The organism is Neisseria sp. P0022.S009, from assembly GCF_051956675.1.
Classification (GTDB): domain Bacteria; phylum Pseudomonadota; class Gammaproteobacteria; order Burkholderiales; family Neisseriaceae; genus Neisseria.
Genome location: NZ_JBQCXE010000004.1, coordinates 1 through 218,339 on the forward strand (window position 1 = coordinate 1; position 218,339 = coordinate 218,339).

The 218,339-nt window shown below is 50.9% G+C and carries 204 protein-coding genes, 9 tRNA genes, 1 other RNA gene and 1 riboswitch; of the genes, 88 read left to right on the top strand and 126 right to left on the bottom strand.

Annotated elements, in window-relative coordinates:
* The 3 genes from ACTHUG_RS06655 to ACTHUG_RS06665 all read left to right on the top strand — a co-directional run.
* Positions 1–728, top strand: a 728-nt coding sequence (locus ACTHUG_RS06655; protein ID WP_440386426.1) for a DUF2345 domain-containing protein, incomplete at its 5' end; no start/stop codon positions are given.
* Positions 729–798: 70 nt separating this feature from the next.
* On the top strand, positions 799–3,183 hold the full coding sequence (locus ACTHUG_RS06660; RefSeq protein ID WP_440386427.1) for a peptidoglycan-binding protein LysM: 2,385 nt from the start codon (positions 799–801) through the stop codon (positions 3,181–3,183).
* Between the two features lie 8 nt (positions 3,184–3,191).
* Positions 3,192–4,022: a hypothetical protein gene (locus ACTHUG_RS06665; RefSeq protein ID WP_440386428.1), complete on the top strand. Its 831-nt coding sequence runs from the start codon at positions 3,192–3,194 to the stop codon at positions 4,020–4,022.
* A 236-nt stretch (positions 4,023–4,258) separates the two neighbouring features.
* Here ACTHUG_RS06665 and ACTHUG_RS06670 read toward each other — a convergent pair whose 3' ends face one another.
* From ACTHUG_RS06670 to folD, 10 genes are all read right to left on the bottom strand, one after another.
* Positions 4,259–5,755 carry a subtype B tannase gene (locus ACTHUG_RS06670; RefSeq protein ID WP_440386544.1) on the bottom strand — a complete coding sequence of 499 codons (1,497 nt, stop codon included), beginning with the start codon at positions 5,753–5,755 and terminating at the stop codon, positions 4,259–4,261.
* 289 nt (positions 5,756–6,044) lie between these two features.
* On the bottom strand, positions 6,045–7,520 hold the full coding sequence (locus ACTHUG_RS06675) for a surface lipoprotein assembly modifier (RefSeq protein WP_440386545.1): 1,476 nt from the start codon (positions 7,518–7,520) through the stop codon (positions 6,045–6,047).
* Positions 7,521–7,676: 156 nt separating this feature from the next.
* Positions 7,677–8,048 (bottom strand): hypothetical protein, encoded by a 372-nt coding sequence (locus ACTHUG_RS06680; protein WP_440386429.1) that lies wholly within the window; start codon positions 8,046–8,048, stop codon positions 7,677–7,679.
* Positions 8,049–8,219: 171 nt separating this feature from the next.
* Positions 8,220–8,915: a M48 family metallopeptidase gene (locus ACTHUG_RS06685; RefSeq protein WP_440386430.1), complete on the bottom strand. Its 696-nt coding sequence runs from the start codon at positions 8,913–8,915 to the stop codon at positions 8,220–8,222.
* 49 nt (positions 8,916–8,964) lie between these two features.
* Positions 8,965–9,696 carry a lysophospholipid acyltransferase family protein gene (locus ACTHUG_RS06690; RefSeq protein ID WP_049347813.1) on the bottom strand — a complete coding sequence of 244 codons (732 nt, stop codon included), beginning with the start codon at positions 9,694–9,696 and terminating at the stop codon, positions 8,965–8,967.
* Positions 9,697–9,771: 75 nt separating this feature from the next.
* A complete protein-coding gene (gene gmhB, locus ACTHUG_RS06695) occupies positions 9,772–10,350 on the bottom strand; it encodes a D-glycero-beta-D-manno-heptose 1,7-bisphosphate 7-phosphatase (protein WP_003749152.1) in 579 nt (192 codons plus the stop codon).
* 11 nt (positions 10,351–10,361) lie between these two features.
* Positions 10,362–10,814, bottom strand: a complete 453-nt coding sequence (locus tag ACTHUG_RS06700; RefSeq protein WP_440386431.1) for a DUF7832 domain-containing protein — start codon at positions 10,812–10,814, stop codon at positions 10,362–10,364.
* A 93-nt stretch (positions 10,815–10,907) separates the two neighbouring features.
* Complete coding sequence (locus tag ACTHUG_RS06705) at positions 10,908–12,149, bottom strand: aromatic amino acid transporter (RefSeq protein ID WP_440386432.1); 1,242 nt, start codon at positions 12,147–12,149, stop codon at positions 10,908–10,910.
* Positions 12,150–12,278: 129 nt separating this feature from the next.
* Entirely contained in the window at positions 12,279–13,352 is a 1,074-nt protein-coding gene (locus ACTHUG_RS06710; protein WP_440386433.1) for an AI-2E family transporter, read from the bottom strand.
* A gap of 86 nt (positions 13,353–13,438) precedes the next feature.
* Complete coding sequence (gene folD / locus ACTHUG_RS06715; RefSeq protein ID WP_440386435.1) at positions 13,439–14,290, bottom strand: bifunctional methylenetetrahydrofolate dehydrogenase/methenyltetrahydrofolate cyclohydrolase FolD; 852 nt, start codon at positions 14,288–14,290, stop codon at positions 13,439–13,441.
* A 200-nt stretch (positions 14,291–14,490) separates the two neighbouring features.
* Here folD and ACTHUG_RS06720 point away from each other — a divergent pair.
* From ACTHUG_RS06720 to ACTHUG_RS06745, 6 genes are all read left to right on the top strand, one after another.
* Positions 14,491–14,568, top strand: a tRNA-Pro gene (locus tag ACTHUG_RS06720).
* 27 nt (positions 14,569–14,595) lie between these two features.
* Positions 14,596–14,672, top strand: a tRNA-Arg gene (locus ACTHUG_RS06725).
* Between the two features lie 9 nt (positions 14,673–14,681).
* Positions 14,682–14,757: transfer RNA gene (locus ACTHUG_RS06730), tRNA-His, on the top strand.
* A gap of 260 nt (positions 14,758–15,017) precedes the next feature.
* Positions 15,018–15,524 (top strand): adenylyltransferase/cytidyltransferase family protein, encoded by a 507-nt coding sequence (locus ACTHUG_RS06735; protein WP_440386546.1) that lies wholly within the window; start codon positions 15,018–15,020, stop codon positions 15,522–15,524.
* Positions 15,521–17,281 carry a bifunctional biotin--[acetyl-CoA-carboxylase] ligase/type III pantothenate kinase gene (locus ACTHUG_RS06740; RefSeq protein ID WP_440386436.1) on the top strand — a complete coding sequence of 587 codons (1,761 nt, stop codon included), beginning with the start codon at positions 15,521–15,523 and terminating at the stop codon, positions 17,279–17,281. Before ACTHUG_RS06735 ends, ACTHUG_RS06740 begins: the two co-directional genes overlap by 4 nt.
* A 15-nt stretch (positions 17,282–17,296) precedes the next feature.
* The gene (locus ACTHUG_RS06745) at positions 17,297–18,139 is read left to right on the top strand and encodes a hypothetical protein (protein ID WP_049359154.1); all 843 of its coding nucleotides are present in this window, start codon (positions 17,297–17,299) and stop codon (positions 18,137–18,139) included.
* Between the two features lie 395 nt (positions 18,140–18,534).
* Here ACTHUG_RS06745 and ACTHUG_RS06750 read toward each other — a convergent pair whose 3' ends face one another.
* Positions 18,535–19,044, bottom strand: coding sequence for a DUF4189 domain-containing protein (locus tag ACTHUG_RS06750; protein WP_440386437.1), 510 nt, complete (start codon positions 19,042–19,044; stop codon positions 18,535–18,537).
* Positions 19,045–19,301: 257 nt separating this feature from the next.
* Here ACTHUG_RS06750 and tldD point away from each other — a divergent pair, with 257 nt between their 5' ends.
* From tldD to prmC, 3 genes are read left to right on the top strand one after another with little or no spacing between them, the layout of a single operon-like run.
* Positions 19,302–20,744: a metalloprotease TldD gene (gene tldD / locus ACTHUG_RS06755; RefSeq protein ID WP_440386438.1), complete on the top strand. Its 1,443-nt coding sequence runs from the start codon at positions 19,302–19,304 to the stop codon at positions 20,742–20,744.
* Between the two features lie 53 nt (positions 20,745–20,797).
* Entirely contained in the window at positions 20,798–21,259 is a 462-nt protein-coding gene (locus tag ACTHUG_RS06760; RefSeq protein WP_440386439.1) for a hypothetical protein, read from the top strand.
* On the top strand, positions 21,249–22,061 hold the full coding sequence (prmC, locus tag ACTHUG_RS06765) for a peptide chain release factor N(5)-glutamine methyltransferase (RefSeq protein ID WP_440386440.1): 813 nt from the start codon (positions 21,249–21,251) through the stop codon (positions 22,059–22,061). Before ACTHUG_RS06760 ends, prmC begins: the two co-directional genes overlap by 11 nt.
* Positions 22,062–22,145: 84 nt before the next feature.
* Here the strand turns inward: prmC and ACTHUG_RS06770 are convergent, their stop codons facing one another.
* The 4 genes from ACTHUG_RS06770 to ACTHUG_RS06785 form a co-directional block, all read right to left on the bottom strand.
* A complete protein-coding gene (locus tag ACTHUG_RS06770) occupies positions 22,146–22,940 on the bottom strand; it encodes a 3'-5' exonuclease (protein WP_440386547.1) in 795 nt (264 codons plus the stop codon).
* A 768-nt stretch (positions 22,941–23,708) separates the two neighbouring features.
* On the bottom strand, positions 23,709–24,593 hold the full coding sequence (locus tag ACTHUG_RS06775; RefSeq protein ID WP_283122203.1) for a lipid A biosynthesis lauroyl acyltransferase: 885 nt from the start codon (positions 24,591–24,593) through the stop codon (positions 23,709–23,711).
* Between the two features lie 78 nt (positions 24,594–24,671).
* A complete protein-coding gene (ruvC, locus tag ACTHUG_RS06780) occupies positions 24,672–25,217 on the bottom strand; it encodes a crossover junction endodeoxyribonuclease RuvC (RefSeq protein WP_003684216.1) in 546 nt (181 codons plus the stop codon).
* Positions 25,218–25,226: 9 nt separating this feature from the next.
* Positions 25,227–26,057 (bottom strand): carbon-nitrogen hydrolase family protein, encoded by an 831-nt coding sequence (locus ACTHUG_RS06785; protein ID WP_440386441.1) that lies wholly within the window; start codon positions 26,055–26,057, stop codon positions 25,227–25,229.
* Positions 26,058–26,152: 95 nt separating this feature from the next.
* Between ACTHUG_RS06785 and ACTHUG_RS06790 the strand changes: the two genes are divergently transcribed.
* Complete coding sequence (locus tag ACTHUG_RS06790) at positions 26,153–26,452, top strand: porin (protein WP_440386442.1); 300 nt, start codon at positions 26,153–26,155, stop codon at positions 26,450–26,452.
* 113 nt (positions 26,453–26,565) lie between these two features.
* Positions 26,566–27,858, top strand: a complete 1,293-nt coding sequence (locus ACTHUG_RS06795) for a valine--pyruvate transaminase (RefSeq protein WP_440386443.1) — start codon at positions 26,566–26,568, stop codon at positions 27,856–27,858.
* A 69-nt stretch (positions 27,859–27,927) separates the two neighbouring features.
* On the opposite strand, the gene ACTHUG_RS06800 is transcribed toward ACTHUG_RS06795, so the two are convergent.
* The 7 genes from ACTHUG_RS06800 to ACTHUG_RS06830 all read right to left on the bottom strand — a co-directional run bounded on the left by ACTHUG_RS06800 (position 27,928) and on the right by ACTHUG_RS06830 (position 36,662).
* Positions 27,928–28,686 (bottom strand): iron ABC transporter ATP-binding protein, encoded by a 759-nt coding sequence (locus ACTHUG_RS06800; RefSeq protein WP_003749115.1) that lies wholly within the window; start codon positions 28,684–28,686, stop codon positions 27,928–27,930.
* 84 nt (positions 28,687–28,770) lie between these two features.
* Positions 28,771–29,397 (bottom strand): FmdE family protein, encoded by a 627-nt coding sequence (locus tag ACTHUG_RS06805; RefSeq protein WP_440386444.1) that lies wholly within the window; start codon positions 29,395–29,397, stop codon positions 28,771–28,773.
* 65 nt (positions 29,398–29,462) lie between these two features.
* Positions 29,463–31,328, bottom strand: coding sequence for an acyltransferase family protein (locus ACTHUG_RS06810; RefSeq protein WP_440386445.1), 1,866 nt, complete (start codon positions 31,326–31,328; stop codon positions 29,463–29,465).
* Positions 31,329–31,457: 129 nt separating this feature from the next.
* The gene (locus tag ACTHUG_RS06815) at positions 31,458–32,429 is read right to left on the bottom strand and encodes an iron chelate uptake ABC transporter family permease subunit (RefSeq protein ID WP_440386446.1); all 972 of its coding nucleotides are present in this window, start codon (positions 32,427–32,429) and stop codon (positions 31,458–31,460) included.
* Complete coding sequence (locus ACTHUG_RS06820) at positions 32,419–33,387, bottom strand: ABC transporter permease (RefSeq protein WP_036492655.1); 969 nt, start codon at positions 33,385–33,387, stop codon at positions 32,419–32,421. The genes ACTHUG_RS06815 and ACTHUG_RS06820 overlap by 11 nt, the downstream gene beginning before the upstream one ends.
* A 181-nt stretch (positions 33,388–33,568) precedes the next feature.
* Positions 33,569–34,531, bottom strand: a complete 963-nt coding sequence (locus ACTHUG_RS06825; RefSeq protein WP_440386447.1) for a siderophore ABC transporter substrate-binding protein — start codon at positions 34,529–34,531, stop codon at positions 33,569–33,571.
* Positions 34,532–34,646: 115 nt separating this feature from the next.
* Entirely contained in the window at positions 34,647–36,662 is a 2,016-nt protein-coding gene (locus tag ACTHUG_RS06830) for a TonB-dependent receptor plug domain-containing protein (protein WP_440386448.1), read from the bottom strand.
* 422 nt (positions 36,663–37,084) lie between these two features.
* Here ACTHUG_RS06830 and groES point away from each other — a divergent pair, with 422 nt between their 5' ends.
* Genes groES through groL form a run of 3 tightly spaced genes read left to right on the top strand, consistent with a single transcriptional unit; the run spans position 37,085 to position 39,472 of the window.
* Complete coding sequence (gene groES, locus ACTHUG_RS06835) at positions 37,085–37,372, top strand: co-chaperone GroES (RefSeq protein ID WP_003744509.1); 288 nt, start codon at positions 37,085–37,087, stop codon at positions 37,370–37,372.
* 39 nt (positions 37,373–37,411) lie between these two features.
* Positions 37,412–37,777: an Imm51 family immunity protein gene (locus ACTHUG_RS06840; RefSeq protein ID WP_440386449.1), complete on the top strand. Its 366-nt coding sequence runs from the start codon at positions 37,412–37,414 to the stop codon at positions 37,775–37,777.
* Positions 37,778–37,837: 60 nt separating this feature from the next.
* Positions 37,838–39,472, top strand: a complete 1,635-nt coding sequence (gene groL, locus ACTHUG_RS06845) for a chaperonin GroEL (RefSeq protein ID WP_049322649.1) — start codon at positions 37,838–37,840, stop codon at positions 39,470–39,472.
* Between the two features lie 299 nt (positions 39,473–39,771).
* On the opposite strand, the gene katA is transcribed toward groL, so the two are convergent.
* The 4 genes from katA to accB form a co-directional block, all read right to left on the bottom strand.
* Positions 39,772–41,286 carry a catalase KatA gene (gene katA, locus ACTHUG_RS06850; RefSeq protein WP_440386451.1) on the bottom strand — a complete coding sequence of 505 codons (1,515 nt, stop codon included), beginning with the start codon at positions 41,284–41,286 and terminating at the stop codon, positions 39,772–39,774.
* Between the two features lie 248 nt (positions 41,287–41,534).
* A complete protein-coding gene (accC, locus tag ACTHUG_RS06855) occupies positions 41,535–42,896 on the bottom strand; it encodes an acetyl-CoA carboxylase biotin carboxylase subunit (protein WP_150537155.1) in 1,362 nt (453 codons plus the stop codon).
* A 29-nt stretch (positions 42,897–42,925) separates the two neighbouring features.
* Positions 42,926–43,117 (bottom strand): YqaE/Pmp3 family membrane protein, encoded by a 192-nt coding sequence (locus ACTHUG_RS06860; RefSeq protein WP_003680299.1) that lies wholly within the window; start codon positions 43,115–43,117, stop codon positions 42,926–42,928.
* Positions 43,118–43,188: 71 nt separating this feature from the next.
* Positions 43,189–43,644 (bottom strand): acetyl-CoA carboxylase biotin carboxyl carrier protein, encoded by a 456-nt coding sequence (gene accB / locus ACTHUG_RS06865; protein WP_049347847.1) that lies wholly within the window; start codon positions 43,642–43,644, stop codon positions 43,189–43,191.
* Between the two features lie 357 nt (positions 43,645–44,001).
* On the opposite strand from accB, the gene queA reads away from it, so the two are divergent.
* A complete protein-coding gene (gene queA, locus ACTHUG_RS06870; RefSeq protein WP_440386452.1) occupies positions 44,002–45,030 on the top strand; it encodes a tRNA preQ1(34) S-adenosylmethionine ribosyltransferase-isomerase QueA in 1,029 nt (342 codons plus the stop codon).
* Positions 45,031–45,145: 115 nt separating this feature from the next.
* Positions 45,146–45,775: a hypothetical protein gene (locus tag ACTHUG_RS06875; protein ID WP_049347850.1), complete on the top strand. Its 630-nt coding sequence runs from the start codon at positions 45,146–45,148 to the stop codon at positions 45,773–45,775.
* 82 nt (positions 45,776–45,857) lie between these two features.
* On the opposite strand, the gene gyrB is transcribed toward ACTHUG_RS06875, so the two are convergent.
* The 4 genes from gyrB to ACTHUG_RS06895 all read right to left on the bottom strand — a co-directional run bounded on the left by gyrB (position 45,858) and on the right by ACTHUG_RS06895 (position 50,635).
* Positions 45,858–48,248 (bottom strand): DNA topoisomerase (ATP-hydrolyzing) subunit B, encoded by a 2,391-nt coding sequence (gene gyrB, locus ACTHUG_RS06880; protein WP_440386453.1) that lies wholly within the window; start codon positions 48,246–48,248, stop codon positions 45,858–45,860.
* Between the two features lie 195 nt (positions 48,249–48,443).
* Complete coding sequence (gene prmA, locus ACTHUG_RS06885) at positions 48,444–49,331, bottom strand: 50S ribosomal protein L11 methyltransferase (RefSeq protein WP_254343529.1); 888 nt, start codon at positions 49,329–49,331, stop codon at positions 48,444–48,446.
* An 89-nt stretch (positions 49,332–49,420) separates the two neighbouring features.
* A complete protein-coding gene (dapB, locus tag ACTHUG_RS06890) occupies positions 49,421–50,230 on the bottom strand; it encodes a 4-hydroxy-tetrahydrodipicolinate reductase (protein ID WP_440386454.1) in 810 nt (269 codons plus the stop codon).
* A gap of 9 nt (positions 50,231–50,239) precedes the next feature.
* A complete protein-coding gene (locus tag ACTHUG_RS06895) occupies positions 50,240–50,635 on the bottom strand; it encodes an outer membrane protein assembly factor BamE (protein WP_049333683.1) in 396 nt (131 codons plus the stop codon).
* A 151-nt stretch (positions 50,636–50,786) separates the two neighbouring features.
* Between ACTHUG_RS06895 and fur the strand changes: the two genes are divergently transcribed.
* The 3 genes from fur (at position 50,787) to dapD (ending at position 53,191) form a co-directional block, all read left to right on the top strand.
* Positions 50,787–51,284, top strand: a complete 498-nt coding sequence (fur, locus tag ACTHUG_RS06900) for a ferric iron uptake transcriptional regulator (RefSeq protein WP_079453813.1) — start codon at positions 50,787–50,789, stop codon at positions 51,282–51,284.
* A 77-nt stretch (positions 51,285–51,361) separates the two neighbouring features.
* Positions 51,362–52,105 (top strand): leucyl/phenylalanyl-tRNA--protein transferase, encoded by a 744-nt coding sequence (gene aat, locus ACTHUG_RS06905; protein WP_440386455.1) that lies wholly within the window; start codon positions 51,362–51,364, stop codon positions 52,103–52,105.
* Between the two features lie 264 nt (positions 52,106–52,369).
* Positions 52,370–53,191, top strand: a complete 822-nt coding sequence (dapD, locus tag ACTHUG_RS06910; RefSeq protein ID WP_004520923.1) for a 2,3,4,5-tetrahydropyridine-2,6-dicarboxylate N-succinyltransferase — start codon at positions 52,370–52,372, stop codon at positions 53,189–53,191.
* Between the two features lie 196 nt (positions 53,192–53,387).
* On the opposite strand, the gene ACTHUG_RS06915 is transcribed toward dapD, so the two are convergent.
* The 4 genes from ACTHUG_RS06915 to ACTHUG_RS06930 all read right to left on the bottom strand — a co-directional run bounded on the left by ACTHUG_RS06915 (position 53,388) and on the right by ACTHUG_RS06930 (position 58,774).
* Entirely contained in the window at positions 53,388–54,182 is a 795-nt protein-coding gene (locus ACTHUG_RS06915; RefSeq protein ID WP_440386456.1) for a glycosyltransferase family 8 protein, read from the bottom strand.
* A 38-nt stretch (positions 54,183–54,220) separates the two neighbouring features.
* Positions 54,221–56,023 carry a DNA recombination protein RmuC gene (gene rmuC / locus ACTHUG_RS06920; RefSeq protein ID WP_440386457.1) on the bottom strand — a complete coding sequence of 601 codons (1,803 nt, stop codon included), beginning with the start codon at positions 56,021–56,023 and terminating at the stop codon, positions 54,221–54,223.
* Positions 56,024–57,053: 1,030 nt separating this feature from the next.
* Positions 57,054–58,418, bottom strand: a complete 1,365-nt coding sequence (gene mnmE, locus ACTHUG_RS06925; RefSeq protein WP_254343536.1) for a tRNA uridine-5-carboxymethylaminomethyl(34) synthesis GTPase MnmE — start codon at positions 58,416–58,418, stop codon at positions 57,054–57,056.
* 125 nt (positions 58,419–58,543) lie between these two features.
* A complete protein-coding gene (locus ACTHUG_RS06930) occupies positions 58,544–58,774 on the bottom strand; it encodes a helix-turn-helix domain-containing protein (protein WP_049344313.1) in 231 nt (76 codons plus the stop codon).
* A gap of 102 nt (positions 58,775–58,876) precedes the next feature.
* On the opposite strand from ACTHUG_RS06930, the gene ACTHUG_RS06935 reads away from it, so the two are divergent.
* Positions 58,877–59,332: a PH domain-containing protein gene (locus ACTHUG_RS06935; protein ID WP_254343537.1), complete on the top strand. Its 456-nt coding sequence runs from the start codon at positions 58,877–58,879 to the stop codon at positions 59,330–59,332.
* Positions 59,333–59,593: 261 nt separating this feature from the next.
* On the opposite strand, the gene ACTHUG_RS06940 is transcribed toward ACTHUG_RS06935, so the two are convergent.
* A complete protein-coding gene (locus ACTHUG_RS06940; protein ID WP_440386458.1) occupies positions 59,594–60,250 on the bottom strand; it encodes an NAD(P)-dependent oxidoreductase in 657 nt (218 codons plus the stop codon).
* A 120-nt stretch (positions 60,251–60,370) separates the two neighbouring features.
* Here ACTHUG_RS06940 and ACTHUG_RS06945 point away from each other — a divergent pair, with 120 nt between their 5' ends.
* The 4 genes from ACTHUG_RS06945 to ubiG all read left to right on the top strand — a co-directional run bounded on the left by ACTHUG_RS06945 (position 60,371) and on the right by ubiG (position 63,396).
* The gene (locus tag ACTHUG_RS06945; RefSeq protein ID WP_440386459.1) at positions 60,371–61,261 is read left to right on the top strand and encodes a LysR family transcriptional regulator; all 891 of its coding nucleotides are present in this window, start codon (positions 60,371–60,373) and stop codon (positions 61,259–61,261) included.
* A complete protein-coding gene (locus tag ACTHUG_RS06950; RefSeq protein WP_049344305.1) occupies positions 61,258–61,530 on the top strand; it encodes a GIY-YIG nuclease family protein in 273 nt (90 codons plus the stop codon). Before ACTHUG_RS06945 ends, ACTHUG_RS06950 begins: the two co-directional genes overlap by 4 nt.
* Before the next feature lie 455 nt (positions 61,531–61,985).
* Positions 61,986–62,519 carry a c-type cytochrome gene (locus ACTHUG_RS06955; protein WP_440386461.1) on the top strand — a complete coding sequence of 178 codons (534 nt, stop codon included), beginning with the start codon at positions 61,986–61,988 and terminating at the stop codon, positions 62,517–62,519.
* Between the two features lie 163 nt (positions 62,520–62,682).
* Positions 62,683–63,396 carry a bifunctional 2-polyprenyl-6-hydroxyphenol methylase/3-demethylubiquinol 3-O-methyltransferase UbiG gene (gene ubiG / locus ACTHUG_RS06960; RefSeq protein WP_049333599.1) on the top strand — a complete coding sequence of 238 codons (714 nt, stop codon included), beginning with the start codon at positions 62,683–62,685 and terminating at the stop codon, positions 63,394–63,396.
* A 151-nt stretch (positions 63,397–63,547) separates the two neighbouring features.
* Here ubiG and ACTHUG_RS06965 read toward each other — a convergent pair whose 3' ends face one another.
* Together ACTHUG_RS06965 and ACTHUG_RS06970 are read right to left on the bottom strand one after the other, a co-directional pair.
* The gene (locus tag ACTHUG_RS06965) at positions 63,548–64,018 is read right to left on the bottom strand and encodes a CYTH domain-containing protein (protein ID WP_440386462.1); all 471 of its coding nucleotides are present in this window, start codon (positions 64,016–64,018) and stop codon (positions 63,548–63,550) included.
* Between the two features lie 38 nt (positions 64,019–64,056).
* Positions 64,057–64,476: a CopD family protein gene (locus ACTHUG_RS06970; RefSeq protein ID WP_440386463.1), complete on the bottom strand. Its 420-nt coding sequence runs from the start codon at positions 64,474–64,476 to the stop codon at positions 64,057–64,059.
* Between the two features lie 234 nt (positions 64,477–64,710).
* Here ACTHUG_RS06970 and ACTHUG_RS06975 point away from each other — a divergent pair, with 234 nt between their 5' ends.
* Positions 64,711–64,974 carry a hypothetical protein gene (locus ACTHUG_RS06975; RefSeq protein ID WP_070825840.1) on the top strand — a complete coding sequence of 88 codons (264 nt, stop codon included), beginning with the start codon at positions 64,711–64,713 and terminating at the stop codon, positions 64,972–64,974.
* Between the two features lie 190 nt (positions 64,975–65,164).
* Here ACTHUG_RS06975 and ACTHUG_RS06980 read toward each other — a convergent pair whose 3' ends face one another.
* From ACTHUG_RS06980 to ACTHUG_RS06995, 4 genes are all read right to left on the bottom strand, one after another.
* Positions 65,165–67,201, bottom strand: coding sequence for a M3 family metallopeptidase (locus tag ACTHUG_RS06980; protein ID WP_440386464.1), 2,037 nt, complete (start codon positions 67,199–67,201; stop codon positions 65,165–65,167).
* Positions 67,202–67,322: 121 nt separating this feature from the next.
* Positions 67,323–68,189, bottom strand: a complete 867-nt coding sequence (locus tag ACTHUG_RS06985) for a hypothetical protein (protein ID WP_440386465.1) — start codon at positions 68,187–68,189, stop codon at positions 67,323–67,325.
* Positions 68,190–68,260: 71 nt separating this feature from the next.
* Positions 68,261–69,124 (bottom strand): mechanosensitive ion channel family protein, encoded by an 864-nt coding sequence (locus ACTHUG_RS06990; RefSeq protein WP_004520900.1) that lies wholly within the window; start codon positions 69,122–69,124, stop codon positions 68,261–68,263.
* Positions 69,125–69,145: 21 nt separating this feature from the next.
* A complete protein-coding gene (locus tag ACTHUG_RS06995) occupies positions 69,146–69,640 on the bottom strand; it encodes a restriction endonuclease (protein ID WP_440386467.1) in 495 nt (164 codons plus the stop codon).
* A 289-nt stretch (positions 69,641–69,929) separates the two neighbouring features.
* Here ACTHUG_RS06995 and ACTHUG_RS07000 point away from each other — a divergent pair, with 289 nt between their 5' ends.
* The 3 genes from ACTHUG_RS07000 (at position 69,930) to ACTHUG_RS07010 (ending at position 72,687) form a co-directional block, all read left to right on the top strand.
* Positions 69,930–70,265: a hypothetical protein gene (locus ACTHUG_RS07000; RefSeq protein ID WP_063076601.1), complete on the top strand. Its 336-nt coding sequence runs from the start codon at positions 69,930–69,932 to the stop codon at positions 70,263–70,265.
* Between the two features lie 109 nt (positions 70,266–70,374).
* Complete coding sequence (locus ACTHUG_RS07005) at positions 70,375–70,731, top strand: hypothetical protein (protein WP_440386468.1); 357 nt, start codon at positions 70,375–70,377, stop codon at positions 70,729–70,731.
* A 225-nt stretch (positions 70,732–70,956) separates the two neighbouring features.
* Complete coding sequence (locus tag ACTHUG_RS07010; protein WP_440386469.1) at positions 70,957–72,687, top strand: potassium/proton antiporter; 1,731 nt, start codon at positions 70,957–70,959, stop codon at positions 72,685–72,687.
* A 270-nt stretch (positions 72,688–72,957) separates the two neighbouring features.
* Here the strand turns inward: ACTHUG_RS07010 and dnaE are convergent, their stop codons facing one another.
* Positions 72,958–76,392 carry a DNA polymerase III subunit alpha gene (gene dnaE, locus ACTHUG_RS07015; RefSeq protein ID WP_440386470.1) on the bottom strand — a complete coding sequence of 1,145 codons (3,435 nt, stop codon included), beginning with the start codon at positions 76,390–76,392 and terminating at the stop codon, positions 72,958–72,960.
* Positions 76,393–76,557: 165 nt separating this feature from the next.
* Here dnaE and ACTHUG_RS07020 point away from each other — a divergent pair, with 165 nt between their 5' ends.
* Both ACTHUG_RS07020 and ACTHUG_RS07025 read left to right on the top strand, forming a co-directional pair.
* Entirely contained in the window at positions 76,558–76,791 is a 234-nt protein-coding gene (locus tag ACTHUG_RS07020; RefSeq protein WP_002221492.1) for an RNA-binding S4 domain-containing protein, read from the top strand.
* The gene (locus ACTHUG_RS07025) at positions 76,769–76,987 is read left to right on the top strand and encodes a hypothetical protein (protein WP_440386471.1); all 219 of its coding nucleotides are present in this window, start codon (positions 76,769–76,771) and stop codon (positions 76,985–76,987) included. Before ACTHUG_RS07020 ends, ACTHUG_RS07025 begins: the two co-directional genes overlap by 23 nt.
* A gap of 213 nt (positions 76,988–77,200) precedes the next feature.
* Here the strand turns inward: ACTHUG_RS07025 and yihA are convergent, their stop codons facing one another.
* On the bottom strand, positions 77,201–77,842 hold the full coding sequence (gene yihA / locus ACTHUG_RS07030) for a ribosome biogenesis GTP-binding protein YihA/YsxC (RefSeq protein WP_036492739.1): 642 nt from the start codon (positions 77,840–77,842) through the stop codon (positions 77,201–77,203).
* Positions 77,843–78,057: 215 nt separating this feature from the next.
* Here yihA and ACTHUG_RS07035 point away from each other — a divergent pair, with 215 nt between their 5' ends.
* The 5 genes from ACTHUG_RS07035 (at position 78,058) to rarD (ending at position 84,194) form a co-directional block, all read left to right on the top strand.
* On the top strand, positions 78,058–78,681 hold the full coding sequence (locus tag ACTHUG_RS07035; RefSeq protein ID WP_036492747.1) for a c-type cytochrome: 624 nt from the start codon (positions 78,058–78,060) through the stop codon (positions 78,679–78,681).
* Between the two features lie 265 nt (positions 78,682–78,946).
* On the top strand, positions 78,947–80,899 hold the full coding sequence (locus ACTHUG_RS07040) for a cytochrome c biogenesis protein ResB (protein ID WP_440386548.1): 1,953 nt from the start codon (positions 78,947–78,949) through the stop codon (positions 80,897–80,899).
* The gene (gene ccsB / locus ACTHUG_RS07045; RefSeq protein WP_440386472.1) at positions 80,892–82,079 is read left to right on the top strand and encodes a c-type cytochrome biogenesis protein CcsB; all 1,188 of its coding nucleotides are present in this window, start codon (positions 80,892–80,894) and stop codon (positions 82,077–82,079) included. Before ACTHUG_RS07040 ends, ccsB begins: the two co-directional genes overlap by 8 nt.
* A gap of 99 nt (positions 82,080–82,178) precedes the next feature.
* Positions 82,179–83,249 carry a tRNA (adenosine(37)-N6)-threonylcarbamoyltransferase complex transferase subunit TsaD gene (tsaD, locus tag ACTHUG_RS07050; protein WP_440386473.1) on the top strand — a complete coding sequence of 357 codons (1,071 nt, stop codon included), beginning with the start codon at positions 82,179–82,181 and terminating at the stop codon, positions 83,247–83,249.
* 39 nt (positions 83,250–83,288) lie between these two features.
* Positions 83,289–84,194 carry an EamA family transporter RarD gene (rarD, locus tag ACTHUG_RS07055; protein WP_440386474.1) on the top strand — a complete coding sequence of 302 codons (906 nt, stop codon included), beginning with the start codon at positions 83,289–83,291 and terminating at the stop codon, positions 84,192–84,194.
* A gap of 88 nt (positions 84,195–84,282) precedes the next feature.
* On the opposite strand, the gene murU is transcribed toward rarD, so the two are convergent.
* The 29 genes from murU to ACTHUG_RS07200 form a co-directional block, all read right to left on the bottom strand.
* A complete protein-coding gene (gene murU, locus ACTHUG_RS07060; RefSeq protein ID WP_440386475.1) occupies positions 84,283–84,978 on the bottom strand; it encodes an N-acetylmuramate alpha-1-phosphate uridylyltransferase MurU in 696 nt (231 codons plus the stop codon).
* 87 nt (positions 84,979–85,065) lie between these two features.
* Positions 85,066–85,566 carry a 4-hydroxyphenylacetate 3-monooxygenase, reductase component gene (hpaC, locus tag ACTHUG_RS07065; RefSeq protein WP_440386476.1) on the bottom strand — a complete coding sequence of 167 codons (501 nt, stop codon included), beginning with the start codon at positions 85,564–85,566 and terminating at the stop codon, positions 85,066–85,068.
* Between the two features lie 10 nt (positions 85,567–85,576).
* Entirely contained in the window at positions 85,577–86,014 is a 438-nt protein-coding gene (gene hpaR, locus ACTHUG_RS07070) for a homoprotocatechuate degradation operon regulator HpaR (RefSeq protein WP_003681518.1), read from the bottom strand.
* Between the two features lie 340 nt (positions 86,015–86,354).
* Positions 86,355–86,864, bottom strand: a complete 510-nt coding sequence (locus ACTHUG_RS07075) for a protein disulfide oxidoreductase (RefSeq protein ID WP_440418731.1) — start codon at positions 86,862–86,864, stop codon at positions 86,355–86,357.
* Positions 86,865–86,948: 84 nt separating this feature from the next.
* Positions 86,949–87,341, bottom strand: coding sequence for a 30S ribosomal protein S9 (rpsI, locus tag ACTHUG_RS07080; protein ID WP_003681515.1), 393 nt, complete (start codon positions 87,339–87,341; stop codon positions 86,949–86,951).
* Between the two features lie 12 nt (positions 87,342–87,353).
* Entirely contained in the window at positions 87,354–87,785 is a 432-nt protein-coding gene (gene rplM, locus ACTHUG_RS07085) for a 50S ribosomal protein L13 (RefSeq protein WP_003684605.1), read from the bottom strand.
* Positions 87,786–87,963: 178 nt separating this feature from the next.
* Positions 87,964–88,144: non-coding RNA, 6S RNA (gene ssrS, locus ACTHUG_RS07090), on the bottom strand.
* A gap of 7 nt (positions 88,145–88,151) precedes the next feature.
* On the bottom strand, positions 88,152–88,454 hold the full coding sequence (locus tag ACTHUG_RS07095; protein ID WP_315611552.1) for a cell division protein ZapA: 303 nt from the start codon (positions 88,452–88,454) through the stop codon (positions 88,152–88,154).
* 11 nt (positions 88,455–88,465) lie between these two features.
* Positions 88,466–88,789 carry a hypothetical protein gene (locus tag ACTHUG_RS07100; protein ID WP_036492772.1) on the bottom strand — a complete coding sequence of 108 codons (324 nt, stop codon included), beginning with the start codon at positions 88,787–88,789 and terminating at the stop codon, positions 88,466–88,468.
* Positions 88,790–88,863: 74 nt separating this feature from the next.
* Complete coding sequence (locus tag ACTHUG_RS07105; RefSeq protein ID WP_440377337.1) at positions 88,864–89,853, bottom strand: NAD(P)H-dependent glycerol-3-phosphate dehydrogenase; 990 nt, start codon at positions 89,851–89,853, stop codon at positions 88,864–88,866.
* Between the two features lie 135 nt (positions 89,854–89,988).
* Entirely contained in the window at positions 89,989–92,148 is a 2,160-nt protein-coding gene (locus ACTHUG_RS07110; protein ID WP_440386478.1) for a polysaccharide biosynthesis tyrosine autokinase, read from the bottom strand.
* A gap of 26 nt (positions 92,149–92,174) precedes the next feature.
* On the bottom strand, positions 92,175–92,624 hold the full coding sequence (locus ACTHUG_RS07115) for a low molecular weight protein-tyrosine-phosphatase (RefSeq protein WP_004520878.1): 450 nt from the start codon (positions 92,622–92,624) through the stop codon (positions 92,175–92,177).
* A gap of 169 nt (positions 92,625–92,793) precedes the next feature.
* On the bottom strand, positions 92,794–93,921 hold the full coding sequence (locus tag ACTHUG_RS07120; RefSeq protein ID WP_440386479.1) for a polysaccharide export protein: 1,128 nt from the start codon (positions 93,919–93,921) through the stop codon (positions 92,794–92,796).
* A 43-nt stretch (positions 93,922–93,964) separates the two neighbouring features.
* Positions 93,965–95,866, bottom strand: a complete 1,902-nt coding sequence (locus ACTHUG_RS07125) for a nucleoside-diphosphate sugar epimerase/dehydratase (RefSeq protein ID WP_311476665.1) — start codon at positions 95,864–95,866, stop codon at positions 93,965–93,967.
* Positions 95,867–95,977: 111 nt separating this feature from the next.
* Complete coding sequence (locus tag ACTHUG_RS07130) at positions 95,978–97,153, bottom strand: DegT/DnrJ/EryC1/StrS family aminotransferase (protein ID WP_440360686.1); 1,176 nt, start codon at positions 97,151–97,153, stop codon at positions 95,978–95,980.
* Positions 97,146–97,925, bottom strand: coding sequence for a methionyl-tRNA formyltransferase (locus ACTHUG_RS07135; protein ID WP_440386480.1), 780 nt, complete (start codon positions 97,923–97,925; stop codon positions 97,146–97,148). The genes ACTHUG_RS07130 and ACTHUG_RS07135 overlap by 8 nt, the downstream gene beginning before the upstream one ends.
* 13 nt (positions 97,926–97,938) lie before the next feature.
* Positions 97,939–98,631 (bottom strand): HAD family hydrolase, encoded by a 693-nt coding sequence (locus ACTHUG_RS07140; RefSeq protein ID WP_036492784.1) that lies wholly within the window; start codon positions 98,629–98,631, stop codon positions 97,939–97,941.
* Positions 98,624–99,598 (bottom strand): ATP-grasp domain-containing protein, encoded by a 975-nt coding sequence (locus ACTHUG_RS07145; protein WP_440386481.1) that lies wholly within the window; start codon positions 99,596–99,598, stop codon positions 98,624–98,626. The genes ACTHUG_RS07140 and ACTHUG_RS07145 overlap by 8 nt, the downstream gene beginning before the upstream one ends.
* On the bottom strand, positions 99,585–100,202 hold the full coding sequence (locus ACTHUG_RS07150) for a sugar transferase (protein ID WP_036492790.1): 618 nt from the start codon (positions 100,200–100,202) through the stop codon (positions 99,585–99,587). Before ACTHUG_RS07150 ends, ACTHUG_RS07145 begins: the two co-directional genes overlap by 14 nt.
* On the bottom strand, positions 100,195–101,367 hold the full coding sequence (locus ACTHUG_RS07155) for a glycosyltransferase (protein WP_440386482.1): 1,173 nt from the start codon (positions 101,365–101,367) through the stop codon (positions 100,195–100,197). Before ACTHUG_RS07155 ends, ACTHUG_RS07150 begins: the two co-directional genes overlap by 8 nt.
* A gap of 13 nt (positions 101,368–101,380) precedes the next feature.
* Positions 101,381–102,451, bottom strand: a complete 1,071-nt coding sequence (locus ACTHUG_RS07160) for a glycosyltransferase family 4 protein (protein WP_004520868.1) — start codon at positions 102,449–102,451, stop codon at positions 101,381–101,383.
* Entirely contained in the window at positions 102,448–103,758 is a 1,311-nt protein-coding gene (locus ACTHUG_RS07165) for an O-antigen ligase family protein (protein ID WP_440386483.1), read from the bottom strand. Before ACTHUG_RS07165 ends, ACTHUG_RS07160 begins: the two co-directional genes overlap by 4 nt.
* A 42-nt stretch (positions 103,759–103,800) precedes the next feature.
* Complete coding sequence (locus tag ACTHUG_RS07170; RefSeq protein WP_440386484.1) at positions 103,801–105,228, bottom strand: oligosaccharide flippase family protein; 1,428 nt, start codon at positions 105,226–105,228, stop codon at positions 103,801–103,803.
* Between the two features lie 167 nt (positions 105,229–105,395).
* Complete coding sequence (locus ACTHUG_RS07175) at positions 105,396–106,703, bottom strand: nucleotide sugar dehydrogenase (protein WP_036492804.1); 1,308 nt, start codon at positions 106,701–106,703, stop codon at positions 105,396–105,398.
* 564 nt (positions 106,704–107,267) lie between these two features.
* The gene (gene ribD / locus ACTHUG_RS07180; RefSeq protein WP_440386485.1) at positions 107,268–108,371 is read right to left on the bottom strand and encodes a bifunctional diaminohydroxyphosphoribosylaminopyrimidine deaminase/5-amino-6-(5-phosphoribosylamino)uracil reductase RibD; all 1,104 of its coding nucleotides are present in this window, start codon (positions 108,369–108,371) and stop codon (positions 107,268–107,270) included.
* Positions 108,372–108,385: 14 nt separating this feature from the next.
* Positions 108,386–108,838 (bottom strand): transcriptional regulator NrdR, encoded by a 453-nt coding sequence (gene nrdR, locus ACTHUG_RS07185; protein ID WP_003748978.1) that lies wholly within the window; start codon positions 108,836–108,838, stop codon positions 108,386–108,388.
* Between the two features lie 200 nt (positions 108,839–109,038).
* Positions 109,039–109,881 carry a class II glutamine amidotransferase gene (locus ACTHUG_RS07190; protein WP_036492810.1) on the bottom strand — a complete coding sequence of 281 codons (843 nt, stop codon included), beginning with the start codon at positions 109,879–109,881 and terminating at the stop codon, positions 109,039–109,041.
* Between the two features lie 136 nt (positions 109,882–110,017).
* Positions 110,018–110,854 (bottom strand): PHP domain-containing protein, encoded by an 837-nt coding sequence (locus tag ACTHUG_RS07195; RefSeq protein WP_440386486.1) that lies wholly within the window; start codon positions 110,852–110,854, stop codon positions 110,018–110,020.
* Between the two features lie 60 nt (positions 110,855–110,914).
* On the bottom strand, positions 110,915–113,311 hold the full coding sequence (locus ACTHUG_RS07200; RefSeq protein ID WP_440386487.1) for a penicillin-binding protein 1A: 2,397 nt from the start codon (positions 113,309–113,311) through the stop codon (positions 110,915–110,917).
* Between the two features lie 152 nt (positions 113,312–113,463).
* Between ACTHUG_RS07200 and pilM the strand changes: the two genes are divergently transcribed.
* The 7 genes from pilM (at position 113,464) to aroB (ending at position 120,297) form a co-directional block, all read left to right on the top strand.
* Positions 113,464–114,555 (top strand): type IV pilus assembly protein PilM, encoded by a 1,092-nt coding sequence (gene pilM, locus ACTHUG_RS07205; protein ID WP_188213446.1) that lies wholly within the window; start codon positions 113,464–113,466, stop codon positions 114,553–114,555.
* Positions 114,556–114,559: 4 nt separating this feature from the next.
* Positions 114,560–115,171, top strand: coding sequence for a PilN domain-containing protein (locus tag ACTHUG_RS07210; protein WP_296115303.1), 612 nt, complete (start codon positions 114,560–114,562; stop codon positions 115,169–115,171).
* Positions 115,171–115,842, top strand: coding sequence for a type 4a pilus biogenesis protein PilO (locus tag ACTHUG_RS07215; RefSeq protein ID WP_440386488.1), 672 nt, complete (start codon positions 115,171–115,173; stop codon positions 115,840–115,842). The genes ACTHUG_RS07210 and ACTHUG_RS07215 overlap by 1 nt, the downstream gene beginning before the upstream one ends.
* A 15-nt stretch (positions 115,843–115,857) precedes the next feature.
* Entirely contained in the window at positions 115,858–116,400 is a 543-nt protein-coding gene (locus ACTHUG_RS07220; RefSeq protein ID WP_049347906.1) for a pilus assembly protein PilP, read from the top strand.
* A gap of 20 nt (positions 116,401–116,420) precedes the next feature.
* Positions 116,421–118,553 (top strand): type IV pilus secretin PilQ, encoded by a 2,133-nt coding sequence (pilQ, locus tag ACTHUG_RS07225; protein ID WP_440386489.1) that lies wholly within the window; start codon positions 116,421–116,423, stop codon positions 118,551–118,553.
* Between the two features lie 130 nt (positions 118,554–118,683).
* A complete protein-coding gene (locus tag ACTHUG_RS07230) occupies positions 118,684–119,196 on the top strand; it encodes a shikimate kinase (protein WP_440386549.1) in 513 nt (170 codons plus the stop codon).
* Positions 119,197–119,217: 21 nt separating this feature from the next.
* A complete protein-coding gene (gene aroB, locus ACTHUG_RS07235; RefSeq protein ID WP_440386490.1) occupies positions 119,218–120,297 on the top strand; it encodes a 3-dehydroquinate synthase in 1,080 nt (359 codons plus the stop codon).
* A gap of 129 nt (positions 120,298–120,426) precedes the next feature.
* On the opposite strand, the gene ACTHUG_RS07240 is transcribed toward aroB, so the two are convergent.
* The 3 genes from ACTHUG_RS07240 to ACTHUG_RS07250 form a co-directional block, all read right to left on the bottom strand.
* Positions 120,427–121,740 (bottom strand): sensor histidine kinase, encoded by a 1,314-nt coding sequence (locus tag ACTHUG_RS07240; protein ID WP_440386491.1) that lies wholly within the window; start codon positions 121,738–121,740, stop codon positions 120,427–120,429.
* 29 nt (positions 121,741–121,769) lie between these two features.
* Positions 121,770–122,447 (bottom strand): response regulator, encoded by a 678-nt coding sequence (locus tag ACTHUG_RS07245; protein WP_440386492.1) that lies wholly within the window; start codon positions 122,445–122,447, stop codon positions 121,770–121,772.
* A 145-nt stretch (positions 122,448–122,592) separates the two neighbouring features.
* On the bottom strand, positions 122,593–123,159 hold the full coding sequence (locus ACTHUG_RS07250) for an NADPH-dependent FMN reductase (RefSeq protein WP_440386493.1): 567 nt from the start codon (positions 123,157–123,159) through the stop codon (positions 122,593–122,595).
* A gap of 135 nt (positions 123,160–123,294) precedes the next feature.
* On the opposite strand from ACTHUG_RS07250, the gene ACTHUG_RS07255 reads away from it, so the two are divergent.
* Positions 123,295–124,722 (top strand): MFS transporter, encoded by a 1,428-nt coding sequence (locus tag ACTHUG_RS07255; protein ID WP_440386494.1) that lies wholly within the window; start codon positions 123,295–123,297, stop codon positions 124,720–124,722.
* A 70-nt stretch (positions 124,723–124,792) separates the two neighbouring features.
* Complete coding sequence (gene dacB, locus ACTHUG_RS07260; protein ID WP_440386495.1) at positions 124,793–126,205, top strand: D-alanyl-D-alanine carboxypeptidase/D-alanyl-D-alanine endopeptidase; 1,413 nt, start codon at positions 124,793–124,795, stop codon at positions 126,203–126,205.
* Between the two features lie 288 nt (positions 126,206–126,493).
* Here dacB and ACTHUG_RS07265 read toward each other — a convergent pair.
* The 17 genes from ACTHUG_RS07265 to ACTHUG_RS07345 form a co-directional block, all read right to left on the bottom strand.
* Positions 126,494–126,570 (bottom strand) — tRNA-Asp (locus ACTHUG_RS07265).
* A 32-nt stretch (positions 126,571–126,602) separates the two neighbouring features.
* A tRNA-Val gene (locus ACTHUG_RS07270) sits at positions 126,603–126,678 on the bottom strand.
* A gap of 39 nt (positions 126,679–126,717) precedes the next feature.
* Positions 126,718–126,794: transfer RNA gene (locus ACTHUG_RS07275), tRNA-Asp, on the bottom strand.
* 33 nt (positions 126,795–126,827) lie between these two features.
* Positions 126,828–126,903 (bottom strand) — tRNA-Val (locus tag ACTHUG_RS07280).
* Between the two features lie 69 nt (positions 126,904–126,972).
* Entirely contained in the window at positions 126,973–128,955 is a 1,983-nt protein-coding gene (locus tag ACTHUG_RS07285; protein ID WP_440386496.1) for a monovalent cation:proton antiporter-2 (CPA2) family protein, read from the bottom strand.
* A 270-nt stretch (positions 128,956–129,225) separates the two neighbouring features.
* Complete coding sequence (gene fabG / locus ACTHUG_RS07290; protein ID WP_440386497.1) at positions 129,226–129,972, bottom strand: 3-oxoacyl-ACP reductase FabG; 747 nt, start codon at positions 129,970–129,972, stop codon at positions 129,226–129,228.
* A 109-nt stretch (positions 129,973–130,081) separates the two neighbouring features.
* On the bottom strand, positions 130,082–131,155 hold the full coding sequence (locus ACTHUG_RS07295; RefSeq protein ID WP_440386498.1) for a hypothetical protein: 1,074 nt from the start codon (positions 131,153–131,155) through the stop codon (positions 130,082–130,084).
* Positions 131,156–131,449: 294 nt separating this feature from the next.
* Positions 131,450–132,184 carry a glycosyltransferase family 8 protein gene (locus ACTHUG_RS07300; protein ID WP_440386499.1) on the bottom strand — a complete coding sequence of 245 codons (735 nt, stop codon included), beginning with the start codon at positions 132,182–132,184 and terminating at the stop codon, positions 131,450–131,452.
* Positions 132,177–133,247, bottom strand: coding sequence for a hypothetical protein (locus tag ACTHUG_RS07305; RefSeq protein WP_440386500.1), 1,071 nt, complete (start codon positions 133,245–133,247; stop codon positions 132,177–132,179). The genes ACTHUG_RS07300 and ACTHUG_RS07305 overlap by 8 nt, the downstream gene beginning before the upstream one ends.
* Before the next feature lie 55 nt (positions 133,248–133,302).
* A complete protein-coding gene (locus ACTHUG_RS07310; protein ID WP_440386501.1) occupies positions 133,303–134,304 on the bottom strand; it encodes a hypothetical protein in 1,002 nt (333 codons plus the stop codon).
* Between the two features lie 74 nt (positions 134,305–134,378).
* The gene (gene fabD, locus ACTHUG_RS07315; protein WP_440386502.1) at positions 134,379–135,305 is read right to left on the bottom strand and encodes an ACP S-malonyltransferase; all 927 of its coding nucleotides are present in this window, start codon (positions 135,303–135,305) and stop codon (positions 134,379–134,381) included.
* Positions 135,306–135,314: 9 nt separating this feature from the next.
* Complete coding sequence (locus ACTHUG_RS07320) at positions 135,315–135,662, bottom strand: DUF1294 domain-containing protein (RefSeq protein ID WP_440386503.1); 348 nt, start codon at positions 135,660–135,662, stop codon at positions 135,315–135,317.
* Between the two features lie 51 nt (positions 135,663–135,713).
* Positions 135,714–136,676 (bottom strand): beta-ketoacyl-ACP synthase III, encoded by a 963-nt coding sequence (locus tag ACTHUG_RS07325; protein ID WP_440386504.1) that lies wholly within the window; start codon positions 136,674–136,676, stop codon positions 135,714–135,716.
* A 153-nt stretch (positions 136,677–136,829) separates the two neighbouring features.
* Positions 136,830–137,900, bottom strand: a complete 1,071-nt coding sequence (gene plsX, locus ACTHUG_RS07330) for a phosphate acyltransferase PlsX (protein WP_440386506.1) — start codon at positions 137,898–137,900, stop codon at positions 136,830–136,832.
* Between the two features lie 121 nt (positions 137,901–138,021).
* Positions 138,022–138,546 carry a phosphoribosyltransferase gene (locus tag ACTHUG_RS07335; RefSeq protein WP_003748924.1) on the bottom strand — a complete coding sequence of 175 codons (525 nt, stop codon included), beginning with the start codon at positions 138,544–138,546 and terminating at the stop codon, positions 138,022–138,024.
* 92 nt (positions 138,547–138,638) lie between these two features.
* Positions 138,639–138,818: a 50S ribosomal protein L32 gene (gene rpmF, locus ACTHUG_RS07340; protein ID WP_002240035.1), complete on the bottom strand. Its 180-nt coding sequence runs from the start codon at positions 138,816–138,818 to the stop codon at positions 138,639–138,641.
* Between the two features lie 33 nt (positions 138,819–138,851).
* Positions 138,852–139,355, bottom strand: a complete 504-nt coding sequence (locus ACTHUG_RS07345) for a YceD family protein (protein ID WP_070836800.1) — start codon at positions 139,353–139,355, stop codon at positions 138,852–138,854.
* A 55-nt stretch (positions 139,356–139,410) separates the two neighbouring features.
* Between ACTHUG_RS07345 and ACTHUG_RS07350 the strand changes: the two genes are divergently transcribed.
* Both ACTHUG_RS07350 and ACTHUG_RS07355 read left to right on the top strand, forming a co-directional pair.
* A complete protein-coding gene (locus tag ACTHUG_RS07350; RefSeq protein WP_440386507.1) occupies positions 139,411–140,001 on the top strand; it encodes a Maf family protein in 591 nt (196 codons plus the stop codon).
* 54 nt (positions 140,002–140,055) lie between these two features.
* Positions 140,056–140,766 carry an SAM-dependent methyltransferase gene (locus ACTHUG_RS07355; RefSeq protein WP_049336370.1) on the top strand — a complete coding sequence of 237 codons (711 nt, stop codon included), beginning with the start codon at positions 140,056–140,058 and terminating at the stop codon, positions 140,764–140,766.
* 95 nt (positions 140,767–140,861) lie between these two features.
* Here the strand turns inward: ACTHUG_RS07355 and yidC are convergent, their stop codons facing one another.
* The 4 genes from yidC to rpmH all read right to left on the bottom strand — a co-directional run bounded on the left by yidC (position 140,862) and on the right by rpmH (position 143,323).
* On the bottom strand, positions 140,862–142,508 hold the full coding sequence (yidC, locus tag ACTHUG_RS07360) for a membrane protein insertase YidC (RefSeq protein WP_440386508.1): 1,647 nt from the start codon (positions 142,506–142,508) through the stop codon (positions 140,862–140,864).
* A 118-nt stretch (positions 142,509–142,626) separates the two neighbouring features.
* Positions 142,627–142,848: a membrane protein insertion efficiency factor YidD gene (gene yidD / locus ACTHUG_RS07365; RefSeq protein WP_003682178.1), complete on the bottom strand. Its 222-nt coding sequence runs from the start codon at positions 142,846–142,848 to the stop codon at positions 142,627–142,629.
* Complete coding sequence (rnpA, locus tag ACTHUG_RS07370; protein ID WP_440386509.1) at positions 142,845–143,186, bottom strand: ribonuclease P protein component; 342 nt, start codon at positions 143,184–143,186, stop codon at positions 142,845–142,847. The genes yidD and rnpA overlap by 4 nt, the downstream gene beginning before the upstream one ends.
* A gap of 2 nt (positions 143,187–143,188) precedes the next feature.
* A complete protein-coding gene (gene rpmH, locus ACTHUG_RS07375; RefSeq protein WP_002214728.1) occupies positions 143,189–143,323 on the bottom strand; it encodes a 50S ribosomal protein L34 in 135 nt (44 codons plus the stop codon).
* Positions 143,324–143,642: 319 nt separating this feature from the next.
* Here rpmH and dnaA point away from each other — a divergent pair, with 319 nt between their 5' ends.
* Positions 143,643–145,211: a chromosomal replication initiator protein DnaA gene (gene dnaA, locus ACTHUG_RS07380; protein WP_440386510.1), complete on the top strand. Its 1,569-nt coding sequence runs from the start codon at positions 143,643–143,645 to the stop codon at positions 145,209–145,211.
* A gap of 106 nt (positions 145,212–145,317) precedes the next feature.
* Complete coding sequence (dnaN, locus tag ACTHUG_RS07385; RefSeq protein WP_003748908.1) at positions 145,318–146,421, top strand: DNA polymerase III subunit beta; 1,104 nt, start codon at positions 145,318–145,320, stop codon at positions 146,419–146,421.
* A 137-nt stretch (positions 146,422–146,558) separates the two neighbouring features.
* Here the strand turns inward: dnaN and ACTHUG_RS07390 are convergent, their stop codons facing one another.
* The 6 genes from ACTHUG_RS07390 to orn all read right to left on the bottom strand — a co-directional run bounded on the left by ACTHUG_RS07390 (position 146,559) and on the right by orn (position 151,370).
* The gene (locus ACTHUG_RS07390) at positions 146,559–146,921 is read right to left on the bottom strand and encodes an ACP-like domain-containing protein (protein ID WP_440386511.1); all 363 of its coding nucleotides are present in this window, start codon (positions 146,919–146,921) and stop codon (positions 146,559–146,561) included.
* Between the two features lie 297 nt (positions 146,922–147,218).
* Positions 147,219–148,805 (bottom strand): L-lactate permease, encoded by a 1,587-nt coding sequence (locus tag ACTHUG_RS07395; RefSeq protein WP_440386512.1) that lies wholly within the window; start codon positions 148,803–148,805, stop codon positions 147,219–147,221.
* Between the two features lie 332 nt (positions 148,806–149,137).
* Positions 149,138–149,773, bottom strand: a complete 636-nt coding sequence (locus ACTHUG_RS07400) for a 7-carboxy-7-deazaguanine synthase QueE (RefSeq protein WP_440386513.1) — start codon at positions 149,771–149,773, stop codon at positions 149,138–149,140.
* Positions 149,774–149,881: 108 nt separating this feature from the next.
* Positions 149,882–150,253: a DUF1304 domain-containing protein gene (locus tag ACTHUG_RS07405; RefSeq protein ID WP_440386514.1), complete on the bottom strand. Its 372-nt coding sequence runs from the start codon at positions 150,251–150,253 to the stop codon at positions 149,882–149,884.
* A gap of 73 nt (positions 150,254–150,326) precedes the next feature.
* Complete coding sequence (queD, locus tag ACTHUG_RS07410) at positions 150,327–150,749, bottom strand: 6-carboxytetrahydropterin synthase QueD (RefSeq protein WP_003748900.1); 423 nt, start codon at positions 150,747–150,749, stop codon at positions 150,327–150,329.
* 63 nt (positions 150,750–150,812) lie between these two features.
* On the bottom strand, positions 150,813–151,370 hold the full coding sequence (orn, locus tag ACTHUG_RS07415; RefSeq protein ID WP_070873651.1) for an oligoribonuclease: 558 nt from the start codon (positions 151,368–151,370) through the stop codon (positions 150,813–150,815).
* Positions 151,371–151,503: 133 nt separating this feature from the next.
* Here orn and dxs point away from each other — a divergent pair, with 133 nt between their 5' ends.
* The 4 genes from dxs to ACTHUG_RS07435 all read left to right on the top strand — a co-directional run bounded on the left by dxs (position 151,504) and on the right by ACTHUG_RS07435 (position 156,891).
* Positions 151,504–153,393, top strand: coding sequence for a 1-deoxy-D-xylulose-5-phosphate synthase (dxs, locus tag ACTHUG_RS07420; RefSeq protein ID WP_440386515.1), 1,890 nt, complete (start codon positions 151,504–151,506; stop codon positions 153,391–153,393).
* Between the two features lie 35 nt (positions 153,394–153,428).
* Entirely contained in the window at positions 153,429–154,439 is a 1,011-nt protein-coding gene (locus ACTHUG_RS07425; protein WP_049322505.1) for a glycosyltransferase family 2 protein, read from the top strand.
* A gap of 37 nt (positions 154,440–154,476) precedes the next feature.
* Positions 154,477–155,877 (top strand): L-serine ammonia-lyase, encoded by a 1,401-nt coding sequence (locus ACTHUG_RS07430; protein WP_049322506.1) that lies wholly within the window; start codon positions 154,477–154,479, stop codon positions 155,875–155,877.
* Between the two features lie 159 nt (positions 155,878–156,036).
* Entirely contained in the window at positions 156,037–156,891 is an 855-nt protein-coding gene (locus tag ACTHUG_RS07435) for an ankyrin repeat domain-containing protein (RefSeq protein WP_003748891.1), read from the top strand.
* A 59-nt stretch (positions 156,892–156,950) separates the two neighbouring features.
* Here the strand turns inward: ACTHUG_RS07435 and ACTHUG_RS07440 are convergent, their stop codons facing one another.
* Positions 156,951–157,172: a hypothetical protein gene (locus ACTHUG_RS07440; RefSeq protein ID WP_070460385.1), complete on the bottom strand. Its 222-nt coding sequence runs from the start codon at positions 157,170–157,172 to the stop codon at positions 156,951–156,953.
* 8 nt (positions 157,173–157,180) lie between these two features.
* A complete protein-coding gene (locus tag ACTHUG_RS07445) occupies positions 157,181–157,810 on the bottom strand; it encodes a C40 family peptidase (protein ID WP_440386516.1) in 630 nt (209 codons plus the stop codon).
* Positions 157,811–158,070: 260 nt separating this feature from the next.
* Here ACTHUG_RS07445 and hslO point away from each other — a divergent pair, with 260 nt between their 5' ends.
* Entirely contained in the window at positions 158,071–158,967 is an 897-nt protein-coding gene (hslO, locus tag ACTHUG_RS07450) for an Hsp33 family molecular chaperone HslO (protein ID WP_440386517.1), read from the top strand.
* Between the two features lie 174 nt (positions 158,968–159,141).
* Here the strand turns inward: hslO and tyrS are convergent, their stop codons facing one another.
* The 4 genes from tyrS to ppc all read right to left on the bottom strand — a co-directional run bounded on the left by tyrS (position 159,142) and on the right by ppc (position 166,793).
* Complete coding sequence (gene tyrS / locus ACTHUG_RS07455) at positions 159,142–160,437, bottom strand: tyrosine--tRNA ligase (protein ID WP_295700157.1); 1,296 nt, start codon at positions 160,435–160,437, stop codon at positions 159,142–159,144.
* Positions 160,438–160,512: 75 nt separating this feature from the next.
* Positions 160,513–162,372 (bottom strand): acyltransferase family protein, encoded by a 1,860-nt coding sequence (locus ACTHUG_RS07460; RefSeq protein ID WP_440386518.1) that lies wholly within the window; start codon positions 162,370–162,372, stop codon positions 160,513–160,515.
* Between the two features lie 485 nt (positions 162,373–162,857).
* Positions 162,858–163,949 (bottom strand): redox-regulated ATPase YchF, encoded by a 1,092-nt coding sequence (gene ychF, locus ACTHUG_RS07465; protein WP_301817067.1) that lies wholly within the window; start codon positions 163,947–163,949, stop codon positions 162,858–162,860.
* 141 nt (positions 163,950–164,090) lie between these two features.
* The gene (ppc, locus tag ACTHUG_RS07470) at positions 164,091–166,793 is read right to left on the bottom strand and encodes a phosphoenolpyruvate carboxylase (protein WP_440386519.1); all 2,703 of its coding nucleotides are present in this window, start codon (positions 166,791–166,793) and stop codon (positions 164,091–164,093) included.
* A gap of 187 nt (positions 166,794–166,980) precedes the next feature.
* On the opposite strand from ppc, the gene ACTHUG_RS07475 reads away from it, so the two are divergent.
* The 6 genes from ACTHUG_RS07475 to ACTHUG_RS07500 all read left to right on the top strand — a co-directional run bounded on the left by ACTHUG_RS07475 (position 166,981) and on the right by ACTHUG_RS07500 (position 172,182).
* Positions 166,981–167,445, top strand: a complete 465-nt coding sequence (locus tag ACTHUG_RS07475; RefSeq protein WP_070646624.1) for a cyclic pyranopterin monophosphate synthase MoaC — start codon at positions 166,981–166,983, stop codon at positions 167,443–167,445.
* 49 nt (positions 167,446–167,494) lie between these two features.
* Entirely contained in the window at positions 167,495–168,241 is a 747-nt protein-coding gene (locus tag ACTHUG_RS07480; protein WP_440386550.1) for a HesA/MoeB/ThiF family protein, read from the top strand.
* 183 nt (positions 168,242–168,424) lie between these two features.
* A complete protein-coding gene (locus tag ACTHUG_RS07485; protein WP_440386520.1) occupies positions 168,425–168,769 on the top strand; it encodes a CidA/LrgA family protein in 345 nt (114 codons plus the stop codon).
* The gene (locus tag ACTHUG_RS07490) at positions 168,769–169,470 is read left to right on the top strand and encodes an LrgB family protein (protein WP_440386521.1); all 702 of its coding nucleotides are present in this window, start codon (positions 168,769–168,771) and stop codon (positions 169,468–169,470) included. Before ACTHUG_RS07485 ends, ACTHUG_RS07490 begins: the two co-directional genes overlap by 1 nt.
* A 43-nt stretch (positions 169,471–169,513) precedes the next feature.
* Positions 169,514–170,734, top strand: a complete 1,221-nt coding sequence (gene argJ, locus ACTHUG_RS07495; RefSeq protein WP_049348113.1) for a bifunctional glutamate N-acetyltransferase/amino-acid acetyltransferase ArgJ — start codon at positions 169,514–169,516, stop codon at positions 170,732–170,734.
* 77 nt (positions 170,735–170,811) lie between these two features.
* Positions 170,812–172,182 (top strand): chloride channel protein, encoded by a 1,371-nt coding sequence (locus ACTHUG_RS07500; RefSeq protein WP_440386522.1) that lies wholly within the window; start codon positions 170,812–170,814, stop codon positions 172,180–172,182.
* Positions 172,183–172,257: 75 nt separating this feature from the next.
* Here ACTHUG_RS07500 and ubiB read toward each other — a convergent pair whose 3' ends face one another.
* Positions 172,258–173,769 carry a ubiquinone biosynthesis regulatory protein kinase UbiB gene (ubiB, locus tag ACTHUG_RS07505; protein WP_440386523.1) on the bottom strand — a complete coding sequence of 504 codons (1,512 nt, stop codon included), beginning with the start codon at positions 173,767–173,769 and terminating at the stop codon, positions 172,258–172,260.
* 206 nt (positions 173,770–173,975) lie between these two features.
* A riboswitch (glycine riboswitch) is annotated at positions 173,976–174,072 on the top strand.
* A 209-nt stretch (positions 174,073–174,281) separates the two neighbouring features.
* Here ubiB and gcvT point away from each other — a divergent pair.
* From gcvT to ACTHUG_RS07590, 17 genes are all read left to right on the top strand, one after another.
* A complete protein-coding gene (gene gcvT, locus ACTHUG_RS07510) occupies positions 174,282–175,382 on the top strand; it encodes a glycine cleavage system aminomethyltransferase GcvT (protein WP_304669585.1) in 1,101 nt (366 codons plus the stop codon).
* 147 nt (positions 175,383–175,529) lie between these two features.
* The gene (locus ACTHUG_RS07515) at positions 175,530–176,069 is read left to right on the top strand and encodes a hypothetical protein (protein WP_440386551.1); all 540 of its coding nucleotides are present in this window, start codon (positions 175,530–175,532) and stop codon (positions 176,067–176,069) included.
* A 35-nt stretch (positions 176,070–176,104) separates the two neighbouring features.
* Positions 176,105–176,503, top strand: coding sequence for a glycine cleavage system protein GcvH (gene gcvH / locus ACTHUG_RS07520; RefSeq protein ID WP_036494010.1), 399 nt, complete (start codon positions 176,105–176,107; stop codon positions 176,501–176,503).
* A 107-nt stretch (positions 176,504–176,610) separates the two neighbouring features.
* The gene (locus ACTHUG_RS07525) at positions 176,611–177,162 is read left to right on the top strand and encodes a DNA-3-methyladenine glycosylase I (RefSeq protein ID WP_188211895.1); all 552 of its coding nucleotides are present in this window, start codon (positions 176,611–176,613) and stop codon (positions 177,160–177,162) included.
* A gap of 55 nt (positions 177,163–177,217) precedes the next feature.
* Positions 177,218–180,070, top strand: a complete 2,853-nt coding sequence (gene gcvP / locus ACTHUG_RS07530; protein ID WP_440386524.1) for an aminomethyl-transferring glycine dehydrogenase — start codon at positions 177,218–177,220, stop codon at positions 180,068–180,070.
* 226 nt (positions 180,071–180,296) lie between these two features.
* On the top strand, positions 180,297–181,106 hold the full coding sequence (thiD, locus tag ACTHUG_RS07535; protein ID WP_440386525.1) for a bifunctional hydroxymethylpyrimidine kinase/phosphomethylpyrimidine kinase: 810 nt from the start codon (positions 180,297–180,299) through the stop codon (positions 181,104–181,106).
* Between the two features lie 111 nt (positions 181,107–181,217).
* Positions 181,218–181,637, top strand: coding sequence for an OsmC family protein (locus ACTHUG_RS07540; RefSeq protein WP_440386526.1), 420 nt, complete (start codon positions 181,218–181,220; stop codon positions 181,635–181,637).
* Between the two features lie 259 nt (positions 181,638–181,896).
* The gene (locus tag ACTHUG_RS07545; RefSeq protein WP_440386527.1) at positions 181,897–182,610 is read left to right on the top strand and encodes a GntR family transcriptional regulator; all 714 of its coding nucleotides are present in this window, start codon (positions 181,897–181,899) and stop codon (positions 182,608–182,610) included.
* Between the two features lie 72 nt (positions 182,611–182,682).
* Positions 182,683–183,462, top strand: coding sequence for a DeoR/GlpR family DNA-binding transcription regulator (locus ACTHUG_RS07550; RefSeq protein ID WP_440386528.1), 780 nt, complete (start codon positions 182,683–182,685; stop codon positions 183,460–183,462).
* Between the two features lie 150 nt (positions 183,463–183,612).
* Entirely contained in the window at positions 183,613–184,212 is a 600-nt protein-coding gene (locus tag ACTHUG_RS07555) for a hypothetical protein (protein ID WP_070615842.1), read from the top strand.
* A 123-nt stretch (positions 184,213–184,335) separates the two neighbouring features.
* Positions 184,336–186,024, top strand: coding sequence for a glutamine--tRNA ligase/YqeY domain fusion protein (locus ACTHUG_RS07560; protein ID WP_440386529.1), 1,689 nt, complete (start codon positions 184,336–184,338; stop codon positions 186,022–186,024).
* Positions 186,025–186,106: 82 nt separating this feature from the next.
* Entirely contained in the window at positions 186,107–187,009 is a 903-nt protein-coding gene (locus ACTHUG_RS07565; protein ID WP_440386530.1) for a DMT family transporter, read from the top strand.
* 244 nt (positions 187,010–187,253) lie between these two features.
* Entirely contained in the window at positions 187,254–188,513 is a 1,260-nt protein-coding gene (gene rho / locus ACTHUG_RS07570; RefSeq protein WP_003748836.1) for a transcription termination factor Rho, read from the top strand.
* Positions 188,514–188,570: 57 nt separating this feature from the next.
* Positions 188,571–189,929: a deoxyguanosinetriphosphate triphosphohydrolase gene (locus ACTHUG_RS07575; protein WP_440386531.1), complete on the top strand. Its 1,359-nt coding sequence runs from the start codon at positions 188,571–188,573 to the stop codon at positions 189,927–189,929.
* A 132-nt stretch (positions 189,930–190,061) separates the two neighbouring features.
* A tRNA-Arg gene (locus tag ACTHUG_RS07580) sits at positions 190,062–190,138 on the top strand.
* A gap of 12 nt (positions 190,139–190,150) precedes the next feature.
* Positions 190,151–190,225 (top strand) — tRNA-Glu (locus tag ACTHUG_RS07585).
* A 393-nt stretch (positions 190,226–190,618) separates the two neighbouring features.
* Entirely contained in the window at positions 190,619–191,176 is a 558-nt protein-coding gene (locus ACTHUG_RS07590) for a hypothetical protein (RefSeq protein WP_440386532.1), read from the top strand.
* An 83-nt stretch (positions 191,177–191,259) separates the two neighbouring features.
* Here the strand turns inward: ACTHUG_RS07590 and ACTHUG_RS07595 are convergent, their stop codons facing one another.
* From ACTHUG_RS07595 to ACTHUG_RS07605, 3 genes are all read right to left on the bottom strand, one after another.
* On the bottom strand, positions 191,260–192,570 hold the full coding sequence (locus ACTHUG_RS07595; RefSeq protein WP_049333916.1) for an NCS2 family permease: 1,311 nt from the start codon (positions 192,568–192,570) through the stop codon (positions 191,260–191,262).
* A 229-nt stretch (positions 192,571–192,799) separates the two neighbouring features.
* A complete protein-coding gene (miaB, locus tag ACTHUG_RS07600) occupies positions 192,800–194,122 on the bottom strand; it encodes a tRNA (N6-isopentenyl adenosine(37)-C2)-methylthiotransferase MiaB (protein WP_440386533.1) in 1,323 nt (440 codons plus the stop codon).
* Positions 194,123–194,193: 71 nt separating this feature from the next.
* Entirely contained in the window at positions 194,194–194,589 is a 396-nt protein-coding gene (locus ACTHUG_RS07605) for a hypothetical protein (RefSeq protein ID WP_004519559.1), read from the bottom strand.
* Positions 194,590–194,787: 198 nt separating this feature from the next.
* Between ACTHUG_RS07605 and hemL the strand changes: the two genes are divergently transcribed.
* On the top strand, positions 194,788–196,071 hold the full coding sequence (gene hemL / locus ACTHUG_RS07610) for a glutamate-1-semialdehyde 2,1-aminomutase (protein ID WP_440386534.1): 1,284 nt from the start codon (positions 194,788–194,790) through the stop codon (positions 196,069–196,071).
* A 78-nt stretch (positions 196,072–196,149) separates the two neighbouring features.
* Here the strand turns inward: hemL and ACTHUG_RS07615 are convergent, their stop codons facing one another.
* Positions 196,150–196,614 (bottom strand): universal stress protein, encoded by a 465-nt coding sequence (locus ACTHUG_RS07615; RefSeq protein WP_315115703.1) that lies wholly within the window; start codon positions 196,612–196,614, stop codon positions 196,150–196,152.
* Between the two features lie 186 nt (positions 196,615–196,800).
* Between ACTHUG_RS07615 and ACTHUG_RS07620 the strand changes: the two genes are divergently transcribed.
* The 6 genes from ACTHUG_RS07620 to rpmG all read left to right on the top strand — a co-directional run bounded on the left by ACTHUG_RS07620 (position 196,801) and on the right by rpmG (position 201,054).
* Positions 196,801–197,577, top strand: a complete 777-nt coding sequence (locus ACTHUG_RS07620) for a tRNA threonylcarbamoyladenosine dehydratase (RefSeq protein ID WP_440386535.1) — start codon at positions 196,801–196,803, stop codon at positions 197,575–197,577.
* Positions 197,578–197,587: 10 nt separating this feature from the next.
* Positions 197,588–198,055, top strand: a complete 468-nt coding sequence (locus ACTHUG_RS07625; protein ID WP_440386536.1) for a hypothetical protein — start codon at positions 197,588–197,590, stop codon at positions 198,053–198,055.
* 92 nt (positions 198,056–198,147) lie between these two features.
* Positions 198,148–199,059, top strand: a complete 912-nt coding sequence (locus ACTHUG_RS07630) for a segregation and condensation protein A (protein ID WP_440386537.1) — start codon at positions 198,148–198,150, stop codon at positions 199,057–199,059.
* On the top strand, positions 199,056–200,384 hold the full coding sequence (brnQ, locus tag ACTHUG_RS07635; RefSeq protein ID WP_440386538.1) for a branched-chain amino acid transport system II carrier protein: 1,329 nt from the start codon (positions 199,056–199,058) through the stop codon (positions 200,382–200,384). The genes ACTHUG_RS07630 and brnQ overlap by 4 nt, the downstream gene beginning before the upstream one ends.
* Before the next feature lie 250 nt (positions 200,385–200,634).
* Positions 200,635–200,868, top strand: a complete 234-nt coding sequence (rpmB, locus tag ACTHUG_RS07640) for a 50S ribosomal protein L28 (RefSeq protein WP_002216391.1) — start codon at positions 200,635–200,637, stop codon at positions 200,866–200,868.
* A gap of 30 nt (positions 200,869–200,898) precedes the next feature.
* Positions 200,899–201,054: a 50S ribosomal protein L33 gene (rpmG, locus tag ACTHUG_RS07645; RefSeq protein WP_003684373.1), complete on the top strand. Its 156-nt coding sequence runs from the start codon at positions 200,899–200,901 to the stop codon at positions 201,052–201,054.
* A gap of 228 nt (positions 201,055–201,282) precedes the next feature.
* On the opposite strand, the gene nqrM is transcribed toward rpmG, so the two are convergent.
* The 13 genes from nqrM to dusA all read right to left on the bottom strand — a co-directional run bounded on the left by nqrM (position 201,283) and on the right by dusA (position 213,511).
* Positions 201,283–201,504, bottom strand: coding sequence for a (Na+)-NQR maturation NqrM (gene nqrM / locus ACTHUG_RS07650; protein WP_003680888.1), 222 nt, complete (start codon positions 201,502–201,504; stop codon positions 201,283–201,285).
* Positions 201,505–201,521: 17 nt separating this feature from the next.
* The gene (locus ACTHUG_RS07655) at positions 201,522–202,592 is read right to left on the bottom strand and encodes an FAD:protein FMN transferase (protein WP_003748810.1); all 1,071 of its coding nucleotides are present in this window, start codon (positions 202,590–202,592) and stop codon (positions 201,522–201,524) included.
* 132 nt (positions 202,593–202,724) lie between these two features.
* Positions 202,725–203,942, bottom strand: a complete 1,218-nt coding sequence (gene nqrF, locus ACTHUG_RS07660) for an NADH:ubiquinone reductase (Na(+)-transporting) subunit F (protein WP_049336055.1) — start codon at positions 203,940–203,942, stop codon at positions 202,725–202,727.
* 13 nt (positions 203,943–203,955) lie between these two features.
* The gene (gene nqrE, locus ACTHUG_RS07665) at positions 203,956–204,549 is read right to left on the bottom strand and encodes an NADH:ubiquinone reductase (Na(+)-transporting) subunit E (protein WP_003684365.1); all 594 of its coding nucleotides are present in this window, start codon (positions 204,547–204,549) and stop codon (positions 203,956–203,958) included.
* Between the two features lie 3 nt (positions 204,550–204,552).
* A complete protein-coding gene (locus ACTHUG_RS07670) occupies positions 204,553–205,179 on the bottom strand; it encodes an NADH:ubiquinone reductase (Na(+)-transporting) subunit D (protein WP_036493003.1) in 627 nt (208 codons plus the stop codon).
* Positions 205,179–205,955 (bottom strand): Na(+)-translocating NADH-quinone reductase subunit C, encoded by a 777-nt coding sequence (locus ACTHUG_RS07675; RefSeq protein WP_440386539.1) that lies wholly within the window; start codon positions 205,953–205,955, stop codon positions 205,179–205,181. Before ACTHUG_RS07675 ends, ACTHUG_RS07670 begins: the two co-directional genes overlap by 1 nt.
* Complete coding sequence (locus tag ACTHUG_RS07680; protein WP_440386540.1) at positions 205,948–207,180, bottom strand: NADH:ubiquinone reductase (Na(+)-transporting) subunit B; 1,233 nt, start codon at positions 207,178–207,180, stop codon at positions 205,948–205,950. The genes ACTHUG_RS07675 and ACTHUG_RS07680 overlap by 8 nt, the downstream gene beginning before the upstream one ends.
* 2 nt (positions 207,181–207,182) lie before the next feature.
* Positions 207,183–208,526, bottom strand: a complete 1,344-nt coding sequence (locus tag ACTHUG_RS07685; RefSeq protein WP_440386541.1) for a Na(+)-translocating NADH-quinone reductase subunit A — start codon at positions 208,524–208,526, stop codon at positions 207,183–207,185.
* A 336-nt stretch (positions 208,527–208,862) separates the two neighbouring features.
* The gene (locus ACTHUG_RS07690) at positions 208,863–210,281 is read right to left on the bottom strand and encodes a sodium:proton antiporter (protein WP_440386542.1); all 1,419 of its coding nucleotides are present in this window, start codon (positions 210,279–210,281) and stop codon (positions 208,863–208,865) included.
* Positions 210,282–210,723: 442 nt separating this feature from the next.
* Entirely contained in the window at positions 210,724–211,083 is a 360-nt protein-coding gene (locus ACTHUG_RS07695; RefSeq protein ID WP_049323898.1) for a YbaN family protein, read from the bottom strand.
* A 13-nt stretch (positions 211,084–211,096) separates the two neighbouring features.
* Complete coding sequence (locus tag ACTHUG_RS07700; RefSeq protein ID WP_188213498.1) at positions 211,097–211,693, bottom strand: DUF1415 domain-containing protein; 597 nt, start codon at positions 211,691–211,693, stop codon at positions 211,097–211,099.
* Positions 211,694–211,810: 117 nt separating this feature from the next.
* Complete coding sequence (locus ACTHUG_RS07705) at positions 211,811–212,293, bottom strand: Lrp/AsnC family transcriptional regulator (RefSeq protein WP_003684427.1); 483 nt, start codon at positions 212,291–212,293, stop codon at positions 211,811–211,813.
* Positions 212,294–212,506: 213 nt separating this feature from the next.
* Positions 212,507–213,511 carry a tRNA dihydrouridine(20/20a) synthase DusA gene (dusA, locus tag ACTHUG_RS07710; protein WP_070843165.1) on the bottom strand — a complete coding sequence of 335 codons (1,005 nt, stop codon included), beginning with the start codon at positions 213,509–213,511 and terminating at the stop codon, positions 212,507–212,509.
* A gap of 218 nt (positions 213,512–213,729) precedes the next feature.
* Here dusA and ACTHUG_RS07715 point away from each other — a divergent pair, with 218 nt between their 5' ends.
* Positions 213,730–214,350, top strand: coding sequence for an L-threonylcarbamoyladenylate synthase (locus ACTHUG_RS07715; RefSeq protein WP_070583532.1), 621 nt, complete (start codon positions 213,730–213,732; stop codon positions 214,348–214,350).
* Between the two features lie 559 nt (positions 214,351–214,909).
* The coding region (locus ACTHUG_RS07720; protein ID WP_440386543.1) for an ESPR-type extended signal peptide-containing protein at positions 214,910–218,339 on the top strand (3,430 nt) is incomplete at its 3' end.

Here is a 218,339-nt window from a genome sequence, read left to right on the forward strand (position 1 = left end):
TCCACCTTATCAGCGGCAACCATACCGACATTACCGCCGGCCAAAGCCTGACCGCCCATGCGGCAGAGAGCGTTAACCTGTTTGCCCAAAGCAGCGGCATCAAGATGCAGGCCAATCAGGGTGCAGTCACTGTACAGGCACAGAATGACGAGTTGCAGCTGAACGCCTTAAAAGACGCCACCCTGACCAGCAGTGCAGGAAAAATCACCATTGCGGCGAAGGAAGAGATTCTGATTACCTGCAAAGGGGCGTATATCAAGCTGAGTAACGGGGAAGTTGAGATCGGGAGTCCGAAGGTGGTAAGGGTGAGGGCGCCGCTGGTGGTGAATGGGGCGAATGGGATCAATGCACGGCTACCATTACTTCCACAAACAGGTTTGTTTAGTAGGCGTTTCGATTTTAGTAGTGTATTCACTTCTGATTTTTTATCAGGAGGTATTAGTTATAAAGTAATTAATAGGGGGCAAAATTCAGAGCGTATAGAAACTTTTGATAAAAATGGGAGAACATCAAGATTTTATGGAGATTCGAAAGATGAAATCGAAATTTCTGTGATAGGTAAGCTGACCAAAGAGCAAAAATGGGCTCTCATCCCAGATAATGAGACAGAACATGAAGATCACTGTTGTGCCTGTGATGAAGAAGATCATGATTGTGAAGAAATATCTGAGACAGAAGAAGTCGTCGAGGATAATTTATTAGAAGATTACAACCAATTCGGAAATTAATATACTTAGAAATACTGTTTTAGGAAAATATTAAATTTATTATTAATAATAATTATTTAGGAAATTAATTATGAGAAAAAATAAGGCTGTATTTGACATATCCTATCCTTCTAATAGAAAAGGGTTCATTTATGCATTAGCACGAAGAGAAAGTGGTGCTGATTTAAATCAGAACGATTTAGTAAACAAAAAAGCTATTCATGAAATTAACGAAAGAGGGTATATTGGTTTGTTCCAGTATGGAGAAGGCGCTCTAATTGATATAGGATATAAAACAAAACAAGGCGAATGGACAGGAAAAAATGGAGCAGTATCAGAAGAAGCATTTAGATCATCTCGTGAAATTCAAGTAGCAGCAATTAATTTATCTATTGATTTATGGTGTAAAAGATTACGGGTATGGGGGTTTAATGAGTATTATGGAAAAATTGTTAAGGGGATAGAAATTACCGAATCCGGTTGTATTGCCGGCTGCCACCTAGTTGGTTCTGGTGGTTTAGCATCTTTTTTAGATATGCCTGGAAATTACAAAATTGATAAAAAAACAGGAAAACGACACAGCGAGTTTGATGGCAATAAAACTCATATCAGCGAATATTTGAAATTATTTGCCAACTACGATTTGGAAACCTGTTGCAAACGTAAAATTCGAGTAAAACTGCAAGATGTTGACGGCCTTCCTTTAAAAGATAAGACTGTTAAAATACTATCTTCATATGATGGTAAACATTTAAATAGCAAATTTGAAGTTACCCATAAAACTGATACAGATGGGGAGTTGCCCGTTATAGTCAGACATCCTGGCGCTGAAATCATTTTAGAAATTGATGGTCGCGAAAGTGAGACAATTTCTCAAAAAGCGGATCAGGTACAGCCATATACAATCACAGCTTCGGATATGAAAGTTTCTGCACCATTGGCTGCAAAAGGCACTCCTGAGCCTAAAAAACAAGATGAAATGGAACAGCAGCCACAACAGCCTTCTTCAGATGCGGAAAATAATGCGTCTAAAGATGTTAACTTCCATCTCAGCCTTTTAGAAGGAGATACAAAAAAACCAATAAGTAATGTGAAATTCACTTTGGTGTACAAAGGGAAGCCCAAACAACACATTACAAATACACAAGGAATTAAAGAAAATATTATTGCGGAAATAGGACAAACTATTCAGATTTGTATGGCAGGTGAAGGCAACCTCCAGCCGATTAAATCATTTACGGTTACAGAAAGTCTACGTGATACAGTAGTGAAGGTTTCGCTTCCTGTACACACGTTTACAATTACGGTTGTAGATACTAAAGGGAAAGCTGTTTCCAATACAGAATTCAGTATATTTTATAGGCAAAGAGAAAAAAGCAAAAAAACTGATCATGAAGGCCGTTTAAAAGTAAAGGCCTTAGTCGGTTTCGTATATGGGTTTGGAAATAAAGGTAAACCGCTTTTACACTTACGATGTCTGCAATCTGTCTCGATTAGGCAGATTACTGTTAATCAGACAGCAATACAGAACGCACAGGGTGCTTTAGGAACAAATTCAATAACAGCTGTAACACAGGTGGTGCAACAAGCTGCTTTTAATACTATTGGGCAGGTATTGAAAAATAATCCTTCACAAAAACAACCAACTACGACACAAAAAACTCCCCCGCCAAAGCAAGAAGAGAAAGCTAAATCTCAACCTCAACCTCAACCTCAACAAAAAGAACCCCCCCGTCAAAAAAATATCCACACAGAACAGGGAGGAAAACCGTTAACAGTCGTTGGAGATCAAAAAGCTGCTAAAGATACAGTTCGCTATCATATTTACTATGATGGAACAATCAAAAGAGAAAATAAAAATGCAACTGGTTTTGTAGAATTTATTTATTATGATGAGCAAGGAAACCAACATCTTTTACAAAATGAACGGTCAGCATTATTTCTTGCATATAAATGGAGAAAAAAGAATCAAGAAGCAACACCAAGAGAAACTATATATTTGGTTAACCAACGGAGACATCAAAGTTATGTCAGTAAAAACGGGAAAATTAGCTACAAATGGGAAATCAGAAGTAAAGATGGGCGTTTTTATCTAAGTGGACTTTCTCTAGCCGCTGTTCTAGGGGCCTTGTGCTCCCTAGGACATGTAGCTTGCGTAGGAAGCGGATTCAGTACTAAAAATGGTGGACCTGGAGTAAGTGTATCTCATTTAAATGGGATTAATGGTGATTTCCGTTACTTTGCTAAGAATGATGCGCATCTTGGTGGAGGTGGGATTCACACAACTGCTAATAATTTTGACTGGGATGCTAATGTAAGATTCGTGGAAGCTCTTTATAAGTTTGGATATAAGCATTTTTTATCGTCCCCAGTTAAGGTTAATGGTAATAAACTCCTACCTCATTCTTCTTCTCATAAGGATCATTACCATCATTTGCATATCCAAGGGTTTAAACCAAAAGTAATTGATATTTAAGGAAATGTATGATTCATTCTAAACCTAATCATGTAATATTATTATTATTTTTACTAACGGCTTTAGCTGGGTGTGGACAAGGAGCAGTAGTTACTAAAGAGCCCCTTGCTGATAGAAACATCAAAGAAGAGCCTGTTGTATCTCTTCAAAAAAGCAGTAGGGATAATTGTTATATTAATTATCCTAAGGAGCAGGGACATTTGGCGGAGGCGGAATGTTTAACGTTACCGATTTCATCTAAAATCTGGTTTCAGTCCTATCCTAGATTATCAAATGGTTTTCTTGATTTAAATAAGATTAAGGCGCCTAAGGATTCTAAAGAATATATATATGCTGTTCCAACAAGTATCCCCGAGTATGCAAAAGTTCTGGGTGTGATTCCCTATAATGATTCATTTGCATGGCTTGTTGTTGCAACTAATAGAGAGTCAGAAGAGTCTGAAGAAAATAGTATTATTGAGCAAAATTATAATATTTATTTGATTAATAGAAAGGATGGAAGCATTGGCCAAGACCATACCGGCCTTCCAAGTTTAGGCTCAATAGATTTGGTATACGAATCATTCTATGATAATAAAAAGTTGTTGCGTCCGCCCTTCAATTTTAAAAAAATAGATGGAATACTGAGTTACCATGTAGAAGATACCTTGTCCTTGAAGCTGCAAGGAAAGTGTGTGATGGAATTTGAACTCAGCAAAGAGTTTGTATTAAAAACAGATAGGGTCTGCTATGAATTTCATCAGGGTAAAAAATCCATATCTTCTACAAATAAGACTACTTGGAAGTTAAATCAGAAAAGTATGAAATTTGAAGATCAAGAAATTTCATCAGAAAATTAAAAGCCTGTATTGCATCAATACTCTGTATTTATTGAATTCTGAAAGTCGGATAAGTTTTTAAACTATATAAAACTTGAAATATATGGATGCGTGTGTACAGTAAGCATAGATTAGGTTAAAAATTTAGCTTTCAGAAGGTTTTATTTAAAAAGGGCTCAGGCCGTCTGAAATATTCAGACGGCCTTTTTCCAATCAAAACGGGATACCAAATCTCATCTCAATCCATGTTGGAACGCTTATTTTGTAGAGCTGCTGACTTGCTTCATCCAGGCGAACAGTTCGTCTAAGTCATAATCGCCGCCGTGGCCGACATCCCAAGGCAGGGCGTAGTCGACGGTTTGGCCGTTGTTTTGCAGTTTGGCGGCTAAGACGGCGGAGACTGCCAGTGAGGTGTCGCGGTCGTTGGTGCCGACGCGGATGCGCCAGTTTTGCGGCAGGTTTACGCCCGGTTTGCCGATGTAGTTGAGCGGGTTCATGATTTTGATGGTTTCTTCATCTGCGATTTCGGCGTTGGCGGCGGTGTTGTGTTGCATGGAGAACGCGGTGAAGTGGCGTTTGTCGACGGTATTGGTGCCGAAGAGTTGGTTTTCGCCTGTGCTTAAATCTACGCCGTCAAAGGCCGGCGGTGTTTTTTGGCGGCCGGCGGCTTTGGCGTAGGCATCGAAATCGACGGAGACGACTTTGCCTTTGCGGACGGTCAGCCAAGTGCGGTCGCTCAGGTCTTTGCCTGCATCAAGCTGGGCTTGTGCGGATTTGGCAAGTAAACCGGCAATATGGTTTTTAAAGCTGCCGTTGCCTTGGGCGTCCAGTGTCAGGGGTTTGCCTTCGGGGGATTTCAGGTTCAGGCTGTTGAGGTATACGGGGTATAGGGGTTTGAGGAGGTCGGACAGTTTTTTCTCGTCATCGGTCAGCGTGCCTGCGACCAGCTCGCGTTTGACGCGGTAGTCGAGCATGGAAATGTTCATTTTTTTGTAGTCGTTGATACCGTTGAACTGCCATTCGTAAGCCATATCGGCATGGTCCAAGTCGGTAATCGGACAGTAGGCGGATACGGCGAAAACTTTGTCGCTGCCGTCTGCCGCGCCTAAGGCTTTGAGGTGGCTTTCGTAATCTTTTTGGTCGGCTGTCGCGCCTAAGAGGGCGGACATCGCACCGCCTGCGCTTGTGCCGTTGGAAATGATTTTTTCGGTATTGCCGGGCATGACTTTGTCGTTGGCTTTCAGGTAACGGACGGCGGCTTTCAAATCAACGATGGCGGCAGGTGCTTTACCGGTGGGTTCTGTCCGGCCGCGTGCGCCAGGGGATGCGACGACGTAGCCTTTGGAGAGGGCAACCAGGGCGGCGTTGGGCGATTTTTGGCCGTCGTCAGGCTCGCCGCGTTTGCCTTCTAAAGCGGGTTTGCCTGGTTCGGCAGGCATATAGCCGCCGATTTGATTGGGCAGGAAAATCGGTGCGGTTTCGGCGTTGAAACCGTCTATCTCGCCGCCGTTGTAATAGGCTTCGGGTACATAAATATTGATGATTTCGTGACGGGTATCGACAGGATTGCGGACGTAAACTACGCCTTCGTAAGCGCGGAATTTGATAGCTTGACCGTTCACTTCGATGCTTTGTTCGGTGTATTTTTGTTTGGAGAAGTCTAGGTCGTAGGTGTCTGCGGTTTTGACGGAAGCGCAGGCGCTCAATCCCAGCGCGACAGAAATGGATAAGAGGGTTTTGTTTAGGGCGTTCATCATCATACTTTCTGAAGAGGTGAAAGGAGATGATAACTAATACTCAGGCCGTCTGAAACGCCAAGTCGGGTTTCAGACGGCCTGATTTTTTTGTAGCGTTATGTAGAGTTGTACGTTACGTTGTAAAGTAATATGGGCTTAAATTTCATCTATTTGATAAATATGAATTTAATAAGAAATTACGCCTTAAAAGATCTATTTATCCGGTATCTGTAAAAGTTTGAATCTGTCTTGTAAATCAGTATGCAGGACAGGTATTTTTGCTTTATCCACAGATTGGTTCTACTTGTCAGAACGTTTTGCTCAATTCGATAAACATTTTGGTTTTGCCGTATTCGTAGAATTTGTCGTTGCTCCATGTTTTGTTGTGGGCAATGGTCAGGCGCGGGGTGATGCCTTTGAAATGGAGGGCGCGGTGCCATACGCTCAGGGAGGCGGAGGCTTCTTTGTCGCGGCGGTTTTGTTCGTTACTGAAGAAGCCGGGGGCTTGGTAACGGCGTTGGGCGGCGCTGAGGCGTAGGACGGTGGAGAGGCCTTTGGGCCATTCTTGTCCCCATGTGCCGCGCAGGGCGTAGCGGTTGAAGCTGTCGCTTTTGTCGTCGCGGTTGCGTTCGCGGTAGAGGTCGATGCCGGCTATCCAGTATTGGCGCGCGTTGCGGTAGTAAATGATGGAATTGCTGAGCAGTTGGCTGGTGTTATCGGAATGTTCGCGGCGGCTGTTTTTCAGACGGCCTGCTTCAAATGCGCTGAGGGTTTGCAGCTTGGGTTGCCACCAATGGTTGTAGTGAAGGCGTGCGCCGTTGGTGTAGGTGTAGGGGTCGTTGCCGTAGAAGCGGCGTTCGTGGAACGGGGTAATGCCGATATCGCTGCGCTGGTCGGCATAGCCGAGGCCTGCCGAGAAGCGTGTGGTGAGGTCGTTGTAGTTGGTGTGTTTGGGATAGATTTTGCCGTAATGGTCTGCGCCTGCCGTGGCATAGAAGCCGCGCGGCAACGACCATTTTTTTTCTGCCCCGATTTGGTAGTGGACGGCGGTGGCATCGATGGGTTCTGGGAATGTCCAGCCTCGGAAGCAGTCGTCGTCGGGATAGGCAAGGCGCACGGCGCGGCATTGTTTGTCGCTCAGGTGGTTGCCCAGACGGCGTTGGCCGGGAGCTTGGTTGATGTTTTGCTCGCGCGTGATGTTCAAGCCGGCATTGAATTGCCATGAGTCGCGCTCGCGCAGGGCTTTGCGGTAGTTTTCGATGCGTTCTTGCAAGGCGGGCGGGAGAGATTCGGTTTGCAGTTTGTCGAACTGGTCGGCTGCGGCTTCGTTTTGTTTGTCTTCAAATAAGGCGGTTGCAAGCTGCCAGCGGACGGCGGAGGCATCGGGCTGCTCGGCGATAAAGCGGCGGTAATGGCCGATGGCTTCGGCGGCGCGCCCTTCGGATTGGGCAAGCAAACCTTTGGCATAGCGTGCCATGGCGCGGTCGTGTTCGGGCCATTGTTCGTAAATGGGTAAAACGGCTTTGATGCCGGGGATATTGTGGGCGACGACGGCGGAATACATGGCGCGTGCCAGTAATTCGGTGTTGGCAAGCAGGGTGTCGGCATCGACGTTGATGATTTTTTCAGACGGCCTGTTTGTCTGTTCGGCAGGGATATTGTGCGCTTCGGGCTGTTGGGGTTCGGCAGTGTTGACTTGAAGCTCGGGTTTTACGTTGGGCGGCACATCGGCGGCGTGAAGGAAAAGGGGAAGGATGGCGAGGAGGAGTAGACGTTTTTTCATGGCAATGTTGGGGATGTTATCGGTATAAGTGGGCAGATTGTACAATGTTTTGAGTCGGAAATTTTGTAAACTGACGGTCATTTTATCTGATCAATGCGACAAAAGGCCGTCTGAAACCCGATGGGATTTCAGACGGCCTTTGTTTACGGATCGGATTTAGTTTTCGTCCAGGTCCAAATCGGCTTTGTATTCGATGCGGCCTTGGCCTTTGTCTTCGATGGAAACGTCCAGCTCTTGTTTGCCGCGTTTGAATTTCAGATCGGCATCGTCGCGTTTGATTTCGGACTCGACCACATGGAAACCTTTGCTGCGCGCGTGGGCGATCACTTTTTTGGCCAGGGAAGGAATGGAATTGTGTCGGCCGGAAAGTTCGGCTTCGTATTCAAACTCGCCGTCGCCTTGATGGTCGGCTTTGATGGTGTGTGCGCCTGCCGGACGGTAGATTTCGGAAGGCAGCGGGGAGGCGAATGCCGTGGTGGAGAAAAGAGCCAAAATGCCGGTGGCCAGTAACGATTTTGCTTTGGTCATCGGTTTTCCTTTCTGAAAAGGGTTTTGAGAACGACATCATCTTATCGGCAGGTATGAGGGGCGGCAAGCGGATAAACTTGATTTTACGCGCGGCTACATGATTTGTTTGGAGGGCGTTGATTCTTTGCTTTGGGCTGGTGTTTGCTTGCAGAAAAATGCTGCTGGGAAGACTTAGCCGAGGTGGAACAATTCGCCGCCGTGCGCCTTCAGCCATTGTTCGGCTTGGTCGACATGCGGCGTGAGCGAGTGGGTCAGAGCCCAAAACGCAGGGCTGTGGTCGGGATGGCGCAGGTGGGCGAGTTCGTGCAGGCAGACGTAGTCGGCGACATATTCGGGTGCGCCGATGAGCCGCCAGTTGAGGCGGATGCCGGTGGTGTGGCGGCAAACGCCCCAGAAGGTTTTGGCGTTGGACAGGGAAATGGCGCTCGGGGTCAGGCGGGTGCTTCGGATATGGCTTTCGAGGCGCGGCAGCAGATATTCGTGCGCACGTTCGTGCAGGAAGCGGCGCAGATGGGTCAGTTGGGCGGCGGTTTCTTTTTCGGGCAACAGGATTTCAGACGGCCTGATTTGGATGTGGTTTGCCGTGTGGACGGACAAGGCCGTCTGAACGCCTTGATACCAAATCCATTCGGGAAGCGTATCGGTGGGTGTTTGCTGGGTCGGTGTTTTGTTTAGGGTGCGGCGCAGGATGGCCTCGTTGTCGTTCAGCCATTGGGTAAAGTTGCGCTGGGTCACAAACGGCGGGATATTGATGCTGACGGTATCGGCGGAAACGGGGCGCAAGATGAGGTTTTTCTTGGCACTGCGTCTGAGCTGGATATGAATGGTCAGGCCGTCTGAAAGGGTGTGGGTATGGAGGCGGGGCATGGTGTTTGAGGGAGAGGGGCGGGCATGGCGGCCCACCCGATGGAATAATTTATTTGGTTTGGGGCGCGAACGGACCTTGTCCGGTAATCAGGGGCTGTTGGCTTTCTATCCATTGCTCGCATTGGGCCATGAGTTCGGCTTCGTTGCCGCTGCCGTAGGCAATGGGTTTGCCGATAATGACGCTGACGGTGCCGGGGTATTTGAGGAAGGAGTTGCGTGGCCAAAACTCGCCGCTGTTGAGCGCGACGGGGACGATGTCCATCTCAAACATTTTTGCCATGCGCGCGCCGCCGAGCTTGTAGCGGCCTTTTTCGCCGGGAGGCAGGCGTGTGCCTTCGGGGAAAATGGTAATCCAATAGCCTTCGTTTTTACGTGCAAGGCCTTGTTCTATCAGCTGCCTGTTGGCTTCGCGGCTGTTGCTGCGGTCGATGCCGATGGTTTTAACCAGTTTCAAGCCCCAGCCGAAGAAAGGGATTTTGAAAAGTTCGCGTTTGGCAACATAGACTTGCGGCGGAAAAATTTCTTGCAGGGCGAGGGTTTCCCAGCCGCTTTGGTGTTTGGCGCAAATGATGGCCGGGCGGTCGGGAATGTTTTCTGCACCGCTTAAGGTGTAGTTCAAACCGATGACGTGTTTGAGCGACCAGTTGAGGATGCGTACCCAAACTTGTGCCATTTTGTGCGCGCCGCCTTGGAAGGGCAGGGCAAGCAGCATAAAGGGGAACAGCAAAATAATGCTGGAGGAAAGGATGAACCAGTAAATCAGGTTGCGGATAATCAGCATATCGGGGAAAAGTCTGTCGTTGGAAGGCCGTCTGAACGCCGGTGTGATCAGGTTTCAGACGGCCTTGTTGTCTGTTTATAAGATGGCTTGCGCGGTTTCTTCGATTTGTGTGTTTTCGCGCATGATGTATTGCGAGAAAGCGAGCAGGTTGTCGAAGATTTGAGTGTGTTCGGGCAGGTCTTGCTCATGTTGGGCCAGCGTTTTTTTGCCTTTGCCGGTCAGGACGAGCGCAGATTTTCCGCCTGCGGCATCAATGGCCTGCAGGTCGCGCAGGCTGTCGCCGACCAGCCAGGTTTCGGCGGCATCGGCCTTGAAGCGTTCGATGATGTCGAGAATCATGCCGGGTTTGGGTTTGCGGCATTCGCAGTTGTCGACGGCGGTATGCGGGCAAAACCATATGCCGTCGATGGTGCCACCTGCTTGAACGGCAAGGCGGTGCATTTTCGCATGCATTTCGGTCAGGTCTTGCACGGTAAAGTATTTGCGGCCGATACCGGATTGGTTGGTGGCCACGGCGATGGTGTAGCCTGCCTGCGTTAAAAAGGCGATGGCATCCATGCTGCCTTCGATGGGAATCCATTCGTCAACGGATTTGACGAAATCGTCGCGGTCTTGATTGATGACGCCGTCGCGGTCGAGGATGATGAGTTTCATGGTTCGGGCTCTTATTTTTTTGCTTTCAAACTGCTTTTCCATTTTTCAAAGGCCGTCTGAAAAACGGGTGTCAGTTTGGCGAAGGTTTCCGGGGTGTTTTTGACGTGGTAGAAGCCGCCGAGCGAGGGCGTGTCGAGGGCGAGGACGTAGTCTTCCATAAATGCGCCGTAGCCGTCTTCTTCGTCGGTGTAGTAGAACTCGGTAAACCGTTGGCCGAGTTCGGTAAAGTCGTCCGCCGTCAATGCGCCGTCCATGTGTTTGAGCAGGAAGTGCCGTCCGCTGATTTTGCCCGAGGTCATGGCAGCGAAGTCGGCTGCGGTTTCGGGGGCGGTTTGCCAGACGGGGTTGACGAGGCCTGATTTTGCCGCCCACTGCCAGTACATACCGATGTGGGTGGCGGCGTTTTCGGGCGGTAGTTGGTCGGGATAGTCTTCGTCGAGATGGAAACGGATATTGTCGTACATGGACGGGGTTCGTTGGGGGAAAGGGGGTATTGTAGCGGAAAATAATGAATTAGGCCGTCTGAAAGAGGGTGTTTCAGACGGCCTTAAGGGAATTTAACCTTTAAATACGGGAACAAGCTCCAGTTGGCTCAATATTTGGGCGGCAATGTTGATGACGCCGAAGAGGAAGACCCAAACCATCAGCCAGAATCCGCCGTAAACTTTGTAGTTTTTGCCGGCACCGAATTTATGGCGCGAGCGGTAGAGCAGCATGGCTGGGATGATGCCTGTCCAGATGGTGGCGGCCAGGCCGACGTAGCCGATGGCGGTGACGAAACCGGTAGGGAAAAGCAGGCAGGAAATCAAAGGCGGCAGGAAGGTCAGCGCGGCGGTTTTGGTGCGGCCGGAAATGCTGTCGTTCCATTTGAAGATGTCGGCGATGTAGTCGAACAGGCCGAGTGTTACGCCGAGGAAGGAGGTTGCGATCGCCATGTAGGAGAACAGGGTCAACACTTTGTCCATATTGCCGGTTTGGGCGAACTTGGACAGCGTTTCGATCAGGACGGAAACTTGGCCTTCTGCGGCGATAACCGGTGCGAACTCGCTGCGCGGCAGGTTGCCTTGGATGGCAATTTGCCAGAGGACGTAAATTACCAAGGCAATCAGTGTACCTGCCCACAGGGATTTGGCTACTTTGGGCGCGTCGCCTTTAAAGTATTTGAGCAGGCTGGAGACGTTGCCGTGGAAACCGAATGACGCAAGGCAGACGGGCAGGGCGGTGGCGGCATACATCCAGTAGTGGGTGCTGGCCGGGGCTTGGGTGTCAAACAAAACAGGCATTTTGGCATCGGCAATCAGGCCGCCGGTTGCCCAAATAAAGGTCAATACCATGCCGCCGATGAGGATGCTGGTGAAGCGGTCAACCAAGCGGGCGGATGCCCAAACGCAAAAGGCGAGGATGCCGAAGAAGACGAGTTGGCCGACGGAGAGCGAAATTTCGCCGCCTACCGCGCTGCCGATGCCTTTGGCAGTCAGGTCGCCGCCGACGAAGATGTAGGCGTAGGTGAGCAGGTATAAAACGAAAGCGACGGCAACGCCGTTGATGATGTTCCAAGCCGGGCCGAGCAGGTCTTTGACCATGGTGTCGAAGCTGGCACCGTGCGGATAATGGGTGTTGACTTCCAAGATCATCAGGCCGCTGGAGAGCATGGAAAACCAGGTGTACAGCAACACGGCCAGCGAGCCGGCAAACCAGACGCCAGAGGTGGCGGTCGGATTGGCAAGCATGCCTGCGCCGATAACCGTACCGGCGATAATCATCGCACCGCCGAATAGGGAAGGGGTTTTGGTTGACATTGTTTGTCTTTCTTCTAGGAATGCGTGGCTGCCATTATGCCGTAAAGTGTAAGAAAAGGTAAAGCAAAGGCCGTCTGAAAACCCGATTGTCGTTTTCAGACGGCCTTTTGTGTGTATAAACGCAACTGATTAAATCAATTTTCGCAGTTTCAATTCGTTTTTCAAATAGGCGTAATAAACCGGCGCGACGATGATGCCGCCGATGCCGAAAATGCGTTCAAAGACGACCATTGCCACCAGCAATTCCCACGCGCTGGATTCGATTTCCGAGCCGATGATTTTGGCGTTGAGGAAATATTCGAGCTTGTGGATGACAACGAGGAAAACCAGCGAGGCGAGTGCGACGTAAAGCGATGCGCCGAGGCTCAAAATAATGATGATGGTGTTGGAAATCAGGTTGCCCGCCACCGGAATCAGGCCGACGATAAAGGCGATGATCAGGACGGTCATTTTAAACGGCAGCTCAACTCCGAACAGCGGTAAAACCAAGTAAAGGTACAGGCCGGTCAGGAAGGTGTCAATCAGAGAGATTTTAACTTGGGCGAGGAACACGCGTTCAAAGCTGGTTTCAAAAGTGACGATGCGTTGCACCAATTCGGCTTTAAACAGCGGCATTTTACGGCGGTTTTTGCGCATTTTCAGGCGGTGGAAACTGAGCATGGCGCCGATGATGATGCCGATGAGGATGTACACGAAGGACGTGATGCTGTTTTTACTGATGCGGGTCAGCGCGGCGCGGTATTCGTCAATCAGCTTGATTGCCGAGGCTTTGATTTCGGCCATATTGTTGGGCAGCATATTGAGAATGGCCGCAGGCAGGTCTTGGCTGTTTTTGGTGTCTTCCAAAATCGCCGCCAGTTTGGCCAGCATAAAGCCGACATGGCCGCCGTGTATCAGGTGGTAAATGCCCAAAGACATCATCGCAATGATGCTGAACACGATGGCCAGCGTCAGCGTGGTGGAAATCAGGTTGATATTGTGCGCATTGAGCGATTTATGCAGCCGCGTGTTGCGCGGCAAAACACGGCGGCGGAGTTTGAGGATGACGCCGTTGGTGCGCGTAATAAAGATATAGGTCAGGATAGCCGACAGCAGCAGCGGCAGCAGATGGTAGTGCAAGACAATCAGCAAAGCCAAACCCATCAGGATATAGGAAGCATTGCGGAAAGTCGGGTTGTCGGTGTGGGAAGCGAGTAAGGACATGTGAAGCCGATAAGGTAAAAAAACAAAAAAAACAGGTCAGGCCGTCTGAAAAAACATGTTCAGACGGCCTAATTTAATGACGGCGGTTAATCGTGCAATGAGGCCGCGTGTAGCGTGTTTTCCAACAAAGTGGCAATCGTCATCGGGCCGACGCCGCCGGGAACGGGCGTAATCATGGACGCACGTTCTTTGGCAACGTCAAACTCCACGTCGCCGCACAGGCCGCCATCGTCCAAGCGGTTGATGCCCACATCGATAACAACGGCGCCGGGTTTGACCCATTCGCCTTTAACAAAATTCGGAATGCCCACGCCGACCACCAAAATATCTGCGGCGGCAACTTCATCGGCAAGGTTTTGCGTGGCGCTGTGGCAGATGGTTACCGTCGCGCGGGACAGCAGCAATTCCAACGCCTGCGGGCGGCCGACAATATTGGATGCGCCGACAATCACGGCTTTTTTGCCTTTCGGGTCGATGCCGTAGGCTTCCAACAAAGTCATCACGCCTTTGGGTGTGCAAGGGCGCATCAGCGGCATTTTAACGACCAGGCGGCCGACGTTGTAAGGGTGGAAGCCGTCCACATCTTTATGCGGCTCGATACGTTCCAAAACCGCTTGGCTGTCGATGTGTGCCGGCAGTGGCAGTTGCACCAAAATACCGTCGACGGCAGGGTCGCCGTTCAATTCGTCCACCAGTTTCAACAAATCGTCTTGCGTGGTTTCAGACGGCAGCTCGTAAGAGCGCGATTCGACGCCGCTTTTTTGGCAGGCCAGTTTTTTATTGCGTACATAAACCGCGCTGGCAGGGTCGTCGCCGACCAATACCACCGCCAAACAAGGCGTGTGCAAACCTTTTTCCTGGCGCGCCTTTACCGCCTGCGCGACCGCCTCGATGCGTTGCTGGGAGATTTTTTTTCCGTCTATAAGTTGAGCAGTCATGATTTTCCTTCTAAATAGGGACAAATATTGCGTTCAAATTATCGCATTTTTCAGACGGCCTGACACAAAAGAGTAACCCCGATGACGAAACATAAAAATAAATAATGATTAAAAATAATAAGATAAATAAAAAATAGCAAAATAAAGCAAAGTAAGTGTTGACCGGGATGAAAAGGGTCTGTATAGTTCGGGTCTTCAGTCGGGGCGTAGCGCAGCCCGGTTAGCGCATCTGCTTTGGGAGCAGAGGGTCGTGAGTTCGAATCCCACCGCCCCGACCACAAAATTCTAAGCACGAATCGGCATGAGCGCCCGTAGCTCAACCGGATAGAGCACCGACCTTCTAAGTCGGGGGTTACAGGTTCGATTCCTGTCGGGCGTGCCAATTTTTACGGTGGCTGTAGCTCAGTTGGTAGAGCCCTGGATTGTGATTCCAGTTGTCGTGGGTTCGAGCCCCATCAGCCACCCCAGATGAAAGCCTGCATATTGTATGCAGGCTTTTTTCCGTTTATGCCCTGAATTTTATTCAAGTTTATTGGTTTTCAAAAACAGTATTCATCAAACCGTTCCATCATGGCAGCGGCAAAAACGGTGTCTGCGGTGTCTGTCAAATGCCGATGAATACGCAGTCAAGCCCGAATATCGTACCGTTCGGTATCTTTTTATGGAGTTTCGCCGTTATCCTTTATAATACCCCGATTATTTTCTGTTTTATTTCCAAAGGAACCGCATCATGTCCGAATGGTCAGCTCCAGAATTCGAATCCAAAATCTGTCCGCCCGAAAAGCTGGCGGAGCGTTTGGCGGCATTGCCCCGTCCGCTGGTGTTTACCAACGGCTGTTTCGATATTCTCCACCGAGGCCATGTTACTTATCTGGCGCAGGCGAGATCGGCAGGTGCGGCTTTGGTGTTGGCGTTGAATACCGATGCTTCGGTGCGCCATCAGGGCAAAGGGGATGACCGTCCGATTAATCCTTTGGAAAACCGCGCGGCAGTGGCAGCGGCATTGGCCAGCGTGGATTTGGTCACATGGTTTGATGACGATACGCCGGCCGCGCTGATTGAAATGGTCAAACCCGATGTATTGATTAAAGGCGGTGATTGGCCTGTGGATAAGATTGTCGGTGCGGCCGAGACGTTTGCGCGCGGCGGCAAAGTATTTTCGATTCCGTTTTTACATCAGACTTCGACCACCAAAACGTTGGCGAAAATCCGTGAAGCCGGAGGAGGCGCATGACGGATTTGAACAGCCGCCATTGGGCCTTGCTCGCCACGCTTTCAGACGGCCTGCCACAACACGTTTCTCAGCTGGCGCGTGCGTCCGGAATGAAGCCGCAACAATTAAACGGATTTTGGCAGCAGATGCCGGGCCATATCCGCGGTTTGCTGCGCCAGCATGACGGGCAATGGCGCTTGGTGCGCCCATTGGCTGTGTTTGCCGAAGAATCTCTGCAACAAATGGCCGGGAAACATGGTTTTCGCGCGCAGTTGAAACACGAATGTTCGTCCAGCAACGATGAAATCATGGCGTTGGCGCGCCGGTCGGCAGGTTTGGCGCACAAGGCTTTGTGTGTGGCGCATTTTCAAACCAAAGGGCGCGGACGGCAAGGGCGAAGCTGGGTCAACCGACAGGGCGAATGTCTGATGTTCAGCCTGGGCTGGGCGTTTGACAAGCCGCAGTATGAGCTGGGTTCGCTGGCGTTGGTGGTGGCATTGGCTTGCCGCCGTGCGCTTGCCGATATTGGTTTGGACGTGAACATCAAGTGGCCGAACGATTTGGTCGTGGCCAACGATAAATTGGCCGGCGTGTTGATTGAAACGACGCGGGTGGAAAATAAAACCGTCGCCGTCATCGGCATCGGCATTAATTTTGTATTGCCGAAAGAAGTGGAAAACGCTACTTCCGTGCAGGCTTTGTTTCAGACGGTCTCTAAGCAGGGCGTAAGCGTCGAAGCCTTATTGAATGCGGTGTTGGCGCAACTCGATGCGCTGTTGAATGAATACGCGCAAAACGGATTTGCATCATGTGTCGTCGAATACGATGCCGCCAACCGCGACACAGGCCGTCCGGTCTTGCTGCTTCAAGACGGGCGCGTTGTCCACGAAGGCGTGGTCAAAGGCGTGGATGCGCAAGGCGCGTTGCGTTTGCTGACGGACGAGGGCGAGAAAACCATCGTCAGCGGCGAAATCAGTTTGCGCCCGGATAACCGTCCGGCACAACCCGCCGCCGCCAAGCCGGAACGCTCTTTGCTGCTGGACGGTGGCAACAGTCAGTTGAAATGGGCGTGGGTGGAGAACGGCACATTTACCGAAGTCAGCCGTGCGCCGTATCGTGATTTGGCCAAGCTGGGCGAAGAATGGCTGCGATTTGCCGATGAAAATGTGAAGATTGTCGGTTGCGCCGTGTGCGGTTCGATCAAAAAAGCGATGGTGGAAGAACAATTGACCCGTCCGGTTGAATGGCTGTCTTCCATGCCGCAGGCTTTGGGCATCCGCAACCATTACCGCCGCCCTGAAGAACATGGCTCCGACCGCTGGTTTAATGCGCTGGGCTGCCGCCGCTTTACGCAAAACGCCTGCGTCGTCGTCAGCTGCGGCACCGCCGTAACCACCGACGCGCTGACGGAAGACAATCATTATCTCGGCGGCACCATCATGCCCGGTTTCCACTTGATGAAAGAGGCGATGGCGCTCAAAACCGCCAACCTCAACCGCCCCATCGGCAAGGTATATCCGTTCCCGACCACAACGCCGAACGCCATTGCCAGCGGCATGATGGATGCCGTTTGTGGCGCGCTGATGATGATGCATGGCCGTCTGAAAGACAAAACGGGCGGGGGCAAACCGGTCGATATTATTATCACGGGCGGCGGCGCGGCCAGAGTCGTGCAGGCGCTGCCGGAGTCATTCGTTCATGACAATCAAGTGAAAATCGTCGATAATCTCGTGATTCACGGGCTCTTGCATTGGATTGCCCATCGCAACGGACAATAAAAAGGAAAACGCATCATGAAATGGCTGTTTGCGGTCTTGGTCGCACTCAACATCATTGTTTTTGGCAGCATGGTTGCCTATCGGACACAGCATAAAACTGCCAAACCCGAATCCGCCTTGGAAGGCGGCACGCACGAATTATTGCGCCCGTCTTCTTTGGACGCACCCAAAACCGAGCCGCAGCAGGCATCGCAGCCCGATTGGGTGGCGGATGAATCAGACGGCCTGATCATGGCCGAACCCGAATCCGAAGAAGCAGAAGCCTTGCGTAAAAAACAAGAAGCGCAGCAGTTGAAAGAGAAAAAAGAAAAAATGCGCCGCGAGAAAGAAGCGCAAGAACGCCGCGCCGCCGAAGAAGAGATGGACGCGGCCGGCGTGGAACGCTTGTGTACCAGCAGCGCCACCGTAGTGATGGATGAAGACGATTACCACCGCATCAAAGGCCTGTTGGGCAAATGGCCCCATGCGGCCAGCCGCAGTATCGAAAAACGCAACGGCGCATCCGGTGGTGAAACTTCTTCCAAAACCTTCCGCGTGGTCTTGCCTGCCGACGGCGACACTTCTGCCCAGCTTGACGCCTTGGGCAGCCGCGGCTTTAGCGGCAGCATTCACAACGGCGAAATCAGCATTGACGTAACACGCAGCCGCTCTTCCGCCCAAGTTTTGATTTCACGCTTGTCCAGCGCAGGTTTCGGCGGCGCACGCATTGTCGAACAGGAAGACAGAAGCGCACCCGATACCGGTTTGAGCGTAGCGCGCATGACTGTGGTCTTTATGGCGGTTGATGAGCGCGATGCCCAAGACATCAGAAACATTGTCGGCCGTTATGGCAAGTTGAACATGAAAACCTGCCGATAATCAGGCCTGTTCGGTTTCAGACGGCCTGATCAGCAGTCGGCCAAGCCTGATAAACCGAACGCTGCAAAACATGAAACCCACTGTATCGGCAGTGGGTTTCATGTTTTTCGGTTTTGAGTATCTGATATAAAGGGGAACAGGTATGTTTCGTATATGCGCACTCCGAGTATCAAGAGATAATGGGGAAGAGGGGGATAAAATCTGTCGTTTAATGGCTCGGATTAGGACGTCTTCCGAGTGGATTTAATTATACGCTAATAATAACTATTATCAATAGCAAAACTAAAAAAATAAGGGATTTTTCTATAATAGATTGTTTTGTATGGGAATTAAGTTTCGGCATTGGCTTTGCCGTGATTGAAAAGGCCGTCTGAATAAAGCCGGCCTTTTGTCTATTAGAATTTAGGCATTGAGCAGCCTTCGGTAGCAATAATTCTACATTGTGCTTTTCTATTTTTTTGGCATTTTTCTAAGGCTTCATCTTCAGCTAGGCCAGGGGTAGTTGATCCGAAAAAAATTGTACCATTTTGATCTTGGGCAACGGCAAGACAGCCATTCCTGACCCAAGCATAAATTTTACACGGTTTATTTTTCCCACCTAGTTCACAAGTTTTAATGGCTTCTCTTTTAGCAGCATCAAGTGAATCCATTTCGAGTGCCCCACCTGATATACCAGTTTTAGGGTTAGCTGCCCATGCACCGTATTTTGAAGGAACATCGATGTTGATAATTTCCTTAGGCTGGTTCCGTTGGTGCTGACGAGATGACGCGCAGTTAGGATTGTATCCGTATTGACATAAACCAGGGTCATTTTGTAATGCGCCCCTAGTCGCATCATAGGTAGGATTGGCAACGCAAACATTAAGACTTGCCAGTCCTAATAATACAAAAAGCATTTTTTTCATTTTAAGTCCAATTTATTTATGATTTAAATCTTTATCAGTCTGCCGTTGCATCAATCATACGATGATTTGTTATCTTCTTTACGCGGCTGACGTTGAAATAGGATAAGGCAAACATTTCGCCCCTATATTTCAGACGGCCTTTTGATTTGTTTTAATCACTCATAAACCCAAGCAATCAACATATCCAAAGCCATATAAAATACCGTATAATCAAGGCCAAATTAACTTTGCCTGCTCGTCGGGCCGTCTGAAAAATTATGCAACAAACCTACGCCGCCGTACAGCGAGATTTGCTCGAAGCCAACCATCTTTCCCCCGATTTGCTTGCCCAAAGCCTGAGCATTATCGGCACCAACCATGTCGATTATGCCGACATCTATTGTCAGCGTACTGCCTATGAAAGCTGGCATTTGGAAGAAGGCATCGTCAAATCGGGCAGCTTCCAAATCGATCAGGGTGTGGGCGTGCGTGCCGTTTCGGGCGATAAAACTGCTTTTGCCTACGCCGACAGCCTGTGTATCGATTCGATCAACCGCTCTGCCAAAGCCGTGCGCGTGATTGGTGCGGCCGGCGGCGAGGCCAGCGTCAAAGTGCCAACACCTGCCTACGGCAAGCCTGTCCACATGGCGATTGACCCTATTGCCAGCCTCGATTCTGCTGCCAAAGTCGCGCTGTTGAACAAAGTCGAAACGCTGGCCAAAGCCACTGATCCGCGTATCGTGCAAGTGATGGCCGGTTTGACCTGCGAATATGACATGGTGTACATCGCCCGTCTGGATGGTAAACACGCTGCCGATATCCGCCCGATGGTGCGCATGAACGTTACCGTCATTGCCAAGCAGGGCGAGCGTCGCGAGCAGGGCAGCGCGGGCGGCGGCGGACGTTATGATTTGGCGTATTTCGATGAAAACTTGGTGCATCGGTTTGTCGATTCCGCCGTCAAACAAGCGCTGACCAATCTCGAATCCCGTCCTGCGCCTGCCGGCGAGATGACCGTCGTTTTGGGCAACGGCTGGCCGGGCGTGTTGTTGCACGAAGCGGTCGGACATGGTTTGGAAGGCGATTTCAACCGTAAAGAAACCAGCGTTTTCTCCGGCCGAATCGGTGAGCGTGTCGCCGCCAAAGGCGTTACCGTTGTGGATCAAGGCGATATTGCCGACAGACGCGGTTCGCTCAATATCGACGACGAAGGCAATGAAACCCGCCGCACTGTATTGATTGAAGACGGTATTTTGGTCGGCTATATGCAGGACGAAACCAACGCCCGTCTGATGGGTACGCAATCGACCGGCAACGGCCGCCGCGAAAGTTACGCCTCCGCACCTATGCCGCGCATGACCAATACTTTTATGGAAAACGGCGGCTATGAGCCGGAAGAAATCATCGCTTCCATCGATAAGGGCATTTACGCCGTCAACTTCGGCGGCGGACAAGTGGACATTACCAGCGGCAAGTTTGTGTTCAGCGCATCCGAAGCGTGGTGGGTGGAAGGCGGCAAGTTGCAATACCCTGTCAAAGGCGCGACCATCATCGGCAACGGCCCCGAAGTGTTGAAACATGTTTCCATGATAGGCAACGACTCCGCGCTCGACAGCGGCATCGGCGTCTGCGGCAAAGAAGGGCAGAGCGTTCCTGTCGGCGTCGGACAACCGACCCTGAGGATTGATGCCGGACTGACCGTCGGCGGTAGCGAAATTTAAACGGCAGGCCGTCTGAAAGGTTTTCAGACGGCCTTTTACATTAGGATAAAACCATGCAGGAACAGAATCGGAAATCAAGTTTTCCCATAGTGATGTTGCTGGTGTCGGTTGTCCTGTGGATAGCGTCTTTGTCCAATGTTGCATTTTATTTGGGCAATCATGAAAGCATGAAGGGTGTGACCGTTTTGATTTTGGGGTCGATATTTGCTCCTTTGGATATCAGATATTGTGCGGCCTATGCGAATTATGTTTGGTTGGCGGCCATTGTGTTGCTGGCGTTGCGGAAGAAGGTCGTGCCTGTCCATGCGGCACTTTGGGGCTTGGCGCTGGTGGCTTTCAGTGTGAAAGCCGTACATGTCGATGAAGCAGGAAATACGGCGGATATCGTGTGCTACGGTGCCGGATTTTATTTGTGGTATGCCGCATTTGCGGTTGCCACCATCGGTACGTTTGCCGGAAAGAATAAGGAAAGAAAAGCCACAACGCTGGCAGATGGGACGAAAAATGATGCTTGATGAATGGTTGCGCCAATCGGTACTGCCTAAAAATGAAGCGCGGATGTTGTTGCAATATGCGCTGGGTTACACGCGCGCGCAGCTGGTGACGCGTGGTACGGACGATTTGGCAGAATCCGCCCTGCAAACCTTGGAGATTTTGACGCAACGCCGTCTGAAAGGCGAGCCGATGGCCTATCTGTTGGGTGAACGCGAGTTTTACGGACGACGCTTTGCCGTCAATCCCCATGTGCTGATTCCACGCCCTGAAACCGAGCATTTGGTGGAAGCTGTGCTCAAACGCTTGCCGCCGCAAGGCCGCGTGTGGGACTTGGGAACGGGCAGCGGCGCCATTGCCGTGACCGTCGCGCTTGAACGCGTTGATGCCGATGTTCGCGCATCCGACATCAGCGTCGGTGCTTTGGATACTGCCCGTCAAAATGCGGCCGAATTGGGCGCAAAAGTCGAATTTGCGCGGGGTTCGTGGTTTGATACCGACAGGCCGTCTGAAGGCCGATACGATGTGATTGTTTCCAATCCGCCGTATATCGAGGATGGCGATGAACATTTGTTGCAAGGCGATTTGAGGTTTGAACCGCAAAACGCGTTGACCGACTTTTCAGACGGCCTCAGCCATATCCGCCACATTACCCAAGAAGCCCCCAAATACCTGAAAGCCAACGGTTGGCTGCTGTTTGAACACGGCTATGACCAAGGCGAAGCAGTGCGGAACATTATGCTGGAGAACGGTTTTGTCGAAGTGGCAACAGAGCAGGATTTGGCAGGATTGGACAGGGTAACGCTGGGGCGTTTGCCTGCTTAGTGGGCATGGTTTGTCGGAATATAAAAAAGGGCGTGTCGATCACGCCCTTTTGGTTTTCCGGTTTGGCTGTTCAGACGGCCTGGTTTAACGCCAAGCGGCGACGAACTCCGCCCAGTGTTGTTTTTCTTCGGCTTGTGCGGCCAGATAATGTTTGATGCGTTTGATTTCGACTTCGTATTCGTCGGCATCGAGCGCGCCGCTCATCATGCGAAAGCGCATGTACATCAGGTAGGTATTGGCGGCATCGGTTTCGCAATAGTCGCGGATGTCTTTCAGACGGCCTGCGTGATAAGCGTCCCAAACCTTGCTGCCGTCCATACCCAGTTTGCCGGGGAAACCGCAGAGTTTGGCCATATCGTCTAAAGGCACGCTGGCACGCGGTTGGTAGAGGGCGAGCAAATCCATCAGGTCGCAATGGCGGGTGTGGTAGCGGCTGATGTAGTTGTTCCACTTAAAGTCGCGACTGTCGCCAAAGTCGCCGTCGCCCATGTCCCAGTAGCGGGCGGCACTGATGCCGTGTATCAGGGCGCGGTAGTGGAGGACGGGCAGGTCGAAACCGCCGCCGTTCCAGCTGATGAGTTGCGGCGTATAGTTTTCGATGACCTCGAAGAATTTGGCAATCATGACTTCTTCGCTGTCTTCGGGATCGCCGATGGTGCTGACGCGGATTTTGTCCTGACCCCAGCGCATACAGCAGGAGATGGCGACGACTTGGTGCAGATGGTGTTGCATAAAGTCGCTGCCGGTTTTGGCGCGGCGTTGCTGTTGGGCAAACAGGACGACTTCGTTGTCGGGCAAATCGGCAGGCAAATCGTAAAGCAGGCGGATGCCGTTTACGTCGGGAATGGTTTCGATGTCGAAGGCGAGTATCGGAGTCATGGCGTGATCGGGTTGGATAAGGAATGATGCCATTGTGGCATGACGGCGCAGATAAAAAAAGAGGCAATCCCCCACAGGATTGCCCCAATACCTCAAATCAGAGATTTACGCTTCACAAACAATACAGGCTTTCACCTGCGGCTTTACAGATGCAGCTCAACTCTGCACCGGTAAACTTTCATTTCGGGTATTCGCCGAAATCCTCTAAAAATACTGCAATTGCTTGCAATATCAGAAAACTGCTTACAAAAACATTTAAAACCGGCTGAGGCCGTCTGAATGTCTTGTAATTTGATGTAGTAAAATTTACGCGAAATTTTACAGTTTGCCAAGTGTTTTTTCTGAAGGTTTGGGTTAGGGTAAATTGCAGTTATTGTCATATTTTTGCAATTAAATTTCATAATTAATTTAAAATTAGATGTTTATTTTGTATTTCTTGCTTTAAATTTAATTTAATTTCATATTTCGAATGATTAAAATTTGTTTTATTTTAAAGGTTATTTTATAACATTTTGTTTTTAAATGAAATTAAATTTAACATATAAATGAAAAGGGTATTGAATAGAGCATTTTTTATTTGAGAAAAAATATAAGGTTGTTTGAAAGTTTCAATTGCCTTGAAAAAAGTTGTTTTTAAAGCATTTAAAGTGGAATTTGATTTGATTGTTTGAAATTGAAGCTGAGCTTGGATTTGATACAATTAAAATGAAAAAGCGGCAAAAGAAAGGTTTTGCCGCTTTTTCATGCTTAAATTGTAATTTTATGTAGTCAGTAAAAGCTGCTTTCGCCTTCGGGACGGGTTTTGAAGCGTTTGTGCAGCCAGAAATATTGTTCGGGATGCTCGCGTACCCGCTCTTCGATGAAGTCGTTCATGCGCTGGGTGTCGGCTTCGACATTTTCGGTTGGGAAATTGTCCCAAGCCGGATAGAAGCGCAGGGTTACGGTATTGTCGGCTTCACGCGTGGGGATGGCGGGAATGATTTTGGCTTTGGTCATGCCGGCGATACGGCTGAGGCCGGTAATCGTGGCCGTCTGAATGCCGAAGAAATTAACGAAAATGGAATCGTTGCGGCCGAAGTCTTGGTCGGGCAGATAAAGAAAGGGCGCATCGCTTTTGCGCAGGTGTTTGATGATGGCGCGCAGGCCTTCTGTGCGGCCGATCAGGAAAACATTGTTGTAGCGGTGGCGGCCTTTCAGGATTTGCTCGTCCAGGGCTTTGTTTTTTTGGTGCGAATACATGCTGGTCAGCGGCACATCCTGATTGAGCGTGTAAACCGCCATTTCAAATGCGGTAAAGTGCGGATAGAGGATGATGACTTTTTCGCCGGCGGCGAGGGCTTCGTCAAGATGGTGTTTGTCTTGATAGCGCACCAACGAGCGCAGCTTGTCCGCAGGCGCGTACCAGTAGAGGCCGTATTCGAGCATCAGCTTTGCCATGTGTTGGAAATGGCGTTTGAGCAGGGCGGTGCGCTGGCTGTCGTTCAGTTCGGGAAAGCATTTTTTGAGGTTGACCTCACCGACTTTGCGGCGCGGTTTGACTGCGTAATAAGCAAGAATGCCGATTGCGTCGGCAATCTTGTGCAACACGCAAAAAGGCAGCAGGCGGATGAGGTAGAGAAAAAGGAAGGCGGCTTTCATGAAGGCTCGCTGTATGTGGGCAAAGGGCTATTATAACCGAAAGGCCGTCTGAAAACGGGCTGGAACACGATTTCAGACGGCCTGAATGTCGGCTTACCATTGGAAACGGCCGCGTTTGACCTGCAGGCCGTCGGGATTGAGTTGAGAAGCCAATCCGTGATTGCGCAGGGCGTGGGTGAGGGCGACGGCGAGTCCGTCGGCGGCATCGGCTTGCGGCGTGCCGGAAAGTGCGAGCATTTGGACCACCATATGCTGCACCTGCTCTTTGGCGGCCTTGCCCTTGCCGACCACCGCCTGCTTGACCTGAAGCGCGGTGTACTCAAACACGGGCAAGTCGTGCATGACCAAAGCGGCAATCGCCGCACCGCGCGCCTGACCGAGCATCAAAGTCGCGGCCGGGTTGACGTTGACGAAGACTTGCTCGATGGCCGCCTGATGCGGCTGATAGTGGCGGATAATTTCGTCGATATGGCGGACAATCACAGCGATGCGTTCGGAAAGCGACGCGCCGGTCGGCGTTTTGATACAGCCGGAAGCAACATAATGATGCTCGCGGCCGTGGACATCGATAACGCCGAAGCCGGTCACGCGGCTGCCGGGGTCGATGCCGAGAATGCGTGTGGGTTGGAACTGGGACATAGTGCGTGTTTAAAGTAATCGGTGTTTCAGGGCAGGCAGGCGCGTGCGCACGCTTTGCAGGCGCGCGGTATCCAAATCGGCCAAAATCACGCCTTCGCCTTCGGGCAACGTCGCCAACACATCGCCCCAAGGGTCGATAATCATACTGTGGCCGAATGTGCGGCGGCCGCTTTCATGCAGTCCGCCCTGTGCCGACGCGATGACGTAGCATTGGTTTTCCACTGCACGGGCGCGCAGCAGTAATTCCCAATGCGCCTTGCCGGTCGTGTGGGTAAACGCGGCTGGCAACAGCAAAACATCAAATGGCTGCTGGGCGCGGAAAAACTCAGGAAAGCGCAAATCGTAGCAGACCCCGGCCGCCAGCGGAACATCGTCCACGCTCAGCTTCGGCACATCGCTGCCCGCCAGTATCGTATCGGCTTCGGCGTAGCGTTCGCCCAAACCGGAAAAGCCGAAAAGGTGCATTTTGTGGTAAAGCCCGATTCGTTTCCCGTCGCGGTCATACACCAGCATCGTATTCATCACCTTGCCTGCGTCTGGGCTTTGCAACGGAACCGTGCCGCCAAATAACACCACGCCGCATTCCCTTGCCGTTTCGCTTAAGGCCGTCTGAAAACGGGTGTCGCAGGTTTCGCCGACGCCTCCATCGTCCAAAGGCTCGGCAAATGCCAGCTTGTCCGTATCGTTTTTGCCCATCAGCGGCCAATATTCGGGCAGCAACACCCAATCCGCCCCTTGTTCGGCAGCCTCGTGGACAAGGCGTTTCATCGTGGCAATATTGGTTTCGGGGGCGGTGGACGACACCATTTGTACAGCGGCGGCGCGTAAAGAGCGCATCATCAAAACTCCTGTCAGATTTTGCAAGAATTGTAACTTGTTTACGCACAAGGCCGATACAATCGCCTCACAATTCCTCTCCAAAAAAAGGATAAACCATGAACTTGAAACTTCTCCTCACTGCCGCACTTCCCACCGCCGCATTCGCCGCACATGCCGATGTACAGCTTTACGGCAGCATCAAAAGCGGCATCGAAACCTCGCAAACCCGTTTCGGCGGCCAAACACGCAGCAGCACCGCCGTTGCCGACCAAGGCAGCCACATCGGTTTGCGCGGCTCGCATCCAATTGGCGGCGGAACGAATTTTATTTGGGAAGTCGAACAAGACACGCCGGTCGGCAAAAGCGGCTCCATCCGCCAAGACTGGCGCGAACGTCGAGACAATTTTGGCCGTTAAAGGAAGGATTGAATAGTAAAGGCTGTCTGAAAATCAGGATAACTGGTTTTCAGACGGCCTTTGTTCTTATAATAGCGGTTTATTGTTTTCACACACCCAGTAACGGAGTTTCCATGCAGTTTTCAGCATTCGGCGAAAAATTCACGCAACACAGCGGCATTTTGCAATTGATGGACGATTTGGGCGACGCGCTCAAAAGCGACAAGCCCGTCAATATGCTTGGCGGCGGCAATCCGGCGAAGATTGCTGAAGTCAATGCGGTGTTCGCCGATGTGTTCTCCAAACTGGCGGCGGAACACGCTGTTGAGAATATCGGCAATTATTCCAATCCGCAGGGCGATGCGGCGCTGATTGCGGCTTTGACTAAGTTTCTTAACCGCGAATACGGCTGGAATCTGACGGCGGACAATATTGCGCTGACCAATGGTTCGCAAAACGCGTTTTTCTATTTGTTCAACCTGTTTGGCGGCAAATTCAATCTTTCAGACGGCCAAACGGCTGAAAAAGCCATTTTGTTGCCGCTTGCGCCTGAATATATCGGTTATGCCGATGTGCATATCGAGGGGCAGCATTTTATTTCGGTGAGGCCGAAAATCGAAAATGTCGAACACGAAGGCGAAGCAGGCTTTTTTAAATACCGTGTGGACTTTGACGCGCTGGAGAGCCTGCCTGAATTGAAAGCGGGCAAAATCGGTGCGATTTGCTGTTCGCGCCCGACCAATCCGACCGGCAATGTGCTGACCGACGACGAAATGGCGCGTTTGGACGCGTTGGCGCAGGAACATGGGATTCCGCTGATTATCGACAACGCTTATGGAATGCCGTTCCCGAATATTATTTACAGCGATGTAACGCTCAATTGGCACGAAAACATCATCCTCTGCTTCAGCCTTTCTAAAATCGGCCTGCCCGGCGTGCGTACCGGCATTATTATCGCCGCGCCGGAAGTGGTCAAAGCCGTCAGCAGTTTGAATGCGATTGTGAACCTGTCGCCCACCCGTTTCGGCGCGGCGATTGCGGCGCCGCTGTTAAACGACGGCCGTCTGAAACAGTTGGCCGACCAAGTGATTCAGCCGTTTTACCGTCGGCAGGCGCAAACGGCGGTTTCCCTGCTCAAACGCGAATTGGGTGCGTATCCGTTGAAAATCCACAAGCCCGAAGGCGCGATTTTCTTGTGGCTTTGGTTTGAAAACCTGCCGGTTTCGTCGCAAACCTTGTACGAAATGCTCAAGGCTGAAGGCACGCTGATTATTCCGGGCGAGCATTTCTTTGTCGGCATCGATACGCAAGATTATCCGCACGCGGGCGAGTGCATCCGCATGAGTATTGCGCAGGATGCGGAAACGCTGGAAAAAGGCATTACTGCGATTGGTCGCGTGGTGCGCGGTTTGTACGATAAAAAATAAATGCTTTGAATAGGCAAAGGCCGTCTGAAACGTGGGGAATCGGGTTTCAGACGGTCTTTTTTATTGGGTTCAAACGTGGTGGATAACCAGTTTTTTGCCTTCGTAATCGAGGACGTTGACGTCCATATCGAATAGGGATTTGATGTTTTCGGCGGTGAAAATGTCGTTGGGTGCGCCCTGCATGGCGACTTGGCCGTTTTTCATGGCGACAACGTGGTCGGCGTAGGCGGCGGCCTGGTTGATGTCGTGCAGGACGACGACGGTAGTGCGTTTGTACTCGTCGGTCAGCCGGCGCAGGATTTGCATGAGGGAGCGGGCATGATACATGTCGAGGTTGTTCAGCGGCTCGTCCAGTAAAACGTAGTCGGTGCGCTGGCAGAACACCATGGCAATCATGGCGCGTTGGCGTTGGCCGCCGGAAAGCTCGGTCAGGTAGCGGTCGGCAAAGCCTTGCAGGTGGAACTCGGCGAGTGCTTCTTCGACGATGGTTTTATCCGTTTCAGACGGCCTGCCTTGGTGGTAGGGATAGCGGCCGAACATGAGCAGGTCGCGCACGGTAATGCGGCTCATGATGCTGTTTTCTTGGGTGAGGATGGAGAGCGTGCGGGCGAGTTCGGCGGTGGGCGTGGTTTTGATGTCTTTGCCTGCGTAGCTGATGTCGCCGTGTACCAAGGGTTGCAGGCGCGCCATAAAGGAGAGGAGGGTGGACTTGCCTGCGCCGTTCGGGCCGATTAGCGCGGTAATGCCGCCTTCGGGAATGTCGAGGCTGACGTCGTTGAGGATGGGGTTGCTGCCGATGGTGTGGCTGACGTTGCGGATGGTAATCATAGGCGGATTCGAGTATGGAAAACTTGGGGTTTCAGACGGCCTTTCAGCGTGAGGCCGTCTGAATTTTATTTCTGTATGGAGTGGTTAGATTTCGCTGACGGTCACAAATTCGGGATTGTCGGCTTGATCGATCAGGAAGGCGCGGACACGTTCTTGCCAAAGCTCGCCGAATTGTTTGAGTTCGTCGGCACTTGCGCTGCCGCTGACGGCTTTGGGCATGATGTCGCGCATTTGCGGTGCGAAGGGTTGGAGTGCGGCGTTGAGGCTGACGGCAACGGTTTTGCCGGTATCGCGGCGGCGGAGCGCGAGTGTACCGTTGATTTCGCCTGCACCAAAGGACAATAAATGGCGGCGGGCAAAGCGTCCGGCAGGGCCTACGCCGCCAAAGCCGGTTTCGGGTGCTGCGCCGGTAAGGAGTTGGACGACGGAAGCGGTCACGCCGGTCGTGCCTTCGTCACGCTCGCCCTGCATAAAGGCCTCGATGTCGCCGCGTTGCGGCAGCTCTTCGCCGTAAAGGGCTTTCAGGCCTTTGATGACCATCAGGTAAGCACCGGCGACGGTCGGGCAGGAGTGGCCGCACAGGCGTACGGCATCGGCGTAGTGGTAAGTGAGGATGCCGTTTTCGGCCGCGCCGAGGAAGTCGGCCAATGTGTCTTGGACGGTGATGGTCGGGGCTTGGTTGAAGAATGATGGGAAATGTTCTTGTGTCATGAAGGTTGTCCTTTGCGGGTTTGCCCGGGCCGTCTGAAATATTCAGACGGCCTTGGGCATAGATGTTATTTTAAGAGTATTTGTTTGTCCTGTATAAATTTTTCGGCCAGTTTTGTCGCACCGTGGGTGTTGAGGTGGTTGGTGTCGAAATATATCGGCAGGCCGTCTATGGTTTTATCTGCCGGAATCGGCTCCATGATGTTGACCCAATGCACGGCAGGCCGCTGTTTGACAATGTTTTCTATGGTCTTGTCGGCTTCGGCGGAGCGGGCGATTTCGGCTTTTTTATGCTCGGAAACGTATTGCATGTCGAGGCCGAGGCGTTGTTTCAAGTAGTAATGGCGCAGGGGCAGTTGCGCGTTCATCGGCGTGTCGGCAAAGACGTAAACCTGCTTGCCCTGTTGAATCAGGGTGTCGAGCATTTTGCTGAAATGCTCCGTAAAACCGGGCTTGTTGGTATGCAGGAACCAACGTTGCGAGATAAAGACCACCGGATAGTTTTCGACCTTTTGTGCGATAAAGCGGTTGTAAGGGTTGCAACGGTCGGCACGGCGGTCGCTTTGCGGCAACATAAAGCCGAAGGCAACGCCGCAGCTGTTGGACGAGATAACGTCGGCGGCAAAGCCTTCCTGTTTGCCCACCATATCGATAAAGGGCGTCAGGTGGGCGGCGTGGGAATCGCCCATCAGCAGGACTTTGCTGCTTTGGTTTTCCGCGCCGACGGCGCAGTCGGTTTTGGTCAAGGTATCCGCGCAGATTTTACTTTCGTCAACCGTATATAGGTTTGCCTCGTATGCGGCCGGTTTGGCAGTCAGCAGGTAGCCGGCGGCAGGAATCAGCAGGGCGAAATAGGCGGCGATTACCCCGATGAATTTTTGGGTGGTGAAATTCTTTATCCGTCGCGCCGGTGTTTCGACAAAGTAATAGGACAAAACGGACAAGCCCGACATCAGCACCACGGCCAATACAATCGCGGACATCGGTAAAGCGTTGTCCATGTAAACATAGCGCATGACGGCCAAGACCACCCAATGCCACAAATACAGCGAATAGGAAATCAAACCGATAAACACAACGGGCTTGAGGCTCAACAGTTTGGCGGTATTGAAGCCGTTTTGCGTCTGCAGGGTTTTGCCCGAGTAAATCAAGCCGCCGACCGCCGTACAGCACAGCAGCCGTTCGATATTGCCTTCACCGGGCAACACGCCGTAAGGAAGCAGCAACATGGCGGCAATCACCGCCATCATCGCCCAGCCGACCACAGGCGTGCTGAAGCGGTCGTTGTTTTGCGAGGGCGAAATAAAGGCGAAAAGCGCGCCGATCAGCAGCTCGTATGCGCGCACATAAGGCAGGAAATAAGGGTCCATGCCGAAGGTGGGTAAAAAGACGGACAGCAGGCTCAATACAATCAGTAAAAGAATGAATTGGCGGATGCTGCGCCCTTTGCTGAAGCGGAAAAAGGCAATCAGCAAAACTGGGAAAACAAAGTAAAACTGCTCTTCCAGCGATAAAGACCAAATGTGTTGCAAAGGTTTTTCTGCCGCGTCGGTATCAAAATAACCGCCGCGCCGTGCAAAAAACAGGTTGGCCGAAAACAGCAACGCAAACACTGCCGATTTGACGTATTGGCGCAGGTCAAACGACAAGAAAAAGATTGCGGCGGCCAAACTCGTACACAGCAATACGCAGGCGAAAACGGGCAAAATACGCTTGGCGCGGCGTTTGTAGAATTCTAAAAACGAAAAACTACCGTTTTGCATTTCGCGGCTGATGATGGTGGTGATCAGATAGCCGGACAAAACGAAAAACATATCCACGCCGAGAAAGCCGCCGGGCAGCCAAGCGGCGTCGATGTGGAAAATAATAACGGCCAAGACGGCCAAAGCTCGGATGCCGTCTAAGTCGGGACGGTATTTTAATGTCGTACTCATTTTTTGTAATTTTAGTAAATTTAGTGATGTTTACTATGAGTACATGTCAGAAATTTAGTTTCATTTCAATGGTTAAATATTTTTTAACACGGGCTTCAGACGGCCTGAAGCTGTTTGGGCACATTTAATTTATTTCTTTTTCAACACCAAATATAAAAATACCAATCCGCCTGCAAATTCGACGATCACGCTCAATACGGCCTGCATGCCGAGGAAGTGTTCGAAAATGGTTTGCCCACCGACCAGCAGGATGCCGCCGACACAAAAAGTCATCGGCAGGCGGACGGAATGTTTGACCGACGGGGAAAAATGGTTGGCCAGCGCGGCAACCAGCAGGCCGAAAAAGCTCACCGGGCCGACAACGGCGGTCGCGGTCGCAACCAGCGCGGCGATCCAGAGCAGCAGCCATAAGGTATTGCGCGTGTAGTTGATGCCCAAATTAATGGCCTGATTGCGGCCGAGCAGGTAAACGTCGAGGCGGTGGCGTTCGCGCCAGATTACGGCGGCGCTGATGAGCAACACGATTGCGCCGATGCCCAACAATTCCGAGTGGACGGTATTGAAGGTGGCAAACATATTCGCCTGCGCGGCGGTAAATTCTTCGGGGTCAATCATACGCGAAAGCAGCGACGACAGGCTGCGGAACAAAATCCCGAAAATCACGCCGATTAAAATCATGCGCGACAAATCGCGTCCGCCTTGTTTGATGAGCGTGTAAAACAGCAGCAGCGAGCCGCCCATCATGATGACCAGCTCAAAGCCGAATTTGCCCGTCAACGGCAGGGAAGAATAGCCCACGCCGCCGAGCGTAAACACCAGCAAGGTCTGCAAAAACACATACAGCGAATCGAAACCCAAAATCGAAGGGGTCAGAATCGGGTTGTTGGTCAGCGTTTGGAAAAGTTGCGTGGACACGCCGACCGCATAGGCAACCATCAGCAGCGCGGCAAGTTTGGTCAGGCGCAGGTGCAAGACAAAGTCCCAATCGCCTTTGACGTTGAGCGTCATAAACAGGGCGCAGGAAACCAGCAACAGCGCAAAAGCCACCCACAACGGACGGCTGCTTCCTGCCATAAAATCGATATTTTTTTCAGACGGCATGAGCAGGTTTCCTTAATAAAAGCCACAAAAACAACACTGTACCCATGACTCCGAAAACAGTCGATACAGGGATTTCAAACGGAAACACAATCACGCGTCCGACAATGTCGCACAGCAACACCAAAGACGCGCCCAGCAAGGCCACCGCCGGCAGGCTTTGGCGCAGCTTGTCGCCCATCAGGCGGCTGATGATGTTCGGCACGACCAGGCCGATAAACGGAATATTGCCGACCGTTACGACCACCAAAGACGTAATCAGCGCCACAATAATCAGCCCCGACCACAGAATCGCCGTCCGGTTCAGCCCCAAGTTCACGCTCACCGTTTCGCCCAAACCCAAAATCGTCAGCTGGTCGGCAATCAAATAGGCAAACAAAGCCAAAACCCCCGTTGCCCACAACAGCTCATACCGCCCGAGCAACACGCCGGAAAAATCGCCCTGCTGCCACACGCCCAGCATTTGCAGCATTTCGTTTTGATACGCGATAAAGGTGGCCACCGCCTCAATCACGCCGCCGAAAATAATCCCGACCAAAGGCACCATCAGCTGCGCGGTCGGCGGCAGGCGGCGGATCAGCAACATAAAGACCAACATCCCGATCAGCGCGGCAACGGCGGCAACCGACATTTTTGCCAGCAACGGCGCAGCCGGCAACAGCAAGGACATCAACAGCAAACCCAAAGCCGCACTTTGGCTTGCGCCCACCATCGACGGTTCGACAAAACGGTTGCGCATCAAAATCTGCATAATCATGCCGGCCACGGCCATCGATGCGCCTGTCAGCACAATGGCAAACGTGCGCGGCAGGCGGCTGATGAACATAACCTGTTGGCTGTCGGAGAGCGAAAACAGGGCGGACCAGTCGAATTGGGCGACCCCGACCGACAGGCTGACGGCAAACAATATCAGAAGCGCGATGCCGTTGATAAGGTTCAAATAAAAGGGCTTGTGAAACATAAACGATAAGGTCGTAAAAGAAACAAAGGCATTATTTTATAGTTGTATCGTTTTCAAAGATAACGAAGCAAACGGGCAAGAATGCCCGTTTCAGACGGCCTGATGACCAAAATACAGCTTGGGCAAAGGCCGTCCGGATGCCATGAAACGGAAGGGTGGGCATTGCCGCCCGCCGAAACAACTATTTCGCCGCGTTGAATGCGTCGGTAACCTGTTTGGAAGCGTTCAGCAATTCTTGCGCGCCGCCGGCCGCCAAATAGGTTTCAGGAACAAGGTAAACCACCTGTCCTTTTTTCCAGGCATTCGTTTCAGCGACCAGCGGATTGTTCAACACATCTTTTGCCGCCTGGCCTTCTTCGCCGATGGCCGCGCCGCGGTCAAGGACGAACAACCAATCAGGGTTTTTCTCTTTCAAGTATTCAAAGCTGATGGGCTGACCGTGGCTGCCTTCTTTAATCGATTCATCAACAGCGGGAACGCCGATGTCTTTATGCAACCAACCGCCCAAACGTGAGGAAGGGCCGAAAGCCGACATCTTACCGCCGTTGACCAATACCACCAAACCCTTGCCTTTGCCTTGCGCAGCAGTTTTCGCCGCTTCAAACGAAGCATCGATTTCCGCTTTCAGCTTGTCTGCTTCGGCCTGTTTGCCGAAGATTTGCCCCAGTGCGTCGATGCGCTCTTTTGAGCTTTCTTTCAGATTGGCGGTTTCGGCGGTCATCTCGATGGTCGGCGCGATCTCGTTCAACTTGTCAAATGCTTTGGCTGCACGGCTGCCGATGATGATGAGCTGCGGTTTGTAAGCGTTTAAGGCTTCGTAGTCAGGCTCAAACAGCGTACCAGCGGGTTTGGTCGTTTTGAAATATTCGTCCAAATAAGGCAGCAGGTTTTTGTCGATGGACAAACCGGTTTTCACACCCAATTTGTTTAAAGTATCGAGCATGCCCAAATCGTAAACAGCGATGCGTTCAGGATTTTGCGGCACTTTCGCATCGCCGCGCGCCGTTTTGACGGTCAGGCCTGCGCCTTCGGTTTGGGCGGCAGAAGCGGAAGCAGTTTGGGCTTGGTTGGAAGCAGAATCTTTCGGTGAGCACGCACCCAAAGCAAGGGTGCAGCATACGGCTAAAGCGGTCAAACGTAACATAGGGTTTCTCCGTGGTCGGGAATAAAGTAAATCGAAATGATAACTTGTATCGGATTATAAAGCTAGATGCCGTCTGAAAACTTTTGTTTTCAGACGGCTTTTTCAAGCTGATTGCTTAGAAGCGGTAGTTCACGCTTAGGCGGACATCGCGGCCTGGTTCAGGCAGAGAATTGGCACCTGCGCGCTGGCTGTGCGGCTTGTAGTTTTTATCAAAGACATTGTTGACGGAGAAGTTGACGTTCAAGTCATCTTTGCCTGTTGGTTTCCAGTTGGCGAAGATATCGTTGACGCCGTAGCCTGCACGGACGACATTCAGAGCCACGTCAGAGCCGCGCGAGGTCGGCGCATAGCCTGCATTCTGGACATAACGTCCGCGCCAGCCGATTTCCAGATTCGGATTGTCGAATTGGTAAGACAGACCTGTCGTCCATGTACGTCCCATCGGGATGGCAGTTGTCACGATGTCGGCTGTATCGCCGTTCAGTTTCGGTCTGCTGTATGCTACGCCTGCACGTGCAGTCAGACCTTTCCAGCGGTAGGCGGCGTTCAGTTCGTAACCTCTGTTTTTCAGTTTGCCGCCGTTAAACCAAACATAGTTTTGCCCTGCTTGGCGGATAGCTTGTACATCTTTGATTTGTTGATGGAAATAGCTGCCGGACAATGTCAGGGCGGAATTCCAGTGATAGTTAAAGCCGATTTCTGCATTTCGCGAGCGTTCCGCTTTCAAATCAGGCGATGAGATAATTGATCTGGAACTCATTAAAGCTGCCTCGTACAGGCGAGGGCTGCGGGTTGCATAGTTCAGGCTGGTGTTGATGGAAAAATCAGGGGTAATGTCATAAACCAACCCGATGCTCGGATTGAGGTTGCCGTCTGAATTTTCTGTATTACTGCTGGTTTTCATTTTCCAACGGTCATAGCGCAAACCTGTGGTCAGCGTAACCGGAGAGAAATCCCAAATGCCTTCTACATATACGCCGGCATCGCTTTTCTTCTCGTTGTTTTCTCCGTTTGAGCTGCTTTTTTGAGTGCGCCAGTTTACTCCGTATTTCAGGGTATGGCGGTCAAATAGACGGCTGTCGAGATTCAGATTGGCTCCGTATGTCCGTACTTCGCCGTCCAATTCATAATTTGGATTGGGGACTTCATCACGTTTGGTGTTCAAACGGTAAACATTGGCTTTGATTTTGTCGATAAAGCCCAAGTTTCCGCCTTTGAATTCCAAGTTGGTGGTGTCTTGGGTCAGTGTGCGGTAACGCGGCGCGTTGTTGGCGGTATTCGGAATGCGGTTGCCGTTGGCATCCAAAACGTATTGACCCGTGCGGCGGTCGGTTTGGAAGACTTGCGAGAAATCGAACTCTTCGCGCAGGGCGCGTTCTCCATATTGTTTTTCTTGGCGGTGGCTTAATTCAATACGGTTGTCTTCATTGAAGCGATAGCCGATTTTGCCCAGTAAGCCGCGTGAACCCAATCCACTGTTTAAAACCTTATCGCTTCCGAGCAGATTACGGTAGCCTTTGCCTGCCGTGTATTCTTTGTCGCGTACGAAATTGCCTGAAACCAAAGCATCAAAACCGCCTGCCTGACCATAAACGCTTGCGCCGCGTGAATAGCCTTTATTGCTGCTGATGCCGGCATTGACTTTGAAACCGACGTTTTGACCTTCTCTCAGTAAATCTTTGGCTTCAACCGTTTCGGCAACAATTGCGCCGCTGGTTGCACCGATACCTGCGGAGGCAGAACCTGTACCTTTTTGCACGGCAACGACTTTTACCAATGCGGGGTCAAGCATAAAGCGGCCGTTGTGGTGGAAAATCTGGCTGTCGGTGTAGGTATCGTCAACTTTATAGTCTATTTGGTCTTGTCCCATGCCGCGGATGGTTACCCACTGCGACTGACCGTTGCCGCCACCGAAACTGATAGAGGGTTCGTTGAACAATACGTCTTTTAAATCAGTGGAAGTCGTCTCTTCCATACGTTTCGTCGTTACACGGTGTGTGGCGCTTGTGGCCTGACCTTTGACGGTAACAGTATCAAGGGTAACGCTTTCTTTCGCTTCGTCTTCCGCGTGGGCAAAGCCGGCGGCGAGTGCCAGTGAAAGCAGGCTGAATCGGAACAGGGGTGAAGTCATAGAAATTTCCTTTTCGGGATAAGTTTAATTCTTCAGTGAAAAATATTTATTAATAATAATTTCTATTTATTATTTTAAAGTTAGGATATTATTTTGTAAAGGTGTGCATAGGTTTGTACTTAACAGTGTCTTTCTCTGATTGGGACGTTTGGCGTTTGCTTTTGGTAAAAGGCCGTCTGAAAAAATTTGCCAGTTTGGCCGGCGTGGAAAATAGGGAAAGAGGGCGTGAAATTATCGTGTCTGTTTCAGACGGCTTTAAATAGAAAATTTTTACATTATTCTCTTGAATTTATCGGGTCGAACCCTAATTTGTCGCTGTGTTCAGGTAAGTTTGTCGACAAACTTGCCGCCTACTTTTTCAAACCGTATCTGCCGGATGAAGGCAGATGATTGTTTTCAAACTATTTATCGGAGCATAAAACATGACTATCCGTCCTTTACACGACCGCGTCGTCGTCAAACGCTTGGAAGCTGAAGAAAAAACCGCCTCTGGCATCGTTTTGCCGGGTGCGGCCGCTGAAAAACCCGACATGGGCGAAGTGATCGCCGTGGGTGCGGGCAAAATCGGTAAAGACGGCGCGCGCCGTCCGCTGGATGTCAAAGTCGGCGACAAAGTGATCTTCGGCAAATACAGCGGCCAAACTGTAAAAGCCGACGGCGAAGAGCTGTTGGTAATGCGTGAAGAAGACATCTTCGGTATCGTTGAATAAGATTTTTAAATATTAAGGCCGTCTGAAAAAGGGTAAGCAATGGCAGACTACATCCGTATTTCAAAGTCTGAAGATCTCAAACAGATCAGTATCCAATTCGATTGTGGACAAGATTCTGTGTTCACTTTGGGCGAAAGGATGAATGAGGCTTGTGAAGAAGCCTATATGAACGGCTACAACTGGGATGCCTTCTTCAATGCCTATTTGGGCGTTTACGCGCCTGAACTGCTTGAGAACTTGGATTCTGACCCTGAAGGCGGTTCATATTTCGCCTATTATTCGCTGACACCGGAAAATTGGGAAAAAGCTGAGAAATTCAAACAGATTGCTGTTGATTTGGTTGAAAACGAAAGCAAGATTTTCGAATTTCTGGAAAGCTACGGCGACAGTGTGGAATGGGATTGACCTTTCCAGACGGCATCATCTTTATTTTTACAGTAAAACAGATTTTTAAGGATTAAAAACATGGCAGCAAAAGACGTACAATTTGGCAATGAAGTTCGCCAAAAAATGGTAAACGGCGTTAATGTATTGGCAAACGCCGTACGCGTAACTCTGGGCCCTAAAGGCCGCAACGTGGTACTCGACCGCGCTTTCGGTGGCCCGCACATCACTAAAGACGGTGTGTCTGTTGCAAAAGAAATCGAATTGAAAGACAAATTCGAAAACATGGGTGCGCAAATGGTGAAAGAAGTTGCGTCTAAAACCAACGACGTGGCCGGTGACGGTACCACTACTGCAACCGTATTGGCGCAATCCATCGTTGCCGAAGGCATGAAATACGTTACCGCCGGCATGAACCCGACCGACCTGAAACGCGGTATCGATAAAGCCGTTGCCGCTTTGGTTGACGAGCTGAAAAACATTGCCAAACCTTGCGACACTTCTAAAGAAATCGCCCAAGTCGGCTCTATTTCCGCCAACTCTGACGAACAAGTCGGTGCGATTATCGCCGAAGCGATGGAAAAAGTCGGCAAAGAAGGCGTGATTACCGTTGAAGACGGCAAATCTTTAGAAAACGAGCTGGACGTGGTTGAAGGTATGCAATTCGACCGCGGCTACCTGTCTCCTTACTTCATCAACGACGCTGAAAAACAAATTGCTGCTTTGGACAATCCGTTTGTATTGTTGTTCGACAAAAAAATCAGCAACATCCGCGACTTGCTGCCTGTTTTGGAACAAGTGGCTAAAGCCAGCCGTCCGCTCTTGATTATCGCTGAAGACGTAGAAGGCGAAGCCTTGGCGACCTTGGTCGTGAACAACATCCGCGGCATCCTGAAAACCGTTGCCGTTAAAGCCCCTGGCTTCGGCGACCGCCGCAAAGCCATGTTGCAAGACATCGCCATCCTGACCGGCGGCGTGGTGATTTCCGAAGAAGTCGGCCTGTCTCTGGAAAAAGCGACTTTGGACGACTTGGGTCAAGCCAAACGCATCGAAATCGGTAAAGAAAACACTACCATCATCGACGGCTTCGGCGACGCAGCCCAAATCGAAGCGCGTGTTGCCGAAATCCGCCAACAAATCGAAACCGCAACCAGCGAATACGACAAAGAAAAACTGCAAGAGCGCGTGGCTAAATTGGCTGGCGGTGTGGCAGTGATCAAAGTCGGTGCCGCTACCGAAGTGGAAATGAAAGAGAAAAAAGACCGCGTGGAAGACGCGTTGCACGCTACCCGCGCAGCCGTTGAAGAAGGTGTGGTTGCAGGTGGCGGCGTAGCCCTGTTGCGCGCACGTGCCGCTCTAGAAAACCTGCACACCGGCAATGCCGACCAAGACGCAGGCGTACAAATCGTATTGCGCGCCGTTGAGTCTCCTCTGCGCCAAATCGTTGCCAACGCAGGCGGCGAACCTAGCGTGGTTGTGAACAAAGTGTTGGAAGGTAAAGGCAACTACGGTTACAACGCAGGCTCCGGCGAATACGGCGACATGATCGAAATGGGCGTACTCGACCCAGCCAAAGTAACCCGTTCTGCGCTGCAACACGCCGCATCTATCGCCGGCCTGATGCTGACTACTGATTGCATGATTGCCGAAATTCCTGAAGAAAAACCTGCTATGCCTGATATGGGCGGCATGGGTGGTATGGGCGGCATGATGTAAGGCCGTCTGAAACCTTCAGACAAAAAGCAAAACCGCACGGTAATCAGCCGTGCGGTTTTTATTTGCAGTAGAGGCATGAGATGGTGAGGGGCATGCCATGATTTACGGAGAAATAAGGGTGGCCAGTTCCATTGAATCAGAAGCAATCAAATAAACTTCATCATAAAAAGGCCGTCTGAAACTTTATTTTATGTTTCAGACGGCCTGATTAATGATCTAAACCGTTACTTTTTGTTTGAACGGCTGTATCGGACAGCTTGAGACAAGATTTCTTCAATTTCTATCCACATAATGCCTCCTTACAGCAAACCAGGTTGACCTAAAGCCGGGTCGGTCGAACGGGCGGCTTGGGCATCTTCGACAGTCAGTCCAAGGGCTTTGGCTACGCCTTCGCCGTATGCCGGATCGCAACGGTAGCAGTTGCGGATATGGCGGTATTTGATGAAGTCTGGTGCATCGCCCATGGCTGCGGCGGTGTTGTTAAACAAAGCTTGTTGTTGCTCATTGTTCATCAGCTTGAACAAGGCGCGCGGTTGGCTGAAGTAGTCGTCATCGTCTTGGCGGTAGTCCCAGTGCGCCGCGTCGCCGTTGATTTTCAAAGGCGGTTCGGCGAAGTCGGGTTGTTGCTGCCATTGGCCGAAGCTGTTGGGTTCGTAGTGTGGCAGGCTGCCGTAGTTGCCGTCGGCGCGGCCTTGTCCGTCGCGCTGGTTGCTGTGGACGGGGCAACGCGGGCGGTTGACGGGAATTTGGCGGAAGTTCACGCCCAAACGGTAGCGCTGCGCATCGGCGTAATTGAACAAACGGGCTTGCAGCATTTTGTCGGGGCTGGCGCCGATACCGGGCACAAGGTTGCTTGGTGCAAAAGCTGATTGTTCCACATCGGCGAAGAAGTTTTCGGGATTGCGGTTCAACTCGAATTCGCCCACTTCAATCAGCGGATAGTCTTTTTTCGGCCAAACTTTGGTTAAGTCAAACGGATGATAAGGCACTTTTTCCGCATCGGCTTCAGGCATGACTTGGATGTACATCGTCCATTTTGGAAACTCGCCGCGCTCGATGGCTTCGTACAGATCGCGCTGGTGGCTTTCGCGGTCGTCGGCGATGATTTTTGCGGCTTCTTCGTTGGTCAGGTTTTTAATCCCTTGCTGGCTGCGGAAATGGAATTTCACCCAAAAACGCTCGCCCGCTTCGTTCCAGAAGCTGTAAGTATGCGAACCAAAGCCGTGCATATGGCGGTAGCTGGCGGGGATGCCGCGGTCGCTCATGACGATGGTGACTTGGTGCAGGGCTTCGGGCAGCAGCGTCCAGAAGTCCCAGTTGTTTGTGGCGGAACGCATATTGGTGCGCGGGTCGCGTTTGACGGCTTTGTTCAGGTCGGGGAATTTACGCGGGTCGCGCAGGAAGAACACGGGCGTGTTGTTGCCGACCATATCCCAGTTGCCTTCTTCGGTATAAAACTTCAACGCAAAGCCGCGGATGTCGCGTTCCGCATCGGCTGCGCCGCGTTCGCCTGCCACGGTGGTGAAACGGGCGAACATTTCGGTTTTCTTGCCGACTTCGCTGAAGATTTTGGCGCGGGTGTATTTCGTGATGTCGTGCGTCACGGTGAACGTACCGAACGCGCCCGAACCTTTGGCGTGCATACGGCGTTCGGGGATGACTTCGCGCACGAAGTCGGCGAGTTTTTCATTCAGCCATAAGTCTTGCGCCAGCAGAGGGCCGCGTGGGCCTGCGGTCAGGCTGTTTTGATTGTCGGCAACGGGCGCACCATTGTTCATGGTCAGATGGGTAACAGGGCATTTAGAGGTAGTCATGATGGTTTCCTTTGCAAAATGGTCAGTGGTTTATAAAACGATTTGCCGGAAGGCATATTCGTAGCCGGTTTCTTGATTCTCATAAATTTCTTGTATCGACATTTGTTTTTCCTTTTACTTAAACTATGAAAAGAACTATACAGAAAGGTTTTGACTATTGGAACTATGAAACCGATTTAAAATAGATATAATAAATCAATTATTAAATATTATTAGTTTTAATAAATAATTTGATTGTGAAAAAAGGATTATTTATCCAGTTTGGCTTTGCGTTCTTCCAACCAATGTTCCAAGTAGTGGATGCTGACGCCGCCTTTTTGGAAACCCGGATCGCTGAACAAGTCACGGTGCAGCGGCGTATTGGTTTTGATGCCGGTAATTGCCAGCTCATCGAGGGCAACACGCATTTTGGCCATGGCTTGGTCGCGGTCTTTACCGACGACGCAGATTTTGCCGATCAGGCTGTCGTAGTAAGGAGGGATGCGGTAGCCTTGGTAGATGTGGCTGTCGACGCGGATGCCGAAGCCGCCGGGCAGGTGGCAGCTTTCAATCAGGCCCGGGCTTGGAATGAAGTTGTACGGGTCTTCGGCATTGATACGGCACTCAAACGCGTGGCCTTCGACTTGAATGTCTTCCTGTTTGTATTGCAAAGGCAGGCCGGATGCGATGCGCAATTGCTCTTGGACGATGTCCACGCCGGTGATGAGTTCGGTAACCGGATGCTCAACCTGAACGCGTGTGTTCATCTCGATAAAGAAGAATTCGCCATCTTCGTACAGGAATTCAAACGTACCTGCGCCGCGATAGCCGATGCGTTTGCAAGCGTCGGCACAGGCTTTGCCGATTTTGGCGCGTTCTTCTTCAGTGATGAACGGGGCCGGTGCTTCTTCGATGACTTTTTGGTGGCGGCGCTGCATGGAGCAGTCGCGCTCGGCGAGGTAGATGGCGTTGCCGTGTTCGTCGGCAATCACTTGGATTTCGACGTGGCGCGGACGTTGCAGATAGCGTTCCATGTAAACCATCGGGTTGCCGAATGCCGCGCCTGCTTCGGCTTTGGTCATTTCGACAGACTGGAGGAGGTCTTCTTTTTTCTCGACGACGCGCATACCGCGACCGCCGCCGCCGCCGGAGGCTTTGATAATGACGGGATAACCGACTTTATCGGCGATTTTGAGGATTTCTTCGCCGTCGTCCGGCAATGCGCCGTCAGAGCCGGGAACGCAAGGCACGCCGGCTTCGATCATGGCGTGTTTGGCGGATACTTTGTCGCCCATTAGACGGATGGTATCGGCTTTAGGGCCGATGAAGACAAAGCCGGATTGTTCGACTTGTTCGGCAAAATTGGCGTTTTCGGCGAGGAAGCCGTAGCCGGGGTGGATGCCGTCGGCTTCGGTGACTTCGGCAGCTGCGATGAGGGCCGGGATGTTGAGGTAGCTTTGTGCGGATGCGGCAGGGCCGATGCACACGGATTCGTCGGCGAGTTTGACGTGCAGGCTGTCTTTGTCGGCTTCGGAATGGACGGCGACGGTGGCGATGCCCATTTCACGGCAGGCACGCAGGACGCGCAGGGCGATTTCGCCCCGGTTGGCGATCAATACTTTTTTCAGCATGATAATCTTTCCGGATGGTTCAGACGGCCTCAGCGGCCGCCTAATGCGTTGCGGATTTTTTGGTCGGTTTTGTATTGGCTCAAAGCGTAAACCGACCACATGGCTGCCGGTATCCAGCCAACCAGCGTACATTGCAGAATCAGACAGATGATGCCTGCAAACGGACGGCCGATGGTGAAAAACTGAAGCCATGGCAAGAAAATAGCCAAAATCAGACGCATGGTTTGTCCTTGATGAACAGAAAAAGGAATTTCAGACGGCCTTAAAGATAAAGGCCGTCTGAAAAAACGGATTATTCAATGATGAAGAGCGGCTCGCCGTATTCGACCGGAGTACCGTTTTCAACCAGAATTTCTTTAACGACACCGGATTTCTCGGCTTCGATTTCGTTCATCAGCTTCATGGCTTCGATGATGCACAAAGTATCGCCGGCTTTGACTTGTTGGCCGACTTCGACGAAAGCGGCGGCGTTCGGGCCGGGGGCACGGTAGAACGTACCGACCATAGGCGATTTTTGCGCGTTGGACAAATCGCGAGCGGCAGGGGCGGCGGCCGGAGCGGCTGCAGCCGGAGCAGCGGCAGGTGCGGCAACCGGAGCTGCGGCAGGTGCCGGAGCAGCATAAACAGGAGCTGCGGCGGCAGTGGTACGCGTAATGCGGACTTTTTCTTCGCCTTCGGTAACTTCAATTTCTGCAATGCCTGATTCTTCGACCAAATCAATCAGTTTTTTTAATTTACGCAAATCCATTGCTTTTCCTTTTTTGCGCGGCATATAAAGTGCATATTAGGTATGCGCCGCAGTGGTTTTAGATGATTTCCTGATACGTCGGAAGGCAGGTTTGCCATCCGGCGTTTAAATAATGTCGGAACAGGGCGGAGCCTGAAAAATGAATCCGGTTATTTTCCCGAACTTGTCGGTAAATGTCCAGTAAAAGATAGAAAAAAGGCGTTTTTCGGCGAAAAAAGAAAGGAACGCTGATTTTCGTTAAAAAGTGATTTCCCCAAGAGCGTTTATTCTAATTTATTGGTTTTTCGACAAAACATGCCGTCTGAAAACCCACTTTGCGCGTATAATGGCGCCTGTTTTTTTAAATTATGCACGACAATGGATATTTCCGATTTTGATTTTGAATTGCCCGAAAAACTGATTGCCCAGCATCCGCCGGAAGTGCGCGGCAGCAGCAGGCTTCTGGTTGCCTTGCCTACATTGCCGATTGAAGACAAACATTTCGGCGATTTACCCGATTATGTCGCACCGGGCGATGTGCTGGTGTTTAACAATACTAAAGTGATGAAGGCGCGCCTGTTCGGCCAAAAAGCCAGCGGCGGCAAAATCGAAGCCCTGATTGAACGGGTATTGGACGCGCATACCGCATTGGCGCATATCCGCTCGTCCAAATCGCCGAAACCGGGTACAGAATTGATTTTTGAAGGCGATATCCGCGCCGTCATGCTGGAGCGCGCAGAAGAATTGTTTTGCCTGAAATTTGAAGGTGAGCAAACCGTTTACGAACTTTTAGAGCAAAATGGCCATCTGCCCTTGCCGCCTTATATCGAACGCGCGGCCGATGATGAAGACGACAGCCGCTATCAGACCGTGTACGCCAAATATCAAGGCGCAGTGGCTGCGCCGACGGCAGGTCTGCACTTTACTGATGAATTGTTGGGCCGTCTGAAAGCCAAAGGCGTAGAAACTGCGGAAGTAACCCTGCATGTCGGTGCCGGTACATTCCAACCCGTGCGCGTCGATAAAATTGAAGAACACAAAATGCACAGCGAGTGGTTTGACGTACCGGCCGAGACCGTTGCCGCCGTTGAAGCCGCCAAAGCGCGCGGCAATAAAGTGTGGGCAGTGGGCACAACCTCCATGCGCGCCTTGGAATCCGCCGCACGCGAAACAGGCCGTCTGAAAGCAGGTCGCGGCGATACCGATATTTTCATTACGCCGGGCTACCGCTTCAATGTTGCCGACCGATTGATTACCAACTTCCACCTGCCCAAATCAACCTTGCTGATGCTCGTCAGCGCGTTTTCGGGCATGGAGCATATCCGCAGCGTTTACCGTCATGCGGTGGAACAGGAATACCGCTTTTTCAGCTATGGCGATGCGATGATTTTGGGGAAAACGGAATAAATCGGAAACGGATTGGAGCGTTTCAAACGGGGTATTTGGATTGTCTCGAATCCGAATCAGTTGGAACGCTCTACTAGAATAGGCGGCTTAAGTAAGTTGCCTAAGGGTCAAATTAATGGATGAGAAAAAAATAGATTTTTTGCTGTATAGCGTACCGGAAAATGTGGACTATACGACGATTCCTGAAGAGCTTGACTTGGAGGATGTGCCGCAAGAGAGGATAGATGGATTAATCGAATTGCTATCCAATGAAAATGAGGTATTGCAATTTGATTCAGCGCGCCTGCTTGCTCACTGGGGTATTGATGAAGGCTTTGATACTTTGGTTTTGATGTTTGAGAAAGGGGAGGCAGAGGGAATGATTGATCATCGTTTACATGGTTATGATGATACAGATCGGCATATCTTGTCTGCTTTTATCAGTTACTGGGCATCTAAAGCAGATCAGAGTCAGCAAAAAGGTGATGATGCACGTCAGAAAATCTTTCCTCCTGTGGCTAGAATTATTCGTAAAGCATCATCGGCAGATTTTTCTATCAGTGAGTTGTTTTGGCTGGTCACGAAAATGCAGTTTATAGAGTATGTGCCACTCATTAAGGAGTATCTACAGCATATTATTGACTATCCAAGTAAACGGTATTGGGAAATCCATGATACTGTAAAATCATTATTAGAAATAGAACCGCAATTTATTCATGATTTACTTGAAAGTAAAAACAAAAAGTTATCGGACTTTGGATTATAAAAAGAATATTGTGAATAAAATACAAAAAAACAAAAAGGCCGTCTGAAAATCGTTTTTCAGACGGCCTTTTATCTTTCCATGCTTAGGCGTCAATGTTTTGTGCCAGCAGGGCGTTGTTTTCGATGAAGGCGCGGCGCGGTTCGACTTCGTCGCCCATCAGGGTGACGAACACTTCGTCGGCGGCAATGGCGTCTTCGATGCGGACTTTCAGGAGGCGGCGGACGGTGGGATCCATCGTGGTTTCCCAAAGTTGTTCCGGGTTCATCTCGCCCAAGCCTTTGTATCGTTGGATGGACATGCCTTTTTGGGCAACGCTCATCAAGATGTCCAAAGCGGCTTCAAAGCTGTCGATGTCGTATTCGTTGTCGCCTTTGTAGAGCTTCGCTCCTTTACCGACCATGCCTTTGAGTGCGGCGGCGGTTTGGGTAAGGGTTTGATAAGCTTTGCTGTTGAGGAATTTAGGCTCGAGGTAGCTCACCATCACATTGCCGTGCAGCTTGCGTGTGATTTTGATGAACTGGTGTCCTTCGTGGCCTTCGATGCGTTCGAGTGCGACTTCTTTTTCGTCCAAGAGGCCGCTCAATTCGGCAACGGCGCGGTCTGCGCTTTCTGCTGTACTGAGGTCGACCGGCGAAGCGTGCAGCATGGCGTGCAGGACGAGTTCGTCAATGATGCGGCTTTCTTGCTCGATGACGGTTTTGGCCAACAGGAATTGTTTGGCGGTATCGGCAAGCTCTTCGCCTTCGATGGTGCGGCCGTCTGAAACGATTTTGGCTTTTTCCAAGGCTAGACCGAGCAGCCATTGGTCTTTTTCCAATTCGTCTTTGAGATAGCGCTCTTGTTTGCCGTATTTGGCTTTGTACAAAGGCGGCTGGGCGATGTAGATGTAGCCGCGTTCGACCAGCTCGGGCATTTGGCGGTAGAAGAAGGTCAGGAGCAGGGTGCGGATGTGCGCGCCGTCCACGTCGGCATCGGTCATGATGATGATGCGGTGGTAGCGCAGTTTTTCGGCATTGAATTCTTCTTTGCCGATGCCTGCGCCTAGAGCGGTAATCAGCGTGGCGACTTCTTGGCTGGCCAGCATTTTTTCAAAACGTGCTTTTTCGACGTTCAAAATTTTACCTTTGAGCGGCAAAATCGCTTGGAATTTGCGGTCGCGGCCCTGCATGGCGGAGCCGCCTGCGGAGTCGCCCTCGACGAGGTAGAGTTCAGACAGAGCAGGGTCTTTTTCTTGGCAGTCGGCCAGTTTGCCCGGCAGGCCCAAACCGTCCATCACGCCTTTGCGGCGGGTGATTTCGCGGGCTTTTCGTGCGGCTTCGCGCGCGCGCGCGGCATCGACGATTTTGCTGGTGATGATTTTGGCTTCGGTCGGGTTTTCTTCAAGGAAGTCGGTCAGGGCTTGGTTGATGACTTCGTTGACGACGGGGCCGATTTCGCTGGAAACCAGTTTGTCTTTGGTTTGCGATGAGAACTTCGGATCGGGCAGTTTGACGGACAACACGCAGGTCAGGCCTTCGCGCATATCGTCGCCGGCGGTTTCCACTTTGGCCTTTTTGGCCACTTCGTTGGCTTCGATATAGTTGTTGATGGTACGGGTCATCACTTGGCGCAGCGCGGTCAAATGCGTACCGCCGTCGCGTTGCGGAATGTTGTTGGTGAAACATTGCACGCTTTCTTGGTAGCTGTCGTTCCACTGCATCGCGCATTCGACGCTCATGCCGTCTTTTTCGCCGAACGCGTAGAAGATTTTTTCGTGCAACGGTGTTTTTTTGCGGTTCATGTATTGCACGAAACCTGCCACGCCGCCGGAAAGGGCGAAGCTTTCGTGTTTGCCGTCGCGCTCGTCAATCAATTCGATGTCCACGCCGTTGTTCAGGAAGGAAAGCTCGCGGATGCGTTTGGCAAGGATGTCGAAGCTGTATTCGACATTGCCGAAGGTTTCCGCACTGGCGAGGAAGCGCACGGTCGTGCCTTTTTTGTCGGAATCGCCGACAACCTTCAACGGCTCTTCGGTTTCGCCGCGTACGAAGCGGACGAAGTGTTCTTTACCGTCGCGGTAGATGGTCAGCGTTACCCAGTCGGACAGTGCGTTGACGACGGACACGCCCACGCCGTGCAGGCCGCCGGAGATTTTGTAGCTGTTGTTGTCGAATTTGCCGCCTGCGTGCAAGACGGTCATGATGACTTCGGCGGCGGAGCGGCCTTCTTTCGGATGGATGCCGGTCGGCATACCGCGGCCGTTGTCGGCCACGCTGACGGAATTGTCGGCATGGATGGTTACGGTGATTTTGTCGCAATGTCCGGCGAGCGCTTCGTCAATGGCATTGTCAAGCACCTCGAACACCATGTGGTGCAGGCCGCTGCCGTCCTGCGTGTCGCCGATATACATACCGGGGCGTTTGCGTACCGCTTCCAAGCCTTCCAGCACTTGTATGCTGTCGGCGCCGTATTCTTCGTGTTTTTGGTCAGTCATGGTCTTTTCTTGCTGAATTTCAAGGAAATTTTCCGTGCGCGCAATGAAATGTCAAACGAGCGCGGCGGATGTGTTCCGAAAGGTCAAAATAATAGGCAATTATACCTGATTTTGCTGGAATATTCAGCGTTTTAAGTGCAAAAAGGCCGTCTGAAAGCTTAAATTTCAGACGGCCTTTGTATCGGAAAAACAGCTTTAGCGTTTGACGCCGCTCAATCGCGCCCAGCCTTCTTCGATTTCTGCAGGCTCGATGTCGAACCATTGGCTGTAAATGCCGCTGAGTTCTTCGACTTGTTCGTCCAAAAGGCCGGACAAAACAATGCGGCCACCTTGTTTGGTACGCGCGGCAAGCATTTCGCCGAGCATACGCAGCGGGTTGGCCAGAATGTTGGCGACAACGACATCAAATTGGCCTTGCGGCAGGCCGTCCGGCAGGTAGAACTGCGCGTCGACGTTGTTTTGTGCGGCATTGTCTTTGCTGGCGCGGATGGCTTGTTCGTCAATGTCTACGCCGATGGCGGAGCCTGCACTGAGTTTGAGGGCGGCAATGGCCAAAATGCCTGAGCCGCAGCCGTAGTCCAACACGCTTTCGCCGCCTTTGAGCTGCGTGTCCAGCCATTTGAGGCAGAGGCGGGTGGTCGGATGGCTGCCCGTGCCGAAGGCAAGGCCCGGGTCGAGTTGCAGGTTGACGGCGTTGCCGTTGGGCGCTTCGTGCCAAGACGGGGTAATCCACAGGCGGTCGGAAATTTGAATCGGGTCGAATTGCGCTTGGGTCAGGCGCACCCAGTCTTGATCTTCAAGGATTTCGCCGGTGTATTTCAAATCGTTCAAACCGCATTCCTGCGCGGCGGCTTCGATAATGGAAGTGGCGTCGTCGCTTTCGCCGAAAAGGGCAATGACTTTGCTTTGTTGCCAGATTTGCTCGGACGGCATGCCCGGCTCGCCGAAAATGGCCTGCTCGTTTTCTGTACCGGCGTAGGCATCTTCAATGGCGGCGGACAATGCGCCGTGTTCCATCAGCGCGTCGGCAAGGCGTTCGGCGACGGCATCGTTGACGTTGATGGTGATTTGTTGATAGGACATGGTGGGGCTTTCTTTTTAATAAGGCCGTCTGAAAATCGACGTTGTGCTTTCAGACGGCCTTGTCAGGTATGAAACCTGATGATGCGGGTTTATCGGTTTTTCAAACCCAGTACGTCTTGCATATCGTACAGGCCTTTTTTGCCGTTTGCCCAAACTGCGGCGCGTACGGCACCGGCGGCAAAGGTCATGCGGCTGCTGGCTTTGTGGGTGATTTCCACGCGCTCGCCGTCGGTGGCGAAGAGGGCGGTGTGGTCGCCGACGATGTCGCCTGCGCGGACGGTGGCAAAACCGATGGTGGACGGATCGCGCGGGCCGGTATGGCCTTCGCGGCCGTAAACGGCGCATTCTTTGAGGTCGCGGCCGAGTGCGTCGGCAATGACTTCACCCATGCGCAACGCGGTGCCGCTGGGGGCATCGACTTTGTGGCGGTGGTGGCCTTCGATGATTTCGATGTCGTAGCCTTCGTTCAACACGCGGGCGACGGTGTCGAGGATGTGGAAAGTGAGGTTGACGCCGACGCTGAAGTTGGCGGCAAAGACAACGCCTATTTTTTCGCCTGCGGCTTGGATGGCGGCTTTGCCTGCTTCGTCAAAACCGGTCGTGCCGATGATGATGTTGACGCCTTTTTCCACGCATTTTTGCAGGTGTTTCAGGGTTGGCTCGGGGCGGGTAAAGTCGATCAGGACATCGCTTTGAGCCAGTACGGCATCCACGTCGTCTGAAATGGCAACGCCGGTTTTGAGGCCGGAGGCGAAGCCTGCATCCAAACCCAATACTTCCGAACCGGAATGCTCGAGTGCGCCGGAGAGGACGGTGTCGGGATGGTTGTTGACCGCTTCAACCAAAACGCGGCCCATGCGGCCGTTGACGCCGGCGATGGCGATTTTCAATGCGCTCATGGGGCTTCCTTATTGCGGCTTGGTTTCGGTGGTCGGAACGATGTTTTGTCCGGCTTGAACCGCTTCGATGGATTTCTGAATGGCATCGCCTTCGGCGCGTGCGAGGACGTCGTTTTCAAAGTACAGGGTCAGGTTGCTTTGTTCTTTGATGATGCCGTTGCGGCTGGTGTTGAAAGTGTAATCCCAGCGGTCGGCATGGAAGGCGTCGCGCAGGAGCGGCGTACCGAGCAGCAGTTGGACTTGGTCGCGGGTCATACCTTGGCGCAGGGAAACCACGGCGCGAGGATTGAGCTCGTTACCTTGAATGATTTTGAGTTTGTAGGATGGAAAGTTGGATACGCGCTCGGCACTGCATGAGGCCAGACCTAAAATAGCGGCGATGGCAAGGCATAAGGCTTTATTCACGGGCTTACCTTTCTGTGTCATTTCGGGAAAGATGTTTATCATCGCTTGAATATTTTTAAAAAGCAAACGATAATCATCTTCTTAATTTTTCTTTTCGCCGATTTTCAATTGCAAGACCGGCGGCAGATTGCCGCCCTTTAACGGCCCAATAGTGGGCAAACGGGCGGAAAGTGCGTATTATAACGGTTATTACCTTACAGGGATATTGAATATTATGGAAAAATTCAGCAACATTGCGCAATTGAAAGACAGTGGTTTGAAAGTTACAGGTCCGCGTTTGAAAATTTTGGACTTGTTTGAAACTCATGCCGAGGAGCATTTGAGTGCGGAAGATGTATACCGCATCCTGTTGGAAGAGGGCGTGGAAATCGGCGTGGCGACGATTTACCGTGTGCTGACCCAGTTTGAACAGGCCGGCATTTTGCAACGTCACCATTTTGAAACCGGCAAAGCGGTTTACGAATTGGACAAAGGCGACCACCACGACCACATCGTCTGCGTGAAATGCGGTGAAGTAACCGAATTCCACAATCCGGAAATCGAAGCGCTGCAAGACAAAATCGCCGAAGAAAACGGTTACCGCATCGTCGACCACGCGCTGTATATGTACGGCGTATGCGGCGATTGTCAAACCAAAACCAAACGTTAATCAGTTGGTATGTTGATTTTTCAGACGGCCTTGGGCATTTTCAGCTTGAGGCCGTCTGAAACTTTATGGGCTTTGCGATGAAGATTCCTTTACTTGCGCCACAGGATTATCGTTTCCCCGACCCGTCTTACGCTTTGGCAGAATGCGACGGCTTGGTCGGCGTCAGCGGCGATTTGGATACGGGGCGGCTGTTGTCGGCGTATGGGCAGGGGATTTTTCCGTGGTTTAGCCGCGACGGTTGGTTTTTCTGGTATGCGGTTGCTCCGCGAGCCGTGATTGTGCCGGAAAGCCTGCATATCGGCCGTTCGCTCGCCAAAACTTTGCGCCACAAGCCGTATCGGGTAACGGTCAACCGCTGTTTTGAAAAAGTGATTGCCCATTGTGCCGATGTGCCGCGTCCGGAACAGGACGGAACGTGGATAGAGCCTGCGTTTCAGACGGCCTATTTGAAGCTGCATCATCAGGGGCATGCGCATTCGTTTGAATGTTGGCTGCCGGATGAGCAAGGCAAAATGCAGTTGGCTGGCGGATTTTACGGCGTGCAAATCGGCTGCGTGTTTTATGGCGAGTCGATGTTTGCTTTGCGTCCCGATGCGTCCAAGATTGCATTTGCCTGCGCCGTCCCGTTTTTGGCGGATTTGGGCGTTGCGCTGATAGACTGTCAGCAGGATACCGAACATATGCGCCGTTTCGGTTCGCAGTTAATGGATTTTGCCGACTTTCAGACGGCCTTGAAGGATTGGAACGCGAAACCGTTAAAGCGGAATATCGAATGCGGTGTGGTGGCTGAAAATCTGTTGCAAAAGATTGGCGATAATTGATTTATCGGCACGGCGTGTGTCGGCAGAATCGACAGCTTGCATATCGTAGCTGGAAAATTAGTTAGAAAATAAATGCTATTCCATTCACTTGAACAGGCCGTCTGAAAATCTTGGCTTAGCCGAAATCCGGCCGTGTAACGCTCGGCGCTAATCATGTTAATAGCTGACGAAATCGCTTTTACATGGCAAAATAACGAGTTAAATATTTGTAATAGGGTGGCCTGAAAAGATTTCAGACGGCCCTGATCTCTTGAAGGAATCAACATGTCTTTGCAAAACATCATTGAAACGGCTTTTGAAAACCGTGCCGAAATCAATCCGAATACCGTTACCCCAGAAGTGCGTGAAGCGGTTTTGGAAACCATTCATCAACTCGACTCTGGCAAACTGCGCGTTGCCGAGCGTTTGGGCGTGGGCGAATGGAAAGTTAACGAATGGGCGAAAAAAGCCGTATTGCTGTCTTTCCGCATTCAGGACAATGAAATCCTCAACGACGGCGTGAACAAATACTTCGACAAAGTGCCGACCAAGTTTGCCGACTGGTCGGAAGACGAATTCCGCAGCGCAGGCTTCCGCGCAGTTCCGGGTGCGGTTGCCCGCCGCGGCAGCTTTGTGGCGAAAAATGTCGTGTTGATGCCTTCTTATGTCAACATCGGCGCATACGTTGACGAAGGTGCGATGGTCGATACTTGGGCGACTGTCGGATCTTGCGCGCAAATCGGTAAAAACGTGCACTTGAGCGGCGGCGTCGGCATCGGCGGCGTACTCGAGCCTCTGCAAGCCAGCCCGACCATTATTGAAGACAACTGCTTCATCGGTGCGCGTTCTGAAATCGTCGAAGGCGTGATTGTCGAAGAAGGCAGCGTGATTTCTATGGGCGTGTTCATCGGTCAATCCACTAAAATCTTTGACCGTACTACCGGCGAAATCTATCAAGGCCGCGTACCGGCTGGCTCTGTTGTCGTATCCGGCAGCATGCCTTCCAAAGACGGCAGCCACAGCCTCTACTGCGCAGTTATCGTCAAACGCGTGGACGCGCAAACCCGTGCGAAAACCAGCGTGAATGAATTGTTGCGCGGTATCTAATCGGATAACGATAACGCTGATTGAAGGTGGTATGCTCACTCTATGGTTAGTTTTGAACAAAAAAACAGGCAGAATGTTCTGCCTGTTTTTTTATGGCTTAAAGGCCGTCTGAAACGATTTCAGACGGCCTTTTGTTTTTGATGATGGGTTGTTTTAAGGTCAATTGAGGCAAGGGAAGGGTATTCCCTGTCTGGGACTACGCTTCCGGCCAGTCGGCGCAATAGTATTGCCAATAGATTTCTTCAAAAGGAATCTTGCCGTAATCGCACAACCATGGTTTGGCGCGTGTGGTGTAGTGGATAACGGGCGGGACGGTGTCAGGTTTGGGGAATATTTCGCCGAGATTTCGTTTTTGGAAATATTGGACTGCGCCTGTTTGAAAATTCCAAGATTCTTCCAATTGCAGCCAATTTTTTTGAAATACGGTGTTTAGAAAGCATTGGTCGCCGTAGGGAACGGATTTATCAATGGTGGTAGCAGTTTGCAGCAGTTGCGCTGCGATATTGTGTTCCCGCCATTGCGCCAGGTCGACCAACAACATACCGGAATTGAAATAGGGCGTAGTGTGCAGGCCGGTCGGGTGATTCCATTCGGTACGGGCAAGAAAGGAGTCTTGTACCGCCGCAACGGGATAACCGTGCATATCGAGGTTGAACAAATCGTGTAGGGATTGGGTAACCACCATATCGCTGTCGAGATACAGGGCGCGGTCGACAGGCAGATGTTGCATCATCAGACGGAAAAATGCGGCATCCGAAATATGGGGTAGGCGGCGATATTGGCTGAAGTCCATCTCGATTTTGACATCATTCAGACGGCTGCCGCTGGCTGCGAGCTTTTGGTTGGTATAGTCGATCCATTCCCGCCTGAAGGTATTGTGCATGAGGTAGAAATTGACATTTTTGTTGTGGGTACAGACGGACTTCATCAGTGTATGAACCTGCTCGGCATAGCCGGTATCGGCGGCAAGGACGATGGTGATGTTGCTCATTGGTTAAATTCCCTTTATTTGCAATGCCTTAAATTTTATTAGTCATTTTCTTGGTCTTGTGCGGTCGGTAAGGCGGCGTGGTCTTCGTTTTCCAACATGGCTTTTTTTAATAAATCGCGTTGCAGCTGTTTGCCGGCTTTGATGCCCAATTTGCGCAGTTTTTCAGTGCTGCTGATGAGGTTGCCCCTGCCGGAAACCAAGCGGCTGTAGGCCGTCTGAAACTGGGATTGTGCCTGACCAAGCGCTTTATTGATGCCGTCCATGCTTTCGACAAAGCCGACAAATTTGTCATAAAGTTTGCTGCCTGCCTCGGCAATCGCCAACGCGTTTTGGTTTTGCTGCTCGTTGCGCCAGATGTTGGCAACGGTGCGCAGGGTGGCGAGCAGGGTGCTGGGGCCGGTCAGCATGATGCGTTTGTCAAAACATTCTTGGAAGAGGTTCGGATCGTGTTGCAGGGCGAGGAGGTAGGCCGGTTCGACAGGGACGAACATAAAGACGAAGTCCAGCGTTTTGACGCCTTCAAGGTCGGTGTAATCTTTTGCTGCCAAGCTTTTGATGTGGGCGCGGATGCTGGCGACGTGGTTGGCAAGCTCGCGCTCTGCTTCTGCGCCGGTACTTTGCGTATAGCGGACATAGGCGGTCAGCGATACTTTGGAGTCGATGACGATTTGTTTGTTGTCAGGCAGATTGATGAGGACGTCGGGCTGAAGACGGCGTTGGGTGCCGTCTGCTTCGTGGCGGATGCTGGAAGCTTGAACGATGTATTCGCGGCCTTTTTGCAGGCCGGAATTTTCCAATACGCTTTCCAAAATCATCTCGCCCCAGTTGCCTTGAGTTTTGTTTTGCGTGCCGGTCAGCGCGGTGGTCAGCGCTTTGGCATCGTGGTGGAGCTGGGTATTGAGGGTTTGCAGGCGTTTGAGCTCGTTTTCGATGGTCAGGCGTTCTTTGGCTTCTTTTTCATAAGTCTGCTGAACCAGCTCGCTGAAGCCGTGTATGCGTTCGTTGAGCGGATTGAGCAGTTGTTGGAGATGGTCGTGGTTTTGCTCGGTAAAGCGGCGGCTTTTCTCTTCCAAAATAGTGTTGGCGAGGTTTTGGAACTGGTCGCTCAGGTTTTTACGCGCATCTGCCAGCAGGGCCAATTTTTCTTCGGCGGCCTGACGGTCTTTTTCCGATTGGGTATTGAGGCGCTCGTTTTGGACTTGAAGCGCGTGGTTTTGCTCCAAAAGGGCGGCGTATTCTTGTTTCAGACGGCCTTTTTCGGCTTCCTGTTGCTGTAAAAGGCTGTTTTTGTCGTCGATATTGGCTTTTTCTTGCGTCAGTTGTGTGGAGAGGCGCTCGTTTTGGACTTGCAGCGCATGGTTTTGCTCCAAAAGCGTGTCGTAGTCTTGTTTCAGACGGCCTTTTTCCGTTTCTTGTTGTTGCAAAAGCGTATTTTTATCCGCACTCAAGGCATGCTCTTGAACCAGTTGCGTGTTTAGGCGCTCATTGTTGATTTGCAGGTTTTGCGCACTTTGCTGCCATTTTGCACATTCGTGTTTTAAAGCTTCGGCTTCGGCCTCGCAATCTTGCAGATAGGCAATTTGTTTTTCGGCCGCGGCAAAGCGGTTGCCCGTCTCCTGCAATTCGTCTTGCAATTCCTGCACGGTATGACGGCTTTGCGCCAAGTCCGCCGCAGTCTGAGCCTGCACCTGTTCGGCAAACTCATGCAGGCGGCGGGCTTCGGCCAATTCTTGCAAAACGGTAAAGTGTCGGCTTTGGGCTTGGTAGCGTGTTATCAGCCAAGCAAACAGCGCGCCGATAAAAAATGCGGCCGCGCCGGTCAGGATTAGGGTGATGTTCATGCTGGAAATAGTCAATACGCAGAATGTTTCACTATATCATATATTTGCAACGCATTTTATGGTCGGATATGCGCTAGAAACGTGTGTTTTCTTTAAAAGAAGCTATCAAAGGTATTGGTTTTGACTAATTGAATATTTTTGTTGTAAAAAATATAAATTTATAAAATATTGAATTTTAAAATATATTCTATTTAGAGTGCAATTTTGCAACAAAAAAAGTGGGATTTTATGGGGGGAATGAAACACGTTTGTAGTGCGTATGTAATCAAGACATCGGTGTCATTTGGTAAGACATCGGTGTCATTTTCAAAAAATAATATAAATTAACAAAAAATATTGGTATGTTTGATTTTTGCGCTATATATTTACGATTAATCTGTATTAGTTTACATTTAAAACGGTATGATTCGCCCTGTCGGTAGCGCAGATGCCGATGAAAAAATGTGTATGTTGTTAAATAACATTTTGTTTCTATGAAAAAGGATTAATGAAAATGGGAAATTTAATAACGCTTGCTGCCGCTTCTTTAATCGGTATGTCCGGAATATCGGCTTCTGCCATCGGCATCTCCCGTAATATCGAAACGGCTGTACACAAATAATTCAATTATAAACGAATCAATTACAATACCTTAGAAAACGCAACTTAGGCCGTTTTTCGGCCGACAGACAAGAAAGTGAGACAAACAATGAAAACTTTAATCAAACTGGCTGCAGCCTCTTTAATCGGCATGTCCGGCCTGACCGTCGGTGCAACCAATATCGCCCACAATATGGCTGATGCCGACAAATAAAAACACACAACGCTTCCTCAAATAAATACACAGAAAAGAGTTAAAATGAAAACATTAATCAAATTGGCTGCGGCTTCTTTGATCGGTATGTCCGGTTTGACAGTTGGCGCAACCAAAATCGCAAAAAATATGGCAGAAGCTGCCAATAAATAAACGCAAGTGAAATTAAGCTTGTTTTGGTGATAAAAAAGGCCGTCTGAACATTCAGACGGTCTTTGTATTTGATGGCAAACCGTTTTATTTGCCGATGCAGAAGCGCGAGAAAATCACGCCCAGCAAATCGTCGGCGGTAAATTCGCCGGTGATTTCGCTGCAGGCGTTTTGGGCGAGGCGCAGGTGTTCGGCGAAAAGCTCGATTTGGTTGTTGTTGCAGAGGGCGGCGTTTTCCAGCTCGGCTTCGGCTTCGTGTAAGGCGTTGAGGTGGCGGCTGCGGGCGAGGAACAGGCTTTCGCTTTCGCCCTGCCAGCCGACTTCCTGCAACAGCGCGTGTTTGAGCAAGTCGAGACCCGCGCCGGTTTTGGCGGACAGGCTGATGACGGTGTCCGCGCCGGTTTGCGCGAGGCCGTCTGAACGGACGGCAACGGGTTCGCCGGTCAGGTCGGCTTTATTGTGGATTTCGATTTTTTTCAAACCTTCGGGCAGGCTGTTCAAAATAGCTTGGGTTTTGGCGTTCACGCCTTCGCGCGGGTCAATCAGAATCAGGGCGACATCGGCTTCGGAAACGGCTTTGCGGCTGCGCTCGATGCCGATTTGTTCGACCACGTCGTCGGTTTCGCGTAAGCCGGCGGTGTCGATGATGTGGACGGGCACGCCGTCGAGGGTGATTTGTTCGCGCACGGTGTCGCGGGTGGTGCCGGCGATGTCGGTTACGATGGCGATGTCGTCGCCCGCCAAGGCGTTGAGCAGGCTGGATTTGCCGACGTTGGGCGCGCCGACGAGGACGACGTTCATGCCTTCGCGCAAAATCGCGCCTTGTTCCGCGCTGGCGAGCACGGTTTTCAGACGGCCTTGCAGGGCTTGGAGCTTGCCGCGCGCGTCGGCGGCTTCGAGAAAGTCGATGTCTTCTTCGGGGAAGTCCAGCGTAGCTTCGACCAACATCCGCAAGGTAATAAGGTCGTCCACCAGCTCGTGGATGTGTTGGGAAAACGCGCCTTTGAGCGAACGCAACGCCATGCGTGCGGCGGACTTGCTGGAGGCGTCGATGAGGTCGGCGACGCTTTCGGCTTGGGCAAGGTCGAGTTTGTTGTTGAGGAAGGCACGTTTGGTAAATTCGCCCGGTTCCGCCATGCGCGCACCCAGTTCGAGGCAGCGCGAGAGCAGCATATCCATCACCACAGGGCCGCCGTGTCCCTGCAATTCAATCACGTCTTCGCCGGTAAAGCTGGCGGGGGCGGAGAAGTAGAGCAGGATGCCGTTGTCTATCGGCTGTCCGTCGCCGCCGAGAAAGTCGGTGTAAAGCGCGGTGCGCGGTTTGGGCGTTTTGCCGCCGCTGAGGGTTTGCGCCAAAGGCAGCAGGTTTTTGCCGGAAAGACGGATCACGCCGACGCCGCCGCGTCCGGGTGCGGTAGCGATGGCGGCGATGGTGGGTTGGGATGCGGACATGAGAACTCGCGTATAGGTAAATTTAATGGGCGTATTATAGCAAAAGGCCGTCTGAAACTTTGGGTTTTGGGGTTTCAGACGATCTTTTTAGCAGATTGGCAATGTGGGCGTACTACTTGAACGGTTCAAGTATTTTTAATTTCCAAATCATCCGGCAGTAAGTCGTGTACGGAACAGTTTAAAGCAGAAGACAGTTGATATAGTTTATCAACCGTTATGTTGACCTCCCCCCTTTCTATTCTACCCATATAGCTTCTGTCTATATCGGCAAGTAAGGCTAAGCTTTCTTGGTTGATATTGGACTGTTTGCGGATTTCTCGGATTTTTATACCTATCAATACACTGATTTTACTCATGAGATTTGTCTTCACAAATCTCAAAATATCCAATTTTGACGCTTATTTATCCACGGATTATAATCCGTATTTTTGGAAAATACCTAATGTGGAGAACGTCAAATGGCAAGTTATATTGAAAGCTCTTTAGGGCAGAATGAACGTATTGTTTATAAAGCACAAGTATCGTGGCTGTCCCAATTCGGACGATTGGTATTTGGTGCATTGTTTGCGCTGTTGATAAGAGAGATTCCAATTATTGGAATAATCGGCATATTGTTTATTATTGTGGCTGTGCTGAATGTTATGACAACGGAGCTTGCATTGACCAATAAAAGACTGATCGCCAAAGCTGGCTTTATCCGTCGGCAAACAATTGAATTAAATATCGATCGCGCTGAAAGTCTTTCTGTAATCCAAGGTTTTTGGGGCAGGATTTTCAATTATGGCTCCATAGTGATCAGGGGGATGGGCGGCAGTCATGCTCCGATTCCTTATATCGCCCGACCAATGGAGTTCCGTCAACAATTCAATGATTTTATAGATAACGAAATTGGTGGGGCTCGAAAATCAAATTGAATTAAAACCACCTGTCGTTTGGGGCGGATGGAAACGGTGTTTTTGGTTTGATATAGCCAAATTACTTTATTTTCGATACGCAACTTACCTATTGCCGTCATTTCCGCGCAGGTGGGACTGACGAGGTTGGAAGCCTTGAAATATCGAAAGTTAGTTATGTTTGCTATAGCAAAATTGTAATAAAATATTTTTTCCTATCGATCCGAATATGAAAAGGCCGTCTGAAACTTTGGGTTTCAGACGGCCTTTAAATGGAGGCGGTTAAGCGGCGGCAACGGTAAAGCGTTCAAACAAATGCGCTTTGTTTTCCACATCGTCGGCGATGGCGACTGCCAAATCAGCCACGCTGATGCCTGCCGGAATTTCACCATCCATCAGCAAATCGTCTTTGCCCAAGCGGTATTTGCCGGTTTTGTCTTCGCTGAAGCCGCCGTCCGCACCCAGTCGTGCAGGAGGGGAAACGAAAGACCAGTTCACGTCGCGGCGCGGCAGGAGTTCTGCCAAGAGATGGCGTGCGGCATTGGCGCCGTCGTAAATGGCTTTGGGGAAATCGGGCGTATCGATAACTTGCAAACCGGGCGCGACATACAGGCTGCCCGCGCCGCCGACAATCAAGAGATACGGCACTTGCGCTGCTTTTGCCGCTTCGACGATGCTGTTTGCGCCGCGTGTAAAATCCGCGCCGATGTTGGGATTGGTCCATCCCGGGTTGAACGCGCTGACCACGGCGTCAAAGCCTGCCAGCTTGTCGGCGAAGTCCGCCGCGTTGACATCTGCGGAGACGGCGGCAACATTTTGCGCTTGGAACACTTTGTCTGTGTTGCGGGCGAAAGCGGTTACTTTATGACCGCGGCCTGCTAATTCTTGAACGACTGCGTTGCCGACATAACCTGTTGCACCGATAACTGCGATTTTCATATTTAACTCCTTGTGGGGATGTGATTGATTAGATAAGTGCATTGTAAGGCCGTCTGAAACGCTTGATAATCCCTGATTTACTGTTATTATTGTGAAGTTAAACTAAACAATTATTTCTAAATGCAAGACATCAAACCCCTGCTTGTTTTCGCTACCATCCTTGAACACGGCAGCATGAACGCCGCTGCGGCCGCGTTGGGCATGACGCCGTCTGCCGTCAGCCAGCACATCAACCGCCTCGAAACCCTGCACGGCATCAAGCTGTTAAACCGCAGCACCCGCAGCCTTGCGCCTACCGATGCCGGCCGCGCCTTGGGCGAATACTGCCGCCGCCTAGCCGCCACCCTTGCCGATACGCGTACCGTTATCGACAATCTGAAGACCGAACCCGTCGGCAAATTGCGCATTTCCCTGACTTCCTGCGTCATCGGTTCCCGCGCTTTTCAGACGGCGTTTGCAAGATTGCAAACCGAGTTCCCAAAAATCCGTCCTGTCCTTAATTTCAGCGATACTTTGGACGACCTGCAACACAATCAGACCGACATCGCTATACGCGGTGGCGACCGTGCTTTGGACGATCCCAACTTGGTTGCGCGCCATCTCGTGACGTGGCCGTACATGATTTGCGCCGCGCCCGATTATCTCGACCGGCATCCGCCCATTACCCATCCCTCTCAGCTTCATACGCACCGCTGGCTGCATTTTTTACCTGTCCGCACTACCTTGCAAAACGGTGAAGAAAGCTATTTCCTCGACATCGCCGACAGCATTGCCTGCACGCATCTTGCCGCCGTGTGCAATCTGACCGAAAGTGGATTTGGTTTGTCTTTGCTAGTGGACGGCGAAGTGAGGGAGAAAATTGCACAAGGCCGTCTGAAAGCGGTTTTGCCTGAATGGACATTACCACCGGTCAGCCTTTATTTGGTAACACCTTATCGTGTGCAGTCTGCCAAAACCGAGGCTGCCGTGCGCATTTTTACCGAGAGTTTTGCCAAGGAAGGGGATTTATGAACGCGGAAAATTGGAGCGTTTACCTGATTTTGTGCGAAAACGGCGCGTTTTATTGCGGCATCAGCAACCGTCCGCAAGAGCGATTTGCGGCGCACTTGTCAGGAAAAGGCGCGAAATACACGCGGTTGAACAAGCCTGTCGAGATGCGCATCGTTTCAGACGGCCTGAACAAGAGTGAAGCACTGAAACAGGAAATCGGCATTAAGAAATTGACGGCGGAGCAGAAGCGGGGATTGTGGGCTGAAGCTGAAACATTGGCAAAAGACTAATGGCGGGACTGAATTAAATTGTAGTCGGGATATGAAAAACTCTATAAACAAGTAAGCCTGCCGGTGTCTTTTGCATGGCCATTTATTAACATGATTCAAACAGGCCGTCTGAAACCTGATTGGGGTTCAGACGGCCTGTTTGGGATGGGGATGGCTTTCAGGTTGACGCTATTCATGGAGAAGTCGGTAAAAAGTTGAATTCTAAAAGAAACTTTGAAAATAAGATGAGTAACTGCTTGAACAATAAAATGAAAGTTATCGCGCTTCATGACAAATGAGGTGAATTTCTATCCGAGTAGAGAGGTGGTGTCAATATGTTTTTCAGTTTTTGAGACAAAATCTGATTTATGCCAATATTTATTATAGTGTAGGTCGAAAGTATTAGTTTCTGTGTTAGAATTTTTGAGCTGTTTATATAAAACAGTGATTTAAATAAAATTAAGGAAAGACAGAACATGAACAAATTACTGATTGCCGTAATGATGATGGCTGGTTTGACAGCTTGTTCCCAAGAGGCTAAACAGGAGACACAAGAGACTGCTCAAGCCGTTGCATCTGAAGTGAAAACCGAAGCCGCTTCTGCTGCCGATGCGACTGCATCTGCCGCTCAAGAAGCTGCCGATAAGGTTGAAGCCGCCGCCAGCAAAGCAGAGGAAGCCACCAAACCTGAAGAAGCCGCCAAGCCCGAAGAGAAAGCCGAAGCACCTGCCGCTGAAGCCAAGCCTGCCGAATCCGCCAAAGTGGACGGCAAAGCTGTTTTTGAAGCGAACTGTAAAGCATGCCACGGCGGCTTGATTCCCGGCGCTCCTGCCGTAGGCAAAAAAGAAGACTGGGCGCCTCGCATTAAACAAGGCAAAGACACCTTGCACAAACACGCCCTCGAAGGCTTCAATTCCATGCCTGCCAAAGGCGGCAACGGCAGCCTGAGCGACGACGAAGTGAAAGCCGCAGTTGACTACATGGCCAACGAATCCGGCGCTAAATTCTAAATCATGCCCATAAAAAACGCACCTTGCCACAAGGTGCGTTTTTTATGTTCAGGCGGATGAAAGTTGAAATAGGGCCGATAAACGGGCAAAGGCCGTCTGAAACATTTTATTTTGAAGCGCAATCGGCTAAAATCAGGCGAATGATTTTATGCAGGAGCAAACCATGAGCAATCAACACGACAACGTAGATGCCGGCGAAATCGCCAAGTTCAGCCAAATCGCCGACAAATGGTGGGATAAAAACGGCGAATTCAAGCCCCTGCATGACATCAACCCCTTGCGCCTCGACTATATCGACGGCTATGCCGGATTGGCAGGTAAACGTGTGTTGGATGTAGGCTGCGGCGGCGGTATTTTGTCCGAAAGCATGGCCAAACGCGGCGCAGAACACGTTACCGGCATCGATATGGCGGAAAAGTCCCTGCAAACCGCCGCTGCCCATGCGGCCGCTCAACACGTTGCCAATATCGATTACCGCTGCATCCGCGTCGAAGACCTCGCCGCCGAGCAGCCGCACAGCTTTGATGTGGTAACGTGTATGGAAATGATGGAACACGTTCCCGATCCGGCCGCCATCGTTCAAGCCTGTGCGAAACTGGTCAAACCAGACGGCATGGTGTTTTTCTCCACCATCAACCGCAATCCCAAATCTTATCTGCATCTGATAGTCGGTGCGGAATATCTGTTGAAATTCGTCCCCAAAGGCACGCACGATTGGAAAAAATTCATCACGCCGGCAGAACTCGCGCGCATGTGCCGCCAAGCCGGATTGGATACCGTCGGCAGCAAGGGCATGACCTACAATTTGTTGAGCGGCCGTTATTCCTTATGCGACTCGACCGAAGTCAACTACATGGTGGCCTGCCGTCCGGCGTAAGGTTCAACGGATAAAACACACGGACTTGCCCGATATTTGAAACGGTATGTCGAAAGTAGCTCGATGCAAATATCGGTAAGGCAAATCAGGCCGTCTGAAAAGAAAAAAGGCATGTGCGATACATGCCTTTTTTGTATGTGGGTTGTACTCGTTATTCCGTCCAAGACGAATACGGATGTTTGCTCAAATACGCATTGGTGAATTTCCCGTCTGCCGTGATTTCCTTGCCCAACCAAGAAGGTTTGGGAAACTCGGTATCTTCAGACGGCAATTCGATTTCTGCCACAATCAAGGGCGCATTGTCGCCGAAATATTCGTCGATTTCATACACAAAGCCTTCAAATTCGACACGATAGCGGTATTTTTCCATTTTAAACGGGCACATATCCGCCATCATCGCCTGCGCATGAGCCAACGGAATTTCGTATTCAAATTCGCTGCGCGTCATGTCGGAAATATAGCCTTTCAGGGTCAGCCAGGCTTGCGAACCGATAATCCGCACACGGATGGTGCGCTCTTTTTCCACGCTCAAATAGCCCTGTTGCAATATCAGCGGCTCACCTGCCGCTTTGCGCCAACTGTCATCCGCCAGCAAAAAGCGGCGTTCGATTTCGACCGTCATGAATTCTTTCCTTATTTACCAAACAGGCCGTCTGAAGATTAAAACGGCTTGAAAACCACCATATAAAGCGCGGCCACCATCATCAAAACGGGGAGTTCGTTGAATACCCGATACCAGTGGTGCGAATACACATTGCTGCCGTTTTGAAAACGGCGCAGCAACAGGCCGCAATAAAGCTGGTAGGCCAAGAGCAGCAGGCCGCACAATAATTTAACCGCCAGCCAGCCGTTGCCCCACCAATTGTTGACAAAGCCGATGGCCGCGCCGAATATCAGCGTTCCCCAGCCCAAAGGCGACATAAAGCGGTACAGCCGCCGCGACATATCCGTCAGCCGTACATATTCCGCGCTGCCGGGTTCCAATTGCGCCAGATTCACATAAATCCGCGGCAGATAAAACAGTCCTGCAAACCAAGAAATCACAAAAAATATGTGCAACAGCTTAAACCACAAATACATTTCAGACGGCCTCAACACCTAAAACCGTTATTTTATCCGCAATGCGGCCAAAGCCGAAACAAAATAGTCAAAACAATCCGACAGGGTGCGCCGCAACAATGTGTTGCAGGCATGATTTTACTCAAAAGCCAAATTGTAAATTCCGCAATAATATGCACATTGAGATATGCACAATGCAAAAAACTTGCTAGAATCCTATGCTATTTAACTATAAAAGCATTATGGACGGAAAACATGAAACAATTTGAAATCAGCAGCAGCGTCAGAAAAGCGCTTTGCGACTACCTGAATACGCACAATCTAAACCTCAAAGCCGCCATGGACAATGAAACAACCAATGGCGAAGTCGCGGCCATCGTTCACGCAGGATTGCCGGCGATGATTCGGAAAATCTATTCTTTGGAAAAAATGAAAACCTTTTTCTGGACGAAAAAAGATTTGATGATGGAGTTTATCAATATGCGTTTGGCCGCCGGCGATAAAAAGGGCAAAAATTGATTTGAGCGATGGGCATGGGGAGATTGGGGTTTGAAATACGTGCTTCAGTTTCTCCCGAAAAAATTGTTAGAGATTGGACGTATTTATTGTTCCTCATTAATTGTGCCAACCGAAAGGCCGTCTGAAACATTTCAGACGGCCTTTAACTTTGAATCAGCAACCGTTCTGTTTAAAACGGTGGATTTTCAAATCAAGCTGCGTTGTCGAAACCGCTGTGGCGGAGCAGGGCATCCAGGCTTGGTTCGCGGCCGCGGAAGGCTTTGAAGGATTCGGCTGCGCTGCGCGAACCGCCGACGGCCAGCACTTCTTTCCAGAAGCGGCGGCCGGTTTCGGCCACGTCGTCGCTTTCTTCAAATGCCGCGTAAGCGTCTGCGCTCAAAACTTCCGCCCATGCGTAGCTGTAATAGCCTGCGGCGTAGCCGCCGGCGAAGATGTGGCTGAAGCTCAAGGCAAAGCGGTTGTATGCCGGCGGTTGGGTTACGGCGACTTCTTGACGCACTTTGTCCAAGATTTGCGGCCATTCTTTCAGACGGCCTTCATCTTCCTGATGGTAGATTTCCATGTCGAAGAGGGCAAATTCCATTTGGCGGACGAGGAACATACCGCGTTGGAAGTTTTTAGCCGCGTGCATTTTGTCGAACAGCTCTTTCGGCAATACCGCGCCGGTTTCTTCGTGCGAGGACATTTGCGCCAATACGTCGTATTCCCAAACAAAGTTTTCCATAAATTGGCTGGGCAGCTCGACTGCGTCCCATTCGACGCCGTTGATGCCGGATACGCCCACTTCGTCAACTTGGGTCAACAAGTGGTGCAGGCCGTGGCCGGTTTCGTGGAAGAGGGTGATGATTTCATCGTGGCTCAAACGCGCTTCTTTATCGCCGACCGGCGGGGTGAAGTTGCAGACGAGGTAGGCAGTCGGCAGTTGCAGCGTACCGTCGGCGAAACGGCGGCGGCTTTTGTAGCCGTCCATCCATGCGCCGCCGCGTTTGCCTTCGCGTGCGTACAAGTCCATGTAAACGCCGCCGATGGTTTGGCCGTCTTGTTTCAGCTCGAAATAGCGCACGTCTTTGTGCCAAACGGGGACGGTTTTTTCAGCCAGCTCGATGCCGTAGAGTTTTTTGATTTGGGCAAACAGGCCTGCCAAGACTTTGCTGATAGGGAAGTATTTTTTCACTTCGGCTTCGCTGAAGGCGTATTTGGCTTGGCGCAGTTTTTCGGCGGCGTAGCTCAAATCCCACGATTGCGGGTCTTCGATATTCAGGTTTTCGCGCGCAAAGGCCTTGATTTCGGCAAAGTCCTTTTCGGCAAACGGTTTGGCGCGGCGGGCGAGGTCGTGCAGGAAGTTCAGAACCTGTTCGGGCGTGTCGGCCATTTTGGTTGCCAGCGACAGCTCGGCGTAGTTTTTGAAACCGAGCAGTTTGGCGGTTTTCAATGCGTTTTCGAGGGTGCGGTCGATGTTGGCCGTATTGTCGAATTTGCCGTCGTCAGACAATTCGCTGGCGCGGGTAACGTAGGCGCGGTAGATTTGTTCGCGCAGTTCGCGGTTGTCGGCGTATTGGATGACGGCGAGGTAGTGCGGAATTTGCAGGCCGATTTTGTAGCCTGTTTTGCCTTCGCTTTGCGCGGCGGCGGCAAACATGGCGATGGAGTCTTCGGGAATGCCGGCAAGCGGTGCTGCATCGTCAAAGTAAATGCCGAAAGCGTCGGTTGCGTCTTGGATGTTTTGTGCGAATTTGGCACCCAGTTGCGCGCCTTCGGTTTGCAGTTGCGCCAGTTCTGCCTGCTGTTCGGGCGGTAATTCGGCACCGCTGAGGACGAAATCGCGCAAGTCGTGGTTGAGCTTGGTTTGCTGCGCCGGGGAAAGGGTGTCGAATTCGGCAGAGTTTTTGATGATTTTGAAGCGGTTGTACAACTCGATGTCTTGACCGATTTCGGTGAAGAAGATGGTGATTTCAGGCATCAATTCGTTGTATACGGCACGCAATTCGGGCGTATCGACGACGGAGTTGAGATGGGAAACCACGCTCCAAATGCGACCGACGCGTTCGGTAATGTCGGTCAGTTTTTCGACAGTGTTGGCCCAGTCGGTGTGCGTTTGCGCTTTGATGGCGGCGATTTGTTCGCGCGCTTCGGTAATGGCGGTTTGCAGGGCGGGTTTGATGTCTTCGGTTTTGATTTGGTCGAAACGGGGTTCTTCGCCCAAGTGGAGCAGGACGTTGTCGCTCATATGGTTTCTCCTGAATAAGATGGTTTCAGACGGCCTTGGGGCCGTCTGAAAAGAAAACGATAGGCGTTATATGGTGGCAGACAGGCAGAATTAAAGTGTTTTGCCTGCCGGTCGGTCAACCTTATTCCGGACCGCGCGGATTGGCGTGCAACGGGGCGGCCAGTTCGAGGCGCATGGTGGTGCCTTCGGGGGCGTAAACCGCATTGGCAACATTGGTTTGCAAGGATTCGGCAAACGAGCCGTGATACACTTTTGCACCTTGGTGGGTCAGGTTGGATTGTACGTCGACGTACACTTCGCCGCCGATTTGTCGCCAGAGGTGGCAGAAGGTGTAGTCTTCGGACAGGTAGCGTTTGCTTTCGGGATCGACCATGCAGTCGAAGAAGCGGTAGTGCAGGCCTTTGTTTTCCGGGCTGTAGTCGCTGTCGGAGACGTAGTTCAACTCGGGATAAGCCTCTATCATTTTTTCAAATACGCTGCGCTTGATAACCATGAAGCCGGTTGGTGCGTCATGAACCTTCATAAAGCCTTCTTCATCGACTCTCAGGACGATTTCGCCGTTTTCATTTTTGTCGTTGGTGTTGACGGTGTAAGAAGTGTACATACGTTCGAAATCGGCTTGGGTCATGCCGGCAGGAAGGCCTGCTTGGGGCCAGTTTTCGCGTTTGAGCGGATAAACGCCGGCCACAACGTCTTTATCGGCCAAGAGCAGGCGGTAGAATGAATCGGGAGAGAAGCCGATGTCGGAGTCAATCCAGAATAAATGCGTCCATTCTTTGTTTTCCAAAAATTTGGCCACGCAGTTGTTGCGCGCGCGCGTAATCAGGCTTTCGCCGCGCTGCATCATTACTTGCAGCGGCAGGCCGAGGGAGGCGTTGGTGTGGACGATGTTCAGAAGCGAGAGGGTGTAGTTGTGGAAATATTTGCCGTCATGGCTGGGGGTCATAATGACGGGGTACATTTCGGCAAGGGCTGATTCGGGCAACATGACTTTTCCTTATTGTTGATTGTGAACTTCATTATTGTAAGGGATTTGATCGTATCAATAAACACACCGTACTATTTTGTTTGGTTGATCAGTCGGTATTGCGTGCGCAAAAATTCGTCTAAGACGGCCTGTTGTATTTCCAGCCGTTTGGAAACGGGGGAGGCGAAGCGTACGATGATGTGGTACACCTTGTCATCATGCGGCACGCGGGACACGCGCGGCTGGGCGGCGGGGGTAATAAAGAGTTTTTGCGCTTGAACGTTTTCCAAATATTGTTGGATAACGGGAACATAGGCCGCGCACAACGGCTCAAGCACGGCTTTCAGACGGCCTATGATTTCGTCCGAATCCAAATGAATCGGCACGGGGATTTCTACCGTATGAATCACATAATTGCCCAAAATATTGTCGCGGCGCACGGTATGGCTCAAAAGCAGGCTGTTGGGAAACGAGAGCGTTTTGCCGGAAAGCTGGCCGATCAACGGATTAGGGCCGATTTGCATCATCAGCGTGTTCAGCATATTGATATCGACCACCCGTCCGCGCAGGCCGTTGATTTCGATGTAGTCGCCGATGGAGTATTGTTTGGTTACCGAGCGCAGGATGCTGCCGGACAAACACATAATCAGCTCTTTGGTCGCCACCACAATCGCCGCGGCCACTGCAAACATCGACAAGGCCAAAGTTTGAATCTGCGCCGCCCAAATCATCGCCAGCCCGAGCAGGATCAGCAACATGGTCACGTTGCGGCTGAACACCAGCGAGCGGCGTTTGTTTTCAATGCTCAAATCCGGATGGCTGCGAAAATGCGCCGAGAGCAAAATGCTGCGCCCGGCAATGACGGCCACAATCATCAATACCGACATCAATGCCGATTTGATGATTTCCTCACTGACAGGCAAAGCGTTCAGCCATTCATGCATGGTGTTCCACATAATCCTGTTTCCTTTCCTTTCTTAGGCCGTCTGAAAACCCACGCGTTCAAAAATTTCTGCCGCACACGCTTCCGATACCGCAAACAAAGTCGCCACGCTGCCCAAAGCCCGTTGCGCCGCCGCGCTCAAATCGTCGCGGCACACTTCGCCCAGCCACTCAACCGGCCGCACCAGCGACATTTTTTCATCGTCCCATTGCGGACAATGCACCGCGCCGCCCGTAATCCTGCCGACCCGATAACGGCGCAGGGCAGGCGAGTAGGTCAGTACGGCATCTCCATCGGCCAACTCGTTGACAAACCGCCACATCTGAGCCACACCCGATTGCGCCGTTCTCAACTTCACATCCGGCACGGCCGAACGGTAAATATCCGTCAGCTCCTCACGGCCAAAACCCTTGGCCGCCGCTTCGGCCAGCATAGGCCAGGCCAACGCCGCCACACCGCGTTCAAAAAATACATCATAAAGCGCACCTTGCGTGCTGCGAACCATATAAAGTCTGGCTTGTTTTCCCATTGCAGTACCTGTTTGTTTGAAGGATTCATCCCTTGGTTTCAATATTACCCGTTACGGCTGAAAAATTCGATATTCAACATAGGCGGAAAGGGTTAAATTACCCGCTGAAAATAAATGAATGATAAATAAAAGGCCGTCTGAAAAACAAAATAGGCTGATATATCAATAGATGATATATCGTAACAATATATTAATAACTGTAAAATTTTTTACGGTTGCATCAAAAAAAGATAAGATGGAATAATCAATCGCGAAAGATTGCTATTCACTGAACATTAGGAGAGAAAAAATGACCTGTAAAACCCACGAACATCATGACCACGTTCACGGCGCAAACTGCGGCCACACTGCCATCAAACACGAAGACCACGTCGATTATCTGCACGACGGCCACCTGCACCATGAACACAACGGCCACTACGACGAGCACGCCCTGAGCGTCAATGAAACCAACCCTGACGGCTGCCATCCGGTTGACACCTGCCACGGCCACGTTCACGGCGAAGGTTGCGGCCACGAAGCCGTACCGCACGGTGATCACGTCGACTACATCGTCAACGGCCGCCTGCATCACCAACACGGCGACCACTGCGACGACCACGGTCCGGTTGAAATCGTTAAATAAAACTGTTTTTCAGACGGCCTCTGATATGGGGCATCTGTAGGGAAAGGGGGTGTATTTTCACCCCCTTTTCATATATATTGTCGTACCCTACACTAAAACAGCCATTATCATGTTTGACATCATATTTGTATTGGTATTCGGCAGGCTCCAAGCCTCCGGAACACTGAATTTCCCCGGTAGGCTTTATCCCATCTGGAAATGGGCGCTAGGCGCAGGCATGCTTTATGCCGCGATAGGGACAATGCTGGGATACGCTTTCTCCGGTTCCTTCTCCCTAGTCAGCTTTTTGCTGATTATTGTCTTATCATCCACTTGGTTCTCTCTGTATTTCAAACTGTTGCGGCTTACCGCCTCAAAAACTGTACTGAACCAATGTATTTACTGGGTGCTTGGCATTGTTTCGGCATTGTCGTTCCCCTTTGTTGTGGGCTATCTTTCCTTATTAGTCAAAGGCTTTTTGCAGTAAACTTTTCAGATAATTGCTCTATTCAATAAGGCCGTCTGAGAAGGGGTAAGTTTTATTGGCAGAAAAAGCCGTTTGGGTAAAGCGGTTTGTTGTATGAACGAAGCCGTCTTTCAGACGGTTTTTTTATTTCTGTATAATGGGTAGGCCTTCAGTAAATCTTATTGATTTTATGATACAATTTCGCCTCGTTTTTATTAACGGTAGGACTTTTGCAACGTGGACTGGATGAACAATCTGTTTTTGCTCGGCGGGGCGTTATTGTTTTTAAGCGTGGTTTCGACCACTTTGTCGGCAAGGCTGGGGATGCCGCTTTTGTTGGTGTTTCTGGCGGTTGGAATGTTGGCGGGTGAGGACGGTATCGGGCGCATCGATTTTGACAATTTCGTTTTGGCCAACGTCATCAGTCAGCTTGCGTTAGCCGTCATTTTGCTTGACGGCGGGTTGCGGACCCAGCTTTCAAGTTTCCGAATTGCATTGAAGCCTTCTGCGGTATTGGCGACATGGGGCGTGTTTGCCACCGTGTTGCCTTTGGGATTGTTCGCCACATTTTATTTGGGTTTGGATTGGAAATTCGGTGTACTGATGGCGGCGATTGTCGGCTCAACCGATGCGGGGGCCGTGTTCAGTCTGCTGCGCCACAGCGGCGTGCGCCTAAATGACAGGGTACAGGCGACTTTGGAAATCGAATCCGGTGCGAACGATCCGATGGCGATTTTTTTAGTTACCGCCCTGATTACCATGATTACCAACCCCGAACAATCAGGTGTGTTGGCGTTTTTATGGATGCTGCTGCTCCAAATTGGCTTTGGCCTGCTGATGGGGTGGGCGGGCGGAATGGTGTTGGCGAAACTCGTACGTCGTCTGAACCTTGCGGAAGGATTGTACGCGCTGATGATTGTGTCAGGCGGCCTGTGGGTATTCGCATTTACCAATACCATAGGCGGCAGCGGCTTCTTGGCGGTTTATCTGGCAGGGATTATCGTCGGCAACCAGCATACCCGCGCAACCGAACACGTTTGGCGCGTGATGGACGGCCTGGCGTGGCTGGCGCAGGCGACTTTGTTCGTCGTACTGGGTTTGTTGGTAACGCCCAGCAGCGTTTGGGAAAAAAGCGTCGATGCCTTGGTTATCGCCGTATTCCTCATGCTAGTCGCCCGTCCGCTTGCCGTTTTCAGCGGCTTGTGGAAATTCGGATACAGTGTGCGTGAAAAAGCCTACATCAGTTGGCTCGGGTTGCGCGGCGCAGTACCGATTTCTTTGGCGATGATGCCTTTGGTCATGGGCGTGCCGAATTCTGAACTGTTGTTCAATGTCGCCTTTGCCGTCGTCGTACTTTCCCTGCTGATTCAAGGAACGACGATACCCGTCATGGCGCGTCTGCTCAAGGTCGCCATGCCGCCCAAACCCGAGCCGGAAGGAATGCACGACATTTGGCTGTCGGAACGCGAAGCTGTGGCTTTGTTTTCTTTCAAGGTAACGAAGGAATCTGAGGCGGAAGGCAAGCATCCCGATGCCGTTGCCCCCATTTCGGAATCGTTTGACTTGCGCTGTTTCGCGCTGATACGTGACGGGCGGAAAATCGAAATGCAGAATGATACGGTTTTGAGGGAAGGCGATACGGCTTGGTATATCCTGCCTGACAGCCAAGTGGACAAAATGGCGAAATACTTCAGTGAAACCGGGCAGAATGTGCGCGAAAATTTTGATTTCTTCGGCGAATTTGCCGTCGACCCGTATGTCAATACCGGCGATTTGGCAGCGGCGTACGGGTTGAAGCTGGAAGACGGCGAAGCCGGTATGAGCCTGCTCGAATGGTTTCAATCCAGAGGAGGCAGCGCGCAGCCCGTCGAGGGCGACCGCATTGTCGTTGACGGGTTTTCATTGACGGTTAAAGAAACCGATCAGAACGGTGTCGTGAAGAGTATGGGGTTGAAAGTACCGCGTCGGGAAAACTAGGCTATGTCGTGATTTCTACACAAAAAACCAAACGACGACAGATTTTTTGTATATTGGTGCTTGCAACATTTATTGCAGTGATGGTATAGCCTTATGTTTGGGCACAATATTTTGATTTAGGAATGAATACGCCGGATAGAATTTGTTAAAACTACAGGGTATTTATTTTATGGCAATACTTTCATTCTAGAAAAATCATAAAGGAAAATAGCTTTTGTAATGAAATTGAAAAAGGCCGTCTGAACGCATGATTTCAGACGGCCTTTAGTGTTACCAATTCACGCGGACTGCCCTGCTGCCGAGCAATGTTTCCAGTTCTTCAAACAAGGCGGTGCTTGGCGTTACCATCCATTTTGGCGCAATTTTCAATTTGCCTGATGCTTTGCCGTTGCTGTACGACAGTTGCAGCGGGATGTGCGCCGTATCGGGCAGGCGGTGGGCGGTGAGGATGGCGGCGAGGCGTTCGATGTCGTGGCCGGGGGCGAGGGCGAGGCTGAGGCTGCGGGCGTAACGTTCGCGCGCCATTTGCAGGGTCATGACTTGGTTGGCCATGATGCGTAGTCCGTCGCCGCCGCCGTAGTCGTCGCGGCTGACTTTGGATTCGATAATCAGCACTTGGTCGGATTTGAGGTAGTCGGCGCAGTTTTCCAGCGTCTGGCCGCTGACCATGATTTCAATCTGCCCGCTCAAATCTTCGAGGCTGACAAAGGCGATTTTGCCGCGCTTGCCCATCATGGTGCGCACGGCAGTAACGAATCCAGCGAGGCGCACGCTGTCTTGCGGTTTCAGACGGCCTAATTTGGTCGGGGCGATTTGGCGGACTTCTTGGGCATACGGGCCGAACGGGTGGCCGGACAGATAAAAGCCGATGACGGTTTTTTCTTCGGTGAGTTTTTCCGATTCGCTCCACATGGGCGCGTCGATGAGCTGCACCGGTTCGATGGCATCTTCCATCATGTCGAAAAGACCGCCCTGATTGGCGTTGGCGGCTTTTTGGTCGGCATTGTTCATGGCGAGGTCGATGTTTGCCAAGAGCATGGCGCGGTTGGGTTCGATGCTGTCGAACGCGCCGCCGCGTATCAGGGCTTCGAGGGTGCGGCGGTTCATGTGTTCTTTGCCGACGCGCTCGCAGAAGTCCAACAGGCCGGTAAACTTGCCGCCGCTTTGCCGCGCGGCGATGATGGATTCGACGGCGGCTTCGCCCGTGCCTTTAATCGCGCCGAGTGCGTAGCGGATTTTCATGTTCGGATACGGCGTGAAGCGGTAGTCGGATTCGTTGATGTCGGGCGGCAGGAACTCGATGCCGTTGGCGCGGCAGTCGTCGTAGAAATGCTTGAGCTGGTCGGTATTGTCCAATTCAGACGACATGGTTGCCGCCATAAATTCAGCGGGGTAATGAGCTTTGAGCCATGCGGTCTGGTAGGAAATCAGGGCGTAGGCGGCGGCGTGGGATTTGTTGAAACCGTAGCCGGCGAATTTTTCCATGTAGTTGAAAATTTCGTCGGATTTTTCGCGCGAAATACCTTGTTTTGCCGCGCCTTCGGCGAAGATTTCGCGGTGTTTCACCATCTCTTCGGGCTTTTTCTTACCCATTGCGCGGCGCAGTAAGTCCGCGCCACCGAGCGAGTAGCCGCCGATAATCTGCGCCGCCTGCATCACTTGTTCCTGATACACCATAATCCCATAGGTCGGCGCGAGGATGCTTTCGAGCAACGGATGGATGTATTGGAATTCTTGACCTTTCATACGCGCAACAAAGTCGGGGATGTTGTCCATCGGGCCGGGGCGGTAGAGCGATACGAAGGCGATGAGTTCTTCAAACTTGGTGGTGTGCGCCGTTTTCAGCATTTTTTTCATGCCGGTCGACTCAAACTGGAAGACGGCGGTGGTGTTCGCATCGCGGAAGATTTGGTAGGCGGCTTGGTCGTCAAGCGGAATCTTGCCGACATCGACGATATCGCCGGTGGTGTTTTTGATGTTGTTCTGCGCCATTTCGATAATGGTCAGGTTGCGCAGACCCAAAAAGTCGAATTTCACCAGACCCACATCTTCCACATCGCCCTTGTCGTACATGGATACGGGCGAAGCGGACTCATCCGCCTGATACACGGGGCTGTAATCGGAAATCTTGCCCGGCGCAATCAACACGCCGCCTGCGTGCATACCCAAACCGCGCGTCAGGTCTTCCAGCTTTTTCGCCAGTGTAATCAGTTCGTCCGCTTCTTCAGCTTCGATCAATTCCTGAATCTGCGGCTCGGCCTCCATGGCTTTTTCCAAACTCAGGGGTTTGTTGGCTTCCAATGGAATCAGTTTGGACAGTTTGTCGCACAGCATAAACGGCAGTTCCAGCACGCGCCCCACGTCGCGGATGACCGCTTTGGACGACATCGTGCCGAAAGTTACAATCTGGCTTACTGCATCCGCGCCGTATTTCTCGCGCACATATTCAATCACGCGGCCGCGGTTTGCCTGACAGAAGTCGATGTCAAAGTCGGGCATGGAAACGCGTTCGGGGTTCAAGAAACGCTCGAACAGCAGCGCGTATTTGAGCGGGTCGAGGTCGGTAATCTTCAGCGAATACGCCACCAGCGAGCCTGCGCCCGAACCGCGTCCCGGCCCGACCGGACAGCCGTGCGTTTTCGCCCAGTTGATAAAGTCTTGTACGATAAGGAAATAGCCGGGGAATTTCATCTGGATGATGATGTTCAGCTCAAAATCCAAACGTTCCTGATATTCCGGCATTTTCTCCGCACGCTCCGCCTCGTCGGGATAAAGCTGAACCATGCGTTCCTGCAAACCTTTGTTGGACAGTTTCACCAAATAATCATCCAGCGACAGGCCGTCGGGAGTAGGGAAGAGCGGCAGGAAGTTTTTGCCCAATGTGATGTGCAGATTACAGCGTTTGGCGATTTCCACCGTGTTTTCCAAGGCTTCGGGCAAATCGGCGAAACGCTCCAGCATCGTTTCCGGCGGAATGAAAAACTGGCTTGGCGTGAAATCGCGCGGACGTTTTTTGTCTGTCAGTACCCAGCCGCCCGCGATGCACACCCGCGCCTCGTGTGCGTTGAAATCGTCGCGGCTCATAAACTGCGTCGGATGCGTCGCCACCACCGGCAAACCCAATTCTTCCGCCAGCTTCACGCTGCCCGAAACGCAAGCCTCCCATTCGGGACGTTCGGGCAGGCGTTGCAGCTCCAGATAAAACGCATCGGGAAACCACGCCGCATATTTCAACGCCGCCGCACGCGCCGCGTCTTCATTGCCGTTTAAGAGATTCACGCCCACTTCGCCGTAATGCGCCCCGCTCAAACAAATCAAGCCGCTGTTGTCGCCGTTTTCCAGCCATTCGGGATTGAGTTCCGCATGATGGACATTGCGGTCTTTGCCGACATAAGCCGCCGTCAAAAGCTCGCTCAGGCGCAGATAGCCCGCATCGTTGCGGATAATCAGCATAGCGCGGAACGGCTTGTCGGGCGCATTCGGATTGCCTATCCACACGTCCGCCGCACCGATGGGCTTAATCCCTGCACCGCGGCAGGCTTTATAGAATTTCACCAAGCCGAATTCGTTCATCAAATCGCTGATGCCCAAAGCAGGCAAACCGTATTCCTGCGCTTTGGCGATCAGTTTTTTAATCCGCACCATACCGTCGGTAATCGAAAACTCGGTATGCAGGCGCAGGGGGATATAGGTCGGCTCGGTCATGGCAAAATCGGCGTGAACAATAAAAGGCGTATTGTAGCAGGGTTGGCAGCTAAAGGCCGTCTGAAAACCAAATGTAATGGGGTTGGATAAAGCAAATAAAACAGAAGGGGGCTTTCTTTCAGACGGCCATGTTAAAATATCGCCATTATTGAAAAGGATTGAATTATGGAAGCCACTGTCTATCTTGAAGACAACGAATACATCGCGTTGTGCGACTTATTGAAATTGGCCGGCCTTGCCGAAAGCGGCGGACAGGCAAAAGCGTTTATCGCCGAAGGGCTGGTGTTGCGCAACGGCGAAACCGAAACCCGTAAAACCGCCAAAATCCGTGGCGGCGAAGTGATTGAGTTTGACGGTGCGCGCTTGGAAATCGCCGATGGATACGACCCTGAAGAATAAGGCCGAAGCCATCTTGGGCGAGCCGATTTTAGACGAACCTGTCCGCCCCGAGTCGTGGGAATGTTGCGGCAGCGAGTGCGGCGATGCCTGTATTCAGACAATGTATTGGGCGGAAAAATCCCGATATGATGCGCAACAGCGGAAGTTGAAAGAAGCTGGTTGGGTAGATGGCGAAGATGAGGCAAAGGCCGTCTGAAAAAGGTTTAGTCGAATAAAACCATGCTTTTTAAGAATTTTTACTGATACGTTGTTGTTTTGAGTTTGCGATAAGAAAATAAAAAAACGCAATAAAAAAGGCATGTGCATACATACCCTTTGGAAGTGAGATGGGAAACGGCATTATAGAAAAACAAATGACGGAAGAAGATTTGCGGTTGGTCAATTCATCTCATTCCGCCTTGTTTTACAATCACTCAGGCGATGTTTCGCCTGCAAGATTCTCGATTTCTTCGCGATGTGCATCAAACCATGAGCCGACCACTTGATTGACTTCGTCCATGCCTTGTTTTTTCAGGCTGGAAAACAGTTGAACGCTGATTTTTTGGCGATCGGTGTAGGGTTTGAGTGATTTTTTTACCGCCGCCAAAGTTTTAATCTGGTCGTTTTTAGACAGCTTGTCTGCTTTTGACAGCAGGATATGCACAGGACGGCCGGTAATGTGGAAAAAGTCCAGCATTTGAATGTCTAAGGCCTTGAGCGGATGGCGCGAGTCCATAATCAGAATCAGGCCGATCAGCTGGCGGCGTTGTTGCAGGTAGTCGCCCAAGAGTTTGACCCAGTGCGCACGGATGGCCTCCGGTACCTGCGCGTAGCCGTAGCCGGGCAAGTCAACCATGAAATTGCCGTTTTCCAGCTCAAAGAAATTGATGTGTTGGGTGCGGCCCGGTGTTTTGGAAACGTAGGCAAGGCGCACATGATTGGTTAACGTGTTGATGGCGCTGGATTTGCCGGCATTGCTTCGGCCGACAAAGGCAATCTCGGCCGGCGTGTCGGGCAGGTCTTTCAGATGGTTGACCGTTGTAAAGAATTTGGCGTTTTGAAAAAGGTTCATCAGTATTTCCTTACATGGAAACAAAACTGCAACATCATAATTTGTATCGGGCATTTATGTTGCAGCAGTTTGGTAATTTGAGTAGTAATTTAATGTAAACTTGGTATAGAATAGCACGTTTATAGAATTATCGGTTTTAATCGGGAAAATTCCCCGGTATTTGAGTATAAAAAAGGCATTGACGCGGTACGCAATGCTGTAATCAGGAGCACTCCATGAAACGATTGACTTTATTGGCCTTGGTATTGGCTGCCGGTGCGGTTTCCGCTGCCCCTAAAGCAGATGCTGAAAAAGGCAAACAGGTAGCGACTACTATCTGTGCGGCGTGTCACGCAGCCGATGGTAACAGCGGTATCGCAACTTATCCTAAACTGGCAGGTCAGGCTGCGGCCTACGTCTACGGCCAAACCATGGCCATCAAAGACGGTACCCGTTCGCATGGTGCTGCCGGCGTGATGAAACCGATGGTGATGAACTTGTCCGAACAAGACATCCGCGACGCTGCCGCCTACTATGCCAAACAACAAGGCAAACCGGGCGAAGCCAATCCTAAAGAAAACCCAGAGCTGGGCGCGAAAATCTATCGTGGCGGCCTGAGCGCTAAAAAACTGCCGGCATGTATGTCTTGCCACGGTCCTAGCGGCGCAGGTATCCCTGGCGGCGGTACTGAAATCCAAGCCTATCCTCGTCTGGGCGGCCAACACAAAGCTTACGTTGTCGAGCAAATGAAAGCTTACCAATCCGGCCAACGCAAAAACGCCATCATGGCGGATATTGCCAACCGCCTGAGCGAAGAAGAGTTGAACGCAGTAGCCAACTTCATTCAAGGTTTGCACTAATTTCGTTTTGAAACGAGCTTATTGATACAGGCCGTCTGAAAACTCTTCAGACGGCCTTAGCCAATATATGCCGATAAGCCTGATTGGTTTTTTCAAATAGCGACAGCAAGATTTTTACTACAATATGCAGTATTCTTCCTTTCGCATCATAACGTCCATCGCAGCCCGATTTATTGGGTTGTTCAAAGCCGACAGTTGAAACATGAGTAAATCTTCATCATCCGTCCCACTCATCCGTAGACCATGGTTTGCCTTTTTCAGCTCCATGCGTTTTGCCGTCGCCCTGCTCAGCCTGTTGGGCGTAGCTTCGATTATCGGTACGGTCTTGCAGCAAAACCAGCCACAAGTCGATTATTTGGTGAAATTCGGCCCGTTTTGGTCGCAGATTTTCGGCTTTTTGGGCCTGTACGACGTGTACGCCTCGGCGTGGTTCGTTGTCATCATGATGTTTTTGGTGATTTCCACCGGATTGTGCCTGATTCGCAATGTTCCGCCGTTTTTGCGCGAGATTCGTTCCTTCCGTGAAAACGCGAAGGAAAAATCACTGGCGGCAATGCGCCATTCCATCGTTTTAGACGGACAGGTAACGCCCGAAGTTGCGCAACGTTATTTGGAAGTGCAGGGCTACGGCTGTAAAACCGTTACGCGTGAAGACGGTTCGGTTTTGGTGGCGGCGAAAAAAGGCGCGATGAACAAATGGGGCTATATCTTTGCCCATGCCGCGCTGATTGTGATTTGTTTGGGCGGTTTGATAGACAGCAACATCCTGCTTAAAATCGGCATGCTCACCGGCCGGGTCGTGCCGGACAATACGGCGGTTTACGCCAAAGACTTTAAGCCCGAAAGCGTGTTGGGGGCGTCCAATTTGTCGTTTAGGGGCAATGTCAATATTTCGGAAGGGCAGAGCGCGGACGTGGTATTTCTGAATGCGGATAACGGCATGCTCGTGCAAGACTTGCCGTTTTCCGTCAAATTGAAGAAATTCCATATCGACTTTTACGATACCGGTATGCCGCGCGATTTCGCCAGCGACTTGGAAGTCACGGACAAGGCAACCGGCAAAGTCAGCGAACACACCATCCGCGTCAACCATCCTTTGACGCTGCACGGTATTACGGTTTATCAGGCAAGTTTTGCCGACGGCGGCTCGGACTTGACGTTTAAAGCGTGGAACCTGGCCGATGCAGACCGTACGCCGGTCAAACTCAAAGCGACTTCCATGCGCGAGTTTCCGCTGGATTTGGGCAAGACCTCTTATAAACTGGAATTCGACCAGTTTACTTCGATGAACGTCGAAGACATGAGCGAGCCGTCTGAAAAAGAGCAAAACCTGAAATCCGCCCTTAATGATGTACGCTCCGTCCGTCAGGAAGACAAAAAATACACCAATATCGGCCCGTCTATCGTTTACCGTATCCGCGACAAAGCGGGGCAGGCGGTCGAATATAAAAACTATATGTTGCCGCTGAAACAAGATGAAGACTATTTCTTCATTACCGGCACGCGCAGCGGCTTGGCGCAGCAATACCGCTGGTTGCGCATTCCGATGGATAAAAACGGTAAAATCGATACCTTTATGGCTTTGCGCCAATATTTGAAAGACGATGCGGCTCGCCGTAAAACCGTTGCCAACGCCGTCAAAGGCGCACCCGCCGAAATCCGCGAGCAATTTATGGCGGCGGCGGAAAATACCTTGTCGATTTTTGCCAAAGGCGGCTATTTGGCTTTGGACAAATTTGTTACCACCAATATTCCGAAAGAGCAGCAGGAAAAAATGCAGGGCTATTTCTACGAGATGCTCTATGGCGTGATGAACGCCGCTTTGGAAGACACGATCAGTACATACAACCTGCCGGCTTGGCCGCAAGACGAAAAGCGCAACCGATTCCTGCTGCATGCAATGGACGCGTACACCGGTTTGACCGAGTATCCTGCGCCGATGTTGCTGCAATTGGACGGCTACTCCGAAGTGCGCTCTTCCGGATTGCAGATGACCCGTTCGCCGGGCGCATTCTTGGTGTATCTGGGTTCGGTATTGCTGGTGTTGGGTACGGTGTTTATGTTCTATATTCGTGAAAAACGCGCTTGGCTGCTGTTTTCAGACGGCCGTATCCGTTTTGCCATGTCTTCCAGCCGCAACGAACGCGACTTGCAGAAAGAATTTCCGCAACACACACGGCAATTGCAGCAGCTTGCCAAGGATTTGAACCATGAATAACAAACATCAGGCCTTGCCCGAGCATGAGCTTCTGACACACAAATCATTTATCCGAAACCTTAACCTCTTCGACTGGGCATTCGCACTGCTGATTGCCATCGGTGCGTTTATTGCCCAAACCCAGGTCGGTCTGCACATGGACATCTACGAAATGGTGATTTTGTGGGCGAGTGCCGGTATTGCCGTTTTTCTGGGTTGGTTTTTCAAACCGATGCGCTGGTTTATCCCTGTGGGCGTATGCCTGGCGTATTTTGCCGTTGATTTGTATGGCGGCGACATCAAACGCGCAGACGGCTTCCTGCTCAAATACCTGCTAAGCAGCCAGTCGGCGATTATGTGGCAATGCGCGTTTGTATTCTTTGCCTTGTTTGCCTATATCGTCGGCGCGATAGCGGCGGTGCGCAAGAATGTGCCGACCAATACGCTTTTGGGCATGGGGAGCATGTTTGCGTGGGTTTCCGCGATGGCGGGCTTTGTCGGCCTGCTGGTACGCTGGCATGAAAGCTATCTGCTGCGTCCCGATGCCGGCCATATTCCGGTTTCCAACCTTTACGAAGTATTCATCTTGTTCTTGGTCATTACGGCGCTGATGTACCTCTATTACGAAGGCCGTTTTGCCGTACAAAAACTGGGCGGATTTGTCTTCAGCTTTATGGCGGTCGTAGTCGGATTTGTCTTGTGGTACAGCGTTTCGCGCGAGGCGCATACCATTCAGCCGCTGATTCCTGCTTTGCAGTCTTGGTGGATGAAAATCCACGTTCCGGCCAACTTTATCGGCTACGGCGCATTCTGTATCGCCGCCATGCTGGGTATTGCCGAACTGTTGGCACTCAGAAAAGAAGATGCAGGCAAAAAATCATGGCTGCCGCAATCTCAAGTCATTGAAGAAGTCATGTACAAAGCGATTGCCGTCGGTTTCCTGTTCTTCACGATTGCCACCATCCTCGGCGCATTGTGGGCGGCCGATGCGTGGGGCCGCTATTGGAGCTGGGACCCGAAAGAGACTTGGGCATTCATCGTTTGGCTGAATTACGCGATCTGGTTGCATTTGCGGCTGGTGGCAGGCTGGCGCGGCAAAGTGTTGGCTTGGTGGGCGGTCATCGGCCTGGTCATTACCGCCTTTGCCTTTATCGGCGTGAATATGTTCTTGAGCGGCCTGCACTCTTACGGCACTTTGTAAACCGCTTATTCAGCACTTTATTTCAGACGGCCTTTTTCCGTTTTCGGAGAAAACGCCGTCTGAATCGTTTTTAATCATTTTTTCAGACGGCTTCGAACCATGTTGGTATTAGGAATTGAATCATCTTGCGACGAAACCGGCGTTGCGCTCTACGACACCGAGCGCGGCCTGTTGGCGCATCATTTGCACACACAAATGGCGATGCACGCCGAATACGGCGGCGTTGTCCCCGAATTGGCCAGCCGCGACCATATCCGCCGTGTCGTGCCGTTGACGCAAGGTTGCTTGAAGGAAGCAGGCGTAGGCTATGCCGACATCGACGCGGTTGCCTTTACGCAAGGCCCGGGCTTGGGCGGCGCATTGCTGGCCGGTTCGGGCTTTGCCAACGCTTTGGCATTTGCCATCGGCAAGCCCGTTATCCCCGTCCACCATCTTGAAGGCCATTTGCTCTCGCCCTTGTTGGCAGATGACAAGCCTGAATTTCCATTTGTCGCTTTGCTGGTGTCGGGCGGACATACGCAATTTATGGCTGTACGCGGTATCGGCGATTACACCTTGCTGGGCGAGAGTGTGGATGATGCGGCAGGCGAAGCGTTCGATAAAACGGCCAAGCTGTTGGGGCTGCCTTATCCCGGCGGTGCCAAATTATCCGAGCTGGCCAAACTCGGCACGCCTGATGCCTTCACGTTCCCACGCCCCATGCTGCATTCGCACGATTTGCAGATGAGCTTTTCCGGTTTGAAAACCGCCGTTTTGACCGCTGTCGAAAAAGTCCGCGCCGAAACCGGCAGCGATGAAATTCCCGAGCAGACGCGCAACAACATTTGCCGCGCTTTCCAAGATGCGGTAGTCGATGTGTTGGCGGCCAAAGCCAAAAAAGCATTGTTGGATACCGGTTTCAGAACTTTGGTGGTTGCCGGCGGTGTGGGTGCAAACTGGAAACTGCGCGATGAATTTTCGCGCTTGACCGTCAAAATGCCGTCTGAAAAAGGCAAACCCAAGCCGCAGGAAGAAAGAATCAATGTTTATTTCCCACCAATGGCATATTGTACCGACAACGGCGCAATGATTGCCTTTGCCGGCGCGATGCGTCTTGCCGAGCGTCAGGCTGTCGGTGCATTCAATGTCAAGCCGCGCTGGCCGCTGTCGGATATTGTGAAGCAGGGTTGATGCATTAGACTGCTTCGGTGCAATGAAAGGCCGTCTGAAATGACGAATTTATCCAAAGGTTTGCTGGCTGCGGTAGCGTCCAATTTGTTGTTTTCCATGATGTTTTTGTACGGTATGTGGATGCGGCCGATGACGGGGACAGAGGTGTTTGCCTGGCGCATGGTTGCCATGCTGTCGGCCTTGTGCGTGCTGATGACGATGGTCAACGGTTGGCAGGCGGCAATGCGTTTTGCTTATGGCGTCGGCCGGGATTGGAAACGATGGCTGCTGATTGTATTGCCGACGCCGATATTTGCCAGCCAGTTGTGGCTGTTTGTCTGGGGGCCGGTCAATGGGGAAGGAGTAAACATTGCCATGGGTTATTTCCTGTTTCTTTTGGCGATGATGCTGGGTGGACGGATTTGGTTTAAAGAGCGTTTGAACCGTTTGCAGAGGGTGGCGGTAATCTTGGCGTGTGCAGGCGTGGCATGTGAATTGGTGCGGTCGGGCGCGTTTTCGTGGACGACTGTCTGGGTGTTCGGTACTTATCCGTTTTATTATCTGCTGCGCCGCAAGCTGGGCGTGCCTTCCTTAATAGGGCTGACCTTTGATTTGATGATGATTACGCCGTTTGCGTTGGCGTATATTGTGCTGGCAACGGATACGCCGGCGATGATTGCGGCCAAACCAGTTTTAATCTTTTTTATTGTGTTGCTGGGTTTTAATAGTGCAATATCCATGCATTTGAATTTGAAGGCGAATCAATTGCTGCCGGTGGCAGTGTTCGGCATGTTGAGCTATTTGGAGCCTGTATTGCTTTTTATTGTGTCGATTGTATGGCTGGACGAGCCGGTGCAGGGCGGCGCATTGATCGGCTACGGACTGATTTGGTCGGGATTGTGCGTGATGATTGCCAATGGCCTGTTGGGGATGAAGAAAGAAAAGAAATTGGCAAAGCTTGATTGATGGATTGAGGCCGTCTGAAAATGGTTTGATCAATGTTTTCAGACGGCCTTGAATATTAAAAGGGACGTATCGGATACGTCCCTTTTGTTTACCAGCTTTGGGCGATACGGTCGGCTTCTTGCAGGCGTTCGACTGTGCCGACGTCCAACCAAAGGCCGTTGTGGTGTTCGCCGCTGATTTGGTTTTGGCTCATGGCTTGACGCAACAGAGGGGCAAGCTTGGCAGCCTGGTGTGCCGGAGTGTCTTTGAAAAGCGCGGGATGATAAACGCCCACGCCGCTGAAAGTTAGGGCTTGGCCGTCTGCGGATGATGCGGATACCAGGCCGTCTGAAAGCAGGCCGAAGTCGCCTTCGGGATGATGGGGCGGATTGTCCACCAGCCACAAATGTGCGAGAAGGTTGTGTTCCTGTATGCGCTGGGCAGCCAGTCGTGCAGCTTGGAAATCAATGTCGGTCAACACGTCGCCATTGACGACCAAAAACGGCTCGTTGCCCAAAAGCGGCAGGGCGGTGGCAATGCCTCCGGCAGTTTCCAGGCCTCCGGCGCGTTCGGGAGAATAGGCAATGTGTACGCCGTAGGCTGAACCGTCTTTCAAGGTGTCTTCAATTTGCTGGCCAAGCCAGGCATGGTTGATGACGATTTCAGTGAATCCGGCCTGCCGCAGGCGGCGTAAGTGCCAGCCGATAAGCGGCGTACCTGCTACTTCGAGTAAAGGTTTGGGCGTGTGGTCGGTCAGAGGGCGCATACGCTCGCCGCGACCGGCGGCCAATATCATTGCTTTCATGGGTGTGCCTATAATGTGTGAAACAGAAAAAGTCTCAGGCCGTCTGAAAAAATGAAACAGATGTTTCAGACGGCCTGAGACCTTTATTTATGCCAAAGATTTGAATTGCCTACGGAAATACAGCAATGCCGGCGCTTGCGCATCGGTATTGCGGATTTCGTTGATCTGAACGAAAAAGACGTAATGTGTGCCGATTTCGCGTTGATCGACAATACTGCCGTGCAGGTGCGCCAGCGCGCCTTCGACTTCGAGCTGTCCGGTTTGCCCTCTATGCCAAATATGGTATTCGAAGCGTTCTTCGGGCGAGAGGTCGGTCAGTCCGGCAAAGTGTTCGGCAACATCCTGCTGGCTGTCGTTGAGCGTGTTGATACACAAATCGCGGTTGCCCTGCAGGATGGGGATGATGGCGGATTGGCGGTTGATGCACAGAATGACCGTCGGCGGCTCGTCGGTAACGGCAGTGACGGCAGTCATGGTAATGCCATAGCGCCCTGCTTCACCGTCTGTCGTGATAACGTGTACACCGGCGGCACAGGAGGCCATGGCATCTCGGAAGGATCTCTTGAGTGTGTGTGTTGAATCTGTCATCCGGCTCGCTTTATTTTAATGCCTGTTCGATTTTTGCCAGCTCTGCCAAGAGTTCTTTGAGTTGTGCCATTTTTTCTTTGGAAAGGACTTTTTCAATTGCGTCATAGCGCTCGTCAACCAATGCGCCGGTGGACTCATAGAGTTTCTCGCCTTCGGGCGTCAGTTTCAGATAAACGCGGCGTTGGTCGTTGGAAGGCTTCAGGCGCACGGCCAAACCTGCTTTTTCCAAGCGGGTCAGAATGCCGGTCAGGCTGGGACGGAGGATGCAGGCCTGATTGGCCAAATCTTGAAAGTCGAGTGTGCCGTTTTCCGCTAAGAGCCGGATGATACGCCATTGCTGGTCAGTAATATTGGCTTGGTTCAGAATAGGGCGGAATTGGGTCATCAATGCTTCCCTTGCCTGAATCAGACCGATATTGATAGATGCATGTTTAGATTGGTTGGGCATTACTAAGTCTCCGGGGTTATCAAAAATCAAACCGTTGAAGCGTGAGGTAAATTAATAAAGGCGAATATTGCTGTTTTAAGGCTGCCGTCGGCAACCGGGTCTATGGGAACAAAAGCATCACGGCCACAATATTAGATGAAGGTCTCTAACAGTTTGTTTTGATAATAATGTTTCCAATTGTTCTTATGGTTATATCTTAGTCTATTTTCTTTATAATCTCAACAAAATCATATGTTATTGGGAAAGGGATAGTTTATTTATTTATGAAGTGGAATAGGGTAAATATATTCGGCGGAGATGATTCTTTGGATTTTCTATTTTTGGTGGATTTTCAATGAATTTAGCCGAAGATGTCTGCTAAGTAAATTCTGATTTTTAAGCCGATGTAGCTGGAAAGTCCGGATGTGTGATGAATCATTTTTCCATCTTTTAATATGATAATGGTTGGTGTGACGGCTATGTTCCATTTTTGAGCCATCAGGCCGTCTGAATCATTGACGTTTGGAAAGGATAGATTGTTTTGTTGCATATGGTGGGCAATGTCTGCGTTGCTTCCGGAGCGCAAGGCTACGCCCAGTGTTGGGATATTGTCTTGGTGCAGCTTTTCTATGGTTGATGATGTGTATGAACAAATACGACACCAGCTGCCCCAAAAATAAACGACGGCAACCCGATTTTGGCTGAAGGATTGAAGGGAAGTAGTTTGCCCATCGGTTAAAGTGATGGTTTGTGCTGCTGATTGTAAGGGTTGGTCGGGTTTGCGTACCCAGTCGACAATCAGGGATAAGAAGATGAAGATAATCACAGCCTGAAGCAATGATTTGGCGTAGTGGAGCAGGGTTTTCATCATATATTACGGGGGATATTGGATTATCGTTTTATAAATGAAAAAAGCCTTGCAGAGCAAGGCTTTTGATTCGATTCTGAAAACGTATTAACGTTTGGAGAATTGTTTTGCACGACGTGCTTTGCGCAAACCTGGTTTTTTACGTTCAACTTCACGAGCATCGCGAGTAACGAAGCCTGCTTGAGACAGGGCTGGTTTCAGGGCTGCGTCGAAGTCGATCAGGGCGCGGGTGATGCCGTGACGGATAGCGCCGGATTGACCGGTTTCGCCGCCGCCGGTCACGTTAACTTTGATGTCGAAAGATTCGGCATTTTCAGTCAGAACCAGAGGTTGACGTACAACCATGCGGCTGGTTTCACGTGCGAAGAATTCGTCAACGGGACGGCCGTTTACGATGATTTGGCCGGTACCTTTAGTCAAGAATACACGAGCCACTGAACTTTTGCGGCGGCCTGTGCCGTAGTAGTATTTACCGTTCATGTCGTGTCCTTATTATTTCAGTTCCAAAACTTTAGGTTGTTGTGCAGCGTGGCCATGTTCGGCACCGGCGTACACTTTCAGTTTTTTGATCATGGCGTAGCCCAGAGGACCTTTAGGCAACATGCCTTTTACGGCTTGTTCCAAAGCGCGGCCAGGGAATTGCTCTTGCATTTCGCGGAAAGTGCGCTCGTAGATGCCGCCTGGGAAACCAGAGTGACGGAAGTATTTTTTGTCTTCGAATTTAGCACCGGTCACGCGCAGTTTGTCTGCATTGATGACGATGATGTAGTCGCCGGTATCAACGTGAGGGGTGTATTCGGGTTTGTGTTTGCCGCGCAGACGGTGTGCGACTTCGGCTGCGACACGACCCAGAACTTTGTCTTCTGCGTCAATGACGAACCATTCGCGCTTCACCTCATGGGGTTTTGCAGAGAAGGTTTTCATGGTTGGAATCCAGATATATATAGAAAGTTATGGATTTTAAAGAGGAGATTGGTTTTTGTCAATCTTAATTGAGCGTGTTTGATGCATGAATATGCGGTTTTTTCAGACGGCCGGAAATCTTTACGAAAGTCTTTACTCGGAAAGGGGAAAGCCACACCTTTCGGTATGGCTTTTTTAGGGAATCCCCACGAGTGCCGTTTGGGCTGAATCCGCTTGAACCTTGCTGACAAGGCGGTCACCTCGGGTAGTTTCGGGTGCGTCCGGCAAACGGACGCTCGCGCCCACTACAACTCCCGGCAACCTAAAGCGAACGTATTGGTTCAAAGGAATATATGCCTTCGCGAACACCGCAGGGAAAAGGGGAAATTAGTTTTGCTCCAAGCGCGCCAGTGCTTTTTGGCACGCGTTGCTCATGTCGGTTATTTTACGCTCAAATTCACCGATTGCCAAATCGTCGTTGAGGGTTGTTTTCAAAAGGTCGTGTACGACGTTGAGGGCTGCCATGACGACGATTTTGTCCGTGCCGACGATGCGGCCGCTTTCTTTAATCGCGTCGCTTTTTTTGTTGAGCATTTCAACGGCTTGCAGGAGGGTGGCTTTTTCTTCACTCGGCGTGTTGATGGTGAAGTTGACATTCATGATGTCGAGATTGACTTGTTCGATACTCACGGGGCGTCCTTTTATTGTTGTGTTTCTTGGGGCAGTCGGGCAATGAGGCTGCGGATTTGGTCTGCGCTTTGGGCCAGTGCGTTGCGGTAGTTTTCTTTTTCGACGGTCAGGCTGTCAATTTTGCTTTGCAGGTCTTCTTTGAGTTTGCCGACTTGAACCAGCAAGGCTTCGCTGAGTTCGTCAATGGCTGCGTCGTGTTGGCGTTTTTGTTGCTCTTGCTCGAGTTTGAGTCTGTCGATTTCTTCGTTGAGACGGCGGTTTTCTGAAACCAGCGTTTCAAATTTTTGGACAAGTTGGTAAACGTTGATTTCCAGATTGTTCAGTGATTGGTTCATGTGTTTCCCTTCAGACGGCCTGATGGCCGTCATATTGTGCGTCAGGCCGTCTGAATGACAGACGGCGCGACCGTTTATTCGAAGCGCGCGCTTCGTTCCATCAGTCGTTCAACGACTTGCTGCGGGGTCATTTCTTTGCGGATGAGTTGCAGCAGGGTTTGGGTGATGGGCATATCGATTTGGTATTTGGCGGCAGTATTGAAGACTTCTTCGATGGTGCTGACGCCTTCGGAAACGTGGCCGATTTCGACAAGTACTTGATGCAATTCTTTGCCTTCTGCAAGGCCGAGGCCGACACGGCGGTTGCGCGAGAGTGCGCCGGTACAGGTCAGGATAAGGTCGCCGATGCCGGCCAAACCCATCATAGTTTTGGGTTGCGCGCCCATGGCGATGGCAAGGCGGGTGATTTCGGCAAGGCCGCGCGTTACTAGGGCTGCGCGTGCATTAAGGCCGTATTCGAGGCCGTCTGAAAGGCCGGTGGCAATCGCCATGACGTTTTTAACGGCACCGCCCACGGCAACGCCGATGACGTCGGTGCTGCCGTACAGGCGCATTACGTTGGTGTTCAGTTGGGCGGTGGTTTCTTCCACCCATTCTTTGTTTTCGGAGGCGAGAACGACGGCGCAAGGCAGTTGGGCGGCCAGTTCTTGGGCAAAGCTCGGGCCTGAGAGAACGCCGATTTTTTTATTGTTAGGCAGGACTTCTTTCAGTACTTGGAAAGTCAAAAGGCCGGTATCTTGTTCAAAACCTTTGCAGGCGGCGAGAACGGGAATATCGGCGGCGTTATGCTGTTTGAGCAGCTCGGCGCTGCTTCTGAGGCCGGCTACGGAGGTAACGATCAGGGCAAGTTGGCTGTCTTTCAGCGCTTCGCCCAAATCGGCGTGAACGGTCAGGGACTCAGGGAAAGGGAAGCCGGGCAGGCCGCGTTTGTTTTCACGATCTGCTTGCAGGGTGCGGATTTGGTCGGGATTGCGTGTCCAAAGGGCGACTTCATTGTTGTGGTGCGCAAAGTGCAACGCGAGAGCTGTACCCCACGAACCTGCGCCGATGACGGTAATTTTCATGTTTCTCTTCCATATGGGAACGGGGCTTACTTTAAAACAAACGGCTTTGGGGTGCAAGGGCGGCGTTTGTGAAAAATATTTTGTGCCGTTTAACAAGCCTCAGGCCGTCTGAAAGTTCAGACGGCCTGCTTCGGTTTATGATTTATTGTTGCCGGAATGGTAGGCATCGTAGGCGTAGTAGTCGTAGCTGTTGTTGGCTTCGCGCTTCATGCCGTTGAGGACGACACCTTTGATGTTGATGTGGTTTTGTTTGAGACGTTCGACGCTGGCCTCAAGCTCTCGTGCACGGGTGTGCGCATAACGGCTGATCATCAGGACGGTGCCGGCATGTTGGCCGATGATGACGGCGTCGGTCACGGCCAATACGGGCGGCGTGTCCAAGATGACGTAATCGTAGCGTTGGCGCGCGTGGGCGAGCAACTCGTTGAAGCGGTTGTCCATCAAAAGTTCGGATGGATTGCTGGGATAGCTGCCGCTGCTGATGAGGTGGAGGTTTTCAATGCCGGTCTCTTGTACGGCTTTGGCTGGAGCCGCTTTACCGCTTAGGATGTCGGACAAGCCGAACTCGGGGGTAAGGCCGAAGAGTCGGTCAAGATAGCCTTTGCGCATATCGGTATCGATAAGCAGGACGCGTTTGCCCGACTGCGCCATTACAGCGGCGAGGTTGGCGGAGATAAAGGATTTACCTGCCTCAGGCGCGGCGCCGGTAATCATGAGGACGTTGTTGGGCGCGTCCAGCATGGAGAAGTAGATATTGGTACGCAGGGCGCGGATGGCTTCGACGGCCGTGTCGGTACGGTCTTCGCTGGCCAGCAGATAGTTGGAACGGCCGCCGGTCTTCTTGAATTTGTTTTTGAAGAAGTCGCGTTTTTGCTGGGTTTTGGAATGCGGAACAAGAGCGACGACTTCCAAATTGAGGTTTTCGATTTCTTCGGATGAAGTGATGCCGTTTTTCATGCGGTTGCGGATCATCAGCCACAAAGCGGTCAACGAGCCTGCGGCAAGTGCGCTCAGGAGCGTGATGACGGCTTTGCGCGGTGCAACCGGGTTTTCAGGGACGTAAGCATAATCGACGATGCGGACATTGCCTTGCGCACTGGCTTTCATGATGTTGAGCTCTTGTTGTTTGCTCAACAGTTGGACGTAGGTTGCTTGGTTGGTTTCTACGTCGCGGGTCAGGCGGATGACTTCTTGTTGGGTATTGGGCAATTCGGCGATTTGTTGGTTGATTTTGTTTTTGGCGCGTTCGAGGACGGAGAGTTTGTCCAATACGGCTTTATAGGAAGGGTGTTCCGGTGTGTACAGCTCGGCCAACCCTGCTTCTTCGGTTTTGAGCAGGGTAATTTGGGTTTCGATGCCGGTCAGGCTTTCCAATGCGCCTTTGGACTCAAGCGGAATGTCGAGGGAGCCTGATTGTTGGCGGTAGGCATTGAGTTTGTTTTCAGCGTCTTGCAAGGTTTCTTTCAGGCGCGGCAATTCTTCGCTGATGAAAGCCAAGCCGCTGGATGCGACTTGGACGTCGCGTTCGCGGTTTTGCGCAACGTAGTTGTCGGCAATGCTGTTGAGGATGACGCTGGTGCGTTTAGGGTCGGTGCCGGTAAAGGTAAGGTTGATGATGGGGCTGGTTTTACCTTTGCTGATGACCGCCAGTTTGTTTTGGATGTTTTCGATGGCGCTGATGCGGGAGAACTTGGTCAACGCAAATTCTTGACCCGGATTAGCCAGGATTTGATCGATTTTGAGGGTGGTTTGATTGTTGATTTTCAGAGGTACGCCGACCTTGCCTTCGACAACGTGTTTGTCGGGAAGGGTGAGGGTATAGGCTTTGTTGTTTTTGACGGTCAGCGTGAAGGTTTTGTTGAACCATTCTTCTTGTACGGTAAAGTTGCCAACGGTCAGTTTGGGATCGGGGTCGCCGCTGATGTTGTGCATCAGGCTGCCGATAACGGGCGTGTATTTGGCTTTGACTTCTTGGTCGAGTTGGAGGTCGTCAACGGTTTTACCCAACACCAGGCGTGATTGAACCAGCTCGACTTCTGCTTCAGACGGCGTGGTTTGGTTGTTGAAGATGCTGTTGATTTCGGTCAGGATTTGATTTTGCCGCGTTTCGATTTCCAGCATGGCGTCGGCGCGGTATTGCGGGGTGGATGCCAGGCTGAAGGCTGCGCCGAGTATGCCGCCTGCAAGCAGGGCGGCGAGGATTTTGTATTTGTGCATCCAAATGACGCGGAGCTGTTGGCCGAAGTCGATTTCGTCGTTGTCTGCGCTATAAGGTGTGTAGGTCGTTTTTTTCATTGCTTGCTTTCTTGTTCATGCCGGTTTTATACCGGTTGAGTTTTTCCGTTTAGTTTGGTTTTCCAAGTGTCTGCGGCAGCATTGAGCTGTTCGAAAACGGCTTCAAACATTTCGCTGCTTTGTTTGTATGGGTCAGGTACGGTTTTCTTCGGCAACCATTGGGCAAACAGCATGGTTTTGCTGCGTGCCGGCGGATGGATGTCGGCCACCATATCGATTTGACAGGGCTCCATGACGAGAATCAAATCGGCCTGTTCGCACATTTGGGCAGTCAGTTGGCGTGCCGTATGGCCTGCAACGATAACGCCGTGTTTGAGTGCGGTTTTGATGGCTTGGAAATCGGCATCCTTACCTGCCAGTGCTTTTATGCCGGCGCTGCTGATGCGGTGGCCGGGTAGTTTTTTCTGCATAATCCGCTCTGCGGTTGGGGAGCGGCAGATGTTGCCTAGGCAGACGATGAGTATGTTGTGGTACATGATATTGTTTCGGTTTATGGTCTGAAAAAAGCGTGAGTCAGACTATAAGGTACTGCTTTTCCGTTTGTGCGGTGTGTACGGCTTTTATATGCCGTTTATGTAATTTGGTCGGATTGTGCGTGATTTTGTATCCTGCTGTCAAACGGGGTCTGACAGCAGGAACCACTGCTTATTTAAACGTATTGTCGAGGGTGTTGATGTTGCTGATGGAGTTGGTAATTTGTGACATTACGCGGTTCCAACGGGTAACCGGGGCGGAGGTAACGTAAACGGTGTCTTCGGAACGCAGTTTGAATTCGCTGCCCATCGCGTAAGAGGTTGCATCTTTCAGGTTGAGCTGGTAGATGTGGATAGGTTTGGCCACATCTTCAGGTACGCGGCGGATTACGAATACGCCGGTTGCATCCGCATAGGCTTGGTTCATGCCGCCCACTTCGCCGAGCGCTTGGGTCAGGTTGAGGCCGTGGTTGCCGATCGGCAGGGTCGCTTGTTTGCCGACTTCGCCCATGATGTAGATTTTGTTGTTGCTGCTGTTAGGAACGTAAACGATGTCGCCATGGCTGAGGAGGTGGTTTTGCGACATATCGCCGTATTGCAGCATGTTTTGCAGGGAGATGGTGCGGTCAACGCCGTTGTGCGTCCATTTGATGTGCTGGGTGTCGGCGCTTTGGGTAACGCCGCCGGCTTGGTTGATGGCATCCAAAATGGTCATCGGGATATTGGTAATCGGCAATTGGCCGGCTTGGTTGATGGCGCCGGAAACGGAAACGCGTTGCGAGCGGAACTCGGTAACGTTGATGGCGACTTGAGGGTTTTTGATGTAGCGTCTTAAAAGGTTGGTCAAGATGTTTTGCAATTCGTCCAAAGTTTTGCCTTTGGCTTGAATTTTGCCTGCCAACGGGTAAGTGATGTAACCGCCCTCATCCACCCAGGCGCCGCGGCTGACTTGGTTGGTTTGCGGGTTGCTTTGTTGGATGGGGGAGTTGAGGTCGGAGTGCGCCCAAACCATGATGTTGAGGACGTCGCCGCTGCCGATGCGGTAGCGGTAAGCGCTCTTGCTTTGCTCCAAGCCTTGGTTGGCTTGGGAAAGTACGGGCGGCGTACGCATTTTTTCAATCAGGTTAGGCGTGATGGGGTAAACGGCAACGCGGCTGTCGAGGTTGGTATCGGCTGCGGTGTCGTTGTCGGTGTAAACAATGGTTTTGGTTCGGGTTTTGATGGTCGAACCGGGAATGACTGTCGTGCTGTTACAGGCAGCCAGTGCAAATAGAGTAAGCAGGGAGAGCGTTTTTTTCATGTAGTAGTCCTTGCAGTATGGTGTCCGGGCCGTCTGAAAATGTTCAGACGGCCTTGTTGTTTTGTTGCCAAACCAAGTCGCAGATGCCGTCTTTGGGTACGAAGCCTGTCGGTGCGCGCAGCAGAAGCTGGCGCAGGCTGTTTTGGTCGCTTTGGAGACAAGCGGTTTGGAGTTCCGACAGTATGTCAGATAATTGCGTCCATGGAAGCATTACTTCACTGGCGGTCATAATCCGGGGATGAGTGGTTTTTTGCACCTCGTCGCCGATGAGCAGTTCTTCATAAAGTTTCTCACCCGGGCGCAGGCCGGTAATCTTGATTTCGATGTCGCCGTGCGGGTGTTGCTCGTCTTTGACTTTGAGGCCGCTGAGGACAATCATTTGACGGGCAAGGTCGATGATTTTGACGGATTCGCCCATGTCGAGGACGAATACGTCGCCGCCTTTACCCATTGCGCCGGCTTGGATAACCAGTTGCGCCGCTTCGGGAATGGTCATGAAGTAGCGGGTAATGTCTTGGTGGGTCAGGGTAATCGGGCCGCCTTCGGCGATTTGTTTTTCAAATACCGGGACAACGGAGCCGGACGAACCCAATACATTGCCGAAACGCACCATGCAGAAGCGTGTTTTTTGTTCCGGCTCGGCGGCAAGCGCTTGCAGGCAGAGTTCGGCCATGCGTTTGCTGGCACCCATGGTATTGGTCGGACGGACGGCTTTGTCGGTGGAAATCAAAACAAAGGTGGAAACGCCCGCATCTACGGCAGCCTGCGCGCAGCAGAGGGTGCCGAACACGTTGTTTTGAATGCCTTCGATGGTGTTGAATTCGACCATAGGGACGTGTTTGTAGGCTGCGGCATGATAGACGGTATCGACTTGGTAGGCCTTCATGACACTGCTGAGGCGTTCTTTGTTTTGAACCGAACCCAAAAGCGGTACGACTTCGACTTGGCTACCTTGCGCGGCTTGGGTTTCGCGCAATTCTTTGTCTATGCTGTACAGGGCGAATTCGGACAATTCAAACAACAGCAGTTTGGTCGGACGGCAGTTGAGAATTTGACGGCAAAGCTCGGAGCCGATAGAGCCGCCTGCGCCGGTTACCATCACGACTTTGTCGCTGATGTCGGCACTCATCAATTCAGGGCGCGGTGCCACAGGGGCGCGGCCGAGCAAATCGACCACGGAGATTTTTTTCAATGAGCTGACGCTGATTTTGCCGTCCACCAAATCCTTCATGCCCGGAATGGTCAGGACTTCGCATTTGTAGGCTTCGAGGCGGCGGATGATGTCTTTGCGTTCTTCAGGCGTAGAACTTGGAATCGCCAGCAGGATTTTGCGGACGCCGTAGCGGCTGATCAGCATCGGGATTTCGTTGGGGTTGTAGACGGCAAGGTCATAGATGACGGTACGTTGGATTTTCGGGTTGTCATCGACAAAGGCGATGGCCGAGTATTCGTTAACCTGTTTGATGGCTTCCAGTAATTGGCGGCCGGATTGGCCTGCACCGTAGATAATGACGGGGGTCATCTGTTTGCGGTGATGGTCGGTCAGAATCGCGCGCAGGATCATGCGCGAGCTGGTTACGCCGACCACTAAGACCAAGAAATAAACGATGGGCAGGGCAAGGTGCAGTTTTTGTTCAAAAATCAGGGTAGTCAGGCAGAACAAGACCGCTGAAATAATGCTGCCGAATGCGGCGGCGGTCAGGACGCGGACGCTGACGAAGCGCGTAACGGCGCGGTAGAGGCCGATACGGATGAAAAGGATGATGGTCAGCAACGCGGTGCTGCCGAAAGCCAGCCAGTTGGCGATACTCAACCATTCGTCGGAGTATTGCACTTTAAGGCTTTGGGCAAACCAAAACGCCACGAAGATCATTAAGATATCGTGAATGACGAAGAAGGTTTTTTTTAGATTGCGCGGCAGAGCCAGCAGGGTTTCCAAGTTCATTTTATTTTTTACGTGTGTCTGAGTGTTGTAATGTGGCTTGGTACGGATTGTTTGAAGCAGGCTGTTTTGCTTTTTTCAGACGGCCTGAGGTTGCAGGCCGTCTGAAAATGATTATGCCGTGGCTTCAGTCAATACGGCTTCTATGTTTTCTTTGCAGAACGCAATTTCTTCATCGGTCAGGGTCGGATGCACCAAGAACATCAGGCTGGTGTCGCCCAGTTGGACAGCGTTTTTCAGCCGCTCTTTCGGACGCCAAGGCGTGTTGTCAAAGGCTTTTTCCAAATACACTTCGGAGCAGCTGCCTTGATAGCAGGGGACTTTGCGCGCGTTCAGTTCGCTGACGATGCGGTCGCGCGTCCAGCCGTCTTTCAGGTGTTCGGGTTTGACGAAGGCGTAGAACTTGTATTGCGCGTGTTCGATGTAGTCGGCCACTTCAACCAAACGGATGCTGGCGAATTTGCCCAAGCTTTCAGCCAGTTTGGCGGCGTTTTCTTGGCGGCGCGCCGTCCATTCGGGCATGCGTTTGAGCTGGATGCGGCCGATGACCGCCTGCATTTCCAACATGCGCCAGTTGGTACCGAAGCTTTCGTGCAGCCAGCGGAAACCGGGTGCGTGTTCGCGGTGGTACACGGCATCGTAGCTTTTGCCGTGGTCTTTGTACGACCACATTTTGCTCCACAGCTCTTTGTCGTTGGTCGTTACCATGCCGCCTTCGCCGCCGGTGGTCATGATTTTGTCTTGGCAGAACGACCAAGCACCGACGTGGCCGATAGAGCCGACGGATTTGCCTTTGTATTTCGCGCCGTGCGCTTGGGCGCAGTCTTCGATAACCCACAAGTTATGTTCTTTGGCCAAAGCCATGATGTCGTCCATTTCGGCAGGCATGCCGGCAAGGTGAACCACGATGATGGCTTTAGTGTTTGGCGTCAGCGCGGCTTTGATGGTTTCGGCGCTGATGTTTTGGCTGTTTAAATCGACATCGGCGAAAACCGGATTGGCACCGGCGGTTACGATGCAGGATGCGGAAGCCAAGAAGGTGCGCGAAGTGACAATCACATCATCACCTTGGCCGATGCCCATTGCTTTGAGGGCTACGTCCAAAGCCAACGTACCGTTGGAAAGGGCGACGGCGTATTGCGTGCCGACAAAAGCAGCAAATTCTTTTTCAAATTCGCGACATTCCGTACCTGTCCAGTAGTTGACTTTGTTGGACAGCAGGACTTTGGAAACGGCATCGGCTTCTTCTTGAGTAAAGCTTGGCCATGGGGAGAGTGATGTATTAAGCATTTGTTTTTCCTGCGAAAAGACTGGTTGAGCCTTTGGGGGCGATTTCTTCCAGCAGTTGGCGGTTGATCAGGGTGTATTTCTGACCGTTGATTTCGACGTATGCGCCGTCGTAAGGCGGGAACCAGAAGGCGCGGATTTTCTTCTCGATATTGTCGCCGTCGAGGATTTGCTTCATGGCTTCCATTTCGTCGCGGCTGACGTAGCGGCCGCCGATGTTGGGTGTGGTCGGCAATTTGGTTTTCGAATCGATGGCGCGGGCGATGATGCGTTGTGCGAACGGCTCCAACGCCTGCATGGTTTTGCGTTCGAGCGATTGGGCGGTTTCTGTTTCGGCGTCGATGGGGAAGCGGTCCACTTCGATGATTTCGCCGGTGTCGATAGAGGCATCGACGTAGTGGGCGGTGTTGCCCCATTCGTTCAACTCGTCCATGATGGCCAGGTTGTAGCCGCCTGTGCCTTTGTATTCGGGCAACAGCGCAGGGTGGAAGTTGATCGTGCCCAAAGTCGGAATGCTCAGGAATTCATCACGCAGCTTGCGCCAGTAAAGGACGGACAAGCCCAAATCGTATTTCAGACGGCCTTCACGCATTGCTTCCAAAGCCGTATCGAAGGTGTACAGGGGCAGGCCCAATTCTTGCGCGGCAACCGTGGTCGGCGAGCCTTGCAGATGGCTGTCGGTCAAGACGCCGACGATTTCGATATGGTCTTGTTTGGTCAAAAAACGAAGCAGGTTGGCGGAAACCTGTTTACGACCCATAAATAAGATTTTCATGGAGAAATGTCCCTTATGCATTTGCTTTTTCGGTGGCGGAAGTTGTCAGTGTAGTCAATTCTTCCAGGGTGTTTATCCAAAGGGTGGGCTGGTATTCACGGCCGTATTGCTCGGGCTCGGCTTGATGAATATTGTGCGGCTTAGGCATGATGCCTATGGAGAGCCAACCCAGTTTGTTGGGTGCGACAAAATCTTTTTTGATGTTGTCGCCGATGTAAATAAAACGTTTTGCGGCCGGATATTTGTTTTGCAGGAAAACGAAACGCTTGTCGTCGGGCTTTTCCGATTGCATGGCTTCCGAAATCAAAATGTCGTCAAACAAATCGGTCAGGCCCAAGGCCTGTATTTTCAAACGCTGTGTCAGGCTGCGGCCGTCTGTAATCAGGGCGCGTGCGGCAAAAGGGCGCATCAGCTTCCGTAAAAAAGACGGTTCGACATAGGGTCGGATGGCAGGCCGATGCAGTCGATATTGCCACAAGAGTGATTGTTTCTCTGATTCGTTTAATTTGCAATGATGACACAAATTGTCGAGCCAGTCTTTACTTTTATTGTCGGCAATTTCATATAGTACGCCGGCATTGTATTGCGGGTAAAGCGACGTAATCATCTCTACAACTGCCCGTATTCCGGAGCATTTGTAGTCATGTTCGGAGTAAAGCGTATCGTCAAGGTCAAAAACGATGACGGATTCTTCCGGCTTAATCATGTTCTCTTACCAAAACCTTAGCATCATAACGAAGCATGATTAAATTGTTTTCCCAGTTGTCGGAGAAGGGAATGTCTTGGCCGCCGATGTATTCTTGAATCAGCCAGCCCGGATAGTTGCCGCCTGCGGCGTAGGTCAGCGGGAAACCGCCGCCGAAACGCGGATTGATTTCCACGCCGTAGGTCGTATTGTCGGTTTTGCTGACGAAGAATTGCGCGGTAATGCAGCCGCGTGCGCCTTCCAATACGGCCATTTTTTCAACCAACTCTTCATACAGGGCATTGCGCCGGGTCGCGCCTTTGCTGACTTCGCCGGTACGTACTTCCAAACGCTCGCGAGGAATGGCGCATTTCAGACGGCCTTGACGGTCGTAATACATATCGACGGTGAACTCGGAAAAAGCATTTTCAATATCGATGTATTGGGCGAACATCATTTTCGGATCTTCGGCAATATCGGCAGTCAGATCGGTTGGTGTGTTGATTTTTTTCGCACCGATGGCGCGGCTGCCGTCATAAGGCTTGGCAAAACACGGGAAGGCCAGGCTGTCCCGTTCGTAAATTTCAGGCGAACGGATGCCGTATTGTGCAAACAGGCCTGCGGTCAGGCGCTTGTCGCGGCACAGGGTAATCAGTTTGGCGTCGGAAATGACGATATGTATTCCTTCGGCTTCAAAACGGTCGCGTGCTTCGGCCAGCTTGAGCAGTTCGGTATCGATGGTTGGCACAATCAGGCCGATGTTGTGTTGTTGGGCCAGTTCGAAAATGCTGTCGATGTATTCGGCTGCGTCGATGCGCGGTACGCTGAAAGCGCGGTCGGCGACATGACAGGCTGAAGACATGTGGGGATTGAGGTCAGTGGCAAACACGCCGATGCCGTCTGAAAAACGTGCGGCTTCGGTTTGGAAGTCCTGCACCAATTCGACGCGGCGGCCTGCCGACAGAATCAGTATGTTATTTTTTTTCATCAGTTTTATTACCCGTGAAATAAGGCATAGTGGCTTCTCCTTCGGCTGAGATGCCTTCTTTGACGAAGACTTTTTTAACCGTCAGGAACAAAATTTTAATATCCAGCCAGAAGCTGAAGTGGTCGATGTACCAAACATCGTGGGCGAACTTTTCGTCCCATGAAATAGCGTTGCGGCCATTGACTTGCGCCCAACCGGTCACGCCCGGTTTCATTTCGTGGCGGCGGTTTTGGAAGTCGTTGTACAACGGCAGGTAGTGCATCAGCAGCGGACGAGGGCCAACCAAACTCATCTCGCCTTTTAAGACATTCCATAATTCAGGAAGTTCGTCCAAGCTAGTGGCACGTAATTTTTTGCCGAAATCGGTCAGGCGTTCGCTGTCCGGTAGCGGGTTGCCGTCTTTATCGATTGCATCGCGCATGGAGCGGAATTTAATCATTTTAAACGGCTTGCCATCCTTGCCCGGCCGCTCTTGGATGAAGAACACGGGCGAGCCTAGGTTTTTGCGGATGAGGTACACCAAAATCAAAAACACAGGCGACAGGATAATCAGCCCTGAGGCGGAGGCAACAATGTCAAACAGGCGTTTGAAAAATTTATTCATGAGCTAATCTTTCAATCAGGTTGACGATTTTTTGATAGGCAACGTCGCGCTTGAAGCGGCGGACGATTTCTTCGGACTGAACAGGATCGTCTTTGCGCTTCAAAATATCTTTGGCGGCTTGAACGAAGCTGTCCACATCGCCGGAACGGTAGTTCGCATGCGGCAGCAGGGTAAGGACTTCGGCAACTTCGTCGTTGACCTGGCTGTTCAGAATCGGTTTTTGCAAAGCCATATAGTCGGAAAGTTTGTTGGTAATCGACTGCATGGCGTAAGAGTGGATGGCGTTGACGGAGATGTCGCAGCCCTTGGCGACCGACATCATTTCGGCGTAAGGAATGTAGCCGTAAAACTGAATGCCGTCGCAGGCGTATTGTTTGAGCCTGTCCAAATCGGGGCCGCCGCCCATGATGTGCAACTCGACGTTTTCGCCGGCGTCCAACAGCTTGCGAACGCCTTTGCATACGGTTTCCACGTCATAGCTGTAACTGAGCGTGCCCAAGTAGAAAAAGCGGGTTTTGTCGTCGCTGAAATTTTTGGCAGGCGCGGCATCGAGTTTCGGAAAATCAGCGCCGATATAGACGACTTCGCCGGGTACGTTCGGATTGGCTTCTTTGGCGCGGTCGAGATAAGTCTGCGATACGGCAACCAGCGCGTCGGCGTAGCGGTAGGCTTGGTTGGCGCGTGAAGCAAAGGGCAGCAGGTTGTGCGGGATTTTTTTCAAAAACGGTACGACTGAGGAGAAAGACTCCGGCCATACGTCCTGCACATCGACAATCAGCTTGTAGCCCAAACGCGCTTTGTGTTTGCCCAAGAGCAGGTTGGTAGCAATCAGCGGATAGGCGGAAAAGACGACGTCTTGTTCGCCCGGACGGCAGTTTTCCAACCATTTTTCAAAATGTTTGACGAAGCGGTGATGGCTGGTCACGCGCCCTAAAGACACGTTTTTGCTGTATCCGCTTTCTTCCAACAGCATGACTTTCAGACGGCCTTGTGAGGCGGCCTCGGCATCTTCGGGCCGTCTGAAAGATTTGTCGTAGTGCTTGAAGTTGCTGGTAATCAGCAACACGTCATGCGACTGCGACAACAGCTCGGCAAGATACCAGAAGCGGTTGAAATGCGGCTCGGACGGCAGCGAGCAATAAGGGGCGACGATGGTAATGTTCATGTTTCAGACGGCCTTACATTTCGTACGCAGCCATGGTGGTGCGGTAGATTTCGTCGTCAGAGCATAAAGTTTCGACGTGTTTGTGCAGGGCTTTGCCCATTTGACCGCGCAGCTCTGGATGCTTGATGAGTGTATCGACGGCTTCGATAAACGCTTCGTCATCGCCGAAAGGAATGCAGTAGCCGGTTTGGCCGGTGATGACCATTTCGGAAATGCCCGCCATGTTGTAGGTCACGACAGGTGTGTCGTAGAGGCCGGCTTCCAAAATATTGTTGCCGACGCCTGCACCGTGGTCGCCCACGCAATGCGGCGTGTTCACCAAAATATCGACTTCTTTGAAGTAGCCGGTCAAGTCGCGGACGCCGCCGAGGAAGGTAACTTTGTCTTCAATGCCCAAACGTTTGGCTTGGGCTTTGAGGTTGTCCATTTCTTCGCCGATGCCTGCAACGTTGAGGCGTACAGGCATACCGCGGTCAACCATTTTCTTGAGAATGTCCAACATCAGATGCACAGCACGGACGGTGTCCAAACGGGAAAGCGTGCCCAGTTGGACATAGTCTTTGACTGTTTTTTCAGGAACGTAATCCGCTTTGTGCAGGGCGTTGTAAGTGTAGGTGATGCGGTTGGCAGGGAAACCGTAACGGATGAGTTTTTCGCGTTCGTGTTTGCAGTTGCCGATGATGTACACGCCCAGCTTGTCGAAAAGCTTGGCAATTTTCGGATAAGTTTCCGGATCAAGGCCGCGCGCGTGGTAGAACACTTTGGTTTTCGGCGAGGCAAACTTGGCCGCAATGGCGCAGGCCGGAACGATACGCGCCATTTGGCAGTGAATCACATCGGGTTTCTCTTTTTTCAGCAGTTTCATGTAGGCAAACATGCCTTTGATGTAACCCAATAATCCGCCTTGGTAAAAATCGATCGGCTGCCAACGGATGCCCAATGCTTGCGCTTCCTGAATCAAAGGGCCGTCTGAAGAGGCCAATACGATATCGTGTCCGCGTTGTTTGAGCAGGCGGCCGAGGCGGAAAGTGGCGTTTTCAGTGCCACCGAGGCCGGACATGGAGGTAGTCAGGATGATTTTCATGATGGTTTCTTCGTATCGTATAGTGTTTCGTTGTATGCGTAAGCGGCCATATCTTTCAGCTTGGGCGCGACAAATACGCTGTAAATAAAAATCAGCAGGCAGGGCAGCCAGATAAACGGCATACGCAAAATAGTGGACGGAATAAAACCGGCCAGCAGGAAAATGCCCAAGGCAACCCAAGCCAAAACGCGCGATTTGCCGGTTACTGCGCGGTTTGAGGCGGTGTAGAGGAAATAACACGCCACAAAGGCAATAAAGCCGAGCAGGGAAATCATGCCGAAACCCAGATACAGCTCGATGATGAAGCTGTGCGGGTTTTCAAAGCCCAAGCTGCCGCTCAAATGGCCGCCGAAATATTCGCGGAAGTTTTTAGGGCCGTAGCCGGTCAGCAGCAGGGGCGGATTGTTCCAGAAGTAGTTGTAAATCTCCTGACGGTAGGACACGGAGTTGTCGCTGCCCAAGTCGTACAGGAAGAGGTACACGCGGCTGGAAAAGCGTTCCAAAAACTGGTTGCCGTTTAGTGAGAGCAAAAATTCCGCAATCGCGCGAGACGGAATCATCGACAACACCAACGCCAGCAGGCCTGCTACGCCGACCGTAATAAAACCGTTTTTGCGATAGGCCGTATAAACCAGCAAAATCAACAGGTAACAGCCGATGGCGGTACGCGATACGCTGGCGAAAATGGCCATACCCAACAGCAGGAACAAGCCCCAGCCCAGCAGTTTTTCTTTGTGTTTCCGTCCTTGGAGTTGGAAGAAAAACAAAATGGCAGGCGCAAGGCAGACTGCGGTGGCGGCAAGGTTGTTCGGGTTAAAGAACAAGCCTTTGAGCGAGCCTTCGTCAATAGCCAACTCATCGCTGGCGCTCACAAACTGAATACCGGTGGCCAGCTCTGCAAACGGCGGCACGGCGATAAACAATGTAAATACGATGAGGAACTTCTGAATTGTCCTCAAAGGGTCGTCGGCGCGCTTCAATACTTGGTAAAACAAGTAGAAGAAAGCCGGAACCGCCATAAAAAACAAAATATCCATGTACTGCGTCGGCGTCAGCGACGTAATGCCCATGTGGATGGCAGGCCAGATGCACATGGCAGTCAGGGCGCAGAGCATGGCAAAAATCTTGCGTGGAATATGCTTGCTTTCCAGAAAAAATACGATAAAACCAAGCAGTACAAATATCAGGGTCAGCGGGTTGTCGATACGCGGCACGCCGACCTTAAAGGAAAGCGCGGGCCCCAGCATATAGGCTGCGAGCATGATGTATAGGATGTAAGTGTATAAGTTCAGACGTTTTATTTTCATAGTCGTGCTGTTGTTATCGTAGAGACATGAATCTCAGGTTGGCTATTTTGCCGAACGGTTTAATTTGGCTTTGATTTTTTCGGTCGCGGCAAATAATGCGTGTTTGTATTTTAGGAACAGGAAACCCAGTCCGACGGCCCATGCCAGCGCAAACCAAATATAGTTGTCTCGCGTACCCAGCCAAGTGTAGGCAAGGCAGATCATCAGGCAGAGCGTTGAGTTGGTATAAATCTTCAGGCGCGGCAAAGGCTGCCACAGGCGTGAAGAGAATTCGGTTTTCAAGATGAAAAACAGCCAAAAAGCCGTTGCGCTGGCCATAGCCGCACCTTTTGCACCAAATTTCGGCACCAGCAGATAGAGCAGGGCGGTATTGGCGATAAAGGCAACGATGTTGATGGCGGTAATCAGCCAAGTCGAGCGGACGACGTTCAAACCGATGCCGCTGACTTCGGTCAGCGTGTAAAACAGGGGGAAGAGCATACACGAGAGCAGGATAAATTGAACCTGCGTGTATTTTTCCGGCAGTATCCAGGTCGCCATCGGCGAGAAAATCCCGATAAGGCAAATCATTGCGCTGATGAGGACGGTCATGGAAAGCGTGATGTCGCCGATTTTGTCCAGATTGGTTTTTTCTTCCACCCATTTGAACACCAAAGGCGCCCAAATGGTGGAAAACACGCTTTGGAAAATCAAGGCGACGGCGCCAAAGCTGACTGCCATCGAATAAATGCCCAACTCGTCCAAGCCCGAGATATTCTTGAGGACAAAACGGTCAATCGAAGTCAAACCCCAATAGGCCAAGTTGCCGAATGCCAGCGGCAGGCCGTAGCGTAATCCGTCCCGATGCAGCTCAGGCGACCATTTCGCATGGGAAACGGCTTGCAGGTCTCGGCGCAGTTGATAGATCAACAGCGCAACGGTCAGCACTTGGGCGGCGGTATAGGCAAAAACCAGCGAAGTGGTATTGGCGGGCAGGCCGGAAGCGATCACGGCAAAAACCAACACCAAAATCAAAAATTTCGGCGCAAGCTGGCTGAGTGAAAAAGCCAGTGCCTGCTCTTTCATCCGCAAAATCAAGGCTAAAAAACGGATAATCAGCGTGGTGGCCAAGAAAATCAGGAAGAGAATTCCCAAATTCGCACTGGGGATGTCGAAAATGATTTCAGACGGCCATGATGCGTTTATCAGCAACACTAAAACCACAACCGCCACCGTCAGAATCAATGGCGATAAAAAAACGGATTTGAACAGCGCGGCCTTGTCTTTAACGGCGTAATAGTCGCGAATATAGGATTGGTCCAGCCCCAGGCCCAGCAACAGGATGCTCAGTCCGGCAATGGTCTGCAAGAGTACGATACGGCCGATGTCTTCCGCAGGGAAGTACCATGAGATGAGCGGCAGGGAAAGCAGGCCGAAAGCGGCGCTTCCTATCGGGCCCAATGCGTAGCCGAGGATTTTTTTCGCGTTCATATTATTTGTTTTCAGACGGCCGGAAGTTCGAGCTGAGCGTTTTTCGTAAGAGATGCGTTGTTACCGTTGCCGGTTTCCCAAGGCCGTCTGAAAAACAAATGGCCTTGGGAAACCGGCCGCCGTCCCGGTGGGGAAACCGGAGGCAGCCGGATGCGTCTGAAGCAAGATTATGCTTTGATGACTTTAGGATTTTTCACTGGGAATTTGCCGCGTGTATCGACAATCAGTTTGGCATGTTCGGTGATCATGTCATAGTCGAATTTGTCGTGATCGGTGGTCAGAACCACGCAGTCGTATTGGGCGACAGTTTCAGGGGTCAGCGCTTCACTCTTCAGGTCGAAGTAGTGGTGGCCGGGGATGTGCGGGAATTCTGGAACGTGCGGGTCGGAATAGGAAACCACTGCGCCCAGTTTGTGCAGGCGGTCCATCACTTCCACAGACGGGCTTTCACGCATATCGTCTACGTTTTTCTTATAGGCGATACCCAATACCAAGATTTTGCTGTCTTTGATGGAACGGTTGTGGTCGTTCAAAGCCAGGCCGACTTTTTCGATAACGTAGTCGGGCATGTGGGAGTTAACTTCGCCTGCCAGCTCGATGAAGCGGGTGTTGACGCCGTATTCGCGGGCTTTCCAAGTCAGGTAGAACGGGTCGATAGGGATACAGTGGCCGCCCAAGCCGGGGCCCGGGTAATAAGCAACGAAGCCGAACGGTTTGGTTGCGGCGGCATTGATGACTTCGTGAATGTCGATGCCCATTTTATCGGCAACGATTTTCATCTCGTTCACTAAGCCGATGTTTACGGCGCGGTGGATGTTTTCCAAAAGTTTGGTCAGCTCGGCCGCTTTGGTGGAGCTTACCGGAACAACTTTATCGATGGCAGGTTGGTACAGCGCCAGGCCGACTTCCAAACAAGCAGGGGTATGGCCGCCGATGACTTTGGGGATGGTACGGGTTTCAAAGTTAGGGTTACCCGGGTCTTCACGCTCAGGAGAGTAAACCAAGAACACGTCTTGACCGACTTTCAAGCCGCCTTCTTCCATGCGCGGCAGCAATTCTTCTTCGGTAGTACCGGGGTAGGTGGTGGATTCCAAAGACAGCACTTGACCGGCGCGCAAGTAAGGTTTGACTGCGTCGGTAGTGTCGATAACGAAACTCATGTCCGGTTCGCGGTATTTGTTGAGCGGAGTCGGTACGCACAAAATCACGGCTTCTACTTCGCCGATGCGGGAGAAGTCGGTCGTTGCTTCAAACAGGCTGTTGGAAGCAGCGGCAATTTTGTCGGAAGGGATATGCTCGATGTAGCTTTCGCCTTTGTTGAGCTTGTCGACTTTGGTTTTATCGATGTCGAAACCCAAAACTTGGTAACCGATGTCCACATAGCGCAGCATCAGTGGTAAACCAACGTAGCCTAAGCCGACGATGCCGATTTTTGCGGTCTTATCGGCAAATTTTTGTATCGTAATGTTTTTCATGATGTCTTTCGTGTAATGAATGAGTGAATCGGGAGTGTTTGCCCGATGCCTGAGTTGTTTGCTGCAACCGCATAGCCGGCTGCCGTATCGTGTGAAGCCTCAAAACCGTACTTATAATTTCAGCGGGCGAAATCATAAGCATTTATCAGATTCGTCTCAATCAAAAAAGTTTAACGGTCGTTCAGACGGCCTCTGAGGTATGGAAATAGTATTTTTGAAAATTTAATTTTTAAAATCAATAAATAATTTTTGTTTTTCAACTATATATTTAAAATCACATGTTATCTTCATAAGACAGGGCTACCGTTTATGCCATTTAAAATCCTTCTAGAATAAAAACTTTTAATAAATTTTCTCGGCTTAACTTATTTTAAAAGTTTATTATTTCGTGAAGAAAAAAAGAATTTTGTTGACAATCAGGTTAATTATAATGAGCCTAAGTCAAAGTTTTAAATTGAAATACGCTATAGTCATTATAATAGATTGATGAATAAATCACATTTATTGCTATATAAACAATAGAATAACTCTATTGAAAATAATTAAATTATTTATGACAAGCAATCAGACGGATTTTTTCCGTAGAACCCATTTAATGTCCTGCCCGATGATTTCTACCGATTGACTGTGCCAAGGGCCGTCTGAAAGTAGGGCGGCCAGATTTTCAGAAAGGGAGAAAAGAGGTTTGCCTGCGCCTAACAGTTTCGGTGCTTGGTAGAGGACGATTTCATCCACCAAGTCATCCTTCAGGAAGGCTGAAGCAAGTGTTGAGCCGGCTTCTACCAGAACTTCGCCAAAGCCAAGCTCTGCCAGTTGCGGCATGAGTGAAAGAAGATTAATGCGGCCGTTGATGTGTTCAGACGGCCTGATGATGCGGATATGTTCAAATTTACCCAGCGCCTGCAAACGTTGTTCGTCTGAGGAAAGGGTAATGATAACGGTCGGGCTGTCGGTATCGGTCACGAGGTGGCAGTCCAAAGGGATTTGCAGTCGGCTGTCTAAGACGATGCGCGCAGGCTGGCGCAGGGTGGGGAAGCTGCGGACGTTGAGTTTCGGGTTGTCGGCAAGCACGGTACCGATACCGGTCAAAACGGCGCAACTTTCGGCGCGGAGAATTTGTACGTCTTCACGTGCCGCTTCGCCGGTAATCCAAAAACTGCGGCCGTCCGAAAGGGCGGTTTTGCCGTCCAAACTGGCGGCGCATTTGAGGCGGATAAACGGTCTGCCGCGTTCGATACGCGACAGGAAACCACGGTTGAGCTCGCGCGCCTGCGCTTCCAGTAAACCGCTTTCGGTACGGATTCCGGCGGCTTCCAGCATGGACAAACCTTTGCCTGCGACCAATGGATTAGGGTCGGTCATGGCGGCGACCACGCGCGCTACGCCGGAATGAATCAGCGCTTCGGCGCATGGCGGCGTGCGGCCGTAATGGCTGCAAGGCTCCAGCGTGACATAGGCTGTTGCGCCTTTTGCCGCCGCTTGGGCCTGCCTCAATGCGTGAACTTCGGCGTGCGGCTCACCTGCTTTGACGTGGAAACCTTGTCCGACGATTTGGGCGCCGTGTGCAATGACGCAACCGACGCGGGGATTGGGGGAAGTAGAAAACCGCCCAAGCTTGGCCAGCTCGAGGGCGGTTTGCATCATTTGGGTATCAAGTGCGGAAAACATGGTTTCGGACGGCCTTATTTGGCTTTGCATTCGGCGATGACTTGGGTGAATTCGGAAACGTCTTTAAAGCTTTTATAGACGGACGCGAAGCGGACATAAGCGACTTGGTCGATTTTTGCCAGCTCCTCCATCGCCATTTCGCCGACGATGCGCGAAGCGACTTCTTTTTTGCCCAAACGGTAGAGGCGTTGCTCGATAAGGGCAACGGTTTCGTCGATTTGTTCTTGCGTGACAGGGCGTTTGTGCAGCGCGCGCTCAAGGCTGGTCTGCAGTTTGTGCGGATTGAAGGGAACCCGTGTGCCGTTGGATTTGATAACTTGCGGCATCCGCATTTCAACGGTTTCAAAAGTGCTGAAGCGTTGTCCGCATTCCAAGCATTTGCGGCGGCGACGGATGCTGTTGGTGTCTTCCAGCCATCGCGAGTCGGTTACTTGAGTGTTGGGGTGTTGGCAAAACGGGCACTTCATCGGGTTTCCTTGTCATACGCTCGGCAAGGTCGCTAAGCAATTGAATTTATTGTTTGTGAACTATTATTGTAGCGGATTGCGTTATTTTCGTATAGTAAAGGCTTTTGCGTAGAATTTAGGTATAAAAAGGCCGTCTGAAAGGGCAACTTTGGCGAAGTTGGGCTTTTCAGACGGCCTTGTGTTTTTCAGTCAATCAAACGTCAAACCGATACGCCGACAGCTCGGGCGATTTCCAAACCTTCTTCCGCGCTCATGTAAACCGGATTGTCGGGGCGGTCGCTGAGGACAATGTCGCCGTCTTGAAACATCACCAATTCATTGACTGCCAATTGCGACCAGGTTTCATCTCGCGTCAGGGGCAGGGTGGCGATGACGGAAACTTTATCGTTCGGGGTGGTCACCTCTGAAAAATCGACCATGACATCATCGTCCAGCAAACGTGCTTTGCCAAACGGGGCTTTACGCACGATGTAGTGCAGCAAAGTACTGGCATGGGCAAACAGGCAGTCGCCGTTGGACATGACGAAGTTGAACAAGCCGTAGCGGCGGATTTCATGGGTCAGGCCGGCAATGGCGTCAAACAAAACTTCAGGTTCGGGCTTGGTGGCAAAGCGGCTGCGCAGGCGGTTGAGAATAAAGCAGAACGCGCGTTCGGAATCGGTTGAGCCGACGGCATGGTAGTACTCACCCTGCTCGGGGAAAAAATCAATCAAATGGCCGTTGTGTGCAAACAGCCAATATTCGCCCCACATCTCGCGCATGAAGGGATGAGTGTTCGCCAATGAGGTCTGGCCTTGTGAGGCCTTGCGGATATGGGCGATAACGTTTTCAGATTTGATTTGGTAGGCGCGTACCAAGTCGGCAACGGGCGAGTTGGCGCTGGGCTTGTCGTCGTGAAACAAGCGCACGCCTTTGCCTTCGAAAAAGCCGATACCGAAGCCGTCGGCGTGGTGGTCGGTAATGCCGCCGCGACGGCGGAAGCCTTCAAAAGAAAACATGATGTCTGTGGGAGTGTTGCAATTCATGCCGAGCAGTTGGCACATGGTGTTAACCTTTATTTTTTGGGGTATTTATAGGGTTATTATGGTGTATCGGGCAGGCAGTTTCAATATGTAGAGTGTGATATGTTTATAACTGTCTCATACTTGGCGGGCCGTCTGAAAAATTGCTGTCAAAAATTCAGACGGCCTTAAAGTGTTCCCAGACCGGGCGGCATTGTTCGGGTAAGTCGGGACAGGCGCCGAGTATGCCGCCGCTGAAGTCGTTGGGGCGGTGGAAGTCGCTGCCTGCGCTGGCGAGAAAGTCGAAGCGGTCGGCAAGCAGGGCATAGTTGAGGCGGTCGTTTTTGCAGCAGTTGCCGCTGTGCACTTCAATCCCTGCGCCGCCGAGATTTTTAAATTCTTGAAACAGGTTTCGTTTGGCGGTGGCGGATAATTCATAGCGCATCGGGTGGGCAATAATGGCCATGCCGCCTGCGCCTGTAATCGCGGCTACGCAGTCTTCCAGTGTGGCCCATTCGTGTCTGACGGAACAGGATTTGCCGTCGCCCAGGTATTTGGTAAACGCCTGCTGTTTGTTTTTGACATGACCTTCGCGGATGAGGAATTCGGCAATGTGGGTGCGGCTGGCCATTTCTTTGTTGGCGGCCAATGCCAGCGCGCCTTCATACGCGCCTGTGATGCCTTTTTTCTTCAGTTTGGCCGCGATGGCTTCCAATCGTTTCAGACGGCCTTTACGGACTTCAGCAAGCAGGTTTTGCAGGGTTTCGTTGTGTTCGTCAAAGTCCAAGCCGACAACGTGGATGGTGCGGCCGCGCCAAGTGACGGATATTTCCACGCCGTTGACGAAGGGGAGGCCGAGGGTATCGGCTTCGGCGCGTGCTTCGGCCAGTCCGCCGGTGTGGTCGTGGTCGGTCAGGGCGAGTAGGGTGCAACCGTTTTGACGGGCAAGTCGGACGACTTCGGTTGGGGAGAGCATGCCGTCTGAAACGGTCGAATGGCAGTGTAAATCAATCATGGTTTTGCTTTGAATTTTCTCAAAAAAGGCCGTCTGAACGTTTCAGACGGCCTTGATTTGTTAGAACAGAGAGTCCAGTTGTTGTTTGTTATTGTTGCCGGTATTGCTTGGCAGAACTGGGGTTTCGTCTAATTCTTCACGGGCTGGCGCATTGCCGCTCTCGGTGCGGCGGCGGTTTTCATTCGGAACCGCGCGACGGGCAGGTTGAGCGGGGCGCGGTGCAACGCCGCTGTTGTCCAAGGCCAGGTCGGAGCTGGTGGTCATGCGTTCGCGCATATACACTTCGCCGCCGTTCGAAACCACGCCCTCAGGGGCTTTCATCGGTTTGACGCTGGTGCCTTTCAGGGCGAAGCGCATGTATTCTACCCATACCGGTACGGCGATTGTACCACCGTAACCTGCACGACCCATGCTGCGCGGTTTGTCAAAGCCGATATAGACGGCAGTCACAACGCTAGGGTTGAAGCCGACAAACCATGCGTCTTTGTTGTCGTTGGTGGTACCGGTTTTACCGGCGATGTCGGCGCGGCCGAGTGCGGCTGCACCGCGTGCGGTACCGACACGGACAACGTCCTGCATGATTTTGTACATGATGTAGGCGTTGCGCGGGTCAATGGCCTGAGGCGCGTTCTCACCGGCTACCAAAGGCTGCATTTGCGCTCTCAGACGGCCTTGGCTGTCGTAGATTTTGTCGATGACGTGGGCGGACACTTTGTAACCGCCGTTGGCAAAGACGCTGTAACCTTCTGCAATACGCAACGGCGTGGTTTCGCCTGTACCCAAAGCCATAGACAGGCTGGCAGGAATTTCAGACGGCTTGAAGCCGAAGCGTTGGATGTATTGTTGCGCGTAACCGATACCGATAGACATCAGGATGCGGATGGACACCATGTTTTTCGACGCGGTCAAAGCCTGACGCAGCGTGATGTAACCGGCATAGCGGCCGTCTGCATTTTTCGGGTTCCACGCTTTACCGTTAGCACCTTTGCCCGGCAGGGAGATTGGTGCGTCGTTAATCATAGTGGAAGCAGTCATGCCTTTTGCCAAAGCGGCGGAATAAACGAACGGTTTGAACGTCGAGCCGGGTTGGCGCATGGCTTGAGTTGCGCGGTTGAAGGTTTTGCTGTGGTAGTCGTAGCCGCCGACCAATGCGCGGACTGCGCCGGTTTTCGCATCTAAAGACACCAATGCGCCTTGCAACAAAGGCTCTTGAACGACGGTAAAGGTATCGCCGCTGCCTTTAACGCGGATGACGGAGCCGCGGCGGATGCGGTCTTCGCCCATTTTTTCGTTGTTGACGGCACGGGCGGCAAAGCCTAAAGCGTGGCTGTTCAACGTGACTTTACGGCCGCTCGGCAACTGAATCTGTACACCTTTGCGGGAGGCTTCCAATACAACCGCAGGAATCATTTTATCAACGGTGTAAAGTGTAGAAAGGTATTGGCTGACGGTTTCTTCTACGTTGTCGCTTTTGCTCAGGTCGATGTAGTTTTCTGCGCCGCGGTAGCTGCTGCCGCGGTCGAAATTGCGCAGGACTTTACGCAGGGCTTCGGTGGCCACGCGCTGGTGTGCAGTATCGACGGTGGTATATACCTTAAAGCCTTGCGTGTAGGCATCTTCGCCGTATTTTTCAAACAGCTCTTGGCGCACCATTTCGGCAACGTACAGGGCGCTTTGATCGATGTTTTGTACAAAACGCTCGTAATGCAACTCTTCTTTCAAAGCCTGATCGCGTTGCTGCAGGGTAATCATGCCTTCTTCCAGCATATTGTTCAGAATATAAGCCTGACGCAGTTTGGCACGCTCAGGGTTCACAATCGGATTGTAGGCGGAAGGGGCTTTGGGTAAGCCGGCCAGCATGGCGGCTTCGGCCAATGTTAATTCATTAACGTTTTTATTGAAATAAATTTGGGCTGCAGATGCAAAACCATAAGCGCGTTGACCCAAATAGATTTGGTTGAAGTACAGCTCCAAAATCTTGTCTTTGCTCAAAGACTGCTCGATTTTGTAGGCCAACAGGGCTTCGTTGAATTTACGGGTGAACGAACGCTCGCTGCTCAGGTAGAAGTTTTTTGCAACCTGTTGCGTAATCGTACTGGCACCGGATTGGACGCCGCCGGCCATGACGTTGCCGATTGCAGCGCGCGCCACACCCCAAACGTCCACGCCCCAGTGGTCGTAGAAGCGTTTGTCTTCGGCGGCAATCACGGCATTTTTCAAAACTTTGGGAAAGTCACCGATTTTGGTGAATTCACGCCGTTGCTCGCCGTAAACGCCAATCACTTGGCCGTCTGAAGAATAAATCGTCAGCGGCATTTTGGGTTTGTAGTGTTGCAAAGTGTCCAAAGACGGCAGCTTCGGATAGGTGACCAAAATTGCAATTGCAAGCAGCCCCACACCGAAAAGAGCCAGTCCCAATAAGAGACCCAGGCAGGTCGTTATAATCTTTTTAATCATGACTAAGTAATAATTTGCCATTAATGGCGATAAATAAAGTAAAATGGGAAACGATTTCTATCAGCCACAGTCAATACTGTGCAAAGAATAAGAAGTCCTTTACGGATAACGAAACAGTTACTCACTCCTAAATGATACAGGGAAGTCAAATCATGCGCTTATTTAAAAGCACGAAAGATACCAAAACAGGCAAGGCTTCTAGCGGATTGAACAACCGCTCTGCCATCGGCGTCGACATCAGCCAACATGCCATTAAGATGGTACAACTGACAGGCCGTAGTTTAAACCAAATTCAGCTGGAAAAATACGTTATTACCAAATTGCCTAAAAATATTGTCAAAGGCAATAAAATTCAAGACTACGATCAGCTTGCTACCTACATCCAGCATACTTACGCACAATTACGCAGTTCTTGCAAAAATATTGTTGCGGCTGTGCCACAAAACTTGGCGACAGTCGAGCAAATTATTTACAACCCGCGTGATACCGATTTGGACTTGGAAGAGTTTGTCGAGGCGGAAGTCGGCCAATTTGCGCCGATTGAAGAAATGAACTACGACTTTCAAGCCGAAGAAGTCGGTTCTGGCCAGCATATTTTAGCGGTTGCCGCCAAAAAAGACGATGTTGAGCCGCGCATTGAAATGTTCGAGAATGCCGGTCTGCCTTTGTCGGCTTTGGATTTGGACTTGCTGGCGCAACGCAATGCCTTCGTCTATTGGATGAATACGCATGCCCCCGAGATGGCAGATGAAAAAGTTGCCGTGTTCGGCATTCATGCGACGCAAATGTATGCCCTGATCCTGCAAAACGGCCGTATTCTTTACAAACAAGAAACGCCGGTCAGCACGGAGCAGCTCAATCAGCTGATTCAGCGTACTTATCAGGTAACGGAAGAAAAAGCCGCGCAAATGATGGCTTCTCAAAACAAGCCTTCCGACTACCAATCTCAGATTGCCGACCGTTTTAACGTACAGGTTGCACAAGAAGTTCAGCGTGTTTTGCAATTTTACTATACCACGCAAGCCACTGATTCCTTCTCCAATATCAAACACATCCTGCTGACCGGCTTTACCGCGCAGCAGGCAGGTTTGGCGGAAAGCATTTTCTCGCAAACCAATACGGCGACAGAATATCTGCATCCGATTTCATATGTGGAACGCAGTGCAAAAGTAGAATTGCCGCAGCTTCAAATTGATGCGCCGTCACTGACCTTGGCGTTCGGATTGGCATTAAGGGGACTTTGAGAACATGATTGAATTAACCAGAATCAACCTTCTCCCGTATCGAGAAGAGATTAAACAGCGCAAGCAGCAGCAATTCAAAGTATTGATGCTTGGCGCTTTTGCCGTGGGTTTGGGCTTGGCGGCCGCAACCTATCTCGGTATTGACAACGCCATCAGCAATCAAGAAGGGCGCAACAACTTCCTGCAAACCGAAATCGACCGACTCGATAGGGAATTGGGCGAAATCGATAAACTTCAGCAAGAAAAAGAAGCCTTCTTGGCTAAAAAGCTGAAAGTGGAAGAATTGCAGGAAAAACGCTATCAAGCGGCCTATATCCTTGATTCTTTGAATACGCTTACGCCCGATAATACTTATTTGACCGCATTGGAAGCCGAAAGCCCGACCAGCTATAAAATCAGCGGCCATGCCATCAGCGACAATAAAATCGCCGTTATGATGCGCTCCCTGCCAAGTACAGGTATTTTCTTGCAGCCTGAATTGTTGAGCATTAAAAAAGTAGATAACTACCAAGAATTTACTTTGAAATCTTCAATCAACCAGGTGAATACGCCGGCTCCTGCACCGACTGCCCAAAGTAGCGGTGAAATGGCCGAACCTGCTCCGGAGGCTCAATAATGGCATCTAAAAACCTAAAACAATTGGACATACAAAACCTGTACCTGCTCAATATGCCTTCAAAACTTTTGCTGGCAGGTTTATTGATTGTCGGCATGTTGGCTTTGGGCTATGTCGGCGTCTTTAAAGATCAGATTGAAACCTTGAATACGCAGGAAGCCAAAGAAGATGAGCTGAAGGAAACCTTTACGCGTAAAAGCATTCAGGCGGCAAGTTTGAATAATCTGAAGGCCGAATTGGCTTCGATTCGTTCTGCATTCGACGTTTTGTTGAAACAACTGCCGACTGACGCGGAAATTCCGAACCTGATTCAAGAGCTGCATCAGGCAGGTTCGACCAACGGCTTGCGTTTGGACAGCGTTGCACCGCTCCAACCTGAAAATGATGGCCCGATTCAAAAACTGCCGTATCAGATTTCCATCACAGGCAAATACGCTCAGATCAGCCAATTTACCCGTGACGTAGGCGATTTGTCGCGCATTATTACGTTGGATTCTTTGAAGCTCGTAAACGCAGGCGAGGATAAAGAAGGCAAAGGCAATAAAGGCGAATTGACACTGAGCGCGATTGCGACGACTTACAAAGCCCGTCCTGCCGAAGAGATTGCCGCTGAATTGGCTGCGCAACAGGCGCAGGAAGAAGGCAAACCTGCCGAGAATGAGCAAAAATAAAAGAATAGGGAAATCATGAAAAAAATCATCTTACTCTTAAGTCTTCTTCCCTTGGCAGCCTGTACGCAAAGCTATGAAGATTTGACTCAATGGATGACGCAAACCCGTCAGGAAGCGAAATCCAAGATTATTCCATTTGAAGAGCCGACGGTTACATTGCCCAAGCCGTATAACCCTCCAAATTTTAAAGGCTTGAATGCGTTTGATTCACGCCGTTTGGATACTGCCCCTAAAGGCGGTAATGCGCCGGATGTAAACCGTCCGAAAGAAACCTTGGAAGCATTCAGTCTGGAAAACATGGCTTTTGTCGGAACGCTGCAAAGCGGTGGCAAAGTTTCTGGATTTATCAAAGTCAACGACCATGTTTATACCGTTTATCCCGGAAACTACATCGGTCAGAATTACGGCAGAATCCAAAGTATTACTGAAGATAAAATTATCCTGACCGAGCAAGTTGAAGACAGCTACGGCAACTGGGTGTACCGGAAGGCCGAATTGCCGTTGAGCAGCAAAGAGGCAGATTCTTCTGATAGCTCAGATAGTTCGAATTCAAATTAATTTAGGGGTCTCACTCGATTATGAAAACCAAGCACATGACAAAATTATTTGCCGGCTTCAGCGTTGCCCTCGCTGTTCAGACGGCCTTTGCAGGCAATATTACCGATATCAACGTTTCCACTTTGCCTGACAACCAAAAAATCATCAAAATCCGTTTCGACAAAGACGTCACCACACCTCATGGTTTTGTAACATCTACTCCGGCGCGTATTGCATTGGATTTTGCCAACACCAATATCCGTTTGCCCCAGCCTGTTTTGGAATATGCCGACCCCTTGTTGAATCAAATTACTGCGGCACAAAACAACGACCGCGCACGCGTGGTTTTGGGTTTGAACAAAATCAGCCAATACAATACTGAGATTCGCGGCAACGAAGTTTGGGTATTCGTAAACGAATCTACTGACCAAACCAATGCGGCCGTTGTAAATGAACGTGCGGCTACACCGTCTACCGCGCGCGCTACTCAGGCTTATCAAGCCGTTTCTGCTGCCAATATCGATTTCCGCAAAGGCGCACGCAATTCCGGCATTATTGAATTGTCTGCCCCTGGTTTCAGCGGACAGCCGGACATTAAACAGCAGCGCGACCGCGTCGTTGTTACCTTGAAAAACCATACGCTGCCGACACAAGCGCAACGCAGTTTGGATGTGGCTGACTTCAATACGCCTGTACAAAACGTTACGCTCAAACGTATCGGCAATTCTACCCAGCTCATTATCCGCAACAATAATGCGAATTGGGACATCAATACCAAAGCCTCTTCCGGCCGTTTTGTATTTGAAGTATCGCCTAAAGCCGCCAATACCGAATCCGGCGGCTTGAACCAAAATGCGAACAAATCGTTTAAAGGCCGTAAAATTTCCTTGGACTTCCAAGATGTAGAAGTCCGTACCATTTTGCAGATTTTGGCGAAAGAGTCCGGCGTGAATATTGTTGCCAGCGATACCGTCAAAGGCACCATGACCCTGTCCTTGAAAGATGTACCTTGGGATCAGGCTTTGGATTTGGTCATGCAGGCGCGCAATTTGGATATGCGCCGTCAAGGCAACATTATCAATATCGCCCCCCGCGATGAATTGTTGGCAAAAGACAAAGCCTTCTTGCAGGCGGAAAAAGAGATTGCCGAATTGGGTCCGCTGTATTCTCAAACCTTCCAGTTGAAATACAAAAACGTGGAAGAATTCCGCAAAATTCTGCGTTTGGAGGAATACGACAGCAATAATTCCAATACCCGCAACACTCTGTTGAGCAACCGAGGCAGCGCCTTAATCGATCCGGCCACCAATACGCTGATTGTAACCGACAACCGCGGCGTGATTGAGAAATTCCGCAAACTGATTGATGAATTGGACGTTCCGACCCGTCAAGTGATGGTTGAAGCGCGCATTGTCGAAGCAGAAGATACCTTCTTCCGCAACTTGGGCGTTAAATTCGGTTCCGGTGGCGCGAGCGGCCGTACGGCATGGGGCAGCAACTGGAATAATGCGCAAACCAACTACAACACCAATGCCTCGTTAAACCGTGGCGACATAGGCTACCGCACATGGTCTTTGGATCCGAACGTCAGCCTGCCGACCGCAGCCGCAGTCAACAGCATTGCGCTGGTGCGTGCGTTCTCGTCCGGCGCATTGGGTTTGGAAATCAGCGCGTCTGAAGAACAAGGTAAGAGCAAAACCATTTCCAATCCGCGCGTGCTGACACAAGACCGTAAAGAAGCCAAAATTGAATCCGGTACGGAAATCCCTTACCAAGAAGCTTCTTCCAGCGGTGCGACTTCGATTACCTTCAAGAAAGCCGTTTTGGGCTTGACCGTAACGCCGAACATTACGCCTGACGGTCAAATCATCATGACTGTGAAGATTAATCGCGATACCCCGATCGACTGTACCGTAGATTCTCTGACAACCAAGTGTATCAACACCAAACACTTGAATACCCAAGCCATGGTTGAAGATGGCGGTACGCTGATTGTCGGCGGTATTTACGAAGAAGAAAGCACCAACGCAGTGAACAAAGTTCCCGTTTTGGGCGATATTCCCGTTGTCGGCAATTTGTTCAAATCACGCGGCAAGCGTGAAAACCGCCGTGAGCTGTTGATTTTCATCACGCCGCGCATTATGGACAATGTGGGTAACAATCTGCGTTATTGATTTTAGAATGACAAACAGGCATATCTGCAAAGGTATGCCTGTTTTCGTTTTCAGACGGCCTTTCGTTTCAGACCGTCTGAAAAACCACGAACTTTTCCACGAAACCGCCATATCGTATAAAATGACCCTTATGGAAAAAATCAACGGCAATTTAATTTTAGTCGGGCTGATGGGCGCGGGCAAAACCACTTTGGGCAAGCAGCTTGCCCAAATGTTTGAATGCCCGTTTTACGACAGCGACTACGAAATCTGCACTTCATCGGGCGTATCCATTCCGACCATTTTTGAGATGGAAGGGGAAGAAGGCTTCCGCAACCGCGAAACCAATATGCTGAAAAAGCTCGCTTCCCGGCGTAACATCGTTTTATCGACCGGTGGCGGCTCCGTGTTGCGCAGTGAAAACAGACAGATTCTGCGCCAAAACGGCACGGTTGTTTATCTGCATGCCAGCCCTGAAACCTTGCTGGAGCGTACCCGTTACGACAGCAACCGGCCGCTGTTGCAAGTTGCCAACCCTTTGGCCAAACTGCAAGAGCTGTATGACCAGCGCGATACGCTGTACCGTCAAACCGCCCATTTCGTCATCGAGTCCGACAGCTGCCACAAAACGCTCAAACGGCTGATTGAAATATTGAGCGAATAACACGCTTTACAAAGGAACACCATGCGCACCCTGACTGTCCAAACCCCGTCCCATCAATACCCCATCTTTATCGGGCATAAACTGATCGAGCAGGCCGATATGCTGCTTCAGCCCTATTTAGGCAAAAAAGCGGCCATCATTACCAACGAAACCGTTGCGCCGCTTTACCTCAAACAGCTTCAGACGGCCTTAGACAGACTGGGCGTGCCGCATTTCAGCATCATCCTTTCCGACGGCGAAGAATATAAAAACTGGCAGACGCTCAACCTGATTTACGATGGCCTGATGCAAAACCGTGCCGAACGCAAAACCACTTTAATCGCTTTGGGCGGCGGCGTGATAGGCGATATGGTCGGTTTTGCCGCAGCGACTTATCAGCGTGGCGCACCTTTTATCCAAGTGCCGACCACATTGCTCAGCCAGGTTGATTCCTCGGTCGGCGGTAAAACCGCCATCAACCATCCGCTCGGTAAAAACATGATTGGCGCGTTTTACCAACCGCAAGCCGTTTTGGCCGATTTGACCGCCTTGCAAACGCTGCCGCAACGCGAACTTTCCGCAGGCATGGCCGAAGTCATCAAATACGGCGCATTGGGCGATGCCGAATTTTTTGCTTGGTTGGAAGAAAATATGGCCGACCTGATGGCGCAACATCAAGAAAAAATGGCGGAAGCCGTTTACCATTGCTGCAAAATGAAGGCCGATATTGTTGCCCAAGACGAAACCGAGCAGAGCATCCGCGCATGGCTTAATCTCGGCCACACTTTCGGCCATGCCATCGAAGCCGAAATGGGCTACGGCGTATGGCTGCATGGCGAAGCCGTTGCCGCAGGTTGCGTCCTCGCTTCCCATTTGTCGCAAATTTTGGGCAAAACCCGGCAAGCCGATACCGACCGCATTGCCGCTTTAATGAAAGCCGCCTCCCTCCCGTCTGCGCCGCCCGTTTTCTCATTTGAAAAATGGATTGAACACATGAGCCACGACAAAAAAGTCAGCAGCGGCATCATGCGTTTTGTCGGCTTGGAATACTTGGGCAAAGCCAATATCACTGAAATTACCGATATGGAAATCCTCCGTCAAACCTTGCAGCCGTATTTGTGAGGAATGAAGTAGGTTTGCTTCAAAATATAAAAAGGCCGTCTGAAAGTCATTTTCAGACGGCCTTTGGTTTTAAAGCGTTTTGATTCATCGGCTTAAAGCTAGATAAACCAATTTGAGCGGGTTGATTATTTAAAGCGTCTTTTTATCCAACTCGGCAATAATCAGAAAGCCGCTGTCAAAGCGTCGGCTGTCGGCCAGTTTCAGACGGCCTTGATGGCGTTTGACAATGGTGTCTGCGATGGACAGCCCCAGGCCGGTGCCTTGTTGTTCGGTGCCGAGAATACGGTAGAAAGGGTCGATAACGCGTTGGCGTTCGCTTGGGGGAATGCCGGGGCCGTTGTCTTCCACCCAGATGTTGAGGTATCCGGCGGTTTCGTCAAAGCCCAAATCGATGCGGCCGCCTTTGGGAGTATAGCGGATGGCGTTGTCGGTAAAGGTTTTGATAAGGGTGTAGATTTCGGTGTCATCGGCATGGATTTGGCAGTCGTTTTCGACGGCGACGCCGATGTCTTGACCTTTGGCCAGCGCCAGCGGCATGAGTTCCTGCAAGACGCGGCGGAACTGGTTTTGCAGGCTGATCAGGGTTTTGGGGCGTTGGGTTTCGGGTGCTTGGGCGCGTGCGAGGGAAAGGAGTTGCTCGAGCAAGTGGCGGTTGCGCTGTATGCTTTGTTGCAACAGGGCGGACTGCTCGCGCGCTTCGGCGGACAGCTGCATATTGTTGAGCCGCTCTGCCTGAAGGGAAAGGGCGGTCATGGGGCTGCGCAATTCGTGTGCGGCATCGGCGATAAAGCGTTGCTGTTGGCGGACGTTTTCGTCGGTACGTTGCAACAGGTTGTTGATGGCGACGACAAAGCCTTGGATTTCGCTGGGAATGTCTTGCGTGTCCATTGGCGAGAGGTCGTTGATTTGGCGCTGCTCTAAATCGTTGGACAGGGTTTTGACGGAACGCATGGCGCGATGGGTAATCCAGACGGTAAGCAGGATAATCAGGGGCAGGGCGAGAAGCATGGGGAGGATGCTCTGTACGGCGGCCATTTCGGCCAGCTCTTCGCGGTAGTCGCTTTCCTGCATGACGGCAATGCGGCCTTGCTTGGTGGTGCGGGTATAAACGCGGTAGTAATCGTCGTCGTCATCGGCCTGAATGGTGTGCAGGCCGTCTGAAATCTTCTCAGGCAGGCTGACAATGGGGTTGGGCGTATTGGGAAATTGAACGGAAATCTTGTTGTCGTTGTCGAGCGAGTGTTTCTCGTCATCGGCATCGCTCGGGTCGAGATAGTTCGCGACTTGGCGCAACAGGTCGTCTTGAACCTCTTGGGTCTCGTGATAAGTATCGTAATAAGAAAATATGCCTGCAAGGATGGAGAGGGGCAGGAGCATGCAGATCAGGGCGAGGCTGATTCGGACTTGCAGGGATTGTTTGATGGTGTGGATAAGGCGTTGCATGGTTTGTGTGTTGATATTGTTTTGGTTTTTCAGACGGCCTGGTTGTTTTGTGCAACCAGCCAGCCGACCCCGCGGACGTTTTGAATCGCTTCTTTGCCGAGTTTTTTGCGTAAGGCGTGAATCAGGAAGTCAACGGCGTTGCTTTCGACTTCTTCGCCCCAGCCATAAATTTTGTCCTCCAAATCGCTGCGCGACAGAATCATGCCCGGACGCAGCAGCAGGGCTTGGAGGACGGCAAATTCTTTGTTGCTGAGCATGACGGCCTGTTCCTGCCCGACTACTTCCGCCTGATGGGTGGAAGGGTTGAGCGTGATGATGCCGTTGGTCAGCAGCGTTTGCGCCTGTCCGCCGTGTCGGCGCAATACGGCGCGCATGCGGGCTTGCAGTTCTGCCATGTCGAAGGGTTTGACGATGTAGTCGTCTGCGCCGCCGTCCAGGCCGTTGAGTCGGCTGTGCAAATCGTCGCGCGCGGTTACGATTAAGACGGGAACGGTACAGCTGCCGTTGCGGATTTGCGCCAATACGTCCAAACCGTCTTTGCCGGGCAAACCCAAATCCAAGAGCAGCAAATCGTATGCTTGTGCCGCCACTGCCGCGGCCACTTCCGAACCGCGGCTGACCCAATCAACAGCGTAGCCGGCGTCTTTCAGATTGGCACTGACGGCTTGGGCAATCATGGCATCGTCTTCAACCAATAATACGCGCATGGAAGTTCTCCGGAGGATGGGTGGATAGTGATTATAACCGCACTCAATTAGTAAAAATTTAGGAAGGGTTGAAAAACTGATTTTTTGCAAAAGATGAGGCCGTCTGAAATTCGGTTTTCAGACGGCCTGTATGCTTCAATCCCGATTATTTAGGGTTTTTCTCAATCAAGGCAACCAGTTGGTCGATATAGCCTTGGACAAATTCACGCGCGGATTCGATGAGTCGGCCGTTGTCGTCAAACAGGGTGGGCGAGTTGCCGAGGAACACTTCCGGCTGGCCGGTCAGCGGCATATCGAAATATGAGAGAGCAAGGCGCAGATTTTTTTGCGCGCTATAACCGCCCATTTTGCCGACGGAATGGCTGATGATGCCGGCCGGTGTTTTTTTCCAGGCAACATCGGCATTGGGTTTGGAGCCGATGTCGATGGTGTTTTTCAGGCAGGCCGGGACGGTGCGGTTGTTTTCGGAAGTCACGAACAATACGCCGGCTGAAGCTTTGATGGTTTCGCGGAACTCGGTATAGCTGGACGGAGTGGGGAAGTCGGTAACGGCAGGATCGTCGTAGTCGAAGTTATACAAAGGCAAATGGCCGATTTCGACGATTTGTGCTTCGTAGCCTTCGGGGAACATGGAAATGACGTTTTGTGCGATTTTTCGTGCGAACGAACCTTTACGCAGGCTGCCGACCAAGATGCTGACTTTTTTTGACATGTTTTTCTCCTGTTTGATAATGGAAATGAAAACTATTCTGGATTTTAGTGTTGTCTAGGGAAGCGGTCAAGGTTTCAGACGGCCTGTCAGCCGGTTTATGCTAAAATAACAATTTTTCCGATATTTCAAATTATTATGCACGCTTCTGATTTTCAAGAAAATGATACGGCGCACGAATACCACGCCGACAATCCTGATTTTCCTGCTAAAACCATTGTGACGACGCTGTTTATCGGCGCATTTTTCGGCTATCTCAACGATACGTTGCTGAATGTCGCGCTTACGCCGATTATGAAAGATTTCGGTGTCGATAAGACCACGGTTCAATGGCTGACGACGGGCTTTTTGCTGGTCATGGGCGCGTTTACGCCGATTACGGCGGGCGTGATTCAATGGTTTGAAACGCGCAAAATGGTGCTGTTTACGCAGGCAACGTTTTTGGCAGGGTCGCTGATTTGCGCGTTTGCGCCGACTTTCGGAATTCTGGTTGTGGGGCGGATGGTGCAGGCAGTGTCTGCCGCGTTTTTCGTCCCGCTCCTGTTTAACGGCGTGTTGTCGATTTTCCCGCCCAACAAGCGCGGAACGGCGATGGGTGTCATTACCATGATGTTTACCGCCGCGCCTGCAATGGGGCCGACTCTGTCGGGCATCATCATCGACCATACGCATTGGCGCGTGCTGTTTGGTTTTACCGCGCCGTTTATGCTGGTGGCGATGGTATTGGTGGGCAAATATTTGACGGTTAATTTGAGCAACATCAGCCGTCCGAAGATTGATGTGTTGTCGGCCGTTTTGTCGGTCGTGGGTTTCGGCGGGCTGGTGTATGCGAGCAGTAATTTCGCCCATTTGCCGCTGGTGGAATTCATCCTGCTCTTTGCCGCCTCCGTTGCGCTGGTGGGGTGGTTTGCACACCGTCAGTTCCGTTTGGCGACGCCTTTGTTGAACCTTCGTGCGTTTGAATACAAGCAGTTCAGATATTGCGTTGTGATTTTGGCCGGCGCGGTATTCCTGTTTTTGGGATTGGAACTGATGGTGCCGATGTACACTCAGCAGGTGCTGATGCTGACCGGTACGGCAACCGGCCTGATCCTGATGCCCGCCAGCATTGCCCAAGCAGTTGCCGCACCTTTGTTCGGCAAACTGCTGGACAAAAAGGGCGGACGCTTTGTCGTCTTGCCGGCCACGGTGATGCTGGTGGTGTCGTTGGCGGTATTGTGGCTGTTTTTACGGATTGACACGCAAGTGATGATGCTGACGGCGATGTTTACGCTGTTGGCGGTGTCCGTGTCTGCCTGCGTAACCGGTGAAACCCATGGTCTGAATTCATTGCCGAAAACGCTGAATCCGCACGGTGCGGCGATTCTGACCACCATCAATCCGATTGCCGGTGCCATCGGCGCGGCGTTTTTCGTCGGTGCAACCAATATCGGCGAGAAACTTTCCAGTGCAGATATGCCGCAACAGGCAATGCTGGACGGTATCCATTTGGCGATGGGTTGCGCCTTGGTTGTCGGTGTTGTTGTCGTCATGTTCGCTTTGCGTTTGAAAGCGCATCAGAAATAAATAACAGGCCGTCTGAAACGTTCAGACGGCCTCAGTACCTCGTACAAATGTATCAATTTTTTGTAACACAATGAAGTTAAAAAATATTTTATCAATCGGCCTGATGGTGGCGGCGTGTCCGTCATGGGCTTTGGATTTCGGCCGTATTCCTGAAAATGAGATTTCCGTTTATGTGCAGGAACTGGACAGCGGCAAAGTGATTGTGGAACACCGTGCCGATGAGTTGCGCAATCCTGCTTCAACCATGAAGCTGGTAACGGCGTTTACCGCGTTTCGTATGTTGGGCGGCGATTATCGTTGGAAAACCGAGTTTAAAACCAACGGCACAATCAAAGGCGATACGCTGAAAGGCAATGTGTATTGGGTGGGGAGCGGCGATCCTGTGTTTGACCAGCATGCTCTGGTGCAGATGCAGCAACAGATGCGCGATAAGGGCATACGCCATATTGACGGACATCTGATACTCGACCGCAGCCTCTGGGGCGATGTGAAGAATCCGGATGATTTTGCTTCCGATTCTGCCGAAAGCTTTATGACGCCGCCCGATCCCAATATGTTGGCGTATAAAACCGTTGAACTTAGTGCTGAAAAAGAAGAAGACGGACGCTTGGTCATCCGTACCAATCCGCCGCTGCCGAATCTGAATATTCAAAACAAATTGACGCTTGAAGATAAGGAAGGGAAGTGCAGTGTTTTAAAAAACCACATGAAGACTTCCTATAAAAACAATACGCTGACCGTATCGGGCAAGCTGCCGGAAAGCTGCTTGGGCAAAGAGCTGTATCTGAATATGTACAGCATGAAAGAATTTGTCGGCAAAAGTTTTGTCAACCAATGGCGTCAACAAGGCGGTACGGTTTCAGACGGCCTGACGACAGGTATCGCGCCTCATGATGCGCATGTTTTGGCAAGTCATCTCTCCAAACCGCTTACCGATATCCTCACCGATATGAACAAGCATTCCAATAATCTGATTGCCCGTTCAGTTTTCCTTAAATTTGCCGGAAATATGTCTGATTACAAGCTGGCGCAGACTAAGGCCGCTTCTATCGTAAAAAGCGAGCTGGCGGTTGCCGGTATCAATACGGAAGGGCTGGTGTTGGAAAACGGCTCAGGCCTGTCCCGCGTAGAAAGGCTCAATGCGCGAATGATGGCGCAAATGTTGGAAAAAGCCTACTTTAGCCCGTTTAAAAACGAGTTTATCAGTACGCTGCCGATTGCCGGTAAAGACGGTACGCTTAAAACACGCTTGAAACAGCCCGGTGAAAACCTGCGCCTCAAAACCGGTACGCTCAAAGATGTCCGCGCACTGGCTGGATATTGGTTGGGCGAAAAGCCGTTAGTGGTTGTCGTCATTATCAACAGCCCGAAGTCAACCGATTATCTACGCGACTTGGATAAGCTGGTGTCTAAAATCGTTCAGCCGGGCGGAGATCATTGGATTGATGCTAAAGCTTCCTGCATGATTAGGTATCAGGTTTGATAAGCTAAAAAAGGCCGTCTGAAAATGTATTGACGTTTTCAGACGGCCTTTGTGTAAGAAGGGGTAGGTATTTATGTCTATTTTGAAGGATGATTCAGGGATTGGATGAATAAGCGTTTGGTGTGAATCAGCTTGAGATGGATGGTTTTATCTTTGGTATTGAAGACGTATGTTTTAAGTTTTATTTCCGGCTTCTCTTGTTTAAGTAATCGGACTTTTTACGAAAAAGCATAAGGTACAGACGAAAAAAATACCGGTAAAAACCGGTATTTTTTATTTTTAACTTGATGGCGCGGCGGACGGGGCTCGAACCCGCGACCCCCGGCGTGACAGGCCGGTACTCTAACCAACTGAGCTACCACCGCGCATCCACTGTCAAAGACAATGAAAAGGAAAGTGGTGGGTGATGACGGAGTCGAACCGCCGACATTCTGCTTGTAAGGCAGACGCTCTACCAACTGAGCTAATCACCCGAAAAAGGGAGATACTGAAAAATCAGTATTTTGAAATAATGGCGCGGCGGACGGGGCTCGAACCCGCGACCCCCGGCGTGACAGGCCGGTACTCTAACCAACTGAGCTACCACCGCGCATCCACTGTCAAAGACAATGAAAAGGAAACTTGGTGGGTGATGACGGAGTCGAACCGCCGACATTCTGCTTGTAAGGCAGACGCTCTACCAACTGAGCTAATCACCCGTGCGCAAAATTGCGAAGACGCTATTAAACCAAAAAATCCTGATGCGCGCAAGATTTATTTGCCGATTATTAGATGTCTCCCTGCAAGCACCAGTTTTCAAAGGAAATAATTTCTTCCTGCTTGCCTGCGACAACCAAAATATCGCCGTTTTCCAAAACAAAATCAGGATCAAGGTCTTGGATTTTTCCGGTCTTGCGGCGGATAAACAATAGCTTCAGATGATGGGCGGACAAGGGCAGTTCGCGGATGGTTTTGCCGATGGCGTGTGCCTCGCCGTGCAACGGGAAGGCGTGACGGGAGATGGCTTTGCTGTCTTCGTCTGAGAAGCTGTCATCATCGCTGCCGATAAACAAGTCTTGCAACGATGCATAGCGGCTGTGACGGATATGGGTTATGGTTTGATAAACATGGTTGTAGGAGAGGCCGTGGCCCAACATGGCATAGCTTGCCAGTACCAGGCTGGTTTCTTTGGTGTCGGAAACGGTTTCTTCCGCGCCCATTTCGGTGAAGGTTTTGACGTAATCGTCATTGGTGGCGCGAACATAAACCGGCATGCTCGGATGCATGGACATGATGTTGCCGAGAACATGTTGGGTCTCGTGCATATTGTTCAGCGTAATAACCACCATTTTAGCGCGTCCCAAGCCGGCGGCTTCCAAGACTTCACGGCGTTTGGCATCGCCAAAGGAAACCGGTTCGCCTGCGTTGCGTGCCACTTGTACGCGTGCGATGTCCAAGTCGAGGGCGAAGTAGGGAATGCCTTCTTGAGCCAATACGCGGGCAACCGATTGGCCGCCGCGTCCGAAACCGATAATCAGGACGTGTTCGGATTTGCTCATGGTTTCCACCAGCATGGAGTGCAAGTCCAAGGCTTTCATGTCCCAGTCGGATTTGACGAAGCGGCTGACGATGGCATCGCTGCTGCCCAAGATAAATGGTGCGGCAATCATGGAGAGCAAGACGGCTGCGGTGGCCGCTTGTTCCAATTCGGGCGAAACCATATTGATTTTGCTGGAAATGGCCAGCATCACGAAACCGAACTCACCGCCTTGCGCCAAATAAAGCGCACTCTTGAGGCTGTCGCCCACAGGGTTTTTCATGCGCAAAGCGATGATGAAGACGACCAGTGCTTTCAAGACTAACAGGATGACCAACAAAATCAGGATTTGCTGCCAATTGCCGATCAGCGCCTGAATATCCAGCTTCATGCCGACAGTGATGAAGAAGAAGCCGAGCAGGATGTCGCGGAATGGGCGGATGTCGTCTTCCACCTGAATACGGTATTCGGTTTCGGAAAGCAGCATACCGGCGACGAATGCGCCCAATGCCATAGACAGGCCTTCAAGCTCTGTCAGATAGGCTACGCCCAAAGTAACCAGCAAAACGTTGATCATGAAGAGTTCGGACGATTTGCGTTTGGCAACCAGTCTGAACCAGCGCGACATCACACGGCTGCCGATAACGAACAAAATACCCAAGGTCAGCAACATTTTCAAACCGGCCAAGCCCAGTTCTACCCACAAGTTGCCTTCGCTGCCGCCTGCAAGCGCCGGAATCAGAATCATCAGCGGTACAACGGCAATATCCTGCATCAGCAAAACGCCCATGGCCATTTGACCATGCGGCTGACCAAGCTCGGTTTTCTCCGACAAAATGCGGCTGACGATGGCGGTGGACGACATGGTCAGTGCGCCGGCGGTGGCAAACGCCCAGTTAAACGGCGTGCCCATCGCCATCAAAATGCCCATAATCGAGAGCATGGTAACGATGACTTGCAAACCGCCCAAACCGAATACGAGGCGGCGCATGGCCTTGAGCTTAGGCAGGGAGAATTCGAGGCCGATGCTGAACATCAAGAACACAATGCCGATTTCGCCCAAATAGTCGGTAGCGTGGCTTTGCGGAATCAATCTGAACATACCCGGACCGGCAATAAAACCGACCAAAAGATAACCGAGCATGGAAGGAATGTTGAATTTGCGGCAGCAGATAACCGTAATAACGGCAACCAACAGAACAATGACAATGGGAGCAAGGGAAAATTCGTGCATAGAGTGGGCGGCCTTTCATTAAAAGTAAATATTGTTATATAGAGGCCGTCTGAAACACGTCGAAAACTGACAGTAAACCCAAATAAAAACGCACAGAATGAACTTCATTTCTGCGATTTGATTTCCCGTATCATGCTTATTTGGATTTACTGTTTCGAGCGTTATCTAACGGATTATTAAGATTATATCAAGATAGAATGTAAAATAGTGTTTTGATTGACAAAAAGGGCCGTCTGAAATATTCAGACGGCCTTTAAATAAACAAACGGTTTAAGGCATCAACATGCCGCCGTTGACATGAAGTGTCTGACCGGTAATGTATTTTGCCTGATCAGAAGCCAAGAACAAGACTGCATCGGCAATATCTTGCGCTTCACCGAATTTGCCCAAAGAAGTTTGCGCTTCAAAGGTTTTGCGGGTTTCTTCCGGCAGGGCGCGGGTCATATCGGTGTCGATAAAGCCCGGGGCGACGCAGTTGACGGTAATGCCGCGGCTGCCGACTTCGCGAGCCATAGATTTGGAGAAACCGATCAAGCCCGCTTTTGCCGCGGCATAGTTGGTCTGACCGGCATTACCCATCACGCCGACAACGGATGTAATGTTGATGATGCGGCCGGTACGCTGTTTCATCATGCCGCGCAATACGGCTTTAGAGGCGCGGAAGACGGATTTGAGGTTGACCTGCATGATGTCGTCCCATTCTTCCTCTTTCATGCGCATCAGGAGGTTGTCGCGGGTAATGCCGGCGTTGTTGACCAAAATATCCAGTTTGCCGAATTCTTTCTCGATGTCGGCAATCAGGTTTTCGATGGTTTCAGGTTCGGCAGAATTCAATGCACGGCCTTCGCCGCCCCATTGCGCCAAGCGCTTGCTAATTGCAACCGCACCGCTTTCGCTGGTGGCCGTGCCGATAACTTTTGCACCGGCCGCAGCCAAAGTATCGGCAATCGCCGCACCAATACCGCGCGATGCGCCGGTTACCAAAGCGATTTTACCGCTTAAATCTTGTGTACTCATGTTTTATTCCTTAATTGCGATTGGAAAAATGGTTTCAGACGGCCTTATACCACGAATAGGTTTTTTAATCTAATTTTTGTCGGTAGGTCGTTTGAAAGGGTTGTGTATGCTATGAATCTGCTTCGGGTAAGCCGATTACTATGTATGGCGGAATATCTAGAACATAGTTGACCCAGTTTCTGAAACTGTATTTTTGATAAATTTTGGCCGGAAGCTCGTGATAAGGTCTTTCCAAAAACTCGTCCAGTCCGTCAAAGGTTTTTTCATCCCAAATATAGATATTGTCAGGATGGTAAAAATCATATTCAGCAACATGGATGTTGGTAGTAATCAGTTTTTTACGGTAACCAACTGCTTCGATAGTGCGGAAGGATAATCCTGTGTGTATAGGGGTTTTGAAATCTAGCAATACCTTGCTTTGTTGCTCTCGGTGTATGTTTTCGGCAAAGCTGATAGGTTGCAGGGTGGCTTTGATGTTTTCGGGATAGGTCTCGTGATGTAGTGCCAGGCTTCCTTGGTCAATATGGTAGATGGTAAAGTCCAAATTCCAGTTTTTCTCTGATGCATAGCGTGCAAAAGTGGCAATTGCCTGATCTCTTTTTAGAACGGGTAGATGTGCACCGATAAAGTAGAAGTCAGATGAAATTTCTGAGCTTTCTGCTAAGTTTTCAAAATAAAAATTGCTTGCAGGGTGGAGGTGACCCATATATTTCTTAATATCTTTGGGGTCAAAGACATAAAAGCGGTCAAATAATTCTATGTTTTCTTTAGCTTGGGGAAATCTGTCTATGCCGTCAGGTTGGTAGGCAACTATGGATTTTTGGGTTTTTTGTTTGATTTTGAGCAGCAGATCTTTTGGGTACACCTGACCACCCAGAATGAGGGCATAGTCAAAAGATTCGTAATTGTCTATGAGTTCGGATGTTTTCTTATGGATTGCTTCAAAGTGCAACCTAGCCGTTTCTTCAATTAATTTCTTTTTAGCATCCTTTTTACGGAAGATATTTTTTCGGACAAATGTATCCAGCCTCATGCGGAGAGATTTATATTTGAACGGAGGGGCAATGTGGTCGTAGCTTATATCTACGACCTCAAAACCGTATTTCTTAAGATGGTCAATTACCAAACTTTCCATTTTATTAACGCGAAGCATGCCGAGTAGGATAATGGGTTTCTTACTCATAAATAAGTTACTCCAAGGGATGATTTTTGTTTCATAAGATTAAATTTCCGTAGTAAGTATTCTTTGTAGTACGCCAATGCCTGTTTTTTGTTTCCTTGCTGCCATAAGCGATTGGCAGCTTGTTTGTATTTTTGGTAGGAATTAGAGAAGTGTAATGTAGTTTTTAGATTTTGATGGAAATAACCATCATACCAAGGAGACTTTCTATAAAAAGAATCATAAACAGGATGGAAACCAAGATGATGCCAAGGCTTGGTTCCGCCGATAAAATGAACAAGCCGGATATTGTTAGGGTTATCGTTTAGTTCTTCCGCCCGGTGGTGCCAATGTATCCAATTGTAGGCACCCTACTTTACCTTTGCAGCTTAGATTGAGCAGATCTTGATCCGGACATGCCAAGATAAATTTGCTGAGTTCGACTTGCCGTATTTTCTCGCTTAGGATAGTGTAAGCGGATGATTCGTTCCAAAATTTGTTGTTAAACAGCAGTACGCCTGAATTGAAGTAGGGGTCTGTACTTCTAAAACCGAATACATTCAATTTGTTGATGTAGGCACGGTAAAGTGTTGTTTCTGGAACGGCTGCGAGAAGTTTGCGGTCAAGGTTGACGGTAAACAGTTCTGATATATCGCCTAAGCAGAGAACGTCTGTGTCCAAGTAGAGTGCAGTATCGCTTATATCGCCAAGTATGGCGGGTATGCACATCCGGTAGTACATGGCGATGGTGAAATAGCTGGTTGTCTGCAGGGTAGAAAAATAATCTGTATTCAGGTGATAAACCGTTACGGCGTAATTTGGATTGATATTTTCTAGTTGGTTGAAAATATCGAAGTCATAATTTTCCGAACCGCTGACCAAGAGATGAAAATGAATAGGAAAGCGGTTGTTTGCCAAAACAGAGAGCATGGATGTGCCGATATGGCGGATGTAGTTTTGATCGGCCGCATAGACAATATGTTGCACGGTTGCTGCTGGCTGGTGTGTCCTGATAGGAATTACAGAAGTCAGCAGCTTTTCCTTGTCAAACATTTAAATTCTCCACAACTTCTCTATCGATTTCAGGTAATCCGATAGGGATATTCGGTTCAATATCAAATGCGCAGCTGATCCAGTTGCTGAAGCTGTATTTGTGCTTCAAGCCTGGGGCAAGCGGTACATACGGCAAGGTCAGGAAGGCTTTGAGTTCTTCAAGGTTGCTTCCGTCCCAGTAGAACATATTGTTCGGGTGATAAAAATCGTAATGTACGATGGTCGGATTGGTCGTAATCAGTTTTTTGTCCAAACCAATCGCTTCGAAAATCCGCAAAGAGAGACCGTAGTGCTTGCGGTTGAGGAAATCCACCAATACGGAGGATTTGGCCGCTTCTTCTAAGTTTTGACGATAGGAGAGGGCGTTTTCAAAGGAGAAAAACTCGACTTCTGGAATGCCCAAAGCCGCTTTTTCTTCTTCGATTTTCTTGCTGGCCAAGCGGAAATCTATTTCTAAACCGATTGAACGTGCAGCTTCGCAAAATGCGCGGATGTCGTTGTTGCGGTCGGCGGCGTACGAGCCGATAAACAAGATTTTGTTTTGCGGGTTTTCAGACGGCCTGAAGCTGTCAAAGTAGAAGCTGGTGGTTGGAAAGAGTTTTTCGGCGTATTCGGGGTGTTTGCCTTGGTCAAACGGATCGAAAAAGTAAAATTTGTCGAAAAATTCGATGTTGTCGAAGTCTTCTTTTAAGAAGGTCAGGGCTTCCCAGTTGTAGTACACCATTAGTTTGGAATGCGCTCTGAGCTTGGCGATAAAGTCTTTCGGATAGGCGCCCAGCCAAATCATGAAGCAATAATCCGCTTGTTCGGGATGTTCGCTTAACAGGGTATTGAGGCGTTCTTCTACGGCGCGGAACATGGTCCGTTTTTTGAAGTCTTTTTGTCCAAGAATATTTCGATACCAGATTTTTTTCAGCCGTTGAAATACATTTTTGTATTTGAACTCTTTTTCTTCATAGGTCAGGGACAGTACTTCAAATCCGCATTTCTCCAAGTTCTCAATAATGAGTTCGTGGATTTTGAAGAGTTCCGGCATGGCGAGAATGACTTTTTTCTTACTCATAATGTATTCAATATAATATTTTGTCAGGCAGGGTTATCTGCCGTAGACAATAAGGTTAATCAATGCCGAGCAGGCGGTTTAGCCATTGTGTAAACGAATAATAGGCTTTGATTTCAGGGGCGGGTTGCTGATACGGGCGCGCCAAAAATTTAGGCAATGCGTCTAAATTACCGCCGTCCCATACGAACACACGGTCTGGGTGGTATAGGTCGGTCTCTAAAATATGTTTATTGGTGGTAATCAGTTTTTTATCGAAACGCAACGCATCAAAGATACGGAATGATAAGCCGTAATGTTCGAATTGTGCAAAATCGACGACCGCACCGCAACTTTGTACTTGGCTGAGGTTTTCTTCAAAGCTGAGGATGCTGCTGCGGTCGAGATAGCGGATGCCGTTGTGTCCGAAGGCTTTTTCGGCCCTGTCATCTTTGCAGTAGATATGGAAATCCAAGGGTAAATTGAGGCGTTCAGTTTCTTGGATAAAGCGTTTGGTTTGCTCTTCGCGTCTAAGTTCGTAGCCGCCTAAAAAGTAGAGTTTGTTGGTGGGTGCATATTCCGCCACGGGAAAGTCAAAGTAAAAATTAGTGGTGGCTTTGAAACGGCATTGTGGATATTTTTGAATATCGTCGGGATCGAAAATCCAACATTGGTCAAAATAATCCAAATATTCAATAATATCTGGAAAACGACCTACGCCATCCCATTGATAATTCACGCAAACATTGCTGTGTTCTCGGATGGTGGCGATGATTTCTTTGGGGTAAATATTGGCGCGGATACAGAGCGCATAATCGGCTTTTTTACCGTTTAGCAAGGCCAATTTTTGCTGAATGTCGTCGAGGTGGCGGCTGTATTTGAGGTATTTTTTATAGTTGCCGTCTTTGGTGATGTGTTTGTGATAGAGGTTTTTGAGTCTGCTGCCCAAGTTCGGGTAATAGGAATCCCGGTCGTCATAGCACAGGTTGATGACCTCAAAACCAAGAAAACGCAGATTTTTTTCGATACATTGATCCAGTCCGTACATGTAGGGAACGGCAAGAATAATGGTTTTTTTCATAATGTATTCGGATTGGAGTGGAGCTGATTTTTCAGACGGCCTTGCCTGACAGGATAAGGCCGTCTGAAAACGTTTTAGTGGGCTTCAATAAATGCGGCCACTTGATCGGCATTGGTCAATGCGCTGCATACGGCTTCTTTGTTAATGCGTTTGGCGAGGCCTGCGAGGACTTTGCCGGGGCCGCACTCGGCGGATTCGGTGATGCCTTCGGAAACCAATGCGTTGACGGTTTCTGTCCAGCGCACCGGGCTGTACAGTTGGCGTACTAGGGCATCTTTGATTTTATCGGCATCATCATAAGAGGCAACATCGGCGTTATGAATGACGCGGATTTGCGGTTGTTTGATGGTGATGTCTTTCAATGCTTCGGCAAGTTTTTCCGCTGCGGGCTTCATGAGGCTGCAATGTGAGGGAACGGAAACGGGCAGCGGCAGGGCGCGTTTGGCCCCGGCTTCTTTGGCGGCGGCCATGGCGCGTTCGACTGCGGCGGTGTTGCCGGCGATCACGACTTGGCCCGGGGAGTTGAAGTTGACGGCTTCAACGACTTCGCCTTGTGCGGCTTCGGCACAAATGGCTTTGACTTGTTCGTCTTCCAAACCCAAAATAGCGGCCATTGCACCTACGCCTTGCGGTACGGCAGATTGCATGAGTTCGGCGCGCAGGCGGACCAGTTTGACTGCGTCTGCAAAATCCAATGCGCCGGCGGCGACGAGGGCGGTGTATTCGCCGAGGCTGTGGCCTGCAACGACGGAAGGGGTTTTGCCGCCTGCTTCTAAGTAGGCGCGGTAGGTGGCAATGCCGGCGGCCAGCATGATGGGCTGGGTGTTGACGGTTTGTCCGATTAATTCGGCATCTTCGCCGTTAATCATTGCCCACAGGTCTTGACCCAATACGGCGGAAACTTCGTCAAATGTGGCTTTAACGATGGCTTGCTCGGCAAAGCCGTTCATCATGCCTAGGCTTTGTGAGCCTTGTCCGGGAAAGAAGAATGCGAAAGACATGGTAATTCCTTATTGGTTTGAATGTTTGAGGGTGTCTGCCAGCAGAAGGAGGGTGGCGGCAGTATTGGTTGCGGCACCCAGTCGGAAGGTGCGGATAAATCCGGATTTGCTGGTTTTATGCCGGAATGCAAGGCTGCCGCAATAACCGCCCGGCCAACCGCCAAGCAGGTTGAGCAGATGCAATTTTGCTTCGGGTATGCGCCTGCCGTGGTTGCGTGCGCGCTGTTTGTCTTGGTAGTAAAGCAGGAAAACGTATGCGCTCAGTGCGAGATAGGCGATTGCCAGTTTGGGCAATATTACAGCCGTTATGCTTAAAAACAGGCCGCTGATGCAGAATGCAAACGTTAGGGATTTCATGGGTTTGAGCAGAATATGCCGTCTGAAAGAGGTGTTCAGACGGCCCAACCATTAGTATTTCACCAAAACCGCACCCCAAGCAAAACCGCCGCCGATGCCTTCGAGCAAGAGGTTTTGTCCGCGTTTGATTTGGCCGTTTTTAATGCCGACATCCAGTGCCAACGGAATGGAGGCTGCGGAAGTGTTGCCGTGGTCTTGGACGGTCAAGATCACTTTGTCCATGCTCAAGCCCAAGTGTTTGGCGGTAGAGTCGATAATGCGCTTGTTGGCTTGGTGCGGCACAATCCAATCGATTTGATCGGCGGTGTATCCGGCTTCTTCGATAACGTCATCTGCAATTTTTGCCAGCATTTTGACGGCAAATTTGAATACGCCGGGACCGTCCATGCTGATGTAGGGCGACCCGCAAACCTGGCCGTTGGCGATTTGTCCGGGGACGTTTAAAAGGTTGAGGTAGTTGCCGTCGGCTTTGAGTTTGCTGTGGATGATGCCCGGTTCGTCAGATGCGCTTAAGACAACCGAGCCTGCGCCGTCGCCAAAGAGGACGCAGGTGGTGCGGTCGTTCCAATCGACGATGCGGCTGAAGGTTTCCGCGCCGATAACCAAAGCGTTTTTCGCCATGCCGCTTTTGATGTAGGCATTGGCAGTGGTCATGGCATACATAAAACCGGCGCACACGGCTTGTACGTCAAAGGCGGGGCAGCCGTTGGTTATGCCTAATTTTTGCTGAACGATGGTCGCAGTGGAGGGGAACTGCATATCGGGAGTGGCTGTGGCGACGATAATCAGGTCGATGTCGTCAGCCTGTAAATGGGCATCTGCCAAGGCGCGGCGTGCTGATTCGGCGGCCAAGTCGCTGGTTTTTTCGCCCTCGTCTGCAATATGGCGGAATTTGATGCCTGTACGCGTGGTAATCCATTCGTCGGAAGTATCCACTTTTTTGGCAAGGTCGTCATTGCTGACGCGGTTGGCAGGAAGATAGCTACCTGTGCCGGAAATTTTGGCATATTGCATGAGAACGGCCTTTTTAGAGAGTTAATTCAGATAGTCGGATATTGTAAGCGAAAATGGGGAAATTCCCAATATGAAGCATGAAGTTGGTGTTTCAAAGATAAAAACAGGCCGTCTGAACATTTTGAAGTTTCAGACGGCCTGTGTATATCAGCCTTAAGCTTCCGTGGCCGGAGAGGCGGTTTCTTCCTGCTCTGTTTCTGCTTTGGCGGCTTCTAAAGCGGCCAACTGGGTGGCTACGCCTTGTTCGATTTGGGCGAGGCCAGCGGATTTGGCTTCGTGGTAGGCTTCTTCCAAAGCATAACGGAAGCCGACTTCGTCGGTTCCGCCGTGGCTCTTAATCACGATACCGCGTAAACCAAGCAGGATGGCGCCGTTAAATTTGCGCGGATCGAGTTTGCCTTTCAAGCCTTTGAGTGCGGGCAGGGCGGCAATGGCGGCAAGTTTGTTGAACAGGGTGCTTTGGAATTCACGGCGGATGGCGCCGCTCATGAATTTAACCGCGCCTTCGATGGTTTTGAGCATAACGTTGCCGACAAACCCATCCGCGACAACGACATCGGCTTCGCCATACAAAACGCTGTTGCTTTCGATATTGCCGATGAAGTTGAGTTTGCTGCTGCTCAACAGTTTAAAGGTTTGTTTGACGGCATCCGTGCCCTTGATGTCTTCTGTACCGACGTTCAAGAGGGCGACGCGCGGGCTGCCTTTTTCCGGGTGCAGGGCGTGTACCAGCTCGCTGCCGATGATGGCAAATTGAACCAGTTGCTCGGGTGTGCAATCGACATTTGCACCCAAATCCAAAGCTAAGGTAACGTGTTCGCTGTCGGAAGGCAGGAATTTGGCGATGGCAGGTCGCTCAATGCCGGGAATGGTCTTGAGGACGAATCGGGCGGTCGCCATCAATGCGCCGGTATTGCCTGCCGATACGGCGGCTTGCGCGTTGCCTTCTTTAACTTGGTTGATGGCGATGCGCATGGATGATTCTTTTTTGTTTTTCAGCGCGGATTGCGGCGCTTCATCCATTTCAACAACTTGTGCTGCATGGCAGACGGTAATGCGGTCCATGGGCGCGCCTGCCGAGCTTAATGCTTGGCGGACTGCTGCTTCATCGCCGACCATAATCAGATGTACGTCGGATTGTTGTTTGAGGAAATCCACTGCACCGGGGACGGTAATCGCAAGGCCTGCATCTCCGCCCATGGCATCTACGGCCAGTGTAATCATGTTGTTCTCCGGTTTGTGTGTTTCAGACGGCCTCGGACCATCGGACGAGCACATTCATCTGATTTTCAGGAGATGGATTGAAAATCAGATGGGAAGGCTTGTTGCGAGGGTCATGCCGGATTTATCGGTTTTGCGCGGCCAATTTATTGTGTTCGTCGATGTCCAGTGCATCCCAAGGATAATTGATCCACCAGTCTTCCACGGTAATGCCGCTGAAATAAGGGATGCCTTCGGGAATCTTGCCGACTTTGGCTTTGATTTTTTCATGCAATACTGCCACGCCGATGGTGCCGAAATCTTCTTTCAACAATTCGTTCAGGCAGAATTCCATGGTAACGCGGCTGTCGTCCACTTCGTCAACAACCAGTACGTTTTTGCCTTTCAGTACATCGGGAACGGGATCGAGCCATTGGACCTTTTTCACTTCCTCGGTCACTTGACCTTCGTGATCGTTGTCGTAGTAGGCTGTGGTCACGGCGTAAATCGGGATTTCCAAGAAGCAGCGCAACATGCGGGCAGGGATAAAACCGCCGCCGCCAATGGCAATCATGGCATCGTATTTGGTGCCGGAGTTTTGGATTTTTTCCGCCAATCCTTTGATTACGCGGTGGATGTCGTCGTAGGTGTACCAGATTTTACGTTTCATGGTGTGCTTCCGAAGAGGAAAATACAGGGTGCAATGCAAAAAAGCCAGTCATTGCATGGCAATATTCTGGCTTTTTCAGTCAGACGAACGGATTATTCGCCTTTAGCTTTTACCACTTTACGGCCACGGTACATACCGTTTGGAGAAATGTGGTGTGGACGATGCACTTCGCCGGTTGCGCTGTCGACAGACAGAGAAGGCGCAGTCAGAGCGTCGTGTGAACGGTGCATACCGCGTTTAGAAGGGGATTTTTTGTTTTGTTGAACGGCCATTTCAAGCTCCTAAATAAATAAACTGTGTCCTAATTAACTGCTTTTCAAACCTGCTAAAACAGCGAAGGGGTTTGGTTTGTCCCGATTGACTTCTTCCAGTGTTCCATTGTTGCCGCAGTCTTCGTGTCGAGGGGAGAAAGGGAGCGACATCAGGATTTGGTCTTCAACCAGAGTCCGCACGTCAAGCTCTTTTTCGAGCAGCATGCCTTCCAATTCTTCATCGGCAAGCATGGCTTCGTCCAAACTCTCTTCATCGGCAAACAGGACGATACGGCTGGTTTCATCGAGCAGAAACGGCATGGGCGTAATGCAACGCTGGCAAATCAGGGGCATGTCGGCTTTGACGTTTAAATCGAGAAACAGACGTTGTAGCCGGTCGCGGCCGCCTTGCAGCGTAAACGACACGCGCGTCTGTTTGTCGGCCGGATAATCGTGCGAACTGACTCGTTCATCCAATTCTTCGAGCAGGAAGCTGCCTTGCAGATTCTGCCCTTCGGCGGCGAAAACTTCTGGGTCAATCAAATTAGGGTATGACATAAACGGAGTATGATATAATTTCGGCGGTCTAACGTCAATGTTTTTAAGTAAAAATATGGAAGTAAAACTGCCTTTGGTTTTAGGATCGAGTTCGGTTTTCCGCTGCGGACAGCTTCGTCGGTTGGGTATTGATTTTCAGACGGCATCGCCTGATTTTGACGAAACGCCTATTGCGGGCGAGCATGCGGGCGAAACGGCGCTGCGTTTGGCTAAAGGTAAAGCCCGTTCATTGGCGGCAGCTTTCCCTGCCGCGCTGATTATCGGCGCAGACCAAGTCGCATTGTGCGAAGGACGTCAATTGGGCAAGCCGATGAACGTCGCAAATGCACAACAGATGCTGGCGGACTTGAGCGGAAAACGGATTGAATTTTACAGTGCAATCGTGCTTTTGAATACTGCCACGGGTAAGGTTCAGCATCATGTCGATCATACGGTGGTTACCATGCGCCAGTTGTCGCAGGAACAAATCAGCCGATATTTGGAACGCGAGCCGGATGCGGTTTATTGTGCCGGCGCGGCGAAGAGCGAGGGTTTGGGCGCCGCTTTGTTGGAGCGTATTGAAAGTACGGACCCAAATGCTTTGATCGGTCTTCCGATTTTCCGTCTGATTGATTTTTTGAAAAACGAAGGTGTGGAAGTTTTATAGTTTGAGGCCGTCTGAATGCGTTCAGACGGCCTGAGATTTTTTGGAGCTGCAAGAATGAAACCGATTTTGTATTTGATTCCTACCCCTTTGGGTGCGCCTGATACGCCATGCCTGTTGCCGCATGAGCAACAGGCGATTGTCGGGCTGACGGATTTTGTCGTGGAAGCGGAGAAAACAGCGCGCGCGCATTTGAAACATTTGGGCGTAACTACGCCTATCCGCGAGCTGAATCTGCAAACGCTGAATGAACACACGGATTTGAAGACTTTGCCGGAATTGCTGAAACCTTTGCAAGAAGGGCGCAGTATGGGCATTGTCAGCGAGGCGGGTTGCCCGGCTGTTGCCGACCCGGGCGCGAATTTGGTGGCGTTGGCGCATAAACACGGTTTTGAAGTACGGCCTTTGGTCGGGCCGTCCAGTTTGTTGCTGGCGCTGATGGCTTCAGGTGCGAATGGGCAGAACTTTGCGTTTAAGGGTTATCTGCCGTCTGAAAAAAATGAGCGTATTCAGTGTTTGAAGGCTTTGGAGCAACGGTCGCGCCAGCAGAATGAAACGCAGCTGTTTATCGAAACGCCGTATCGCAACGATGCGTTGTTGGCTGATGCGGTGGAAAACCTGCATCCTGAAACGCGATTATGCGTGGCCACGGACTTAACCTTGCCGACACAGGAAATCATCAGCCAGACGATTGCGCAGTGGCGAAAAAGAAAAGAAATGCCGAATTTGAAAAAACGCCCGACGATTTTTGTGTTGCATGCCGCTTAAAACTGGATTGGACTTAATCTCAAACTGCATTTGTTTGAGGAAATAGAAAAAGGCCGTCTGAACAACAGACGGCCTTTGCGTTGCCTAAGCTTTTATCAAGAAACGACTTCGCCTTGGGCGCGTTGTTTTTCGATGCTGCGGTTGATGTGCCATTGTTGGGCGATAGTCAAGAGGTTGTTGACTACCCAGTACAGAACCAAACCGGCAGGGAAGAAGAAGAACATGATGGAGAAAATCAAAGGCATGACTTTCATCATTTTCGCCTGCATAGGGTCGGTTGACGGCGGATTCAGATAAGTTTGTGCAAACATGGTCGCCGCCATAATCAAAGGCAGGATGTAGAAAGGATCCGGACGGCTCAAGTCGGTAATCCAACCCAACCAAGGCGCTTGGCGCAATTCTACGGAGGCGAACAATGCCCAGTACAGGCCGATGAAGACGGGGATTTGCAACAGCATAGGCAGACAGCCGCCCAGCGGATTGATTTTCTCGTCTTTATAAAGCTGCATCATGGCTTGTTGTTGTGCCATGCGGTCATCGCCGTATTTCTCTTTGATGGCTTGCAATTTAGGCGCGGCGGCACGCATTTTTGCCATAGAGCGGTAAGAGGCGTTGGTCAACGGGTACAGCACGGCTTTGACGATGATGGTCAAAACGATGATTGCCCAGCCCCAGTTGCCGATGATGTTGTGCAGTTGGTTCAGGAGCCAGAAGAGCGGGGAGGCGAACCAGTGTACTTTGCCGTAGTCTTTGGCCAGTTGCAGTTTGTCGGCGATGTTGGCGATAACGGAAGTGGTTTGCGGACCGGCATACAGGTTGATGGCGGTTTCGGCTTTCGCGCCGGCTTGAATGGCGGCTAAAGGCACGCTGACGCTTGCGCTGTACAGGTTGTCGTTGCGGCGTTTGATGTCGATACGGCAGTCGCCTGCGGCACAAACGCTTTGGCCGTCTTTAGGCTGCAAAATCCAAGTGGACATGAAATGGTGTTCAATCATACCGAGCCAGCCGGTCGGCGTTTTGCGGATGTATTCGGCTTCGGATTTGCCGGATTTGGCATCGTCGTCCAAATCAGAGAAGCTGACTTTTTGGAAGCCGCCTTCAGGGGAGTAAACCACCGGGCCGACGTAAGAGCGGGTAAAGTAGCCTTGGCCTTCGGGTTCGCTGTGGTCGCGGACGATGCGGTAGTCTGCGCTCAGGTTGACGGGTTGGCCTTTGCTGTTGGTAATGTCGAAACGGACGTTAACCAAGTAGCTGCCTTTGGTGAAAGTATAAACTTTGTCGATTTTCAGGCCGTTGGTTTCAGGCGCGCTCAGGCGGACTTCGACTTTGTCGCCTTCCAAACTGTATTGTTTTTGCGGAGCGCTAAAGCTGATGCCTTTCAGAACGTTGTTGCCTTGTGTGTCCAAAAGCTCGGATTGGGCAACGTAGGTGTATTCCTTGCCGTCGTTAAACAGGACGAAAGGTTTGTGTTCGTCGCCGGTTGCTTTGTATTGCAAGAGGGTCAGCTGACGCAGGTCGCCGCTTTTCTCATCGATGACGGCTTTAACCGTGTCTGTGGTAACGGTAATAGGGGTGGCTGGAGCAAGCGCGGCTTCGGCAGCGGCTTTTGCCGGAGCGGCGGCCGTTTGCTGTTGCGTGGCTTGTTGCGCCGGATTAGGTTTGGGGCTGGGGAAGAAATGTTCCCAGCCGGCAAAGATTGCCAGCGAGATGGCAAAAAATGCCACAAGTCTTTTAAAATCCATAAGAGATTCCTGGAATTGACGGATAGGTAATCGAGATGAAAACTGCTTCAGACGGCATTATATAGAAACCGACGGGAAATTAAAGGAAATCGTGTTCTTTAAATGGTTGACAGCAGCATTATGGAACAGGGTCGTGTCCGTGTCCGCCGAAAGGGTGGCATCGTGCGATGCGTTTGATGGCCAGCCATCCGCCTTTGAATGCGCCGTATTTTTTGACGGCTTCGACTGCGTATTGTGAACAGGTCGGGGTGTATCGGCAGCGCGGCGGAATGAGGGGGCTGATGCAGTATTGGTAAAAGCGGATGAGTGCAAGGAGGAGCTTGGAAAGCAGGGTGTTCATCGGCGTTTTTTCATCAGCTGGGCAAGTTGGTTGCGGGCTTCCGGGGCGGTTTCCCGATTAAACGCCTGACGCACGCGCACAACAAAATCATGCGGCGGCAGCTGGTGTTGATTCAGCCTGAACCAGTCGCGGATGACGCGCTTTATATAATTGCGGTCATGGGCACGTTTGGCGGTCTTTTTGCTGACGACCAAACCAAGGCGCGGATGGCCGAGCGCGTTGTCTGCGGACTGGGAGACTTGCAGCAAATCGCGGCTGCGTCGGTTTTTCAACGCAAAAACGGATGAAAAATCATCCGTTTTTAATAAGCGATACTGCTTCGAGAAGCCGTAATTCAAAATTATACAGCCAGGCGTTTGCGGCCTTTGGCGCGACGGGCAGCCAATACTGCGCGACCACCTCGGGTTTTGGAGCGAACCAAGAAGCCGTGGGTGCGTTTGCGTTTGGTAACGGAAGGTTGATAAGTGCGTTTCATGATGTTTCCTAAAAATTGGTAGATAATTAAACCCTGAATTACACTCCAATTTGTTGCTTTTGTCAATCAATATAAAAACTTTTCGTCGGCTAAAGTGTGACAACGGGTTTGATGCATTGATAGAATTTGTGGATAAAATTTTGCGGCGGTTGTGGATAAAAAAGAGCGGAATGGGTATAATCGCCCAACCTTGCTTTTCTCTGTGCGCAAGGTCGTCTGAAAGCAGCGGGCGTGTCATAAAAATCTGATTTTTATTGGATTGCCTGTCTGCTCCGCCTTCTTGTATTTCCCAAATCTTCCATTTTCCGAGCTTAATCTCATGACGTTAGCTGAATTTTGGCCGCTGTGCCTTTGCCGCCTTCACGAAATGTTGCCTGCCGGGCAGTTTGCGCAATGGATTGCGCCTTTGACCGTGGGCGAAGAAAACGGCGTATGGGTGGTGTATGGTAAAAACCAATTTGCCTGCAATATGCTCAAAAGCCAGTTTGCCGCCAAGATTGACGCCGTGCGTGCTGAATTGGTGCCTCATCAGATGGCTTTCGCGTTTAAGCCGGGCGTAGGTACGCATTATGAAATGGCGGCTCAGGCTGTTGCGCCGGTGCAAGTGCAAGAAGTTGTTGAAGTCGAAGAATGTGTAGAGCTTGTCCAAATGCCTTTGCAAACCGTTGCGGCAGTAGAAGAAGACAGGCCGTCTGAAACGGTGTCCAAGCCTGCCGCAGCCAAGACGGCTGCCGAGATTTTGGCGCAACGCATGAAAAACCTGCCGCATGAGCCTCAAGTGCAAACTGCCGCTCCGGCTGAGTCTAAAGCGGTTGCCAAAGCCAAAACCGACGCGCAACACGATGCGGAAGAAGCACGCTACGAGCAAACCAATCTGTCGCGCGACTATACATTTGAAACCTTGGTGGAAGGTAAGGGCAACCGCCTTGCCGCAGCCGCCGCCCAAGCGATTGCGGAGAATCCGGGGCAGGGCTACAACCCGTTTTTTCTGTACGGCAGCACAGGTTTGGGTAAAACCCACTTGGTGCAAGCCATCGGCAACGAATTGCTGAAAAACCGTCCTGATGCCAAAGTGCGCTATATGCACTCGGACGACTATATCCGCAGTTTTATGAAGGCTGTGCGCAACAACACTTATGATGTGTTTAAGCAACAATACAAACAATATGACCTGCTGATTATCGATGATATTCAGTTCATCAAAGGTAAAGACCGTACGATGGAAGAGTTCTTCTATCTGTACAATCATTTCCACAACGAGAAAAAACAGCTCATCCTGACGTGCGACGTATTGCCTGCCAAAATCGAAGGCATGGACGACCGTCTCAAATCGCGTTTCTCATGGGGTTTGACTTTGGAACTCGAGCCGCCCGAATTGGAAATGCGCGTGGCGATTTTGCAGAAAAAGGCAGAAGCCGCCGGTATCAGTATCGAAGACGAAGCCGCTTTGTTTATCGCCAACCTAATCCGTTCCAATGTGCGCGAGCTGGAAGGTGCATTCAACCGAGTCAGCGCCAGCAGCCGTTTTATGAACCGCCCCGTTATCGACATGGATTTGGCGCGTACGGCTTTACAGGATATTATTGCAGAGAAACACAAAGTCATTACCGCCGACACCATTATCGATGCGACGGCCAAATATTATCGGATTAAAATCAGCGATATATTGGGCAAAAAACGTACGCGCAACATCGCCCGACCGCGCCAAGTCGCCATGAGCCTGACCAAAGAGCTGACCACGCTCAGTCTGCCTTCTATCGGTGATGCCTTTGGCGGCCGCGACCATACGACTGTGATGCACGGCGTGAAAGCAGTGGCGAAACTGCGCGAAGAAGACCCTGAATTGGCGCAAGACTACGAAAAACTGCTGATTTTGATTCAGAACTAACTCAATGCAACATTCAGACGGCCTGATATCAATATGAGGCCGTCTGAATACAAAAAATATTTTAAAATACCCAAATCAACCGATTTCAAATTCAAAGGAATGGAACATGCTGATTTTACAAGCCGACCGCGACAGTCTGCTCAAGCCGTTGCAAGCCGTTACCGGTATCGTTGAGCGTCGCCATACTCTGCCGATTCTGTCCAATGTGTTGCTGGAAAGCAAAGACGGACAAACCAAACTTTTGGCAACCGACTTGGAAATCCAAATCAATACCGCCGGCCCTGAAAGTCAGGCAGGCGATTTCCGCATTACGACCAATGCTAAAAAATTCCAAGACATCCTGCGCGCCCTGCCCGACAGTGCGCTGGTGTCTTTAGATTGGGCGGACAACCGTTTGACTCTGCGCGCGGGCAAATCCCGTTTTGCCCTGCAAACCCTGCCTGCTGAAGACTTTCCTTTGATGAGTGTAGGCAACGATGTCAGCGCGACTTTCTCGCTGACTCAAGAAACCTTCAAAACCATGCTTTCGCAAGTGCAATACAGCATGGCGGTTCAAGACATCCGCTATTATCTCAACGGCTTGCTGATGCAGGTCGAAGGCAATCAACTGCGCCTTGTGGCAACCGACGGCCACCGCCTTGCTTATGCGGCCAGCCAAATTGAAGCGGAACTGCCGAAAACAGAAGTCATCCTGCCGCGCAAAACGGTATTGGAACTCTTCAAACTGCTGAATAATCCGTCCGAATCCATCACCGTTGAGCTTTTGGACAATCAAGTACGCTTCCAATGCAACGGCACGACCATTGTCAGCAAAGTCATCGACGGCAAGTTCCCTGACTTTAACCGCGTGATTCCTTTGGATAATGACAAGATTTTCCTCGTATCCCGTACTCAGCTTTTGGGTGCGCTCGAACGTGCCGCCATTCTTGCCAATGAAAAATTCCGCGGTGCGCGACTGTTCTTACAGCCAGGTTTGCTGAGTGTCGTATGTAGCAACAACGAGCAGGAAGAAGCGCGCGAAGAGTTGGAAATCGCTTATCAAGGCGGAGAACTCGAAGTCGGTTTCAATATTGGCTACCTGATGGACGTGTTGCGTAATATCCACTCCGACGATATGCAGCTTGCCTTCGGCGATGCCAACCGCTCAACGCTGTTTACTATGCCGAACAATCCGAACTTCAAATACATCGTAATGCCGATGCGTATTTAATTTGGAAAACAAACAAAAAGAGCGTGTACGGTACACGCTCTTTTTTATAGGCTCGAATCAAAAGGCCGTCTGAAAATTGTTTTTCAGACGGCCTTTTGATTAAACCGGGATGATTCGGTTAAATAGGAAAACTGGGATTAACGTGGACGTGGTTCGCAGTTTTTCACCAGGAATGAGCCGTTAGGGGCGTTCACGCCAACCACTTCAGAAGTAGTATGGGTGTTTTTGTCGATGAAACCGGCAGACATTGCATAGCCTTTACGGTTGGTGAAAGTAGTGCCAGTGCTGTCAGAACGTTTTTTGTCGACAACCAAAGAGGCTTTTTTGCCACCGGCGTTTACGTCGGCAGTAACTGCGCGGCCGCTGCGGTCGAAACCGTACATCACGTTCAGTGATTTGCCGCCGTCACAACGGTAAGAAACGAAGCCGGCAGGCGCAGCGGCAGCAGAGAAGGAAACAGTAGCCAATGCGGCTGCAGTGATAACAGAAAGTAATTTCATGATCTAAGCTCCATATGAGGGTTGTGTGTTATCTTGCAAAGTGAGAAAGGGTTTCCGTTTGCAGATGAAGCGTATTTTAGGCGTTTTGTCGGTAGTGGCAATTGGGTAAATTGCAAAACAGTGTTTACTTATGATTACCCGATTGTTTATTAATAGAAAGTTGTTTGTAATTTGGTGTTGCAAAGTGGCTATGCGGATTGTTGCGGAATATATACATTAATGATTCTTTAAGAAATATAGCGAAAGAATACAAAAAAGGCCGTCTGAATATTCAGACGGCCTTTGATATGAAGCGGTTTACAAGAAGAAAATTGAAGCGATAGTCACGGCGATGACGCCATAGATGCTCATCGGGATGACAGTTTTCTTGATGATCGCGCCTTCGGCGTTGTTCACGTTCAACACGCTGCACACGGCGATGATGTTGTTGATGCAGACCATGTTGCCCATTGCGCCGCCGACGGATTGCAGGGCGAGGATGAGGGTAACGGACAGGCCGGTATCAAGCGCGATTTGTTGTTGAATCGGGCCGAAGGTCAGGTTGGATACAGTGTTGGAGCCGGAGAAGAATGCACCGATTGCGCCAAGGTAAGGGGAGAAGTAAACCCAGTGTTCGCCTGCCATCGCTGCAAACTCTTTACCGATGATTTTCACCATGGAGTCGTCGCCGCCAACCATCATCAGTTGAACCATAATCAGCGCACCCATCAGGGCAAGCAGAGGTTTTTTGGTTTGGTTGAAGGTTGCAGCGTAGAAAGACCATGCATCTTTGAATTTGGTTTTGTACAGCAGGATGCAAATCCAAACGGTGAAGACAAACGGAATCCAAGCCGGAACGTAGAGGGTTTGATAGGAAGCGTTTACGCCTTGGCCGAAGATGTTGCCGAAGGTGATGGTCAGGGAGTCACTGACGGTGATTTTGGACAAATCAAACGGCAGTTGGAAGCTGAACCATTCTTCTTTGCTGGTCAGCAGACCTTTGATGCCCAGCTGTTTGATACGGGTAACGACCAGCATGCCGATCAGCATACCCAAAGGAGCCAGTGCTTTGGCAACTTGGGCGAAAGGTACTTTTTCTGCATTCGGGTCTTTGGCGTAATCTTTGCTTAAGCCCCAGCCGCGGTTTGCCGCAAATACGGATACCATCAGGCCGATTGCGCCGGCAACCAGAGATGGGAATTCTTCATTGACCATCGCCAACGCGACGTAAGGAAGGGTACAGGAGAATACGGCGATACCGATGAAGCCCAAGTTTTTGCGGATTTCAGCCCAAGGTATGATGAAGCTCAAGCCGATAACAGGGATGATGAAACCTGCGAAGAAGTGCATGACGCCGGTTTGCATACCGATTTCCATAATGCTTTTTTGATCCAGGCCCAAAGGTGCGAAGCCGAACCAAGTCGGTGTGCCTACCGCGCCGAAGGAAACGGGCACGGAGTTCATCACCAAAGTGAAGATGGCTACTTTCAGCGGATTAAAGCCCAAGCTCATCAGAATCGGCGCAGCAATGGCGGCAGGCGTACCGAAACCGGATGCGCCCTCAATCATAAAGGCGAAAGACCAGCCGATGATCATTAATTGAGCAATCGGATTCGGGCTGATGGTAGCCAGCCATTTGCGGATGACGTCGATACAGCCAGTGGTTTCCATCATGCGGTTGAACATAATGGCACCGAAAATCACGGTAATCGGGGTCAGGGTAGAAACAAGGCCTGACGCTGCCGTTGCGTTGAGCAACATGGCGTTATCGCCGAAATAAAACAGTTTGATGACGTAAATCAGCGCGGCGGTAATCGGCAGCGCAATGTAAGACGGCATACTGTTTTTCTTAACCATCAGCCAAATCAGCAGGATGATGGGGAAAATGCTGAGAAAGAGAGCCATAGGAATATCCTCGGGGCAACAAGCACCATAACCGTCAATGCAATGGCGGTTTGATACGATGTGTTGAGTAATAAATGTTTTTCGAATAGATATTTGCATCCTCAGATGCGGTCAGTTATCAGGTAAATTGGTTATACCAATTTATGAAAACTGTTGCACACTTTACGTAATCTTATGTAATCGGTCAAGAGGTTTGTAACAAAAAAAAGGCCGTCTGAAATAGGGTTTCAGACAGCCTGAGCGCTTTGCCAGTAGTGCATTTGGTCAAATATCGAATGGTATTTACATTCAATATTTTGTAAAGGTTTAATTTTTGATTGATTTCAAACGAATTATTCTATTCCTGCCCACTTATGCGTTTGTACGCTCAGTTGCCAATGGACGGGGGCGTCGGCTCGGCTGTTTAACACGCCGATTTGGCGGATGGTGTCGTAGATATTCATCGCGCCGTCTTGTTCGCAAGGCGAGAGGTAGTAATGTCGGGCGCGGATTTTGCGTTCCATTTCCTGACAAAACGCAATGACTTCGCCGTCGGCAACAATGCGCACTTCGTCGGCTTTCTCGATGCAGCCGGATTCATATTTGGCGGCGTAGCAGGCTTTAGGGCTGGTGGCAACGTAGTCGATTTGCGGCGGCGCGGGGTTGAGGCCGTTGGTTTCGATACACAGAAAATAGCCTTCGGCTTTGAGTGCGTTGAGCAGGGCGTCTAAATGCGGTTGGATGGTGGGTTCGCCGCCGGTAATGATGATGTTGCGCGCCGTGTAGGTTTTCAGACGGCCCAAAATATCGGACAGGCTCATCATGCCGAATTTGAGGTAGTCGGTATCGCACCAGCTGCACGCGAGATTGCATTTGCCTAGGCGGATGAAAACGGCGGGCATGCCTGTGTTCCAGCCTTCGCCTTGCAGGCTTTCAAAGATTTCGACAATGCGGTATTGGGGATTGTTCGGCGTGATGTGAATGGTCATGAATATTAGGTGTGTGGGATTGAATTGTTGTCGTGAAGCGTTTTGAGAAATCGGTTGAGGCAGCCATTCTTTCTGTTAGTTCAATGGGAAAGAATGGCTGGTGTGTATTTAAGCGGCAATGACGGCTGCGGCGGCCAAAAATGCCGGCAAGCCTTGTTTGAACAAAATGCCTTTGTTGCCGGATGAAAACGCGCCCCATGCGGCGGCGATGAGGACGAAGCCGAGGAACAGGATGGTTGCGCCGTAAACGGCGTTGTCGGGTGCGGCAAAGCGAGCCCATACCAAGCCGATGGCGAGGAAGCCGTTGTACAGGCCTTGGTTGGAAAACAGGGTTTGCACGCGCTTTTGTTCCATAAATTCGTAAGGCATGTTGAACAGCTCTGCTGCTTTTTCGCTTGGGATTTGCGTCATTTCGAGCCAGGCGATGTAGAAATGTTCGATAGCGACGAAGAGGACGAGGAGGGTGGAGAGGAGTTTCATGAGGATTCCTTTTGATGTTTAGCGGATGGGTGTGTTGGGGGAACAGGCCGTCTGAAAAATACAGGATGGCGGTTTATTCCCCTTCATATTCCGCACACGAAGTCGGCGTTTCCCATAATTTTACGCTGCACACTTTGACACCGGCGTTTTTCAGACGGCCATACATTTCTACGCTCATGTTTTCGGCGGTGGTGCGGCAGGGCAGGCGCAGGGTTTTCATGTTCCAGCCTTCCAAAAGCGCGGCGATTTGGCTTTCGCGTTCGTTGTTGCCGTGATAGATGAAGGCATGGTCGAACGGGTCGGTAATGTGTTGTTTGACGATGGCTTTCAGGTCGGTAAAGTCCATCACCATGCCGTCTTTTGCACCGCCTTGGATAACGGGCGCAGAGACGGTGATTTCGAGTTTGTAGGTGTGGCCATGCAGGTTTTGGCACTTACCGTCATGCCCGTCGAGCATGTGCGAGGAATCGAAGGTAAAGATTTTGGTGATTTTCATGAGATGAAGGAAGCCGATGAGGCCGTCTGAACGGTGTCAAACCGGTTTCAGACGGCCTTGGGATTATTGTTCGGAAGGGAGTTTGAGGAAATGCTCGCGATAATGGCGCATTTCTTCGATGCTTTCGAGGATGTCGTCCAATGCCTTGTGCGAACCGCGTTTGACCACGCTTTTGGCAACGGCCGGATTCCAGCGTTTGGCCAATTCTTTCAGCGTGGATACGTCTAAGTTGCGGTAGTGGAAATAGGTTTCCAAGCGCGGCATGTATTTGACCATGAAGCGGCGGTCTTGATGGATAGAGTTGCCGCACATGGGCGTGGATTTCTCGGGTATCCATGCGGACATGAAGTCCAGCAGGTTTTGCTCGACTTCGGCTTCGGTCAGTTTGGATTCGCGCACGCGTTGGGTCAGGCCGGTGCGGCCGTGAGTGGCGGTGTTCCATTCGTCCATGCCGTCGAGCAATTCGTCGCTTTGATGGATGACGTATACGTCCGATTGCGCCAGTACGTTCAAATCGGAGTCGGTAATGATCATGGCGACTTCGATAATGCGATCGTGTTCCGGGTTGAGGCCGGTCATTTCCATATCGAGCCAGCAGAGATTGTTTGCGTTTTGGGTCATTTCAGACGGCCTTGTGTTTTCAGTTGGCAGTATTATAAAGGATAAAGGTTCGGGCCGTCTGAAAGCATTTGTAACAAGTTGTGCAATCTCTTGATATAATCGTCCGTTACACAAAAATTCACCGCCAAAAATCATGAACCCAAGCCCTTTGCTCGATATTATCGATAAGCCTCAGGATTTGCGCCGTCTGGAGAAAAAACAGCTGCCGCAAGTCGCCGCCGAATTGCGCGAATTTCTGTTGGATTCCGTCGGTAAGACGGGCGGCCATTTCGCCAGTAACTTGGGCGCGGTCGAGCTGACGGTGGCACTGCATTATGTGTACGACACGCCCGAAGACCATTTGGTCTGGGATGTCGGCCACCAAAGCTATCCGCACAAAATCCTGACCGGCCGCAAAAATCAAATGCACACCATGCGCCAATACGGCGGTTTGGCCGGTTTTCCGAAACGCAGCGAGTCGGAATACGACGCGTTCGGCGTGGGCCATTCTTCCACATCCATCGGCGCGGCATTGGGTATGGCCGTTGCGGACAAACAGTTGGGCAACAAGCGCCGCAGCGTCGCCATCATCGGCGACGGAGCCATGACCGCGGGTCAGGCGTTTGAGGCCCTGAACTGCGCAGGCGATATGGATGTCGATTTGCTGGTCATCCTCAACGACAACGAAATGTCGATTTCCCCCAATGTCGGCGCGCTGCCGAAATACCTTGCCAGCAACGTCGTGCGCGATATGCACGGCCTGTTGAGCACCATCAAAGCCCAATCGAGCAAAGTGTTGGACAAATTGCCCGGCGCGATGGAGCTTGCCCAAAAAGTCGAAAATAAAATCAAAACCTTGGCAGGCGAAGCAGAACACGCCAAGCAGTCGCTGTCTTTGTTTGAAAACTTCGGTTTCCGTTACACCGGCCCGGTTGACGGCCACAACGTTGAAAATCTGGTGGACGTATTAAAAGACTTGCGCGGCCGCAAAGGCCCTCAGTTGCTGCACGTCATCACCAAAAAAGGCAACGGCTACAAATTCGCCGAAAACGACCCCGTCAAATACCACGCCGTCGCCAAGCTGCCGAGCGAAGTGCCAGCCCCGGAAGTCAAACCTGCCGCGTCCAAACCGACTTATACGCAAGTGTTCGGCCAATGGCTGTGCGACCAAGCGGCGGTGGACGAGCGTTTGGTTGCCATCACGCCTGCCATGCGCGAGGGCAGTGGCTTGGTTGAGTTTGAACAGCAATTCCCCGACCGCTATTTCGACGTCGGCATCGCCGAGCAACACGCCGTTACCTTTGCCGGCGGTTTGGCGTGCGAAGGCATTAAGCCTGTCGTGGCGATTTACTCCACTTTCCTGCAACGCGCTTACGACCAGTTGGTACACGACGTTGCCTTGCAAAACTTGCCTGTTTTGTTCGCCATCGACCGCGCAGGTATTGTCGGTGCAGACGGCCCTACCCATGCCGGTTTGTACGACTTGAGCTTTTTGCGTTGCGTTCCGAACATGATTATTGCCGCACCAAGCGATGAAAACGAATGCCGCCTGCTGCTCTCAACCTGCTATCAGGCAAATTCGCCGTCCGCCGTCCGTTATCCGCGCGGTACAGGCACGGGCGCAACCGTTTCAGACGGCCTGGAAACCGTTCAAATCGGCAAAGGCATCATCCGTCGCAAAGGTGAGAAAATTGCCGTTATCGCCTTTGGCAGCATGGTTGCCCCATCATTGGCCGCTGCCGACAAGCTGAACGCGACCGTTGCAGATATGCGCTTTGTCAAACCGATAGATGAAGAACTGATCGTCCGTCTCGCCCGAAGCCACGATTACATCGTTACCGCCGAAGAAAACGCCGAACAAGGCGGCGCAGGCAGCGCGGTGTTGGAAGTGTTGGCGAAACACGGCATCTGCAAACCGGTGTTGCTGTTGGGTGTAGAAGATAAAGTTACCGAACACGGTGACCCGAAAAAACTGTTGGACGACTTGGGTTTGAGTGCCGAAGCGATTGAAAAACGCATTGCCGGCTGGATCAAGGCCGTCTGAAAATTACTAAAATATCTCAATACATTGCATAATTTATGGGAAAAAAATTAATCAGCATCAGCATGGTGCGCAACGAAAACGACGTGATCGAATCGTTTGTCCGTCACAATCTCGAGCTGATGGATGAAATGCACATCATCGATCACGGCAGCAGCGATGGAACGAGGGAAATCCTGATTCAATTGAAAGAAGAAGGTTTGCCGATATTTATCTATCAATATCAAGCGCTCAAGTTCAATCATGAGCAATTGGTCAACCAGCTGATGAAGCAGCTTGTAGCAAAAGATGAAGCGATAGATTTCGTTTTTCCGCTGGATGCGGACGAATTTATTTCATGTCCTAGCCGTATCATGCTGGAACAACTTTTGGATGTCATCGGCGAAAACAGGATCGGCATGTACCTTTGGCGCGGCTATTTGCCGACATCGTTGCAATACAATCCCGATTTCACCACTCAATTTACCGAACAACGCCTCGAAACGCTCTTTACCCCCAAAGTCATTATCCCCAGATGGGCGGCCGAATCTTGCAGCGTGATTATCGGCTGCCATTACATGTTGGATAAAGATGGCAACAAGGTTAAATCAACCCTGTTTCATTCGCCGGATTATCGAGGTTTACATTCCTGGTTTATCGAGCATTTTTCCGCCCAATTTGCGGAGACCGATTTGTTGTGGCTGGGGCATTTCCCAATCCGCTCCTTGAACCAGCACATCAAAAAAATCCTCGAAAAGTCCATCTTGATTGCCATTAAAGACGGAAGCAACGATATTGCCTGGGAAAACCAGTTGCGCGAATTGTTGGACAACGGCATGAAGATGGACTTGAACGATTTACGGCTGTTGGCATACAGATACCGCGCCGGTTCCACAAGTTTGGAAGACACGCATTGTAGAGTCAGCCGTTACGAACCCTTACGTAAAAAACCGCTGACGTTGAAATACACCTCGCCGGAAGCAGGCGATCCTTTGATGACTGTCGGACATTTGGTACTTGCATTGGCAAGCGGCGCACAAGATTCCTCTTTAGGCCTTAAGGCCGTCTGAAAAACAGCCTGCTCGCACACACAATGATAGGAAAATTATGATCAGCATCTTTGATATTTTTAAAATCGGCATCGGCCCGTCCAGCTCGCACACCGTCGGCCCGATGAAGGCTGCGGCCGCTTTTGCCGATTTGCTGCATGCCGAAAACTTGGATACACAAGTGGCGCGCATTGTCATTGAAGTGTACGGCTCGCTTGCTTTGACCGGTATCGGACACGGTACATTCGATGCATTATTGCTCGGTTTGGAAGGCAGCCTGCCGCACGATATTCCACTGGCAGACATCCCCCAACGCTTGGAACGCATCCGCACGCAACACGTTTTAAAACTCAACGGCCGCGAAATGGCCTTCAATCCCGAAAAAGATTTGGACATCCGCGGCGACAAAGTGTTGCCCAAACATCCGAACGGCCTGAACTTTATCGCCTACCATTCAGACGGCCGGAAGCTGAAAGAGCAGATTTATTATTCGGTCGGCGGCGGTTTTGTCGTAACAGACGAAGGGTTTGCACAAGAGGCTCAGGAAAATGCCGATGTGCCGTATCCATACAAAAACTGCGACGAGTTGCTGGCACAATGCCGTCTGAACCAGTTGAATATTTCCGAAGTCGTGTTGGCCAATGAAGCAGCGTTGGCAGATTGCGACGAAGCGGAAGTTCGCTGCCGTGTGGCCGCCGTAGCCGATGTGATGGAAAACTGCATCAAGCGCGGCTTGGGTGCGGAAGGGCAATTGCCGGGCGGCTTGAACGTACGCCGCCGCGCGCCGCAGTTGGCGGCCAAACTCAAAGTCCTGCGCGAGAGTGAAATCGTCAATACCCAACTTTGGCCGATGGTGTACGCCATGGCGGTCAACGAAGAAAATGCCGCCGGCGGCCGCGTCGTAACCGCACCGACCAACGGCGCGGCAGGCATTATTCCTGCCGTCTTGCACTATTTCCGCAAATTTAATCCGCACGCCAACCAATCGCGTGTTGAAGACTTCCTGCTGACTGCCGGCGCCATCGGCATTTTGTACAAAACCAACGCATCGATTTCCGGCGCGGACGTCGGCTGCCAAGGCGAAGTCGGCGTAGCGTGTTCCATGGCGGCGGGTGCATACGCCGAAGTTATCGGCGGAACACCGAAACAAGTGGAAAACGCCGCCGAAATGGCCATGGAACACCACTTGGGCCTGACCTGCGACCCTGTCGGCGGCTTGGTGCAAATCCCCTGTATCGAACGCAACGGCATCGCCGCCGAAAAAGCCCTCAAGCTCGCCACCCTCGCGCTTTTGGAAGACGGCACAGACAAAAAAGTTTCACTTGATGAAGTGATTCAAACCATGCTGCAAACCGGCCGCGACATGAAGGCAACCTACAAAGAAACCTCACTCGCCGGCCTGGCCGTTACCTTGCAGAAAAAAGCCGTCCCCGTATCCGTGCGCGTGGTGGAATGTTAGAAATAGAATAGGGCAATTGTCCGATAAAAAAGGCCGTCTGAAATCATTGAGTATTTATTACTGTAATACAAGAACAGATATGGTTAAAAATATGTTCTTCGTAAAATTGGGTTGATGATGAATTGGAAATATACTGCATATTATTAAAAGGAGAATCCTATGCCGAAATACTCTAACATTTGCAGTGCCGCACGTGCTAGCGATTTGGCTGCTGTGCAGGATATTGTTCAAGTCGATCCAAAATCTGTTTTTACTATAAACAGTTACGGTTTTAACGCACTACATGAAGCTCTCATTGCCGACAGTTGCGGGAATGTCAATTTTGAATTGGTAAAATTTTTAGTAGGAGCAGGCTGCCCAATCAATCAAATCAGTAAAGGGGAACACCCTCGCTCTCCGCTGTGGATAGCTGCAGAGTTTTGTCCTGATACTGAAATTGTACAATTTCTTATCGATAATGGGGCAGACTTGGCTACGTTGGAGTCAGCCGGAAATCATAAGCATGTTATAGACTGTATAGATAACCTCAGTGAGCAAAAAGCTGTCCAACAACTACTTAGTAAATTGACAGGGTATCCACTTCCTGAGCCTCCGCCACCACCCAAATTTCCCGATCAGCGTGCTGATACCGCAACATGGAGAAAAACCACGGCGGCAATTAAAAAAGCTTTTGCGCAACTGGAGTGCGCAGATATTATTGCGATACCGAATGCAAGTTATACTGTCGGTGAATGTATTGCTGAATGTTTTGATAGGCTAGAGCGTCAGCCTGACCGCAATCGCTTTGTGGGTTACTGCTTTTATACAGAGCCTAATAAAAACCGTGCAAGAGAATATGGTTGCTTATATTTGAACTATGGCATGATTGGAGATGACGAAAGCGGAATCATCGAATTAGCAGACCGTATTGTTTCTTTATTGCGGCAACAAGGTTTTGATGCAGAGTGGAATGGTAATCCTGACGATTATATCAATGTATGGTTACAGCCATTTTATGCAGCCATAAGGGAGTAAGAATAAGAAAGTGCCGTCTGAAAAACTTTCAGACAGCCTTTTTTGTATGGATTGAAGAACTAACTGTTTTTTTGATAAGGGTTTTCCAGCCCGGCCATTAAGTCGCGGAAGTATTCACGCAACTGTTTTTCGGAGCAACCCATCAGCAGGGCGTCTTCAAAAGCGTCCTGCGCCATTTGGTAGAGTTCGTTCAAGTTTTCGGTCATGACTTTGACTTTTTCGGTGCAGGAAACAATCTGACCGTCGTCGTCATACCATTTGGGCATTTGCGGCATTGCCATAGCTCACCTCAGTTTAAGAAACGGGAAGGATCGTTTTTCTTTACACGGCGGCCGAAGGCGTATTTCGCGCTCCAATATTTGTGGTCGAGGCTGGTAATTTCGATACGTTTGCCCGTCCTCGGTGCGTGAATGAAATTGTTGTTACCGATGTAGAGGCCGACGTGGGAAATACGGCCGCGACCCATGGTGCGGAAAAAGACCATGTCGCCCGGCTGCAATTCGGAACGGCTCACGGCAACGCCCATTTGCGCTTGTTCGGCAGAAGTGCGCGGCAGGTTCAGGCCCATGGCGCGTTTAAAGATGTGTTGCATGAAGCCGCTGCAGTCAAAGCCGGTGGAAGCCGATGTGCCGCCGTAGCGGTAGGCCACGCCGAGCAAGCCCATGGCGCTGCCGATTAACTCATCTGCATTGCCCGAAGGTGCGCGCGTATTGTTGCTTGCGGCAGGATAGGTATTGGTGGGATGGACAGGGGTTGCCTGACGCGTATTGCCGTAAACATTGGCATTGTCGTTGAATTGGTTTAAAACACGCTGACGGGTGGTAATCAGGTTTTCCAAATCATCGGCGTAAGAAAAATTGACGCTCGCGAGCATGGCGACCGAAGTCCAAACTGCTGCGAGCCGGAGTAAAAAATTCATTGTACAAACTTCCGTTTCAGAAGGCATTCCCTGCCGATTGCAGGCACATTGCCGGTTTCTGAGATGTTATCCCGTATCATTCTCTTGTTATCTGCTTGATTGTATTAAAAAACTGTCTTTTTGGCAAAAAAACTGCTGTTATTTTGCGTTAAACCCTTGTTTCCAAACGAACTAGAAAAACATCGAGCGCGGTTTCGCTTGATTTATCCGCCGCTGCAACCATATAAGCGGCATTCATTGATTTATTTTCAGAGACTGACATGACACAAAATCACAGCGATATCCGTACACGCTTTATCTTTGACGATATGCCCATCCGCGGTATGCACATCCGCCTTGAAAAGGTTTGGCGACACATCGTCAACCAAAAACATTATCCTGTCGCCATCCGCCGCGCTTTGGGCGAGTTGCTGGCCGCCGGCTCTTTATTGTCTGCCAACCTTAAAAACGAAGGCACGCTGATTGTTCAGGTTCAAGGTCAGGGCCGTCTGAAAATGTTGGTGGTGGAAGCGACTTCTGAAAATACTGTCCGCGCTACCGCCCGTTGGGACGAAAACGCTGAAATCCGTGATGATGAAAGCCTGACTGCGCTGTTGGGCGAAAACAGCGTGTTCGTTTTGACCCATCAGCCTAAAGATGCCGACCCTTGGCAAGGCGTTGTGCCGCTGGAAGGCAACAGCATTGCGCAAATGCTGGTCAATTATATGAAACGTTCCGAGCAACTCGATACCTATATTACGCTTGCCGCCGACGACCAAGCCGCAGGTGCATTATTGCTGCAACGCCTGCCGGAAGAAGAATTGGATGATGCCGCGTGGGAACATGTGACCACGCTTGCGCAAACGCTTACTCCGCAAGAATTGACCGGTTTGGACGCTCATCACGCCCTTTACCGCCTTTACCATGAAACCCCGCCCCGCGTTTTTGAACCGGAAGCCATTGAATTTGCCTGCACCTGCTCCCGCGGCAAAGTCAGCGATATGCTGTTGATGCTTGGCGGTCAGGAAGTCGGCGGCGTGGTAGCGGAACAAGGCAGCATTCAAATTGACTGCGATTTCTGCCATAGCAAATATGTGTTTGATGAAACCGATGTCAACGCTTTGTTTGGCGCGGACGTGGTGAATGCCGTCCGTCAAGAGAATGAGCGTTTGCAGTAATCGCGCGATAAAAGTTGCTTAAAAAATTAGATTATTTAATAGAAGGGCAGGTCTAATACCTGCCCTTTCTTTTTGGGAAAACTGAATATCATCAATAGAAAATGCCGTCTGAAAAAAGTGTAGCTGATTTCAGACGGCATGATTATTTTAAACGATGCGTTTAATGTTTAAAGATTATTTCCAAACCAACAAAGCGTGGTTGCGTTTGCCGCGGCGGACGATGGTGTATTTGCCGAAACGTTTGTGTTCGTTGGTCAGCATATAGGCATCGTCAGGTTTTTCAGCGGCATGGTTCGGATTGTTGGCTTCAGCAGGTTTGCCGTTAAGCAAAACCGCTTTGCTGTTTACAAAGCCGCGCGCTTCTTTGTTGGAAGACGCCAAACCGGTTTTTACCAAAGTCTCTACCACATTGAGGCTCTCGGAAACTTCAAAAGTCGGCAGGCCGTCGAGTGCCAGCTGCTCGAAGTCGCTTTCGGTGAGATGGCTTTGGTCTTCGGCAAATAGGCTTTCTGAAATGCGTTGGGCGGCGGCAAGGGCCTCTTCGCCGTGAATCAGACGGGTCATTTCTTCGGCGAGAATGCGTTGCGCTTCTGGTTTGGTGCCGCTGGCTTTGTCTTTCGCTTCGATGGCATCGATTTCTTCGATAGACAGGAAGGTGAAGTATTTCAGGAATTTATACACATCGGCGTCGGCCACTTTCAGCCAGAATTGGTAGAACTGATACGGCGAAGTTTTCTTCGCGTTCAACCATACCGCGCCGCCTTCGGTTTTACCGAATTTGGTGCCGTCTGATTTGGTTACTAGAGGCAGGGTCAGGCCGAATACTTGTTTTTGGTGCAGACGGCGGGTCAAGTCGATACCGGCGGTAATGTTGCCCCATTGGTCGGAACCGCCGATTTCCAAAACTGCACCATGACGTTTGTTCAACTCGGCAAAGTCGTAGCCTTGCAGCAGGGAGTAGGCGAACTCGGTAAAGGAAATGCCCACATCGTCGCGCTCGATACGCTGTTTGACGGATTCTTTGTTCAGCATGGCGTTGACGGAGAAATGCTTGCCGATGTCGCGCAGGAAGTCGAGGCAGTTCATGCTGCCGAACCAGTCGGCGTTATTGGCCATAATGGCCGCGTTATCGCCTTCAAAGCTCAAGAAAGGGGTCAATTGGTTGCGGATGCTTTCTACCCAGCCGGCAACGGTTTCGGCAGAATTCAAGCTGCGTTCTGTCGCTTTAAAGCTTGGGTCGCCGATCATACCGGTTGCGCCGCCCACCAAAGCAATCGGTGTATGGCCGGCTTGTTGAAAACGGCGCAATGCCAATACAGGCAGCAAGTGGCCGATATGTAGGCTGTCGGCTGTCGGGTCAAAACCGCAATAGAGGGAAATTTTTTGTTCGTTTAGCAAAGCGTCTAAGGCTTCGATGTCGGTAGTTTGCGCGATAAGGCCGCGCGATTGTAGGTCTTTGATGACGCTCATTGATATCTTCCAAAAAAATTAGCAGTTTTACAAACTGCTAATTGTAACAAATTTCATCGGATGAATGGCTATGGCTTACTGAAGAAGCGTGTGTTTTTCAGAAAAACGCTTGGCCAGTTCTCTGCCGCCGTAAGGGTTGATGTGGTCTCTATCGGAATAAACCGGCAATCCGTTGATTTTAAAGTTCTCCGGAATATAGGCAGTGGCATCGATAATGTGCACATTAGCATATTTTTCCGCCAATTCTTTGATGCGTTCATTTCCTTTTGAAGTGACTGTTTCATCAATGGCAAGATTCTGACTAAATCCCGGTATGCGGTAAGACAGGATATAGGCGCGTAAGCCGTTGTATGACAGATTAGGGTTGTCTATCATCAGGTAAACCGCTTGTTTTTCCGAAGAAAGTTTTTGCAACATGAGGTCGAATTTTTTGAAAAAATCGGCATCGTAAGCAAGGGAATGGCTGTTTTCAGGCATTTGGCTGCCCCAGCGCATGGCTAAAAGCACTTTTGAGTATTGGGGCAGATGCTCTTTGGCATACTCATAAACGGCACGACAGGAGGCGTTTTTTTTGAATATGGGGGCGGCATAATCTTCTACATAGGCACAACTGTCCGCAGAAACCATCGCTGCCGACCATTTTTCTTTTTTGCCGACGGTATCAAAAAACGTTTTATATTGGTCGGCATGCGAATCGCCTAGAATCAGTAATTCCGGCTGTTTGTCGGTATCGCCCCAAACACACTGTTTGTCGGTATTGTTGTGACAAGAAGTGTAGGAACGCGCCAATCCCATACGGTCGTATTGCTCCATAAACTGGAGCTTCATGGCAAGAAAAGGCGTAATGGCCAAAACAAGCATGGGGACGGCATAAACCCATGTCACAGATTGGGCAAAAGAGCCTTTCCAGTTTTTAAACGGCTTTTCGACAAAATAATAAGAAAGCAGGGAGAGTGTGAACATTAAGACAATCGCGGCCGCAGTCGAATATGAAGGCAGATTGTTTGAACCGATGTATCTCATAAAAGCCAATACAGGCCAATGCCACAGATACAGCGAATAGGAAATCAAGCCTATGCCGACAGTAATCTTCCATTGGAAGAATTTTTTCAGCCGGTGTTCAAATTGATTGAAATAAATGAATGCGGCGGCGGCCAAACAAGGAATGATGGCGGCAGGCCCCGGGAAATAGGCGGTTTTTTCCGTATAGGCAAACAGGCAGGCAAACAGTACGCAGACGGAAAGTAATGCGCCTGCCGCCGCATATGGTTTGCCGCTATCCAGCCCTTGTTGTTGCCGATATTGCATCCACACGGCCATCAACGAGCCGATCAGCATTTCGCAGGCGCGCAGATGGGGCAGGTAATATTTATCCAGTGCAGTCGGCATAAAAGAAGCCAAAATGCTGAATACGCATAGCGTGATAAGGAAGGCAAACTGAGTGCGCCAACTTTTGCGGACAACCAATAACAGCAATATCGGAAAGACGAAATAATATTGCTCTTCAACCGATAAAGACCAAATGTGAAGCAAAGGTTTTTCTTCTTGTATGGGATCGAAATAGCCCTGACCCTTTGCAAAAAAGATATTGGAGATGAACCCCAAGGTGGACAGGGCGGTCCTCCATAAAAGGGAAAAATCATCTTTGGTGAATAAAAGAAAGCCGCATATCAGCGTTACCGTCAATACGGTAAAAAATGCGGGCAGTATCCGCTTGATACGGCGGATGTAAAACTTTTTGAACGAGAAAATCTCGCTGCTCATTTCACGATGGATAATCATCGTGATCAGAAAGCCGGAAATGACAAAAAAGATATCAACACCAAGAAAGCCGCCAGGCAGCCAGTTTTTTTCAATATGGAAAACGACAACGGATAGAACAGCAACGGCACGCAATGTATCAATATCTGGGCGGTAAGATAAAACTTTGCTCATAATATTTTGATTTTAATAAATTTTATATTAATGGCGTCGTCTGAAAAGTGATTCCTGCCGAGAATGGCAGTATTTCGGAGGTCGGCCATCGTTTGTCGGAACAGGGCAGTTTGTTTGCCTTCTTAGAATGATTGCTGATGATATGCGTTTGAATAGTAATGGATTAGAGTAGGAATAAAGTTGATAGTTTCAACATAATATTTAATATGTTGTTTTTATAATGAATCAATACGATGTGGTATTGTTTGATTTTTTATTGTCATATCAATGATATTGTTATTGATGATGTAAACTTGCGCTATTTTTAGGTAAGGCGTCGGTAAGAGATGGGAGATTTTAAGAGAGAAAAATTACGGGCCATGCCCGTATTTATTATGGAGATAATGTCTTGTTTTGTTGATATTTCAAGACGTGAGGCCGTCTGAAAATAAATTCAGACGGCCTTAATCTTAGAAAAGGCCGTCTGAAAAAGCGTTTTACCGGGTTTATACGTTAAACAGGAAGTGCATCACATCGCCGTCTTGTACGACGTATTCTTTGCCTTCCACACGCATTTTGCCGGCTTCTTTGGCTTTGGCTTCGCCGCCGAGCGAGACAAAGTCGTCGTAGGAAATGACTTGGGCGCGGATGAAGCCGCGTTCGAAGTCGGTGTGGATGACGCCGGCGGCTTGCGGGGCAGTGTCGCCTTTGTGGATGGTCCAGGCACGGACTTCTTTGACGCCGGCGGTGAAGTAGGTTTGCAGGCCCAAGAGGTCGTAGCCGGCGCGGATTAGGCGGTTCAGGCCCGGTTCTTCCAAACCCATTTCGGCGAGGAATTCGGCTTTTTCGTCGTCTTCCAATTCGGCGATTTCGCTTTCCATCGCGGCGCAGACAGCGACGACAGGGGCGTTTTCTTTTTCAGCCAATTCTTTCAGGCGGTCGAGGTGCGGATTGTTTTCAAAACCGTCTTCGGAAACGTTGCCGACGTACATGGCAGGTTTGGCGGTCAGCAGGAACAGCGGTTTGAGCATGGCGAGTTCTTCTGCGTCCAAACCGAAGGAGCGGACGGGTTTGCCTTCATCCAGATGCGGCAGCAGTTTTTTGCACAGATCGACCAGTTTTTGCGCGTCTTTGTCGCCTGAGCGGGCGCGTTTTTCTTCGCGGACGATGGCTTTTTCGACGCTGGCCAAGTCGGCCAGTGCCAACTCGGTACCGATGGTTTCGATGTCGGCAATCGGATCGACTTTGCCTGCAACGTGAACGATGTTGTCGTCGTCAAAGCAGCGCACAACGTTAACAATCGCGTCAGTCTCGCGGATGTTGGCGAGGAACTGGTTGCCCAAACCTTCGCCTTTGCTCGCGCCTGCAACCAAACCGGCGATATCGACGAATTCGACGATGGCAGGCTGCATTTTTTGCGGATTGACGATTTTTGCCAATTCGGCCATACGCGGATCGGGGACTTCAACGATGCCGACGTTGGGTTCGATGGTACAGAAAGGATAGTTTGCCGCTTCGATACCCGATTGGGTCAGCGCGTTAAAGAGGGTGGATTTGCCGACGTTGGGCAAACCGACGATGCCGCATTTCAAGCTCATGGTTTTTCCTGAAAAGTTAAAAGTTTAACGGCGGATTATAGCATATTGTGGAGGCACTCAAAACAGCTGCAATGCTGGTGTATGTTCATCATAAAAAGGCCGTCTGAAAACTGTTTCAGACGGCCTTTTTTCCGTGCTGCCTTAACCGGTATTACGCAAACCTTGCGCCACGCCGTTGATGGTCAGGTGAACCATCAGCAGGGCGTGCGGATTGTCGGGCTCTTTGCGTAGGCGTTTGAGCATGGCGACTTGCAGGCCGTTGAGGGCGTTCAGGTATGGAATCCTCAAGGCAAGCGAACGGGCGAGGCTGCGGTTGTCGCGCAGAAGCTCTTCGGTTTGCAGCAGGTCGAGCAGTGCTTTGCGGCTGCGTTGGTATTCTTCCTTGATCATGCCGAAGATGACTTTTGCTTTATCGGGCGATTCGCTCAAGCCGGCATAGTTTTCCGCCAAGGTGATGTCGGTTTTCGCCATGACTTGTTCCATATTGGAGAGCATGGCTTGGAAGAACGGGTTGTTTTGGGCGTGTTCGCGCAGGGCGGCGAGGGTTTCGGGTTTGCCTTCGCACAAGGTTTCCACTGCGCTGCCGAAACCGTACCAAGCCGGCAGCATGAGGCGGTTTTGCATCCAGGAGAATACCCACGGAATCGCGCGCAAGTCCTGAATCCGCGCCAAGGTTTTGCGGCTGGCGGGACGGCTGCCGAGGTTGAGGGTGGCGATTTCCTGAATCGGGCTGGTTTGCAGGAAGTAGTCGATGAAGTCGGGGTGGGTAATCAGTTCGCGGTAGTATTTGAACGATACGTCCGACAAATCCTGCATCAGTTTGGCATCAGGGTCTTTTTTATCCGGCAGGATACTGGCTTCCAAAGTCGCGGCGACCAAGGTTTCCAAGTTGCGTTGGGCATTGCCCGGGTCGGCGTATTTGGCGGTAATGACTTCGCCTTGCTCAGTAATGCGGATTTGTCCGGCAACGCTGCCCGCGGGTTGCGCCAAAATGGCTTGGTAAGACGGGCCGCCGCCGCGGCCTACGCTGCCGCCGCGGCCGTGGAACAGGCGCATGCGGACATTGTATTTTTTGAAGAGTTCGACCAAGCCCAATTCGGCCTGATACAGACACCATGAGCTGGTAACGTAGCCGCCGTCTTTGTTGGAGTCGGAGTAGCCGAGCATGATTTCTTGGATGTTGCCGCGGCTTTCGAGCAGGGCGTCATACCAGTCGAGGCGGAACATGGTTTCCATGACCGGGCAGGCGTTTTCGAGCGCTTCGATGGTTTCAAACAGAGGCACGATATTGATGCGGCTGCGCGGTTTGCCGTTTTCAACCGTCAACAGGCCGCTTTCTTTCAGCAGCAATGCCAAGGCGAGCAGGTCGCTGGGTTGTTCGCAGTTGGAAATAATGCTTTGCGTCACGGCATCTTCGCCGAATTCGTCTTTGATTTTGCGCGCTTCGTTGAAAATCGCCAGTTCGTGGCGGGTATGGTCGCTGTATGTGATGAACGGGCTGTACAACGGGCGTTGATGGCTCAATTCGCGCAACAGGGCGGCTTGTTTTTGCTCTTCGTTCAGGCTGTTGTAGTCTTCCAAGCCTGCGTGTTGGAAAAGCTCGGCAACCACATCGGCGTGTTTGCCTGCGTGTTGGCGCAGGTCGAGCGGCATCATGTGGAAACCGAACACGGACACGCTGCGGATAATGTCGGCCAGACGGCCTTCTGCCAGCAGTTGGCTGCCGTTTTCGTAGAGCGAGCGTTGCAGTTTTTTCAGGTCGTTGAGGAATTCTTCAACCGAAGCATAAGGTTCGAGGAAGCCGAATTTGCAGCCCATGCCCAAGCCGAGTGAGCGCGCTTTGCCCATGGCGCGGGCCATGATGTAGGCGATGGCGCGGCGGTAGGGCTCTTCGGTGCGGGCGATTTCTTCATCGGGAGACTGGGCGGAAAGTGCCATTACATCGTCGTTGACTTTGACGCGGCGGATGGAGAGCGGCAGCTCGCGGTAAAGTTTGTCGAGTTCGCCGCGATAGAAGCGGAACACTGCGTCGGCATGCCGTCTGAACGCAAAACGCAAGGTTTCGGCAGAAACGAACGGGTTGCCGTCGCGGTCGCCGCCGATCCAGCCGCCGATTTTAAGGATATTCGGAACGCGGACGCCGGGATAGGCCGTCTGAAAATCGCGTTCCATTGTGCGGTAGAGTTTGGGCAGGGCTTCAAAGAAGCTCATTGGGAAGATGGATACACCGTTGTTGATCTCGTCGTTGACGCTAAGTTTGTGGCGGCGCGTTTCGCTGGTCTGCCACAAGCCCAAAAGGACTGTGTCGATTTCGCGGCGCAATTGAGCCAGTGCATCAGGATTAGTGCAGCGTTCGCGTTGCGGCAGCAGCGCGCGGATGCGGCGGTTGAAGCTCAAGACGGTTTGGCGTTGTACCTCGGTCGGGTGCGCGGTCAAAACGGCGGTAACGACCGTGTTGTCCAGTTGTTGTTGCACCGCTTTGCCGTTGACTTTTCCGGCTTTGAGCTTGCGCACGGTTTCCGTCAGGCTGCCTTCGGCGCTGTTGTGTCCTGCATCTTCGTGGATTTGGCGGCGGCGTTCGTGGTGCACGTCTTCGGCGATGTTCAGAATTTGTGCGAACAGGCCGCAGGCCAGGGTTAAATCGTGGGTTTGCTGTTCGTCCAGTTGCGGCAACACCTTCTCAATCAAGGCGGCGCTGTCGTCTGAAGTCGATAACAACTTAACGGTTTCGACCACCAAAGGCGATGCTTCCTCATGCAGCAGATTGAACAGAGACTGTTTTAAAAATTCCGCATCCGCTGCCAAAGCGGCATCTTTGGGATTGTTTAAGATATGCAGTTGCATGATTTTTCTCTTATTTAAATGTTAATTTGGGTTTGTCCCGAATCCATTGTATAGCAAATTTTTGTAAACTGCCAATGCTGCCGTCCGATACATTTCAAACCGGAAAACAGCCGTCCGTATCCGCCGCGTGGCCGGTGTCTGTAAAATGCCGTAAAATATTGACTGTCAAAACAGAGGCGAGAACCCCATGATCGAATTCCCCAACCAGCCCGATTTTCCTGAGCAACACACCGCAGTCGCCGTCGGCACCATCAACATGAGCCAGCAGGCGGTACGGGTGTTGATAGAGAATGCAACCGAAAAGGCAAGCATCCTGACCATCGCCCGCGTTGCCGCCATTCAAAACATCAAACAAAGCGGCAACCTGATTCCGCTGCACCTGCCCGGCCGCATCATCGGCGTGCAGGTTGATTTCGATATTAACGTCGAGCTGGCCTGCCTGAAAGCCACATTGACCGTCCAAGCGCACAGCAACGGCAGCATTGCCACCGAAGCCCTGACCGGCCTTAATCTGGCACTTTTGAGCGTTTACGACATGATGAAAGACGTTGACCGCAATATGATGCTCAGCGGCATCCGCCTTGAATCCGAAACCAGCAGTGAAGGCCGTCCTTTCCTGTTTGACAACGCCTACGAAAATATCAATTTCTAAATCACTCAGGCCGTCTGAATATTCGGTTTCAGACGGCCTTATTGTTATGATGAACGATCAACAACTTTTGCGGTTCAGCCGCCATATCCTGCTGGATGAAATCGGTATCGAAGGCCAAGAAAAACTTTTGGCCGCCCATGCGCTCGTTGTCGGTTGCGGCGGGCTGGGTGCGGCGGCCTTGCCGTATCTTGCCGCCGCCGGGATCGGCCGCCTGACGATTGCCGATGCCGATACCGTCGACGAGACCAACCTTCAACGCCAAATCGCGTTTACCGAAGCCGACATCGGCAAAAACAAAGCTTTGGTGATGCAAGGCCGTCTGAAACAGATCAGCAGCCAAACACACATTGCCGCCATTGCCGAATTTCTCGATGAGGCCAAGCTGGTCGAATTGGCAAACGACGCCGACATCATCCTTGATTGTTCCGACAACTATCCCACGCGCCAGGCGGTCAACCGCGCCGCCGTTGCCACGCGCACGCCTTTGGTTTCCGCCGCGGCCGTCCGCTTTGACGGACAAATCGCCGTGTACCGCCCCGACCTTCCCGATACGCCTTGTTATGCCTGCCTGTTTGACGGCGAACAAGCCGACGACGGCGCTTGTGCATTGTTCGGCGTTTTTTCGCCCTTGGTCGGCGTTATCGGAACGACCCAAGCCGCCGAAGCGCTCAAAGTGCTGCTCGGTATCGGCACGCCGTCGCACGGCAAACTTTCCACCTACAACGCATTGAGCGGACAATGGCGGCAATACGGGGTGAGGCGCAATCCCGAATGTCCGGTTTGCGGCGGCCGTTAAAGACAAAAGCAGGGCAAAGGTTTCAATGCTCCGAAGCCAATCCGCCGGAGCAATCATGCTTATCTTTCATTAAACTTGAAAGAAGGCGTTTCTTCCCTTTTCAGACGGCCTGTGGCACGATATGATTCAATGATTAATAAATTTTTTGAGGCCGTCTGAAAAAGATAGGGAGAAACCGGCTTAATGAATATTATTCGTGCCTTATTGGTGGTATTGGGTTGCCTGACTTTGGGCGAGGCGGCCGTTTGGATTTTGGGGTTGAAGCTGCCGGGCAGTATTGTCGGCATGGCTTTGCTGTTTGCCGCGCTTCAGGCCGGCTGGGTCAAATTGTCTTGGGTGGAAGAGCTGGCGGACATTTTGATGGCGAACCTGACTTTGTTTTTAGTGCCGCCTTGCGTAGCCGTCATCAGCTATTTGGATGTGATTGCAAACGACTGGTTTTCGATTTTGACGGCCACAATCGGCAGTACGGTGTGCGTGTTGTTGGTCACGGGCAAAGTACATGAGTGGGTCAGGAGGCTGATGTGATGGGCGATATCGACAATTTGTTGCGTATGCCCGTGCTTATGCTGTTTCTGACTTTGGCCGTGTATGCTTTGGCGGTGCGGATTCGGGTGCGCACGGGAAACGTTTTGTGCAATCCGGTATTGATCAGCACGCTGGTGTTGATGGGGTATTTGAAGGTATTTGCCATCGATTACGAGCTGTATCACGATGCGGCGCAGTTTATCGATTTTTGGTTGAAACCGGCGGTCGTATTGCTGGCCGTGCCGCTTTATCGAAATTGGAACCGTATCCGCAGCCAGTGGTTGCCGGTGGTGTTGTCGCAGTTGGCGGGCAGCGTGACGGGCATTGTTACGGGCGTGTATTTCGCCAAATGGCTGGGCGCGTCGCGCGATGTGGTTTTGTCGTTGGCTTCCAAATCGGTAACCAACCCGATTGCGATTGAAATCACGGCATCGGTCGGCGGTATTCCGGCGATTACGGCGGCAACGGTGATTATCGCCGGACTTTTTGGACAGATGGCCGGATATAAAGTGTTGAAAGGGGCGTTGTACATGCCTTCTTCAGTGGGAATGTCTTTAGGGACGGCTTCCCATGCGATGGGGATTGCGGCGTCTTTGGAATACGGCCGCCGTATGGCCGCCTATGCCGGTTTGGGTTTGACGCTCAACGGCGTATTGACGGCGGTATTGGTGCCTATTTTGATTCCCTTATTGGGCGTATAGCGTTTAGGCCGTCTGAAAACAGTGTAAAACAGGAGAAAATGATATGGCTGTAAATTTGACTGAAAAACGTGCAGACGAATTGTTGGAAATCGACGGCATCCGTCTGTTTACGGGTCGTGCCGGCATCAAGCAACAAAACCGCGACGATTTGACGCTGATGGTGTTGGGCGGCGGACATACGGTGGGCGCGGTGTTTACGCAAAACCGTTTCTGCGCCGCGCCGGTGCATATCGCCAAGTCGCACCTGTTTGACCAAGACGGCGTGTGTGCCTTGGTCGTCAATACGGGCAATGCTAATGCGGGTACCGGCGCACAAGGCCGTCTGGATGCGATTAAAGTGTGTGCGGCTGTGGCGGAACAGGTCGGCTGCCAATCCAATCAGGTGATGCCGTTTTCGACCGGCGTGATTTTGGAGCCGCTGCCTGTGGATAAAATCGTGGCCGCTTTGCCGCAAGTGCGCCCTGCATTCTGGTCGGACGCGGCGCGTGCCATCATGACGACGGATACTGTACCGAAAGCCGCTTCGCGCCAAGGCTTGGTCGGCGAAAAACACACAGTCCGCGCCACCGGCATCGCCAAAGGTTCGGGCATGATTCATCCGAACATGGCGACCATGTTGTCGTTTATCGCCACCGATGCCAAAGTGTCCCAGCCGATTTTACAGCTGATGACGCAAGAAATCGCAGACGAAAGTTTCAATACGATTACCGTGGACGGCGATACCAGCACCAACGACAGCTTCGTGATTATGGCGACAGGCCGTTGCGGTCAGAGCGAAATCGACAATACCGCCGATCCGCGCTATGCGCAGCTCAAAGCCTTGCTCGGTTCGCTGGCTCTGGAACTGGCGCAGGCGATTGTCCGTGATGGCGAGGGCGCGACCAAGTTCATCACGATTGAAGTGCAAAACGCGAAAACCCGCGAAGAAGCGCGCAAGGTGGCTTATGCCGTCGCCCATTCGCCTTTGGTGAAAACCGCGTTCTTTGCCTCCGACCCGAACTTGGGTCGTCTGTTGGCAGCCGTCGGCTATGCCGGTATTGAAGACTTGGACGTCGATGCTTTGAAAATGTGGCTGGATGACGTGTTGGTGGCCGAAAACGGCGGCCGTGCGGAAAGCTATACCGAAGAAGCAGGACAAGCAGTGATGAACCGTCCGGAAATCACCGTCCGCATCGATTTGCAACGCGGCGATACGGAGGCGGTTGTTTATACCTGCGATTTGTCGCACGAGTATGTGTCGATTAACGCGGATTACCGTTCTTAAAAACCTTTATCCTTGTGTTCAGACGGCCTTTGAGAAAAGCATCAAGGCCGTCTGAATACATTGACTGCGTGCCTATTATGAAATTTCCACAGACTTGGGCGGCGCGCCTCGCCCACAAAATCCGCCAAACCAAACGCCTGTCGAAAAAAAGCATGGCTTTTCTGTTTTTGCTGGCAGGCTCGGCGCTGGTTGCCCTGACGGCTTTGCTGTTTGCGCGTTTGGCGGATTTGGCTTTGGAATGGAATGCCTTGTTGGTAGGGAAATATCCGTGGTTTGCATGGGTGGCCTTGCCGCTGGGCTTGCCACTTTTGGCGTGGTTTACGCGCAAATTTGCGCCGTACACTTCCGGCAGCGGAATTCCGCAGGTCATCGCTTCGTTGTCTTTGCCGTATGGCGCGCAGAAAACCCGTCTGATTCGTCTGGGCGAAACCTTTTTTAAGATTCCGCTGACGTTTTTAGGCATGATTTTGGGGGCGTCGATCGGTAGGGAAGGGCCGTCTGTACAAGTGGGTGCGGCGGTCATGAACGCTTGGGGCGCGTGGTGTAAAAAGCACGGGCTGGCGTTTAGGGGCATGCAGGAAAACGATTTGATTGCCGCAGGCGCGGCCGGCGGTTTGGCGGCGGCGTTTAACGCGCCTTTGGCCGGCGTGGTGTTTGCCATCGAAGAATTGGGGCGCGGCGTGATTTTGCGTTGGGAGCGCCAAATCCTGATGGGCGTGTTGGCGGCCGGTTTCATTCAAGTGGCGATACAGGGCAACAACCCGTATTTTTCAGGGTTTCAAGGGCATGAGCTGCCAAACATGCTGATGTGGGCCGCAGTGTCGGGCATCGTCTGCGGCGTGGCAGGCGGATTGTTCGGCAGCTTTTTGTATCGCGGCGCGGCGGCATTCGCACCGGTGCGCTGGCGCAGTTTCATCCGCCGTCATTTGTTGGTGGTTGCCTTTGTAATGGGCATTTTGCTGGCGCTGCTCGGTACGTTTTATCAAGGCAAAACCTATGGCACGGGCTATCACGAAGCCGCAGCCGCACTCAAAGGTGCGTATGAAGCACCAATCGGCTTGGCCGCCGCAAAATGGGCGGCAACCGTGTTCAGCTATTGGGCAGGCATTCCCGGCGGTATCTTTACGCCGTCGTTAACCATCGGCGCGATGATAGGCGAACACATAGCCTCTTTCGCGCAACTGGGCGACGCGTCCAATGTCGCGGTTTTGCTCTGCATGGCCGCATTCCTTGCCGCCGCGACCCAATCGCCGTTGACCGCCGCCGTAGTGGTAATGGAAATGACGGGCGGACAGAATTTGCTGTTTTGGATGCTGCTGACGTGCATCTTCGCTTCGCAAGTCTCGCGCCAATTCTCGCCGCATCCGTTTTACCATGCCGCAGGTTTGCGCTTCAGACGGCATATCGAAGCCGAAAGCGGACATGTTCAGCACGAGAAAAAAGAATAGATAGGCATATAAAAGGCCGTCTGAAAATCAGATTTCAGACGGCCTTTTATATGTCGTTTAAAGCTGTATTGCGGTTTATTTAAACAGCAAAATCAGCAGCAACACAACCGCAATCATACCCAGCCACAGGCTTTGGCGTTGTTGCACTTTGACCAAATGCACATAGGCATCGCGCATTTCCTGTTGGCGGTTTTCATCAACCAACGCATTGATTTTGCGCGGCAGGGAAGGGATGATTTGCGCCCAGTCGGGGGCTTCGTTTTTGAGGTTGCGCCAAAGGGCTTTGGGGCCGACCTGTTCGTTCATCCATTTCACCAAAAACGGTTTGGCGGTTTTCCACAAATCCAAATCGGGATCAAGCTGGCGGCCCAATCCTTCGATGTTGAGCAGCGTTTTTTGCAGCAACACAAGCTGCGGCTGGATTTCGACATTGAAGCGGCGGCTGACTTCAAACAGGCGCATCAGCACCAAGCCGAAGGAAATTTGCGAAATCGGTTTGTTGAACACCGGCTCGCACACGGCACGGACGGCAGCTTCCAATTCTTCCGCACGCGTGTCGGCAGGTACCCAGCCCGATTCGATGTGGGCGGTGGCGACGCGGTGGTAATCGCGGTTGAAAAAGGCGAGGAAGTTGATGGCGAGATAGCGTTTGTCGTAGTCGGTCAGCGTGCCGACGATGCCGAAATCGAGGGCGATGTAGCGGTTGTCGGCGGCGACCAAAATATTGCCGGGGTGCATATCCGCGTGGAAAAAACCGTCGCGGAAAACTTGCGTGAAGAAGATTTCCACGCCGTAATCGGCAAGTTTATGCAAATCGATGCCGTCGGCTTTGAGTTTGGCGATGTCCGATACTGGCGTGCCGTCCATCCATTCGATGGTCAGTACGTCGCTGGTGCAGTAGTCGTAAAATACCTTCGGCACAATCAGCATATCGCTGTTTTGGAAGTTGCGACCGAGCTGGCTGGCATTGGCGGCTTCGCGCATCAAGTCCAATTCGTCGTGCAGGTATTTGTCAAATTCGGCCACCACTTCGCGCGGCTTCAAACGCTTGCCGTCTGAAAACAAACGCTCCACCCAGCCTGCACCAAAGCGCATCAGCGACAAATCCTGTTCGATAACGGGCAAAAGGTTAGGGCGCAAAACTTTCACTGCGACCTGTTCGCCCGAATGCAGGCGGGCTTTGTGTACTTGGGCGATGGACGCGCTGGCGACAGGTTCGGTTTCAAATTCCGCGTACAGCGTTTCGATGGATTGCCCCAGTGATTTTTCGATTTGCGAGCGTGAAAGCTGCGCGTCAAACGGCGGCACTTTGTCTTGCAACCTGGCCAGTTCGACCGCGTAATCATGCGGAATCAAGTCGGGGCGCGTGGACAATACCTGTCCGAATTTGATGAAAATCGGCCCCAGGCTTTCCAAAGCCAAACGCAGGCGTACGGCAGGCGTCTCGTGTTTGAACTTGGACGACTGCGGCAGCATATTGAGAAAAGTCCGCGCCCAACCCGGACGGACCAGCGAGGCAATCAGCTCGGCGAGGCGGTAGCGGTAGAGCGTGCAGAGGATGGTTTTGATGCGTTTGAGGCGGTTCATAGTGGGCGCGGATAAATCGAAAAAACAGAATTATATAGGAAAAACGGATAAGGGCTTCAGACGGCCTGAGACTTTTGCAAAAATGTTTGCCGCATATCCGGCAATTTCGCAAAGGTTTGCGGTCGGCCGTTTTGATAAAAAGATGAATATTCACATCATAAATATTCGTCGGCCACTTGCCCAAACCGCCGATTCAAGCCATAATCGGAGCATGTGCAGGAGAGAGCTACACACAACTACATGTAGCCACCGAAGGCGCAGACACCCTTAAATCGCTCAGGTATCAGGGACTGCACATTGAAACAAACAATCTGGAGAGCGGCGTTTGAATAACGTCCACCGAAGGGGAGAAGGCCGTCTGAACCACCATTCAGACAACCGCGCAAAGCAGTGAGCAGACTGGTTTGCCATCAAGCGGGTATGCCGAAAATCTCAGGTTCAAGGACAGATAGGGTCTTCCGCGCTGTTTATGTGCGGACGGCATCTGAACAATAAATCCGGAGAAGCTGAGAATGACTGCCCTGAAAACCACCCCGTTTCACCAAGCCCATCAAGATGCAGGCGCGAAGCTGGTCGATTTTGCCGGCTGGGAGCTGCCCATCCATTATGGTTCGCAAATCGCCGAACACGAAGCTGTGCGCACCGACGCAGGTATGTTCGACGTATCCCACATGCTCGTTACCGATGTCGCCGGAGCGAACGCCAAAGCCTTTTTCCGCAAACTGATTGCCAACGACGTTGCCAAACTTGCCTTCGTCGGCAAAGCCCTTTATTCCGCGCTGCTCAACGACAACGGTGGTGTGATTGACGACTTGATCGTTTACCGCACCAACGAAGCCGAAACCCAATACCGCATCGTATCCAACGGCGCGACCCGCGAGAAAGACACCGCCCAGTTCCACAAAGTCGGACAAGAATTCGGCGTCGCCTTCAACCCTCGTTACGACCTCGGTATGCTTGCCGTGCAAGGCCCTAAAGCCATTGAAAAACTCCTGACCGTCAAACCCGAATGGGCGGATGTCGTCCACAACCTGAAACCATTCCAAGGCGCGGATTTGGGCAACGATTGGTTTGTCGCCCGCACCGGTTACACCGGCGAAGACGGCGTCGAAGTCATCCTGCCCGGCACCGAAGCCGTCGCATTCTTCAAAGCCCTGCAAGCAGCAGGCGTACAGCCCTGCGGTCTCGGCGCACGCGACACCCTGCGCATGGAAGCCGGCATGAACCTCTACGGCAACGATATGGACGACGACACCAGCCCGCTCGAAGCAGGCATGGGTTGGACGGTCGATTTGAAAGACGAAAACCGCGACTTCGTCGGCAAAGCCGCCTTGCTGGCATTGAAAGAAAAAGGTGTTGCCGTCAAACAAGTCGGTTTGCTGCTCGACAAAGGCGGCATCCTGCGCGCGCATATGGAAGTGTTGACCGACAAAGGTAAAGGCGAAACCACCAGCGGCGTATTCTCGCCCAGCCTGAAACAATCCATCGCCATCGCTCGCGTGCCGAAAGATTTTGACGGCGATACCGCCAAAGTGCTGATTCGCGGCAAAGAAGTCGATGTGCGCGTACTGAAGCTGCCGTTTGTGCGCAACGGTCAAAAACAGTTTGATTAATATCGTTTCAGACGGCCTTTATTTATTAAGGGCCGTCTGAAAGCAGGTTTTAAGGAATTGTTATTTCCTATGAAAGCAACCTTCTGCAATTTATTGTTGGTATTTATGTTATCGGCTTGCGCTTCGTCTGCCGGCGAGCGCGGATTGATGTTTTTCGATACAGAAGGAAAATCCCGTACTGCAACATTTATGAAAACCGTTGGTGGCAATGGAAAGATTGTCGGCGAGGTAACGATAGACGGGGAATATGCTCTTGATATTATCCGCATGAATGATGATTTGAGTATTGCCGTGCAAGATAACAAGGGTAGAAGCCGTGCTTCCGACCTGAAATCGTTGTCGCAAGCGAAATCATTTACCCTGTTTGCGTTCAGCCGTTATGCGGGAACAGTTGAAGTGGATAAAGTATCGGCTGTTACAGGCATTTGTGCAGATTACCGCAGCAAAGGCCTGAAGGTTGCCATTGCAGACAATATGAATTCCAAACAAGGAATCGTTGTATTCCGCGCAAGCGGCATAATGGCAAGTAACAAGCGCAAGATAAACGAAGCATATTTGGATTATTCTGCATCCCCTAAACTTCCTTCCGCCCAAAAACAAAAATTGGAACAAGATAAAAACAATATGATTGCCGTCCATTACGGACGCTTAGAAGAATTAATCGCACGAGGTATCTGCGCACGCTAAGCTGTGCAGAGGCCGTCTGAAAATAACCCCTATCAATGGAGAATCAAACCATGAGCAACATCCCAGCCGAACTGAAATACGTTGCCAGCCACGAATGGCTGCGCCTTGAAGAAGACGGTACCATCACTGTCGGTATTACCCACCACGCGCAAGAGCTGTTGGGCGACATCGTGTTCGTCGAGCTGCCCGAAGTCGGTGCAAACCTGGCTGCCGAAGAGCAAGCCGGTGTGGTTGAGTCTGTGAAAGCAGCGTCCGACGTATACGCGCCGATTGCAGGCGAAGTCGTTGCCGTCAACGAAGATTTGCCCAGCGCGCCGGAAACTGCCAACAGCGACCCTTACGGCGCAGGCTGGTTCTTCAAAATCAAACCTGCCAACCCTGCCGATTACGACGGTCTGTTGACTGCCGAACAATACGCAGGCGAAGTAGCTTGATTTTTGCAAACATCCAAACAGGTTTTACGCCTGTTTGATGGTGCAGGTCTTAGGTCGTCTGAAAAATACTTTCAGACGGCCTTTGTTTCAATTTTTCCTCAATAAACATGAATTACTGCGAATTTGTCGCCACGCTACCCAACGATACGGACAACCCCAACCAACATTATCACAACACGCAATACGGTTTTCCGATTGAGGACGACAATGAATTGTTTGAGCGGCTGGTGTTGGAAATCAATCAGGCAGGATTGAGTTGGACGCTGATGCTGAAGAAGCAGCAGGCATTTCAGACGGCATTTAAAGGTTTCGACATCGAGACGGTCGCCGCATTTGACGAAGCCGATATTGAGCGGCTGCTTGCCGATACAGGCATCGTCCGCAATCGCCTGAAAATTAATGCAGCCATTTATAACGCGCGACAAATCAAACAAATACAGCAAGAATACGGCTCATTCAAAAACTGGCTGGATGCACACCATCCGCTCGACAAGGCTGAATGGGTGAAGCTGTTTAAAAAACATTTCAAATTTGTCGGCGGCGAAATCGTCGGCGAATTTCTGATGAGTACCGGCTACCTGCCCGGCGCGCATGCGGAAAGCTGTCCGGTTTATAGGGAAATATTGGCATGTCGTCCGAAGTGGGCGGAGGCCGTCTGAAACAACATCTGAAAGAAAAAGCGGTTTTGATACCGATAACAAAAAAGGAGTAGAAATGAAACTATCTGAATTATTCAACCCGAACGAATTTGCCGCGCGCCATTTGAGCTTTGGCGACGAGGCTGCGCTTTTGGAAGCGCTCGGCGAGAAGAGCATGGACGATTTTGTCGGCAACACCGTGCCGCAAAGCATCCGTATGCCGTCCGAACTCGATTTGCCCGAAGCCTTGACCGAGGCGGACGCATTGGCGAAATTGAAAGGCATTGCGTCGAAAAACGTGATCAACAAGTCCTATATCGGTTTGGGCTATTACCCGACCCGCGTGCCGAACGTGATTTTGCGCAACGTGTTGGAAAATCCGGGCTGGTACACCGCCTACACGCCGTATCAGGCGGAAATCGCGCAGGGTCGTTTGGAAGCGTTGCTGAACTTCCAACAAGTGTGTATCGATTTGACCGGTTTCCCTGTGGCAGGCGCGTCTTTGTTGGACGAGGCGACCGCCGCCGCCGAAGCGATGGCGATGGCGCATCGCGTGGGCAAGGTGAAATCCGAGCGTTTCTTTGTGGACGAGCGCGTTTATCCGCAGACGTTGGACGTGATGAAAACCCGCGCCAAATATTTCGGCTTTGAGCTGGTGGTCGGCGATTTTGCCCAAGCGGATGAAGGCGAATACTTTGGCGCGCTGTTCCAATACGTCGGCAAAGACGGCGACGTGCAAGACTTGCAGGACGTTATCGGCCGTCTGAAAGCCAAAGGCACAATCGTTGCCGTTGCCGCCGACATCATGAGCTTGGTTTTGCTGAAATCGCCTGCCGAATTGGGCGCGGATATTGCTTTGGGCAACACCCAACGCTTCGGCGTACCGATGGGCTTCGGCGGGCCGCACGCTGCTTATTTTGCGTTTAAAGACGAGTTCAAACGTTCCGCCCCGGGCCGCATCATCGGCGTATCCAAAGACGCATCGGGCAAACCTGCCTTGCGCATGGCTTTGTCCACCCGCGAGCAACACATCCGCCGCGAAAAAGCGACATCCAATATTTGTACCGCACAAGCATTGCTGGCGAACTTGGCCGGCATGTACGCCGTTTACCACGGCCCCGAAGGCGTGAAACGCATCGCCAACCGTATTCACGCGCTGGCTTCTGCCTTTGCCGATGCGCTGGTTTCAGACGGCCTGAATGTGGTTCACAAAGTCTTCTTCGATACCGTTACCGTTGATTTCGGCAGCAAAGAGAAAGCAGACCAAGTGTTTGCCGCTGCTTTGAAGTCGGGTTACAACCTGCGCCGCGTCAACGATACTCAAGTTGCGGCTGCATTCCATGAAACTTCGACACGCGAAGATTTAACCGATTTGTACCGCGCGTTTACCGGCAAGGATACGGCTACATTTGCCGATGACGTCAAAGGCCGTCTGAACGCCGAGTTGCTGCGTCAGGACGACATTCTGCAACATCCCGTGTTCAACCGTTACCACACCGAACACGAAATGTTGCGCTACCTGAAAAAACTCGAAGACCGCGATTTGGCGATGAACCGCAGCATGATTTCGCTCGGTAGCTGCACCATGAAGCTCAATGCGACTGCAGAAATGTTGCCGATTACTTGGGCAGAGTTCACCGACATCCACCCCTACGCCCCCAAAGACCAAGCCGCAGGCTACCGCGAACTCTTGACCGACATGGAAAACAGCCTGAAAGCCATCACCGGCTTTGACGCAATTTCCTTCCAGCCCAACTCCGGCGCGCAGGGTGAATACAGCGGCATGCTCTCCATCCGCCGCTATCAAGAAGCCAACGGCGAGGGACACCGCAACATCTGCCTGATTCCCAAATCCGCCCACGGCACCAACCCCGCCACTGCCGCCATGCTGGGTTTGAAAGTCGTCGTCGTTGATACCGACGAACACGGCAACGTCAACATCGACGATTTGAAAGCCAAAGCCGAGCAACACCGCGACGCTTTGTCCGCCATCATGATTACCTACCCGTCCACCCACGGCGTGTACGAAGAAGGCATCCGCGACATCTGCCGCATCATCCATGAAAACGGCGGACAGGTTTACATGGACGGCGCCAACCTCAACGCCCAAATCGGCATCATGCAGCCTGCGGAGGTCGGTGCGGACGTGTTGCACATGAACCTGCACAAAACCTTCTGTATCCCTCACGGCGGCGGCGGCCCGGGCGTCGGCCCTATCGGTTTGAAAGCCCACCTCGCTCCGTTTGCACCGGGACACGCCTTGACCGACACCCACAGCGCCAGTGCCGACCAAACCGCCGTTGCTGCTGCGGCCTTCGGTTCTGCGTCCATCCTGCCGATTACTTGGATGTACCTGACCATGATGGGCAAACAAGGCATGGAACAGGCAACGCGCTGGGCATTGCTCAATGCCAACTACGTCGCCAAACGCCTGAGCGAAGATTATCCGATTCTGTATGCAGGCAAAAACGGCCGCGTCGCACATGAATGTATCGTTGATTTGCGTCCGCTCAAAGCCGAAAGCGGCATCACAGAAACCGACATTGCCAAACGCCTGATGGACTACGGTTTCCACGCGCCGACGGTTTCCTTCCCCGTTGCCGGCACGCTGATGATCGAGCCGACCGAGAGCGAAAGCAAAGCCGAACTCGACCGCTTCATCGCTGCCCTGAAACAAATCAAACAGGAAGTGCTGAAAGTCGAGCGCGGCGAATGGCCGAAAGACGACAATCCGCTGGTCAACGCCCCGCACACCGCCGCCGACGTAACCGGTGAATGGGCGCATCCGTATTCCCGCGAAGAAGCCGTCTTCCCGCTGCCGTTCGTGCGTGAAAACAAATTCTGGCCGAGCGTGAAACGTTTGGATGAGGTCTATGGCGACCGCAATCTGGTTTGCTCCTGCTTGCCGATTGACGCATACGAAGATTAAGCCTGAATAGGTTTAACATTGAACAGGCCGTCTGAAAATGAAAATAGTTTTCAGACGGCCTTTTGTTTGTTAAGATATTCCGCCCGAGAACGTACGTTTGTTTTGGGTAAAACAACAAATAAGGCTTTCGGAAAGATAGACGGCGCATGCCTTTGTTTGCGGATAAAACCAAAACGGCTTTCAACAACGATAAGCAAAAGGCCGTCTGAAAAACAAGGAGGACACGATGGACGAACTTTTTATTCAAACGCTGACGATTGCCGGTTCCGATTCCGGCGGCGGCGCAGGCATACAGGCGGATTTGAAGACATTTCAAATGCGTGGCGTGTTCGGTACCAGCGTACTGACCGCGGTTACTGCACAAAATACTTTGGGCGTATCGGCGGTGCATCCGATACCGACCGACATGATTGCCGCGCAGATTGCCGCGATTCAGGAGGATTTTCAAATCCGCGCCTATAAAATCGGCATGCTGGGTACGGCGGAAATCATCGAATGCGTAGCGGAACAAACCGCCGAATGCGATTTCGGCAAACGCGTGTTGGACCCGGTCATGATTGCCAAAGGCGGCGCGCCGTTGTTGGAAAATTCAGCCGTCGAAGCCATGAAACGCCTGCTGCTGCCGCATACGGACGTATTGACCCCCAATCTGCCCGAAGCGCAGGCCTTGACGGGTATTAATATTGAAAACCGCCAAGATGCGGAACGCGCCGCTAAAATTCTTCAGGATTGGGGTGTGAAAAATGTGGTGATTAAAGGCGGCCATCTTGCCGACAGTCAAAGCGAATATTGCACCGACTGGCTGTTTACGCCAAACGAAACCATCGAGCTGAACAGCAAACGTTTCCCAACGCCGCATACGCATGGCACAGGCTGCACGTTTTCGGCCTGCATTGCTGCCGAGCTGGCAAAAGGGTTTAGCGTGCCCGAGGCGGTTCAAACGGCAAAAAACTATATTGCCGCCGCCATTTCCCATCCTTTGGGCATCGGGGCAGGGCACGGGCCAGTCAACCATTGGGCGTATCGGGACGAATAACGCGTTCGGCCCGATTGTAATTGATTGTATTTTTCAGACGGCCTGACTAGGTTTATTACTAGGAATTGTTTACAATATCGGATTAATGCTTTTACGGATAAAAAAGACACCATGCAAGTTACCTCAAAATGGATAGACGGAATGTGCTTCGTCGGTACAACGGCAAACGGACACAGCGTCGTAATGGAAGGCGCGGCGGCTGAAGGCGAAGTCAAACGCGGCCCCAGCCCGATGGAAATGCTGTTGTTGGGTGTAGCAGGCTGCTCCAGCATCGATGTGGTGATGATTGCCGAGAAACAACGCCAAAGAATTACCGACTGCCGTGCCGAAGTGACTGCCAAACGCGCCGACACCGCGCCGCGCGTGTTTACCGAAATCCATATCCATTTCAAAGTGTATGGTCGGGATTTGCAAGAAAGCGCGATTGAACGCGCCGTACAGATGTCTGCCGAAAAATATTGCTCCGCATCGATTATGCTGGGCAAAGCGGCAAAAATGAGCCACAGCTTCGAAATTGTCGAAGCAGAATAGGGCGGTTTTCAAGGAAAAAGCCGGAGCGTGAAACGGCTGCCCACAAAAAAGCAGATATATTCACGCATTAACATGAATATATCTGCTTGCTTTTTATTCCTTTTTCTCTCTCTCTATCAGCCTTTATAACTTGGCTTGTTGACCTCATTGTGCAAGTTTCGTTTAACATTGTCAACAATTTTTAATTATATTTTAACCAACCCTGAAATATGCAGGTCTGCAAGCCATTGCGCCTCAACACAAATACTGGGGAAACATTATGGATTACGAAAATAATACCAACGTTGCGCCTGCAACTTCATCGCTTATTTTGGAAGAGCGTCACGATTCCGAGCTCTTCCGCGTGTACGCATTGATTTTGGACGGGATTACCGACCATCTGCTGCTGCCGGGTAAAAAACTGACCGAGTCCGAGCTTTGCCGACAAATGGTTTGCTCGCGCAATACCGTGCGTGGCGCATTATCGCTTTTGGCACACGACAAAATCGTCGATTTGCAGCCCAATCGCGGCGCATTTGTCCATGTGCCGGACTTGAAAGAAATGAAAGACGTGTTCAACACGCGTATCGAAATGGAAAGCATGATTCTGAGCGTCCTCATCGATATGCCTGATTTGGAAACGCGTTTGAAACCGCTTTACTCTATGATTGAGCAAGAGGGCGCAGCCTCCGAAAGCGGCGACCGCGTGGGTTGGAACCGCCTGTCCAATGCCTTCCATGTCGAATTGGCGCGGCTGCTGGACAACGATGTCCTGTTTGAAATCATGAATACCTTGTGTGCACGTTCTTCATTGATTGTGGCTGTTTCCGATCCGCTTCGCAAAGAAAAGCGCAACATCGATTCAAATTCGCACCATGAACACCGAGAAATCCTCGATTTGTTGTTGGCAGGCAAGCGCAACCGTGTGACCAAAGTCATGCGCCGCCACTTGAGCGCGTGCATCGAACGCTTGGAACAGAAACTCGAAATGTAATCGGTTTGACAATAAAAAGGCCGTCTGAAATATTCAGACGGCCATTGGTTTATCCCTGCAAAGCAAAACGCCATGAAACCCAAAATCCAAAGACACGAACATATCCTCACCCTTATCCGCGAACATAACTTCATGACGGTGGAAGAGCTGGCAGCGAATTTGGATGTGACGCCGCAAACCATACGCCGCGATGTGCAGGAATTGAGCGAAACCGGACAACTCAAACGCTATCACGGCGGCGCGTCTTTGGGCGACGTTTCAGTCGTAACGGCAGGGCAGGAGCGGCGCAACCATCAGCAACAGGAAAAAAACGCCATTGCCAGGCTGATTGCTTCCACCATTCCCGACAATGCCTCGCTCTTTATCAGCATCGGCACAACCATGGAAGCCGTCGCTGCCGAGTTGGTTAGACAGCGTAAAAACCTGCGGATTATCACCAACAACATTTACGCCGCCTCCATCACCGCGGCGCGTACCGACTACACGGTTATCATCGCTTCCGGCGTGGTCCGCCCCTTGGATGGCGGCATTACGGGCGTGGCGACCGTCGATTTCATCAACCAATTCAAAGTCGACTATGCCATCATGAGTACCCACGGCATAGAAAACGACGGCTCGCTTTTGGATGACGATTACAAGGAAGTCAGCGTCATGCAGGCGATGGTGAACAATGCCCGCGTGCGCTATCTCGGCGTCGATCACAGCAAGTTTAACAGCAATGCCCTGGTCAGACTGGGCGATATCGGCGCATTTGATAAGCTATTTACCGACCGCACACCATCCGCCGCCATGCAGAAAACCCTAAATGAGCGCGGCGTGGCGTGGCAGGTTGCCGAACTTATGCCGCTTTGAGTTCGGTTGTTATAAAAAATTAATGAAATTCGGGTACAATGGGGAGGCATTTTCAGATGGCTGTTATTTGATGAGTAGGCCGTCTGAAATCCAATCATCCGTCCATAAATGTTCTTTGATTCAGGAGAACAGTTTTGAAAAGCAGTAAAGATGAATTTTCCCCGTATTAGCGAAAAAAAATTTGCCGGCCTTTCATTGGCAGGCAGTATCGTTATTATCATCACTACTTCGATATGGTTCTATCTGGTAGGTCCTGAAGGTTTTGACAGCACATTGATTGCCGGTATGTTGATGCTTGTCTCGGCGAATCTGGTTTATGCTCTGTTTTACCGGCGTTTGCGTCCCGCTACGTTGGCGGGCAGCTTGTGGGCGACAGCCATCGTTTGGGTTTGGTATATGATAGAGGTGCTCGATGAGCTCGCTTACATTCGGCACGGTTCAGGTGATTTGTGGTTTGTGTTGCCTTTATTCTATGGCATCTCGCTGATTGCTTCCATTATCGCCACCGCAGCCCGCACCAAGCTGCTCTCTTTGGAAAAATCCTCGCTTCAAGCATTTTGGGCGTCTATGAGCTGGTCTTTTATCGGCAATGCCGGTTTGCTTTGGATTTTTTACCCAATCGCACTTTTGATTATTTTAGGTATCGTTCTGTTGATTAATCTGCTGGTCAAGTTGATCGATTCATCAATGGCACCCAAACGTATGGAAGACAATACTTCCAACCATTCCAATCTTCCATCAGATTCATAATTACCCATGCAGAGGTCGTCTGAAATGGTTTTCGGACGACCTCTGTGACTTGTATTTACTGTAAAGCCGTCCTGTTTTCAGGTAAAATCGGTACGACATAATATTTTCAGATAGCTCCCGACCATGCTCAATAAAGACCAATTCGCGGACAACCACTTTATCCGCACTATCATCGAAGAAGACCTAAAAAGCGGCAAACACGAAGCCATTCAAACCCGCTTCCCGCCCGAACCCAACGGCTACCTGCACATCGGTCACGCCAAATCCATCTGCTTAAACTTCGGTTTGGCTTATATTTATGACGGCTTGTGCAACCTGCGTTTCGATGACACCAACCCCGAAAAAGAAAACGACGAATACGTCAACGCCATCAAAGAAGACGTTGAGTGGCTTGGTTTCCATTGGGCGGGCGAACCGCGTTTCGCTTCCAACTATTTCGACCAGCTGTATGACTACGCCGTCGGTTTAATCAAAGACGGCAAGGCCTATGTCGATGATTTGACGCCCGAAGAAATGCGCGAATACCGCGGCACGCTGACTGAAGCGGGCAAAAACAGCCCTTATCGCGACCGCAGCGTCGAAGAAAACCTCGACCTGTTTACGCGCATGAAAAACGGCGAATTCCCCGACGGCAGCAAAACCCTGCGCCTGAAAATTGACATGGCATCAGGCAACATTAATATGCGCGACCCCGTCATCTACCGCATCCGCCGCGCCCATCACCACAACACCGGCGACAAATGGTGCATCTACCCGATGTACGATTACACGCATTGCATTTCCGATGCCATCGAAGGCATCACGCATTCCTTGTGTACACTCGAATTTGAAGCACACCGTCCACTGTACGACTGGGTGTTGGACAACATTCCTGCGCCGCACGCCACGCGTCCGCGCCAATACGAGTTTTCCCGTTTGGAGCTTCTGTATTCCATCACGTCCAAACGCAAGCTGAACCAACTGGTTTCAGACGGCCACGTTGCCGGCTGGGATGATCCGCGTATGCCGACCATTTCCGGTATGCGCCGCCGCGGCTACACGCCGGAAGGCCTGCGCTTGTTTGCCAAACGCGCCGGTATTTCCAAATCTGAAAACATCGTCGATATGAGCGTGTTGGAAGGCGCGATTCGTGAAGAGCTGGAAAACTCCGCACCGCGCCTGATGGCGGTTTTGAACCCGCTCAAAGTCACCCTGACCAACTTTGAAGCCGGCAAAACCCAAAGCCGCCGTGCCACGTTCCATCCGAACCACGAAGAAATGGGCGATCGCGAAGTGCCTGTTTCCCAAACCATCTACATCGAAGCCGACGACTTTGCCGAAAATCCGCCCAAAGGCTTCAAACGCCTGATTCCCGGCGGTGAAGTGCGCTTGCGCCACGGCTATGTCATCAAGTGCGATGAAGTAGTAAAAGACGAAGCAGGCAATGTGGTTGAACTCAAATGCAGCATCGACCACGATACCTTGGGCAAAAATCCCGAAGGCCGCAAAGTCAAAGGCGTGATTCACTGGGTGTCTGCCGAACACGCCGCCGAAATCAAAGTCCGTCTGTACGACCGCCTCTTTACCGTCGAACGTCCCGATGCCGTGCGCGGCGAAGACGGCAACTACCTGCCGTTTACCGATTTCCTCAACCCTGAATCCATCAAGGAAATCACCGCCTACGCCGAGCCTGTCGCAAAAGATTTGCCGGCAGAGAGCCGTTGGCAGTTTGAGCGCATCGGCTATTTCGTCACCGACCGCAAAGACCACAGCAAAGACACGCCGGTGTTTAACCGAACGGTAACGCTGAAAGATTCTTGGCAGCCTAAGTAATCTGTTTGCAGTCGCTAAATTGAAGGCCGTCTGAAAACTTGAAATCCGGTTTTCAGACGGCCTTTGTCGATAAAGGGATGAGATGGAACGTTATTCTGTACATTTGAAACTGCTGGGAATGGCGGTGTTGTGGGGCGCGTCCTGGCCGATGGGGCGGGTGCTGGGGCAGTCGCTGCCGCCGCTGACGGGCGGGGCGGTTCGGTTTGTCTTGGCTTCGGTTTTGTTGTTGGGCTGGTTGTTTGCGCGTAGCAGGTTCACGACTTTGGCGGCTTTGTCGGCGCGGCAATGGCTGGGTTTGACGGCGGCTGCTTCCGTCGGCGTGTGCGGCTATGCGGTGTTTTTTATGCTGGGTTTGCAGACTATGCCGGCAGGCAAGGCGGCGGTGGTTGTGGCGGTGAATCCCGTGTTGACGCTACTGTTGGCAACTTGGTTTTTCGGCGAGCGTTTAAATGCGAAGATTTTGGCGGGTATGCTGCTGGCGGTCGGCGGTGCCATTATGGTGGTAACGCAAGGGCAGCCGTTGACGGTATTGTCGGGTGGCATCAAGGCGGGGGAGTGGCTGATTTTCGGCTGCGTGGTCTGTTGGGCGGCTTATACCTTAATCGGTCGCGCGGTTTTGCGCGGGATAGATGCGCTGACGGTAACGACGGCAACGTCGTTCATCGGCGCGCTGATGTTGTCAGTGGTGGCGTTGTGGACGGACGGATTGCCTTTTGAGGCAATGGCGGCGATGGATGCACGCGGTTGGACGGCATTGGCGTGGCTGGTCATCGGCGCGACGGTATTGGCCTACGCGTGGTATTTCGAAGGCGTAAAGACTTTGGGTGCAGGCAGCGCGGCAGCGTATATTACGCTCGTGCCGATTTTCGGTATGCTGTCTTCGGCTTGGGTTTTGGGCGAACCGCTGCATATTTCGCTGGTTGCGGGCTGCGCGGCGGCGGTCGGCGGCATGACGCTGATGCGGTACGGGCAGAGGGCCGTCTGAAGTTGGGTAAATACTCGGATTTTGGGCGATGGGGTTGTGATTGCCAAGCTGTTGCCGGCCATAATCTTATTGCAAGGTAAGATTATGGTCTCGGCTCAGCGTTCGATTTAAAAATTTGACACCCTGCCTCCAACTGCCTAAAATTCAACTTTCTCAAAAATCTACCGTATCCTGCGGCACGATTTCATACTTTCAGACGGCCTTTGTGCCATCTCTCTGATACCATCCAAAATATATCAATACTATGCACGTTTCAGAACTCCAAACCCTCCACATTTCCAAACTCTTGGAAATGGCAGAAGAACATGGCATTGAAAACGCCAACCGTTTCCGCAAACAAGACCTCGTTTTTGCCATCGTCCGCCAGATGATGAAGCAGAATGTCAGCTTTACCTGTTCGGGCACACTTGAAATCCTGCCCGACGGCTTCGGTTTCCTGCGCAGCGCAGATACTTCTTATCTTGCCGGCCCTGACGATATTTATGTTTCTCCCACGCAAATCCGCCGCTTCAATCTGCACACCGGCGACACCATCGAAGGCAGCGTGCGCGTGCCGAAAGACAACGAGCGCTATTTCGCGCTTGTCCGCCTCGACACCATCAACGGCGATCCGCCCGAAGTCTGCAAACACAAAATTCTTTTTGAAAACCTCACGCCTTTATTCCCAACCGAACAATTCAAACTCGAGCGCGACATCAAAGCTGAAGAGAATCTGACCGGCCGCGCCATCGACTTGGTTTCCCCGATCGGTAAAGGCCAACGTGCATTGTTGGTTGCGCCGCCTAAAACCGGTAAAACCGTGATGTTGCAAAACATTGCCCACGCCATTACCGCCAATTATCCCGATGTCGAGCTGATTGTCCTGTTGATTGACGAGCGTCCGGAAGAAGTAACCGAAATGAGCCGTTCTGTACGCGGCGAAGTCGTTTCCTCTACGTTTGACGAACCGGCGCAACGCCATGTACAAGTGGCCGAGATGGTGATTGAAAAAGCCAAACGCATGGTTGAACACAAAAAAGACGTGGTCATCCTGCTGGATTCGATTACCCGTTTGGCGCGTGCCTACAATACCGTCGTGCCGACTTCGGGCAAAATTCTGACCGGCGGTGTCGATGCCAACGCTTTGCACCGTCCGAAACGCTTCTTCGGTGCCGCGCGTAATGTGGAAGAAGGCGGTTCGCTTACCATTATTGCGACAGCGCTTGTTGAAACCGGCAGCCGCATGGACGACGTGATTTACGAAGAGTTCAAAGGCACGGGCAATATGGAATTGCACCTTGACCGCCGTATGGCAGAAAAACGCCTGTTCCCGGCCATCAGCATCAATAAATCCGGTACGCGCCGCGAAGAATTGCTGGTGCCGAACGATCAGTTGCAACGTATGTGGCTCTTGCGTAAATTCCTCCATCCGATGGACGAAATCGAAGCGACCGAGTTTTTGGTGGGCAAACTCAAAGACTCCAAAAACAATGACGATTTCTTTGAATTGATGCGCGGTAAATAAACATAAGGCCGTCTGAATATGTTTCAGACGGCCTTTGCTTCATTTTAGGAAACGCTTATGAATACCCGAATGAATTGGCAAAACTTATTGTCCACCCAACGCTTCCGTCCCAAAAACGGCGAAATTGTGCCGACCGTTACCCCTTCGACTCAGGAAGGTGCCGATGCCTTGCGTACAGATTTTCACATCGATTACGACCGGGTTGTTTTTTCCGGAGCCTTCCGCCGCCTTGGCCGAAAAACGCAAGTGCATCCGCTGGCGCAACATGACTTGACGCACAACCGCTTGACGCACAGCGTTGAAGTTGCCAGCGTGGGCAGGAGCTTGGGCAACCGCGTGGGCGTGATGTTGCACAACGGCGGTTTTCTGCCGCAGGGTAATACGCCCAGCGATATTGGTGCCGTGGTGCAGGTTGCCTGTTTGGCGCATGATTTGGGCAATCCGCCGTTTGGCCATACTGGCGAAGATGCTTTGCGCGATTGGTTCAGACGGCCTGAACATCAAATTTATCTGAACACATTAAACGAAGCGGAACGCAACGATATTCAAACTTATGAAGGCAATGCGCATAGCCTGCGTATCGTCGCCAGTCTTGAAATGTATCCCGAGGCGGGCGGAATGCGCCTGACTGCGGCAGCCATCGGCGCATTGCTGAAGTATCCGTGGACAACGCAACATCCAAACGGCAGAAAGAAATTCAATATTTATCAAACCGAGTTGCCGTTTATCCGTCAAGTTGCCGACGAATTGGGGCTGGTTTCCGCGGGAGTAGATAGCTGGGCGCGCCATCCTTTGTCTTATTTGATGGAGGCCGCCGACGATATTTGCTATGCCTTGCTGGACTTGGAAGATGCCGTTGAATTGGATTTGCTCACGGATACGGAAGTAGAAAGTATTTTGTCCGAGCTGACCTTTGCCGAAAGCGCGTGGCACGCCAGCTCTAGCCGTCAGCGTTGCGCCATGTTGCGCGGCATTGCGATCGGCAAGGCGATTGATGATGTCGCACAAACCTTTATGCTGCATCAGTCTGATTTACTGGACGGAACATTCAAAGGCAAAGATTTGCTGGCTTTGTGTAGCCCGCAAGTGCAAAATACTTTGGCAAAAGCAAAAGAATTGGCGCAAACACGGATTTTCCGCCATCACACCAAGCTCTTGACCGAAATCGCCACGTTCCCATGCTTAGGCTCTATCTTGGATTTGCTCGTCCCTGCCGCTTATGCCCTGATTGCTGAAAAACAGCTGGCAACACGCCAGTCTTTGGCGTTGGAATTATTGAAAAAGCACAATCCGATTCTTCCTGAAGACAGTCTGTATCAGGCCTATATGAAGATTTTGGATTTTGTCGGCGGCATGACCGATAACTCCGCCGCCAAAATGGCGCGGGATTTGTCAGGAGTAGGGATTTTACGTTAATTTTATATTGTTTAATTTCAATCATTTAATTAAAAATATAAAAAATATCTGCGAAAAGAGTAGACAGGTTTCAGTAAAGCCTATATTATTCGGTCTTCTTGATTCACAACGCACTTGCGAAGTGATGAGGATGCACCCGTAGCTCAGTTGGATAGAGTATCTGGCTACGAACCAGAGGGTCGGGCGTTCGAATCGCTCCGGGTGCGCCACAAGATTTATATGCGCCCATCGTCTAGCGGTTAGGACATCGCCCTTTCACGGCGGTAACCGGGGTTCGATTCCCCGTGGGCGTGCCAGTTTTCAAAAAAACGCAATCTGTTTCAGATTGCGTTTTTTTATTGCATTTACTGTTTGTGTTCTAAGGCCGTCTGAAACGCTCAGAAACTCAAGAGGCAGAGTGTGTAAAATCAATTGCCCAGACTTTTCGTCGTTTCTATGCGTTTTTCAATGTTATTTTACTATTGTCAAAACCCGATTTATTGACAATAGTATTCATCTTAAAAATTCCCAAACCTGAATTTACATGATTTCATATTTATAATTTCTTGATTTTATAAAATAAAAATATTTATTTGAACTTTTCCTAAAAAATGCCGTCTGAGATAAAGACAAGACGGAATATCTCTGTTAATGTGTAAATGTCAGCCGGCGTTTGCCGGTTTTTTATTGAAACCATTTGGGAGTCAATTATGAATATGAATGTTAAATTAATCGTTCCTGCCGTTTTGGCGGCTGTTGCCCTGACTGCATGTAGCAGCGGTTCTAAAGCCAAACCTGAAGCTAAAGCTGCGCCTACTGCGCAACAACAAACTCAAGCTCAGGCTCAACAAGCTCAAGCTCCAGTACCTAATACTTTGAAAGTGGACTCTATCGACGGTACTAAAGAAGTTCACTACAAATGCGGTAAAGACGGCAAAGAGCCTCTGAGCGTCATGTACGGCTTCAAAGGCAACGAAGTTGTTGCTGCCCAAGTAAAATACAAAGGCCAAGTCACTGAAAACCTGTTCCGTATCACCGACAGCAGCAAAGATGTAAATGCATTCTGGGGTGGCAACGTTGCTTGGATTGCTGAAGCAGCTACTGCAGCCAACGTGGACAAAGTTGACGGCAACATGTTGACTATCCGCGGTACTACCGAAGTAAACGGCAAACAAGAAGTGGTTGACCAAATCGCTACCCGCTTCTGCGCATTGGACAAAGGCGCGAAAGCTGCCGCTAAACCAGTCGCTAAAAAAGTGAAAAAATAACCTTTTACCGACAGCTTTAAACGCTGGGTAAAATAAAACAGGCCGTCTGAAAGGTTTTCAGACGGCCTATTCTTTTGAACAGTTTAACCCAAGAACCAGAATTTCAATGCCCACAATACGGCAACAATCCATACCATAGGCGGTACGTCTTGGGTGCGGTTGCACAAGAGTTTGATGAGTGCGTAGCTGATAAAGCCAAACGCAATACCGTCGGCAATCGAATAGGTAAACGGCATAAAGACGATGGTCAGGAATGCCGGTGCGGCTTCGGTCATGTCGTCCCAATCGATTTCGCGCGCGCTGCGCAACATTTGCGCGCCAACATAGAGCAGGGCGGGAGCGGTAGCGAATGCAGGAATGCTTTGAACCAGCGGGGAGAAAATCAGGCAGGCCAGCATCAGGACGCCGACGGTAACGGCAGTCAGGCCGGTGCGGCCGCCGGCAGAAACGCCTGCCGCGCTTTCAACGTAAGGGGTGGTAGAAGAAGTACCCAAGGCGGCGCCTGCAACGATGGCGGTTGAGTCGGCAAGCAGGGCGCGTTTCAAACGTGGCAGTTTGCCGTCTTGCAACAGGCCTGCGCGGTGGGAAACGCCGACCAATGTGCCGGTAGAGTCAAACAGGTCAACCAGGAAGAATACAAAAATCACGCTGACCATGCTGACGGTGAACAAGCCTTTGAAGTCCATCTGCATGAAAGTCGGCGCAATGCTCGGAACTTCGCCGACCACGCCTTTGAACTCGCTCAAGCCCAAGACGGTGGAGACGGCAGTCAGCGTCAGAATGGTAATGATGATGGAGCCTTTGACGCGGAAGTGGCCGAGTGCAACCACCATGACAAAGCCTGCCATCGCCAGCAGGGCGGTAGGCTGGTGGATGTCGCCCAAACCGACCAATGTGGCAGGATTAGCCACAATCACGCCTGCGCCTTTGAGTGCAATCAATGCCAAGAAGAGGCCGATACCTGCGGCAATCGACATTTTCAAGCCCATAGGCAGGGCGTTGACCAGCATTTCGCGCACTTTAAAGAAGCTGAACAGGATGAAAATGATGCCTGAAATGAAAACGGCACCCAAAGCCACACGCCAGTCCACGCCCATGCCTTTGACGACGGCAAAGGTAAAGTAGGCGTTCAAACCCATGCCCGGAGCGAGGGCGATCGGGTAGTTGCCGACAAAGCCCATCACGAAACAGCCGATGGCGGAGGCGATACAGGTGGCCACAAATACTGCGCCCATATCCATGCCGGTTTCACCCAAAATCAGGGGATTGACGATGATGATGTAACACATGGCGAGGAAGGTGGTCAAACCGGCCATGATTTCAGTGCGGACGTTGGTCTGATTGGCGCTCAGGTTGAACAATCGTTCCAAAACGCTTTGATTTGAAGAACTCATTTAAAAATATTCCTTTTGGGAAAGCCGCTTGCGGGACGGCATCGTCGGATTGGTCTGCAAAAAGTTTGGTTTTTGGCCTTAACTTCTCAACAGATAAGGGAATTTTCGGGCGGTATTATACTGAAAAGCCTTTTGTTCGGGTAATAAAAATACATGAATCAGATAATGCCGTGACGAACCAAGATAAAGGCCGTCTGAACAGTTTCAGACGGCCTTTGTTTGTGTGTGCTTATACCGGTTTGCCTTTCAAGGAGAAGGTGTAGGCTTCGGTGATTTCCAAATCGATCATTTGGTTGATCATGTCGGGTGTGCCGGTAAAGTTGACCACGCGGTTGTTGGCGGTACGGGCTTGCAGTTGGTCGGGGTCTTTTTTGGAGATGCCTTCGACCAAGCAGCGTTGAACCGTGCCGACCATGGTTTGGTTGATGCGCGCGGTTTCGGCTTCGATGACTTCGTTCAAAGCTTCGAGGCGGCGCACTTTTTCTTCGTGCGGCGTGTCGTCGTGCAGGTTGGCGGCAGGTGTACCGGGGCGCGGGCTGTAAATAAAGACGAAGCTCAAGTCGAAGGCGATGTCTTTGACCAGTTTCAAGGTTTGCTCGAACTCGCGCTCGGTCTCGCCCGGGAAGCCGACGATAAAGTCGGAGCTGAGGCACAAATCAGGACGGATGGTGCGCAGCTTGCGGATGATGGATTTGTATTCCAAGGCGGTGTAACCGCGTTTCATCGCGCTCAATACGCGGTCGGAACCGCTTTGAATCGGCAGGTGCAGGTGGGAAACCAGCTTGGGCAGGTCGCGGTAGCACTCGATAATCGCGTCGGTAAATTCGCGCGGATGGCTGGTGGTAAAGCGCAGGCGTTCGATGCCCGGGATTTCGTGGACGATTCGCAACAAGGTGGCGAAGTCGCAGATTTCACCGTTTTCCATCTCGCCGCGATAGGCATTGACGTTTTGGCCTAAGAGGTTGATTTCTTTAACGCCTTGTTGCGCCAAACCGGCAATCTCGGTCAATACGTCGTTGAGCGGGCGGGAGAATTCTTCGCCGCGGGTGTAAGGGACGACACAGTAAGAGCAGTATTTGGAACAGCCTTCCATAATGGAAATGAATGCCGAGCCGCCTTCTACGCGCGCAGGCGGCAGGTGGTCGAATTTCTCGATTTCGGGGAAGGAAATGTCGATTTGAGACAGGCCGGTGGTTTCTTTATCGACGATGAGTTTGGGCAGGCGGTGCAGTGTTTGCGGGCCGAAAACCACGTCCACATACGGAGCGCGTTTGACGATGTTTTCGCCTTCTTGAGAGGCAACGCAGCCGGCAACGCCGATGATTACGTTTGGGTTTTTCTCTTTGAGCGGGCGGACGCGGCCTAAGTCGGAGAAGACTTTCTCTTGTGCTTTTTCGCGCACGGAGCAGGTGTTGAACAAGATGATGTCGGCGTCGTCAGGTTGGGTAACCTGCTCGATGCCGCCGTGTTCTTCGGCGAGGACGGACAGCATTTTTTCGCTGTCATACTCGTTCATTTGGCACCCGAAGGTGCGGATAAATACTTTTTTCATGGTTTGTTTTGATTGACTTGCTTGTTGTAAAAGGGTTCAGACGGCCTGTGAATACCCGGGCCGTCTGAAAGTTATTCTTCCGCCTGTTTTTGCGCTTTGGCGTGTGCGGCAAACCTGTCGGCCTCGGCGTCGGTCAGAATCCAGATTTCGCGGACGAGGCGGCTCTCTTCGTTGTATTTGAACGCGACGGCTTTACCGGTTTGATTCAGCAGGCGGCCCATGGGGATGAAACGGTCATTTTCATCGTGGATTTTGGTGAAGCGCGTGATTTGCAGTTTGGCCGCATTACCGTCCACAATGCCCAAGGTCAGCAGGCGCGTCCAAGAAAAACCGCCTTTGCTGACTTTCAGATAAGGCAAATCGACAGTCTTTAAGACGGCCACGTCCATATCGTCAGGCAGGCTGCGTTGTGCATGGACGAGGGAGGACGCCAAAAGGGCGAGGCTGAGTATGAATCCGCGTAACATGATGCTTTTCTTTTATTGTTTCAATAGGTCGCGGATTATAGCACAAGCAGGAAAAATGTGGATAGAGTGTTTGTTTTTAAAGAATAATTTTGATTTTGCGCCCGATTCTTATTTTGAAGCTTGGGCCGTCTGAAAAGGATTTGGTGTTAAAATGGCATCAATTTGATTTTCAGACGACCTCTTACGAAAGAATTGACCATGAACCGTAATGAAAGCTTGTTCAACCGCGCCAAAGCCATTATTCCCGGCGGCGTGAACTCTCCTGTGCGCGCATTCGGCAGCGTCGGCGGCGTACCGCGCTTTATCAAAAAGGCAGAAGGCGCGTATGTTTGGGACGAAAATGGCACGCGTTATACCGACTATGTCGGCTCTTGGGGCCCTGCGATTGTCGGCCACGCCCATCCTGAAGTCATTGAAGCCGTGCGCGAAGCGGCATTGGGCGGTTTGTCGTTTGGTGCGCCGACTGAAGGCGAAATTGTCATTGCCGAAGAAATCGACAAAATCATGCCGTCGGTCGAGCAGCTGCGCCTTGTCAGCTCCGGTACGGAAGCGACGATGACCGCCATCCGTCTGGCACGCGGTTTTACCGGCCGCGACAAAATCATCAAGTTTGAAGGCTGCTACCACGGCCATTCCGACAGCCTGTTGGTGAAAGCAGGCAGCGGTCTGCTGACGTTTGGCAATCCTTCTTCCGCCGGTGTGCCTGCCGACTTTACTAAACACACCTTGGTACTCGAGTACAACAATATCGCCCAACTGGAAGAAGCCTTTGCCCAAAGCGGCAATGACATTGCCTGTGTGATTTTGGAGCCATTTGTCGGCAATATGAATCTGGTTAGGCCGTCTGAAGCCTTTGTCAAAGCCTTGCGCGAATTGACCGAAAAACACGGTGCCGTGTTGATTTACGACGAAGTGATGACCGGCTTCCGCGTGGCGCTGGGCGGCGCGCAATCTTTGCACGGCATCAAACCCGATTTGACCACCATGGGCAAAGTAATCGGCGGCGGTATGCCTTTGGCGGCGTTCGGCGGCCGTAAAGACATTATGGAATGTATTTCCCCGTTGGGCGGCGTGTATCAGGCAGGTACATTGTCCGGCAACCCGATTGCGGTTGCGGCCGGTTTGAAAACGCTGGAAATCATTCAGCGCAAAGGCTTCTATGAAAACCTGACTGCCCTGACCCAACGCCTCGCCAACGGTATCGCCGACGCGGCCAAAGCGCATGGCGTTGAATTTACGGCGGACAGCGTGGGCGGCATGTTCGGTCTGTATTTTGCCAACCATGCACCGCAAAACTACGCCGACATGGCGCGTTCCAATATCGACGGTTTCAAACATTTCTTCCACGGTATGCTCGACCGCAATGTCGCATTCGGCCCGTCAGCTTATGAAGCCGGCTTTGTTTCCGCCGCGCATACGCCCGAGCTGATTGACGAAACCATTGCTGCGGCACACGAAGTATTCAAAGAAATGGCAAAATAAAAGCTGAAGCTGTCATGTGAAAAAAGGCCGTCTGAAAAATATTCAGACGGCCTTTCGCTATTTTAAATCAATGCTTGATTATGCTTCTTCGGCTTTGCTGCGGATAATCAGCAGAGGCAGGTGGCTTTGGCGCATTACGGTTTCGGCAAAGCTGCCCATCAGCAGGTGCATCAGGCCGGTGCGGCCGTGTGTGCCGAGTACCAGCAGGTCGGCGCCGTTTTCGTCGGCGTAGTCAACCAAGTCTTGCGCCATTTCGCGCGCGCCTTTGTTGGCAATCAACAGGTGTTTCACGATGTTTTCAACGCCGTTTTCACGCGCTGTTTTTTCTGCGAAATCCAAAACTTCGTTGCCTTGGGCAACGGCGGCGGCTTCGTAGCTTTCGTGTTGCAGGAATTCAGGAGCCAAAGCCATGTATTCGGCAGGGTTGGCAACGTGAACCAAAGTCAGTTGGGCTTTGTTGAGGCTTGCCAGTTCGGCGGCGTGTTTCAATGCATTGAGGGAGGTCTCGCTACCGTCAACGGCTACAACCAGATGTTTGTACATATTCATTCTCCTTTTGCGCCGAGTAGCGGCACTTTCGTTTAATATGAAATCAGAACTTGTCTGAATGTGAAACGATTATAAACTCTTTCGGGCAGGTACAACAGCCCATCTGCTTTCAAGTATAATGTCTGTCCAAATCGCCTGTCGCGTTTTTCATTAATTTATTGATATATCACAAGGTTACTTATGCAGGACGCCGCTTTTCTTTCTTCGCGCCGCTTTGGCGGCATTGCCAGACTTTACGGAGACGAAGCGCTGGCGCGCTTTTCGCGCGCGCATGTGTGCGTGGTCGGCGTCGGCGGCGTCGGCTCGTGGGCGGTGGAGGCGTTGGCGAGGAGCGGCATCGGTCGTTTAACGCTGATTGATTTGGACAATGTTGCCGAATCCAATGTCAACCGCCAATTGCATGCCTTGACCGATGATTTCGGTAAGGCAAAGGTTACCGCTTTGCGCGAACGCATTGCCCAAATCAATCCGCAATGCGAAGTGACGGAAATTGAAGATTTTGTGACCGAAGACAATCTGGACGAGCTTTTCAGACGGCCTTTTGACTTTGTCATCGACGCCATCGACCAAATCCGTGTCAAAGCGGCGATGGCGGCGTATTTCGTGCAACATAAACAACCGTTTATTATCAGCGGCGGCGCGGGCGGACAGAAAAATCCGGCTTTAATCCAAACCGCCGATTTGAGCCGCGTTACCCACGATCCGCTGCTTTCCAACCTGCGCTACACCTTGCGCAAACGCTACGGCTTCAGCCGCGATACCAAAGAAAAAATGCGCGTGCCTTGCGTTTATTCAACCGAGAATATTACGCCGCCGCAATCCGGCGAAGCGTGTTCGACCGATGCCGCGCCGCAAGGTTTGTCCTGCGCGGGCTATGGGGCGAGTATGCTGGTAACGGCTGCGTTTGGGCTGTATTGTGCGCAGGCTGCGGTGGAGCATATCGCAGGGCGGAAGTGAGGGGTAGGAAATGGGTAAGAGCCGATTTTTTAAAGCCTACTTTATCGCCAGTCTGATTTATGCGGTATGGTTCGGCGTGTTGATGTATGCTGTCGATCCGATGTTTCTCGATGTGATGGAATGCAATACGCTGCCCGGCGATTATTTGTGTGTGCAAAGCGGTTATACCCGCCCGTTCACCACTTTTCTTTATCCGTTTCTGTCCGTCGTGATATTCAGCCTTTTGCACGCCGGTATCATGAAATGGCGCAAACGCCGTTCGGTTAAAATGATTTGGCTTTTGGTCGGCTGCGAAAGTTTGCTGTTGTCGGCTTTGATGGTGGCGATGCTGGCGAGAGATGGTTTTGTGTTGTCCCGAGATATCGGCTCGGTACTGACGGGTACAGTTTTCGCCAGCCTGCCGCTGTTGGGCATGGCCTTGGCTCAGACCTTTGCCGTCGCCATCGTTTCTTTGCAAATCAATCGTAAAAACCGCTGATTTTTATATTAAAAACGGATCGTCCTCGTTTCAGACGGCCTTTTGTTGATGAAACTTCTTACTAAACTTAAAAAGAAAAAGACCCTTTAACCATGCCTTCAGAACACCTTATTTCTTCCACTACCGCAACGCCGTCTGAACATACCGTTGCGTGGGTGTTCGGTCAGCCTGTTACCGATTTGCCGCAGGATTTGTTTATTCCGCCCGATGCGTTGAAGGTGGTATTGAGCAGCTTCCAAGGGCCGTTGGATTTGCTGCTGTACCTTATCCGCAAGCAAAATATCGATGTCCTCGATATTCCGATGGTGAAGATTACCGAGCAGTATCTGCACTATATTGCCCAAATGGAGGCATATCAGTTTGATTTGGCGGCGGAATACCTGTTGATGGCGGCGATGTTGATTGAAATTAAATCGCGCCTGTTGTTGCCGCGTCCTGAAGAAGTTGAGGATGAAGAGGCGGACCCGCGTGCCGAGCTGGTGCGTCGTCTGTTGGCTTACGAACAAATGAAACTGGCGGCTCAGGGCTTGGACGCATTGCCGCGTGCCGGACGTGATTTCGCTTGGGCGTATTTACCGCTGGAAATTGCGGTCGAAGCGAAGTTGCCGGAAGTGTACGTTGCCGATTTGACGCAGGCTTGGTTGGGTATTTTGTCGCGCGCCAAGCATACGCGCAGTCATGAAGTGGTGCGGGAAACCATTTCCGTGCGCGCGCAGATGACGGCGATTTTGCGCCGTTTGAACGAAAGTGGCATCAGCAAATTCAGCGATTTGTTTAAGCCGGAGCAGGGCGCGACGTATGTGGTGGTCAATTTTATTGCATTGCTGGAATTGGCCAAAGAAGGCTTGGTGCGTATCGTACAGCCTGAAAATTATGGCGAAATCGAAATCAGCCTGAAAGACGGTTTGGAAACAAACGAAGCCGAAATGCTTTCAGACGGCCTTGAAATCGATGAAACCGATGAAGCCGATAACGGTTATTTGGAAAAAGAGAATTTAAGATGAATTCGACGACAAGTCGCAGCAAGGCCTCTTTATGGGCGGTGGGTTTGATGCTGTTTGCGCTGTTTTTCGGCGCGGGTAACTTAATTTACCCGGCTTATTTGGGGCAGCAGGCAGGCGAAAACTGGCTTTCAGCAATGTTCGGCTTTTTGTTGACCGGGGCGGGGTTGCCACTGCTGGGCGTGATTGCCGTCGGCTATTCCGGCTCGCGTGATGTGGAAGCGCTGGCTTCCCGTGTTGCGCCTTGGTACGGCGTGACTTTTGCCGCCGCGCTTTATTTGGCAATCGGCCCCTTGTTTGCCATGCCGCGTACGGCAACGGTATCTTTTGAAACCGCCATCTCTCCTTTCATCGATGAATCTTGGAAAAACATCGCATTGGCCGTATTCAGCCTGGTGTTTTTCGGCATGACTTATTGGCTGTCGATTTCTCCGGGTAAGCTGGTTGACCGTATCGGTAAAATCCTTACGCCCGTTTTATTGCTGGCAATTGCAATATTGGTCGGCTATGCCGCTATCAACCCGATGGGCGTGCCACAGGCAGCGCAAGGCGATTTTGCCACTCATCCGTTGGTTAAAGGTATTTTGGAAGGCTACGGCACCATGGACGCGCTGGCTTCGCTGGTGTTTGCCATTATCGTCATCGATGCCGTTCGCGCCATGGGCGTGGACAACCGCGCGGATTTGCTGAAGACCACGACGATTTCCGGTGTGTTGGCGGCTTCCTGCCTGGCAGTGGTTTACCTGTTTATCGGCTATATGGGCGCGACAGGTGTGGCCGGTATCGGCTTGCAGGAAAACGGCGCGTTGGTTTTGTCTAAAACCGCACAGCATTATTTCGGTACGGCCGGTATTGTGTTGCTTGGCGTCATGGTGCTGCTGGCTTGTCTGAGTACTGCGGTGGGTTTGATTACTTCATGCGCCGAATATTTCAACCGTCTTTGCCCGGGTATTTCCTATAAAGTCTTTGTGATACTGAATACGGTGGTGTCTATCCTGTTGGCCAATAAAGGCCTGTCAGCGATTTTACATTTTTCTATTCCAATGTTGATGCTGTTGTATCCGCTGACTATCGTCATCATTCTGCTGGCTTTGACGGATAAACTGTTTGGCGGCGGCCGTATTGTCTATTTCTGCACCATGATGGCGGCCCTTGTAGTCGGTCTGCTCGATGCCTATAAAGCTGCGTTTGGATTGGATGCCGACACCGCTGCCGCCATCGAGCGCGCATTGCCGTTTTACAATATCGGTTTGGGGTGGGTTGTTCCTTCTTTAGCCTGTTTTATACTCGGCTGCATTTTGAATGCGGCGTTGAAGAAAAAAGCATGACGATAAACAGGCCGTCTGAAATGTTCAGACGGCCTGTTTATTTCGCCGACCAAACAAACGACAGATGATTTTTTTGAAGAAATCCGTTATAATTGAAAAGTTAAGGCTTTGCGAGATACCGTTTCGCAGATGCAACATATTGAGAAGGTTTATTTCCACAAATCCCGTTTTTTCAGTAAACGACTTGAACTGAAGGCGGATTTCGTGGTATAAATCGCGTTTTACTATTTTAGAAGTTTGGAGACTAACCATGGCACGAGTTTGCAAAGTGACCGGTAAGCGCCCGATGTCTGGCAATAACGTATCACACGCCAACAACAAAACCAAACGTCGTTTTTTGCCTAACTTGCAATCACGTCGTTTCTGGGTAGAAAGTGAAAACCGCTGGGTTCGCCTGCGCGTTTCTAACGCTGCATTGCGCACCATCGATAAAGTAGGCATTGATGTCGTATTGGCTGATTTGCGTGCTCGCGGCGAAGCTTAATTTAAACACCATTAATTAAGGATTACTGCAATGCGCGATAAAATCAAACTGGAGTCCAGTGCTGGTACTGGTCACTTCTACACAACTACTAAAAACAAACGTACTATGCCTGGCAAACTGGAAATCAAAAAATTTGACCCAGTAGCCCGTAAACACGTTATTTACAAAGAAACTAAATTGAAATAATCCGGTTTCTTCCAAGAAAAAGCTCCTGTTTTGCAGGAGCTTTTCTTTTTGTTTCATGATTGGTTTGGAGTGGTTTTGATTTAAACGGGTGTGCAAGATATTTTTGGATTGCTTTGGAAGAGGTAAAACAAAAGAGCGTGTATCCATAGGGTTCACGCTCTTTTGTTTTTCAGACGGCCTGATGGGGGATAAACAGCCTTGAGTTATGAATAAACATTCAACAAAGACTTAATGATCGACTTTGATGCCTTGATTATCGGAATGTTGTTTTTTATCCAGCTCTTTTTGCAAAGTATCGCATGGCGTGTCGCAATCGCACATTTTCTTCATGCCGAGAGAGGAAATGCCGCCGCAGCTGCCTTTGATGGTGCGTTTGGAGAAGATGTAGCCGACTGCCATGCCGAGGATGACAATGATAAAGATGCCGAAAGTCAGAAGGAGGGTTTTCATGTGTGTATTCCTGAAGGTTAGTTTAATAATTTCTTGAATGCGCTGGACATTTTAGTATGGTAGCCGCCTTGCGGGGTTCGGATGATAAGGAAAACGGCGAGATTTTCTTGCTCGGCAAGTTTAAGCGCTTCAGTTTCTCCGAGGACGAACAATCCGGTGGAAAGGCCGTCTGCAAGTGTGGCGTTTTCTGCTACTACGCTGATGGAAGCAAGGTTGTGGCTGATGGGTTGTTTGGTTTTAGGGTTGATGATATGGGAAAGGCGACGGCCTGACTTATCGACATGGAAAATGCGGTAGTCGCCGGACGTGGCCAGTGATTTATTGTCCAATGGAATGGTAATTTGAGTGGCGCCGCCTTGAACGATATTGGGTTGCTCGATGCCGATACGCCAAGGGTTGCCTTGCGCATTGCGGCCTTTGCCATGCAACTCGCCGCCGATTTCAACCAAATAATTGCCGATATTGAGTTTTTCAAGTTCGGCGGCGGTTTTATCTACACCAAAGCCTTTGGCAATGGAGGATAGATCCAAATAGACTTCGGGATGGGTCTTGGCAAGTGTGGGATGCTGTCCGTCTTGGGAAAGTTTGAGTTTGTCCGTACCGACCATTTCTGAAGCATGTTGGATTTCTTGTGCGGTCGGTTCGTGCGTGATTTCTTTTTGCGGGCCGAATCCCCAAAGGTTGACCAAAGGGCCGACGGTTACGTCCAGTGCGCCGTGCGTCAGTTTGTTTAAACGCAAGGCTTCACCGGTTACATAGGCAAAGTCTTGGGAAATGGGCATGGCCTGGTTGACGGTACGCAGCTGGTTGAATTGGCTGATTTCAGAATCGGTCTGGTAGGTAGACATTTGCCGATTGACTTCTTTAAGTGCATCATCAATGCGTTTTTGTATTTCGGCAGGGGAGGGGAGTTTGTCTTGGCCGTCTGAAAGGTATTTGACGGTATAGGTCGTGCCCATGGTCTCGCCTTGCAGAGTGATGGTTTGTTGTTGTTTTTCAGGTTGGCAGGCAGAGAGTGTAAATGCGGAAAAGATGGCAACGGTGCAACCGATTATTGGACGGTAAAACGAATTGGAAAGAAACGGCATAAGGGATTTGCGGATTATTTTTTGAAGCCTTTATTGTATCGTAAAAGAAAGGTTCAGGCCGTCTGAAAGTATGATTTTCAGACGGCCTGGCAATAAAAAAGGAAGAAACCGAAGTTTCTTCCTTTTTGTTGGTTAGCCGCCGAAATCGTCCAAGAGGATGTTTTCGTCTTCCACGCCCAAGTCTTTGAGCATTTTGATCACGGACTGGTTCATGATTGGAGGGCCGCACATGTAGAATTCGCAGTCTTCCGGTGCTTCGTGGTTTTTCAGGTGGTTTTCGTAAACCACGTTGTGGATGAATCCTGTGTAACCGTCCCAGTTGTCTTCAGGCAATGGGTCGGACAGGGCGACGTGCCATGTGAAGTTCGGGTACTCTGCCGCTAGTTGGTCGAAGTCTTCGACATAGAACATCTCGCGTTTAGAACGGGCACCATACCAGAAAGTAATCTTACGTTTGGAGTTCAAACGTTTCAGCTGGTCGAAAATGTGGGAACGCATCGGTGCCATACCTGCACCGCCGCCGATGAATACCATTTCAGCATCGGTATCTTTGGCGAAGAATTCGCCGAACGGACCGGAGATGGTTACTTTGTCGCCGGGTTTGAGCGACCAGATGTAGGACGACATTTGTCCCGGAGGCGCATCAGGTACGCGCGGAGGCGGCGTGGCGATACGCACGTTCAGCATGATGATGCCTTTCTCTTCTGGATATGAAGCCATAGAGTAAGCGCGCAAAATCGGCTCGTCCACTTTGGAAACGTATTGCCACAGATTGTATTTGTCCCAGTCTTCGTGGTATTCCTTAGGAATATCGAAGTCTTTGTAGGCAACGGTGTGCGGCGGAGCTTCAATTTGAATGTAGCCGCCGGCACGGAAAGGAACTTCTTCGCCTTCAGGAATGGCAAGCTTGAGTTCTTTAATGAACGTGGCTTTGTTGTCATTGGAGATGACAGTACATTCCCATTTTTTCACGCCGAACACTTCTTCCGGTACTTCGATGTCCATGTCGGTTTTGACGTTGACCTGACAAGACAGACGGCAGCCTTCGCGTGCTTCGCGTTTGCTGATGTGGGACAACTCGGTCGGCAGAATGTCGCCGCCGCCGCTTTTCACGACAACGCGGCATTGACCGCATGAGCCGCCGCCACCGCAGGCGGAGGGAACGAAAATACCTTGGCTGGCAAGCGCACCCAGCAGTTTGCCGCCGGCAGGCATCGTCAGTTCTTTTTCGTTATTGACTTTGATGGTGATGTTGCCTTCGCTCACCAACTTGGATTTGGCAAACAGAATCATCAGTGCCAAAACCAAGACGATGACGGTAAACATCACGATACCTAAAATAATCTCCATGCCGATTCCTTTCTTATAACTGGATGCCGGAGAACGACATAAACGCCATTGCCATCAGGCCGGCGGCGATAAAGGTAATGCCCAAGCCTTTGAGGCCTTTAGGGACATCCGAATATTTCATTTTTTCGGTGATGCCCGCCAAAGCGACAATAGCCAAAAGCCAGCCCAAGCCTGCGCCGAAACCGTATACAACGGACTCACCGAAGTTGTATTCGCGTTGCGCCATAAACGATACGGCACCGAAAATCGCGCAGTTTACGGTAATCAGGGGCAGGTAGATACCTAATGCGTTGTAGAGGGCAGGGACGAATTTGTCCAAGAACATTTCCAAGATCTGCACCAAAGCGGCAATCACGCCGATGAAGGTGATGAATTTCAGGAAGGTCAAATCCACGCCTTCAACCAGCGCACCGTCTTTCAGCAGCGAGTAAACGAGTTGGTTGGCAGGGACAGACAGGCCGAGTACGAAAGTGACGGCAACGCCCAAACCGAATGCAGTAGATACTTTTTTAGATACCGCCAAAAACGTACACATCCCCAAGAAGAAGGACAGTGCCATGTTTTCCAGAAAGACGGATTTTACAAAGAGGCTTAAGTAATGTTCCATGTGTTATTTCTCCGCCTGTTCAGGTTTCCAAGTGCGCAGACCCCATACCAAGAAACCGATGATGAAGAACGCGCTGGGAGCGAGCAGGAACAAGCCGTTGGTTTGATACCAGCCGCCATCTTGTACGGTTTGGAAAATGGTGTAGCCAAAGAGCTTGCCAGATCCGATCAGTTCGCGGATGGTTGCGATAATGATCAACATCATGCCGTAACCTGCGCCGTTGCCGATACCGTCAACCAAGCTTTCCAGCGGCGGCTCTTTCATGGCGAATGCTTCAGCACGGCCCATCACGATACAGTTGGTAATAATCAGGCCGACGAATACGGAGAGCTGTTTTGACAGTTCATAGGCAAAGGCCTGAAGCAGTTGGTCAACCAGCGTTACCAAAGAGGCAACAATCGCCATTTGCACAATAATACGGATGCTGTTGGGGATGTAGTTGCGTACCAAAGAAATGAAAAAGCTGGAAAAACCGGTTACCAAACTCACGGAAATACCCATCACGATGGCCGTCTGAAGCTTGGTGGTAACCGCCAAAGCCGAACAAATCCCCAAAACCTGCAAGGCAATCGGGTTGTTGTCGATAAAGGGTGAAAACATCAAATATTTCAAGCGTTTCATGTCAGCCATTATTGTGCTCCTGCTGATTTCAATTTGTTCAGGTAGGGGATATAGCCGTTTTCGCCGAACCAGTAGGCGAACGAACCTTGCACGCCTTTAGATGTCAGCGATGCGCCGGAGAGGGCATCTACGCCGTGTTCTTTGTCCGCACTTGCGCCTTTGCCGACATGCAGGGCGAGTTTGCCTTGTTCGTCAAACAGTTTTTTACCGACGAATTTTTGTTGCCACAACGGATTGCCGATTTCGCCGCCCAAGCCCGGGGTTTCGCCTTGGTCGTAGTAAGTGATGCCGTTGATGGTGTTGCCGTCGGGTTGGATGGCGACAAAGCCGTACATAACAGACCACAAACCGTTGCCATGCATAGGCAGGATGATTTGGCTGACTTTGCCGTCATCGCCTTTTACCAGATAAACCTCGGTGTATTTGGCACGGCTCTTGATACCTGCCAAATCGTCTTCGGGTTTGATTTGGATGCTTTGGGCAGGGTCTTTGCCTGCGATGCGCGCGCTGAAGTCTTTCGGCGCATCTTTCACGTATTCGCCGGTTGCCAAATCGACAACGCGTTGCTCGATACGCTCGGCAAAGGTTTTGCTGATGTCGGTGTTTTTATCCATCAAACCGGCTACGCTCAGGATATAGCCTTGTTTGTCTTGGAGTTTTTGTTTCTCTTGGATGGGTTTCAAGCCGACGACCGCACCGGCAACGATGATGGAACAAATCAGGCTGACAACCAATACCACAATCAGCGTGCCGCTGAAGCTGTCTTTATCGAATTTCTTAGCCATTGCTGCGCGCCTTTCTGCGTTTGATGTTCGCTTGTGCGACGAAATAGTCGAAAATCGGGGCAAACAGGTTGGCAAACAGAATCGCCAACATCATGCCTTCGGGGTAAGCAGGGTTGACCACGCGGATCAATACGCACATCACACCAATCAGCGCGCCGTACCACCATTTGCCGACATTGGTAAAGGAAGCGGAAACAGGGTCGGTCGCCATAAACAGCATACCGATGGCAAAGCCGCCGACAACCAGATGCCAATACCAAGGCATGCTGAACATCGGATTGGTGTCCGAACCGATGAAGTTAAACAGCGAAGACATGGTAATCATACCGATCATCACGCCGGCAATAATGCGCCAAGAAGCGATGCGGGCAAACACGATAAACGCGCCGCCGATTAAAAGCGCCAAAGTAGATACTTCGCCGATAGAACCGGGTAAGTTGCCGATAAACGCATCCATCCAAGTGATGGATTTACCGGTAACGGCATTTTGCAGGCCGTCAGCACCGTGTGCTGCCCATTGAGCGAGCGCGGTTGCGCCGGAATAGCCGTCAACCGCCGTCCAAACGGTGTCGCCGGTAATGTTGGCAGGGTAGGCAAAGAACAAGAAGGCACGGCCTGCCAGCGCAGGGTTCATAAAGTTTTTACCCGTACCGCCGAACACCTCTTTTGCAACCACCACGCCGAAGGTAATACCCAGGGCGGCCTGCCACAGCGGCAGGGTAGGCGGAACGATTAAGGCGAACAAAATCGAAGTCACGAAGAAACCCTCGTTGATTTCGTGTTTGCGCACGGTGGCGAACAAAACTTCCCAAAAACCGCCGACGATAAATACGGTCGCGTAAATCGGCAGGAAGTAAATTGCGCCGAACAGCATTTTGCCCAACACGCCTGCTTCAGACGACATATTGATGCCCAAAGCGTTGGCAAGGGCGTAATGCCAGTCGTTGGCGATGTTTTGTTGCAACAAATCGGGCGTTAACGCACCGAATGCCTGTACGCCGACGTTGTACATGCCGTAGAACATGGCAGGGAACAGAGCCAGCCACACCAAGATCATCATGCGCTTGGAGTCGAGCGCGTCGCGGACGTGTGCCGCTTTGCGCGTTACCGCGCCGGATGTGTAGAAAATCGTCGCCGCAGCTTCGTAGAGGGCATACCATTTTTCATGTTTGCCGCCCGGCAGGAAGTGCGGTTCGATTTTTTCAAGAAAATGTTTCAAGCCCATAATCAGCCTTCCTTCTCAATGGTTTCCAGCACCTTGCGCAACAGCGGGCCGTATTCGTATTTGCCCGGGCAGACGAAGCTGCACAAAGCGAGGTCTTCTTCGTCCAATTCCAAGCAACCCAATGCCTGCGCGCTGTCGGTATCGCCGACGATTAAATCGCGCAAAAGCAAGGTGGGCAGGATGTCCAGCGGCATCACGCGCTCGTAAGTGCCGATCGGTACCATGGCGCGGTCGCCGCCGTTGACGGCTGTGTTGAACTTGAAGAGTTTGTTTTTCAGGAAATGACCGAGGGTTGTGCGCGTGATGGAGTATTTGTCCGGCTGCGGCGCAACCCAGCCGAACAGCTCTTTGTTGCGGCCTTCTTCGATAACGGAAATCTGATTGTGGTAGCGGCCGAGGTAATCGTGCGCGCCTTGCGCAATCGCGCCATTCAATACCGAGCCGGAAATCACACGGTTGTCTGCATCAACCAATTCGCCGGCGGTAATTTGCGATACTTTTGCACCCAAAACGGTACGCAAAAGGCGCGGTTTGTTGACTTGAGAGCCACCCAAGGCAATCACGCGCTCGGTGTTCAGACGGCCTGTGGTAAACAAACGTCCGATGGCAATCACGTCTTGATAATTGATGGTCCAAACGGTTTTATTCGCGCCGACTGGCTCGATGAAATGAATGTGCGTACCGCTCAAACCGGCAGGATGCGGGCCGCTGAATTCATGTGTTTCGATGTTGGCAGCGTTTGCAGACGGCACATTCGCACCGGCTGCTTTGCACACATGGATTTTACGCTCGGTCAGGCGGCTCAATACCAACAGGCCGTGTTTGAAGTCTTCGGCGGCTTCTTTGATGATAACCGTAGGATCGGCAGCCAGGGGATTGGTGTCCATTGCATTGACGAAGATGGCGAACGGCTCGGCATCGACGGCAGGGATTTTGCTGAACGGACGGGTGCGCAGCGCAGTCCACAAACCGGATTGAATCAGGTTGCGGCGCACTTCTTCGTTGCTCAATTTTGCCAACGCTTCAGGTGCGTAGCGTTCGAACTCGATTTCGTCGTTGCCTTCAACGGCAATCACGACTGACTGAAGTACGCGCTTTTCGCCACGGTGAATCGCGGCGATTTTGCCTGAAGCCGGCGCGGTAAATACTACGCCCGGATTCTTTTTGTCTTCAAACAACACTTGGCCTTTTTTGACGGCTTCGCCTTCCTTGATTTTCATCGAGGGGCGCATGCCGACATATTCTTCGCCAAGCAACGCGACTTCGGTGATGGCCGGACCGTCATAAATGACTTGCTCCGGTCTGCCCGCGATGGGCAGGTCTAAGCCTTTTTTTATCTTAATCATAAGGATGCGTTACTTTTTGGTGGGTTGATATTCGGATGTCGGATTATTTTTTCAGACGGCATGTAATGCTTTGAAACAAAGGACGGGCCGTCTGAAAAAAGCAGAGGTTTGCTATAAAAACAACGAATAAACGCAAACAGCAAAGCTTTAGATTCTATCAGGTATGGGCCGTTTTATGTCAGTTTTACGCTTATTTTTACGGGAAAAGTGGGAAAAAAGTAGGGATATGTAATGAAATGTTAAAGCGGAAAAATTTTAACTGATTGATATTTAAGAATTATGTTTGCTGATTTGTTAGAAAATAAAAGGCCGTCTGAATTTCAGACGGCCTTAAGTTTAAAAGAGCTGCCAAACGAAGAAAATCATCGTATGCAGGGCAAACAGCGGTATCAATACAATCACCGACCATGCCATATAGCCGAAGAAAGAGGGCATCGGTACGCCGCGCTGCTCGGCAATGGCTTTGACCATGAAGTTCGGCGCATTACCGATATAAGTGAGCGCGCCCATGAATACGGAACCCATGGATACTGCCAGCAGTGAATGGAACAGATGGCCTGTCATCAAGGCTTGGGCATCGCCACCGGCCATATTGAAGAACACCAAATAAGTCGGCGCGTTATCCAAGAATGCCGACAAAATGCCGCTCATCCAGAAATACATCACATTAATCGGGTTGCCTGCCGCGTCGTGAACCAGAGACACGACAGCGCCCAGTGCGCCTGCTTCACCGGCTTTCAAAATCGCCAAGACGGGCGAAATGGTAATAAAGATACCCAAAAACAGTTTGCCCACTTCGGCAATCGGCTCGAAGTTGAACTCATTGCCTGCGCGTACTTGTTTGGGCGTAATAATCCAAGATACGGCGGTCAGAGCCAGCAAAATACCATCGCGTGCCAAGTTTTGCAGTGCATAGTGGCTGCCCAAAATCTCGAAACCCGGATGATTCGGCTGCCACAAGCCGGAGAGCAAAACTGCGCCGACTACACCTGCCAGCAACAGGAAATTCCATTTGCCGTAAATTTTGACTTTCTCTTCGGTTTCGGTAGAAGCAGGGACAAGGTGTTCGCGTTGTTCACGATGAAAATGTCTGCTGTCGATGATGTAGAAAACAGTCAGCAAAACCACGGAACTGATCAACACAGGCATCAGCATGTGTTTGACGGTCCACATGAAATCTACGCCTTTCAGGAAACCCAAAAACAGCGGAGGATCGCCCAACGGCGTCAAGCCGCCGCCGATATTCGCCACCAAGAAAATGAAGAAAATCACGATGTGAACACGATAGTAGCGATTATGGTTGGCTTTTAAAAGCGGGCGAATCATCAACATCGCCGCGCCTGTCGTGCCCATGACGGATGACAAAGCCGTACCGACTGCCAACAGGGTGGTGTTTAATTTCGGCGAGCCATGCAAGTCGCCGCTGACAAAAATACCGCCCGAAATGGTATAGAGTGCCAAAAGCAGCAGGATAAACGGAATATATTCTTCAACCAACGCATGGGCAACGGTATGTACGCCGGCGCTGAAACCAAAGGTTACGATAAACGGCGTTAAAAACAGCAGCGTCCAAAACGCGGTAATTTTGCCGAAATGGTGGTGCCAAATACGGGAGAAAAGCAGAGGTCCGAGTGCGATAGACAAGAGAATCAGGGCAAACGGCAGCCCCCAAAGCAGGCTGGCGGACGAGCCGTCAAAATCGGATGCTGCTGCCGGGAAGGCGGCAAGCAGCAGTAAAAACGAGAGGTAGCGCATAGTATTTCCTTTTTATTCTGTTGCGCCGTTAGGAACTTTGTTGAGAAAGTACGGCGGTGAAATATTCAGGCCGTCTGAAAATATCCAGACGAACTGCGCGGTTGTGTCAGGGGAAAGTATAACGCAAAGCAAGTGTTAAGGGACGGTTTAGGGTGTTGGAATCAAAAGAAATGTTGATACAAATAAAGAAATAAAAGGGAGGGAAGTAGTCGAAAGTAGTAGAAAAGTGGTTTTGAAACAGGGGTTTGAATTTTTAATAATAATCCTATCAGAAAAACAATTTAGATTAATTTTAGCTAAAATTTACATTTGATTGAATAAATAAAGGCCGTCTGAAAAAATGAGGGTTGAATAGGGTGTTTTAGGCCTTATTGATTGTTTTGATGGATAAATTGGGTATGAAAACAAAAACAGGTGAGCGAAAATGCCCACCTGCTTTATTTTATGCTTCCGGCCGCAGCCACATCCACACGGCCACGCAGCTGCAACAGATTGACGATATGACACCGATCCACCAGCGTTCCGGAAACCGCCAAAACATCAACAGGCAAGAAAAGGTCATCATGCCGATAGCGAAAAACTTTGCTTTGCGCGGCACGGCACCGTTGTTTTCCCAATTTTGTATGATGGGGCCGAAATAGCGGTGATGATAGAGCCAATTGTGAAAGCGTGGCGAAGCCTGTGCCCAGCAAGTAGCGGTCAATAAAATGAAAGGCGTAGTCGGCAGAAATGGCAGGAAAATGCCGATAATACCCAAGACAAGCGACAATGCGCCGCAAAAAATCAATAGATGACGAACCATCTTCCATCACCAATTAGTTGTTTTCAGACGGCTTGTGATGCGGAAATGGACAACGCGGAATGTCCAACTTATCCCAGCCCTCATGCCCCATTTTTTCCAGCAGCGCAATATTGCGGTCAAAAATTGCCGAGGCATCGGGAAACGCTTCAGCCGCTTTGGCAATGCTGTCTTCACGAATCAGGTGTAAAGTCGGGTAGGGCGAGCGGTTGGTGTAGTTGCTGATGTCGTCGGCTTCTGTGCCTTCAAATTGAAAATCAGGATGGAACGGCGCAATTTGGACAATACCTTCCAATTCGTTTTCTACAACGGCATCATCGGCGATTTCCAACATTTGGTTGAAGGTTTCAAAATCAGGGAACAGCGTTGGATGAACCAGTAAAGTGGTTTCCAATTCCGAAGCGGGCGTATTGCCCAGAAGCTGCAATTCACGATCCAAGTCTTCAAGGAAACCGTCCAAATGACGGGCTTCGCTGACAACGATGCGAACCAGGTTTTTAACGTGCGGCGCTTTGGCAAACGGGCAGAGATTTAGGCCGATAACGGCTTTTTCCAGCCATTGTTTGGTATGTTCTGAAACAGTATGGGCGTCAAGATGGGCAGTGTCAGTCATGGTAAAAGCTTATGTGAATTATTCTTAAAAAGTATACAAGTGTATGGATGTGAACGCAAACCATAGAAATTTAAAAGGCCGTCTGAACAACAGACGGCCTTCATCAGTTTCAAATCATCAATCTTGAACCAAATGAACCAAAGGCAGAGCGGTCGTGTTTTTAATTTCTTTCAACACAAAACTCGATTGCGCATCTTGCACGCCGTGGTGCGAAAGCAGCGTGTCCAAAACAAAATGGGAAAACGCGTTCATATCGGTAAAAAACGCATGGAGCAGGTAGTCGGTTTCACCCGTTAACGCAAAGCAGCTCAATACTTCCGGCCAAGCGCGGACAGATTCGGAAAAATCCTCGCGCGCATCTTTTGCCTTGCTAATCGATACACGGATAAAAGCCTGCAAACCCAAGCCCAAAGAAACAGGGGAAAGCTGGGCGGCGTATTTTTGAATGATGCCCGCATCTTCAAGCTGCTTGAGACGGCGCAGGCAGGGAGAAGGAGAGAGTGCCACCTTTTCAGAAAGCTCAACATTGCTCAACCGCCCGTTTTCCTGCAAAACCTGCAGAATCTTTAAATCCGTTTTATCTAAATTCAGATGAGGCATGATGTTTCTCCCAATGTAGGCAATGTATGTTTTAAAAATGAAAAATGCTTAAAAATAAAGACTTGTATGGTTAAATTATATATTGAGTTCAGATGGGCGACAAATTGTCTTATCAGGAGTGTTGCGAATTTGTTTTATGTAGTGGTGAAAAGACGAGAGCCGTCTGAAAACGGATGTTTCAGACGGCCTTTCATTTATTCGCACTATATGGCATTAGTCCCAAATATTTGCGCGTTCGACTTCTTTCCATGCGTCTAGAATCAGGCTGCCGTCGTTGTCTTTCAGCAAGGCGGCATCTGAGAGCATACGGCGCCAAGTGCGGGCATTTTTTAGGCCGTGCATCAAGCCTAGGGCATGGCGGACGATGTGGCGTAGGATGGTGCCGCGTCCTGAGGCGATTTGTTCGCGGCTGTATGCGTATAGCCAAGCTGCTAAATCTGCGTATTGGATTGGTGCGTGTGTGTCGTTGTAAAACAGTACATCCCAATTGCGCATCAGCATTGGATTATGATAAGCCTCGCGCCCGATCATGACCCCATCGACAAATTTCAGATGTTCGGCGATTTCTTCGTTGGTGGTGATGCCGCCGTTAATCAAAATTTCCAAGTCGGGAAAATTTTGTTTTAAGCGATAGACGTATTCATATTTGAGTGGCGGGACTTCGCGGTTTTCTTTCGGGGATAAACCGTCTAACCAAGCATTACGCGCATGGACGATAAATGTGCGGCAGGCTGTTTTTTTGTGTAATGTTCCCACAAAATCTGCTACGACTTGATATTCTGTTTGTCTGTCTACACCGATGCGGTGTTTGACCGTCACCGGAATTTCAACTGCATCCTGCATCGCGTTCAAACAATCTGCCACTAAATCTACATCATTCATCAGGCAAGCGCCGAAAGCGCCTTTTTGAACGCGTGGGCTGGGGCAGCCGCAATTTAGGTTGACTTCATTATAGCCATACGCTTCAGCCGCTTTGGTAGCGATTGCCAAGTCATGCGGATCTGAGCCGCCAAGCTGTAAAGCTACCGGTTGCTCGCCTTCGTTGAAACTCAAAAAGCGGTCTTTATCTCCGTAAACCACTGCGCCTGAATTGACCATTTCGCTATAAAGCCAAGCATTGCGTGTAATTTGTCGCGCCATAAAGCGATAGTGTCGGTCTGTCCAATCGAGCATGGGGGCAACAGACAAGCGGCGGGAAGGTAGGGAAGAAGCAGGCATTGAGATGACTTTCAAACAAAATAACGCATTATATAGTGTATTAAATTGACTTTCGATATTAGCCGGTAAATCAAAATTGTATATAAGGTATCACTGGGTGCAGCCGTGTTGTAGCAGAGGCTAAATCCATTCATGGTGGTGGAAATCCAATATTCAGACGGCCAAATAAGTTTTAAAATGTCAAACAACAAACCATTAGAATGATAAGGAAAAAAAACATGGCACAATTTTTCGCCATCCATCCCGATAATCCCCAAGACCGCCTCATCAAACAAGCCGCCGATATTGTCCGCAGTGGCGGTGTCATCGTTTACCCTACGGATTCCTGCTATGCGCTGGGTTGCAAACTAGGCGACAAAACCGCGATGGAGCGCATTCTCACAATCCGCAAAATCGATCAAAAACACCATCTGACCTTGATGTGTGCCGATTTGAGCGAATTGGGTACTTACGCCAAAGTAGATAATGCCCAATTCCGCCAGCTTAAAGCAGCTACGCCCGGCAGCTACACCTTTATCTTGCAGGCAACCAAAGAAGTACCCAATCGCACGCTTCATCCCAAGCGCAAAACCATCGGCCTGCGTGTTCCCAATAACGCTACTGCCTTGGCGCTTTTGCAAGAATTGGGCGAACCTATTTTAAGTTGCACCCTCATGCTGCCCGAAGACGACGAGCCATTGACCGATCCATACGAAATCCGAGACTGTCTTGAGCATGCTGTTGATTTGGTTATTGATGGTGGCTGGTGCGGTACTGAGCCGACGACGGTTATCGATATGACCGATGGTACCGAGCTGATTCGTCAAGGCAAGGGCGATATTGCCGTATTCGGTTTGTAAAACCACCCGCGTTTGTATAAGTAGGGATATGCGTGTTCTTTCTATTATGTATTAAAAGCATATTGCCGATTTTATTGATAGCTTAAAAACCAAATTATTCAATGTAAGTAGTTGTTCAATATCATTTCATTAAAGGCCGTCTGAAACATTTCAGACGGCCTTTTTCTTTCGTTTTTTAATAAATAATATTTTAAATAATTGGCATATGAGTTGCATGATTACTGTACTTGCTTATGACTTGTCAATGGAATACAACAAACCGCTTATCAATAGAAACATGGCTGAAACCCTTTTGATGATTGGTTTTTTGGTTGAAAGCCGTAATTTCATTTAGAAATTAAAGATAATCGGTTGATATTTCTGACTAGCGGATATTTAGTAAGTATGAAATACTATTTCATTTCGAGATAGTGAAAGACCTAAATTTCGTCTTAAAGTGACAATAAACGTCAGCTCGAAGCAAGCATTTTGCAGGGAAATCCTCCGCAATAGATTTTTTAAAGTAGCGTCATGCTCACGCCTACGCTTTTACTCATCATAAAAAGAGAAAGACACACTAATGAATAAGATATTTAAAGTCGTTTGGAACCGTACGATTCAATCTTTCGTTGTAACGTCCGAATTAGCCAAAGGCCGTGTGAAATCGTCCGCAGAACAAAACAGTACAGATGTATCTGCCGAATCCGGTAAAAATGGTATTGCGACAGTTTTCAGATTGACAGTAATTTCGGCAGCTCTTTTGGGTGCAGGTAATTCGTATGCGGCAACTGCTCAACAAGGAAAAATTGCGGTTGATCCTCCGACCAGTGCTACTGCGGTTAGTGGTGCAACAGCGACCGGTATTGGTGCCCTGTCAGTAGGAGCATCAGCCAATGCTACGGCTAATGGTGCAGTTGCGGTAGGTACGAGTGCAAATGCAACACATAATAACAGCCTTGCTGTTGGTACAAATGCCAAAGCTACTCAAAATCATGCTGTTGCGATGGGTGCAGATACAAGTGCAAGTAGTTCAAATGCAACAGCGATAGGTAAAAGTGCCAATGCTGTTTCTGCAGATTCAACAGCATTGGGTGCAGATTCCAAAGCAAATGGTACGCAAGCGACAGCGGTAGGTAAGAATGCTCTTGCCAATAATACGAACACAACAGCATTGGGTAATTCGGCGCAAGCATTTGGTATAGGCTCAATGGCTTTGGGCCAATCCAGCACATCAAGAGGTCAAGACGGCATTGCAATTGGCAGCGGCAGTCAGGCTGCAGCCAATGCGCAAAATGCCATTGCAATCGGTACCAATGCAGTGGGTTATCAAAGTGAGTCTATCGCCATAGGTAATTCAGCCCAAGCTCAAACTGGAAATACCATTGCCATCGGTAAAAGTGCAGTGGCAAATTCTCCAGCTTCGGGTAATGCAGCATCAAGTGCTATTGCACTTGGTGCAGACGCGAATGCAACCGGACTTGGTACGATTGCTATTGGACGTGCATCTGGAGTTCTTTCGCAAAATATTATGAATGTGAATGTAACGCACAATAATATTGCTATTGGTAATACGGCTCGAGTAGGCGATTCAAGTAGTTCTAAGATAACCCAGTCTATTGCTATTGGTTCAGGTAACCGTGTTGATCCACAGGGCAGACCTGAGGGTGCGTGGGCAAAGGGAGACCAATCTATTGCGGTTGGCGGCAATGTCTTGGCTAATGGTAATTCATCTGTTGCTATTGGTGGTGATGATTTAGATTCGGTAGGTAGTACTCGATATTCTGGCAATGCAACGGATAAATTCATCAAATATAATGAAAAAGGTGCAAAGACCGGTGAATATACGCTGAGCGGTAAAAGTCTGCGTGATATTTATAAAGAGATGACTGGTGATACGATGAATCACGGTTCTTATGGTAATACTATTGCCGGTCAAGGTTCTGTTGCATTAGGTGTGCAGTCTAATTCATCTGCCGATTTGTCTCTGGCTATCGGTACCAAATCTCAGGCCACTGCCTTTGGCGGTGTAGCTTTGGGTACAGGTGCAAAAGCAACTTTGCTGAACTCTGTAGCTTTGGGTACGGCTTCTAAAACCGATAAAGAAGGTCGGGCATACGTTCAACGCGAAATTATGGGTGTAACCTACACTTGGGCAGGCGGTCAAACTACCGATGCCGGTGATGTTGTGTCTGTTGGTTCTCAAGGTTACGAACGCCAAATTATCAATGTATCCCCTGGCGATATTTCTGCTACTTCTACTGATGCCATCAACGGCTCTCAACTTTATGGCGTATTGAATGCGCTTGAACGCGTTCGTTATTTTTCTGTTAAGTCAGAAGAAGGCAAAACTGACGGTACGAAAAACTGGAATAATGATGGCGCAAAAGCAACCAATTCGATTGCCATCGGACCGAATGCGGCAACAAGTACAGGTGCGACGGGTAGTGTTTCCTTGGGCCATAATGCCAACGTACTTGGTTCGTCTTCTGTTGCCGTTGGCCCAAATGCAACTGTAACTTCAGGAACTGTGGGAGCCGTGGCTTTAGGCTCTAATGCCAATTCCCGCGGTACAGGCTCTATTGCCATAGGTTTGAACACAGAAAATGATCGCAATTACTCTATAGTCGTCGGTGCTCACAGTAGAGCCAACTACGAAAATGCAACTGTTGTCGGTGCAAGGGCAGCAGCACAAAATAACGGTACGGCAATGGGCTATTTGTCAAATGCAGTCGGTGATGATTCTGTTGCAATTGGTCATCAGGCGCAGACAATGCAAGCTTATTCTATCGCCATTGGTAAGCAGGCAAACAGTTCAGGCCTTTATTCCACCGCTATTGGTTCCTCAGCCCAAGCTGCCGGGCAGAATAGTTTTGCCGGCGGTAATAATGCAAAAGCGACTGGAAGCGATTCAGTTGCGTTGGGTAATGGTGCGACGACTACGGTTGGTAGCTCTGTTGCATTGGGCAATGGTGCTGTTGGCACTGCCAATAATTTTGATGCAACAGCTAAAAATGCCTCATTCAAAAACGATAGCGGCGCTGCGACCAATGTCAGCTATGCTGCTTCTTCATCCTCTAAAACAGGCGCGGTTTCTGTAGGCAGCGCAGGCAATGAACGCCAAATCCAGAATGTTGCCGCAGGCCGTATTTCCGCCACTTCAACCGATGCAGTTAATGGTAGCCAACTGTACACAGTTATGAACAATGTTGGACACAATATCCAACAAAACGGTACAGACAAATCCCGTATCAATAACAACGGTACAGTCAACTACGCTAATGGCAACTTGACGACCGTTGCAGTTACCGATGGCGAGAATGCATCAAAAGTTCAAATCAACGTCACTCAAGGCACATTGTCTGTCAATAATAATGGCACAGTGTCCGCACCGACTGCCGGTGTAGCGACTGCTGGTGATGTAGCCAATGCCATCAATAATGCCAAAACCACAACCAATGTAGCGGCAGGCAGCAACACGCACGTTAATAAAACAACTTCAGGCAAAGAAACCACTTATACCGTCAGCGCAGATAAAGCAACTGTACAAGTTTCCAATGCTTTGAATTTGACCTCCAATACTACAACTGCATCCGATGGCGCAGTCACAACTAATTACAGTATCGATCTCGCTCAAAGCACTAAAGATAACATCCAAAAAGGCGTAGATGCCAAAACCACCGTTGACAGCAAAGGCCTGACCTTCAACGGCGACAACGGCAGCACCAATATCGAAAAACTCGGCTCCACCGTGACCGTTGCCGGCGACGACAACATCACCACCGAAGCCCAAGACGATAAAGTGACCGTTAAGCTGAAAAAAGACCTGGTAGTGAACAGCGTCGAAGCCGGCGACACCACCGTGAACAACGACGGTGTGAAAGTTGCAGGCGGTCCTAGCCTGACCAAGTCCGGTATCGATGCCGCCGGTAACAAAGTGACCAACGTGGCCGACGGCGACCTCAATGCCAACAGCAAAGACGCCGTTAACGGCAGCCAACTGTTTGCGACCA

Coding starts and splice junctions, on each gene's coding strand:
- ACTHUG_RS07240 (WP_440386491.1), bottom strand. CDS start 121,740: ATGCAACGCCTTATCCACACCATCAAACAATCCCTGCAAGTCCGAATC.
- ACTHUG_RS07175 (WP_036492804.1), bottom strand. CDS start 106,703: ATGAAAAACATTACGATACAAAAATTTGCCGATAAGACCGCAAAAATC.
- ACTHUG_RS07255 (WP_440386494.1), top strand. CDS start 123,295: ATGCACGCTTCTGATTTTCAAGAAAATGATACGGCGCACGAATACCAC.
- ACTHUG_RS07390 (WP_440386511.1), bottom strand. CDS start 146,921: ATGAAATTACTTTCTGTTATCACTGCAGCCGCATTGGCTACTGTTTCC.
- rpmG (WP_003684373.1), top strand. CDS start 200,899: ATGCGCGATAAAATCAAACTGGAGTCCAGTGCTGGTACTGGTCACTTC.
- ACTHUG_RS07685 (WP_440386541.1), bottom strand. CDS start 208,526: ATGATTAAGATAAAAAAAGGCTTAGACCTGCCCATCGCGGGCAGACCG.
- ACTHUG_RS07100 (WP_036492772.1), bottom strand. CDS start 88,789: ATGAACCAATCACTGAACAATCTGGAAATCAACGTTTACCAACTTGTC.
- ccsB (WP_440386472.1), top strand. CDS start 80,892: ATGAATAACAAACATCAGGCCTTGCCCGAGCATGAGCTTCTGACACAC.
- ACTHUG_RS07550 (WP_440386528.1), top strand. CDS start 182,683: ATGAAACCCAAAATCCAAAGACACGAACATATCCTCACCCTTATCCGC.
- ACTHUG_RS07700 (WP_188213498.1), bottom strand. CDS start 211,693: ATGACTGACACTGCCCATCTTGACGCCCATACTGTTTCAGAACATACC.
- ACTHUG_RS07430 (WP_049322506.1), top strand. CDS start 154,477: ATGATCAGCATCTTTGATATTTTTAAAATCGGCATCGGCCCGTCCAGC.
- ACTHUG_RS06840 (WP_440386449.1), top strand. CDS start 37,412: ATGGCAGACTACATCCGTATTTCAAAGTCTGAAGATCTCAAACAGATC.
- ACTHUG_RS06955 (WP_440386461.1), top strand. CDS start 61,986: ATGAACAAATTACTGATTGCCGTAATGATGATGGCTGGTTTGACAGCT.
- ACTHUG_RS07695 (WP_049323898.1), bottom strand. CDS start 211,083: ATGGTTCGTCATCTATTGATTTTTTGCGGCGCATTGTCGCTTGTCTTG.
- ACTHUG_RS06795 (WP_440386443.1), top strand. CDS start 26,566: ATGCAGTTTTCAGCATTCGGCGAAAAATTCACGCAACACAGCGGCATT.
- ACTHUG_RS07440 (WP_070460385.1), bottom strand. CDS start 157,172: ATGGCAATGCCGCAAATGCCCAAATGGTATGACGACGACGGTCAGATT.
- rarD (WP_440386474.1), top strand. CDS start 83,289: ATGACGAATTTATCCAAAGGTTTGCTGGCTGCGGTAGCGTCCAATTTG.
- ACTHUG_RS07355 (WP_049336370.1), top strand. CDS start 140,056: ATGAAACCGATTTTGTATTTGATTCCTACCCCTTTGGGTGCGCCTGAT.
- ACTHUG_RS07515 (WP_440386551.1), top strand. CDS start 175,530: ATGTTTTTCGATACAGAAGGAAAATCCCGTACTGCAACATTTATGAAA.
- ACTHUG_RS07145 (WP_440386481.1), bottom strand. CDS start 99,598: ATGAAAAAAAATAACATACTGATTCTGTCGGCAGGCCGCCGCGTCGAA.
- ACTHUG_RS07110 (WP_440386478.1), bottom strand. CDS start 92,148: ATGAAAAAAACGACCTACACACCTTATAGCGCAGACAACGACGAAATC.
- ribD (WP_440386485.1), bottom strand. CDS start 108,371: ATGTTTTCCGCACTTGATACCCAAATGATGCAAACCGCCCTCGAGCTG.
- rplM (WP_003684605.1), bottom strand. CDS start 87,785: ATGAAAACCTTCTCTGCAAAACCCCATGAGGTGAAGCGCGAATGGTTC.
- ACTHUG_RS07690 (WP_440386542.1), bottom strand. CDS start 210,281: ATGCGCTACCTCTCGTTTTTACTGCTGCTTGCCGCCTTCCCGGCAGCA.
- fabD (WP_440386502.1), bottom strand. CDS start 135,305: ATGTCTTTCGCATTCTTCTTTCCCGGACAAGGCTCACAAAGCCTAGGC.
- ACTHUG_RS07075 (WP_440418731.1), bottom strand. CDS start 86,864: ATGATGAAAACCCTGCTCCACTACGCCAAATCATTGCTTCAGGCTGTG.
- ACTHUG_RS06830 (WP_440386448.1), bottom strand. CDS start 36,662: ATGACTTCACCCCTGTTCCGATTCAGCCTGCTTTCACTGGCACTCGCC.
- ACTHUG_RS07250 (WP_440386493.1), bottom strand. CDS start 123,159: ATGTCAAAAAAAGTCAGCATCTTGGTCGGCAGCCTGCGTAAAGGTTCG.
- argJ (WP_049348113.1), top strand. CDS start 169,514: ATGGCTGTAAATTTGACTGAAAAACGTGCAGACGAATTGTTGGAAATC.
- ACTHUG_RS06660 (WP_440386427.1), top strand. CDS start 799: ATGAGAAAAAATAAGGCTGTATTTGACATATCCTATCCTTCTAATAGA.
- ACTHUG_RS06970 (WP_440386463.1), bottom strand. CDS start 64,476: ATGTATTTGTGGTTTAAGCTGTTGCACATATTTTTTGTGATTTCTTGG.
- ACTHUG_RS07005 (WP_440386468.1), top strand. CDS start 70,375: ATGTTTGACATCATATTTGTATTGGTATTCGGCAGGCTCCAAGCCTCC.
- ACTHUG_RS07215 (WP_440386488.1), top strand. CDS start 115,171: ATGGCATCTAAAAACCTAAAACAATTGGACATACAAAACCTGTACCTG.
- ACTHUG_RS07010 (WP_440386469.1), top strand. CDS start 70,957: ATGAACAATCTGTTTTTGCTCGGCGGGGCGTTATTGTTTTTAAGCGTG.
- ACTHUG_RS06980 (WP_440386464.1), bottom strand. CDS start 67,201: ATGAGCGACAACGTCCTGCTCCACTTGGGCGAAGAACCCCGTTTCGAC.
- rmuC (WP_440386457.1), bottom strand. CDS start 56,023: ATGAACATCACCCTAATCCTGACCGGCGCGGCCGCATTTTTTATCGGC.
- folD (WP_440386435.1), bottom strand. CDS start 14,290: ATGACTGCTCAACTTATAGACGGAAAAAAAATCTCCCAGCAACGCATC.
- ACTHUG_RS07165 (WP_440386483.1), bottom strand. CDS start 103,758: ATGAAAATAAAACGTCTGAACTTATACACTTACATCCTATACATCATG.
- gcvT (WP_304669585.1), top strand. CDS start 174,282: ATGACTGCCCTGAAAACCACCCCGTTTCACCAAGCCCATCAAGATGCA.
- ACTHUG_RS07590 (WP_440386532.1), top strand. CDS start 190,619: ATGAATATGAATGTTAAATTAATCGTTCCTGCCGTTTTGGCGGCTGTT.
- accC (WP_150537155.1), bottom strand. CDS start 42,896: ATGCTGAAAAAAGTATTGATCGCCAACCGGGGCGAAATCGCCCTGCGC.
- ACTHUG_RS06965 (WP_440386462.1), bottom strand. CDS start 64,018: ATGACGGTCGAAATCGAACGCCGCTTTTTGCTGGCGGATGACAGTTGG.
- ACTHUG_RS07310 (WP_440386501.1), bottom strand. CDS start 134,304: ATGAAAAAAACCATTATTCTTGCCGTTCCCTACATGTACGGACTGGAT.
- ACTHUG_RS07405 (WP_440386514.1), bottom strand. CDS start 150,253: ATGAAACTCCTCTCCACCCTCCTCGTCCTCTTCGTCGCTATCGAACAT.
- ACTHUG_RS07345 (WP_070836800.1), bottom strand. CDS start 139,355: ATGTCATACCCTAATTTGATTGACCCAGAAGTTTTCGCCGCCGAAGGG.
- dnaE (WP_440386470.1), bottom strand. CDS start 76,392: ATGACCGAGCCGACCTATATCCCCCTGCGCCTGCATACCGAGTTTTCG.
- ACTHUG_RS07715 (WP_070583532.1), top strand. CDS start 213,730: ATGGCACAATTTTTCGCCATCCATCCCGATAATCCCCAAGACCGCCTC.
- dnaA (WP_440386510.1), top strand. CDS start 143,643: ATGACGTTAGCTGAATTTTGGCCGCTGTGCCTTTGCCGCCTTCACGAA.
- ACTHUG_RS07160 (WP_004520868.1), bottom strand. CDS start 102,451: ATGAAAATCATCCTGACTACCTCCATGTCCGGCCTCGGTGGCACTGAA.
- ACTHUG_RS07210 (WP_296115303.1), top strand. CDS start 114,560: ATGATTGAATTAACCAGAATCAACCTTCTCCCGTATCGAGAAGAGATT.
- ubiB (WP_440386523.1), bottom strand. CDS start 173,769: ATGAACCGCCTCAAACGCATCAAAACCATCCTCTGCACGCTCTACCGC.
- ACTHUG_RS06810 (WP_440386445.1), bottom strand. CDS start 31,328: ATGAGTACGACATTAAAATACCGTCCCGACTTAGACGGCATCCGAGCT.
- ACTHUG_RS07150 (WP_036492790.1), bottom strand. CDS start 100,202: ATGAATAAATTTTTCAAACGCCTGTTTGACATTGTTGCCTCCGCCTCA.
- nrdR (WP_003748978.1), bottom strand. CDS start 108,838: ATGAAGTGCCCGTTTTGCCAACACCCCAACACTCAAGTAACCGACTCG.
- prmC (WP_440386440.1), top strand. CDS start 21,249: ATGATGCTTGATGAATGGTTGCGCCAATCGGTACTGCCTAAAAATGAA.
- yidD (WP_003682178.1), bottom strand. CDS start 142,848: ATGAACACCCTGCTTTCCAAGCTCCTCCTTGCACTCATCCGCTTTTAC.
- ACTHUG_RS07395 (WP_440386512.1), bottom strand. CDS start 148,805: ATGGCTCTCTTTCTCAGCATTTTCCCCATCATCCTGCTGATTTGGCTG.
- dusA (WP_070843165.1), bottom strand. CDS start 213,511: ATGCCTGCTTCTTCCCTACCTTCCCGCCGCTTGTCTGTTGCCCCCATG.
- ACTHUG_RS06745 (WP_049359154.1), top strand. CDS start 17,297: ATGAAATGGCTGTTTGCGGTCTTGGTCGCACTCAACATCATTGTTTTT.
- ACTHUG_RS06825 (WP_440386447.1), bottom strand. CDS start 34,531: ATGTTACGTTTGACCGCTTTAGCCGTATGCTGCACCCTTGCTTTGGGT.
- gcvP (WP_440386524.1), top strand. CDS start 177,218: ATGAAACTATCTGAATTATTCAACCCGAACGAATTTGCCGCGCGCCAT.
- queD (WP_003748900.1), bottom strand. CDS start 150,749: ATGAAAATCACCAAAATCTTTACCTTCGATTCCTCGCACATGCTCGAC.
- tldD (WP_440386438.1), top strand. CDS start 19,302: ATGCAACAAACCTACGCCGCCGTACAGCGAGATTTGCTCGAAGCCAAC.
- ACTHUG_RS07575 (WP_440386531.1), top strand. CDS start 188,571: ATGAATACCCGAATGAATTGGCAAAACTTATTGTCCACCCAACGCTTC.
- ACTHUG_RS07540 (WP_440386526.1), top strand. CDS start 181,218: ATGCAAGTTACCTCAAAATGGATAGACGGAATGTGCTTCGTCGGTACA.
- gcvH (WP_036494010.1), top strand. CDS start 176,105: ATGGAGAATCAAACCATGAGCAACATCCCAGCCGAACTGAAATACGTT.
- nqrF (WP_049336055.1), bottom strand. CDS start 203,942: ATGGAGATTATTTTAGGTATCGTGATGTTTACCGTCATCGTCTTGGTT.
- ACTHUG_RS06985 (WP_440386465.1), bottom strand. CDS start 68,189: ATGTTGCCCGAATCAGCCCTTGCCGAAATGTACCCCGTCATTATGACC.
- hpaR (WP_003681518.1), bottom strand. CDS start 86,014: ATGCCCAACCAATCTAAACATGCATCTATCAATATCGGTCTGATTCAG.
- ACTHUG_RS06930 (WP_049344313.1), bottom strand. CDS start 58,774: ATGAGTAAAATCAGTGTATTGATAGGTATAAAAATCCGAGAAATCCGC.
- ACTHUG_RS07025 (WP_440386471.1), top strand. CDS start 76,769: ATGGATACGACCCTGAAGAATAAGGCCGAAGCCATCTTGGGCGAGCCG.
- prmA (WP_254343529.1), bottom strand. CDS start 49,331: ATGTCCTATCAACAAATCACCATCAACGTCAACGATGCCGTCGCCGAA.
- ACTHUG_RS07425 (WP_049322505.1), top strand. CDS start 153,429: ATGGGAAAAAAATTAATCAGCATCAGCATGGTGCGCAACGAAAACGAC.
- ACTHUG_RS07335 (WP_003748924.1), bottom strand. CDS start 138,546: ATGAAACGTAAAATCTGGTACACCTACGACGACATCCACCGCGTAATC.
- ACTHUG_RS06875 (WP_049347850.1), top strand. CDS start 45,146: ATGGATGAGAAAAAAATAGATTTTTTGCTGTATAGCGTACCGGAAAAT.
- ACTHUG_RS07300 (WP_440386499.1), bottom strand. CDS start 132,184: ATGTTTGACAAGGAAAAGCTGCTGACTTCTGTAATTCCTATCAGGACA.
- ACTHUG_RS07115 (WP_004520878.1), bottom strand. CDS start 92,624: ATGTACCACAACATACTCATCGTCTGCCTAGGCAACATCTGCCGCTCC.
- ACTHUG_RS07445 (WP_440386516.1), bottom strand. CDS start 157,810: ATGAATTTTTTACTCCGGCTCGCAGCAGTTTGGACTTCGGTCGCCATG.
- gyrB (WP_440386453.1), bottom strand. CDS start 48,248: ATGACTGACCAAAAACACGAAGAATACGGCGCCGACAGCATACAAGTG.
- ACTHUG_RS06990 (WP_004520900.1), bottom strand. CDS start 69,124: ATGTGGAACACCATGCATGAATGGCTGAACGCTTTGCCTGTCAGTGAG.
- accB (WP_049347847.1), bottom strand. CDS start 43,644: ATGGATTTGCGTAAATTAAAAAAACTGATTGATTTGGTCGAAGAATCA.
- ACTHUG_RS06710 (WP_440386433.1), bottom strand. CDS start 13,352: ATGTCCTTACTCGCTTCCCACACCGACAACCCGACTTTCCGCAATGCT.
- plsX (WP_440386506.1), bottom strand. CDS start 137,900: ATGATTACACTGGCCGTAGATGCCATGGGCGGAGATGCAGGCCTTGCG.
- ACTHUG_RS07190 (WP_036492810.1), bottom strand. CDS start 109,881: ATGTGCCAACTGCTCGGCATGAATTGCAACACTCCCACAGACATCATG.
- ACTHUG_RS07320 (WP_440386503.1), bottom strand. CDS start 135,662: ATGAAATCCCTAACGTTTGCATTCTGCATCAGCGGCCTGTTTTTAAGC.
- ACTHUG_RS07155 (WP_440386482.1), bottom strand. CDS start 101,367: ATGAACATTACCATCGTCGCCCCTTATTGCTCGCTGCCGTCCGAGCCG.
- nqrE (WP_003684365.1), bottom strand. CDS start 204,549: ATGGAACATTACTTAAGCCTCTTTGTAAAATCCGTCTTTCTGGAAAAC.
- ACTHUG_RS06815 (WP_440386446.1), bottom strand. CDS start 32,429: ATGCCGTCTGAAAAAAATATCGATTTTATGGCAGGAAGCAGCCGTCCG.
- ubiG (WP_049333599.1), top strand. CDS start 62,683: ATGAGCAATCAACACGACAACGTAGATGCCGGCGAAATCGCCAAGTTC.
- ACTHUG_RS07655 (WP_003748810.1), bottom strand. CDS start 202,592: ATGCCGTTTCTTTCCAATTCGTTTTACCGTCCAATAATCGGTTGCACC.
- ACTHUG_RS07170 (WP_440386484.1), bottom strand. CDS start 105,228: ATGAACGCGAAAAAAATCCTCGGCTACGCATTGGGCCCGATAGGAAGC.
- ACTHUG_RS06770 (WP_440386547.1), bottom strand. CDS start 22,940: ATGACTCCGATACTCGCCTTCGACATCGAAACCATTCCCGACGTAAAC.
- ACTHUG_RS07305 (WP_440386500.1), bottom strand. CDS start 133,247: ATGAGTAAGAAAAAAGTCATTCTCGCCATGCCGGAACTCTTCAAAATC.
- ACTHUG_RS07105 (WP_440377337.1), bottom strand. CDS start 89,853: ATGAAAATTACCGTCATCGGCGCAGGTTCGTGGGGTACAGCTCTCGCG.
- brnQ (WP_440386538.1), top strand. CDS start 199,056: ATGAATTCGACGACAAGTCGCAGCAAGGCCTCTTTATGGGCGGTGGGT.
- ACTHUG_RS06975 (WP_070825840.1), top strand. CDS start 64,711: ATGAAACAATTTGAAATCAGCAGCAGCGTCAGAAAAGCGCTTTGCGAC.
- ACTHUG_RS07195 (WP_440386486.1), bottom strand. CDS start 110,854: ATGATTGATTTACACTGCCATTCGACCGTTTCAGACGGCATGCTCTCC.
- rpmF (WP_002240035.1), bottom strand. CDS start 138,818: ATGGCCGTTCAACAAAACAAAAAATCCCCTTCTAAACGCGGTATGCAC.
- ACTHUG_RS07480 (WP_440386550.1), top strand. CDS start 167,495: ATGAACGATCAACAACTTTTGCGGTTCAGCCGCCATATCCTGCTGGAT.
- rpmB (WP_002216391.1), top strand. CDS start 200,635: ATGGCACGAGTTTGCAAAGTGACCGGTAAGCGCCCGATGTCTGGCAAT.
- nqrM (WP_003680888.1), bottom strand. CDS start 201,504: ATGAAAACCCTCCTTCTGACTTTCGGCATCTTTATCATTGTCATCCTC.
- murU (WP_440386475.1), bottom strand. CDS start 84,978: ATGAAAGCAATGATATTGGCCGCCGGTCGCGGCGAGCGTATGCGCCCT.
- ACTHUG_RS07020 (WP_002221492.1), top strand. CDS start 76,558: ATGGAAGCCACTGTCTATCTTGAAGACAACGAATACATCGCGTTGTGC.
- ACTHUG_RS07705 (WP_003684427.1), bottom strand. CDS start 212,293: ATGCCTCATCTGAATTTAGATAAAACGGATTTAAAGATTCTGCAGGTT.
- ACTHUG_RS07135 (WP_440386480.1), bottom strand. CDS start 97,925: ATGAAAATCTTATTTATGGGTCGTAAACAGGTTTCCGCCAACCTGCTT.
- ACTHUG_RS07630 (WP_440386537.1), top strand. CDS start 198,148: ATGCCTTCAGAACACCTTATTTCTTCCACTACCGCAACGCCGTCTGAA.
- pilM (WP_188213446.1), top strand. CDS start 113,464: ATGCGCTTATTTAAAAGCACGAAAGATACCAAAACAGGCAAGGCTTCT.
- aat (WP_440386455.1), top strand. CDS start 51,362: ATGAAGATTCCTTTACTTGCGCCACAGGATTATCGTTTCCCCGACCCG.
- hpaC (WP_440386476.1), bottom strand. CDS start 85,566: ATGACAGATTCAACACACACACTCAAGAGATCCTTCCGAGATGCCATG.
- ACTHUG_RS06805 (WP_440386444.1), bottom strand. CDS start 29,397: ATGACACAAGAACATTTCCCATCATTCTTCAACCAAGCCCCGACCATC.
- miaB (WP_440386533.1), bottom strand. CDS start 194,122: ATGAAAAAAGTATTTATCCGCACCTTCGGGTGCCAAATGAACGAGTAT.
- groES (WP_003744509.1), top strand. CDS start 37,085: ATGACTATCCGTCCTTTACACGACCGCGTCGTCGTCAAACGCTTGGAA.
- ACTHUG_RS06935 (WP_254343537.1), top strand. CDS start 58,877: ATGGCAAGTTATATTGAAAGCTCTTTAGGGCAGAATGAACGTATTGTT.
- rho (WP_003748836.1), top strand. CDS start 187,254: ATGCACGTTTCAGAACTCCAAACCCTCCACATTTCCAAACTCTTGGAA.
- ACTHUG_RS07325 (WP_440386504.1), bottom strand. CDS start 136,676: ATGCAATATGCCAAAATTTCCGGCACAGGTAGCTATCTTCCTGCCAAC.
- yidC (WP_440386508.1), bottom strand. CDS start 142,508: ATGGATTTTAAAAGACTTGTGGCATTTTTTGCCATCTCGCTGGCAATC.
- ACTHUG_RS07200 (WP_440386487.1), bottom strand. CDS start 113,311: ATGATTAAAAAGATTATAACGACCTGCCTGGGTCTCTTATTGGGACTG.
- ACTHUG_RS07525 (WP_188211895.1), top strand. CDS start 176,611: ATGAATTACTGCGAATTTGTCGCCACGCTACCCAACGATACGGACAAC.
- mnmE (WP_254343536.1), bottom strand. CDS start 58,418: ATGTCCGCATCCCAACCCACCATCGCCGCCATCGCTACCGCACCCGGA.
- dnaN (WP_003748908.1), top strand. CDS start 145,318: ATGCTGATTTTACAAGCCGACCGCGACAGTCTGCTCAAGCCGTTGCAA.
- yihA (WP_036492739.1), bottom strand. CDS start 77,842: ATGAACCTTTTTCAAAACGCCAAATTCTTTACAACGGTCAACCATCTG.
- ACTHUG_RS07620 (WP_440386535.1), top strand. CDS start 196,801: ATGCAGGACGCCGCTTTTCTTTCTTCGCGCCGCTTTGGCGGCATTGCC.
- dacB (WP_440386495.1), top strand. CDS start 124,793: ATGAAGTTAAAAAATATTTTATCAATCGGCCTGATGGTGGCGGCGTGT.
- ACTHUG_RS07460 (WP_440386518.1), bottom strand. CDS start 162,372: ATGAGCAAAGTTTTATCTTACCGCCCAGATATTGATACATTGCGTGCC.
- ACTHUG_RS06945 (WP_440386459.1), top strand. CDS start 60,371: ATGCAAGACATCAAACCCCTGCTTGTTTTCGCTACCATCCTTGAACAC.
- ACTHUG_RS06700 (WP_440386431.1), bottom strand. CDS start 10,814: ATGTACGACAATATCCGTTTCCATCTCGACGAAGACTATCCCGACCAA.
- ACTHUG_RS07565 (WP_440386530.1), top strand. CDS start 186,107: ATGGAACGTTATTCTGTACATTTGAAACTGCTGGGAATGGCGGTGTTG.
- ACTHUG_RS07545 (WP_440386527.1), top strand. CDS start 181,897: ATGGATTACGAAAATAATACCAACGTTGCGCCTGCAACTTCATCGCTT.
- ACTHUG_RS06820 (WP_036492655.1), bottom strand. CDS start 33,387: ATGTTTCACAAGCCCTTTTATTTGAACCTTATCAACGGCATCGCGCTT.
- ACTHUG_RS07040 (WP_440386548.1), top strand. CDS start 78,947: ATGCGTTTTGCCGTCGCCCTGCTCAGCCTGTTGGGCGTAGCTTCGATT.
- ACTHUG_RS07670 (WP_036493003.1), bottom strand. CDS start 205,179: ATGGCTGACATGAAACGCTTGAAATATTTGATGTTTTCACCCTTTATC.
- ACTHUG_RS06950 (WP_049344305.1), top strand. CDS start 61,258: ATGAACGCGGAAAATTGGAGCGTTTACCTGATTTTGTGCGAAAACGGC.
- ACTHUG_RS07490 (WP_440386521.1), top strand. CDS start 168,769: ATGGGCGATATCGACAATTTGTTGCGTATGCCCGTGCTTATGCTGTTT.
- ACTHUG_RS07000 (WP_063076601.1), top strand. CDS start 69,930: ATGACCTGTAAAACCCACGAACATCATGACCACGTTCACGGCGCAAAC.
- ACTHUG_RS07485 (WP_440386520.1), top strand. CDS start 168,425: ATGAATATTATTCGTGCCTTATTGGTGGTATTGGGTTGCCTGACTTTG.
- rpmH (WP_002214728.1), bottom strand. CDS start 143,323: ATGAAACGCACTTATCAACCTTCCGTTACCAAACGCAAACGCACCCAC.
- dapB (WP_440386454.1), bottom strand. CDS start 50,230: ATGAGCGCATTGAAAATCGCCATCGCCGGCGTCAACGGCCGCATGGGC.
- ACTHUG_RS06665 (WP_440386428.1), top strand. CDS start 3,192: ATGATTCATTCTAAACCTAATCATGTAATATTATTATTATTTTTACTA.
- ACTHUG_RS06680 (WP_440386429.1), bottom strand. CDS start 8,048: ATGACCAAAGCAAAATCGTTACTGGCCACCGGCATTTTGGCTCTTTTC.
- ACTHUG_RS07120 (WP_440386479.1), bottom strand. CDS start 93,921: ATGAAAAAAACGCTCTCCCTGCTTACTCTATTTGCACTGGCTGCCTGT.
- ppc (WP_440386519.1), bottom strand. CDS start 166,793: ATGCAACTGCATATCTTAAACAATCCCAAAGATGCCGCTTTGGCAGCG.
- dxs (WP_440386515.1), top strand. CDS start 151,504: ATGAACCCAAGCCCTTTGCTCGATATTATCGATAAGCCTCAGGATTTG.
- ACTHUG_RS07245 (WP_440386492.1), bottom strand. CDS start 122,447: ATGCGCGTATTATTGGTTGAAGACGATGCCATGATTGCCCAAGCCGTC.
- ACTHUG_RS07605 (WP_004519559.1), bottom strand. CDS start 194,589: ATGTTACGCGGATTCATACTCAGCCTCGCCCTTTTGGCGTCCTCCCTC.
- ACTHUG_RS06860 (WP_003680299.1), bottom strand. CDS start 43,117: ATGCGTCTGATTTTGGCTATTTTCTTGCCATGGCTTCAGTTTTTCACC.
- ACTHUG_RS07625 (WP_440386536.1), top strand. CDS start 197,588: ATGGGTAAGAGCCGATTTTTTAAAGCCTACTTTATCGCCAGTCTGATT.
- ychF (WP_301817067.1), bottom strand. CDS start 163,949: ATGAGCTTGAAATGCGGCATCGTCGGTTTGCCCAACGTCGGCAAATCC.
- hemL (WP_440386534.1), top strand. CDS start 194,788: ATGAACCGTAATGAAAGCTTGTTCAACCGCGCCAAAGCCATTATTCCC.
- rpsI (WP_003681515.1), bottom strand. CDS start 87,341: ATGAACGGTAAATACTACTACGGCACAGGCCGCCGCAAAAGTTCAGTG.
- ACTHUG_RS07675 (WP_440386539.1), bottom strand. CDS start 205,955: ATGGCTAAGAAATTCGATAAAGACAGCTTCAGCGGCACGCTGATTGTG.
- groL (WP_049322649.1), top strand. CDS start 37,838: ATGGCAGCAAAAGACGTACAATTTGGCAATGAAGTTCGCCAAAAAATG.
- hslO (WP_440386517.1), top strand. CDS start 158,071: ATGACACAAAATCACAGCGATATCCGTACACGCTTTATCTTTGACGAT.
- katA (WP_440386451.1), bottom strand. CDS start 41,286: ATGACTACCTCTAAATGCCCTGTTACCCATCTGACCATGAACAATGGT.
- ACTHUG_RS07350 (WP_440386507.1), top strand. CDS start 139,411: ATGGAAGTAAAACTGCCTTTGGTTTTAGGATCGAGTTCGGTTTTCCGC.
- ACTHUG_RS06800 (WP_003749115.1), bottom strand. CDS start 28,686: ATGATTACCATCCGCAACGTCAGCCACACCATCGGCAGCAACCCCATC.
- ACTHUG_RS07680 (WP_440386540.1), bottom strand. CDS start 207,180: ATGGGCTTGAAACATTTTCTTGAAAAAATCGAACCGCACTTCCTGCCG.
- ACTHUG_RS06740 (WP_440386436.1), top strand. CDS start 15,521: ATGACGGATTTGAACAGCCGCCATTGGGCCTTGCTCGCCACGCTTTCA.
- ACTHUG_RS07125 (WP_311476665.1), bottom strand. CDS start 95,866: ATGAACTTGGAAACCCTGCTGGCTCTGCCGCGCAATCTAAAAAAAACC.
- orn (WP_070873651.1), bottom strand. CDS start 151,370: ATGACCCAAAACGCAAACAATCTCTGCTGGCTCGATATGGAAATGACC.
- ACTHUG_RS07595 (WP_049333916.1), bottom strand. CDS start 192,570: ATGAGTTCTTCAAATCAAAGCGTTTTGGAACGATTGTTCAACCTGAGC.
- ACTHUG_RS07500 (WP_440386522.1), top strand. CDS start 170,812: ATGAAATTTCCACAGACTTGGGCGGCGCGCCTCGCCCACAAAATCCGC.
- ACTHUG_RS07285 (WP_440386496.1), bottom strand. CDS start 128,955: ATGCACGAATTTTCCCTTGCTCCCATTGTCATTGTTCTGTTGGTTGCC.
- ACTHUG_RS07230 (WP_440386549.1), top strand. CDS start 118,684: ATGGAAAAAATCAACGGCAATTTAATTTTAGTCGGGCTGATGGGCGCG.
- ACTHUG_RS07475 (WP_070646624.1), top strand. CDS start 166,981: ATGATCGAATTCCCCAACCAGCCCGATTTTCCTGAGCAACACACCGCA.
- fabG (WP_440386497.1), bottom strand. CDS start 129,972: ATGAGTACACAAGATTTAAGCGGTAAAATCGCTTTGGTAACCGGCGCA.
- dapD (WP_004520923.1), top strand. CDS start 52,370: ATGTCTTTGCAAAACATCATTGAAACGGCTTTTGAAAACCGTGCCGAA.
- ACTHUG_RS07140 (WP_036492784.1), bottom strand. CDS start 98,631: ATGATTAAGCCGGAAGAATCCGTCATCGTTTTTGACCTTGACGATACG.
- tyrS (WP_295700157.1), bottom strand. CDS start 160,437: ATGAGCGTCATCAAAGACCTACAATCGCGCGGCCTTATCGCGCAAACT.
- ACTHUG_RS07615 (WP_315115703.1), bottom strand. CDS start 196,614: ATGTACAAACATCTGGTTGTAGCCGTTGACGGTAGCGAGACCTCCCTC.
- ACTHUG_RS07560 (WP_440386529.1), top strand. CDS start 184,336: ATGCTCAATAAAGACCAATTCGCGGACAACCACTTTATCCGCACTATC.
- ACTHUG_RS06785 (WP_440386441.1), bottom strand. CDS start 26,057: ATGATGCGCTCTTTACGCGCCGCCGCTGTACAAATGGTGTCGTCCACC.
- thiD (WP_440386525.1), top strand. CDS start 180,297: ATGGACGAACTTTTTATTCAAACGCTGACGATTGCCGGTTCCGATTCC.
- ACTHUG_RS06995 (WP_440386467.1), bottom strand. CDS start 69,640: ATGGGAAAACAAGCCAGACTTTATATGGTTCGCAGCACGCAAGGTGCG.
- ACTHUG_RS07295 (WP_440386498.1), bottom strand. CDS start 131,155: ATGAGTAAGAAACCCATTATCCTACTCGGCATGCTTCGCGTTAATAAA.
- ACTHUG_RS07220 (WP_049347906.1), top strand. CDS start 115,858: ATGAAAAAAATCATCTTACTCTTAAGTCTTCTTCCCTTGGCAGCCTGT.
- ACTHUG_RS06690 (WP_049347813.1), bottom strand. CDS start 9,696: ATGCTGATTATCCGCAACCTGATTTACTGGTTCATCCTTTCCTCCAGC.
- ACTHUG_RS06685 (WP_440386430.1), bottom strand. CDS start 8,915: ATGCCCCGCCTCCATACCCACACCCTTTCAGACGGCCTGACCATTCAT.
- queA (WP_440386452.1), top strand. CDS start 44,002: ATGGATATTTCCGATTTTGATTTTGAATTGCCCGAAAAACTGATTGCC.
- ACTHUG_RS07400 (WP_440386513.1), bottom strand. CDS start 149,773: ATGACCATTCACATCACGCCGAACAATCCCCAATACCGCATTGTCGAA.
- ACTHUG_RS07035 (WP_036492747.1), top strand. CDS start 78,058: ATGAAACGATTGACTTTATTGGCCTTGGTATTGGCTGCCGGTGCGGTT.
- ACTHUG_RS06760 (WP_440386439.1), top strand. CDS start 20,798: ATGCAGGAACAGAATCGGAAATCAAGTTTTCCCATAGTGATGTTGCTG.
- ACTHUG_RS06940 (WP_440386458.1), bottom strand. CDS start 60,250: ATGAAAATCGCAGTTATCGGTGCAACAGGTTATGTCGGCAACGCAGTC.
- ACTHUG_RS07555 (WP_070615842.1), top strand. CDS start 183,613: ATGAATTTTCCCCGTATTAGCGAAAAAAAATTTGCCGGCCTTTCATTG.
- ACTHUG_RS06670 (WP_440386544.1), bottom strand. CDS start 5,755: ATGAACGCCCTAAACAAAACCCTCTTATCCATTTCTGTCGCGCTGGGA.
- ACTHUG_RS06750 (WP_440386437.1), bottom strand. CDS start 19,044: ATGAAAAAAATGCTTTTTGTATTATTAGGACTGGCAAGTCTTAATGTT.
- ruvC (WP_003684216.1), bottom strand. CDS start 25,217: ATGTCCCAGTTCCAACCCACACGCATTCTCGGCATCGACCCCGGCAGC.
- pilQ (WP_440386489.1), top strand. CDS start 116,421: ATGAAAACCAAGCACATGACAAAATTATTTGCCGGCTTCAGCGTTGCC.
- ACTHUG_RS07435 (WP_003748891.1), top strand. CDS start 156,037: ATGCCGAAATACTCTAACATTTGCAGTGCCGCACGTGCTAGCGATTTG.
- ACTHUG_RS06790 (WP_440386442.1), top strand. CDS start 26,153: ATGAACTTGAAACTTCTCCTCACTGCCGCACTTCCCACCGCCGCATTC.
- ACTHUG_RS06675 (WP_440386545.1), bottom strand. CDS start 7,520: ATGAAAAAACGTCTACTCCTCCTCGCCATCCTTCCCCTTTTCCTTCAC.
- tsaD (WP_440386473.1), top strand. CDS start 82,179: ATGTTGGTATTAGGAATTGAATCATCTTGCGACGAAACCGGCGTTGCG.
- gmhB (WP_003749152.1), bottom strand. CDS start 10,350: ATGAAACTCATCATCCTCGACCGCGACGGCGTCATCAATCAAGACCGC.
- ACTHUG_RS06705 (WP_440386432.1), bottom strand. CDS start 12,149: ATGTCAACCAAAACCCCTTCCCTATTCGGCGGTGCGATGATTATCGCC.
- ACTHUG_RS07130 (WP_440360686.1), bottom strand. CDS start 97,153: ATGCTTAATACATCACTCTCCCCATGGCCAAGCTTTACTCAAGAAGAA.
- ACTHUG_RS06915 (WP_440386456.1), bottom strand. CDS start 54,182: ATGAGCAACATCACCATCGTCCTTGCCGCCGATACCGGCTATGCCGAG.
- aroB (WP_440386490.1), top strand. CDS start 119,218: ATGCGCACCCTGACTGTCCAAACCCCGTCCCATCAATACCCCATCTTT.